We start from the raw sequence: 225,907 nt of genomic DNA, 5'->3' as shown, positions 1-225,907 counted from the left end.
CGACCATAGCGGCATCGTCGCCAACAAGATGGAGGATGCTTCCCGGCCCGGCGAGACATTCACCATGGCGAGCGACGATCCCTATTGGTGGAAGGAGGCCGAGCCGATCTGGGTGACGGCGGAAAAGGCGGGGGTGCGGACGGCGACGCTGTTCTGGCCCGGCTCCAATGTCGCCTGGGGGGCTAGCAAGGCTTCGGCCTGGCCCTACATTTTGACCGGCGGCACGCGGCCCAGCGACTGGGCGCAATTCCATCAGGAAATCTCCGGCATGCAACGGGTGAACGGGGTGCTGGACCTGCTGCGCCGCCCAAAGGAGATACGGCCGCGCTTTCTGACGCTTTATTTCGATGCGGTCGACACGGCGGGGCACATATACGGCCCCGACGCCACCGAAACCACCGATGCCGCCCAGAAGGTCGACGGACAGATTGGCATGCTGGTGGAGGGATTGAAGACGCTGGGGCAGCCTGCCAATCTCATCATCCTGTCCGACCATGGCATGGCGCGGAAATCCAGCGAGCGAGTGGTGGCGATGGACAAGGTCGCGAACCCGGCGGATTATCGCATCGTGGAGAGCGGCCCCTATGCCAGCCTCGCGGCCCAGCCGGGGCATGAGGCGGCGCTGGAGGCCGCCATATTGAAGCCGCACCCGCACATGCAATGCTGGCGCAAGGCCGATATTCCAGCGCATTTCCATTATGGCACGCACCGGCGCATTCCGGCCTATTTCTGCCTGGGGGAGACCGGCTGGGTGATTCAGCCGACCGCGCCTGTCAAACCCTTTGCCGGCGGCGATCATGGCTGGGACCAGCGCGCGCCGGAGATGCAGGCGTTGTTCATCGCGAATGGGCCAGGGTTCGACGCTCGATTTCGGCCTCCGGCGGATTTCGCCAATGTCGATGTCTATCCCCTGCTGGCGCGGCTGTTGGGAATTGCGCCGCTGCCGGGCGATGGCGATCCGGCGGTTCTGGCCGGACTTGTCAAGCATTGACGTTTTCGTAAACGGAAATTACGTCTCGCCCGCAATGGAAGGAACGGGTATGAGCGAGATCATCTATTTCGAAGACATAGCGTTGGGTGACAGGAAGGAATTCGGCCCGTACACCATCAGCCGCGAGGAGATCATCGCCTTCGCCACGGAATTCGATCCGCAACCCTTTCACCTGTCGGACGAAGCGGCGGCAGAAACCCATTTCGGCAGCCTCGCCTCCAGCGGCTGGCACAGCACGGCGCTGTCGATGAAGATGATGGTGGCGGGATGGCAGCGGGAGCCGAACATTCGACCGGCGGGCCTGGGGGCTATCGGCGTCGATGAACTGCGCTGGTTGCAGCCCGTGCGGCCGGGGGACACGCTGCGCGGGACTTCCGAGGTGATCGAGAAGAAGGCGTCCCGCAGCCGACCGGAAATGGGCGTCATCACGACGCTCGTCACGCTGTTCAACCAGCGCGACGAGCCGGTGCTGTCGATGAAGCCGATCGTGATGTTCCGGACGCGGCCCGCATAATTCAGCGCGGCTGCGGCTGGTTGGCGCGGGCGTCGGCGGCCATGATCCGGATGGTGGGCTTAAGCGCCCCCGCGATCTGGATGGCGTGAAGGCCGGGCGACAGGTCGAACCAGACGATCTTGCGAATGCCGGCGCAATCCGGGCCGTGGCCATGATCCACCGATGCAAGCGCGGTCGTGCCGGTGGCGACATCGATCCAGGCGGCGTCGGACAGGGCTATGCCGACGCGGGCCGGATTCTTGACGGCCAGAGTGAAGATGCCTGCATGGCTTTTGGGGACGGTCTTGCCCGGCGGGACCGCGAACTGAACCTGTGGGCCGGGGCGGAGCGTTGCCGTCAGCGGCTTGCCCAGGATCAGGCGGGGGGCGGTGGAAACCGTGGCTCCGGCGGTTGCGGTCCCGCTTTGCGGCCAGCTCGTCCAGGGTTCGGCCAGCGGCGGAGGACTGGCGCAGGGGGCGGGTGCGGCCTGGGCGCTGAGCGGGGCGAGGGCGAAGAGGAAGAGAAGCCGCTTCATTTCTGGTTCCTTCCGGATGTTTTCAGGGGTTAGGTTTGCGCATATGTGCCGGGGAGGCAAGCGCCTCATGAGGGGCTGAGGTTGCGCAATTCCCCTCCACCGCCTTCGGCGGTCCCCCTCCCCATCCTTGATGGGGAGGATTTGGAGGCGTCACTTTCTGCCGAACAATTTTTCGATGTCGCCATGCCCAAGCTTCACCCAGGTCGGGCGGCCATGATTGCACTGGCCGCTGCGGGGGGTGACTTCCATTTCGCGGAGCAGGGCGTTCATTTCCGCCACGCTCAATATCCGGCCTGCGCGGACGGAGCCGTGACAGGCCATGGTGGCGGCGACCAGATCGAGGCGCTCCTTCAAGGACAGGGCGCTATCATAGGCGGCAAGATCGTCGGCAAGATCGGACACCAGCCCCTGCACGTCGCCCTGCCCCAACATCGCCGGAGTGGCGCGCACCAACATGGCGGCGGGGCCGAAGCGTTCCAGTTCGAGGCCGAAATCCCTGAGTTCCGCGATGCGCGCTTCCAGCCGGTCGCAGGCAGGTTCGTCCAGTTCGACCACTTCGGGGAGCAGGAGCGCCTGGGCGGCCACTCTCTGCCCCTCCATGGCCCGGCGCATGCGTTCCAGGGTCAGCCGTTCATGGGCGGCGTGCTGGTCGACGATGACGAGGCCGTCTTCGGCTTCGGCCACGATATAGGTGCGGGCGACCTGGCCCCGCGCCACGCCCAGCGGGAAGCTGCTTCCTTCCGGGGCGGGCGCGGCGGCGGGTTCGGCGCGGGCTTGCGGCGGAGGCGTGATGAAGCTGGGGCGGCGGTCCGCCACCGAATAGCCGGGGACGGGCGCGCCAGCCGCTTCGAAGATCGGCATGGCGCCGATCGGCGTAGGGGAAAGAGGTTCGGGCTTCCATGCGGACAGGGCGGCGGGGTCGGCATGCTGGACGGCCCGGAAGCCTTCCGCGTCGAGGGCGCGGCGCAGGCCGGAGACGATCATGCCCCGGATCAGCGCCGGATCGCGGAAGCGCACCTCGGTCTTGGCGGGGTGGACGTTGACGTCCACCTCCAGCGGCGGAACGTCGAGGAACAGGGCGACGACCGGGTGCCGGTCCCGTGCCAGCATGTCGGCATAGGCGCCGCGCACCGCGCCGACGAGCAGCCGGTCGCGCACGGGGCGGCCATTCACGAACAGGAACTGATGATCGCCCACGCCGCGATTATAGGTTGGCAGCGACGCCACGCCGGAAAGGCGCACCCCTTCCCTTTCCAGCGCGACGATCACATGATTGTCCGCCAGCGCCCTGTCGGTGAGCGCGGCGACCCGGTCTTCCCGCGCTTCGTCCGCCTGCACGCCCAGCACGCGGCGGCCGTCATGCTCCATGCTGAAGGCGATGGCAGGATGCGCCATGGCGAGGCGGCGGACCACGTCCATACAGGCGGCATATTCCGCCTTGGCCGAACGCAGGAATTTGCGGCGGGCGGGGACTTTCCCGAACAATTGCTCCACTATGACGCGCGTGCCGGGCGGCAAGGCGGCGGGGCCTTCGTTCACCACCACGCCATTGTCGACGGTGCGGTTCCAGCCGTCGCTTCCCGCTGGGCGGCTGTCGATGGAAAGACGCGCCACGCTGGCGATAGAGGGCAGCGCTTCGCCCCGGAAACCCAGGGTGGCGACATTTTCGATGGCGTCGTCGGGCAATTTGGACGTGGCGTGACGTTCCAGCGCCAGCGCGATCTCCCCCGAGTCCATGCCGCAGCCGTCGTCGCTGACTTCGATCCGGTCGAGGCCGCCGTTGGAAATGCGGATGGCGATCCTGCGAGATCCGGCATCCACCGCATTTTCAACGATTTCCTTGAGCGCGCTGGCGGGCCTTTCGACCACTTCGCCCGCGGCGATGCGATTGACCAGATGTTCGGGCAGACGGCGTATTGACATTGATTAGTGACTAGCCCAAGCGAGCGCTTTCCGCGAGACACAAGCCTCAAGAAAATTTGCTGACCCAGGGGCGGGTGGAACGTGGGGCGAACTTTCCGACCGTCCCCGGTTCGCTTCGCCGGGGCGGCGGGCTGAACAGGAACAGGCATGTCGATCTTCTCGCGACTTTTCAAACTCTCCTCCCAGGACATGGCCATCGACCTCGGCACGGCGAACACCGTGGTCTATGTGCGTGGTCGCGGCATCGTGCTCAACGAACCCTCTGTGGTGGCGGTCGAGACGCTGAACGGCGTGAAGCGGGTGAAAGCGGTCGGTGACGACGCCAAGCTGATGATGGGCAAGACCCCCGATTCGATCGAGGCGATCCGGCCGCTGCGAGACGGCGTGATTGCGGACATCGACGTCGCGGAGCAGATGATCAAGCATTTCATCACCAAGGTGCATGGCGGCAAGTCGCGCCCCTGGCGCTTCCCGGAAATCGTGATCTGCGTGCCGTCGGGTTCGACCAGCGTGGAACGCCGCGCGATTCGCGACGCGGCAAGCAATGCGGGCGCGAGCCAGGTGTTCCTGATCGAAGAACCCATGGCCGCCGCCATCGGCGCCGACATGCCGGTGACCGAGCCGATCGGGTCGATGGTGGTCGACATCGGCGGCGGCACGACCGAAGTCGCGGTGCTCTCGCTGCGGGGCCTGGCCTACACCACCTCCGTCCGCGTCGGCGGAGACAAGATGGACGAGGCCATCGTCTCCTTCGTGCGCCGCCACCATAATCTGCTCATCGGTGAAGCGACCGCCGAACGGATCAAGAAGCAGTTCGGCGTCGCCCAGCCGCCCGAAGACGGCGTGGGCGAGACGATCCACATCAAGGGCCGCGACCTGGTGAACGGCGTGCCCAAGGAAATCTCCATCAACCAAGGGCAGATCGCCGACGCGCTGGCCGAACCGATCAGCACCATTGTCGAGGGCGTTCGCATCGCGCTGGAAAATACCGCGCCGGAACTGGCTGCGGACATCGTCGACCAGGGCATCGTGCTGACCGGGGGCGGCGCTCTGCTGAAAGGTCTGGATGACGAGCTGCGCGACGAGACCGGTCTGCCCGTCACCATCGCAGAAGATCCGTTGACCTGCGTCGCCATTGGCACTGGCCGGGCGATGGAAGATCCGATCTTCCGGGGCGTTCTCCAGACCGCTTAAGGGGGCAGCATGGCGCGGCCATCCAGCCGACGCCCCGGGCACAACCGGAAGGCGCAATATAGCCTCTTCGCCAGCTATGTCGTGGCGATGACCGGCGCCGCCGTCGGCCTGCTTCTGGTGGTTGTCGCCATTTTCGATCCGACCGGCTTCGCCGCGATCCGCATCGCGACGGCGGAGATCACGCGCCCGGCTTCCCTGACGCTCAAGAATATGGTGAGCGGGGTCGCTTCGGTCGATGAGGTGCTGACCTCCTTCTGGCGCGCCGGGTCGCAGAATGTCGCGCTGCGGCGGCAGGTGGAGAACGACCGCAACCGGATCATCGAGGCGAAGGCGGTGGCGCAGGAAAATCTGCGGCTCAAGAAACTGTTGAAGCTGGTCGAGGATGACGGCAGCGAATTGCTGACGGCGCGGCTGATCGCTTCCTCCTCTTCCAGCACGCGGCGCTATGCCCGGCTGAATGCGGGACGCTGGCAGGGGGTGCGGCCGGGAATGCCGGTGCGCGCGCCCGAAGGGCTGATCGGGCGCATCCATGTCACCACGCCCAATACGGCCGAAGTGCTGCTGCTGACCGACACCAGCAATATCGTGCCGGTGAGGCGGGCCGATGACAGCGTGCCCGCCATTTCCACCGGGCTTGGCGACGGAACTCTGGAAATCCGGGCATTGGCGGCGGGGCGCAATCCGTTCAAGCCGGGCGACCTGCTGGTGACGTCGGGGATCGGCGGGGTCTATCAGCCCAATATTCCAGTCGCGGTGATCGTGCGGATCGAAGGCGAGATCGCCTATGGCGTGCCGCTCGCCAATCCGTCCAGGGTCGACGCCGTGGTGGTGGAGCGTTCATTCGAGGAAACGGTGACGCGGAACGATGCCAATGCGCCGGTCGAGCCGCCCATTCGGCCGGAAGCGGGGGCGAACGCGGCCGCCGTGCCGCCGCCATGATCGACCCGCATCTGCAACATGTGCCGCGCCTGGGCCGTCATCCGTCACGCTTCCGGCTGGCGGGGACGCCGGTGATCACGGTGATGCTGGGGTCGCTGGTGACGGCGCTGCCCGTGATCGCGCAATCGCCGGTCATGCCGCCCTTCGGCCTGCTGCTGCTGCTGTCCTGGCGGCTGCTGCGACCGGATTTATGGCGCACATGGATCGGGGTACCGCTGGGCCTGTTCGACGACATCGCCAGCGGCCAGCCCATCGGGTCGGCCATGTTCCTGTGGACGCTGACCCTGATCGGCATCGATGCCGTGGAACATCGCATGGTCTGGCGTAGTTACCGGCAGGACTGGTTAATCGCGTCGGCGGCGATTATCTTCTGCATCGCCGGGGGCGTCTTCTTTGCGCGGATCACCGGCGGAGGAAATATCAAGCTGTTGCTGGTTGCGCCGCAAATGCTCTGGACCGTGCTGCTCTTTCCCTTCGTCGTTCGGCAATGCGCCCGGATCGATAGCTGGCGCGTAATGGCATGAAGCTGCCCCCGCTCAAGAAAAAGACCGTCACCGAAGCATCCCTGTCCTTCACATTCACGCGCCGGGCGATGGTGGTCGGCGGGCTGCAGGGGGCTGTCGGCGCGCTGCTGGTCGGGCGGATGGGCTGGATCAGCGTGGCGGAGAATGAGAAATATAATCTGCTGTCGGAGAGCAATCGCGTCAATCTGACGCTGATCCCGCCGCGGCGCGGGTGGATCGTCGACCGCAACGGGCGGCCGCTGGCGAACAACCGAACGGACTTTCGCGTCGACCTGATCCCCGAACGGGTGACGGATGTGGAGAACACGATCCGCAGCCTCGCCCATCTGCTGGCGCTGAGCGATGACGAGGTCGACCGCATCAAGGACGAGCTGGAAAAGTCGGCGGGTTTCCGGCCGGTGCAGGTGGCGGAAAAGCTGACTTACGATCAATATGCGGCGGTCAGCGTCCGCCTGCCCGACATGCCGGGGGTCGCGCCCAGCCAGGGCTTTTCGCGCAACTATCCGGCGGGCGCGACGGTCGGGCATCTGCTGGGCTATGTGGGCGCGGCGTCGGCCAAGGAATATGAGGAGCGGAAAGACCCGCTGCTGATCACGCCGGGCTTCAAGGTCGGCAAGGATGGGCTGGAACGGTCGTTCGACAGGGAATTGACCGGCAAGCCTGGCGCGAAGCGGGTGGAGGTGACGGCGCGGGGCAAGATCGTGCGCGAACTCACCACCCGGCCCGACACGCCCGGCAATCCGATCAAGCTGACCATCGATGCGGGCCTGCAGGAATATGCCGGGCGCAGGCTGGCGACGCAGAGCGGGTCTGTGGTGGTGATCGACTGCCATAATGGCGATGTGCTGGCCATGGCGTCCATGCCCAGTTTCGACCCCAACAGCTTTTCCGACGGCATCAGCCATCTGGAATGGGACATGCTGTCGAAGGACGACCATGTACCCCTGCGCAACAAGACGTTGCAGGGCCTCTATCCGCCGGGATCGACGGTGAAGCCGATGGTGGCGCTGGCGCTGCTGGAGGCGGGGATTTCGCCGATGGACACGGTGGGTTGCGCCGGCGCGATGCGGGTCGGCAACACGCTGTTCCACTGCCACAAGCGGCGCGGCCATGGGTCGCTCAACATGCGGGGCGCGATCGCGCAGAGTTGCGACATTTATTTCTACACCATGGCGCAGCGCATCGGCATGGACCGGATCGCCAGCATGGCCCGACGCGTCGGCATGGGACAGAAATTCGAGCTGCCCTTTCCCAGCCAGAGTTTCGGCACGGTGCCAGACCCGGCGTGGAAGCTGAAGAAATACAACCAGAAATGGCAGGTCTACGACACCGTCAACGCGACCATCGGTCAGGGCTATATGCTGATCAACCCGTTGCAGATGGCGGTGATGGCGTCGCGGCTGGCGACGGGGCGGCAATTGATGCCGAACTTCATTTTCGGCGCGCAGCGGCCCGTTCCGGCGCCTGTGGGCGTGAATGAGGAGCATCTGGTGACCATCCGCGACGCGATGAGCGCGGTGGTGAACGGCGGCGGCACCGGCGGCGCTGCGCGCATTCCCCTGCCCGGCGTGATGATGGCGGGAAAGACCGGCACGGCGCAGGTGCGCCGCATCACCATGGCCGAACGCGGCGGCGGCGTGCGCAGCAACGCATCCCTGCCCTTCAAGCTGCGCGACCATGCGCTGTTCCAGGGCTTCGCGCCGTTCGACAATCCGCGCTACGCCATCGCCTGCATCATCGAGCATGGCGGCCACCTCAACCGGATCGAGGACGCGCCGATGATCGCGGCGGACACCATGACCTACCTGTTCGACCAGGCGAAGGCGATGGAAAAGCTGGAGACGATCGAGAAGGATTGGGGCGGGCCGCCTGCCGAGCGGATGGCGCGGCAGATGGCGGCATACAGGCTGGCAAAGGCCATCGAAAAGGGCGAAGCGCCGCCCCCGGAAGCGGCCAATGCGGCGAATGCGGCCGAAGCAGGCAACAGCGCCGCCGCGCCTGCGGCTCCGGCTCCGCCGCCCGCTCCGGCGGAAGCCGACGATGCGCCTCCTCCGGCGGATGCCGCGCCATGAGCATTGTTCCAGAACCCCTGGCCGAATTTCCGTGGCGGGTGATCGGCATATTGCTGGCCATCGCCGGATTCGGAACGCTGGTGCTGTACAGCGCTGCGGGCGGCAGCATCACCCCCTGGGCAATCAACCAGGGCGTGCGCTTCGTCATATTCACCTGCATGGCGCTGGTGCTGAGCCGCATTCCGTTGGAAATGTTCGCCCGTTTCGCCTTTCCCGCCTATGGCGTCGTGCTGGTCGCGCTGTTCCTGGTCGAATTGATCGGCGGCGTCGCGGGGGGCAGCCAGAGGTGGATCAACCTGGGCTTCATGCAGCTTCAGCCTTCCGAATTCATGAAGCCGGTCATCGTGCTGGCGGTGGCGCGCTTCTATGCGCTGCTGCCGGTGGGCGAAATCAGGCGATGGAATGCCATCTGGCCTGCGCTGGTGCTGATCGGCGTACCGTGGGCGCTGGTGCTGGTGCAACCTGATTTGGGCACCGCGACGATGATCGCGGCGGGCGGAGTGACGGTGATGTTCCTGGCGGGATTGCCGCTGCGGCTGTTCGTCGGATCGGGATTGACGCTGGCCGCCATCGTGCCCATCGCCTTCAGCTTCTTGCACGATTATCAGAAGAACCGCGTACTGATCTTCCTCGACCCGGAAAGCGACCCGCTGGGCGCGGGATACCATATCAGCCAGTCGAAGATCGCCATCGGATCGGGCGGCATATTCGGCAAGGGCTTCCTGCAGGGCACGCAGAGCCATCTCGACTATCTGCCAGAGGGGCATACCGACTTCGTCTTCGCCACCATGGCGGAGGAGTGGGGGCTGATGGGCGGAGTGCTGCTGATCGGCGCGTTCATGCTGCTGTTCCGCTGGGGGATCGGCGTGTCGATGCGCGCGCAGGACAAATATGCGCGGCTGGTGGCAGCGGGGCTGACCACGACGATCTTCTTCTATGTCGCGATCAACCTGATGATGGTCATGGGCCTGGCGCCGGTGGTGGGCATTCCCCTGCCCTTCATGTCCTATGGCGGATCGTCGATGCTGACGGTCATGCTGTGCGTCGGCATCATCATGGCCATCGAACGGTCGGGGCGTCGGCGGAGCAGGCCAGGAAGCTGGGGCTGACACCGCCCGGTTCGCAAAAATTAGCGTGGCCGAGCGATTTCCTGTTTGCAAAGTACGAAGCGACTGCTAACAGCCCGCCCACGCCAAGGCGACGGCCCATATGGGACTAGCCGAAAGCGGGTGTGGACGCATAGCTCAGTTGGTAGAGCAGCTGACTCTTAATCAGCGGGTCCTAGGTTCGAGCCCTAGTGCGTCCACCACATTCCTGCGGATCAAGGCATAAGCCGAAAGCAGGCGTGGACGCATAGCTCAGTTGGTAGAGCAGCTGACTCTTAATCAGCGGGTCCTTGGTTCGAGCCCAAGTGCGTCCACCAAATTCTCTAGTGAAATCAATAGTATGCAAGGAAATCGCCGCAAGGTGATTTTCTCTTTTTGCGTTTTGCGCTACAAACTGCGCTACAGATTCCATGTGATGCGCGGCTCCAGGATGTTCAAAAAAGTGCCGGCACAGCTGATGCCCGGGGGCCGCATCCCGTCACGACATGACTGGCACCCGCATGGATGCACCGCGGGTACGGGCGATTCGCGTGTTCAGATAACGCGCGGAGTTCAGCCAGAGGCTGTTCTACACCGTTGGCGATGGGCGAATTGCCCCTGCGGTCCTAGGCGCGTGCCTCACGCGCTTTCAATAATGCGTCGCGATCGGCTTTACGCAGATCGATCCAGTCGTCGATTTCGGACGATATCCAGCGGTTTGTCCCGACGCCCAACTTTATCGGCGCGGGAAACCGCCCTTGCTTGATCAGGCGTGCTACATGCTGCCGGGTGAAAGGAATGCCCTTCGCCTTCAGGTCGGAGAACGCGAGCAGGTCAGGCATGGTAACATCCAATCTGACCGTCTGCTGACTCCAGAGGCGCGATTGGGGAAATGGAGCTACCGGCAGCGATCTCTCCACGGCTTGCGCTTTCTCCCTTCCCCCTCCTCTTCCGATAACTCTGAGATGATCGGACGATGCAGCGACCACAGGGTGCAAAAGGGCGCCACACTCGGCCAGAAGCATTCTGATTGAAATAGTGCATGGATCGCTGACCCGTCGGGCAGCGCGGGGAGACCACAACGCAATGTCAGGTTAGCATTTCACGGAAAGTCCCCAAAGGGGCCAAGATCGCATTTTTGGGCAATCCAGTGCCTACTTGTCGGCTCTCGGTGCTTTATAGCCTTACACGAGGCTAGGACGCCAAGGCTACCGCGCCAATACCACGCCGATCCTGAGGCGTGTCGCATTGCGGTCATAGTCGAACAGATTCTCGCCATAGCCGACGAAGAACTGCCTTCAGAAGGAAGACGAAGCCAAAGACAAATGCGGCTGTCCGCCCGGATTGGCGCGGATGAATGTCAGGCTGGCAATTGGGCATTGTCTTCCTCATGGCGCGCGCGATAGTCCTGCCCGGCAGCGTTCAGGCCCGCGAGCGCGAAACGATGCAAATGGTCCGCCAGCGCCCGGCGATCGATCCGCAATATGTCCCTGCCCGGTGCGGGCAGGTTATCGCCGGCGATCAGCAGCATGGCGCATGGCGCGGCCACGCTGATCAGGCAGCAGAGCAGTTCCGGCGCGCCGATGGGTATCCCGCTCACGTCGCTCAATATCCGCAGCGCGACGCGAAGCTTGGGCGGCGCTTCCTCGTCGCGCAGGACGGCAAAATGCGCGGACGGCGCCGCAAGTTCCCGAACCAGCACGGCAGTACTCCAATGCGAGGGCCCGGCGAGGCGGCCGACGATGGCATCGAGCAGCGTGCCAAGCTTTTCTTCGGGCATCACCTGGCTTGCAGATATCCGCTCGAGTTCCTCAAGCCGTACAAACCGTCGATGCGCCTCGACCAGCACGGCCCGGTAGAGGCCATCGCGATTGCCGAAATGATAGTTGATCGAGGCAAGGTCGACTTCCGCCTTCGCGGCGATCGCCTTGCTCGTGGTAGAGGCCAGCCCCTGCGACGCGAACAATGTGCCAGCGCTTTCCAATATGCGCGCGCGGGTCGCCGCACCGTCCGACCGGGGGCCTCGGAGGGGTTTGCCATTCATGATTTGCTCTTGAACCGGATCAGATTGTAGGACAAGTCGAACATTAAATCCGATTTAGACTAACATTCTTTTCGCCGCAGTCCTCACCGTCCGGAGTCGTCACATGCACAATCGCACCCTTAGTATCCTCGGCATGGCCGGACTGGCGCTGAGTGGGTGTGGCGGGAAAGATGCCGGCAAGACCGAACTTGTCCTTCAGGGCAATGTCGATGTGCGGCAGGTTTCGCTCGCGTTCGAGGACAGCGGCCGCATCGCACAAGTGCGGGCGGAGGAAGGTGACAGCGTGAAGGCGGGAAGCATCCTGGCCACGCTCGATACCGTGTCGCTCAACCTGCAGGCCGAGGAAGCCAAAGCCCAGGGCGAGGTGCAGCGGCAGAATCTGCTGCGCCTGCGCAATGGCTCCCGGCCGGAGGAAATCGCCCAGGCCCAGGCGCGCCTGACGTCGGTGGAAGCCGAGGCGGCGCGCGCGGAAGGTGATCTCGCGCGTCTTCGCGGCATTGCCGCCTCGACCCAGGGGCGCGGGGTCAGCGCGCAGGATGTCGATCATGCCAGCAAGACGGCAGTGGCGGCGCGGGCAAGGGCGCGCGAACAGGCCGAAGCGCTCCGCCTTGCCCGGCGTGGCCCGCGGGCGGAAGATGTCGCGGGTGGTGAAGCCCAGGTGAAGGCGGCGCAGGCGCAGGTCGCGCTGCTCCAGCACCGGATCGACCAGGGCGTGCTGCGCGCGCCGGTCGATGGGGTGGTGCGCTCGCGCCTGCTCGAACCGGGCGACATGGCCTCGCCGCAGAAGGCGGTGTTCGCCATCGCCCTCGCTGATCCCAAATGGGTGCGGGTCTATGTGAACCAGCCCGACCTTGGCCGCATCAAGCCGGGCATGGCGGCGAGCGTGGTCAGCGACAGCATGCCCGATCAACCGGTGCCCGGCAGGATCGGCTATATCTCGTCGGTCGCCGAATTCACGCCCAAGTCGGTCGAAACCGAGGAACTGCGGACCAGCCTCGTCTATGAGGTCCGGGTGCAGGTCGAGGACAAGGCCAACCGCCTGCGGCTTGGGCAGCCGGTGACGGTGCGGATCAATACCGGCAATGGCGGCGCGGCGCGGTGAGCGAGCCCGACATAACGGTCGCGATCGAGGGCTTGCGAAAACGCTTCGATGCGCCCGACGGCAAGCCGTTCGATGCGATCGACGACATCTCGCTGACCGTCCGCGCGGGCGAGCTGACCGCCTTCGTCGGTCCCGACGGCGCGGGCAAGACCACGCTCATGCGAATGATGGCGGGGCTGCTGCGCCCCGACGAGGGCAGCCTCAATGTGCTGGGCATCGACGTGCGCGCCGATCCGCAATCGGTGCAGAACCGCATCAGCTATATGCCTCAGCGCTTCGGCCTCTACGAGGATCTGAGCGTCCAGGAAAATCTCGATCTCTACGCCGACCTCCACGGCGTGCCGCAGGAGGTGCGCCGCGAGCGCTTCGGCCGGATGCTCGAGATGACCGACATGGCGCGCTTCACCGACCGGCCGGCGGGCAAGCTGTCGGGCGGCATGAAGCAGAAGCTGGGGCTAGCCTGCACGCTGGTGCGCTCGCCCGACCTGCTGCTGCTCGACGAGCCGAGCGTCGGGGTCGATCCGCTCTCGCGCCGGGACCTGTGGAAGATCATCGACCAGCTCATCGCCGACGAGCAATTGAGCGTCATCGTCAGCACCGCTTACATGGACGAAGCCGAGCGCTGCGGGCAGATTTTCGTTTTCCATCACGGCAGGATACTGGCCGACGGCCCGCCGGATGCGCTGCGAAAGAGGGCCGAAGGCCTCGGTTATGTGGCCGACGCCTTGCCGGATCGGCCCGCGCGGGTTCTCCAGGCCCGCCTGATCGATGCACCGGACCGGATCATCGATGCGGTTCCCAAGGGCGGCGACGTTCATTTCATTCGCAGGCCGCAATGCGACGAAGCAGCGCTGGCCGACCTGCTGTCCGACACAAGGGTCCAGCCACGCGACGCCGAACTCGAAGACGCCTTCATGCTGCTGTTGCGCGAGCATGAGAACGAGCCGGCACAAGCAGCCGATGATGCGAACACGAACAAGGAAGACGGGGATCGGTACGGTACGGCCGAAACCGCGTCGCCATCTGCCGGGGAACGGGACGGGCCAGTGATCGTCGTGCGGGATCTCGTCCGCAAGTTCGGCGATTTCACTGCCGTTGCCAGCACGTCCTTCGACGTGCAGCGCGGTGAGATCTTCGGGCTGCTCGGCCCCAATGGCGCGGGCAAGACCACCACATTTCGCATGCTGTGCGGCCTGCTCCCGGCGACCAGCGGTCATCTCGAGGTGGCGGGTGTCGATCTGCGCACGGCACGCGCCAAGGCGCGGGCACGGATCGGCTATGTCAGCCAAAAGTTCGCGCTCTACGGCAACCTCTCGGTCAGGGAGAATCTCGAATTCTTCGCCGGCGCTTATGGTCTGCGCGGCGAGCGGAAACGCGAGCGGGTCAAGGCGGTGATCGCGCAGTTCGATCTTGATGCGTCGGCGCAGAGCGGCATCCTGCCGGTCGGTTACAAGCAGCGGCTCGCCATGGCGGCGGGGCTGCTGCACGAGCCCGACATCCTCTTCCTCGACGAGCCGACCAGCGGCATCGACCCGCTCGCGCGCCGCGCCTTCTGGCGCACGATCACCAGCCTGGCGCAGGGCGGCGTCACGATCATCATCACCACCCATTTCATGGAAGAAGCGGAATATTGTGACCGCATCGCCATCCAGGATGCCGGCGAACTGCTCGCGCTCGGAACGCCTGCCGAGGTGCGCGAACAGGCCGGCGACGACGCAAGCGACATGAACGAGGCTTTCATCGCCATCGTCGAACAGAACCGTGCCCGCCAAACCAATGAGAAGGTGGCCGCATGAGCAGCGCCTCAGGCTTCCACAGGCGGCTGATCGCGCTGACCCGCAAGGAAGTGCGCCAGCTCCTGCGCGACAAGAGCAACCTGTTCGTCGGTCTGCTGCTGCCGCTCGCGCTCATCTTGCTGTTCGGCTACGGCCTGTCCTTCGACGTGAAGGATGCGCCGGTCGCGATCGTGCTGGAGGATCGCTCCCCCGCCGCTCAGGAAGCGGTCGCGGGGATCGGCGGCTCACCCTATCTCGTGCCCGTCGCAGCCGCGAGCATGGACGAGGCCGTCAGGCTGATCCGCGCGCATAAGGTCGAGGGCATCGTGCGTGTGCCGGTCGATTTCTCCCAGCGCCGAGCCGCGGGCGATGCGCGGATACAGCTTATCGTCAACGGCGCGGATTCGACGACAGCGTCCGCAATCGAAGGCTATGTGAACGGCGGGATCCAGACAGCCTCTCGCCATATAATGGATCGATCCGGTAGCGGATCGGGAGGCGGTATCACGCTGGTGCAGCGCACCTGGTTCAACGAGGCGGGCGTCAGCACCTGGTATCTGGTGCCCGGCCTCCTCGTGCTGGTGATGACCCTGATCGGCGCGTTCCTCACCTCGCTGCTGATTGCGCGGGAATGGGAGCGCGGCACGTTGGAATCGCTGTTCGTGACCCCGGTTCGCCCGCTGGAGCTCGTGCTCTCCAAGCTTGCGCCCTATGTGGTGATCGGCGCGATCGATATGGGCGTCTGCCTGATATCAGCGCGCTTCCTGTTCGAGGTGCCGATCCGCGGCTCGCTCCTCGTCATCATTGTCGCCTCGCTGCTCTACCTGATCGTCGCGCTGCTGCTCGGCCTGTTCATCTCGGGAACGACCCGTAACCAGTTCGCCGCCAGCCAGATGGCGCTGCTGGCGAGCTTCATGCCGGCGATGATGCTGTCGGGCTTTGTCTTCGACCTGCGCAATGTGCCGCTGGTGATCCAGATCGTCAGCCAGCTTCTGCCCGCAACGCACTTCATGGAGCTGGTGAAATCGCTGTTCCTCGCCGGGACGATCTGGCCAATGGTCCTCAAGAATTGCGCGATTCTCGCCGCCTACGGCGTCCTGCTGGCCTTCGTCACCGGGCGCACCTTGCGCAAGAGGCTGGACTGATGCGCGTTGCTGGACTGACACTCGGCGCCGACTTCATCGCCTGGCTCGCCCAGACCTTCGCGCTCGTCCGCAAGGAGATACTGGCGCTGGTCAAGGATCCCGCCAACCGCACGATCCTGTTCGCCCCGGCCCTCATGCAGGCCCTGCTGTTCGGTTATGGCGCGACCTACGACCTGACCCATGTGCCCTATGCGGTGGTCGACCAGAGCCGTAGCGCCGCCTCCACCGAATTGCTTGCGCGGCTCGACGGCACCGGCGTGTTCCGGCGCGAGGCGGCGCTCGCGTCCAACGCGCAGATCGGCGACCTCATCGACAGCGGCAAGGTGCTGCTCGCGATCAGCATCCCGTCCGACTTCGAGCATCGGTTGACCGTGGGCGATACCGCGCCGATCCAGATCATCCTTGATGGCCGCAACAGTTCGACGGCGGGGGCGGCGGCAGGCCAGATCGGCGCGATCGTTGCCGATTATGGCCGCTCGTTGGGCGGCAGCCCGCCGATCACCGTCGAGCGGCGGGCCTGGTATAATCCGAACCTGGAATCGCGCTGGACGCTGATGCCCGCAATGATCGCGGCGCTGAGCTTTTTGCAGACCCTGCTGCTGTCGGCGCTGTCCGTCGCGCGCGAGCGCGAACAGGGAACGTTCGACCAGCTGCTGGTGACGCCGCTGGGTCTGATGCAGATCCTGATCGGCAAGGCTATTCCCTCGATCCTCGTCGGCCTCATCCAGTCGACCATCATCCTGCTCATCATCCGCTTCTGGTTCGAGATTCCGATGAACGGTTCCTACTGGCTGCTCTATCTGGGGCTCGTCACGTTCACGGCCGCGGGTGTCGGCATCGGCATGTCGATCTCGGCCCTGTCGCTCACCATGCAGCAGGCGATGCTCTATACCTTCCTGCTGGTGATGCCGTTGATGCTGTTGTCGGGCATGCTGACGCCGGTGCGCAACATGCCGCAGATCCTCCAACTCATCACCTACGTCAATCCGCTGCGCTTCGGCATCGATATGGTGCGCCGCATCTATCTTGAGGGCGCGGTCTTCGCCGATGTCGCCCTCGACTTCGTGCCGATGCTGGTGGTGGCAGCCATTACCCTGCCGCTCGCCGCATGGCTCTTCCGCAACCGCCTCGCCTGATGAACTGGACTTTCGCCATGCCCTTCATTCCGCCCGCATCTAGCATCCCGATCCGGCAGGCAATTGCTTCTTCCCTGATGGCACTTGCCCTGGCCGGCTGCACCATGGGACCGAACTTCACGAAGCCGGCGCCCTCCGCGCCCGCCGACTGGACGAGTTGGCGCAGCGGCGACGCCAGCCTGCATGGGGCCATCGGCACGGACGCCACATTGCCTGCCGATTGGTGGCGGGCGTTCAATGATCCCGTGCTGGATGAACTGGTGCGCCGCGGTTTCGCCGCGAGCCCGGACCTCCAGACCGCCGCGCTGCACGTCGCGCAGGCGCGCGTCCAGCGTGGTAGCGCGGCGGTGCAGGGCTTGCCGCAGATCAATGCCAGCGGGCAGGTGTCGCGCCAGCGCCAGAGCGAACATGGCGCCAGTACGCGGCTGCTCAACGTGGTATCGAGCTCCTCGTCAGGTTCTGATCGGGATGCCCTGGTCAAGCTATTGAGCGAGCCGTTCACGCTCTACCAGACCGGGCTCGACGCCTCCTGGGAGCTCGACCTTTGGGGCAAGGTCCGGCGGTCGCTCGAGGCGGCCGATGCGGGCGTCGCGCAGCAGGCCGCGCTGCTCGATCATGCCCGGCTCAGCCTTGCCAGCGACGTCGCGCGCAATTATTTCGATCTGCGCGCGACCCAGCGCAAGATTGCGCTCGCGCGGGAGGACATCACGGCGCTCAAGGAACGCACCGATCTTCTCTCGGCCCGCACCACGGGTGGGATTAACAATCACTTCGATCTCGAACGCCAGCGTAGCGAATTGCAGGGGATCGAGGCGCAACTGCCCGCGCTGCTCGCCCAGGAAGCCGCGCAGGCCAACCAGATCGCCCTGCTGCTGGGGGAACGGCCCGGCGCCCTAGGCGATCTGCTGAAGCCGGTGGCCGATGCCGGCAAGCCCGCGCTGCCCGATCTGGCGCTCGGCCTTCCCTCCGAGATCGCGTTGTGCCGGCCTGATATCCGCGCGGCAGAAGCCCGGTTGCACAGCGTCACTGCCAATATCGGTGTCGCCAAAGCGGACATGTATCCGAGCATCCGCCTCGGCGGTGGGTTCAACCTCGAATCCTATCGAGCCGAGAACCTGTTCGACTGGGCGAGCCGCGCCTGGTCGATCGGGCCGAGCGTCAGCCTGCCGCTGTTCGATGGCGGGCGGCGCAAGCGCGTCGTCCAGCTTCGCGAGCTGGAGCAGAAGGAAGCGGCGGTCTCCTACCAGCAGACCGTGCTTCAGGCCTGGCAAGAGATCGACGATGCGCTCAATGGCTATACCGCCGAGCAGCAGCAGAACGCGATGCTGGCCGCGCGGCTCGACAGCGCGCGGGCCGCGTTCGATCTGGCATCCGCGCGCTATCGGGGCGGGGTCATCACCTGGCTGGACGTCATCGACAGCCAGCGGACGATGCTGCAGGCGTCGCGCGATCTGGCGGACAGCAATGGGCGCCTCGCAACCCGCTATGCCGCGCTCAACAAGGCGATCGGGAACGCATCGGAATCGACGGCAGCTAAAGCGAATTGAGTGCGGCGCCAGAAGCGGCGATGAGCAAAGCCACCGATGTTCATCAACGTAAGGTGTTGTCAGGATGTTTGCCGGGCGCGCGCCGCGATGCGCTTGCGGGCCACGCCGATATGCGCAACCGGTGCCGCCTTAATGCCACGTTCTTCATTGGATCGATGATCGACGCGGACATCATATCCCAGCGCCGCGAACTTATCGTTCAGGACCCTCGCCCAAGCGGCACGGATGTCGAGCAGCTTCCCGCGACTGTTCCATTCGCGCGGTTTCTGGCCAAACAGCCCGTCAACGATCGGACGGGTCGGTATCAGCAGATAGCCATGGTGGCGCTTGCCCCTGGGCGTGTCGCCCATCTCGATCAGCGTCAGGTCGGCGGCAAAACCCGCGACGCAAAATATCTCGCTGGCGAAACGCCGCAGGACCGCGATCGACGCCGGCAGGTCCAGTTCATCGGGCAGCGCGACGTCGAACTGCCTGGCGAGCTGCGCGTCCTTGCGGATTTCGGCTGCTGCCAATGCGTTCCAGAAACACTCGCGATCCTCCCACTGCGCGGGGGCCCCGGACGGCAGTATCAGCGCCGACCAGGCGACCGCCCGCTTGTTCGCGAAATTGGAAAACCGGCCGTAGCGCTCATCGTACAGCCGGCAGCTGTTTTGCCAGGCCGCGGCCGCGACGATGCTGCGTCCAGCGCCGCGGCTGATGATATTCACATGGAAATGAAAGATCGCCATCTTTTCCTCCTGTCCCAGCGTCACGCCCGAACCGGACCGTCAATTTTCATGACCGGTCCTTCCCGTCGTTCCGCGACCATTCCGGCAAGAGGTCCTGTTTCAACCCGGTGATCACCGCGTCCGAGATCGCCTCGATGCACTTGCGCTCGATGTAGGCGAGGTCGCCGTGGATCAGTTGCCGCGGGAACCGCATGCGTTGGCCCGCATAGAGGACAGGCAGCGCGATATGCGCGGTCGATGCACCGAGCCGGAGCAGTGCGATCAGATGATCCTCCAGCCTTATCCCCGGATCGCCGGACTCGATCGCGCGATACCAGCGCAGGCTTCCGCCCATTTCGGTGGCGACCTCCAGCTGCGTCAAACCGAGCGCCTTTCGCGCCTGCCTGATCTTCTCGCCGGAGAGCTTCTTGAGTTCCTTGAAGATCGACAGGTCGACGTCGGCGAATTTTCCATCGGATGCCATATGTCCTTCCTCCCCGGTTCGGCCCGTCGGGCTCTGTGGGTTATCCGGCGAAGGTAGAATCGCGAAGCGGTCGGCATCAAGAATAGATGCCGATGATTTTAGAGGAATATTTCTGCTCATTTGCAACGGATGCGCGAGCATATTTATTTTCTGACGCGCAATGGGCAGATAATTTCCCGTTTCCTCCACATCGGATCATTCAGGAACTTCATTGTCGAACCGGCACCGGATCAGGCCATGTGATCCCGAAAGCGAGTTTATAAGGCTAAGTTCGCATATTTACGGCTAATATCGCCATTTCAGGCACTACGCTGCCGGGTCCTGTTGCAATCCTCTTCGTTTCAAATCACTCAGATCGTGTTCCGAGGGTTCAAGTCGAATCGGACCTGATACTTCGGACCATTAAGTATTCATCAACCATGGCGCGGGGCGCCAGCATGGAGTCGTGCATGATGCCGATTGCCAAAGCGATGACGGCTGCCCTGGGCGCACTGATCGTCACGACGACGGCCTGTGCCGGACCCGGCGGACATGGCCGACAGACAGTTGTCGCGCCGGTGGCCGAGCAGCCGCGCATCGTGGTGGCGACGGTCGATGGGTTCGTTCTGCGCGCCGCCGCGACGAACCGGACGGAGCCGATGCCCGCAACCGTCACCGCCGATCACATCCCGGTGGGAACGGGCACGCATATCGATGCGCGCCTGCTCTCCCGCCCCGCCAGCACTCTTCAGGAGACTTCGCATGCGCATCCGTAAGTTGGGGGCCACAACCCTCGCTCTCCCCCTGTTGGTTGCCGCTCAAGGCGCGGCGTTCGCGCAAGCCGCCGATCCGCTTACCGCCGCCGCGCGCGACGCGGAAAGCGAATTGCGGCAGACATTCGTCAATCTGCAATTCGAGGATTTCGGGCCGGCGCCCGTCAAGGGCCCGATCTATCAGGCGACGGCAGGCGGCCGCATCATCTATTATGCGCCTGACAGCGAACATCTGCTGTTCGCGGAAATCTACGACCGCAACGGCCAGAACCTCACCGCGCTGGCGCAGAACACCGCTTCAGCGAAGAAACTCGCCGGGATCGACACCGGCATGGCTCTCGCCATCGGTCCGGCGGGCGCGCCCACGGTTGTCGAATTCACCGATCCCGATTGTCCCTATTGCCGCGCGCTCGAGCGCTTCTGGGCGGCGAAGGCCGCCGAAGGCAAGCCGGTACGGCGCCTGATCTTCTTCGTCTCCGGCATCCACGCCGAGGCCGCCGCCAAGGCCGAGCATGTCCTTTGCTCCCCGGACAAGGAAGCGGCGTTCAAGGCGATCTACGCCGGAGCCGCGCCCACGCCTTTGCGCACATGCGCGGAAGGTAAGGCCAGGGTCGAGGCGCATGCAGGAATCGTCGGCAAGACCGGCATCACCGGCACGCCAACCCTGATCGCGGACGGACAGATGATTTCCGGTTTCCGGCAGGCCGAGATCGAGGCGTTCCTCGACGGTAAGAAGGCGCTCGCCAATGCCGGCCGCTGATCGCCTTCCGGCTCCTCACATCGCGAACGCGCGGTGCATCGGCCCTGCCGCTGCCGCGCAAATCCCAATGCCGGCGGCGGGACCCGAACCGGGCCGTCCAGCCTCGCCGTCGGCCGACAGCGATCCTCATCGATGCCGGCAAGCAGTCCCCGGAGCGGCCCATCTTCCCTGGAGCAAGTGCATGTTGAAAACACTCGGCAGACAATCCGCCTCAATCGCCAATGTCGGCATTCCCGTAACCCTGCTCGCGCTGCTCGGGGCCGGTGGGGCTCACGCCTTCTCGGCGCCGGCGGCCGGCGACCTCGGCTACGACATCTACGATATCGTGGTCAATCAAGGGGTCAAAGGCCCGCTCGGCTTCGTCGGCGGCGTCGCGGCCTTCCTGTTCGGCGTGAGCAGGCTCTTCTCGAACATCATGATCGGCATCCCGACCATCGTGGCGGCCGTCTGCCTGATCAAGGCGGACTCGATCCTCCAGACATTCGGAATGGTCATCTGACGGATTGGTCCGCCGCCGCGCCTGGGCGCGGTCGGCGGACCTCAACGGGCCAGGGCGCATGAGGCGCACTGGCGGGACAACCCCCGAAGTTCAACCAGCTTCGCAGGGAGGTCACGACGCAAGGAGGAGAAGGCTCGTGGACGAGCGGCTACCCCAATATCTGCACAAACCTGTCCAGATCCTGTGGTTTGGATCGGACGAGTTCGTGCTCGTGATCACGGTGATCTTCGTCGCCGTGATCGTGGGCGGGATGCTCGGTTGGGCGCTCGTCGCGGGTCTTCTCCTTTTCGTTCCCTGGCTCCGCACCAAGCCGCGCGGCTTCATCCCGCACATGGCCTGGCGCTGGGGGCTTGTCCGCTGGTCCAACTATCCGGGTCCGACCCAGACCCGGTTCTACGAGTGAGGCGGGCCATGTTCGGACGCAAATCCCCCGACACACCCCCACGCGATCCGCTGATCGGCAAGCCCGGCAGCTATGGCATCCACCGCTACCTGCAGGGAGCGAGCAACCTGTTTGAGGAGAACCGACTGCTGAAGCTCGCCGTCATCGGCCTGTTCGGTATCACGGCGGTGCTGGGCATGGTGATCTACACCTCCAACCAGAACACCCGGACGGTCATCGTCCCCTTCGGCGCGGGCGGCGACCTCTATGTCACGGGCGGCGAGCCGTCCGAGGCCTATCTGCGCTCGATGACTCGCAATGTCGTGTCGCTTTCGGGAACCTATTCAGCCTACTCGGCCGACCGGCAGTTCCAGGAACTGCTGAGCATCACGCATCCGTCCACCTACAACAGCCTGCGCGACAGCCTCAACCGGCTGCTCGACGAACTGGCCAACAACCCCACGCTCTCGATCGCGACCTACATCCGTCCCGATCAGCCCGTGACCTGGACCCGGACCGAGATACTCGTGCCGGTCGAGAAGGTCCGGGTGATCGGCGGCGTGATCCGCAAATTCCGGGGCAATCTGCGGATTCGCTACGTGATCGACAATGGCCGTTTCTGGCTGACCGCCCTTACCGAGGAAAATTTCGATGCGAACCCCCGTTAAGCGGGCGTTGGCGCTCGCCCTCCTGGCCACGCCATTGCCCTCAATGGCGCAGACCGTCACCGCGCTGCCCGATCAAACCAGCACCATTCGCCTGTCCAATCGCGACATCAACCATGTCGTCTGCGCGGGCGGCGAAATCGAGGACGTCAGGTTTTCGGCCGAAAAGGCGATCGCCGTCGAGCGTGCCGGATCGGACGCCTGGATCAAGTTCCTCGTTCGCGAGATCGACGATGCCGGGATGGTGACGCGCAGCTTCGTCACCGTACCGTCCGAATTCTTCATCACCTGCAACGGCGCGGTCTATGCGCTCTATGCCGAGCCGTCGGACATTCCGGCGCAGACGGTGTTGCTCCAGCCCGGTGCTCCCCAGCGCGCCCGCGCCAATGAGGAACTGCTAGGGCCCCTGGTCGAAGAAGAACGGGCGGTCTCGATCACGCTCTCGATGCTCCAGGACCGGATCCCGGCGAGCTTCACCAGCGTCGCGCCGCGATCAGGTCCGATCCGGCTCCGGGCGCTGCCGGGCGCCACGCTGGAGGAACGACGCCGGATCGAGATCGACGGGTCCGGCCTCTCGGCATCGGAATATCTGGTCTCTGCCGCTGGCGGCGCGCAGCTCGACGAACGCGGTTTTCTCGACGGCGCGCTCGGCGCCAACATCTTCGCGATCACGCTCGACCGGGGCAATATCGAGGCCGGGGAAGCCGCGCGGCTGATCGTCGTTCGCCGGGGAGCCGGGCAATGAGCGGCGGGGACTCTCGCGGCGGTCGCGGGCCCCGCGGGCGCGGTCCTGACGATCGCGCGGAGGAACTCGACCTCGACGGCTATGAGGCGGACCGCCCTCGTTCTGGCGAGAATACGCGCGGCCCCGCGCTGCTCGATCTCAAGACGCGGTGGCAAACGCTGACCGCACGCCAGCAGCTGCGCTTAAGGCAGCTTGGCGTCGCCGGCGCGATCGGCGTGCTGGGGCTCGGCCTCTATACGGCGAGCGGCAACAAGACCGAGCAGGCCGCGCCATCGCCCAGCTCGAAGCTCGACATGGGCGCGGGGCTTCGCGGCGACAGCCTCGAGGTCAAGCTGCGCGGCGACCTCCAGAAGATCCTCGACGGACAGCAATTGCTCGGCGATCGCGTCACCGCCATCGAGGAAGGCAAGGTCGTGCCCGGCGCCGGCACGCCGCCCCATGCGCTCGACGGCGATCTGCCTCCGGCAATACCCGGCTCGGTTCCCGATTTTCCCGAACCGCCCGCGACCGGTGACATCGATCCGTCCGTCGCGAAGCCGCCCTCACCGCCTGCCGCGCCGCCCGCGCCTCCGGCCCCGCCGGTCGAGAAGACCGTGGGCGCGATCGGCGCCGCGACCAGCCCGGTCGCGGCCGCCGATGGGGCACAGGCCGCTAAAAAAAAGACGCGGACCATCTATTTGCCACCTGGTTTCATGAAGGCGCGGCTCCTCACCGGGATCGATGCGCTGGCGAGCCGGGATGCGACCAACAATCCCGAACCATTGATCGCGCGGGTGCAAGCCCCCGCCGTCCTGCCCAATGACGTCAAAGCCAACCTCGCCGGCTGCTTCGTCATCGGCAACGCCACCGGGTCGCTCGCGAAGGAACGGGTCGAGGTCCAGTTGGTCAGCCTCTCCTGCGTCGATTTCGACGAACGCTCGGTCGTCGACCAGCCCATCAAGGGCTTCTTCGTCGACGCCGACGGCAAGAAGGGCCTCTCCGGCAAGGTCGTCACCCGCGCCGGGGCTGCGCTCGCCCGCGCGTTCATCGCCGGCACCATCACCGGGGTCGCCGATACGGTCCAGAACACCGTCGGTGACGTCTCGACCTCGGCGCTGGGTTCGGTGCGCACGCTCGATGCGGGCGACGCCGCACAGGCCGGCATCGCCGGCGGCCTGTCGCGATCGTCCGAGAAGCTCACGGATTTCTATCTCGATCTCGCGCGTCAGGCGGGGCCGATCGTCGAGGTCGGCGCGGCGAAGGACGTCGTGGTCGTGATTCAGGAGGGCGTCACCCTCGAAATCAAGCCGACCGCCGGGAGCAAATTCTGATGCGCCGGCTCCTCATCCAACAGGGAGTATCGCCCATGCGGCCTCTATCGCCCGCGCGCCGATCGCGCGCCCTCTCCCGGCTTCTTCCGGTCTGCGCCGCCTTCATGCTGAGCGGCTGCGCCACGCTGGGTTCGGTCATGTCGCCCTATAGCGAGAAGTTCAGCTGCAAGAACGACGATCATGGCCAATGCATCCATCCTGAGAAAGCCTATGCCGATGCCGTTGCGGGCGTCGCATCGAAGTCCGATCCGGCGGTCACCAGGGACAGGAAACTGCTCAAGGACGGCAAGTCCGCACGCAGTTCGGGCGGATCAGGCTCTGGCAAAGCGGCATCGGGCGCCTTCGCCGGTTATCGCGACAGCGTCTATCGCGAGCTGCAGGGGCTGATCGAGCAGCCGGTCACGCCGATGCTCAAGCCCCCGCGTTCGGTCCGCACGCTGATCCTGCCCTATGCCGACCGGCAGCGTCCCGACCGGCTCTACATGCCGCGCTATGTCTATTCGCTGGTCGAGCGCCCGCAATGGGTGGTCGGCGACTATCTTGTCGCCCCGGTTTCGCCCGCGTCCCGCGTGAACGTGCTCGAACAGGTCCGGGACCACCTCGACGATGGCCAGAATGAAGTGGGCCCCCGGCCATGACCAGCTATCAATCGGGCATGACGCTGGCGCGGCTGCGCCGCAGCGTCGAGCGCGACAGCTATTCCGACTTCCTGCCGCTCGCTGCCTGGGTCGAGGAAGAACAGGCATTCCTCACCATCGACGACGGCTGGGGATATAGCTGGGAGCTGGTCCCCTCCCCCTATATGTTCGCCCATGTCCATGAGGCGCTGCTGGGGCTGCTCAACGTCAATTTTCCCGAAGGCACGATCCTCCAGCTCCAGAGTTTCGCCGACCCGCTGATCGACGATGCGCTCGACGCCTTTCTCGACCTCAAGACACGGCCCGATCCGCTCATCCAGGCCTCGGCCCGGCGCACCTTCGACTATCTGCGCGCCGGCACCATGGGCTTGAAGGCCCTGCATGGCATCCCGATCCGCGATTTCCGCGCATTCCTGTCGGTCAAGACGCGCGCGCCGATGGACAGCGACCTGCGCCGCCAGATCGAGGAGCAGCTCGCCAAGCTCGGCATCCGCCCGATGGCGCCGAGCGAGATCATCTCGCTCTACCGGCGCATTTTCAACGGCGTTCATGCGCCCGCGCCCGGCGTCTTCACCCAGACCGCCGACGTGCCGCTGCGCCGCCAGATCATCGATGCCGGGCCGGCGCTCCGCTTCGACGGGCCGGAAGTATATCTGGGCAACCAGGTGGCGCGCTGTCTGACGCCCAAGTCGCCGCCGCGGCGGATCACCGCCGAACGTGCCAATCGTCTCACCGGCGGCATGCGCGGGTCGTCCGAGGACAGCGACCAGATCGGCGGGCCGTTCCTCTATACGCTCAATGTCCTCTTCGATCACTCGGCCTTCGAGATCCACAAGCGCGCGCAGATTCTCTCGGCGCAGAAGGCGGCGGGGTCCTTCGCGGTCGAGGTCGGCAAGCAGATCGAAGAGATCGGGTGGATCCTGGACGAGGCCGGAAACACCCGGTTCGTCTCGGTAATCCCCACCATGTGGGTGTTTGGCCGCGACCGCCATCAGGCCCGCGAGATGGCGGCGCGCGCCAAGCGGCTGTGGGAGAGCGAACCGCTGCCGTGGATGGTCCAGGAGGAATCCTACCTCAACCCGATCCTGCTGGCGGCAAGCCTGCCCTTCGGCCTGTACCCCGAGCGACGCACGATCGGTATGCTGCAGCGCGATTTCCGCGTGCCGGTGCGCGCGGGCGTGCTGATGTCGCCGATCCAAACCGATTTCCGGGGCGGCGGGCGGCCGGCGCTGCTCTATACGGGCCGCAAGGGGCAGCTCATCACGCTCGACCTCTTCGATCCGCGTATCAACAACTACAACTTCATCGTCTCGGCGGAATCGGGCGCGGGCAAGAGCTTCCTGCTCAATAACCTGTGCCAGCAGTATTTCGCGCAGAACGCGCTCATCCGCATCATCGACATCGGCGGCAGCTACAAGAAACTCTGCACGCTCTGCTCGGGCCGTTACATCGATCTGGGCGAAGAGCATCTCGTCCTCAATCCGTTCGACCTGGGGCTCGCTCTCGACGGCGACGATCGAGAGTCCGCGATCTCGATGGCGGTGTCGATCGTCGCGGAGATGGCCAACGCCGGGACGCGCAAGCCCGTCACGACGTCCGAATGGAACCTGCTCAAGTCCGCCGTGCAATGGGCGATCGAGAGCGGCCGCGCGGAAGCCGGGATCGATGCGGTGCGCGAATGGCTCGGCTCCTATCCGGCCAACACCGTCTCCGATCTCGACCGGGTCGACCACCTCGTGCCCACGGCGCGCGAATTGGCCTTCAACCTGCGTGATTTCGGGTCGGACGGAGCCTACGGCCATTATTTCAACGGTCCCAGCACGTTCGACATCTCGAACGATGAATTCGTGGTGCTCGAACTCGAGCGCCTGAAGGCCATGCCTGACCTGTTCAACGTGGTCGTCATGGTGGTGATCAACGCGGTAACGCAGGAACTCTACCTGTCCGCCCGTGATCGCCCCCGCTTCGTGCTGTGCGATGAAGCCGCGCAGTTCATGACCCGCGAAGAGGGCCAGGACCTGTCGCGCCTCGCCGAGGCGATCAGCCAGGGCTATCGCCGCGCCCGAAAATATCGCGGCAGCTTCGGCATCATTCTCCAGAGCATGAACGATCTGCTGCTGTTCGGCGGCACGGGACAGGTGATCCTGGAAAATGCCGCGACGCGCTTCCTCCTGCAGGGATCGACCTATGACAAGGCGGTCGAAAACAAGATCCTCGACTATTCGGGTTTCGTCCTCGACCTCCTGAAATCGGTCCGCAACAACAAACCGAACTATTCGGAAGTCTTCATCGACAGCCCGCTTGGCCTCGGCATCGCCCGGCTCGTCGTCGATCCGTTCAGCTACTGGATCAACACCTCCGCGCCCGAAGACGTGGCCGCGTTCGAGGCGCTGGTCCGCGCCGGACGCTCGCCGCTCGAAGCGGTGTGCGATCTCGCCGGCGTCGATCCCGCCGGGATAATCGGCACGTCCTTCGATGACGCAGCGCCGCTGAAGCGGAGTGCGCTGTCATGACGCGGCGCTCCCCCTCCCCCGACCAGTTGCCACTCCGGCTCGTGGAGAGCCCGGATGAGGATATCGAGCGGATCATCGAGGCGCGCGTCGCCGCACGGGCGGAAGCCGACGCATTGCGCTGGCGCTTCCGCCTGGTGGTCATCGAATCCGTGATGATCGCATCGCTCGTGCTCGCGGCCGGGCTGGTGCTCGAACAGCCCGCCGGCATCGTTCTTCGCGGCGCGGCGATCGTTGGCGGCGGCTGTTTCCTGACCGGGCTCATCCTCATCGGCCTGACCGGGGCCGCGGGCCGCTTGCTCGCAAAACTCAGGAGGAAAAGATGATGCTGGACATACTCCCGCCCAGTGGCGGCAATGAGCGCCTGACCCTCGTCGTGCGCAGGCCGGACGAATCCCTTCACGACTACCTGGTCCGCTGCCAGTGGGAACTGGGCGACCGGGTCCGGTTCCTCGCGTCCGTTCGCGATGCGCAATGGACCATCCTGGAAAGCGAGCGCCAGCGCTGGCGGCGGCATGCTCTCCTGCTGACCTTCACCGGGCCGGTCATCGCCGCCCTGGCCTATGCCGGCCTAGGGTTGTGCGGGGCCGCAGACAGCGTGCCCGTGCCGCTCGTGGCCGGGCTGATCGCCTGTGCCGGACTCACCGGCGCCGCGCTGGCGATCGGCATCGCCCGCATCATCGACAGCATCCCGAATTGGCTGGTCACGCGGAGGGCACGCAGATGGGCATGAACGGCAGCTTCTCCGGATCGCCCGACCCGTCGTCGATCCGCCCGCTGGTCGGCGACATGATCCGCTGGCTTGCCCGGCAGATCGACGGCGGGATCGACGAAATCCCTCCTCGTCCCGGAAAACGGCCGGAGGATCTTTTGGTCCGTCCAGGGATGGCGCCGCGCCTGCCGGGCGAGACGCAGGAAGCCTATGTCGAACGCCTGCATCGCTCGAATGAAGCCGTGCTCCTGATCATGGCCCGCGCCGCGCTTGCCATGGAATATACGTCCGGTCGGGACGAGAGGATCGCGGCTCTGCGCTTTCGGCAGATCGTGGGCCTCGAAGCGGCGGCGGCCTCGATCATCGTCGGCCTGTTCCTGCTCGTCCCGGAAATGCCCCTGTTCATGCGGGCGGCCATTATTGTCCTGACGCCGATCGCGCTTGTGCGGGGAGGACTTTGGTTCCTGCACCGCGCGTCGAGGATGGCAAATGCCCTCGCCCGACATGCCGAAAGGTGGGGCCGATGAACGGCATCTTCTCCGGCGCGCCTTGTCCGTCATCCATTCGCCTGCTGGTCGGCACGCATCTGCTGATGATCCTCCAGTCTTCGCTGGTGCTCTGGTCGGCCCCCGACCTCGGCGGCAGCCAGGCGCTGATCTGGCTCACGCTGTTCCTGGGCGTCACCGCGTTCATCTGCGCGGTCTGCGGCGAGAGTCGCACGCCTGCCGTTCCCTGGAGGGAGCGCCGCCGTGGTCGATAGACGTGTCCCCCAAGGCTGGCATGTCGTCGCCATCCAGTCCACGCTCATCGCCGGGTGTCTGGCCGGCGCGCTGATCGTCGCGGGGGTGGCCCACGCCGAGACATCGACCATCGGGCGCACCTGGCTGATCGCCGAGCCCGACGCGATGGCCGAGATCGAGGCGCGCGCCGCAAAGCAGCCGCCCAATATGGCGGAAAAGTTCGGACCGCGTTCGGGCTGGAGCGCATTGAAAGGCGCGACGCTCGGTGTCGCGCGCCAGACCCAGGTTCGCAGCGTTGTGCCGTTCTACACGCTCGATCAGGAAATCCGGCTGCCGGACGGCAAGCTGCTCTATCCGGCGGGCTTCACCTTCAACCCGCTGACCTATGTGTCGCTGCCGCAGAAGCTGGTGGTCGTGCATCCCCGCGATCTGGGCTGGGCGCTGAAGACCGCCGCGCTCACCGACTGGATCATCCTCACCGGCGGTGGGGACGCAAAGGACGATGCGCTCTCGCTTGGCGAGAAGCACGGCCGCGCCCTCTTCATTCTCGAGGAGCGCGTGAAGGAGCGGTTGGGCCTCACCGTCGCGCCCGTGATCGTCCGGCAGGTCGGCCAGAAGCTGGAGCTGACAGAGGTGCGCGCCGATCGCACTCCCGTACGAAAGGCCATCCCATGAGTCGGCTCATCTCGATGCTGCGCACCGGCGCGGCGGCCCTCGCTCTGGCGCTCGTCGCGCCCGCCACGCCTGCGCATGCCTCCAAATGCGAGGCGGGCACGGTGTTCAATCCGATCACCAAGGTGCGCTGGAACTGCATCTTCCCGATCACGATCGGGGGCGTGCGGGTGGGCTCCTACGATAAGCTCGACAAGGAACTGGACGCCCAGTCGGCCTCCAAACCGCTCTGCGCCTGCCGCAAGGGTGCGACCTTCTGGTTCGGGGTCAAGGTTTCGTTCTGGAGCCCGAACCGCATGATCGATGTCGTGACCGAGCCGGGCTGCATGATGGCGCTCGGCGTCGATCTCATGCCGACCGGCGGCAAGCTCCAGGGCAGCCAGTCGTCGATCTCCGACGGCACCAACACCCGCAAGATGTTCGCGCAGGCGCACTACTACATCAGCCCGGTCTGGAAGATGCTCGACATGTTCACCGACCTGCCGTGCATCGAAGATGACGGGTTCGACGTCGCGATGATCACCGAGGTTCTGCCGACCTGGCAGTCGGGGACGCTCGGCGCGATCATCCAGCCCGAAGGCATATTGTTCGGCAATCCGGCGGCGGGTCTTGCCTGCATGGCCGACAGCGCCGCGGCGGCCGCTGGCAAGGTCATTGACCCTCTATTCTGGTGCATGGGGTCCTGGGGCGCGACCTATCCGGTCGCCGGCGATATTCATTTTGGCGATAGCGTCGAGGCCTGGGCCGGGCTCGCCGCGCGCTCGACCTTCATGATGGGCAGGCTGGGCGCTCTCACGATCCATTCGGCGGACGGCTGCTCGTTCAAGGCGCAGCCGATCTGGACCAAGTCCCGCTACAAGCTCCAGATCATGGAGCCGGTCAAGGGCGGTAAGTGCGTCAATATCGGGCGGCCCGGCGCGCTCTGGACATCGGGCAAGCACGCGCCGGGCAAGGACAATGCCCAATTCATGTTGTTCGAGAAGGCGATCTGCTGCGCGGGGATTTCCACGCCATGAGCAGATCGCTTCCCCCAAACCGTGCGTCTCGCGCGGGTAGCTGCCCCGCTCGTCACGGAACGCTCCCCACCGTGAGCGGGCGCGCGGAAGGAGCGGCGGTGTGCCTTTCAACCGCCGCTCCCCCCTCGGTCAGCGCGGCCGAAAGCCCCCCGCCGGGGCCGGCAATGCCCCCTCCCGCCGTATCTCCGGTGGCGGCCGCGCTGACCATTTTTGAGGGACAGGCCGTCTTCAGGATACTCTCGCCCGGATCCAGCGCGTTCCGGGCGGGAGACATGCTGCGCTTCGCCCATGGCTCGCGAACCACCCGCGCGAGGACGCCATGGTGAAGCGCGGCATCCTCCTCCTCGCGGCCAGCGCTCTGGCGCCGGCGCCGCTCTCGGCCCAGACGGTCGAGGACCGCGCCCGCGCCGCCGCCGAAGCATCCCGCGCGAAGACCTCGGACAGCGATGCGATCCAGCAGAATTATCTGACGCCGGGGCTTGCCGGACAACCGATCTCGACAGTCGACAACAGCCGGACGTTCAACCCCAATATAGCGTGCCAGAAGACGGCGACGCTGCTCGAACTGATCGCGCAGCCGGCGGCGACCGGCGATATCGGCACGCTGCGGATATCGCGCGACAAGGATCTCGACGGCACGGTCGACCAGACATTGACCCTGCCGGTGCCGGTATCGGGCATTTGCGCCAATGGCGTCGTCTCCTGTCAGCCGGGCACCTGGAACCAGTGCAAGAGCTTCAAATGGGATGTTGCGTCAGGCGGCGATCTCAAGCTCGCGCAAGTCGACCTGACCGATCTCGCCGGTTGCTACTGCATCAACAACAGCTGCGGCAGCAACCTCGTCTGGGGCAATATGGCCTCGGTGCTGAAGGACCTAGGCGGCGGCGTCATCGGCGCGCTCACCACGGCCGATCCGCGCGTCGGCGTCGCGCAGGCGGTGATCGACGGCCCGGCCATCCGTTACACTGGCGCCCAAAGCACGGCCTGCTCGCCCAACCCCGCGCTCCCGCAGACGGCCTATCGCGCCAGTCCCGCCACGATCCAGGGCGATGCCGCGAGCGTCGCCGCATCGAACAGCATCTTCCAGGCGCTCAAGGGCTCGCCCGCCGGCGTCGGCAAGGCCGAGCAGATCCGGTCCTGCACGATCACGCGGGAGGTGTCGTTGAACGCCGTCAAGGCGGACGATGTGATCGCGCATCTCGGCGGCGCCTATGCGATCTATGCGCCCGCACCCGATCAGCTCACATTGCAGATGGGCTCGCCGCGCGACGACAGCCTGCGAGGCGGGAGCTGCCGCATCTTCGAGTTTTCCATGCGGCTGCGGATCGATGATCCCGATCGCCTCGCGCAGTTCCGGCTCTCGCACTATTTCTTCGACGACTGGCTCCAGCTTCGCATCGACGGCGAGCTCGTGCTGTCCAATCCGGCGAACTGGACCGGGACCGGCCTGCCGCCCGGCAAGTGCGAGCGGAAACGGACCTGGCATGCCTATCCCAATCTCGACCTCAAGCCGTGGCTGACCCGCGGCGAGCATGTCATTTCCATGCGCATCGCGGTCGGCGGTGAAGGAGAGGCCTTCGCGCAGTTCGATGCAATGCTCGATCTCAGTTGCAACCCGACCGAGCGGATCGTCGACCTGTGCGCGGGCTATGCCGGCGACGTCAATTGCGCGCTTCATGACGAAAGCGTCGATGGCGTCGAGACGTTCCGCAACGGCGTCGGCACCGGCCTTACGCCCCTCCCCCAGGCACGCCTGTTCGAGAGCGGCGCCTGCTCGCTCCGTCTCGCGCGGCCATGGTTCGAGCGTCAGCGCCGTTATCGTTGTACCGTCGATACCGGATCGATGCCGGAACCTGATCTGAGCCGCGGCGCCTATATCATCGACCATTCGACCGAGACCATGCTGGCCGACCGGACGAGGACCTCGGACGGGGGTTATGCCACCGCGTCACGGCCCTTCGCGCTGCCCGATCGCGGTTCGGTTCCGGCCTGCGAGCCGGTCTGCAAGACCCGCGCGCCCGCGCGCAATACGGCGGCTACCCTCGACGGAGTGGTCGGCACGAAACAGAATGCGCCTGTCGGGTGGGACACCTTCTACCATGCCTGCACGGCGGCAGGCGGCGGCGATGTCTGCCCTGTGGGTCCGGGCGAGGAAATCGTCTCGGCCTGCGGCTGCCTCGACGATTTTCCCGAAGCCGTCGTCATGATGCAGACCGTCCGCCTCGGTGGGGCCGACATGGTCTGCACGGGGGAAGTGCGATGATCGGGCGCCTCCTTCCCTGGCGGAAGCGCGCACAGCTGCTTGCGCTCGGCCTGTCCGGCTTGCTGCTCGCGGGGCATGTCACGCCAGCGCAAGCGCAAACGCTCCCGGTCTGCGCGGTCGATCTCGATGGCAACGGCGATGCCGGTGATCCTGGCGAGGTCGCGAACTGCACAATCATGGCGGATGAAGAATGGCTCTGCCCGATCCAGCAAGTGATGTGCGTGGCCGATGCCGAGGGCGCGTATAGCTGCCCGCTCGGCAGCCAGCACTCATGCCTGACGCCGGTCGGCGGCGGCACGCCGATGTGCTCGCCCAATGCCTGCACCGGCAGCGACGGCACCGGAATTGAGGACGATCCCATCGTCGACGATCCCGGCGCGCCTGCCGATGGCGAAGTCGACGCCGAAGGGCATTGCCTTGGCAATATCGAGATATTCGCGGGACGCGCGGTGCGCTGCCGCCCGGCGGGCCTCAAGACCACCTTTTCGAACTGCTGCAAGGACAAGGGCAAGATCGTCAAGGACGGGATGGGCTCATCCATCTCGTCGATCGGCACGAAGATCGCGGTGGCGAAAGGCGTCTTCACCGGCATGAAGGCCGCCTATGGTGCGTTTAAGGCGGGCGCGACCGCTGGCCAGGCCGCAAGCTCCGGCGCGAACGCGATCATCGCCGGGATCGATCCGACCTCGATCGCCATCAGTCTCGCCATCAACTTCATGATGGATTTCCTCCTGTCCGGCTGTGACAGCCAAGACATGGAAGTGGGCATGCTCCGGGGCTCGGGCATGTGCCACGAAGTCGGGACCTATTGCAGTTCGAAGATCCTCGGCATCTGCGTGCAGAAATCCAAGGGCCACTGCTGCTTCAACACCAAGCTTGGCCGCATCATCCAGGAACAGGGTCGCCCGCAGCTCAAGAGCTTCAACGGCTTGGGCTGGGGCACGCCGAAGAACCCCTACTGCCGCGGATTCACCCCCGAGGAATTCCAGGCGCTGGATTTCTCCAAAATGGACCTTTCCGAATATTATTCCGAGATCGAGGCCCGCGCCCAGGCCGACATCCAGATCGACATGAAGGACAAGATCGATGCGTATATGCGTGCGGTCACGCCATAGGCTGCGCGGTCTCTCCGCGCTCACCCTCCTCCTCGCCGCCTCCGCGCCCTCCCACGCGCAGGATGCCGCGCCACCGGTGAACGCCAGGGAACGCGCGCAGGCGCAAGGCGACGCGGCGATGGACCGGCTCGAACGCGCCACCGCCGCGCGAAAGGCCGAAGCGGAAACACGAGGTCCGACCGCGCTGCCCGCGCCATCGGAAGAGACCCGCCGCCGCGCCTTCGAGGGACTGCGCAAACGCGCCCCGTCGCCAGCGATGGACGCGCGGGCGCGCACCGCGCTCGACAAAGGGAGGCAAGCGATGGCCGCCGAGCGCGACGCCATGGCCAGACGGCTCGGCCAGGCGCTCGGTCTCGATGCGCCCGACATGGAGGCGGTCGCGGGCGCCACCGTACCGCCCGAGGCCAAAGGCTGGGTGCCGGTCCTGTTCGTCTCGTCCTCGATGCCGCTGACGACATTGCGCACCTATGCCGGGCAGCTCGAACGGGTCGGCGGCGTGCTGGCGTTCCGGGGAATGCCCGGCGGGCTGACGAAGGTCGCGCCGATGGCGAAGCTCTCGGCGGAAATCCTGCGCCATGATCCCGGCTGCGAAGGCCCGGCCTGCGCGATGCGCGACGTGCAGTTGATCGTCGATCCGCTCATTTTCCGCCAGCACGGCGTCACCCGCGTCCCCGCGCTCGCCATGGTGCCCGGCGATCCGGCGCTCCCCTATTGCGAGCGCGAGGATGATGCCCCGCGTGCCGCCCATGTCATCTACGGCGACGCGGCGCTTTCCGGACTTCTCGAAGAATATGCCCGCCTCGGCGGCAAGCAGGAGGTCAGCGATGCTCAGACTCGCCTTCAGGGCCGCTAGATCCGGCTGGGCCGAACTGAAGCTGCTGCCGCTGAAAGCCGCGGTCGCGCTCGGCAGTTCCGGCCTCGGCCAGCCACCCCGCCCCAAACAGCTCTGGAAGGCGTTCGGCATAGTCCTGCCGGTCGGCCTCCTGACCTGGTGGGCGATTCCCCAGGCAACCATCGTGATGAGTCCCTCGATCGACGCCTGGCTCGTCCGCAAGGCGCCGGGGCCGATCCACCGCGGCGATTTCGTATCGTTCACCCTGTCGCATCCGCTCGCCGGCCCCAGGCCGGTCGATGTCACCAAGATGGCTCTGTGCCTGCCGGGTGACCGCATCGACTGGATCGAGAAGCCGTCGTCTGCATCTGGCCCCATGCATCCCGGCGAATGGGATGGCTGGTACTATTGCAACGGCAAGCTGCTCGGCATCAGCAAGCCCTATGGGCACAATGGGCAGAAGCTCGACCATTGGCGGCCGTTCTATCCGACGATCCCCGCGGGCATGATCTATGTCGGCTCGTCACACGCCAGCGGGTTCGACAGCCGCTACTACGGCCCGGTCGAGATCGAGCGGCTGAAGCGCATGGAGAAGCTGCTGTGATCCGCGCCGCCCTCCTCATCGCGGCGGTGCTCCTGCCGATCCTGCCTGTCCATGCGCAGACCGTCGATCAACGCACCGGCTACTGGTGGTATCAGGCGCCGCCCAAACCCGCCGACGATGAACCCGATCCCGACGCGCTCGTCAAACCCCGCATTCCACCGATGGTCGAGCTGGCGACATGGACGCCGCCCAAGATCAGGAAGCTTATCGAGGAGCAACGGGATTACGCGGCGACCGTGCTGACGGTCGATGCGGTGGCGGATTTCTGGCGCCTGCAGGACTTCGCCCGGCGCAAGGCCCGCGCCTTCGCCGGCGTCACCCAGATCGCCATGCTGCAAAATCCCGAACTCAACGCCAAATCGGCGAACCCTATGGTCGGCGAGGCGCGCGATCAGCTTTCCGCGCAGAAGGATCAGGTCCGCCGCCAGTATCTGCGCAGCCGGTCCAATGAATTCGCGCTGGTCATGTTCTCGCGTTCGACCTGCGGCTATTGCCGTGTCCAGTGGCCGATCGTCCAGCGCTTCCAGGACGAGATGGGCTGGCAGGTCACGCTGCAGGACATCGATCGCAAGCCCGAACTCGCGCAGCGCTTCGGGGTCGAGGTCACGCCCACGACGATGGTGATCCGGCGAGGCAGCCAGCAGCGCATGGTGATCGCGAGCGGAGTCGAGGCCTATCCCAACCTCATCCAGATGGCCTACCAGGCAGTCCGGTTGCTAGCGGGCGATATCCGGCCCGAACAGTTCCTGACCGGTGCGGGCGAGGAAGACGGGTTCTTCGACGCGCTCGCCAACGGCCCGGTGTCGGCCACCGATCCGCGCGTGCTGGGGGGCGATCTGGTGGACGTTCGGATGGAGCCCCGGCCATGATCCGCTTCGCCCCCATCCTGCTTGTGGCGCTGGTCATGGCGAGTGCACCTGTTCAAGCGCAGGCGCCGACGCACGAACAGGCGATGCGCGCGGCGATCCACCCTGTCGCCACCGACCCGGAGATGCGCCAGTGGCTCGCCCGCGTTCCGGTGACGCGCGACTGGCCGCCCGACTTCGCCGAAACCATGAAAGGCCAGGCCCCCGCGTTCATCGTCGAGATGAGCACGGCGCCCGGTTGCATCCCCTGCGCCGATCTCTGGGCGCGGCTTGGAACCCTGGGGCAACGCTATGGCTGGAAGGTCCGCACGATCGGCAGCCAGGAAGCGATGCTGCGCTCCGGGCGTCTCGGCCTGCCCTGGGTCGGGCACCCTGTCGCCTGGGTCCGGCCCGTCTCCGACTCCAATCGCGTCATTCCCGTCGCGATCGGCACCGATCATGCGCCCAACCTCGCGCGCAATCTCTACCTCGCCGCCAAGATGCTGACCGGGGTGAAGCCCGCTGTCGGCGTGCGCGGCATGGCCAAGTTCACCGGAATCGTGGCCGCACCCACGCGTCCCTCCTCCAACAGGGCAAGGAACTGACATGGGGAGCCAGCCCCTTGCCCGCGTAAACGAAAGCTGCCCGCCATGGCAAACCCGCGCCGCCGCCTGACCCTGCTCGCCCTTCCCCTGCTGGCTTGTCTGTCCTTCGCCTCGCCCGCGTCCGCGCAAAGCTGGGCCGAAAGCTGGTTCGACAATGTGACCTACACCAGCCCCGGCTCCTTCGAGGACCAGACCCGCGGCTATATCACCGCGGGCGGCATGTCGGGCCGGATCGATGTCCATAACGACTATCTCATGTCGGTCACGCTGCCCAAGGTCCGCGCGGGCTGCGGGGGAATCGACATGTTTTTGGGCGGCATGTCGTTCCTCGATCCCGACTATCTCGTCCAGAAGCTCGAAAGCATCCTTCAGGCTGCCCCGGCTGTCGCTTTCCAGTATCTGTTGGAAACCCTCGATGAAAAAATGGGTAACATCATCTCGAAGATGGAGGCGGCGACCAATTTCCTGAACTCGATCCAGGTCAACGATTGCCGGCTCGCCAACCGCATGGTCCAGATCGCCCGGGGCGACGACAATATGTCGGGCATCATCGAGGAGATGACCGGCTACAAGAGCGTCCGCGAGGGCTTCTCCAAGAGCTATCAGCAGAGCCGCGAGAAGATCCAGGCGAACCAGGGCAATCCGACCGAGGATTTGCGCGATGCGCTGGAAAACTGCCCGGCGGAAGTCACGGAAATCTTCAAGACGGGCTCGCTGCTAGCCCATGCCGCCGCGCGTGTCGGCGCGTCCGACTGGGCCGGCGTCATGCGCGCCCGCGTTGGCGACGTCTATATGCGCTGGGACCCGGCGGACAAGGTTCCGCTGTTCACGGCCATCCCCGCCTGCGCACGGCAGGACACCGAGAGTGTCGACGATTTCCTGACCGGCAAGGTTCAGACCCGCGCGATCGCGGTGCCGCCGACCGCCGCCGACTGCTCGACCGACGGCAGCGGTAAGGGCGCGCTGGTGCTCGCACGCGGCCGGATGGAGTCGATCGCGGTCAAGATCCGCACGCGCGCCACTCTGACGACGGAGGAACGCCAGTTCGTCGCCAATGTGCGGACCCTGCCGGTCTATCGCCTGCTCGAATGGGGCGTGCGCCAGGGGCTGGTCGAGAGCGTGATCGGCGATACCGACGAGCTGGTTGCGCTGACGCTCGCCTATCAGATGCTCAACGACCTCACGCGCAGCATAGATTTTGCCGTGTCGAATGCCGAACGCGGCGTGACCGCCGCCGGTGCGGCCGATGCAGGCAGCGCCAGGATCTGCCAGACCCGCATCCTCGCCAAGGGCATCGAGCAATTGAGCGGGCTGCGCGACGAGGTGCTGCGCCAGCGCGCGCAGATGCGCCAGTCCTACATGGCTGCGCTGAACCAGGCGAACCTCTCGGCCAACTATGCCGGGGTCGTGCGCCAGCGCGACCGTGATGCGCGCGACGCCGCCGGCGCCGCCGCCAACCGCAACCGCTGACGGAGGGCCGCGTCATGCACCGCTTAGTTCGCGCGATCTCGGTCCTGATCGCTCTCTTCTCGGCCAGTCCCGCGCTGGCGATCGATGCGAGTTTCCACACCTATGACGGCTTTGCGGAGACGGTGGACGCCTTCCGCCTCGTCTCGATGATCTTCGGGGATTCGCGTTACGAGACATTGGTGCTGATCGTCGCGGTGGTGGGCATCGCGCTCGGCGTGCTGCTCGCGAGCATCCGCGGGCAAGGCATGGGGCTGGTCGCCTTCGGGTTCCAGATGCTGATCGGGGTCGGGCTGTTCGTCGGCCTGGTCGCGACGACGGGCACGGTCCACGTCTACGACCGCGTCCGCAACGCCTATCAGCCGGTCGGCGATGTGCCGAACCTGATCGTGCTGGTCGCGGGCATGACCAACATGATGGAACGCGCGCTGGCCGAAGTGATCGACGACAACACCACCGATCCCCATGCGAAGCTGGAGTTCGGCGCGGGCGGGCACAGCTTCGATCTGTTCCTCAATGCCGCATCCCCGCGCGGGCCGATGACGGACACCTTCCTCGACGCAACGATCAAGGACTATGTCCGCCAATGCTATCCGGTCGCGCGCGTCTCGCCCGCCTATGGCGTCGACGACGATCAGCTGTTCCGCACGGCGACCGATCTTCCTGCCGCCTTTGCCGCGATGGCGGGGCCGGCGACCTTCAGCACGGTGTTCACGTCCACCGACAAGGGCGGCACGACGGTGAGCTGCAACGAGGCGTGGGAACATATCTCGACACGCCTCTCCGAACCTGCGCTGTTCGACAATTATGTCGCGCAGGTCTGCACCCGCACCGGCTACGACATCGGCAACGCGACACAGCTTCAGCGCTGCCGGTCCAACATCGGCGAACTCGGCCAGATGATGATGGATACGCCGCTCTCGCTCCAGCAGTTCCTGACCAATGTGATGCTCGGCAGCACGGTGGGCGACGTATTGTTCGAGGATAGTCCGGCGACGGCGGCGCGCGTCATGGCCAATCGCGCCGTCGTCTCGTCTGGCCTCGCCACCATGTCGACCGCGAACGAGTGGATGCCGACGATCCGGGCGACCGTGTTCGGGATCATGCTGTTCATGATGCCCGTCGCGCTGCTTTTCATCCTGACCCCGATCAACCTGCGCGTCGCCAGCTTCGCCCTCGGCCTGTTCGTCTTCGTGGCGCTCTGGGGCGTGATCGACGCCGGCATCTATCAGCTGACGCTGGGCCGCGCGACCGATGTGCTGGCCGAGATGCGCGCCAACCATGTCGCGGCGAATGCCTGGATGCTGGCGCCGTCGTCCGCGATGAAGGCGCTTGCGATCTTCGGGAGTTTCCGCACCGCGTCCGCGGGCCTCGCCGGGGCCTTCGTGTTCACGGTTTTCCGGTTCTCCGGCAATGTGTTCACCTCGTTCACATCCGGCGCGCTCGGTGTGCAGGGTCAGGGCACGGCGGCGGCCGCGCCGCTTGCCACCAGCGAAGGCTATGCCGGCGCGCTCGAGGCGCAGGCGGGGGCCGCGGGCACGATGGCGCGCCGGGGCGCGGCCTCGAACTTCGGGGACTTCGGCGAACGCTCGACCTTCGGCGCCAACCGGGCGTTCGGTGCGGCGAGCAGCGTGCTCGGCGAACATGGCGGCGGCGCCAGCGGAACGGCCGCATTCGGCATGGGCAAGCTCGATGCGGCGCGCGAACTGGGCGGGCTCTCCCCTGCCCTCACCGGCCGCAGCCTCACCGATCCCGCGACCGTGCGCGCCGTGCGCGACAATGCCGCGACCAGCGCGATCCACAATTTCGCGGAGAAGGATGCGCTCCGCAGCCTTGGCACCGGCTATTTTGGAGAGGGACAGTCCGGGGAGCGTTCGTTCGCGGCCTTCACGCAGAAGATGGTCCAGTGGAAGGCGTTCGGGGATACGCGCGCCTATGACATGATGCTGTCCGGCGCGCAGCGGCATTTCGAGAGGAGCGGCTACGACCAGCAGGATGCCGCGCTCAAAGCCTCGACGGTGATCGCGCAGGCGTCGGCCGATCCGACCTTCGCCAAGCTGATCGCTAATACCTTCGACCAGGAGCAGATGCTGAGGAACGATCTGACCGGCGCGCAGATCCAGGTCGGCGCGATGGAAGGCAGGCGCGATTTTGCTGGCGACAATGTAAGGCGGATCGAGCGCGGCAATGTCGCGACCGAGCAGGCGCATAGGACCGGCAGCAATGAGGGCCAGCGCAACGCTTCCTCCATGCTCGGCCTCTCCGTTCAGGAAACCTCCCGACGCGTCGCCTTTATCAACGCGCTATCCGGAGAGGCTCGCTCCACCGCCATTTCCCAACTGTCGCGCGCAACGGGCAGAAATGAAGCGCAGGTCATGCGGGCGCTCGAAACCTACAATGCCGCCGTGCAGGTCGGCACCGCCGACGGTGCGACCGCCGAGGCCGCGCGCGAGGGCACCAGCGTCTATGGGCGCACCCGCGAGGCAGCGGGCTTCGATTTTGCCGAACGGTCGGGCAAGCTCGACGCGCAGCGTGAGGTCGGTCACGACGGGACACGGTCCGCCGCCCGGATCGGTGAGCAGCGGCGGCAGGCCGACAACGCCGGGTTCGCGGAAGGCGCGGCCGCGGCGGGCATGTCGGTGCGACAGGCCGCACATCTCGACAGCTTCATCCGCACGCTCAGCCAGGGTGCCGGCAATCAGGTCGATATGGCCGAAGGCGGCGCGGCAGGCATCGCTGATCGCGCCCGCAACGAACGGTTGACGCGGATCATCGACAATGAGCGCTTGACCCGCATGCAGAAGTTGCTGGCCGATCATGGGGTGGACATGTCGAAGCGCGAGATCGCCATGGCGCAGAATGGCGATCTGAGCCTCAATCTTACCCCGGAGACGGCGGCGCAGATGTGGCGTGGCGGGCTCATCAACGAAAGCCAGCTCGGCGCGGTCGCCAATGGCGGGCGGGCAAGGTTCTCGTTCGCCGACAACGATCTTCTCGTCTCCAGCTCGGTCGGGTTCCAGCAATCGGCACGCAACGACACCTCCACGCGGTTCGAGGCGGGCAAGCAGGCAGGCCCTGACACCATTGAACACTTCCTCAGCAGCGGCGAACAGGGCCAGGCGATGATGCAGAACTGGCTGCGCGGCGGGTTCGAGATGGATCGGCATGGCAACTGGCGGCTTAACCCGCAGGTGGCCGATACGCTTACGCGCGACGTCCAGGCGATCATCGCGCAGACCGGATGGCAGCGCGGGCTCTCACGATCCGCGCAGGACCAGACCACGATGGGGACCACTATCGGCGCTCATGTTGGCGGCACTATCAGTGCCAATGAGTCGGAAGCGACGGGCGGTCGCGGACAACCTAGCGGCAAAGGGCAACAATCGAACCAAAGCCCGATCACCCAAAAGGGACGCTCCACATCGGGGCGTGTCGGTGGGAGTCTTGGGTTTGAGAGCCGTGACGTTGGCACCACGAGCGAGACGGCGCAGTCAGCGATTGATATCGTGAACTACGACGTCCGCAATGCAATAGCAGCGGCTGAACGGGCGGCTGCCCGCTCCGGCAGCCCGGAAGCGGCCTTCTCGCGCGAACTATCGGAACGCATTCTTGGCCCGAACGGGATGCGCAATCGCTACCTGCAGGATGCGGATTCCGGGCGAGCTACGTTCGATATCACCGGTCCGCTCACCTCAATCGAACAGAATTCCGTCCTGAAAAGTGGTCGGTTCTCGACCGATCTCGATAACAGCCCCGGCGACGGGGACAGTAGCTTCAAGAAGCGTTAAAGTCGTTTGTGAGGCCAGTGAGAGCTCAAAGGATTTCCGATCCACAATGCACCAGACCTCGGATCGAGAATATCGGAGCTGGCATGGAGATCCTCCATTGCCCGATCATGCTCCTCCCATACATCGGCGATTCTAGCTACCGTTTCATCGGACAGCGAAGTTCCGTCACCCTGCTTTGGAAACTGCGCGAGCCAATGCTGTGCATAGCCGATTCCGAGCACCATAAGCGCCATCATCGGGAAGAACAGGACGTTGAGAAAACCGGCCGCCGCGCTGTCGTAGAACGCCTCAAGCGGCGCGATCCTGGTCGATGCAGCCATGCCGATCCACCAGACCGGAATTGCCGACCACCACAGCTTCGCGTACCACGGACGCCAAAGCCAATCGGCCGGTTTCAGCCGAGGCGATGCCGGTTCGGGCGCTTGAATATGGGCGGCGTTGTTCATCGCTATATCCTCACTGGAGGACTATAGCAGAATTCTGTCGGTGTTCCATCATTTGTGAATCGGCTCGATCTGGAAACCGATTGGGAACAACGCTTCTAATCTATCGGCATTGACCCATCTTTGCGAACAGGGATCGATGTGGCGGCGTCAATTCCAGAGAGAGGGTATTGGCGCCGCCGCAATAACCGTCACCAATGTCAATGCATGACGGTCGTTCTTGCCAGTTCCGGTAAATGTCGCGGTTGGGACAGCTTTTGCGGTGTCCAACACGGACTGCGTCTCAGCCGCTTCTGCTGGGCATATGACTTACAAGGTCGGCACGAGACCGTGCATTTTCCATATCTCGAGCATCTCCATCCCCGGGCAACCCCCTTCTCGGCACCTCCGCTGATGCGAGCGGCGGCGCGACCTGTAAGGCTGGCAGTCATGATGTTTTCAAAATCTGAAGTCCGGCTAACGGCTCGGAAACCATAAAATAGCGCATGGCACCTTCGCGCAAAGAGCCAGCGCACAACAATATCCAAGTTGGGGGTTGTTGTTGATGAAAATCCCGCGATTTCTGTCATGCTCCTCTGCAACTAAGAAGGAGGTGAGAGCATGGGGAGCGGTAACGAGCCGGGCAACGACGAATTAAAAGAACAAGCGCTGGAAATGATGGAGCAGTCCTTGGCGATCCTATACGCCTTGCAGGAACCCGCTGCTGCCGATCTCCACGATGTGATTGAGAGGGTCATGGGGTCGTCGGGCAAGATGGGGGAAGAAGGCGAGGTATGGGATTCTGTTTTTACGGGACTGTCAGGAATTCCGTGTGTGGGCGGGCATAATGGGTAAGAAGGAGTCCCACTATGTCCCGACGCAAAGAGCCTGCGATCCCTAATGAGCTTCTTGACCAGCTTTTGGCTGGCGGCGCTGCCAGCGCCGCTTTCGAACAAGGCGGCTTGCTGGATTCTCTGAAGAAGGCGCTGACCGAGCGTGCCTTGAATGCGGAGATGGATCACCATCTGACCAGCGATGAAGAGGCCGGGAACACGCGCAACGGCTATGGCCGCAAGAGCGTGACCACAGATGCCGGCAAGCTGGAGATCGATGTCCCGCGCGATCGTCAGTCTAGCTTCGAGCCGCAACTGATCGCGAAGTACCAGCGCCGTTTCCCCGGCTTCGATGACAAGATCATTTCGATGTACGCGCGCGGCATGAGCACCCGGGAGATCACCGGGCATCTGCACGATCTGTATGGCATTGACGTGTCGCCGGACCTGATCAGCACCGTGACTGACGCCGTACTCGACGAAGTCGCCAGCTGGCAGCAGCGGCCGCTCGATCCGGTTTACCCGCTCGTCTTTTTCGATGCGATCCGGGTCAAGATCCGCGATGAAGGCATGGTCCGCAACAAGGCGATTCATATCGCGCTGGGGGTCCGCGCCGATGGCGCCAAGGAAGTGCTCGGTCTGTGGCTCGAGCAGAACGAAGGCGCTAAGTTCTGGCTGCGGGTCATGAACGAGCTCAAGAACCGCGGCACGGAGGATATCCTGCTTGCCGTGGTCGATGGGCTCAAGGGCTTTCCCGAGGCAATCACCGCCGTATTTCCAGAAGCCGTGGTTCAGACGTGCATCGTCCATTTGCTGCGCAATTCCATGGACTTCGTGTCCTGGAAGGACCGCAAGGGGCTGGCGACGGCGCTCAAGGAAATTTACCGCGCCCCCAGCGCCGAGGCCGCCGAACAGGCGCTCACCGCGTTCGAGACTGGTCCCTGGGGCCAGCGTTATCCCGCCATCGGTCAGAGCTGGCGGCGGGCCTGGGCCGAGGTCATTCCGTTTTTTGCGTTTCCTGATGAGGTTCGCAGGATCGTTTACACCACGAATTCCATAGAAGCCCTCAACTCGAAGCTCCGCAGAGCCGTCAGGGCCAGGGGGCACTTCCCGAGCGACGAGGCCGCCACGAAACTGCTCTATCTGATCTTGAACCGATCGGAGAAAGAGTGGAAAATGCCGCCGCGTGAGTGGACCATGGCAAAGGCCCAGTTCGCCGTAATTTTCGGTGAGCGCTTCATCAAAGCCATGGCGGCGTAATGTTCAACCGCCCGCCCACACACGGAATTCCTGACAGTCCCGTTTTTACCGATCTACCGCACCTGACCATGCGGGCCTTGTTCCTTCATCGCAATGACGGCTTTACCGTTGGCCAGATCGCACGCCGCCTCCGCATCAGCGAGGCCGACGCGGCGGAGCGCCTCGACCACGCTGTGCGCTATGTTCGCGCGCCTGCATCACCAAGAATATAGCCAGCGCTGGCGGAAAGACATTGCCCGGCCATTCCGCCAAAATCCATGTCGAACCGTAAGCCTTCAATGTACCTGCTGGTCCCAAACGCGAGCGGCTCCCTCTCCCATCACCTCCACCCTTTCCTCGCTGCTCCCGCACTTCACCTAACCACCACCCTTCCGCGCTGCTCGCCGCAAACAGGCTGACCTGCAGGCGTCGGAGGGGCGCCTGACCTATCCCGGCAGCAATTGCTTCTCCAACGCGGCAACAAGCTCCTGCCTCTTGCCAGGGTCCAACCGGTCCAGGTTACGTTGCTTCCACAAAACCGCGGGCAGTCGCCTCGCCTCATCAATGCCCGCAAGCGCCCAGTCCGGTTCACCACGCTTGAAGCCGACAAGGAATTGCCGATGAGTGTCAGGCATCCCGGCAACCATGCACGCGATGATGTCTTCACGCGCTGATTCCAGTTCCGCCAGAGTGATCGGCTGGTGAGTCATTCCGACGAAACCGCGCTCGAACTCCTCGGCGAGCGGTTTACGGGCGGGAGCGAGAACCTCGGCCATCGGGCGATTATGGCTGGCGAGGTAGACGAGAAATGCACGTCGCAAATCGTCTGTGACGCCTTCGTTCGCCAGCAAGTCGCGGACGTCGAAGAGGTCGCGAGGGTGCTGCCGGTCGAGCGCCGCCACGATTTTTCCCGCATAGAGATCGGCGAAGGACACCACCTGAATCTCAGCAAAACCAAAGGCGTCCTCGACTGCGGGAACGACACCCATAACGACGGGATCATAGACCGTCCCGCGCAACACTGGCGTGACCTCGATCTTGATCTGCACATCATCCGCACGAACGATGAGCTTGGTGACGATTTTTTCGTCAGCGGAACGCGACGCATGAATCCTGGCTCCGACCAGTCCTTCCTCGATGCGTTCCTTGATCCGCAGCATCGCCGCATCGATCGTGGCGAGCGAGGTCGCGCGGTCCTCGATCGGCAGATAGGTGAGGTCGATGTCCACCGAAAGTCGCGGCAGGTCACGCACGAACAGATTGATCGCTGTTCCGCCTTTCAGCGCGAAGATATCCTCCTTCGCGACGTGAGGCATAACACGCAGAAGAAGAGCGACCTGTCTCCGGTAGCCGTCGAGAAACGCCATACAGCTATTCTCCCGCCAGGTCGGAGGGCACGGTGATGTTGTAGCGCCGGTCGAGCTTCCCTCCTTTGACCAGGACGCGTTTGCCCGATCCGAGATCCAGGCGGGAAACATCGAGCTTCGAACGCCAGGCATGGCCATGGCGATCCGCGAAGAAGAGGAAGAGACGCTTCACTTTTACGCTCGCGCACGCCTCAAGAAGTGTCTGAAGGCGACGTGGGCTGAGGTCGCTCATTCCTTCCATCAGCATGTCGACCTGATGGAAGCTCTCATGGGGAAGCTCATCGAGCAGTTCGAGAACGGCGCGTTCCTTGCTCGAACAGCGGATCGGCAAGGTCGTGCCGGCGGTGCTGGACATCCGGGGCGCAGGCTCGGGAGGAATCTCGCCGTCGACTGGAAACAGCCGGAGGCTGTTATGCCAGCGGAACGAGACATCGAGTGGCAGGCTGTCGAGCCATGTCGGCGGCCGGCTTGGCCCATAGAGATGGACTTCGCGCACCGTTATGGAGAGATAATGAGCGTAGCCCTGCTGTTCGAGCGCTGTGCGCCCGCCAACTGTCAAAGGCAGGTCCAACAGGGATTGCAGTGAGATAACGGCCTGTTCCCAGGTGAGCGGTCCACGCGAGCGGCGATAGACGCGCCGGGTCGGGCTATCGAGCCATCCCGCGCGAACATATTGGCTCCGCAGCGATGATGAGTAACCATGGGCTTCCATCCATGCCGCGTCGACCAGCAGGCTCTCTGGGAGATCCCGTTGCAGCCGGTTTAATTTTCCTAATGTTTGCGAAGCCATGCTATGCATTTTGACAGATTGGGAAACTACTGTCGAGTTTATTAATTTCGAAATTAGCTAAGCCTTGCTTGGCATTATCAGAGCTCGGCAAACTGGATCGTGCGACCGTAGGTCAATACACTTATCCGCCCTAGGCATGGCGGTTCGCGGGCCAATTGACGGGATGCGCAACACGGCGACACCGACAGGACTGTCAAGGACTGCGCCGTTTCGCCCTGTGGCGCGGGCGGCGGGGTCCAGCCTCAATGATCCCTTGGTCGTTTCGAAGGATCTGCGCGTCGATGAGCGCCCTGGCGACAAGCTCTGAGCGCTTGTAGACGCCGTAACGCTGCTTTGCGTGGGAGACGAAATAGCGCACCGAGGTCTCGCTCAGACCGAGTATCTGGCTGATCTCCCAATCGCTCTTGCCGACGGCGACCAATGCCGTGCATTGAGCTTCGCGGCGCGTGAGCCTGGGTACGTCATGTCCGCGCGAGGCATGATGTAGTCTGAGGCCCGCCTTGAACCCGAAGGCAGCGACGATGTGGAGCGTCGTCAGTAGCGATGGCGAAGCCATGATCGGCTCCGCGCGTGCGAAAGTGCAAGACGCATGGGATTCGCTCGGTATGTGGAGCGGCACGGTGACACCGTGGACGAGACCATGCAGCCGCGCTTCTTCGAACAGGGCTGATTGTGTGCCTGTGAGATCGACATAACCGGGAATCTCGTCCCAGCTGAACGGGCGGTCCAGCAACTGGCTCACCTCATAGACTGGATCGATGACGTACGCGTGGCTCTCGGTGTAGAAACGCACGAACTCCGCCGGATAGTTGGTAATAACCAGCGCCCGTTCGACCAAGCGTGGGAGGCCGCCATGTTGGATCATCGCGACATAGGGGAAGCCCATTTTCGTGGCGGCATCAGCTAAGGCGGCGAGCAGCGCTTCCATTGAAGAAGCGACATTGAAGCGTGAGAGTGTCTCACGCAGTCTGGCATTGACATACATGGCATCCTCCTTGGGTTGTGTTGGCCGTGCACCGGCAAACGTGCCAGAAGAAGCCGTTGTGATACCTATGGGAGATAGGGGGCATTCACAGCCGTCAGCCAGCGCTATGGCTGACGCGTGAGGCTGCTAGGGCAATCGTGGATTCGCTGTTTCGAAAACCTGGCTCAGGATCCGTGACACCGCCGCCGGTATTATTCTCCTGCGAAACCTGCGCGGAACCGTTCGGCAATCGTTAGTCTGAAGCATCGTTACGATGCCCCACGCAATTTGGTGTTCTGACATTCGACTGCCTCCTCACGCCATCGTGCCGATGGTTCGCCGGAACCTCGCCAACGCAATGGCGAAGAAGATCGCGCCGATAGCAATGATAGCCAGGAACTGGGGCCAGACCACGTCAAAGCCCGCGCCCCGGTAAAGGATGGCCTGCGCCATCTTCACGAAATGGGTGGTGGGCGCGGCCAACATGACCGTCTGGACGAACTCAGGCATGCTTTCGCGCGGCGTCGAACCGCCGGACAACATCTGCAACGGCAGCAGCACCAGCATCAGCAACAAGCCGAACTGCGGCATGGAGCGCGCGATCGTCCCCATGAAGATGCCGATGGAGGTCGTGGCGAACAGGTGCAGCCCCGCTCCGGCGAGGAACAGCGCGATCGACCCTTCGACGGGAACGGACAGTACCCCTTCCACCATCGCGAAAAGCGCGAAAGCGCAGGCGACCAGGACAACGAGCCCCATGGCCCAGACCTTGCTGGCCATGATCTCGAATGGCGTCACCGGCATCACCAGCAAATGTTCGATCGTGCCGTGCTCGCGCTCGCGGATCAGGGCCGCGCCCGTCAGCACGATCGACAGCATGGTGACGCTGTTGATGATTTCCATGACCGCGCCGAACCAGCTTTGCGCCAGCGTAGGATTGAACCGCACGCGCAGCGCCAGCTCGACCGGGACCGGCGTGCTCGCACGCGTGCCTTTCATGAATTCGGCAACTTCGCCCTGCACGATCTGCTGGATGTAGCCGCCGCCCGTGAAAGCCTGGCTCATCCGCGTAGCGTCAACGTTGAGCTGCAAGCCGGGTTGGCGTCCCGCAAGTACGTCTCGCTGAAAATCGGGCGGGATGTCGAGAGCGAACGTATAGCGCCCGGCATCCAGCCCCTTGTCCACTTCGTTCAGTCCCACGATCGAAGGGGGCGTGAAGTGCGGCGGATAAAAGGCGCCGGTTATCCGGCTGGAAAGCTGCGACTGGTCTTCATCGACGATCGCGATAGGCGCCTTGTGCAGCGTTTCCGGCATGGCGGTTGCCGCGACGTAGATCCCCACCGAGAACGAATAGAGGATCAGGAACAGCATCATCGGATCGCGCCACAGGCTGCGCAGTTCCTTGATGCCGAGCCGGTAGATGTTGGCCGCGTGGCGCATATCAGCTCTCCTGCTTGCGCAGCAACGCGACACACAGCGCCAGGATGACGGGAAACGTCGCGAACAGCACGAGAAGGTCGGGCCAGAGGTCGGCGAACCCCAGCCCCTTGGAAAAGACGCCGCGGCAGATGGTGACGAACCAGGTCGCGGGATATATCGATCCGATCACCGCGCCCGCCCCCTCGAGCGAGGACACCGGGTTGATCAGGCCGGAAAACTGCACGGCGGGCAGGATCGTGCCGATGGCGGTGGCGAACATCGCGGCAATCTGGCTGCGCATGAAGATGGAGAACAGCAGGCCGATGGCCGTCGCCGACAGCGTATAGAAGAGAGCGCCCAGCGTCATCGCGAGGAAACTGCCCGTCAACGGCACGCCGAACATCGTGACGGCGAGGAACACCAGCAGGACATAGTTCAGCATGGCGAGCGCGACATAGGGAAGCTGCTTGCCCAGCAGGAATTCCACCTTGCTGATCGGCGTCACGTAGAAATTGACGATGGATCCCAGCTCCTTTTCCCGCACCACGCTCAAAGCCGTCAGCATCGCCGGGAACAAGAGCAGCATCATCGGAATCACGGCCGGCGCGATGGCCACAAGGCTTTTCACGTCCGGATTGTAACGATAGCGCAGCTCGATATTGACGAGACCCATCGATGGCCGCGCACCTGTTTCCTGCACGGCCATTTCACTGAGCCAGTGGGCATGCAGGGCCTGGACATAGCCTTGCACGGTCTCAGCCCGCTGCGGCATGGCGCCATCGACCCATACACCGATCTGCACCGGCACGCCCCGGCGCAGGTCGCGCGCGAAATTGGGCGGAATCTCCAGGGCCACGCTCAGTTCGCCCGAGCGCATCCGCCGGTCCAACTGGCTATAGTCGGTGATCGGCGGCCGTTCGATGAAATAGCGCGATCCGGCCAGGTTGAGGACGTAGTTCTCGCTGGTGGTCGTGCCGTCGCGGTCCAGCACGGCGAACGGCAAGTCCTCCACGTCCATGCTGATGCCATAGCCCATGATGAACATCAGGATGACGCTGCCGAGCAGAGCCAGAGTGGCGCGGATGGGATCACGGCGCAATTCCAGCCCTTCGCGCCGGGCATAGCTCATCATCCGGCGCCGCATGAACCATGGGGAGCGGGCCGGTGCAGCCGAAATGTCCTGATCGGCCGCGGCAGGCGCGCCCGCAGGAACCGGATCGTCCCTCTTTTCTGTCGGCGTCTCGCCGCTCGCATCCTGAAGATAGGCGATGAACGCTTCTTCCAGGTCCGCCGCGCCGCGGTTCTCGACAATGGCGGCGGGAGTGTCGCTGACCAGCACCTTGCCCGCATGCATCAGCGATATGCGGTCGCACCGCTCCGCTTCGTTCATGAAGTGCGTGGAAATGAAGATCGTCACCTTGTCGCGCCGGGACAGGTCGATCATCATCTGCCAGAACTGGTCCCGCGCGATCGGATCGACGCCGGACGTCGGTTCATCGAGGATCAGCATTTCCGGCTTGTGGATCATGGCGACGGCTAGGCTGAGCCGCTGGCGCTGGCCCAGCGGCAAGGCGCCGGGCAACGCATCCATGATGCCATCCAGGCCGAACCGCTGCGCCATTTCCCTCACGCGGGCCGGCACGTCTTCGGCGGGAACATGGAAGAGCTGGGCATGCAGCTCGAGGTTCTGCCGGACCGTCAGTTCCGAGTAGAGCGAGAAGGCCTGGCTCATATAGCCGACGCGCCGGCGCGTCGCCATGTCGTCATTCTCGACCTCGCGGCCGAACAGCCAGGCCTGGCCTTCGCTGGCTTTCAGCAGGCCGGTCAGCATCTTCATGGTGGTTGACTTGCCGCAGCCGTTGGAGCCGAGGAATCCAAAGATCTCGCCGCGCTCGATGCGAAAATCGACATGATCGACTGCCGTGAAATCGCCGAAACGCATGGTGAGCCCCTGCGCCTCGATGGCGATCTCGGCCTCGCCGCCGTCGCTGCGCGGCGGAATTTCCACCGGCTTGTGCCCGCGGCGGCGCTCCTCGGGAAGCATCGAGATAAACGCCTGTTCCAGCGACTGTTCGCCGGTGCGTGCATAGAAGTCGGCTGCGGTGCCGGTGGCCAGCACCTTTCCCGCGTCCATCGCGATCAGCCAGTCGAAGCGTTCGGCCTCTTCCATATAGGCCGTGGCGACCAGCACGCTCATGTGCGGGCGGTTCGCGCGGATGCGGTCGATCAGATCCCAGAATTGCGCGCGCGACATGGGATCGACGCCGGTTGTCGGCTCATCCAGCAGCAGGAAATCGGGATCGTGGATGAGCGCGCAGCACAAGCCGAGCTTCTGCTTCATGCCGCCCGAAAGCTTGCCCGCCGGGCGCTTGCGGAACGGCGCGAGGCCCGTGCTTTCGGTGAGGTCGGCAATGCGGCGCTCGCGTTCGGCCGCGTCCTGCCCGAACAACCGCCCGAAGAATTCGAGATTTTCGTCGATGGAGAGCGTAGGATAGAGGTTCTTGCCCAGCCCCTGCGGCATATAGGCGATGCGCGGACACACGGCGTTGCGGTGGCGGGCCTCGGCCATGTCGCCGCCCAGCACCTCGACCCGGCCCTCCTGGATGGCTCGCGCGCCCGCGATCAGGGAAAACAGGCTGGACTTGCCGACGCCGTCCGGGCCGATCATCGCCACCATGCGCCCGGCGGGGATTTCAAGATTCACATCATCGAGCGCCAGCACCTTGCCGTAATGCAGGCTCACGCCCGAAACGCGGGCGACAGCTTCCGTCATTGCGGCACGTTGACGGTCAGTTTCGCGGGCCATTCGGATTTCGGATCGATCCGCACATAGGCCATGCCCGGAAGGCCGGTCTTGACCTGGGTGATATAGCGATCGAGCAACTTGCGATCGATCTGCGCCTTCACGCGGAACATCAGTTTCTGGCGCTCGCTTTGCGTCTCCACCGTCTTGGGCGTGAACTGGGCCACATCGGCAACGAAGCTGACTTTCGCAGGGATCGCACGATCCGGAAGCGCATCGAGCACGATGCGTACATCGCTGCCCAGCGCCACCTTGCCCGCGACCGTTTCCGGCAGGAAGAAGGTCATGTAGACGTCGCCCAGATTGACCAGGTTGAGCACGCGCCCGCCGCCACCCACGACTTCGCCCGGCTGGGCGACGCGATATTGCACGCGGCCGGCCGTCGGCGCCTTGAGGTCGCTGTCGCGGATATCGGCCTCGATCCGCTGGATGGTGGCGCGCACGGCATCGACCTGCGAACGCGCGCCGATCACCTGGTTGCGCGCCGTCGTGATCGCCGCGTCGACGGCCGCGAGTTGGGCGCGAGCGGCCTCCACTGCCGCCGCCGCGCCTTCGACGCGGGCCTGATCGTCATCCCGTTCCTGCACGGCGGTCGCACCTTCTCGCGCCAGCGTTTCCGATCGCGCCAGCCGCTTGCGCGCCGCGTTCAGCTCCGCCTCACGCTGGCGGACGCCGGCGAGAGCCGCCGCCCGGTTGCTCTGCTGCTGCGCGACCTGGCTGGTCGCGATCTGGATGCCGTTCAGCGCCTGCGCCAGTTGCGCTTCGGCTTCGGCCCTCTGGGCACTCAGCACGTCCGTATCCATATGGGCGACGACTTGCCCCGCCTGCACGAACGCGCCTTCGTCGACCAGGATTTCGCGGATGCGGCCGGGCGATTTGGCGGAAACGTCGATTTCAACCGCTTCGATCCGGCCGTTACCGCCGACGATGCCTTCGGGCAAATCGCCGGGCTTGAGCACCTGCCAAAGGAGCAGAGCTACAACGACGAGCGCCGCCGCGATGCCGCCCCTGATGAGCCATGTCTTCCGGGACGCCGTCATCACCTGTGTTCTCCGCCTTGATCGTTGCTGTCGTGGACGACTTCGGCGGGACCCCCGCCAAGCGCCGCGTAGAGGGCTATGCCGCTCGCCAGATGAGCGCGGCGCAACTGGATCAGCGCCTGTTCGGTGTCGAAAAGGTCGCGTTGCGCGTCCAGCACTTCCAGATAGGCCGAACGCCCGTTGTCGAACCGCAACCCGGCCAGCCGAGCCCGTTCGCGCAAGGCGTCCAGCGAGCTGCGCGCGGTGTCGATCCGCAACGCCAGTTGCCGGCGCCGGACCAGCGCGTCGGAAACATCACGAAACGCGCCCTGCACGGTCTTTTCATAGCTGGCCACGGCTTCGACCTGCCGCGCTTTCGCCAGATCGAGGTTGCCGGAAAGGCGGCCCGCATTGAACAGCGGCAGGGCGATCGTCGGGGTGAAGCTCCACGCGCGGCTCCCGTCGCCGAACAGCCCGTCGAGATCGGAACTCGCCGTGCCGAAGGCACCCGTCAGGCTGATATTGGGAAAGAACGCCGCCCGCGCCGCGCCGATATCGGCGTTGGCCGCCCGCAATTGATATTCCGCCGCCACGATATCAGGCCGGTTGACCAGAAGGTCGGAGGGCAAGCCCGGCGGAAGGGCGATATCCGGTCCGGTTTCGGCAAGACCGAGGGGCCCAGGCACGATCTCCACGGGCCGCCCGACCAGCAGCGCCAGCGCGTTGCGGTTCACGTCGCGGTCCTGCTCAAGCGCTTGCAGCGCATCCTGCGCCTGCGCCAGCAGCAACTGCGCCTGGGTCATTTCCAGTTTGGAACCTGAACCAACTTCATAGCGGCGACGCATGATCCGCAGCGAGTCCTCGCGCGTGACGATCGTCCGCCGGGCAAGCGCGAGGCGTTCCTCATATTCGCGCTCCAGCAGATAGCCATTGGCGACCTGCGCGATCAGGCCGGTGGCAACGGCGCGCTTCGCCTCTTCCGTCGCCAGATAACGATTGCGCGCGGCGTCGTTCAGGTTGCGCAGACGGCCCCAGAAATCGATTTCCCAGCTCGCGCTCACCTGCGCGGTGACCTGCTTGATGTCATAGCTCTGCGTGCCTGCGCCCGGCAGGCTGATGATGGAACGACCCCGCGTGCCGGTGCCGACGGCGTTGAGTTCGGGATAGAGCGCCGATCCCTCGATACGCCAGGCCGCGCGCGCCTGATCGACGCGGGCCGCGGCGATACGGATATCGCGGTTGTTCTCCAGCGCGGCCGCGATCAGCGCACGCAGATGCTCTTCCCGGAAGAAATCATGCCAACCGATCCGCGCGATGGACGCGCCCAGCGCGGCTGGCGCGGGATAGTCCTGCGGCACCGGCTGGGCCGGCCGGACATTGGGCGGCGCGAAGGAACAGCCGGACAGGAAAGATGGCACGATCATCGCCGCCATGACGGCCCGGAACCCGCATAAACGGCCAGTAATATGAGCGCGGCGAGCCATCTAGTCCGGTTCCATTCTGGTTCAAACAGGCGGTACGCCTATGGGCAAGCACCTCTCCGGACTATTAGTATCTACACTTAGTGGTTTTGATATTGCCCGGTATCACTTGCCGATCAAGCGCGAAAGCTGGAATGAAGCAGCGATGGGCCGCGAGCGATTCATGAAAGATGACGGCGCCGCATCGGGAACCGGCTCGCGTCTGCCTGCCCGCGATCCCAGGGGAGGAAGGCCGCCACAGGAGGTCGCAGCCCGGCTTGGACATCATATCCTCGAGACGGCGCTTGCCCAATTCATCGCCGGCGGCGTCGAGGGTACGAGTATGGAAGCTATCGCCGCCGCCGCACAGACATCGAAGCGAACGCTCTATTCCCGCTTCGGCTCAAAGCTCGCCCTGCTCGTCGCCGCCATGGAACACGGCCTTGCCCGCTATCTCGATCCGATCGCGGCATCGGTCCCTCGAGGAAGCACCCGCAAAAAAATCGCCTATATCGCTCGCAGGATGCTCGACCTGTCGCTTCAAGGCGATGTCGTGGGCATCGAAGCGCTCATCATCTGGCTGGCAAACCACAATCCGGGCATGATGCGGGCACAGCCCGCGATCGGCACCCAGTTCGGCATCGATCTGATGCAGACGATCCTTGCCGAGGCGAGCGAACCGAACAGCGAGGAAGCAGGCGATCTTCCGTTCCTCGCTGCTTTTCTCTTCGACGCGCTGGTCACCGTGCCGCGCCAGCGCATCCTGCAGCGCCATGATCTGCACAACACCACCCGGACAAAGGCTGCCTATATCGAGCGAGCGCTCGACCTCATGGCAAAGGCCATTCCGTTCCTGAACGAAGGGCGCGGTAACCGCCTCACATCCTGAAGCCCTCGCCAAGATAGCGATGCCGGACTTCGGGGTTGTCGAGTACCGCTTCTGGGCCGCCCTCGAACAGCATCCTGCCCTGATCGATGATATAGGCCCGCTCGACCAGTTCGAGCATCTCATGCACATTGTGGTCGGTCAGAAGGATCGCCACGCCTTCTCGCTTGAGCTTTCGCACCATCGCCTTGACGTCGGCGATCGACATGGGATCGATGCCCGCGAACGGTTCATCGAGCAGGATGACCGAGGGCGCTGCCGCCATGGCCCTGGCGATCTCGCAGCGCCTGCGTTCCCCGCCGGACAACCGCTGTGCGGGAACGTCGCGAATGTGGGCGATATTGAACTCGGCAAGAAGTTCATCGAGCCGCGCGGCAGCTACATCGCGATCGGCGATATGCAGTTCGAGCACGGCCGCGATATTCTCCGCAGCCGTCATGCCGCGGAAGATCGATCCTTCCTGGGGAAGATAGCCGAGGCCCAGCTTCGCTCTTCGATCCATGGGAAGCGCGGTGACATCCTGACCGCCAATCTCGATCCTGCCGGCATCCACGCTCATCAGGCCGGCAATCGCATAGAAGCAGAGCGTCTTGCCGGCCCCGTTTGGCCCCAGAAGCCCCACGATTTCGCCTGCCCGCACTTCGAGCGCGACATCGTCAAGCACCTTCCGCTTGCCAAAGGACTTCTCGATCCCGGCGATCGAAAGAACCGTCGGCGCGCGCTCGACTGCGACCGGTCCGATTGACGCGGGCGCAAGCGGCTCGCTCTCCGAACGCGCGGCCGGCGATACGAGTTGGGCATCATGCCCGAGATTTCCGCCAAGGTCCCTCAAAAGCCGGGTCAGTACGCGTCTCCATCCCGGCCGGCCAGCACCAGCGCAACCGCTGCCATCATGGCGATCTCGCGGATCATCCATTCTCCTTCAATTTCCCGCAAAATTGCCCGGGATGACGACCGCCGTACACTGTATCTCCAGGCAATGCATCGCCATCGTGAACTATACCTAGTGGCTTTACGCTCAATGATTGAGGCTCCTTTTTCTCCAGCAGGCCATGGCCGAATATCCCCGCGCCCGCGGTTGCGACTGGCCGTCAGACAGCCGTCCGGTCGCAACCAAGCTCCGTGCGGCTTGCATTCTATCTTACCTATGCAGTACCGTTCGGCATAAGAAGAACCGGGAGGGGCGGCCCAAACATCTGCTGTGGAATCCTGTCGGAGAGACGAGGCACCTTCCAGCGGAACTCGGAGTATATAGTCATGGCCACGTCCCCTCCGCCTTCCGACGATCCGCTGGACGGAATCAGCGAAACGCTCGACCGCACGGCATCGGCGGCCATCGCGCAGACGACTTTCGGCCTTTCGCCGGCCACGCTCCTGCTTGCCATGGCCGATTGGGGGATTCATCTCGCCACGTCGCCGGGCAAACAAATGCAGCTTGGCGCCAAGGCCATCCGCAAGCATGCCCGGCTTTTCGACTATCTGCAGCGCCGCATGGAAGACAGCGAGGCCGAACCGGCCATCGAACCATTGCCGCAGGACCGGCGCTTCGCCGATCCCGCCTGGAAAGAATTACCTTTCAATCTCGTCGCTCAGGCCTTCCTGCTCAACCAGCAATGGTGGCACGCCGCGACGACAGGCATTGGCGGTGTCTCGAAACATCATGAAGACATGGTGGAATTCGCCGCACGGCAGATGCTGGACATGCTCGCGCCGACCAACTTTCTCGCCACCAATCCCGTTCTCCAACACAAGATCGCGGAAACAGGTGGCCAATGCCTGGTCGACGGCTTCCGGCACCTGGTCGAGGACATGCAGCACATGGCGCGCGGCCTGCCGCCGGTCGGCGCCGAAGCCTTTCGCGTGGGCGAAAACGTCGCCACTGCCAAAGGCAAGGTCGTCTACCGCAACAAGCTGATCGAACTGATCCAGTATGAACCGACCACGGACACCGTGCGGCCCGAGCCAATCCTGATCGTGCCCGCGTGGATCATGAAATACTATATTCTCGACCTGTCGCCCGAGAACTCGCTGGTCCGCTGGCTGACGGCGCAAGGCTTCACCGTGTTCATGATTTCGTGGCACAATCCCGGCAGTGCCGACCGTGACCTCGACATGGACGCCTACCGGCACCTCGGACCGATGGCGGCGCTCGATGCGGTGACGGCGATCACCGGCGCGACGGGCATCCATGCCATGGGCTATTGCCTTGGCGGCACGCTGCTTTCCATCGCGGCCGCGGCCATGGCGCGCGACGGAGATGACAGGCTCGCCAGCGTCACACTGCTGGCCGCACAGACGGAATTCAGCGAGCCGGGGGAATTGGGCCTGTTTATCGACGAAGGCCAGCTCAACCTGCTGGAGAACATGATGTGGAGCCGGGGCTATCTGGACAGCAGCCAGATGGGCGGCGCCTTCCAGGTCTTGCGTTCCAACGACCTGGTCTGGTCGCGTGTGCTCGCCACCTACCTGATGGGCGAGCGCGAACCGATGAACGACCTCATGGCCTGGAACGCCGACGGCACACGGATGCCCTATGCCATGCACAGCCAGTATCTGCGCCGCCTGTTCCTCGACGACGACCTGGCCGAAGGAAAATACCGGGTGGATGGGCGAACCATCAACCTTGCCTCCATCCGCAAACCGCTGTTCGTGGTCGGAACCGAGCGCGATCATGTCGCGCCGTGGCATTCCGTCCACAAGATCCACCTGCTGACCGGGGCCGAGATCACTTTCGTCCTGACCAGCGGCGGGCACAATGCCGGCATCGTTTCGGAACCGGGCCACAAGGGCCGCCGCTACCGCGTGTTGACCCGCGAGGTCGACGGCACCTCCTACGATCCCGAAGAATGGGCAAGCCGCGCCGAGCAAAAGCAAGGCTCATGGTGGACGGCGTGGGGAGAATGGCTGGCCGCGCGTTCGGGAGAACCTGGTGCGCCGCCGCCCATGGGCGCAGCGGACAAGGGCTATGCGGCGATCGCCGATGCTCCCGGCCATTATGTGCTGGAGCATTGAGCAATGACTGACGGAACCATGATCGAGAACCGCACCTTCGACGAGATAAAAGTGGGCGATACCGCCAGTATCTCGCGCACGCTGACCGAAGAGGACATCCAGCTTTTCGCGCTCGTGTCCGGCGACGTGAACCCGGCGCATATGGACGCCGACTATGCCGCGACCGACATGTTCCGCCGCGTCATCGCGCACGGACTATGGGGCGGCGGTCTCATCTCCGCCGTGCTGGGCACCGAACTGCCCGGCCCCGGCGCGATCTATCTCAGCCAGTCGCTGCAGTTCACGCGGCCGGTAGGCCTTGGCGACACGATCACGGCGTCGGTGACGGTGGCGGAAAAACGCGCGCACCATGATATCCTGTTCGATTGCCGCTGCGTCAACCAGGACGGCGAGGAAGTCATCAGCGGCCAGGCCGAAGTCAAGGCGCCGGCCGAGAAGGTCCGCCGCCCCCGTGCGGCGCTGCCGGAGGTCAGCCTGCGCGACCATGACGGCTACCGCAAGCTGATCGAGATGACCGCCAATGGCGTGCCGGAACCGACGGCGGTGGCTCATCCCTGCAGCGCGGCCGCCATGCTGGCCGCGATTGAAGCCGCCGAAGCCAATCTCATCATGCCGATCCTGGTCGGGCCGGAAGCGAAGATCCGCAAGGCGGCCGAAGACGCCGGCAAGGACATTTCGCCTTTCCGCATCGTATCCGCCGCCCATAGCCACGAAGCGGCGGCAAAGGCCGTGGACCTGGTGCGCGGCGGCGAAGCGAAGCTGTTGATGAAAGGCTCGCTCCATACCGACGAACTGATGGGCGCCATCGTGCGCTCCGCCACGGGCCTGCGGACCGAACGGCGGATCAGCCATGCCTATATCATGGACGTGCCGGGCCATCCGACGCCGCTCATCATCACGGATGCCGCGATCAACATCGCCCCGACGCTCGATGAAAAGGCGGACATCATCCGCAACGCCATCGACCTTGCCCATGTCATCGGCATCGAGAAGCCGAAAGTGGCGATCCTTTCCGCCGTGGAGACGGTCAATCCCGCGATGCAATCCACGCTGGACGCTGCCGCCCTGTGCAAGATGGCGGATCGCGGGCAGATCACGGGCGGCATTCTGGACGGGCCCCTGGCTTTCGACAACGCGATCAGCGAAGCCGCCGCCAAGGAGAAAGGCATCGTCTCGCTGGTGGCGGGCAAGGCCGAAATCCTCGTCGTGCCCAACCTGGAAGCGGGCAATATGCTGGCCAAGCAGTTGACGTTCCTGGGCGGCGCGGACGCGGCGGGCATCGTGATGGGCGCGCGCGTGCCGATCATCCTCACCAGCCGGGCCGACAGCCTGCGCACCCGCCTCGCCTCCTGCGCGGTCGCGGTGCTGATGGCGCGCGCCGCCACCAAGGCCGCGCCCGGCCTGCCGGGAGCGGCGAGCGCATGAAAGCCGTCGTCGCCATCAACTCCGGTTCGTCCAGCATCAAGTTCTCGCTGTTCACGCTCGATGGCCGGGACGGGCTGACGCTCTCGGCAGGCGGCAAGATCGAGAAGATCGGCATCGCGCCCAGCCTGCGGGCCCGCTCCGCGACGGGGGAAACGCTCATCGAGCGGGACTGGCCGGACGGCGCCGCGCTCAGCCATGCCGACCTGCTTATGGACCTCTTCGCCTGGGCAGGAGACCATCCGCTGGAAGGGCGGGACGTGATCGCCATCGGCCATCGCGTGGTGCATGGCGGCCTGGACTTCGTCACGCCCCGCCTGGTCGATGCCGACCTGCTGGACAGGCTGGAAACGCTGTGCCCCCTCGCCCCGCTGCATCAGCCGCACAACCTCGCGGCGATCCGCGCGATCGCGAAGCTGAAACCCGACCTGCCGCAGGTCGCCTGCTTCGATACGGCCTTCCACCACGACAAGCCGGACGTCGCCTCGCGCCTGGCCATCCCGCGCAAGTTCCACGATCAGGGCATCCGCCGCTACGGCTTTCACGGCCTGTCCTATGAATATGTCGCAATGCGTCTCGCGGAGATCGACCCGGCGCTGGCCGCGGGCCGCGTGGTCGCGGCGCACCTGGGCAACGGGGCCAGCCTCTGCGCCATGCGGGACTGCAGGAGCGTCGATACGACCATGGGCTTCACTGCGCTCGACGGCCTGGTGATGGGCACGCGCTGCGGCACTATCGATCCCGGCGTGATCCTGCACTTTCAGCTCCGCATGGGCATGAGCGCGGCCGATGTGGAGGACATGCTTTACCGGCAGTCCGGCCTGCTCGGCGTGTCCGGCCTGTCGAGCGACATGCGGGCGCTCGCGGCCAGCGATGCGCCGGAAGCGGAAGAAGCCATGGCGCTGTTCGCCTGGCGCGCCGCGCGCGAGACGGCCGCGCTCGCCTCGTCGATGGGCGGGCTGGACGGCATCGTCTTCACCGCCGGGATCGGAGAGAACGACGCCGCGATGCGCCAGCGTATCTGCGCACGCCTCGCATGGCTGGGCGTGGAACTCGACGAACAGGCGAACGCTGCCGGCGCCCCGCTTGTCAGCACGCCCGGCAGCCATGTCGCGGTGCGCGTCATTCCCACCGACGAGGAACGGATGATCGCGCTCCACACCTTGCACGTGCTGGGGGAGAATCCATCATGAGGCGCGCGATAAGCCTTGCCACCATCGCGCTTGCCGTCCCTGCCGCGGCTCATGCCGCATCGCCCGTCGAAATCCTGATCAGCGATGCCGGGCAGGAGGACGAAACCGGCGCTGTCCTAGTCGATCTGCGCCTGCTCAATGACAGCGGCGATCCGCAGGGCATGGCCCTTCCGGACCGCATCGAAGCGCAGGTGGAGCAGAGCGGCGTCTCTCGCACCGCCTGGCTGGAGCGCATGGCGACGACGCCTCCAAACCCGATCATTCCACCTGGCGGTTTCACGCGCGCGACCTACCGGCTTGCGCGGAGGACCAATCTGTCGCTGGAAGGCGCCGCGATCTCCGTTCCCGCATGGGGCACGCGGCAGATCACGCTGGCATTGCGGCCCGCGGACCGAGGGGCGCAAATAGCCACGAACACCTCCGCGCAATCCGGGCCTCCCAACGCGCCGGGGTTGGAAAACAAGGCTGTGCCGCCTCCCTCGGACCGGTCGGCGGGCAACGCCTTTTTCGCCAACCTGTCGGCCTATGAACCGATCTATGCTGTCTATGGTCCGGGCACCGACAGCGCCGCACGCATCCAGATCAGCTTCAAATATCAGATTTTCGGAACGAGACGCGCCCAGGGCTTGCCACTTTCCTGGCGCGACGGACTGCATTTTGCCTATACCCAGCGCATGTTCTGGGATCTTGGCGCGGATTCCTCGCCGTTTCGTAACATCGACTATCAGCCGGAACTCTTCTACCTGACCCCTTCAGCTACGTTGACACGCGGCATCTCGCTGAGCGCACAGGGCGGCTTTCGCCATGAATCCAACGGTCGCTCCGGTCTCGATTCCCGCAGCCTCAACACGCTCTATGTGGCGCCGATGGCCGCCTTCCCGCTCGGCGGCGGCTATCGCCTGTCGGTAGCTCCGCGCTTCTCCCTCCTTGTCGGCGACAAATCCGACAATCCCGATATCCGCCGCTACAGAGGCAATAGCTCGCTCTTCCTGGAAGTCGGGAAAGATGACGGCCTACGCCTTACGACATCCACGCGGTTCAGCGTCTCCAGCGGCAAAGGCGCACTCGCCGCCGATTTTTCCTATCCGCTCTCGCGGCTATTGGGCGGGGGACCCGACTTCTATCTCTTCGGCCAGAGCTTCATCGGCTATGGCGAGAATCTGCTCGACTATGATCGCCATACGACCCGTTTTCGTCTGGGCGTGGCACTGGTGCGTTGAAACCCGCCTTCATGCACATCACGCACTTGAGCGACGCCTCCTGCGACATCAGCGCTTCCTGCTCGACTTGAGGTTGCACTCTGGCAATAGTCGACACGCTCACAGCAAAAGTTCCGAGTCACCAAGAAGGAGCCCTTCACATGCCGTCACAATCGAGGCGCTATTCCAGCCCCTATGGTATGGCCGACCCGGCATTGGAGACCAGTTGGGGCTGGGTCCTGGCTTATGGGCTGCTCGTGATCCTGATCGGCGTTTTTGCGCTCCTCAACCCAATCGCGACGGGCTTCGCGACAGGTGTTTTCCTTGCCGTGGCGCTCCTCATATACGGAATACTGGCTATCGCGGCCGGGTTGTCCTCGCTCTCCCGGCGCGCACGCTGGATCGAGATCCTCCTCGGCGTGCTGAGCCTCGTCGCGGCCGCCATCACTTTCTTCAATCCCTTCGCCGGGGCCTTGACGCTCGTCGCGCTGATCGGCGCCTGGTTGCTCATCATCGGCGTTTTCGAAATCGTCGGCGCATTCCAGTCTGCGCATGACCGGGGCTGGCGCCTGCTACTCGGCGTTCTCGACACTGTTCTGGGCGGTCTCCTCCTGTTCAGCGATCCCGCGACCGGACTTGCCTTCCTGGCATTGGCGGTCGGCCTGAGCTTCCTGCTGCGAGGAACCTTCCTCATCATCCTCGCCATGGGTCTGCGCCGCATCGGTAAGCTATAGACTTAGTGCGGCAAGGGTGCCCTGCCCCGAACAACAAAGGAAACGCCAGGATGATCGGAGGATACAAACCGCTTTCGGTCTTGCTCATCCTGGCGGCAACGGTCGGAAATGCTCCGGCATCGAGCATTTCCGGGACTATCTGGCGCAACCCTGCAAACAGTGTGCATATCCGCGCGCAACCGTGCGACGACAGGATGTGCGGTGTCGTCGTCTGGGCTAACGACAAGGCGAAAGCCGATGCGCGCAAGGGCAGCCCGGATCCTCTGGTGGGCGCACAGCTGTTTCGTGATTTCGAGCAGGAGCAGCCCGGCGTGTGGCGCGGCCGCGTTTTCGTGCCCGATATCGGCCGGACCTTCACCGGGCGCGTCACGGTACTCGACAGCAACAGGCTCGAGGCGAACGGCTGCCTCGTCGGGCGCATCGGGTGCCGGTCGCAGATCTGGACGCGCGTCGAGAAGTAGACGCATGGATTGACAGGCTGAAAGACACCTCTCCCATCCGGCTCGCTGACCCTGCGCAAATGCGATAACGCCGAAGGCGAAATGACCGCGTGCCTGATTCTCTTCCTGATCGTCCTTGGTATCAACCTGTTGCCCGCGTTCGGTCCCCCGACATGGTCGATCATCGTTCTCTATGGCCTGACGACCGATCTGCCTGTCGCCTTGATCGTGTTCATTGGCGCGCTCGCGGCCGCTCTTGGACGTTTGCTGCTTGCCTGGGGCTTTCGATTTCTCAAGGACTATTTGCCCGCGAAACAAAAGCGCAACCTCGAAGCAGCGAAAAAAGTCGTCGAGGACCGACCGAAAAGCGCGATTTTCGGGCTCGCGTTGTTCGCGCTCTCTCCGCTTCCCTCGGCGCAACTGTTCGAAGCGGCCGGCCTTGCGGGTATCAGGCTGGGGAAGTTCACAGCAGCGTTTTTCGTCGGGCGTCTCGTCTCCTATTCGATCTATGCCGCGACAGCAGGCGTGATCCGCAAATCGAGCCTGGGTGACGTCTTTACCGAGCGCCTCACCAGTCCGTGGGGCATCGCGATGCAGATCGGCATGATCATCCTGCTTGCTGCGCTCGCCCAGATCGACTGGAGCAGATTTCTGCGCTCCGACAACGATCCGCGCTCAAGCGCATGATCTCAAGGAAACAGGTCCCCGTCGCAGACGGTCCATTCGTCGGCAACACGCAAAATTGAAGACGGCGCCGAAAGCCTGCTTGGGTCAAAGCTGCGATTCCAGCGGCAGAAGGCCAATGGCCTGTGCGGTTAGTCTGCGCCAGAACGAGGCTTCCGGTTCCCGGTCGTATCGGACGGGCACGCCGTTCCGGCTCCCGGCCCATGCCACGTCGCCATCCGACGTCAGACAGACCTCATAGCTGCGGGAGGGCGCGGTATCGCGCTGCCAGATGGCAGCCATCTTCCGGGCCAGGGCCTCGGACTCGAAGAGGACGCCCATTTCCGTGTTGAGGGAAGCCGAACGAGGATCCAGGTTCATCGAGCCGATGAACCCCATATGCCCGTCGGCAGTGAAAGCCTTGGTGTGCAGGCTTGCCCGGCTCGATCCTCGCAGGGAAAAGTCCCGCTCCTGATGCTCGGGGCGCAATTCCCAGAGCTTGATCCCTGCCTCGAGCAGCGGAACACGGTAGCGCGCATAACCGCCATGGACCGCGGCGACATCGGTTGCCGCAAGAGAATTGGTCAGGACCGAGACCGAAACCCCCTTTGCCGCAATCGCGGCGAGCGCCGCCGTGCCTTCCTCGCCGGGGATGAAATAGGGCGAAGTGATTTCAAGCCTTTCCCGCGCCGCATCGAAGACCGGCAGCAGGTCGTGCATCAGCCAGTTCTTGCCCTCCTTGCCCAGCACCTTGCGCGGCGGATCGGCGATCACGCGGGCGGCGCGAGTCCAGTCGGGCCGCGTGGTCTCGGGATCGAGAAGCGAGAGCCGTTTGGCGATGCGCTCCAGATAGGGGCGCGCGGCAGCCTCATTGGCAGCGTTGCTCAATTCGGCGGCGATCCGCGTCAGCGCCGCGCCAGGATCTTTCAAGGGCGAAAGCCTATCGACCGGCAACGCCAGGCCGCTGTTCCAGTAATCGTCGAAGATCTTCTCCGTCTGGGCGACGGCTGGCCCCATCACCAGCACGTCCATGTCGCGGAAATTGGTTTGCGTCGCGGCATCGAAATAGGCGTCGCCGATATTGCGCCCGCCAAGGATGGCAACGCGGCCATCAGCGATCCAGGCCTTGTTGTGCATGCGCCGGGTCACGCTGAAGGCGCGCAGCATCATTTCGATGCCGCGCCGCAAGCCGCCCTGCCGCGCCCGGGTCGGGTTGAAGATACGGATCTCGATATGCGGATGATGCGCCATGGCGATCATCGCATCAGATGTATGGCTGGTGCCGATGTCGTCGATCAGGATCCGCACCCTGACGCCGCGATCGGCCGCGGACAGGGCCTCGGCCAGAAGAAGGCGGCCGGTCAGATCGTCGTGCCAGATGTAATACATCAGATCGAGCGAGCGCTCGACCTTGCGCGCCGACAATCCACGTGCCGCGAAGGCGTCGAGATTCTCGTCCAGCAAAAGCAGGCCGCTCTCACCGGGGTGCGCATCCGTCGTGGCGCCGATACGCTGATCGAGCGGCGTCCGGCCGCGTTCGATCGACAGTGCGTAGGAAGGCTCCCCCTGCGCGCGACTGGCGAACAGGCCGTAGACCCAAGTCGCGAGCATCGACGCCGCGACGAAGCCCAGGCAGGCAAGGATGACGATCCGGATCAGACGGCAGCATCCGCCTGCGGCTGCTGGCGCACGAGCAGGACATCGCAATCGAGACGGCTGAGCAGCGCCCGCGCCGTGCTGCCGAGCACCGCCACCGTCAGGGCCGATCGACCGTGCGTTCCGATCACGGCCAGGTCGGTTTCGCTCAGCTTCACATGATTGCGGACAACCTCGCAAACCTCGCCATAGTCGACATTGATATCCAGCCTGTCGCGTGCGTCGGCGGGCAGATCGGTCCTGTCCAGAAAGGCATCCAGATCATAGGCTATCCTGGCCTGCAGCGCAGCTGCCGGCCCTTCCCGGCCCCGAAGTGCCTCCAGCGGCACGTGATAGGCGTGAACGAGAGTGATCTCGGCAGCGGGGAATGCGGCCATGGCCGTGCGAAGCGCCTGGGCCGAGCAGCCGGAGAAATCGGTTGCGACCAAGACCCGGCGATAGTGGTGCTGGGTCTTTTCCTTCACGATAAGCACCGGCGCATGAGCATGGCGTATCATGCGCTCCACGGTCGTGCCGATCAGGAAATCCCCGATATCGTCATGGCGCGAGATGCCGGTCACGATGAGATCCGCCCCGCATGCGGTTGACGCTTCCAGCACCGCCTGCGAGACGGCGCCGGTGGCGAGGCGTGTCTCGACCGGAATATCCGGGTCCGCCACCTCCGCCCGCAAGCGGGCATGAAGGCGACTCTCGGCGGCCTGCAGTCCGTCGAGCATGTCTGCGGGATCGGGATCCCTCTGAACGTGGAGAAGAACCAGATGTGCGCGCCACTCGCTCGCCAGCTGTATCGCGCGGTCGCGGGCTCGGTCGCAGCGACCGCTAAAATCGGTTGGAAACAGAATCGTTCGCGGGGTCATATCGACGCAACATATCAGCAGTGGTCCGCCAACCAAGGAACGTGTCGCCGTGTATTTGCAGGACGGACAGAAATGTTCTTCGGCAAGGATTCGCTGGCCGTCGCGAAGCAGACCGATATTATGGCCTGATCAGAAGAGGATGGATAAAATCACAACACCAGACATCATATTGCGAACCCCGACGCTCACTGCCGTGGCAACGGCCGGCGCATCCCACGCACCATCGACACGCTTCTCGCGCCGAACGCTTCTTGCCGGCACCATGACTGCCGCGCTCTGCCTGACCGCCGCTCCGATCCGCGCTATGGCGCTTGATCCAGGATCGATCGCGGCGAGCGTGGAAGCGTTACGGCCAGGAGAGTTCCTGTGGGCGCCCGAAGCGGCTCCCGATGGTCCGGTGGTCATCATCGTCAGCCTCGCCAGGCAGCGGGCCTATGTCTATCGCAACGGCGTCCTGATCGGCATCTCGACCGTTTCCACCGGCGCAGCCGGCCACGAAACGCCGACCGGGGTTTTCACCATCCTCCAAAAGAAAGTCGCGCACAGATCGAACCTCTACAATGACGCGCCGATGCCCTACATGCAGCGCCTCACCTGGGACGGGATTGCCATGCACGCCGGCAATCTTCCGGGCTATCCCGCCTCGCACGGATGCATCCGGTTTCCCCTGACGTTCGCCGAGCACCTCTATGATGTCACGCAGCTTGGCCTGACGGTCATCATCACGCAGGCAAGCGAGATTCCGCGCTTTGCCCCAGCTCCCCGTATCCTGCAGGATACGGCCCGGCGCTCGTCGTTCGGGAATGCCTTTTTGACGGTCTGGCAGCCAGAGAAAGCACTCACAGGGCCGATCTCCATAATCGTCAGCGCGGCGGACCAGCGCGCCGTGGTGTTGCGAAACGGCATCGAAATCGGTTCGGCGCCTGTCGCCATCCGCGGCAAGATCTCCGGCCTTCAGGCCTTCAACCTCGCCTCCATCGACGAACACGGGACGCATTGGATGTTCCTCCCTGTATTTGGCGGTGCACAGACGGGGGAAGTCTCGCGGCAGGACCGGGAGCGGCTAATCCTTCCCGAGGACTTCAGACGGGGCCTGCTGTCGGTGCTCAAACCGGGAAGCACGCTGATCGTCACGGCCGATACCCTCGAAAGCGGGAGTACAGGCACATCCCTGACCGTGCTCACGGGCGAGGATGCCCAAGCGGATACAAACGAACGATGACGTTGCGCAATCCCGACTTCGCGTCCATCGCAGCGTCTTACCGCCTGATTCCAAACAGCCCCCTGCCATAATTGCGAAGACCGGCCTAATTACGACATACTCACCAGAGGATTTGACTTCGATGTCCCGATCATTGCGCGTTCCAGTTTCCCTTGCCGCCGCCATCCTGCTGGGGCTGTCCTCGGCGGCTCCGTCACTGGCTGAAACCGCGCCCGCTGCGCCGCCTTCGGCCGACGCCACGGCAATCGCGGTACCCGACGGATTTGAGTTGGCGCCGGACGGCACAACTCTTGTCCACGTGGCCAGCGGCCTGCGCTTCCCGGAGGAATTCGAGGGCTTTACCCGCCTCAGGGAACGGGCATTCGATCCGGGCGGCGAGTATATCGCCATCGGCTACGACCGGCCACTCGGCACCGGCGACGATCGCATCGTGGTGCGGATGGCGGTGGTCCATATCGACCAGATGTCGCCACGCGACCACTATATGATCATGCGTCAGGCTACGATGTCCCATTTTGCCGCGCCGACCATCGTGTCGGAAGGACCGGCGACGATCCCAACCAATCGCCGCCTCAAGGCCTATCGCGGAACTTTCACCGGCTATCGCGACGGCAAACCATGGCGTTCCAGCCTGACGACAGTCGACTATGGCTATTGGAGCGGACGCATGACGGCCGCCTATCCCGAAAGCGAAGCTGCCGAAGCTGAGAAATATCTTGGCGTGCTGCTGGCGGAAATCCGCGCGCAGCGCCCAAAGGCGCCGAAACGGTAGACTGGGGACGATGCCCGCGCGAAACCGCTCACTTTGACGGAGCAAGCAGCGAGAGGAGGCGCCGCCAATCTTGTTCGATCATCCGCCAGCGAAAAACGGCAAGCATGTGGGTCAGCAATCGGGAAAGATAATTCCTTTCCCGTGATCGGGCTACGATTTCGTGGACCTCCCTTTCGGTCCACGGCTTCCATTGTCCAGCGACGGCGATCATGTTCGAGCGGAAGGCCGTATCACTTCATCTCGCAATATACGCTCGGTTTCCGTTATCCGAATGGGGATTGCCGCAGTTATTGAGCGACGCAGTGCAAGTTATCCTTGCCCAGTTCGGCTCCCGTTCCGCTATTTCCTGGGCTGGAAGCTGATGCGGCTTGTAAGCCCCTCTAACGCGCCTCTCACTCATACGCGACGTTCCGCAGCGATCAAAGCGGCCTGATAGGCCGCATCCTCACCCATAATCGCACGCGCTGTCGCGATTAGTTCAGGACTCGCATTACGTGGACGACCCGTATCGAACGGGGGGCTGGATCATATTCGATCGCGAGTTACGTAATTTTTGCAGTCTCTTCACCCCGAAGTTTCGCAAGAAGACGGATTCCGAAATCGATCCCCGCGGTCATGCGAAGGCCAAAGCTGTGAACATAGCCGTCATGCACGTCGAAACCATATTGGAGGCAGCCGTCGAACCGGATGATCTGGAATTGGCGCTGCCTCTCATGAGCCGCCTGCAGGAGGCCATGATCACATGAACTAGGCCGGGTCTCTCCAATCTCTATGGATTCAAGCGTGACGGCCCCTTCACCGAGTGCCGATTTCAGCGTGGTGCGACAAATGTAGACCGATTCAAGTAGGGATTGCTGAGCTATGCCGGCTACCAATCATCGTCAGGGTTTCGTCAGGAAAGACTGTTGAACTTTTTCACGGCATTTTACGAAGGACACCATGAGCCGACTAAGATCCCATCCCGAACGCCATGCGGTGTCACGCATCGGCTGGCTACGCGCGGCAGTGCTGGGAGCCAATGATGGGATCGTTTCGACCGCGAGCCTCATCGTCGGCGTCGCAGCCTCCGGCGCGGGCAAGGCCAATATCCTGGTCGCAGGGATGGCGGCGCTGGTGGCAGGCGCCATGTCGATGGCCGCCGGCGAATATGTCTCGGTCAGCTCTCAGGCGGACACGGAGAATGCCGACCTCGCCCGGGAAAGAGGTGAACTCGCCGTTCAACCGGTGCTCGAGCATCAGGAACTGGCGGACATCTATGTCAAACGCGGTCTGAATGAGGAACTGGCCCGGCAGGTAGCCGACGAACTAATGGCAAAGGATGCGCTGGCCGCGCATGCCCGCGACGAACTCGGCATTTCCGAAGTCGTGACCGCCCGCCCTATCCAGGCCGCGCTCACATCCGCCGCAACTTTCAGCACAGGCGCCCTCATGCCCCTGTTGTTGGTCGCCGTCGTTCCGCATGATAGCCTCGTCGCAATCGAGGTCGCGGCAACCCTGTTGTTTCTCGCACTGCTGGGCGCGCTTGGCGCCTGGGCCGGGGGCGCCCGCCCCATGAAATCAATCCTACGGGTCACATTCTGGGGCGCGCTGGCCCTGGCTGCGACCGCGGGCATCGGGAGGCTGTTCGGAACAGTGGTTTGAACCACGCTGCTCACATCGTCAGGATTCGGTCAGTGAACACCCGTAGCCCTTCCAGCTGGAAAGGCGAACGTGATGACAAATTCTGAATATACAAGGACATTCAAGGTTTGGGACACGCCGCTACGGCTATTCCATTGGCTGCTGGTCCTAGCGATCTCGATCGCGTTTCTCTCTTCCGACGACGATAGTCCGATCGCATCGTGGCATATGGTCGCAGGATGGTCTGCTGCTGCCTTGCTTGCGTTCCGTCTGATCTGGGGCTTCGTCGGAGGCGAGCATGCCCGGTTCGTGAATTTCATTCGGCCAACAGCAATCGCCACCCATGCACGCGACCTTCTAGCTGGCCATCCTCGACGTTCCGTGGGTCATAATCCACTGGGCGCGATCGCAGTCGTGGCGCTGATCGGATTGACCGGAATCGTCATCTGGAGCGGCAGCAGCGTTGCGGCAGGCGGCATGGACAAAGACCTTCATGAAACCCTCGCCTACAGCCTGCTTGCTTTGATCGGGCTTCATGTCGGCGCCGTGCTGTTGATGTCGCTGCTCACCGGCGAAAACCTTGTTCGCGCGATGATCAGCGGCCGCAAGAAGAACAGCCTCTATCCGAATGTGCGTGAGGCTCGGGGACCAGGCTTGTTTGCGGCTCTACTTGGTGCCGCAGCGATCGTTCTGGCAATCATCGCCATTGTCATGGTGGATCCGACCGCCTTCGCGCCGCAGCAACGCCATTCCCATCACGGTTCGCACGAGGAAAGGGATTGAAAACATCGGTTGATGGTCTGGTAGAAAGCTTCAATCCTTCTTGCCTTTCGTTCCTGGTGGAAAGTCTACATTAAACCCATGCGCCTTCTCATCGTCGAAGATAATGAGCGAATGGCGGCACTGATCGCCGACGGTCTTCAGCGCCGGGGCTTCGTGTGCGATGTTGCCCATGATCTCGCACAAGCCGACGCTGCGATGGGCAGCGCGAGCTATGATGCCATCATACTCGACCTCGGCCTGCCCGACGGCGACGGGATCGACTGGCTCGCGAGCCGCCGAAAATATCAGCAGATGCCGCCTGCCATCATCCAGACCGCGCGTGGGGCGCTGGAGGATCGCGTCACCGGTCTCGATTCCGGCGCAGACGATTATATCGTCAAACCCTTCGAGATCGACGAGCTCGCCGCGCGCATCCGCGCCCTGCTGCGCCGGCCTGGCGTTCGAACCCAGCCCGTCATCGAAGTCGGCATGCTGCGTTTCGACACGGCAAGCCGCTCTGCCAGCATTGGCGATCGCGAGATCGACCTTTCGCGCCGCGAGGCGGACCTTCTGGAACTGCTGATGCGGCGAGCCGGCACGGTGGTCCATCGCGAAGTGATCGAGAACGCGCTCTACAGCTTCAACGATCCGGTGACCCCCAATGCGGTCGAAGCCGCCATTTCGCGTCTGCGCCGCAAGCTCGAAGACACGGGCGTGGCCGGCGCGCTCCATACCGTTCGGGGTGTCGGCTATATGCTGAAGGACGGGAAGGCATGACCGTGCAGCGCTCCATCTCACGGCGCCTCAAACGCGGTTTGGGCCTGATTGGTGTGGCGGGCACCGTTCTGCTGCTGGCGGCGGTCGCCTTCTTCTACAGTGTCACCTTCACACATCTCGATGCACGCGCGGCGATGATCCGCGCGATCAAGGAAATGCTTGAGCATGTCGCTCTGCCGCTTGTCGTCCTGCTCGTTCCCGTCGCGATCATGGTGCTCCGAGTGATCCGCCAGGCCTTCGCACCGCTGGAAGATGCCGCCGCCCGGATCGAGGCTGCACAGGGCCACGAACGAGGGTTCCGCATCGATGCGTCGCAAATGCCCGCCGAGGCGCTACCCTTCGTCTATGCGGTCAACGATCTGTTGGCGCGGCTCGATCAGGCCGCGCGGCGGCAGGAAGCGTTCGCCGCCGACGTCGCGCACGAGTTGCGCACGCCGCTCGCCCTCCTGTCTCTCGAACTCGACCGGCTTGACTATGACGACGCCGCGCGCCTCAAGGAAGACGTGGCGGCCATGCGCCGGCTGATCGACCAACTCATGCTGCTCGCGCAGATCGACGCGGCGGAGGCCGCCCAGACCGCTCCCGAACAGGTGTCACTCGCGGATGTGGCGAGCGAGGTCGTCAGCGCCGTGGCGCCGGGGATCATCGCACAAGGCAAGCTGATCGCGTTCGATACCCGCGGTCAGGCTGCGGTCGTGAACGGCAGGCGCGAAGCGATTGCGGCAGCGCTGCGCAATCTGATCGAGAATGCCGCGCGCGTGACGCCGGCTGGTGGCACGATCCAGGTCTTCGCCGGCCCCCACGCGCTATTGGGCGTGCGGGACGAGGGCCCTGGGCTGGCGCTCGAAAGGTTGCGCGACCTTGTGCAACGCCACCGCCGCGCCGACCATGCGAGCAAGGATGGCGCCGGCCTCGGCCTCGCTATCGTCGACCGGATCATGGCGGCCCATGGCGGCACGCTTGAGACCGATCCGGCCGACCGTGAACTGGTGCTGCGTTTTCCCGCGACCTGATCTTCAATCCTCATATCCCGTCAGGGTTCGGTCAGGAACGCTCCCTAGCCCGAGCGCATGTCCAGACGATACACCCTCATTGCGGGCGCCGCGACGATCGCCTTGATTCTATCAGGCCTGTGGTGGTTCGCCAGTCGACCGGTCGAGACGGGCAACTCCGCGCCGGCAAGCAACGCCCAACCGACAGATGGGATCCTGGCGGTGGATGCGCGCCGCGCCGCGCAGATGGGTATCCGCCTTATGCCCGCGACGGCAGCCGCGGATGCGGCGCTCGCCACCATCCCCGCGATGATCGAGCCTCCCGCCAACGCCCGGGTGGCGGTGGCCGCGACCTTTCCCGGCACCGTGTTGCGGACTCTCGTGGTCGAGGGCGACAGCGTGCGGCGGGGCCAGCCGCTGGCGATCATCGCCAGCCGCGACGTGCTGACGATCGGCGCGGACCTCAGCCGCGCGAACGCGCGGCGTGGCGTAGCCGAGGCCAATGCCGCGCGGCTCTCCCTGCTCAGCCGCGAAGGCATCATCGCAGGCGCGCGCGCTGACGAAGCCAATGCCATCGCAGCCGAGGCTCGCGCCGACGTTTCGGAAAAGTCGCGCATCCTGGCGATGGTGGGCGGTCATGGCGCCAGCGGCTCCTATACGCTGACGGCTCCTATCGCGGGTCGCGTCACCAGCGCCTCCATCCAGACCGGCAATCCGGTGGACGGCACCACCGCGCCCTATGTGATCGACGCGACGGATCGCTATGAAGTGGTCGGCCAATTGCCCGAACGGCTGATCGGGCAAGTGCGCCCCGGCATGAGCGTGCGGCTACTTCCCAACCTCACCGGCCGGATCGTCGCGGTGGGAACGGCCATCGATCCCGCGACCCGTTCGGCCGGCCTCAAGGCGGAGATTCCGGCCGGACCCGGTGTTGTCGCGGGGCGCGCAACCAGCATCGTCATCGTCGGCCCGGCGCCGGCGGGCGCGGTCAGCGTGCCCGATACGGCGGTCACCATGATCGACGGCAAGCCGGTTGTGTTCGTGACCGCGCGCGGCGGCTTTGCCGTGCGCGCCGTGACCGGCGGCAGCGGCAGTGATGGCCGCACGGTGCTGCTCTCCGGGATCAGGCCCGGTGAACAGGTGGTGGTTTCCGGTACGAGCGCGCTCAAGGCGCTCGCCACCGCGCAATAGGCTCTCCCGATGCTGCGTTCGCTTGTCGCCACCGCGCTGTCCTATCGTCTGCTCGTCCTGATCCTTGCCGCCGCCACGGCCGGGCTCGGGGTCTGGGCTTTTGTCAACTTGCCGGTCGATGCCTATCCCAACATCGCGCAGACCCAGGTGAAGCTGATCCTCAAAGCCCCCGGCATGACGCCGGAGGAGGTCGAGAGCCGCGTCATCACGCCGATCGAGACGGAGATGCTCGGCATTCCCAACCAGGCGATCCTGCGCTCGAGCGCCAAATATGCCATCGCCGACATAACCATCGACTTTACCGACGGCACCGACATCTACTGGGCGCGCCAACAGGTCGCCGAACGGCTGGCGGGCGTGACGGGCGATCTGCCTGCTGCCGTGACCGGCGGTCTCGCGCCGATCTCGACGCCCCTGTCCGACGTCTACATGTTCACGATCGAAGGGCCGCTGTCTCTCCAGCAGAAACGCGAACTGCTCGACTGGACGATCCGCCCGGCGCTGCGCACAGTGCCCGGCGTCGCGGACGTGAACGCGCTGGGCGGCTATGTTCGTACCTTCGAGGTCCGGCCTGATCCGGTGGCGCTGGCGAGCGCGAAGCTCTCGATCTCCGATCTGCGCACCGCGATCGAAAGCGGCAATCGCAATGACGGCGCGGGGCGCCTGACCGATGGCGAGGAATCGCTGATCGTCCGAGCCGTGGGCGCGATCCGCAGCGTGGAGGATCTGCAAACGCTGGTCATCGCCAGCCGGGACGGCCGCATCGTCCGCCTGGGCGACGTCGCCACAGTCGGCACCGGCAGCCTCACCCGCTATGGGGCGGTGACGCGCGGCGGCAAGGCCGAGGCGGTGGAGGGCCTGGTGATCGCGCTGCGCGGCGCGGATGCGCGGGCGGTGGTCGATGGCGTGCGGACGCGGCTTGCCGGGCTTCAGCACAGCTTGCCCGCAGGCACGCAGATCCATGTCTTCTACGATCGCTCCGATCTGATCGGGCGCGCGGTCGGCACGGTCGAGGAGGCGCTGCTGGAAGCGACCGTGCTGGTCGTCGTGCTGCTGATCCTGTTCCTCGGCGACTGGCGTGCGGCCACGATCGTCGCGGCGACCCTGCCGATGGCCGCGCTCATCACCTTCCTGTTCATGCGCGGCATGGGGCTGTCCGCGAACCTCATGAGCCTCGGCGGGCTCGCCATCGCGATCGGGATGCTGGTCGACGGCGCGGTGGTGGTGGTCGAGAATGTCGTCGAGCGCCTGAGCCATGCCCAGGGCGAGGACACGCCCCGACTCAACCACGTATTCCGCGCAACCAGCGAGGTGATCGTGCCGGTGTCGGCGGGCATCGTCATCATCGCGCTCGTGTTCCTGCCCCTGCTTTCGCTGCAGGGGCTGGAGGGCAAGCTGTTCGCGCCCGTCGCGCTCACCATCGTCTTCGCGCTCGCGGGCTCCCTGCTGCTCGCCCTGACGCTGGTGCCGGTCCTTGCCTCCTTCAGCCTCAGGAGCGGCCATCATGGTGAGCCATGGATCATGCGGCAGATCGGCCCACGCTACCAGGCGCTGCTCGACGCGGCGTTCGCGCACAAGAAGCTGGTCTATGGTCTCTCCGCCACCGGGCTGGTGCTGGCGGGCCTCGCTTATGGCGCGGCCGGGAAGACCTTCATGCCGACGATGGACGAAGGCTCGGTGATCGTGCAGCTTACCAAGCTGCCCTCGATCAGCCTGGACCAATCGGTGGCCGGCGACATGGCGGTGCAGCGCGCGCTCCGCACCGTGCCGGAGGTGGAGGACGTGATCGCCCGCGTCGGCTCCGACGAGATCGGTCTCGATCCGATGGGACCGAACGAGACCGACAGCTTCGTCCAGTTGAAGCCGCGCTCGCAATGGCGCGGGGACAAGGATTTCGTCGTCCGGGAAATGCGCAAGGCGCTGGACGGCCTGCCCGGTATCCAATCGAGTTTCACCCAGCCGATCGAGATGCGCGTCTCGGAGATGCTCACCGGCGCGCGCGGCGATCTAGCGGTCAAGATTTTCGGGCCTGACACCGCAACGCTCGCCGAGCTCGCGGGTCGGATCCAGCATATCCTGTCCGGCATCCACGGCTCATCGGAGGTCCTGACGGTCGCCAACGACAATGTGGACTATCTCCAACTCGACATCGACCGCGCGGCAGCGGGGCGGTTCGGGATGCCGGTCGACCAGCTCCAGGACGCGCTGCGCGGACAGGTCGAGGGCGTGCGGTCCGGGGTCGTGGCCGAAGGTCAGAAACGCATTCCGATCGTCATTCGCGGTGACGACGGCATCCGGAGCGATCCGGCCCGTTTCGCCGACCTGCAATTGCGCACGCCCGATGGCACGCTGGCGCGTGTCAGCGACATGGCGCGGGTGGAGCGCACGCAGGGACCGGTGAAGCTCGATCACGAGAACGGCTCGCGCTTCGCGCTGGTGCAGGCCTTCGTCTCCGGCCGCGATCTGGTCGGCTATGTCGATGAGGCGAAGGCGCAGGTCACCGCCAAGGTACGGCTACCGGCAGGCTACAGCATCGTCTGGGGCGGTCAGTTCGAGAACCAGCAGCGCGCATCGGCCCGGCTGATGATGGTGGTGCCCGTAGCGCTGGTGTTGATCTTCCTCGTCCTGCTGGCGGCGCTGCGCTCATTGCGCGCCGCGCTGCTGATCCTCTCCAACATCCCCTTCGCGATGGTCGGCGGGCTGATCTCGCTGTGGCTGTCGGGCGAGTATCTCTCGGTCCCGGCGTCGGTGGGGTTCATCGCCCTGCTCGGCATCGCCGTGCTCAATGGGTTGGTGCTGGTGGCCTATTTCCGCCAGTTGCGCGCCGACGGGGTGGGTATGGCCGAGACCGTGCGCCTGGGCGCGCAGCGTCGGCTGCGACCGGTGCTGATGACTGCCGGCATCACGGCCTTCGGCCTCGTCCCCCTGCTGTTCGCCAGCGGGCCGGGGTCCGAGATCCAGCGGCCGCTCGCGATCGTGGTGATCGGCGGCCTCATTACCTCCACTTTGCTGACGCTGGTCCTGCTGCCGATCCTGTTCGAGCGCTTCGGGGAAAGCGCCGGGGAGGCCGCTAATGCCTGACCTGCTGTTCACCCTCCATTGCGCCACCCGCGATACCGAGCTTCTCGTGGACGCGATCCGCGCCGTCTCCCCCACGCCAATCCATGTCCGCGGGGAAGCTGTGCGAGGTCGCGATTTTGGCGATGCGGGAACCGCCGAGCGCGTGTCGGGCGAATTGAAGCGTTCGACGCTCGAACTGATCGTGAGCGCGGACGCGGTGCCCGACCTGCTCCGCACCGTAAAAGACGCGCGGCGCGATCTGCCGGTCCGGTGGCGCACGACGCCCCTGCTCGATCATGGAAGGATCGCCTGATGCGGATCGTACTCGCCGCTCTCGGCCTTCTGACGGCCGCGCCTGCCCTGGCCCAGCATACCGATCTGCCGCCTGCCGACAAGGTCAACGAAGCGCTCGACAATCACCCCAGCGTCGCCGCCGCAATTGCGCGCGTCGAAGCCGCACGGGCACGCGGCGATATGCTGCGCAAAGGCCCCCACGAAGTGACGGTGAGCGGCAGCTACATTCGCCGAACCGTCGATCGCGAAGGCGGGTTCGACGAATTCGATACGACAATCAGCCGCCCATTCCGCCTGCCGGGCAAGGCCGCGCTCGACCGCGAAGCCGGTGCGCTCGGCATTGAGGTCGCGGAAAACCAGATGGAGGATGTCCGCCATCAAACCGCGCTGCTGCTGGCCGGCTATTGGCACGACTGGCTCACTGCGGGAAGCCATTATCGCAACGATCTCGACAGCGTCCGCGGGCTGGAGGAGGCAATCGCCGCCATAAAGCGGCGGGTCACGCTGCGAGACGCCGCCCAACTCGACCTCGACCAGGCGCAGGCGGCGCTGGCTCAGGCGCGCGCGCAGGCCGCATCGTCACTCTCGCTGCGCGAACAGGCGCGCGTGACCTTCGCAGCGTCCTTTCCGGAAATCCCGCTCCCCTCCGAACCACCAGAACTGGCCGACCCCATGCTGCCCGCCCAGGGGCTGGAAGCGATGCGCGACCTGGTAATCGAGCGCAGTCACGAGATCCGCGCCGCCGACAAGGAAGCGCAGCGTCTGAACGTGACTTCGCGTCGGGTGCGAGCGGATCGCATCGCAGACCCGAGCTTCGGCGTCCGCCTGTTCAGCGAGCGCGGCGGCGCGGAAGCCGGCGCGGGCGTGGTGGCTTTAATCCCGCTCGGCGGTGGCTATCGCAGAGCCGCAGCCGATCAGGCGTCAGCCGAGGCCAATGCCGCGCGCATGGAACTCGCGGCCGTGCAGCGCAGCATCGAGGCGACCGCCAATGCCGACCTTTCCAACGCGCACACCCGGCTCGATGCCTGGCGCAATGCCGACGCTTCGGCGCGCAGCGCCGGCGACGCCGCCGAAAGGACGGTGCGCGGTTACCAACTCGGGCAGATCGACCTCTCCGATATGCTCTATGCCCGCCGGCAGGCCAATGACGCGCGCCGAATGGAAATCGAGGCGCGCTCCGAAGCCGATCGTGCTCTGCTCAAGATCCAGATCGATTCCCACAGCATCTGGGCACCAGATGAAGCGGGGCACGACTAGCTAACATACGGCAAGCAAACATTCTCGACATGAAACGAGCCTGCACTTAGAGGATGCTGCGTGACCGAAGCTCGCAAATTCCTTGTCCGGCACCATTGGCTGTGCGCGCTCCTGCTAGGCGCTGCGCTGCTCGTGAAGGCGTTGGTGCCGGCGGGTTTCATGCCGGTCGTCTCGAATGGCGTGATCCTGGTCCAGCTGTGCTCGGGGCAAGGGCCTCAGAAGATCGCAATCAAGTTGCCGAGCAAAGGCGGCGAGCAGGACCATGACGAGCACAAGAAGGCGGAAGCGCCTTGCGCCTTTACCGGCCTGTCCTCGCCATCGCTCGCGGCCGTCGATGCGCTGCTCCTAGCCGTCGCCCTCGCCTTCATCCTCGCAACGGTTTTTCGGCGTCCAAACCGCCTAGTCCTCCGGCGCGGCACCTATCTGCGCCCGCCGGCGATCGGTCCTCCCACCACCTGATTCCTTCGACATTCCCCGTTGATGGGCGCCCCTCGCCGGGGCGCCGCATGTGAATCAGGATTCCGACATGACGATTATGCTTGATTCCGCGCATTGCGCGGCAACCACCATGCCTGCCTTCGCTCGCTCCACCAGCAAGCAACCAACTTTCAAGGTTCGCCTCGCCGGGAGCTTCGCTTTTCCCGCACTCGTCGCTGTGCTGGCGGGCGCCCCCATCTCGCGAGCCTTCGCCCAGGACGGGACGCCGCTGCCAGAGGTCGACGTTAGCTCGGCGAGCGAGGCGGGGTCGACGGTTTCGGGTGAGCGGCTTTCCCCCTCGCGCCTGCGCGACCTTCAGGTCGGCTCGAGCGATACCGCAGCGATCCTGCAAAGCGTACCCGGCGTCAGCGGCTATGGGGCCGGGGGCTTCTCGACCTTGCCGGTGATCCGGGGCCTTGAAGCGCAGCGCTTGACCGTGCTGGTCGACGGCGTGGCGATTGCCTCGGCCTGTCCGAACGATATGAATCCGCCCCTGTCCTACACCGATCCGCAAACCGTGAGCGCGATCGACGTCATTACCGGCGTTTCGCCAGTCAGCTATGGCGGCGACAGCATCGGCGGGATCATTCGCGTCGAGAGCGCTCCGCCCCGCTTTGCTAAGCAAGGGGAAACGCTGCTGACCGGCGAAACCTCGGCCTTCTATCGCAGCAATGGCGACGGGTTCGGCGGCGCCCTGTCAGTGACGGCCGCGAGCGACAAGGTCAGCCTGACTTACAATGGCTCCTACACTCAAGCCGACAATTTCAAGGGCGGCGGCTCGCTGGGCGTCGTGCGATCCAGCGAATATGCCAAGACCGACCACAGCCTCAATCTCGCAGCGCAAGTCAGCAACGGCCTGATCGAGCTGAAAGGCGGCTATCATTTCGCGCCCTATGAGGGTTTCCCGAACCAATATATGGACATGACGTCCAACAAGTCGTGGTTCCTGAACGGCCATTATGCCGGCGTCTTCGATTGGGGCAATCTCGATGTGCGGGCGAGCTGGCGCGACACCGACCACGTCATGAACTTCCTCGCCGACAAGGGCGGGACCGCGACCGGCGGGATGCCGATGAACACGGAGGTCCACAGCGCGAGCTATACCGTCCAGGCGGATATATTGCTCGGCGGCGGCACGCTGCGCCTGGGCAGCGAATTCCAGCATCAATGGCTCAACGACTATTGGCCGCCCGTTGTGGGCAATATGATGATGGGGCCGAATGCGTTCATCAACGTCAACGGGGCCAAGCGCGATCGGCTCGGCACCTTCCTCGAGTGGGAAACGCGCTGGGATAGCGGTTTCTCCCTCATCGCCGGCATCCGTAACGATCAGGTCTGGATGAACACCGGCAAGGTCGCGCCCTATGGCACCGGCATGATGCAGATGGCCGATGTCATGGCGGCAGCGGCGTTCAACAAGGCCGACCGCAAGCGCCACGACAGCAATTGGAGCGGCAGCCTGCTGGTCCGCTACGCGCTTTCGGACGGGGCGGATATCGAGATCGGCTATGCCCGCAAGGTTCGCTCGCCCAATATCTACGAGCGCTATAGCTGGGGCCGGGGCAGCATGGCGAGCCGCATGATCGGGTGGTTCGGCGACGGGAACGGCTATGTCGGCAACCTCGACCTTCGCCCCGAAAAGGCCGATACGCTGAGCGCCGCCCTGGCCATTTCCGGAGGCGGCAAGGATGGCTGGTCGTTCAAGATCGCGCCCTATTACACCCATGTCGACGAATATATCGACGCCTTTAAGCTGGCGGACTTCACCGACATGATGGGCAGTCCGACCGGGTTCGTTCAATTGCAGTTCGCCAACCAGAAGGCAGAGATCTACGGCATCGACATATCGGGCGCCGTGCCGCTATGGTCATCGTCGTCGGCCGGCACCGCGCGTCTGACCGCGCGCGCGAGCTGGCTGCACGGCCAGAATCTGACCGACCACGCACCGCTCTATCACCAGATGCCGTTCAATGCGGCGCTGAGCCTCGAGCATCGGATCGGCGGCCTCGAAACCCGGATTGACCTCGACATCGTGACGGAAAAGGATCGCGCCGATCCGACCCGCAACGAACCGCGGACGGGCAGCTACGCGCTGCTCAATGTCCAGCTCGCCTATCGCATCGACAAGGTTCGCCTGACGCTCGGCGCCGACAATCTGTTCGACAAGGCCTATTATGCTCCGCTTAGCGGCATGTCGCTCGGCGATCTGAAGGCGACCGGCGTGCGCCGCCCGGTTCCGGGCCGGGGGCGATCGGTCAACGCCGGGATCACGATTGCGTTTTGAGCGCCCATGCTCCCGAACTCGCACGACATGAACGAGGAGCCGAGGGCAGGCTATGGCCAGCCCTCGGCCTGGTCGCAGCGCCTGGGCGCGGGCCTTGCCGCCGCGTCATGCTGCCTGCTGGTGCTAGTGGCGCTCAATGCCAATCTATCGGGACGGCTGCGAATGACGCAGCCTGTGCAGGTGAGCCGCTTCCGGTTGTTTACCCCGTCGCCACCGTCACCACCGCCTTCAACGTTGTCGCGATCGCGGACAGACGAGGCCCGCCTATCGCCGGAGCGGCGCCCTGCGCACCCGCCCGAGCTGGCTACGACGGGAGAAAGAGGCGGACCAGCTTCGTCGCCTATACCCGCTGCTCCAGCAATCGCCTCTCCGTTCGCTGTCGCGCCGGTAAGCAGACCGCCCGCGCCGGAACCCGAGGTCGCGCCGCCGCAAGCCCAGGATGATAAGAAACAGTCCGCGCTTGCGGCCTATCAGCGCCAGCTCTGGGCGCGAATAGCCGCGCGCAAGCCCGCGGGGATCCACCTCGACGGGGTCGCAACGGTCCGCTTCATCGTCGGGGCTGACGGCGCGCTGATTGCCGTCGAGCTGGCCGGCAGCAGCGGGAATGCCGCGCTCGATCGCCTGGCGCTCCGCACGGTGCGCAATGCTGCTCCTTTTCCAACACCGCCTATGGGCGTGGAAAGCGAGCAGTTGGTCTTTACGATACCATTCAGCTTTCATTGAGGCCGCATGGCGGACGAGGATGGCTCGATCGTCAATAGGGCGACGCGCACACGTTCCAGAAACAAAACACGGTGATCGTCGCGAGCCTTGATGGCAGCCTGCGCCTCATCGACAAGAGCCTGTCCGGCACGTTGCCCATGCGTCTCGATCAGTGCGAGCGCCGCCGCTATTTCCTCGGAATTGGCAGCGTCACCATCGGATGAACCTTTCCCCGGAAGCCGAAGCGATAGCTTCTTGCGCGCCATATTATCACCCTTTTCTTGAATGCTCTCAGGCCCGTGCGCTCACCAGCCAGGCCTTCGCCCCCACATGAACGCCATTCTCATCGCAATGGCGCTCGAACAGCTCGACAAGATGCTGGTGAATGGCCTTGCGTACCTCTGCCCCGTTCTGTCGAACAAGATCGCCGATCTGCATCCCCTCAAGCACGAAGCGAGCGGCGCTCTCGGGATCACTGCCGGGGCCGCCCACGCGCTGCTCACCTGTCCAGGCATCGAATCTGACCTCGCAGAAACCCGCGCTTTGGAGAAGGTCGATCACATAGTCCTGCTCGCCGAGCGCGAATGGTCCCGGCGCGCGCGACTGCGGCGTCGGCAGGTCCATATGCTCCTTGATGATGCCCATGACACTAAGCTGCCACGGATTGTCAGCGATGGACGCCCAGACAGCGATGTCGAGCCGCCCGCCATCGCGCAACATCCGGCGCAGATTGGCGAAAGCGGGATAAGGCTCAGCGAAGAACATCGAACCGAAGCGCGAGAACAGCCGATCGAACGGCGCTTCCTCCAGCATCGTCGTCGCGGCATCGCCCTGCTCGAAGCGGATATTGGCAAGGCCCGCGCGCTGTGCCCGTTCCCTGGCCATCCCCACCAGATCGGGTGAGATGTCGAGGCCGAGCGCAAATCCGGTGTTGCCGACGGCCGTGGCGATCTGCCGCGTGGTCCAGCCACCGCCGCATCCGACATCGACCACCGTTTCGCCGGCGTTGTATGCGGCCTGGGCAAGCAACGCCCTGCCGATCGGCTCGATCATGCTTTCGAAGCGGTCGAGCTGGGCGAGCCAACGCATGCCCGCCTGGCCGGCCCAATCGTGCGCGGCCAAACCTTCCCTGTTCTCGCCAGCATCGTTCATCGATGTACTCCCATCGTCGTTTCAAGAATCAGCCCAGGATCGCGGCGGTACTTTGCCACAGCATGTAGGCGGCAACCGCAAAGATCAGCAGTGCGAATATCGTATTGAGCGCCCCCTTGTGCGCCGACAGCCGCCGAGAGAGCGCCGCGCCCACAAGGCCGCCGATGACGCCGCCGGCGATGAACGCCGCAGCAAGCCCCCAATCAACCAAGCCGGAAAGGGCATAGTTGAGCGCGGCCGTCAGACCAAAAGCGGTGACGGCGACCAGCGACGATCCGACGGCGTTGCGCATCGGCATCCCGGTCGAAGCCATCAGTCCCGGCACGATCAGGAAGCCCCCGCCGATGCCGAAGAACCCGGAAAAGAGACCAGTGGCGGCCCCATAACCGATCACCTTGGGCGCATTCTCGCGCCGGCATTGGACATCGGGATTGCCGGGATCGCCCCGGCTTTTTAGCATCAGCCCGCCAACCAGGACCATCAGCAGAGCGAACAGGAACAGCAGCTTCTGTCCATCGAACGCTTTACCGAGTGTCGATCCGGCATAGGCGCCGGCGACACCAGCAGCGGCGAACATGCCGGCGCAACGCCATTTGATCGTCCGCTGGCGCGCGTGGGGAACGAGATTGGCCCCGGCATTGGCGGCGACCGCCAGCGCGCTGGTGCCGATCGCGACATGCGGCGAGGCGACGCCGACCAGATAGACCATGAGCGGGACGGCGAGGATTGAGCCCCCACCGCCCACCAGCCCCAGCGTGAATCCGACGAGCGAGCCCGATCCGGCACCAAGCAGATATTGGATGGATTCGAGTGCCATGGCCTTACAGCGCGTTTATCGGCAGCTTGAGGTAGCGCATGCCATTGTCTTCCGGCTCGGGCAGGTGGCCGCCGCGCATGTTGACCTGGATGGACGGCAGAATGAGGCGCGGCATCCCGAGCGTCGCATCGCGCGCCTCGCGCATGGCGACGAACTGGTCCTCGCTCACCCCGTCGCGAACATGGACATTATGCTCTCGCTCCTCGCCGACCGACGTTTCCCAGGCATAGGTGTCGCGCCCGGGGGCCTTGTAGTCGTGGCAAAGATGAAGGCCGGTCTGATCGGGGAGCGACAGCAGGCGGCGGATCGACCGATAAAGCGTGCGCGCATCGCCGCCCGGGAAGTCGGCGCGGGCCGTGCCGTAGTCGGGCATGAACAGCGTGTCGCCGATGAACGCCGCATCGCCGATCACATAGGTCATGTCGGCGGGCGTATGGCCCGGCACATGCAGCGCGATCGCCTCGATCGAGCCGACCCTGAAACGGTCGCCGTCATCGAACAGCCGGTCGAACTGCGAGCCGTCGCGAGCAAAGCGCGTTCCCTCGTTGAAGATCTTGCCGAAGACCTCCTGCACGGTGAGAATATGGCGACCGATCGCCAGCGTGCCGCCCAGCTTCTCCTGAAGATAGGGCGCGGCCGACAGATGGTCGGCATGGGCGTGCGTCTCCAGCAGCCATTCGACCTCGAGCCCTTCGCTCCGGATATAGTCGATCACCTTGTCGGCCGACGCGAAGGAGGTGCGCCCCGAAGCCGGATCGAAATCGAGCACGCTATCGATGATCGCGGCCTTGGCCGTGGCGGGATCTGAGATGACGTGGGTCACGGTAAACGTGTCCTCGTCGAAGAAGCTGCGGATGACGGCGGGCCGCGCATTGCTCGCGGCCTCGACGATGCGGGTGGCTTCACGGATTTGCGGGTCGGCCATGGCCTTGTCCTTTCCTGTCTGGCCCGGCGTACCGGCTTCGCACTTGGGACGCGAAGCCGGCCCAGCTGCCTCAGAGGGTCTTCTTGCTGAAATACCAATCGGTGTAGTCGTAGCCTTCGTCCTTGCGGGCCCTGGCGGCTTCGGCCGTCGCGGGCGGCGGCACGATCACCGGCTCGCCGGGCTGCCAGTTTTCAGGCGTCGCCACCTTGTTGGCGTCGGACGTCTGGAGCGCGGTGAGCAGGCGGACGAATTCATCGACCGAGCGGCCGTTCGACATCGGATAATAGACCATCGCGCGGACAATGCCTTCGGGGTCGATGATGAAGGTGGCGCGAACGGCCGAGGTGTCCGAGGCACCGGGATGGATCATGCCGAAGGCCTTGGCGACGTTCATCGACAGATCGTCGATAATCGGGAACGGGATCTCGACGCCGAACTTCTCCTCGATGCTGCGCATCCAGGCGATGTGCGAATGCACCGAGTCGATGGAGAGGCCCAGCAACTCGCAGTTGAGCGCCTTGAAGCGGTCGGCGGCCTTGGCGAAGCCCATGAATTCGGTCGTGCAGACCGGCGTGAAGTCGGCGGGGTGGGAAAAGAGAACGAGCCACTTGCCCTTGTAATCGTCGAGCGAGCGTTCGCCGTGGGTCGTCTTGGCCTTGAAGGGAGGCGCCGGTTCGTTGATCCGCGGCATGGAGGGAGTGACCTGGTCTGTCATTTTATCGTCTCCTATGACTGAGTGAGTGACAGACATTGAATACACATTTCTATTAATCGTGATAACACGATAAATCTAATTCCTTTGATCGGATTTTTCAATCACTTCTGCAATCGGCCGAATTAGGCCGGATTCGCAGCGCACGGGACCAGAGGCGCGAACACGTCAAAGCATCGTTTATGCTAAGTATGGGGTCATCACACCCCGAATCAGGCGGTGACGAGCGCCTGCCTTGTCCAGGCGACGAGTCGCGCACGGTCCATCGCCCCGGCCTGTCGGGCGACCTCGCGGCCACCCCTGAACAGGATCAGCGTCGGAATCGACTGAATGCGGTAGCGCCCGGCAATACCCTGCTCAGCTTCGGTATCGACCTTCAGGAGCCGGACATGCGGCTCCAGCTCCGCAGCGGCCGCCTTGAACGCCGGCGCCATGGCGCGGCAAGGTCCGCACCAACTCGCCCAGAAATCGACGAGAACCGGCAGGCTTCCGCGACCTACATGCCGATCGAATGCCGCCTGGTCGACATCGACCGGCTGTCCCTGGAAAAGCGGCATTCCGCATTTCCCGCAAATTGGCGCCGCGCCGATCTTCGCTGCAGGAACGCGGTTGATGCTCGCGCAAACCGGGCAGGCTACCAGCGGGACATCGGACATGCGCTTCTCTCCTGTGGAACGCCAATACCGCTTAATCGTTTACCCGCATGATGTAACCGTGTAAGGGAGAGGGTTCAAGACTTGCCTCTCTGCAGGAGTGAGAAAGTTGAACTCGAACGCAGACGACAATGCCGTGTGCTCCCCTATCCAGATCGGCGATCCCGCGCCTGATTTCCGCGCCCGCACGACGATGGGCGACATGACCCTGTCCGGCCATCGCGGCCGCTGGGTACTGCTGTTCTCTCATCCCGCCGATTTTACGCCGGTTTGCACCAGTGAATTCGTCGCCCTCTCGCGCGCCAGCGATCGGTTCAAGGCGCTCGGCTGCGACCTGGTCGCGGTGTCGGTCGACAGCCTCTATTCCCATCTCGGATGGATCAGGGCGATCCGCGAGCATTTCGGCGTGACCATCGCTTTCCCGATCGTCGAAGATCCCTCGATGGTGATCGGCCGCGCCTATGGAATGCTCGCGGACAACGCCCCCGACGCGGCCACGCTGCGCTCGACCTTCTTCATCGACCCCGAAGGCATTGTCCGCGCCAAGCTCTGCTATCCAGCCACCATCGGGCGATCGGTGGAGGAGCTGCTTCGAGTCCTGACCGCGCTGCAACGGGTCGACAACGACAACATAGTGACCCCCGAAGGCTGGCATCCCGGCGATGACGTGCTTCTTCCGCCCTATCAGGACCAGCACGGTGCGCTCGATGCGGCGGGCGATGGCTGCTGGTTCCACCGCACGCAGCCCGACAAGCATGGGAAGACAGGCAAGTGATGACTTTCACCGATACGCAGCTTGAAGAGGCTGCCAGCGTCCTCAAGGCGATCGCCCATGACGTCCGCCTGAAGCTCCTGCGGACGCTCCTCGAACATGGCGAGAAGTCTGTAGGCGAACTCGAAGCCCTCACCGGCATCGGTCAACCGGGCCTGTCCCAACAACTCGCAATTTTGCGCAAGGCGGAACTGGTTCAGACGCGCCGCGATGCGAAACTCGTTTTCTATAGCATCGTATCGGCCAATATGGAGGGAACAGCGAAATTGCTATGCGCTCTAGCGGGAACTCCGATAAATAGAGGAGACACTGCCGCGAAAACAAAGCGACCTTTTCCCCAGGGATCGGTCGCTACCTTCGCCAAGATTTTGTGACGATATTGTCCTGGACGATGTCTTCCAAGAAAGTTCTGAACATCATCGCTGCAACGTTAGAGAGCATTTCGAGGCTTGTGGAATACCATAACTGCAAGCATTCGCCGTAAGCGCCTCGCCTGATCCGCTCCAGCGCCCGGCTCATGGGAGCAATTTCGCGGTCAAGAAGCGAGGTCTGGCCTTCGAGGGCGGCATCGTCCTCCATTTTCCCTGCTTGAGCTCAACCAGTTCGCGGACGTCGCCCACGTCCTTGCAAGAACTCCATGGAATCAATCTCAGCGCCACTATCGATCCGGGCTTCACCGATCAAATTCGGAACCATACGTAAGGACAGACGAAGATCGGCGAGTTTACAGATGATTGGCCTGCGACCCGCGCATAACCAGCCTATTGGACCGCCGGCGAGAGAATGAGAGGACCGATGAGTAGCGTACCCACCATAACCTTCCACGGCGCTGCCGGCACAGTCACTGGTTCCTGCATGGAACTACGCCATGGCGGAAAGACGATCCTCATAGATTGCGGCTTGTTCCAGGGATCCCGGACGCTGGAAACACTCAATCGCGACCCCTTCGCGTTCGACGTGCGCAAGATCGACGCCGTTGTCCTGACGCACGCGCATATCGACCATAGCGGCCTGCTGCCCAGGCTCACGGCGGAAGGGTATCGCGGGCCGATCTTCGCGACACCGCAAACCCGCGACCTTCTGTATTACATGCTGCCCGACGCCGGACGAATTCAGGAGGGCGATGCGGAGCGCCGCAATCGACGGCAGGATCGCCGGGACGAGGAGCCGATCGAACCGATCTATACCGAAGCGGATTCCAAAGCGGCCTATGAACAGGTCGAGACAGTAGCGCTGCACGACTGGTTCGCACCTGCCGCCGGTTTTCGGGCGCGCTTGTGGAATGCGGGCCATATCCTGGGTTCCACATCCGTGGAGATCGAGGTCGGTGGCGTGCACTTGCTCTTCTCCGGCGACCTGGGTCCAGACCACAAGGCCTTTCATGCCGATCCCGAGGGTCCGGCAGGACTCGATCATGTGTTCTGCGAGAGCACCTATGGCGACCGCGTCCGCGAGGACGTGACGATCGAGCAGCGCCGGACTTTGCTGGAAGCCGAGATCAATGCAGCGCTTACGCGCGGCGGCAACCTCGTCATTCCCGTTTTCGCGCTCGAACGCACCCAGGAATTGCTCCTCGATATCGCGACCCTGATCAACACCGGACGCCTGGCGCATCCGCAGGTGTTCATCGATTCGCCACTTGCGACCCGCGCGACAGAGGTGTTCGCCAAACATGCCGGGGAACTCGAAGACATGGGCTCGGGTGAAATCTTCCGTCACCCCTCGTTCCACTACACTGCCAGCACGATGGAATCGATGCGGCTCAACGACATGTCCGGAGCCATCATCATGGCGGCATCCGGCATGTGCGAAGCGGGACGCATCCGTCACCATCTGCGGTACAATCTCGGCCGCCGTGAATCGACGATCCTGTTCGTCGGTTTCCAGGCCGCAGGCACCCTTGGCCGGACAATCCTCGATGGCGCGAACCGCGTGCGCATCTGGGGGCAGGACGTCGCGGTGCGCGCGCAGATCCGGCGGATCGACACTTATTCGGCGCATGCCGACCAGAAGGATCTGCAGCGCTGGATAAGGGCGCGGAAGCCGATCGATGGCAGCCTGTTCCTGGGACACGGCGAAGAGGGCTCGATCGAGACGTTCCGCCGCCTGATGCAGGCGGACGATGCCGCGGCATCGATTGTCACGCCGAAGATCGGGGAAACCTATTCACTGCCGTCACGCGCCCCGTCCAAGCGCCTGAAGACCGGAAAGCCGGAACTACAGGAGGCTGTCGGCCGCGATTGGCAGAATGACTATGCGGATTTTTCGACCCATCTGAAAAAAGAACTGCAGAATATCGAGAGCGCGTCGGGCCGGCGCGAGGCACTCGCCCGCATGGCCGAGATTCTGCATTCCTATCAGGCCTATCGCGAGCATCGTAAGAGCCGATCGAGCTGATCGGCGAAAACAAAGTGACCAGCCCCAGACATAAACGGGTGCGGCCACCCGCGAATTCGCTATATATCATAGTTTCATCAAAGGAGTAATTATGTCGAATACCCCCCACACCCTGAGCGAGGAATTCCCCGGTCAGATGGACAAGATTCACGCCTTGAAGGCTTCGGACTCTCGCTTCGCGCAGCTTCTTCTCGATTATGATGTCGTGAATGACGAAATCCACGTGGCTGAAACCAATATCGAACCGACCTCGCAAGATCACGAGACCGAACTTCGCAAGCGCCGCCTCGCGATCAAGGATCAGATCGCCGAAGCCCTGTCGCAGGCCGCCTGATCTGCCCAAGGGCCGGATGCCGCGCGTTCGGCCCTTACGACAATAGCCGGCCATGGCTCTGCGTCGCCACAAATTCACGGCCAGCAACGAAAGCGCGCATCCCCGCTCAGGAATGGACCTGAACCAGCTTCGAACCAGTCACGAGCTGCCCGCTCATCGCTCCTAGCGAAACACCATGAGCGCGGCGATACCGGCAGCAGATGCCAGAACTGATGCGAAGAGTGGGCCGGACGCCTTCCAGCCTTGCTTTGATGGCCCTGCCAGTACCAGCGTGAGTACAGCCTTCCACATCGTGTTGGCGAGCACGGGCACCGCAAGCACCAGTCCGGCCGTGTCGGGTTTCAGCATATCCTCAGGCAGCCCCGCGAGCGTGAGTACGGCTGCGTCCACATCCCACATGCCCGTAAGGCCAAGCACAACGACAATGCCCTGATCGCCGAACCGCGCGAGCGCCCAACGTGCCGGGACAGCAATCAACGCAACCGCGCCCGCCAGCAGAAGCGCCGGCCCGAAATCCAGCGGATTGCCCAGCTTCACCTCGCTGGCGCCATCACCATCCACCTTGGAGCGTAGCGCCAGAAGGGTTGTCAGACCGCCGACGACGAAAGCCGGAACCATTGCAAGCGCGAGCGATGTGCTGGCGTAGGGGATGAGGGTAAAAGAGAGTATCTGGACGCGCGCGAACATCACGAGCGAGGCGAGCGCAATACCAGCAATCAAGGGGCCTTGCGGACCATCATTGGCGCGCAAACGCCGGGCATAGGCAACAGTGACCGCCGTGGACGATACCAATGCCCCGAACAAAGCGGTTATCATGACCCCCTTGTCCGCGCCGAGCCGACGACTGGCGACATAGCCGGCGAAGGAGAGTCCGAGCACGACGACGACGACCATCCAGATTTGCCGCGGGTTCCAGGCCTCAAAGGGGCCGTAGCTCGCATCCGGCAGCAGCGGCAGGATGACCAACGCGACGATCGCGAACGTGGCGATCGATTCGACCTCCTTGTGGCTCATCCCTTTGAGCATGGCGTGGGATTGCTGCCTGAGCGTCAGGATCAAGGTGGTTACCGCCGCGACGGCCAGCGTCTCGCTCACCAGGCCCTGCCCGGCCATATATCCCAAGGCGAAGGTGATAATGCCGACCAACGTATTGGTGATGGACAGGCTGGCCGTGCGGGCTTGTTCGCTGCGATATCCAAGAACCAGGCTGGCAGTGACCGCCAGCCCGATTACCGCCGCAAGGCTTTCGGGCATATGGCTGGCAAGGCCGCCGGCAAGACCGAGCAGGCCAAAGGTGCGCAAACCGCTGACCCGGCTGCCATCCGCTGCCTCGCGCTGCCGCCAGCCTCGCTCGATACCGATCAGCACGCCTACCGCGAGCGCCGCAGCAAGCGAACGAAGCAGTTCCATATCAAGCGATATCAAATGATCACTCCACGGCAAGGTAATCGATCGGGAACGGTAGTATGAACGCGGCAGATAGGCTCCTCCTTATGCGCGACGTGGATTGAATGGATTTGATTACGCGCGCCAAATCGATCCGCCCCCAGGCCAGCTACAGATATCCCTATATTAGCGGCGATCCTTCAAGTTGATTGTTCGACCCTTGCCGACGAGACTCAAGAAAATCGGTCGATGACTCACCACCACGACTCCGGTCCCTGTCTCGCGAAGCCACGCGTCGAGGTGGCCCGCAAGCCGCGCCTCCGTCGCCATGTCCAACCCCTCGCTCGGCTCGTCGAGCAGCAGCCACGGCCTGCCGGCAAGCAAGGCGCGGGCGATCGACAACCGCTTGCGCTGGCCGCCCGACAACCGCGCTCCGCCGTCGCCGACCCATTGGTCAAGCCCATGCGGCATCGCGCGAATATCGACAGCGAGGCAGGCGACTTCCAGCGCCGCCCAAAGCCGTTCGTCGCTGAGGCCGGGGCGCGCCACACGCAAATTGTCGCGGATGGTTCCCGACAGGAGCTGGGCATCCTGGGGCGAGAGCGCGAATGCCGCTCGCACGTCCTCGGACGGCAGGGAAGCAAGAAGCTGGTCATCAAGAGCAATGCCGCAATGCTCGCCAGCGGGCCGAATACCAGCGAGCGTTTCCAGAAGGCTGGTCTTGCCGCTGCCGGATTTGCCTGAAATCCCCAAGCGCTCGCCCGCCATGATCCGGATATTCATGCCGTCCCGGTCAAAGGCAATGGTCCGCGCGGGCGCCATGGATGCCGTCGCCTTTCGGACAGGCGCAGACGGTTGACCCGCCATGCCCTCCAATCGCGAGAGGGCGGCCGCGACCAGCGCGCCGCGCGACACCCCGCGCACATAGCCGGAAAGCGCTTCGATCGCGCCCGCCGCCGCCAGCACGGCAAGGACCGTCACCGGCAGGGAGGCATGGGAGAAGATCAGCATCGCGCCCATGGCGATGCCCCCACCCAACACGAGGCCCGCATCGATGATCGCTTCGCCGCGCGCGAACCGAGGTCGCGCGCTGTCCAACTCGGCCGTCTCGACCGCGAGGCTTCGCCCGATCGCCGGAGCGAGATCGTAGGCAAGGATTTCGGGCGAAGCGGCGGCATAGTCCACCATGCTCGCCTTGAGCCGCGCCAGCGCCTCCGCCATATCGGTCGCGGCGCTCGCCAGCAGGCGGGGGGTCGCCAGATGCGCCCAGAGGACAAGACCGGCAAGCAACGCCAGCAAGGCAAGGCTCGTCCAGGGGCTGGCCAGCCACGCAAGGGCAAGGCCGATGGCAGCGCCGGCGAACGCGGCGGGCAATGCCGGCTTACGGACCAGATTGTCCTCCAGCGCGCCGATGTCCTGCACGAGCCGCGTCACGGCATCGCCCGCCGATACGGCCCGCACGTCGCGCACCGACAGGATGCGGTCGAACAGGCGCGCGCGAACCGCGGCGAGCGCCATCAAGGCCGCGCGGTGGCCATAGAGCCGTTCGCCGTAACGCGCCGTCGTCCTTACGATCGCGAGCAGCCTGATCATCGCGCTCGGCACCAGGTAGTTGAAACCCTGCGCGGCCAACACGCCGCCCAGCCCGGCCAGTGCCGCGCCGGTGATGAACCATCCAGACAGGCCCAGCAGCAGGACCGCGGCGATTGTCGCAGCGGAGGCAAGCAAGCCCGCGATTCGGAAGGCGCGGCGTTCGGGGCCGATAGCTTCAGCGAGCAGCAGGTCCATATCCGCGCGGCTCATGAAAGCACCATTTCTTTGGTGGCGATCGCGGCCAGCTCGGCGCTGTGCGTCACTATCAGGACCGTGCGGCCCTTTGCGGCGGACGCCAGTATCCCGGCGATGTCGGCCGCCGATCCCGCGTCGAGATCCGCGGTCGGTTCGTCGAGCAGCCAGAGCGGCGCGTCCTTGAGCAACACGCGCGCGATGCCGACGCGCCGGCGTTCCCCACCGGACAGGCCCGACCCGCGATGATCGAGCGGCAAGGCCAATCCCTGTCCGCGCGCTTCGATCATCGGCCCAAGGCCTGCCAGATGGGCCACGGCTTCGACTGCCGCATCGTCGGCATCGGGACGCGCAAGACGGATATTGTCGGCCAGCGTGCCCGGGACGAACGCAACCGTCTGGCCCGCCCAGCCGACATGGCCGGGAAGCGCAACCTCGGCCGCATCCCGGCCGTCAACCAGAATCCGTCCCCCACCAATGGGGGCCAGCCCCAGCAGCGCATGGAGCAGGCTCGATTTGCCGACCCCGGTGCTTCCGCGCAGGGCAAGGCTGGTGCCCGCCGGGATATCCAGCGTGAAGGGACCGATGGCCGTCTCGCCATAGTCGATCACCACGCCGTCAAAGCGCAGCGCTGGCGGCCCTTCGATCGCGGGTTTCGGCGCGGGCGGAGAAGCGGGCGCGAGCGCTTCAAGGCGTTCCACCGCAGCCTCCCCGACCTGCTTGTCGTGATAGGCGGCGGCAAGGCGGCGCATGGGAAGATAGAATTCCGGCGCGAGGACAAGAACAAACAGGGCTTGGCCCAGGGTCAGCTTTTCGGGAGCCGGAAAGGGCAGGATGCCGAGCAGGTTGAAGCCGCAATAGAGCGCGACCAGCGCCACCGACAGCGCCGCGAAGAACTCGATGATCGCGCTCGACACGAAGGCGACCTTGAGCACATCGATCGTGCGCGCGGCGACCTCGCGGGTAGCGTCGGCAAGGTGGCGGCCGATACGGTCCTGCGCGGCGAAGGCGACGATCACCGGGAGCGCGCGCACCCGGTCGACGAACAGGCCCGACAGGCGACTCAGCGCATCGAGCTGGCGCGCGGCGGCCCGCGCGGCCGCCGTTCCTGCGAGCGCCATGCCCATGGCAAAGGGAATCAGCGTCGCGAGCATGATCACGCCGGCGACCCAGCTCCCAAATACGGCAGCAATCGCGATTATGAGCGGGGACAGGACCGCGGCGCGGCGCAGCGGCAGGAAGCGGGCATGGAAGCCGCCCAGGTCCTCGATCCGGTCGACGGCATCGGCGACCGCCTCGCCCAGCATCCGGCGATCCCCCGGCGCGGCGACGAGAATGCCTGGATACACCCGCTGGCGCCAGTTCGTCTTGACGCGCATAGCAGCCGCTTCGCCGGCGTTGGTCGCACCGATCTGCATCCCGGCGCGAAGCAGGGCGGCGGCTATCAGTCCGCCCGCGGCAAGCGCAAGATGGCCCTGCCCCGCCCCTTGCTCCATTGATGCCACGGCTCCGGCCAGCGCCGCCGCCATGAGGATCGCCGCGCCGCTGTCGCCGATCCAGAAAAGGGCCGCAGCCTGTCTATCTAACGGGTTGCTCATATACTCAATTACGAGTAACGAATAATCATAATCTTTTCAACCGACTCAGGACACCCATGGAAGCCGGGCCGGAACGCAAGGAGTCTTGCCATGGACATGGCTGTGATCGAGCTTTCACGCCTCCAATTCGCCCTGACGGCTCTCTACCATTTCCTGTTCGTCCCCCTGACGCTCGGCCTCTCCTTCATCCTCGTCATCATGGAGAGCATCTATGTGATGACGGGCCGTGAGATCTGGCGCACCGTCACGCGCTTCTGGGGCAAGCTGTTCGGTATCAACTTCGTGCTGGGCGTCGCTACCGGCATTACCATGGAATTCCAGTTCGGCACCAACTGGTCCTACTATTCGCATTATGTCGGCGACATCTTCGGCGCGCCGCTCGCCATCGAAGGGCTGATGGCCTTCTTCCTCGAAGCGACGTTCGTGGGCCTCATGTTCTTCGGATGGGACAAGCTGTCCAGGGTCGGGCATCTGCTCACCACCTTCATGGTGGCTCTCGGCTCGAACCTATCGGCGCTGTGGATCCTCGTCGCCAATGGCTGGATGCAGAATCCGGTGGGATCGCGCTTCAATCCCGAAACGATGCGGATGGAAGTCTCCGACTTCATGGCGGTGCTGTTCAATCCGGTCGCGCAGGCGAAGTTCGTCCATACGGTGAGCGCGGGCTATGTCTGCGCCTCCGTTTTCGTGCTGGGCGTCTCGGCCTGGTATCTGCTCAAGGGCAAGTGGGTCGCGGTCGCGCGGCGCAGCTTCACGGTCGCCGCCGCCTTCGGCCTTGCCTCGTCGCTGTCGGTCGTCGTGCTCGGCGACGAAAGCGGCTACGCGCTGACCGATAACCAGAAGATGAAGCTCGCCGCGCTCGAGGCCATGTGGCACACTGAGCCCGCGCCCGCGGGCATTGCCGTTGTCGGCTTTCCCAGCGTCGCCGACCGCGAGACCTATTTCGAGGTCAAGATCCCCTATGTGCTCGGTCTCATCTCCACGCGCAGCCTGACGGGCGAAGTCTCCGGCATCTTCGAACTGGTCGCCAGGGCGCAGGACCGCATCGAGAACGGCATCAAGGCCTATGATGCGGTGGAAAAGCTGAAGGTGGACCAGAAGGACATGGTCGCGCGCGAGGCATTCGAGGAAGCCAAGGCCGATCTTGGCTATGCCCTGCTGCTGAAACGCTTCGTCGCCGATCCGCGGCAAGCCACGCCCCAGGACATCGAAAAGGCCGCATGGTCGACCGTGCCCAATGTCCCGGTGATGTTCTGGGTGTTCCGGGTGATGGCCGGCCTCGGCTTCTTCTTCATCGCCTTCTTCGGCGCCGCCTTCTGGATGGCTTCGATCCGCAAGCTGAACTGCGACAGCCGCTTCTGCCGCACCTTCCTGCGCGCGGCGGTCTGGGTCATCCCGCTGCCGTGGATCGCCATCGAATTTGGCTGGATCCTGGCCGAGATCGGCCGCCAGCCCTGGGCGATCGATGGCGTTCTGCCGACGTTCCTTGCCGCCTCGAGCCTGACCGTCGCGCAGCTCTGGACGACGATCATCGGGTTCACGGTGATCTATGGCGCGCTCGCCGTCATCGAAGTGCGGCTGATGCTGGCGGCAATCCGCAAGGGACCGGACCAGCATCGGCCTCCGGCGCCATCCCCCGAAACCCACAGCGGCTACGCGCCCATCCCTGCCGAATAAGGAGAACAGGTCATGGCACCTCCCATCGACTATGAAACGCTCCGGCTGATCTGGTGGCTGCTGATGGGCGTCCTCCTGATCGGCTTCACTCTCACCGACGGCTTCGACCTCGGCACCGCCGCGCTGCTGCCCTTCGTCGCGAAGACCGACGCCGAACGGCGTCTCGTCATCAACTCGATCGGCGCGACCTGGGAAGGCAACCAGGTCTGGTTCATCCTCGGCGGCGGCGCGATCTTCGCGGCCTGGCCGTTCGTCTATGCGGTCAGCTTCTCGGGCTTCTATCTGGCCATGTTCCTCGTCCTCGCCGCGCTCATCCTGCGGCCCGTGGGCTTCAAATACCGCTCGAAGAAGCCCGATGCCACATGGCGCTCGCGCTGGGATTGGGCGCTGTTCGTCGGCGGGTTCGTGCCTGCGCTGGTGTTCGGCGTCGCGGTCGGCAATGTCCTGACCGGCATCCCCTTCCGGCTCGATAGCGATCTGCGCTCCTTCTACGAGGGCAGCCTGCTCGGCCTGTTCCATCCGTTCTCGCTGGTCGCCGGGCTGCTCTCGGTCGCCATGATCGTGCTGCACGGCGCGAGCTGGCTTGCGATCAAGATCGAACGCGGCGTCGTGCATGACCGCGCGCGCGCCTTCGGCAAGGTCGCGGCGGTCGCGTCGATCCTGCTGTTCGCGCTGGGCGGGGTCATGGTCGCGAAAATGGGCATGGGCTTCCGCCTGACCCATGCGGCCGATCCGCTCGGCCCGTCCAATCCGCTGCTGTCGGGAACGGTCGCGGCGCCGGGGGCCTGGCTCAACAATTATGGCGCCCATCCCTGGATGCTGATCGCCCCGATCCTCGGCTTCGCGGGGCCGCTGCTGGCGTGGATCGGCATCCGCAAGGGCCGCGAGGTTCTGGCCTTTGGCGGCTCATCGATCGGCGCGATCGGCATCATCGCGACCGTGGGCCTCTCGATGTTCCCGTTCATCCTGCCCAGTTCGATCGACCCGGCCTCGAGCCTGACGGTCTGGAACGCCTCGTCCAGCCATGTGACTTTGTTCATCATGCTGGCCGTGACGGTGATCTTCCTGCCGATCATCCTGCTCTACACCGCCTGGGTCTACAAGGTCCTGTTCGGCCGCATCACGCTGCGCGATGTCGACACCAACCCCGACTATTACTGAAAGGACGACTTTCCATGTGGTATTTCAGTTGGATTCTGGGCGTGGGCCTCGCCGTCGGGTTCGGTATCCTCAACGGCATGTGGCATGAATTCCACGCCGATCCCGATGAGGACATTGCGGCCTGACCGCGACGGATCATGATTGCCATCGGCCCTCTCGCGCTCGCGTTGGAACGGCTGTTCGCGATTCTCGGGATCATCGCCTTCCTGGCGGCGGCGAACTGGATAGGCCGCCGTCGCGGCGTGGATTGCGATACGGCCGCGTGGCGGGCATTGCTCGCTGGCCTCGTTGCAGCTCGCGCGGGTTTTGTGGCGCAGAACTGGCATGCCTTCGCCATCGAACCCGCAACCATCCTCTATGTCTGGCAAGGAGGTTTCTCGCCGCTCCCCGGTCTGGTGACTGCCGCAATCGTGCTGGGCGTGTCACTACGGCGATCTCGCGCCCTAGCACCTTTGACACTCGTCTTCGCGGGCTGCGTCGCGGTCACATCCGGCGCCACGGCAGCGGCCCTTGCCTCGGCGCAGCGACCTCTACCGCAAGGAATCGTTCTCCAGTCGCTGGACAGCGGAACGAGCCTGCTCGACGATCGCCGGGGCAAGCCGTTCGTCGTCAATCTCTGGGCAACCTGGTGCCCGCCGTGCCAGCGTGAAATGCCGATGATGGTCGTAGAAGCGGCACACTCGGCCGTGCCGATCCTGCTTGTCAATCAGGGCGAGGATGCAGACAACGTACGTGCGTGGCTGGACAGCAAGCGCCTTGAAGCGGCGCACGTCCATCTCGACCGCGACCTGCGCATAGCTGCCGCGACCGGCTCGGCCGGGCTTCCCGCGACGCTGTTCGTCGACAGCAAAGGCGTGATCCGTGCGCTCCATGTCGGTGAAATCTCGCGGGCCGCCCTGCTCGCGGGACTACGCGATCTGAAGTAGAGTTTCGATCAAGGAGAAGACCATGACCAGACAAGTGAATATTGGAATCGGCGAGGAAGATCGGGTTGCGATTTGCGAAGGCCTGAGCCGCCTCCTGGCGGACACCTACACTCTCTATCTGACCTCGCACAACTTTCACTGGAACGTGACCGGGCCGATGTTCAACAGCCTCCATGCCATGTTCATGACGCAATATACCGAGTTGTGGAACGCGATCGACCCGATCGCCGAACGCATCCGCTCGCTCGGACAGCCCGCACCCGGTTCCTACGCGCAGTTCGCCAAACTCAGTTCCCTGCCCGACGCGCCGGAAGTGCCGCCGAAGGCGCTCGACATGGTCGACATCCTCGCCAAGGGGCATGAAGCGGCCGCCCGCACGGCGCGCACGCTGTTCCCTCTGGTCGAGAAGGCGAGCGACGAGCCGACCGCGGACCTGCTCACCCAACGGATCGGCGTGCATGAGCAGGCCGCATGGATGCTGCGCGCCCTGCTCGAAGAGTAAGACACGCTCAACGACTGGCCCCGGCCGCGCAATCTCTGCGAGGCCGGGGCCGTTAGCGAACTGCCGCCATTGAAAGGACGAGACCTTGGCTACGTCAAAGCTGGCAAACATCCTCCTCGATGCGCTCGAAGACGAGCGGAAGGCGGAGGCGACCTATGCCGCCGTGATCGAAAAGTTCGGCCCTGTCCGGCCCTTTTCCAACATCATAGAGGCCGAACAGCGCCATGCCGCCGCACTTGAGCGCCAGCTTGCCCGGCTGGGCATCGACGTACCGCCCGATCCATGGACGGGGAAAGTGGCGGCACCAGCTTCTCTCGCGCAGGCTTGCGAAAGCGCGGTCCAGGGCGAGATCGAGAATATCGCGCTTTACGACCGGCTGATCCCGATGGTCGACGACCCCGCGGCGCGCCAGGTGATGGAAAACCTGCAGGCCGCCTCGCGCGAGCGCCACCTTCCAGCTTTCAGGCAATGCCTGGAGCGGGAACGCGATCGCCGTTCGTGACGGCCTCCCTCAATCGCGATCACTCAGGCACAGGCTGCTTTTGGGATCCGTAATCGACGGTGGATGGCATCGACAGAGGGCGCGAGGCATGACCTGTCGGCGTCAGCGCCTTTGGCGTTCCTCGAACAGCTGCGCTTTCTCGTACATTTCCTTCGCCTCGGCGAGGCACACATCACGTCTGTTCAGATAGACATCGCTGTTTCGGACTGCCGGCTTGAGATCCGGTTTCGGAATCATTCCATAAGCCTTTGTGTTCTCGATGGACGCTGAACCTCGGCGAGCGCGACCTCGTCGCTCACTCCATGACCGCGGGCGAGATAGTCCTGCGATCCCATTTCGTTGAGGCGCGAGATCGTCCGCTCGAACTCGAAGGCGTCGTCTGCCGCGCAATACAGCGCGTCGGGTTCGCGATCGGCGGAAGCCAGCAGCTTGACGCCATTTTCATAGAAGGCGTCGATCAGTGTCTTGAATCGCGCCGCTTCCGATTTCCGGTTTGCGTCGAGAACGGGGATCCCGACCAGGATCACGGTGTGATAGCGGTAGGCCAATGCAAGATAATCGGGAATGCCGCGCGGTTCGCCGCATAGCCGCTTGAATGAGAAGACGGCCACGCCTTTCAGCGACTTGGGCACGAACAGTTCTCGTCCGCCCTTGATTGCCAGTGTTTCGGAGGGAACATGCTCCCGGTCCTCGACCGGAAAATCGGTCAACCGGAAGAACGCCCGGCTCAGGGCTTCCGTCGCCGCATCGCCATTGGGCACGTGCCAGGTCTGGAACCCTCCAAGGCGCTGCATGCGATAGTCAGTCGGCCCATCCAGGGTGAGCACATCGAGCCGATCCTTGAGGAGCGCGATGAATGGCAGAAAATGTTCGCGGTTGAGGCCGTTCTTGTAGAGGTCCTGAGGCGGCCGGTTGGATGTAGCGACCACGGTAACGCCATGTCCGATGATCCGGGTAAACAGCCTCGACAGGATCATCGCGTCAGCCGAATTGGTTACGATCATTTCGTCGAAGGCGATCAGCCGCGCTTCGGCCGCGATGGCATCGGCGACCGGCAATATCGGATCGCCGGTCTCCTTGGCGCGTTCGGAGCGTAGCCGGTCATGCACCTCCTGCATGAACTCGTGGAAGTGGACGCGCCGTTTCCCGGCGATCTCGACGCAGTCGAAGAAGAGATCCATCAGCATCGATTTGCCGCGGCCGACCCCTCCCCAGAGATAGACTCCCCGCACGGGATCGGGTTTGCGCCTGACGAAACGCGACAGGAGGCCCTGACGGCGCGCCTGTGCTTCCAATTCCGCAACCGCCTTGCCGAAACGCAGAGCGACCTGCCGCTGGGCGTCGTCAGGGCGCAGCTGACCCGTTGAAATGGCGTTCACGTAACGCGTCAGGACTTTGCTCTGAGGCAAGACAAAGTTCTCCGGCAAAAAGTTGAATTTGAGAAGTCGCGCATCGGCCCGACAGCCTCATACCCTGGTCAATCTCGAGACTGGCCACGGCCGAAGCTGAAGATCATGTATCGGCGTCGTCCGGAATTGCTCCCGGGCGTTCCCTGCGAAACCCATGCATGCCGAACCACCACTGCAAGGCAATGATGGCTCCCTTGGCGGGCTGAAGCAGCCCGACCATCAGGAGCAACGCCAACGGAAGCAGGATCGCCATCAACATCGGCACGGACATTTCCGCGCGACTGGTCACGGCGATAATGAGCGGCGCCATCAGATGCCCCGTCACGAAGATCGAGACATAGGCCGGGAAATCATCAGCTTGCTGATGCGTCCAGTCCTGGCCGCATTGCGGGCAATGAGGGATCGGTTTCAGGAACCGCATGAACAGGCGCGCCTCGCCGCACCGGGGGCATCGCCCGCGCAACCCGCGCAGGATCGCGGCCCAACCTGTGACCGGCAAGACAAGCTTGCCGGTTACCGATCCCTGTTCATGAGCGGGCATGGATTCTGGCTTTTCGTGAAACTTGTCAAAGGGGAACCGGATGAGGTCAGGCATCGAACCATCCGGGAGGGGCCGCCGCGCGGATGCTTTCGTCGACATGAGCGACAAACTGCGTGAAGTTGCGCTTGAAGCGGTCGACCAGGGAACGCGCCGTGCCGTCATAGGCGGCCCCATCAGCCCAGGTGGAACGCGGGTCGAGAATACTCGAATCCACACCCTCTACAGCAACGGGGACCACGAAGCCGAAGTTGGGATCGGTGCGGAACTGTGCGCCTTCGAGAGTCCCGGAAAGCGCAGCATTGAGCAGTGCGCGCGTCACCTTGATCGGCATCCGCGATCCCGTTCCATATTGGCCGCCGGTCCAGCCGGTGTTGACCAGCCAGCAATCGACATTCCCCGCGGCGATACGCTTGCGAAGCAGATTGCCGTAGACGCTGGGATGCCGCGGCATGAACGGCGCGCCAAAGCAGGTCGAGAACGTCGCTTCGGGTTCGGTGACACCGAGTTCGGTGCCCGCGACCTTGGCTGTGTAGCCGGACAGGAAATGATACATCGCCTGTTCGGGCGTTAGCTTCGCGATGGGCGGGAGCACGCCGAAGGCATCGGCCGTCAGCATGATGATGTTCTTCGGCACCGGCCCCATGTTCTCGGCGGAGGCATTGGGGATGAAGTGGATCGGATAGGCGCCCCTGCTGTTCTCGGCGAGCGAGGCGTCGTCGAGGTCGAGTGCGCGGGTTTCCGGATCCATGACGACATTCTCGAGGATCGTACCGAAGCGGCGGGTGGTCGCATGGATTTCAGGCTCCGCCTCGGCCGAGAGACGGATCATCTTGGCGTAGCAGCCGCCTTCGAAATTGAAGACGGCGCTGTCCGACCAGCCATGCTCGTCGTCGCCGATCAGCGTGCGCGAAACATCAGCGGACAAAGTGGTCTTGCCGGTGCCCGAGAGGCCGAAGAAGATCGCGGTGTCGCCATCGGGACCGATGTTCGCCGAACAATGCATCGGCATGACGCCCTTTTGCGGCAGCACATAGTTCAGCACCGAGAACACCGCCTTCTTCATCTCGCCGGCATAGCCGGTGCCGCCGATCAGGATCAGCCGGTGGGTGAAATCGATCGCGATGATGGTTTCCGACCGGCAGCCATGGCGTTCGGGATCGGCGCGGAAGCCGGGCAAGTCGATGATGGTGTAATCCGCCGTGAAATGCGTGAGTTCATCCGCCGTCGGCCTAACCAGCATGGTGCGCACGAAATGCGAGTGCCAGGCCAGTTCCGTGACGACCCGGACTCCGACACGGAATTCCGGCTGCGAGCCGCCGAACAGATCCTGGACGAAGACGTCGTCGAGTGCGGCAAGATGCTTGAGGAAATCCTCGCGCAGATTGGCGAAGGCTTCTTCCGACATCGGCTTGTTGGAAGCCCCCCACCAGACATCATCCCTGGTGACCTCATCACGGACGATGAATTTGTCCTGGGCCGAACGGCCGGTATGTTTTCCGGTTTCAACCACGAAGGCGCCATGCTCGGACAGGCGGCCTTCACCGCGCCGCAAGGCGATCTCGACGAGTTCGGGCGTATCGAGATTTTCGTGAAGCGTCCCACCGGATTTGACCGTGATGTCCAAAGCTGCGGGGATCTGCGTGATTTTGCTGTGTGGCCTTTCGGATCGGGTTGGAAGGAAGCAGGCGGATCGGGCGTCGCCCGAACCTGTTCCGACGGGAAGTTTCAGCCTGAGCTTCGGGCGCCGAAGACGATCGGGTTGCGACACCGGACTCGCCGCCGCCGGGGCATCCGATGGCGGCGCCTGTCGACCTGCACCTTTGCGGCGGTGCTTTTTCTCCACGATCATTTGCTCATCTCCGATCTGGAGGCTCGAAGGTCGCAGCCCTCAAGACCATCGGCTTTCTCAGACGCGGAAATACCTCACCCCGACAAAGCGCGTGTGATCGATTATCCGGTACAATGCACATATACAACTCCCTCCTAATTTGTTAAGAGTGATATTTGATGTATTAAACATCATGGAGCCAACATGATCACGTCGCAGCAAATGCGCGCCGCGCGCGCCCTCCTCGGACTTGATCAACGCCAGCTCGCCGCGCTGGCCGGCCTCTCCCTGCCGACCATCCAGCGCATGGAATCATCCGATGGCCAAGTGCGCGGTGTGGTCGACACGCTGGTCAAGGTGATCACCGCGCTGGAAGGCGCAGGCATCGAACTGCTGGGCGAGAATGCGCCCAGCACGGGCGTGGGCCGCGGTGTGCGTCTGCGCGAAACGACCGCGGGAAAGTCCGGCGGCCAGGGGCAGTCGCTTCTCTATGACAAGGCGGAGGAACCGGTCAGGTGAGCGCGAAAGCCTATACGCCCAAGCTCATCACGACCTTGCGCGAAGGGTACACCGCTCAGACCTTCCGCGCCGACGCCATAGCGGGCCTGACGGTCGCGATCGTCGCGCTGCCTCTTGCCATGGCCCTGGGCATCGCCAGCGGCGCTTCTCCCGACAAGGGGCTTGTCACGGCCGTGGTGGCGGGGTTCCTGATTTCCGCGCTCGGCGGATCGCGGGTCCAGGTCGGCGGACCCACGGGCGCCTTTGTCGTCGTCATTTTCAATGTTATCGCCCAGCACGGCTATGATGGGCTGCTGATCGCGACGCTCCTGGCAGGCATCATCCTCATTGCCGCCGGTGCGTTTCGCCTCGGGCAGATGATCAAATTCATCCCCCATCCGGTCGTCACCGGATTCACCGCGGGGATCGCCGTTATCATTGCCTCGAGTCAGGTGAAGGACTTCCTCGGGCTCTCGATGACCGAGGTCCCGGCTGAGTTCCTGCCCAAATGGCAGTCCTATCTCGCCGCTCTGCCGAGCACCAGTTGGGCAACTCTAGGCGTCGGGGTCGGAGCACTTGCGACCATCATCGTGCTGCGCAAACTCGCGCCCAGACTGCCCGGGTTCCTGATCGCGGTCGTGGTAAGTTCCCTCGCCGTCGCTCTGCTCAAGCTCCCGGTCGACACTATCGGCTCCCGCTTCCCGGACATTCCTTCCGGCCTGCCGATGCCGTCCCTGCCGGAATTCACCTTCGCCAAGATCAATGCGGTGATGCCTTCGGCATTCACCATTGCATTTCTCGCCGGCATCGAAGCCCTGCTGTCGGCCGTCGTCGCCGATGGCATGGCCGGAACGCGGCATCGCTCCAACCAGGAATTGATCGGCCAGGGCGTCGCCAATATCGGATCCGCCCTGTTCGGTGGGCTACCCGCGACGGGCGCGATTGCGCGTACCGCCACCAATATCCGCTCCGGGGCCAGAACCCCGGTTGCCGGAATCATGCATGCCGTGTTCCTTCTTCTGTTCATCCTGTTCGCCACGGACCTGATGGCATTCGTACCCATGGCCGCGCTTGCCGCGATCCTGTTCATGGTCGCCTGGGGCATGAGTGAATATGAGCGGTTCATTGCCTTGCTGCACATGCCCAACAGCGACCGGGCCGTGCTGCTACTGACATTCGGCCTGACGGTACTGGTGGATCTCACCGTCGCAATCGGCGTCGGCGTAACTCTGGCCTCGCTCCTCTTCATGGCCCGCATGAGCGAGGCTGTCGAGGTCGACAGCAGCGGCCGGCAGGACATCGATCTCGATTCCGAAGACGTTCACCAGCGCGACGCGTTGCCGGAGGGTGTCGAGGTGTTCCGGATCACCGGCCCGTTCTTCTTCGGCGTAGCAGGCGAACTGCTCGATACGCTGCGCCGCGTCGGTCAGTCGCCCAAAGTCATCATCCTGCGCATGCGGCTCGTTCCCCTGCTCGATGCAAGCGGCGTCCAGGCGCTCGAACAGTTCATCGAACAAGCGCGCGTCGCCGGCGCAACGGTCGTGTTGTCCGGCGTGCAGCCGCAACCGAAGTCGATGCTTGCGCGCGTTCACCTGGAAGCTGGTTCGGACAAGCTTTTCTATGCCGCGGACTTCGCCAGCGCCCAGTCGCTCGCGGTCAGCTTGCTCGAAGCGCCCAAAACTCAGCCGCACTGATCGGCGCACCCTGCTGCGGTTCGGGCGAACATATTGTCGAAAGGAAGGAAATTTGAACGACGTCGTGATCCTGTCGGGTGTGCGCACCGCTATCGGGGATTTTGGAGGCAGCCTTAAGGACGTCGCGCCGTGGGAGCTTGGCCGCATCGTCATTGCCGAAGCCATCAAGCGGGCCGGAATCGAACCAGGCCATGTCGAGCATGTTGTCCTTGGCCAGGTCATTCAAAGCGAACCCAGCGATGCATATGTCTCGCGAATTGCCGCTATCGCGGCGGGGATTCCCGATCGGACCCCGGCGCTCACCCTGAACCGCCTTTGCGGATCGAGTGTGCAGGCGATTATTTCCGCCGCCCAAATGATCGCATTGGCCGAGTGTGACATCGCCGTTGCTGGCGGTGTCGAGAGCATGAGCCAATCCCCACACGTTCTCAAGGGCCTGCGCTGGGGGCGCAGGATGGGCGATGAAATGATGATCGACGCGATGAACGCGACGCTGAGCGATCCGTTCGGTGCAGGTCACATGGGGGTCACTGCCGAGAACGTTGCCGAACGTCATGGCATCACCCGGGCCGAGCAGGACGCGCTGGCGGCCGAAAGCCATCGCCGGGCAGCAAGAGCACAGCAGGAAGACCGTTTTCGCGAGCAGATCGTTTCCGTCGAGGTCAAGGGCCGTAGCGGCACCTTTATGTTCGAGGCCGACGAGCATGTGCGCACCGACGTTTCCAGCGAAGGCCTCGGCGCACTCACGCCCATCTTCCGCAAGGATGGCGGGACCGTAACGGCGGGCAACGCCAGCGGCATCAACGACGCTGGCGCGGCTCTGGTGCTGGCTTCCGCCGCCGCCGCCGAGAGACACGGCCTGACACCCCGCGCCAGGGTTGTAAGCTGGGGACATGCCGGTGTTGCCCCCGAAGTGATGGGGCTCGGTCCCGTCGAAGCCGTGCCCATCGCCCTCAAGCGGGCCGGACTATCGCTTGACGACATCGACGTGATCGAGGCGAACGAGGCTTTTGCCGCGCAGGCTTGCGCGGTCGCCAAACTGCTCGATTTCCCGCCCGAGAAGGTCAATCCCAATGGCAGCGGCATTGGACTTGGGCATCCCGTCGGGGCAACCGGCGCCATCATCACCATCAAGGCGCTTTACGAGCTCGAGCGTATTGGCGGCCGCTACGGGCTTGTGACCATGTGCATTGGCGGCGGACAAGGCATTGCACTCGTGATCGAGCGATTGCCGAGCCAGGATGCGTAAGAGGCGAGCATGAGCGAACCGGATCGGACAGGCAGACGGCCCAGCTCCCTGGATATCGGCAGAGCGCAGCGCGCGCTGGTCCAACTGGCCGCCATGCTGGCGGCCCTTGCCGGCGCGATCAATGCAGCCGGCTTTCTGGCATTCGGGCACGTCTTCCTTGCCTCGCCCGAGGCCAACGCCACTGTTCTGGGCACGAGCCTTCCCGGTGGCTTTGGTATCACGAAATTTGTGGGCGGAATGATCTTCAGCTTCGTGGGGGGTGTGGTCCTCACGACCTTGATTACGCACTGGCTAGGCCGGTACCGGCGCACAATCGCGCTCGTTTGTACCGCAATCGCGTTGGCCGCCGCCTATCTGACATTCCTCTCGCATCTGGCGATCATCCCGGCCGTGCTGATCGCGATGGCCATGGGTAGTGCTCATTGCACTTTTGAGAGGGATGATCCCGACCTGCAGGAGGCTATTTCGCCCTCCACGCAGGTCGTGCGGTTCGGGGAGGCATTGGCCGGCGGACGGCATCACGCGAACTATCGCCAGCTTGGCTTGCATGCATCCTTTTGGCTGGTCTTCCTTATTGGCGGGCTTGCAGGCGCTGTTGCGTGGATCACGCTCGACGCCAGAGCCTTTGCCGTGGCTGCCCTCGTCGCCGCATTGCTGGCAATGCGCGCCTGGCTGATTGAACGCGATCTGTTCGGTGCCTGACGCACATTCCTGACCGATGGAGAACTCCATGAGCGAAGATGAATATGTCTACGATGAAGAATCCGGTGAATGGATGGCTGCATCCGAACTGAAGGAACGGCGCGCCACCGCGGACCGGATCGAAGTCCGCGATGCCGTGGGCAACCTGCTTGCCGACGGCGACCAGGTCACGTTGATCAAGGATCTGGTCGTCAAGGGCGCCGGCCAGACTCTGAGGCGGGGAACGCTGATAAAGTCGATCCGCCTCACGGATGACCCGCAGGAAATCGACTGCCGGTATGAAGGCATCAAAGGTTTGGTGCTTCGTGCGGAATTTGTCCGCAAGCGCAGCTGACCGGTTATTGCGGTTGTTCGGCGCAAAGCTTCTTGAGAAGGATCAAGGCATTTTTCTCATCTCGCTGGCAATATGAAAATTGATGGGAGGTTCGCCATGAGTACAACCGATATCCGTAACCGCTTCTCTTCCCTGTCGATCACTCTGCACTGGCTCATGGTGCTGCTGATCTCGGTCGTTTACGCTACCATTCTCCTGCGGGAGAACTATCCCAAGGGAACCGACATCCGCGAGGGGCTGAAAACCTGGCATTTCATACTCGGACTCACCGTTCTGGCGCTGGCGATCATCCGCCTGCTGGCACGCCTCAGCCAGCGCACCCCCCCGATCACGCCGGAACCGCCGTCATGGCAGACGCTTTTAGCCAATGCGACGCATCTCGCACTCTACGCGTTCATGCTGGCGATGCCCTTGGCGGGCTGGGTGATCCTGAGTGCGTCGGGCAAGCCGATTCCATTCTTCGGTCTGGAACTGCCGGCTCTTGTCGGCCAGAGCAAAGCCCTGGCGGGACAGATGAAGGATTGGCACGAGACAGTCGGGACCATCGGATATTTCCTGATCGGCTTTCACGCCCTTGCCGCTCTCTTCCATCATTACATCGTCAAGGATGATACCTTGCGCCGAATGCTGCCGGGCCGAACCTGATGGCAAAGCACTCTGGCGATCACGGCGCCGCTGAGCGGTAGGCGACAGCTGCCGCAGCGCTGTAAAATCGGGCCAGCGCAAGCGCGCGCAAGATCGTCATGGGTGCAGACCTCGCTGCGCGCCCTCCCCGCCTTTGATCGCACGCGCCAGGGCTGCCTCCTCCCACCGGATCGAAAAGGCGCCCCGAAGCTGGCCGGAAGCAAAACCCGTCGCCTGATCTGCGGGATAATGCGCGCGGATCGCCGCCATCACCTCCGGGGCGACATTCTCGCCATGGCAAGCGAGGCACATGGGCATGGTCGGTATGGCGCGCATATAGCGATATTGCCCGCCCTCATACGCCGACCAGCGCCTGGGCTTGCCGTCGACGCCAAACGGCGCGGCGGCCCAGCTCTCCATGACGCGGCGTTCGGTAGCGTCAGGACTGGCAGCGGGATTACGCGTGCGCAGCGCCGTGCGCCGGACGGTCGCTCCGCTTTCCTCGGAGATCTGCGCGGCGAGCGCGGGCGCTATGCTCGAACAGACGCTGATCGCGCCTTGCGGACCATCCGCCGCCATCGCGGCGGTCAGCGCGCTCAATAATTCCTTCTGGAAGCGGTCGGCCAGGATATCGGAGCGCGCTTGTGCCTCCTGCACCATCACCGCCGGATCCGACGGCGGCTCATTCGAGGCGCAAGCCCCGAGAGAGACCATGGACAGGAGCGGAAGGACGGCGCGTCGCATCGGATTTCTCAGGATTGTCCAGCACCGGGACCGAAGCGATCGCAGAGCATGTCGATCAACTTGCGGACGTCGCTGTCAGCAAGGCTGTAGTAGATCGTCGTCGCCTCGCGCCGGGTCTTGACCAGACCCCCTTCTCGCAATTTCCCCAGATGCTGGGACACGCTGGATTGCGATTGCCCGCACAACTCCACCATCTCCCCGACGGAGAATTCGCCCTGGGTCAGCCGGCACAGGATCAGCAGACGCTGTTCATTGGCCAGCAGCTTCAGCACGCTCGCCGCATGGGCGGCGTGCTCGGCGAGTTGTGCAAGGGGCGTCTCAAGCGGCATCATCTGGTCGCGGGTTTCCCATCATCTCGAAGCACGATGTAAATGGCCGGAATAACCAGCACGGTCAGCAGCGTCGAGGACGCAAGGCCGAACAGCAGCGAGATCGCCAAACCCTGAAAGATCGGATCGGTCAGGATCACGGCCGCGCCAATCATCGCCGCGGCGGCCGTGAGAACGATCGGCTTGAACCGGATCGTGCCGGCTTCCAGCAGCACGTCGCGCAGCGATTTGTCCGGCGTGGCCGAATGGCGGATGAAGTCGACCAGCAGGATCGAGTTGCGCACGATGATACCGGCGAGCGCGATGAACCCTATCATCGAGGTTGCCGTAAACGGTGCACGGAACAGCATGTGGCCAATGACGATCCCGACCAGCGTGAGCGGCACCGGCGTCAGGATCACGAGCGGCAGGCGGAAGCTTTTGAACTGCGCGACGACGATGATGTAGATCGCCAGCAGCGCGACCATGAAGGCGCCGCCCATGTCGCGGAACGTGACCCAGGTGATCTCCCATTCGCCATCCCAGAGCAGGGACGGCACGCTCTCATCCTCGGGCTGACCGTTGAGACGGATTTCCGGCTTCTGGAGGCCCTTGGCCGCCCAGTCATAGGCATCGACCGCGCGGTTCACTTCGATCATGCCGTAGATCGGCGCTTCATAGGCTCCGGCCAGCTCGGCCGTGACCATGTCGGCATATCGACCGTCACGGCGGAAGATCGCAGGACTCCCCGTCTCGGTGCGCGCTTCGACCACCGCGCCAAGGTCGATGAGCTGGCCGCCCGGCGTCTGTGCGACAGGCATACTCGACAAGGCTTGCGTCCAGCTGCGGTCCTTCTGTTCCAGCGCGATTGTAATCGGTAGTGGGCTGCGGCCATCGCCGCGCGGCGCGTAGCCGACAGTCTGGCTCCCCATGAGCATACCGATGCTGTCGGCGACCTGCCGCTGGGAAAGGCCGTAATAATCGAGCCGGTCGCGCTGCACGTCGAGGCGGAGCTTCGGGCGCGCCTCGCCGAAGCTGTTGTCCACGTCGACGATGAAGGGGACGGACTTGAAGATCTTTTCCAGCTCGGACGCTGTCTTCTGGCGCGTGACTTCGTCGGGGCCATAGACCTCGGCCAGCAGGGTCGCGAGGACGGGCGGTCCTGGAGGCGTCTCGACCACCTTGATAGATGCGCCATTGGGCAAGCGCAGCGCCTTCAGCCGCTGGCGCAGGTCGAGCGCAATCTGATGGCTGGACCGGCTGCGATCCCCCTTGGGCAGCAGCGTCACCATCACATCGCCCTGCTCGGGCTGCGAGCGCAGGAAATAATGGCGGACAAGGCCGTTGAAGTTGAACGGCGCCGATGTGCCGACATAGGCCTCCATCGCCGTCGCTTCGGGCAAGCCTCGCACCACGCCGGCAACATCTTCCAGCACGCGGCCCGTGTTTTCGAGCGCGGTGCCTTCGGGCATATCGACCACGACCTGAACCTCCGACTTGTTGTCGAAGGGCAGCAGCTTCACGGTAACGGCCTTGAAATAGAACATCGAGCAGGCGACCAGTGTCGCCACGCCCACCGCGATCAGGAAATTGCGGGCGGACTTCTTCGTATCGATGACGCGATGCGCGACACGGGCATAGAGCTGCCCCAGCTTGCCGCCGCTCTCGTCATGGCCGTGGCCAGAGCCGAGCGTCTTGCGGGCAAAACGGATCATCAGCCACGGCGCAATGACCACGGCGACGAAGAAGGAAAAGATCATCGCCGCCGACGCATTGACCGGGATGGGAGCCATGTAGGGGCCCATCAGGCCGGAAACGAACAGCATCGGCAGCAGCGCCGCAACCACGGTCAATGTCGCGACCACCGTGGGATTGCCGACCTCCGCCACCGCCTCGATCGCGGCCTGGGTACGGTTGCGGTCATCGTCCATCGCCCAATGGCGCGCGATATTCTCGATCATGACGATCGCGTCGTCGACGAGGATGCCGATCGAGAAGATCAGCGCGAACAGGCTGACGCGGTTGATGGTGTAGCCCATGAGGTTCGAGGCGAACATGGTCAGCAGGATCGTCGTCGGAATGACCACGGCGGTCACGCCCGCCTCGCGCCACCCGATCGCGAAGCCGATCAGCACGACGATGGAGACGGTCGCCAGCGCCAGATGGAACAGCAGCTCGTTGGCCTTCTCGTTCGCCGTCTCGCCATAGTTGCGGGTGACGGCGACCGTGACGTCATCGGGGATGAGCTTGCCTTTCAGGCTCTCGACGCGCTCGAGGATCGCATCGGACACCACCACGGCATTGGCGCCGGCGCGCTTGGCGAAGGCGATGCTGACGGCGGGGGCGCTATGCCACTTGCCGTTTTCCTCCTTCGCCCAGCGCCACGCCCGCGCCTGATCCTCGCGCGGCCCCTGCGTTACGCTGGCAACGTCGCGCAGATAGACGGGCGAGCCGGAGGCAGAGCGCACGGTCAGAAGTCCGACCTCCTGCGCCGATGACAGGGTGCGGCCCGCCGTGACGCCGACCGCCTTGCCGTCCTCGCGGATATTACCCAGCGGAAAGGACCGATTGGCCTGGCTCGCGGCCTCGATCACGCTCCCCAGCGGCACGCCATACTGGCGGAGCCTGGCCGGATCGGGCGCAATGCGGATTTCCTCGGGGCGGCCACCGACGAGGAAGCTGATCCCGACATTGTCGACCTTGGCGATCTCGGTGCGCAGCTTCGCGGCGAGTTCGTAGAGGCTGGCATCGTTCCACTGCCCTGCCGCGCCGGGCTTGGGGGCAAGGGTCAGGACGACAGCGGGAACGTCGTTAATGCCGCGCACCGTCACCTTGGGATCGGGGATGCCGACCGGCTTACGATCCCAATTGGCGCGCAGCTTCTCCTCGATGCGGATCGCTGCATCCTCCGGGTTCGACCCGACGAGGAAGCGCGCCGTCACCATTACGCCATCGTCCTGCGCCTGGGTATAGACATGCTCCACCCCGTCGACGCTCTTGACGATGGTTTCGAGCGGAATGCCCACCAGCTCGGTCGCATCGGCGGCGGACAGGCCGGGCGCCATCACCTGAATGTCCACCATCGGCACGCTGATCTGCGGTTCCTCCTCCCTTGGGATGGAAAGAAGAGCCAGCAGACCGACAGCGATCGCCGCCAGCAGAAACAGCGGCGTCAGGGGGGAAGCGATAGTGGCCCTGGTGAGGCGACCGGAAACACCGAGATTCATGGCCGCGGAGCCTTGGCCGGCTTACCGGGGGCGAACAGCACGTCGCCGGCGGCCGCACCGCTCAATATCTCGACCAGGGCGGGATCGGCCGTCGGCGCGATCTGGACCGGCACCATGCTGAGCCGCTTGCCTTCCGCGACGATCTGCACCTGATCCATGCCATAGCGCGTGGTGATGAAGGAGCGCGGCACGACCAGCGCCTTGCGCGTGCCGATCTCGACCGACGCGCTCACGCGGCGGCCGATGAATTGGGTGGAAAGCCCAGGCAAAGTCGCATCGACGCGGACCTGGCCGCCAGTGATCGCGGGATAGACCTGCGCCACACTGCCTTCGCGCTGCCCGGACGGCATATCCGCTTCATTGACGATCACGCGCGCACCGGGATGGACCTGTCCGGCAACCGACTCCGGCAGCATCAACCGCAGCACCGGCGGCCCCGCGGTAACCGTCGCGATCGACATGCCCGGCGCCACCGGTGATCCGGCGGGAATATCGGCGCGAAGCACCCGACCGCTCGCCGGGGCGATCACCGCCCCCTGCCCCGCGACGCTGACGCTTGCGCCCTGCTGCGCCCGAGCGGCAGCAACCTGCGCATCGGCCGCGCGCGCGGCCGCAACGGCCTGATCCAGGCGCGCCTTGGCATAGACGCCTTGGCCATAGAGATCGCGAATGCGGGCGAGATCGGCATTGGTCCGCGCGGCTTCGGCCTGGGCGGCGGCGGTCTGGGCGCCATAGGCGCTTGTCTCATAGCCGAGCCGCGAATCGACGATCATGCCGATCCGCTGGCCCTTTTGCACCGTGTCGCCGGCACGGACGGAAAGCGACGTGAGGATGCCGGGGATGCGGGCGAGCACTTCGGCCTGGTCGCGCGTGGCGATCTCCGCGCCGACTACCTTCATGTCCGGGATTTCGGTTGCGGCGAGCCGCAGAGTTTCCCCGGCGGGTAGCGTCGCCGCCGCCTGCTCCTGCTCCGGCTTGCTCCCGCATGCCGACAGCGCCAGCGCGGCGCCCGCCAACCAGAGCCACTTGCCCCTGCCGCTCATCATGCCGCCGATACCCCTCTTTTTTGGTTCTCTTTCAGGCTCTCAATCACCAACGACCGGGAAGCCGGCGTCTTTCCACGCACCGATCCCGCCAGCGAGGTGGGTGTCGATCGCGCTCTGCGCCGCCGCGCATTGATCGAGTGCCTGGCCCGAGCGCTTTCCGCCCGCGCATTGCAGCACGACAGTCCGGCCCTTGGGATCAGGGATGTTACGAGGTGAAAAGCCCGACAGTGGCATGTTTATTGCGCCCAGTATGTGGCCGGCGGCGAACTCGCCTGTCTCGCGCACGTCGATCAGGAGCGCCTTGCCGCCCTTCAGCATGGCGTCCAGCTCGGCGGGGCCGATCTCACGGTGGGCATCACGTTTCTTGAATCCGAACATGGCAGCTTCCTCAACTTTGTTATTTGCATATAACGTGTAATGATGATATTCGTCAATGCCATTGAGACATGGAAGGATCGCAGATGGGCAAGCCTTTGATCGTGGTGCTGGGCGCGGGTCTGGGAGGCACGATCGCCTCCTATGAGATCAAGGCTGCCGTCAAAGACCGCGCCGACGTGATGACGGTATCCGATAGCGATACCTACAACTTCATCCCGTCCAATCCCTGGGTCGCCGTGCGCTGGCGCGAGCCTGAAGCCATCCAGGTCCACCTCCCTCCCGTGTTCGCCAAAAAGAAGATCGGCTTCACCTCGGTCGGCGCGAAGCGGCTGCATGCCGGCGAAAAGCGACTCGAACTCAATGACGGCTCATCCATCAATTACGATTATCTTGTAATCGCTACCGGCCCGGAACTCGCGTTCGACGAGATCGAGGGGCTGGGTCCGCATGGCGGCCATACCCTCTCCATCTGCCAGACGCCCCACGCCTCAGCCGCCGCCGATGCGTTCGATGCCTTTGCACAAAATCCCGGCCCGATCGTCGTCGGCGCGGTGCAGGGCGCGTCCTGCTACGGCCCGGCCTACGAATTCGCGATGATCCTCGACACCGAACTGCGCAAGCGCAAGATCCGCGACAAGGTGCCGATGATCTATGTGACGCCCGAACCCTATATCGGCCACCTTGGGCTCGACGGCGTCGGCGATACCAAGTCGCTGCTCGAGAGCGAGCTGCGTGATCGCCACATCAAATGGATCACCAACGCCCGCGTCACCAAGGTCGAGCCCGGCGTCATGCACGTCGAGGAAGTCGGCGAGGACGGCGCGGTGAAGAAGACGCACGACCTGCCCTTCGGCTTCTCGATGATGCTCCCTGCGTTCCGGGGCGTCCCCGCGGTCAGCAATATCGAAGGGCTGGCCAATCCGCGCGGCTTCATCATCGTCGACAAGCACCAGCGCAATCCGGCCTTCCCCGAGATATTCGCGCTCGGTGTCTGTGTCGCCATCCCGCCGACCGGCCCGACGCCGGTTCCGGTGGGCGTGCCCAAGACCGGTTTCATGATCGAATCCATGGTCACGGCGATCGCCGCCAATCTCTCGCTGGTTCTCGACGGCCAGGAGCCGACGGCGGAAGCGACGTGGAACGCGGTGTGTCTCGCCGATTTTGGCGACGGAGGCGTCGCCTTCGTCGCCCAGCCGCAGATCCCGCCGCGCAACGTCAACTGGTCGTCCAGCGGCAAATGGGTCCATCTGGCCAAGGTCGGCTTTGAGAAATATTTCCTGCGCAAGGTCCGCAAGGGCGAGAGCGAGCCCTTCTACGAAAAGCTCGCCATGCACGCGATGGGCATCCGCAAGCTGCGTTTCTGATGCCCCGGCTTCTGGTTTCCCAAGCGAAGGAGTGAGACTGATGACTCTCGATCGTGCCGTGATGGCGTTCGCCGGTTGTGTCGTACTGCTCGGCGTCGTCCTGTCGCTGACCGTGCATCCCTGGTGGATCGCGCTCACCGCCTTTGCCGGCCTCAATATGCTTCAGGCAAGCTTCACTGGTTTCTGCCCGGCTGCGATGGTGTTCAAGGCGTTCGGCGTCCGTCCGGGAACCGCCTTCAAATGACGCTCAGGCGGACGATCCCCCTCCCCCTGCTCGCCGGCCTGCTGGCGAGTGTCGCCATGCCCGCGCAGGCAACGACGCTTGAAGAAGCCATTGCGGCCGCCGTGAACCACGCGCCGGAAATCGAGGCGGCGGGGGCCGATGCCGATGCGGCCGACGCCCGGATCAGGGAAGCACGCGGCCAGGGTCTGCCAACCGCGACGCTGAGCGGGACGATCGGCTATGGACGACTCGATCCGCAGGGTTTCTTCGGGCTTCCGGCGGCCAACGTCACGCCGCGCGCGGCGCAGCTCACTATCGAACAGCCCCTCTTTATGGGCGGCAGGGTCAGCGCCGGGATCGCACAGGCGAAAGCGGGCAGCGAAGCAGCACGCGCCGGTGAAACGATGACCCGCAGCCAGATCGTTGTCGCGACGGTCCAAGCCTATGGCGACGTGCTGACCACGCACCGAATGATAGCGCTCTATGAACAGATGGTCGGCCAGATGGAGGAGATCCAGCGCCAGGCCCGGCTCCGCTTCAAGGCAGGCGAAAGCCCCAGCACCGATGTTGCGCAGGCGGCGGCGCGCCTTGCCGAAGCACAGGCAGCCCTTGAAGGCGCGCGCGGCTTTGCCATCTCGGCCGATGCGCGATTCACCAACCTCACTGGCCTTGCCCCGCAGGATCTCCAGCCCATTCCGGCAAGTCCGGTCCTGCCTGCCTCGCTCGATGAAGCGCTCGACAGCGCCCGCGGGAACAACCCGGCGCTGGCGCAAGCCGAAGCGGCATTGGATGCCGCCCAGGCCGGCGCGCGGGGCGCGCGGGCCGAACGCCTGCCCACGATCGGCGCCTTCGCCGAAGGTTCGACGGTGCGTGACCAGTTCTTTCCCGATTATCGCTCCGATGCCGCCACGGTCGGCGTGCGGGCGCGCTGGCAGATATTCGCGGGCGGGCGAGTCTCAGCCAAGATTACCGAATCCGATAGTGCGGTCAGGGCCGCCGATGCGCGTATGCGCGCCGCACGCGCCGCCGTCGATGAACAGACGATCAGCGCCTTTTCCGGGGTGCGCTCGGCCGCCCTGGTCGAAGCGGCTGCTTCCCAGCAAGCCCTTGCCGCCGGACAGGCGCGCGACAGCGTGCGCCACGAGGTTCGCGTGGGGATGAAGCCCCAGCTCGATCTGCTCGATGCCGAACGCGAGGCAACCGCCGCAGCGGTCAGCGAAGCTCGCGCGCGAAGCGATCGCATCGTCGCGGCTTACCGACTGCTTGCCCTTCTCGGACGCTGAACTTTACAGGAGACGATATGCACAAGGACTGGCCGAAAATGGCGACCGAGCTGAATGGCGCCATCAAGGAAGTGCGGCTCGGCACGCCCGACGTGATGCAGGCCTTTTCCGCCATGGCGACTGCGGCCACCAAGGCCGGGGCGCTCGATGCCAAGACCAAGGAACTGATCGCTCTTGCCATCTCGGTCGCCATCCGCTGCGACGGCTGCGTTGCCTTCCATTCGAAGGCCGCCGTCAAGCATGGCGCCACGCGCGATGAAGTGATGGAGACGATGGGCATGGCGCTCTACATGGGCGCTGGCCCCAGCCTCATGTATGCCGCGCAGGCGGTCGAGGCCTTCGATCAGTTCTCCGATCAAGCGAAACAATAATACGCCGTGAAATCGAAACAGCCGAACACTTGACCGGCAGTGCGCCGAACCGGTCGCGAATTTCGCGACCGGGAACCACGATCATGAACTGGTCGGTGGAGTACGCTCAAGTTCAACGCAAGGTTCAGGAGGCTGCACGGACCTGCGAATAGAGCCGCCGGATGTCTTCGGGTCGCGCAAGATCGTGCCCCGGATTCATCACGGCCGCCGCGCCTGCCGCGATGCCGAAGCGGAACGCTTCTTCGATCTCCCAGCCTGAGGAGATAGCAAAGACCATCGCCGAAAGGAAACTGTCGCCCGCGCCGACCGCGCTTCTGACCTCGATGTCCACTGCGGGAAGCAGGAGTTGGCGCTCGGCCGAGGCAAGGAGAGCGCCCTCGTGCCCCATCGTCACCGCCACATATTGCGCATGACCGCCCCCGACGATCTGCATGGCCGCCCGTCCCACCGACTCCGTGTCGGGAAGATCCCGACCGGTGAACTGGCGCAACTCGCCAATGCTGGGCTTGACGAGGAAGACGCCGCCTTGCTCAAGGCCTCCGCGCAGGCCAGCGCCTGAACTGTCGAGCACGACCGGTATATTGCGTTCCGTCATCATCGCGACGACCTGGCCATAGAAATCATCCGGAATGCCGGGTGAGAGCGAACCGCTCGCGACCAGATAGTCACATTGTGCCGTCTGGAGCTGATTGAGGCACTGCCGCCATTCTGCAGGTTCGACCATCGGTCCGGACGGAACGAGGCGATATTCCTTCCCGCTTTCGCGCTCGAGCACTGCGGTGGCCACCCTGGTATGCCCCTTGATCGGGATACGGTTGCGCACCAGCTGGTGCAGGTCGAGCAGACCATCGAGCGCGTGGCCGGTTGCACCGCCCGAAAGATAGTAGCTCCGCGCGTTCCCGCCGAGCCGGACATAGACACGGGCCACGTTGATTCCCCCGCCACCCGGCGAATAGAATTCTGTCTTCGTCCGCATTTTACGGGTGTGGTAGACATGATCGACTTCATAGGCGACGTCGATCGTCGGGTTCAGGGTGAGGGTCGCGATGTTCATCATGGCCGCCATTGAGGGACCCGGATGGGCTCGGGTCTATCCGGGATTTCCCTAATCGTTACGCTATCGCGGGTCCACGAATGCGAAGGCTCCGATCGAAAGGGTGCGAAGTTCTACCGGGATCGAAAGACCCGCGTTAGCAACCTGACAGCAGCAGCCACCGCCTGCGACCCAAAATCACTGGATAATAGACGAAAGGCGGGAAAATCGCGGCGTTGTCAAAAGATGCCCTCGCGCTTTCCTTATCGGTTAAATCCGATCATTGATCAAATAGGCAAGATATAGCAAGTAGGCACTCACAAACATTCCACCCTCGAACCGCGAAATTTGGCGTCCGCTGATGAATACGGGAATGCAGGCCAGCGCGACCCCCAACATGACCGGGATGTCGACCCGGATCAGTTGCGCGCTGACCTCGATCCCGTTCGACGGAAACAGGCAGGCCGCGCCGAGAATCACCAGAATATTGTAAACGCTGCTGCCGATCAGATTGCCGATCGCGATGTCGCGCTCGCCACGAATCGTCGAAATGATCGTCGTAACGAGTTCAGGAGCGGAAGTACCGATCGCAACGATCGTCAGTCCGATAAAGGCGTCCGATACGTTCCACAACCGGGCAAGCGCGACCGCACCATCCACCAGCCAGTTGGCGCCCACGACGATCACGACGAGGCCGATGGCCAGCATCGCCATTGCGGAGAAACCGTGGCGGCGGGAAAAGCGCGGCGCCGCGAATTCCCGCGCGAACTCCAGCTTCACCGTGATGCTTTCCCGCCGGGCGACGCGAATGACGGTCAGCGTGAAGGCCATTCCCATCGTGATCAAAAACAGCCCCTCAAGGCGCGAGAGCACACCGTCCCAGGCAAAGACGAGTAGCGCGGCCGACGCGATGACGATGACAGGCAGTTCCAGACGCAGCGTCTGCATCCGAATGGCAAGTGGTTGCAGCATCGCGCTGAGGCCGAGGATAAGGAGGATGTTGACGGTGTTGGTGCCGGCGATGTTGCCAACCGCGAGCGAGCCGTTTCCCTGGAGCGCCGCCTCGATCCCGACGGCGAGTTCGGGCGTGCTCGTTCCCAGCGCCACGATCGTGAGGCCGATGAGCAGCGGCGAAACGCCCAGCCGCGCGGCCAGCGCCGAGCCTCCCCTCACCAGCCACTCCGCACCAGCGATCAGGGCGGCGAGCCCCATGAGGCTGGAAACGATCGCCAGCGTCATCCGGCCGGGTTCACCTTGCGCCTGGCGGGATCGGGTACGAGGAGGACATCGCCCGGGACCGCATCAAGGATCTTGCGCGCCGTACTGCCGATCATAGCCTCATAGACGAGGCCACCGCCATGGGTTCCAACGACCGTCAGGTGACGTGCGGCATTTTCCGCACGGTCGCGAAGCAGCGCTTCGGGAACCCCGTGCTCGATCATGCGCGTGACGTTCCGGGCCGCCACATCAGACAGTCCCGCTTCGGCAAGGAACTTGTCGGCCGCAGCCTCGCCATAACCCTCGAATTGCCGTTCGATTTCCGATCGGCCGAGATAGCCCGCGAAGGGCACATCGTAGGCGTGGAAAAGGGAGATAGCCGCATCGGGAAAAAAGCGGACGGCGGTCTCCAGAGCGATCCGGGCGGGCGCGGAGAAATCTGTCGCGACCACCATGGCGCGGTAAGGCTCGAAAGCGCGGTCGCGTACGATCAGGATCGGAACGGGCGCCTTGCGGATCAGCCGGTCCACGGTATCGCCGAGCAGCATCCGGGCCAGCGGCCCATCGCGAGCCACGCCGGTGACGATCAGGCCCGCCTCGCCCTTTCCGGCGATATCGAGGACGACCGGTGCCGGCGAGCCGGTTTCGACGTGGACCGAAATGTCGATTGGCGGCGCCTCGCGAACAAGGTCGTGGTAGATGCGATGGCGCGCCGCCCGCACCGGGTCTTCGAGAGGCCGACGCCAGGACGGCAGATCGCCGAGTCGGACGGACAGCATCCCGTCTTCCGGCGGGTTCAGCGCGTGGATGACCATAAGCTCCGCCCGCCATGCCTGGGCTACCAGCAGGGCGCGATCGAAGGCGCGGTCGCAACGATGGCTGAGGTCGGTCGCGAGCGCGATGCATTTAGGGAAACCGTCACGCGTCATGGCATGTCCTCCTGATTATTAAGTTCGCTAAACCAGCCCAGTCGCCGCATCACATGCTTCTCCACCTCCAGCGACAGCATGAGAAGCATGCCGCACGCCACCAGCAACACCCAGTCCGCGAAGCCCAGCGGCTGCGAGTGGAAAATCGCGTTCATGAACGGCGCATAGGTGAAGAGCGCCTGGCCGATGACGAGAACGCCGATCGCGATCAACACGGCGGGAGTACCGATCGCGCCGCGCCATGTCAGGGACGTCATGTGGAGATAGCGGACGTTGAAGAGGTAGAAGATCTCCGCGATGATGAACATGTTGACGACCATGGTGCGCGCCATCTCCAGGCTCCGGCCTTGCGCCAGAACATGGAAAAAGATTCCGAGAGTGACGGCCGCGAACAGCACAGAGACGAGAAGGACACGCCAAAGCAGGAACGGCGAAAGCAACGGCGCGCCGCGCTCCCGTGGCCGGCGCAACATCGCACCGGGTTCCGTGGGCTCGAACGCCAGCACGAGGCCGAGCGTGGCGGCGAGGACGAGGTTCACCCAGAGGATCTGCGTCGCCGTCATCGGCAGCGCGAAGCCCAGCAGGATCGCCAATACGACCGCCAGTGTTTCACCGCCGTTCGTAGGGATTTCCCAGGAAATGACCTTGCGAATGTTGTCGTAGACCGTTCGGCCTTCGCGAACGGCGCTGACGATCGAGGCAAAATTATCGTCGAGCAGCACCATGGAAGCCGCTTCTTTCGACGCTTCGGTGCCCTTGATGCCCATGGCGACCCCGACGTCGGCCTGCTTGAGGGACGGCGCGTCGTTCACGCCGTCCCCCGTCATCGCGACGATCTTTCCCTGAGCCTGCAGCGCACGGACGATCCGCAATTTATGTTCCGGGCTGGTCCGGGCAAAGACCGAGACATCCGCGACCGCTTGCTCCAGTTCGGTGTCCGGAAGCTTTTCCAGTTCCAGCCCGGTCAGCACGCGCGGGTCGTCGGCAAGGTCGAGTTGCCGGGCGATCGCCAGCGCCGTCGCCGCATGATCGCCAGTGATCATCTTGACGCCGATTCCGGCGGACCGGCATTCGGCGATGGCGTCCTTGACCTCCGCACGAGGCGGATCGATGAAGCCGACAAGGCCCAGGAGGCACACGCCAGTCGAGAGATCTTCGAACGAGATCCGTTCGCTGCCGGCAGGCATTTCCTTCGCGCCGAAGGCGAGAACGCGCTCGCCATCGCTTCCGGCGGTAGCGATGGAACTCTCCCAATAGGAACAATTGTCGGGCGCGGTCATCGCCAAGAGCGCTTCGGGCGCGCCCTTCACGAACAGCAAGCGCGTGCCGTTGGAACCCCGGCAGAGCGTCGCCATGAACCGATGCGCGGCGTCGAAGGGAATCTCGTCGAGCCGCTCCCATTCCGCCCGCTCCTGCTCCGGATCGATGGCCGCCTTCATTGCCAGGGCGAAGAGGGCCCCCTCCATCGGATCGCCCTCGACACGCCATTCCGCACCGACCTTGCGCAGCGCGGCATCGTTGCACAGCAGCCCGCAGCGGATCAGTGGCATCGCATCGGCCATAGCCTCTGCCTGGTCCCCGGACCCGACGATCCGGATTTGACCATCGGGAACATAGCCGGATCCGCTCGCGATCATCGTATGCCGCTCGGTGATGACGCGGCGGGCCGTCATTTCGTTGCGTGTGAGCGTGCCGGTCTTGTCGGTGCATATCACCGAGGTCGCGCCGAGCGTTTCGACGGCCGGGAGCTTTCGGATGACGGCGTTGCGCCCCGCCATCCGCCGCACGCCGATCGCGAGAGTAATCGTGATGACCGCCGGCAGCCCTTCCGGCACGATCCCCACGGCGAGCGCGACCACGGCGATCAGCGCGTCGATCCAATCGTAATTCCGCGCCAGAACGGCAAAGGCGAACAGCGCAAGCCCCCCCGCGAGTACGAACCAGGTGAAGCGCCGGGCAAAACCGTCGATCTGCTTCAGCAGCGGGGTTGCCAGTTGTTCGACCGACTGGATAAGCGAACTGATCCGTCCGATCTGCGTGCGAGATCCGGTGGCAACAGCGAGCCCGCTTGCGTGCCCAGCCGCAACCATCGTGCCCGAAAAGGCCATATTACGCCGATCCGCCAAATCGGTCTGCTCGGGCAGCACCGCTTCCTGCTTTTCGGCAGCCACCGATTCGCCCGTCAGCAGCGCCTCGTCGATAAGCATTCGCCGCGCATGGAGAAGCCTGAGATCGGCGGGAACGCGATCACCGGCCTCGATCATCACGAGATCGCCGGGCACGATCTCGCGGACGGGAATCGTTTGCCTCACGCCGTCACGCACCACGCTGGCCTTGGGCGCGATCATCTGCTGGATGGCCTCAAGCGCCTGTTCAGCCTTTCCTTCCTGGATATGCCCGATCACCGCATTCACGATCACGACGGCGACGATGACCACCGCGTCGATCATGTGATCGAGCAGCGCTGCGGCCAATGCCCCGGCAAGAAGCACATAGATCAACGTGTTATGGAATTGCGCGAGGAACCTAAGGAACACATTGCGACGCGCCGACCGGGGTAGCGCGTTCGGCCCAAAGCGGGCCGATTGCCGATCCACCTCCGGAGAAGAGAGACCCGCACAACCGACGTCGAGTGCCGTGGCAACTTCGCTGGTTGACAGCATATGCCAGCGCACTTCGGAAGTTTCCATGGGTCCTGACATCAAATCTCTTTCGTATTACATCAAACCATCTCGTGTTGAGCATGCGGAGCGAAGACCGTGCGGACCGGTTTCATTCCCGGCCCGCGGTTCCGCGCTTGCGTGCCGCCGATTGAATGGGCTTCAATGCGCAAACAGCAGCGGCAGCGGCGCGCCAGTGAGCAGGTCGCGCGTGACGCCGCCCAGGATCATCTCGCGCAGGCGAGAGTGGCCATAAGCGCCAAGCGCGAGCATCCCGGCGCCACGCCGGTGAGCCGCTTCGACCAGCGCCTCCGCATCCGACACGTCACCGCCCTGGATGGGAACTACGGTCGACGTAAAGCCATGCCGGGCGAGATGGTGGGCGACATCGGCTCCCGGTTCGGAACCGTGGCCCTGGACCGTCGGCTTCGCATCGAGGATGAGTATATCGATCCTTGCCCCAGGCGCCGCGAACATGGTCGCGTCGCGCAGCGCGTGCGTCGCCTCGCGGGTCGCATTCCAGCCGATCGCCAAGTGATCGATGGCGGCCGGTTTATAGCCGGTGGGCAGGATCAGAACGGGACGCCCAGATGCGAACAGGCAACGCTCAAGCGTATCACGTCGAATTGGCGGATGGTCGTAATTGTCCGAAGGACCGAACAGGACGAGGTCGGCATAACGGGCATAGACCGCGGTCTTGGCGAAGATCACCGCCGGCTGGTCCGAAATCGTCCTCACCTCTACGTTCGTGGAGCGGGCGAGCATCGCGATCCGCTGCTGCTTCGCCTCCACCGCTTCAGTATAATCGGGAAGAAGTACATAAGGCAGTGCAACCGTCAGGGCATAGTCGCTCGCGGGGAGAGCCGACAGCACGACGATGGCAAGGCTGGCGTCGTGGAACTCGGCAAAGGCAAGCGCATCGCGCAAAAACCGCTCGTCCTTGTCTCCGGTATCGACGACGGCGAGAATGTCCTTGATAGCCATATGTCCCTCCAGCTTTGAGCTATTCCTGCTACCCAGCGCCGTGATGGGATTCATTCGGGTGTTATACGTAGCCGACCGGCGCCCCCTTCCATCTGCCGGGCCAGCGCATCGCCAAGCAGTGCGCCAAGAGTGATCGCGTTACTGGCATGCGAGATACTTTCGGTCGTAACCATGCGGCAGCCGACTTCCCTGAGCAAAGCCTCGGCACCAGCCGCGAAGAGGCCGTGAACAGCCAGGCAGATCGGCGGAGGGAAGCCCTGGTCGATGATCTCGCGCGCGGCGTTGGCAAGGGTGTGTCCCGACGAAATCACGTCATCGACGAGGATCGGCGTGCGGCCTTTCCATGCCCCCAGGTCCGAGGCCGCGATAAGGACGTCCCGATCACCGCGCCGCGATTTCGCGAAGACCGCATGGGGCGCTCCGATAAGCCTGGCGATTGCGCCCGCCCACTGCTCGCTCTCGCTGTCGGGTCCTATGATGAGCGGTGCATCGACATTGGCCCGGACCCAGTCCGCCAGAAGCGGAGATGCCGCGAGCGAAGCCGTCTCCATCGAATAGATCTCCCCCAGATCCGCGTAGCGGTGGAGATGCGGATCGACGGTCACGAGCCCATCGAACTCGGATGAAAGGAGCTGGGCGAACTGGCGGGACGTCAGCGCTTCGCCATCCTTGAACCGCCGATCCTGTCGCATATAGGCAAGATAAGGCGCCACGAGATGGACCGACCGCGCCCCGCTCTCGCGCAGCAGCCTTGCAGCAAAGAGCAGCCGCATGATCTGGTCGTCGGGCCGCGCGAGCGTGCATATGACGGCCACGGCTGATCCCGACACCCCGGAGCGGAGCCGGACATAGCTCTCCTGATCGGGAAACCGGCGAACCTCGAGCGTGCCTGTCGCCCACCCGGTATGTTCCGCGATGGATGCGGCCAGCCGTTCGTTCCCGGGCATGGAAAACAGCATCGCCGTCATGGCACGATCGCAAGCATGTCGGCATTGGCGGCGGCGTAGGTCAGCGCATAAGCCATTTCACCCTGCGACTGGGCGTGGAGGGTCAGCAAAGGCTGGCCAGCGATAACGTCGTCGCCCAGGCGAACATGAAGAAGCATGCCCGCGGCCGGCGAGTCGGGCGCGCCCGCCAGCTTCGCAAGGCGCGCTATCCGGCGATTGTCGATATGGGTGACGCGGCCGCTATGCGCCGCCAGGATCGGATGGGTGAGCCTGGCCGTGGGCGGGGTGCGCATGCCGCCCTGGGCCTGGCATATCCTTTGGAACCTGTCCCAGGCGCTGCCGTCGGCCAATGTGCGTTCGGCGCGCGCGCGTCCCTGGCCTTCTTCCGCGACCTTCCCGAGTTCGAGCACCCCGCCGGCGAGCGTGCAGGCGCGGTCCCGAAGGCCCGGCGGAGCATCGGCATCGCCTGTCAGCACCGCCAGCACGTCGCGCGCCTCCAGGGCGGGCCCGATCGCCCGGCCGACGGGCTGGGTGCCATCGGTCTGGACACAGCGGATAACAAGGCCAAAACGGGCGGCGACGGCGCCAAGCGTGGCTTCCAGCCGTTCGGCCGCCGCGACGCTGCGCACCTTGGCGGTCGGCCCGATCGGAATGTCGAGCACCACATGGGTCGCGCCCGCCGCTATCTTCTTCGACAGAACGGAGGCGATGAGCTGCCCCTCCGTATCGATGTCGAGCGCGCGTTCCACGCCGATGAAGATGTCATCGGCGGGACTGAGGCAGACCGCGCCGCCCCAGGCGAGGCAGCCGCCCTCGACCGCCACCACGCGCTGCATGGCGCCAAGGTCGAGATCGACCCGGGTGAGCGTCTCCATGGTATCGGCCGTTCCCGCCGGGGACGTGATCGCCCGCGACGACGTCTTGGGCATGGTCAGACCGCAGGCGGCAGCGATGGCGACGACGATCGGGCTCGTGCGGTTGCCCGGCAGACCGCCAACGCAATGCTTGTCGACGACGATCTCGCTCGGCCAGCGCAAACGGTCGCCGGCCTCGACCATCGCCCTGGTGAGATGGTAGGTCTCGTCCTCGTCGAAGGGAAGCGTGGCGGTAGCCGTGAGGAAGGCGGCGAGGTGCACATCGGCATAGCGGCCCGCCACCACGTCACCGACGATGCTGGTCAGCGCGGCCCCGTTCAGCCTGTGTCCGTAGATGCGCTGGCGGACGCAGGCGATCGATTCGAGGGGCGGCGCATGACCGACCTGGACAACGGTTCCCTCCTCCACGCCAAGCGCGACCCAGGCCGCTTCGGACAGACCGATCTCGTCGCCGGCCAGGAAGTCGCCCTCCACCTGATAGAGCGTGGCCGCGATCGGCTGGCTGCCGTTGCGGATATAGACCTGGGTGTGCGCGGCAAGGCCCTCGGCATGGCACACCGGGCTGTCGGTCCGCATGATCGCGACCAGCTCATGATGCGTGTGAAGGCGCAGCCGGCGCGCGCGCGCGAACGATGGTTCCGCCGGTTCGGAACTCCCTATATTCGGATGGAATTGCTGCGCATCGCCCGGAATATCGCTGGAAACCCCGATCACGTGTCGATCACCACCTTCAAGGCATGAGTATCGGCTGCGCGCGCGAACGTCTCATACGCCTCCAATATGTCCGACAACACGAAACGATGGGTGACGAGCTGTTCGGGCCGCAGGCGCTTGGCCTCGACCGTCTTCAGGAGCATCGGCGTGCTGACGGTGTCGACGAGCCGGGTGGTGATGGTGATGTTGCGCGACCAGAGTTCCTCCAGATGGAGGTCGACCTTGGCGCCGTGGACACCGACATTGGCAATTACCCCGCCGGGCGCGACCAGTTCTTCGCATAACGCGAATGTCGCAGGGATCCCGACTGCTTCGATAGCCGTATCGACCCCCTTGCCGTCGGTGAGCTCTCGAACCAGGCTCACGACCGGATCACGTCCGCTGTTGAACGTGTCCGTCGCGCCGAACTTGCGCGCGACGGCGAGGCGATTGTCGTCGAGATCGATCATGATGATCCGGGCCGGTGCATAAAATTGCGCAGTCAGCAGGGTCGCCAGGCCGATCGGTCCAGCGCCGACGATCGCGACGCTGCTGCCCGGTGCAACCTTCCCGTTCAGGACGCCGCACTCATAGCCCGTCGGAAGAATGTCGCTCAGCATGACGAGGGCATCCTCATCGGCCCCCGGCGGGATCGCGTGAAGGCTGTTGTCGGCATGGGGGATGCGCACGAATTCGGCTTGCGTGCCATCGATCCTGTTGCCCAATATCCAGCCGCCCTCGACGCAATGCGAATACATGCCGCGCCGGCAATATTCACACCGGGCACAAGAGGTGATGCAGGAGATCAGGACATGATCTCCGGGCTTGAAGGCTCCAACCGCGGTTCCGACCTCCTCCACGATCCCGACACCCTCATGTCCGAGGATCCTGCCCGGCTCGCACGTCGGCACATCCCCCTTCAGGATGTGCAGGTCGGTGCCGCAAATGGTGGTCTTCGTGATCCGCACGATCGCATCGCCGGGTGCCTGCAAGGCCGGCCTCGGGCGATCCTCGAGACTCTTCTCGCCGGGGCCATGATAAACGAGAGCTTTCATGATCTCCTCCGTTCAACCGTTAGACGGGTTCGCCAGTCAGTGTACGAAAACGATCGGCAGGCGCTGATGATCGATCAGTTCCCGCGTCACGCCGCCAAGCACGAACTCGAGTGCGCGCGAACGCCCATAGCCACCGATCACGAGCACATCGGCTTTCTGCTCCACTGCGTAATTCTGAAGGACAGCCGACGTATCCTTACCGGATGAGCTGATCGGACAAACGCCGCCGCTATGGCCATGTCGCGCGAAAAGGCGGGCGATCTGGACACCGCCCCGGTGCTCCCCGGATTCGACACCCGGATCATCGACAATCGCAACGTCGATACGGGCATCGGGTTCGGCCAGATTGAGAAGCGCCCTCGCGGCGCGGAACGATTCAAGTGATGCGTTCCAGCCCAATACGGCGTGATCGATGGGACCAGGATTCCAGGAGGCCGGCAAAATGACCGTCGGCACGCCCGTAAACAGAAGCGCCTCGGAGATACGGCGCCTCAAGCCATCCCTTTGCCAGCGCCCGACACCCGGAATCAGCGCGATATCCGCGTACTGGCCTTCAGCCTTCACGAGACCGGGTATCAGCCCGCTGGCCTCGAACACCGAGTGAACCTCTACTTCGATCGCGGTATTCCTGGTTCGTTCGCGAACGGCCGCCAGATGTTCGTCGCGCTGGTCCTCGGATACCGTGATGGCCTGCGCGAAAGCCATCGCATCAGCCGCCGCGGCGAATGCGAGATTTTCGGTCACGACGACGATCGTAAGCGCCGCTTCATGCATACCGGCATAGGCAAGCGCCTGATCAACGGCGGTCAGGGAATGCTCTGCACCGTCCACGACGACGAGCACATGTTTGATCTGTGAAATGCTGCTCATGATCGCATCATGGCCCCGGCCATTGATGACCGCACTCCGTAACTTTACAGAGGCACCGCGTGACGCGCACTCGCCCCTGGGGCCGTGAAGAGGGCGCTTCGCGGCGAGTGCATACTCAAGCCTTCGCGTAGTTCGATGGCACCAGGACGGCCGCTCCAACAACGGCGCCACTGCGCAACCGCTCAAGCGCGACATTGGCTTGAGCCAGCGGAAAGACCGTCGTCACGGATTTGACGTTGGCTTTCTGCGCGATCTCGAAAAAGCTTGTGCCGTCTTCGCGGGTCAGATTAGCCACCGATGCAATGGTTCGCTCACCCCAGAGGTCAGCATAGGGGAACGACGGAATGTCGCTCATGTGGATCCCTGCGCAGATCACCCTGCCTCCCTTGTGGACTGCACGCAGCGCGCGCGGAACAAGATCACCGACGGGGGCAAAGAGGATCGCCGCATCGAGTTCCACGGGCGGGTCATCCTCCGATGATCCGGCCCAGGCGCAGCCGAGTGATCGCGCAAAAGCCTGTCCCTCGTCGTCTCCCGCCCTGGTAAAGGCATAAACCGCCCGGCCCTGCCACAGCGCAATCTGGGCGATGATATGCGCGGCGGCGCCAAATCCGTAGAGACCGATCCGCGTTCCCTCCCCCGCAGCGCGCAGGGACCGCCAGCCGATCAGCCCGGCGCACAGCAAGGGCGCGGCTTCTTCATTGGAAAAGGCGTCGGGTATCCTGAAGCAGAAGCGAGCGTCCGCAACCGTATGGGTCGCATAACCGCCATCCCGGGTGCATCCCGTGAATGCGGGACTATCGCACAGATTTTCATGACCTGTTCGGCAATAGTCGCAATGGCCGCAGCTATGTCCGAGCCAGGGAACGCCGACGCGATCACCGATCGCGACATCGGCGACCCCTTCCCCCGCCGCAACAACGATGCCGACAATTTCGTGCCCGGGAACGATGGGGAGGCGGGATTCGATCTCCCCATCGACGATATGCAGATCGGTTCGGCAGACGCCGCAAGCAGCGACCTCGATGAGAAGCTCGCCTCGACCAGGCGTTGGAACCTGTCGCGCAACGAGCCGCAGCGGCGTGCCGACCGCTTCGAGCTGCATCGCGAACATCTCGGTCATAGTGATTTCTTCGCCTGTTCGCGCCGCGGGGTCACGCTGCCGACGCGGCACGCGCCGCCATGCCCTGCGCCATGTTCGACAAGGCTTCGGCCATCTTGACGCCCAGGGCAGGATCTACCGTCGAATCAGCGATGGCGCGGCGCATCGCGTCACACCACTGATCCGCTGTCTCACCAGTGATCGGCAGGCGCGCATGGGCCGACATCATGCAAACGCCAGGGTGATCATCAAACCAATCTCGCGGTCCGCCCAGCCATGCGTTGAGAAAACCGGCAAGCGAAACGCGCATCGGCCCCAACTCCGGGGCGTGTAGCGCACGCAACTCCCGATAGGCGTCCTCCTGATCCATCAGATCATAGAAGCGGTCTACGATATTCCGGACGACGACGGCCCCTCCAACCAGATCATAGGGCGCCTGCTGTTTCTGTTCCGCTGCTGTCTGTAGGGCGACATTTACGGAGGCCGGTCGGCGTCAATTATGATGGCCGGTAAGCGGCCGCACCGAGTGGTAGGATTTGGGTATCACGCAAGCTCCGCAGTGGCAACGGGCCTTGGGCAATTAGGGATGTTGGATAATTGTCGCTGGCGCCGGTGGTAAAGCCCGCTGTGGCGGTGCGGGAGTAATTGACGGTGGCGACAATTACCTGATCGCGGGTTGCCTCATTGGAGATGCATCCCGGATGCGAGGTCAGCGACAATTACGATGGCCGGTCCGGTACTGGCACGGGAGGGTGATTATTGGCTGGCTCTATGCGGCTGACGGCCGAGCGTTTTCGGTAGCTCTCGCCGTTCATCTCGATGATGGTCGAGTGGTGAACGAGGCGGTCGATGGCCGCGACAGTCATGGCGGGATCTGGAAAAACGTTGTCCCAAGCGGAAAATGGCTGGTTGGCGGTTATCGCGATGGAGTGGCGCTCGTAGCGATGGGCGATGAGCTCGAACAGGGCGCTGGTCTCGACCTGGTCCTTGCGGACATAGGACAGATCGTCGAGCACAATGAGATCATATTTGTCGAGTTTGTCGAGCATGGATGGCAGACTGAGATCGCGGCGCGCGGCCTGAAGCTTCTGGACCATATCGGTGGTGGAGCAGAACAAGACCCGGCGCCCGGTATCGATAAGCGCATGGCTGATCGCCGAGATGGCGTGCGTCTTGCCGGTGCCCGACTGTCCGAAGAACAGCAGATTGCCGCCACTTTCGATCCAGCTATCGCCGGTTGCGAGCGAGAGCAGATGGGGTTTGCGCACCCCAGGTGCAGCGTCGAAATCGAAGGTGGCGAAGGTCTTGCCTGCTGGCAGGCCGGACTGGTCACGATGTCGCTGGATACGCCGCGTAGTGCGTTCGGCCATCTCGATCTCGAGAAGCGAGGCCAGCAGATGAACGGCGGGCCAACCATCATGATCGGCGGTATCGGTAAGTCGCTTCCAGTTGCGATTGATGCTGGGCAAGCGCAGGGCCTTGAGCATGGTGGGCAGCACGGCTGCGGCCTGATCCTTGGTCCGGGTCATCAGCGCACCTCCATGCTGGTAAGCAAGCTGTTGTATCCGCGCGGATCCGGTGGCGGGATCGTCACCTCGTGCCTGGCTCGGACGGTCGGAAGAAACTCCTGCCTGAGCGCGGCGACATCGGGGAGTCGACCAGCATCGAGTGCCGCATCGATGCGCAGAGCCAGCGCATCGACACAATCTCCTCTTGCCGCGATATCGAGCAGGGCGACAGTGTCGCGGCAGGCTTGGCGGGCATCGAGCTGATCGTCGAAGGCTTGCCATGCCCGCCTGTAGGCATGGGCGGGGAACAGGGCGTCGCGGTATACCAGGTTGCGCAATGCCCCGGGCTTGCGCCGCAGGTTGGCGATCATGTGGCGAAAATCGATGTGGTGGCCTCTTTGGGGATGCGGGATACGGACCCGTGGTGTGGTCATCACCTTGTCGGGGCCGAGGAATAGATCGATGCGGTCATCGAAGAGATGGGCGTGCAGCCGACGACCGACCAGGCGGGAGGGGACCGAATAGATGACCCTCTCGATAGGAACGGTACCGTTACGGCTGACATCCACCGCGATCATGGCAAAGTCTGTGGTGCGGTGTGATGGCAGGCGCGCCAGCAGGCGGCGTTCCTCGTCGACGAGCCTGGCCTTGCGGCGGTTCTGCTTGGCGACTTCGGCTTCTACAAAGCCGCGCCAGGCACCGAGGCTGTCGAAGTCCCGGCTGCCGCGGCGGCGCAGGGCTTGGTCGAGGCGTCGCTTGAGATGGCCATGAGGGCCTTCGATCGAGCCGTTCTCGTGGGCCTCGCCGCGGTTGTTGCGGGTCGCGATCATGCCGTAATGCCGGCACAGGTCGTTGTAGCTGCGGGTGAAATCCTGCTGCGCATCGGCATCGAGGTTCTTGTAGGCAGCTGATAGGGAATCGCTGCGGTGCTCGGCCGGGACGCCGCCCAGCTTCCACAGCGCATCCTGCAGATGCTCGGACAGGGCAGCGAAGCTCTCGCCCCCCAGGACGACAGCGGCATGCTCCCAGCCACTGCAGGCCAGGCGGAAATGATAGAGCCGGTGGGCGAAAGGCTCGCCGGCGATGGTGACCTTCAGGTCGTCGCAGACCGTGAAATCCGACAGGCCCTGCCGCCCGATCTCGTGGCGCTGCGGGAAGAATATCTCCTTCTCCTCGCCATGCAGCGCCCGCCAGCGGGCAACCCGACGCTCGAGCGTGCGCCTGATCTTGTCGGGAACAGCCTCCTCGCCAAACTCGTCCTGTAGCGTCTCGAAGATGGTGACGGCGAGAATGCCGTCGATCTTGAGCAACTCCTCGATCCGCGGCCAAAAAGGCTCAAGAGGATCGGCGCGGGTGCGCCAATGACGCCCCTGCTTCTTCTGGGAGGGCAAGCGCGGATCGTTCTCGATCCGGCGTGCGCTGCGCTCGCTGATACCGGCCTTGGCGGCCGCAACGGACTGGGTGTGATGGCGACGTTCAACCATGAAAAGAAATACCTGCTGATCGGAAAGGTGGTGGCCCGGCATCGCAACCCATCGCTTCAATGTTCGATGAGTGTTCCGATACCACCGCTCGCCGCAGCCCGATCCGCACTCCCGCCCAGGGGAGAAAAGATCGCCATCGGTTGTCTGGCCTGCTCTCCGGTCGGGGCTCCGCCCCTCCCTGCGATCAGGCCAGACAACCGATCTTACCGGCCATCTTAGTTGTCGCTGAACCGGCCATCACAAATGTCGCCGCGCAGCTGTCACACGTTTCTCCTGTTATGCTGCGCACTCCCTTTTGGTCGAGCGTCGTTTCAAATGCGCTTTCCCACGCCCGTCAGCCTGGCAAGCGCGCCAGTCAGCGCATGTTCCCGCAGGGGCTTTTCCAGAACCTGGGCGAACCCCTGCGCCAAGGCACGCTCGGTCAGTTCGGCCGATGGGAACGCGGTGATGAGTATGGCTGGACCCGGCCAGCCACGTTCGCGCAGGCGGCAAAGCACCTCGATGCCATCGCTCTGCTCCAATCGAAAATCAGCAACGAAGCAGCAGGCATCCCCCGATAACGGATCGTCCAGAAGCGCCGCACCAGCCGCATAGGCCCGGACGTCAAAACCCTGCGCACGAAAGAGAAGCTGCAGTGAACGGCGAACACCGGCGTCATCCTCGACCAGAAGAAGACGCGGGCGTTCCCGCAACGGGGCCGCAATATTCTCGCCTGACATCTCACACCATCGGCCCAGCGGCATTGCTGGTCCCTCGGACGATGTCAGGAAACGATCCCCGGGTCGCTACGTAAGTGTCCCGATCCTCAGCCCGTGATCCCCGCGGAAAACGCGATACGGAGCGCCTCCGACAGGCTGCGAACGCCCAGCTTGGTCATGAGGTTGGCGCGATGCACCTCTACGGTGCGCGGCGAAATCCCAAGATCATAAGCGATCGTCTTGTTTGGCAGTCCTCGCGCAAGCCCCTTGAGCACATCCTGTTCGCGCCCGGACAGAGCGGCGATGCGGATCGTTGCGTCGGCGGCGCGGGTTGCCCTGCCTTCAACGTCGGCAAGCCGTTCGAAGGCACTTTCAATAGCCGCGAGCAACACCGCCTTCTCGAACGGTTTCTCGATGAAGTCGACTGCGCCGGCCTTCATCGCGCTTACAGCGATCGACACATCGCCATGCCCGGTCAGGATGATGACGGGCATCGCGATACCGCGTTCGTTCAATTCCTTTTGGACTTCGAGCCCATCCATCTGAGGCATACGCACATCGAGGAGAATGCAGCCCTCGGCCGCGTTCCTCACGTCTTTCAGAAATTCAACACCGGAGGACCAGGTTTCGACCGAGAAACCTGATTTCTTGAGCATGAAACCGGCAGATCGACGGATTGCATCTTCATCGTCGACGATGTGGACGATCCGCTTATCCTCCATAAGATTGCTCCCTATCTGCCCTGACCAGTGTGAAATGGAATTGCGTGCCGCCCCCTTCCGCAGGCTCCATCCAGATGCGCCCGCCATTGGCTTCGACAATCGTTCGACAAATCGAGAGACCCAACCCCATGCCGTCCGACTTGGTGCTGACAAAGGCCTTGAAGAGCTGGGCAGCGACCTCGGGGGCCATTCCCGTGCCGGTATCGGACACCGTGACACGCACAAAACCCGCCTGGTCGGGACCGGTGCGGATGGTGAGCACAGGCCTGGCGCGCGCATTCATGGCCTCGACCGCATTGCGGATCAAGTTCACGAGGACCTGCTGGATCTGGACCTTATCGACGAGGACCGTCGCAGCTTCGTGATCGATGTCCATGCGGGTTTCGATCGATTTCTCGCCCGCGCCCATCAGGCCGAAGGCAGCCGCTTCGTTAATGAGGTTGGGCAAGTTCTCGACAGTCTTCTCGACCTCCCCCCTGGCAACGAAATCACGCAAACGGCGCACGATATGACCCGCGCGCATCGCTTCCCCCGCGGCGTCTGTCAGCGCCTCCCGGATGTCGGGCAGATCATCGGGATCTGGCTGGTCGAGCAGGTCCCGGACCGCTTCGAGATAGTTGGCTACGGCGGTGATCGGCTGATTCAGCTCATGGGCGAGCGTCGACGCCATCGTCCCCATCGCGCTGACGCGCGCGACGTGGATCAGTTCGGATTGAAGCTGCTCTAGCCGCTCCTGTGTCCTTTGGCGATCCGTCAGATCGCGAATGAAGCCGGTGAACAGCCGCTGGCTCTCGCCGGCCGCTTCTCCAACCGACAACTCCATCGGGAAGGTCGTCCCATCCTTTCGCAGTGCAAAAACCACGCGTCCGATCCCGATGATGCGCCTCTCTCCTGTACGCAGATAGCGCTCGAGAAAACCGTCATGGCGTTCGCGATAAGGCGAGGGCATCAACATGCTGACATTGGAACCCAGGACTTCCTCCTGAGTGTAACCGAACAAACGCTCGGCCGCCGTGCTGAACGACACCATCGTGCCGCCTTCATCGATGACGATCATTGCATCGGGGACCGTCGACAAAATCGAACGAAGATGCGCTTCACTGTTGCGAAGAGAGCTCAGCGTTGCTCGCTGGTCGGTGATGTCGTGGACAATTGTCGCGAAACCGCCCAACGATCCGTCGGGTTTTTTCAACGCGGTGATGGAAATGTGAGCCAGAAACTCACTGCCATCCTTACGAATCTGCCACTCGTCGATCTCGATCTTGCCACGGTGTTGTGCTTCGGCAAGCAAGGACGTCGGCTTGCCGCTGGCGACGACATCGGCCGGATAAAACCGATCTGTAAGCTGGCCGGCCATCTCGGCCTCTGTCCAGCCTTTCAGACGCTCGGCGCCCCCGTTCCAGATCGTGACCCGTCCTTCAGCATCGAGCATATAGATCGCATAATCTTCCGCCCCATCGATGAGCAGGTTCAGTTCTGCGGCCAGCATCCTCGTCCCGTCCGCGAGATCGCGAGCGCGTGAGAGAGTACGATGGTGATTCCGCCAAAGCAGAGCCATGGCGGCGAGAAACAGGAACAGGGCAACCCACTGTTCTGCCACGGTCGGCCAACCGTCAACGATTGCGAGCGTCGTAAGGGTAACGAGCGTGACGCCCGCCAACACCACGATATCCGGCCTGAGCGCCACGAGCACCATACCGGCCACGCCGAGAGAGACGAAATAATGAACGCTCTCGTCGATCTGCCGGCCAAGCTGCCATCGTGTGACCACCGCGATGACGGCGATAGCCAGTCCCGCAAGGGACGCGGTCAAAAGCCGGGCATGGATCGAACGGTCAACCAGTGGCGCAATGGCACCCGCTTGCCATGAATGGAGGAATTTCCCGGATCGCGGAGCGGTTTTAATGATGACTCTGCCTCTTCGTCGTCAGAAGGAAGCAGCAAGCGCTGATACCCCTTTCTGTCTCAAGCCTATCAACAGCGCCTCGTGCGATCCATTAAAATTGGCAACCATCTCAACGATGATGTTACTTGCTTTGGAGTTCAGCGCTGGAAACATGTCCAGACCGTCGCATCCACGAGCTTCAAACCGTCGGCGTTCTTTAGGCCGGGCTCTTCGGATTGTCATCATCCGTGCGACTTGCGCGCTGCTACCTGAACCAATGGACCCGCGGGTCCATTGTGAGATGGTGAGCGCCCCAAACGCCCCTCAGTAACTTTCCGGATAGAGCCCACCCAGGCAACCGCATAGCCTCCTCCTCGCTCGAGGGCCGGATCGCTGTTGGCCTGATTCATCGGCCATCCCCCCCCGCCCAATCCGGACCTCGAGCATTCATTTCGCAGGAGGTCCGCCATGAATGATCAGGTTCCAGCGACCACGTCCAAGGCCAATCCGATCAGCCCAATTCTCGATCATCCGGTTGATTGGCTTCGCACGGAGATTGACCGCCTCTTCGAAGATTTTGGCCGCCCCGCCGCCAGTCTGTTCGGTGTCGGCAATCGATCTTCAATCGCGCCAGTTCCGGCTGTTGAACTTGTCGATGAGGACAAGGCCTATCGCCTCACCGCCGAGCTCCCTGGCCTGTCCGATGATGATATCGATATCAGCGTCGCTGACGGTCTCCTGACGATAGCCGGCGAAAAGAAGGAGGAGACCGAACGCAAGGACAAGGGCTATGTATTCAGCGAACGGCGATATGGCTCCTTCCGGCGCCAGGTATCCTTGCCCAGCGACGTTGACCCGAACGCGATCACCGCTGCATTCAAGGATGGTGTCCTCACCGTCACACTGACCAAGGATGAAAATGCGCCAGCGCGGAGTCGGAAGATCGAAATCGGGCAGGCATAGCAGTTTGCCGGAGGCTTCGACGGGACCTCGGCACCACGCAGACCCGCAAGCCGACGTCATAACCCTTCTCGAGGGACGAGCCTTCGGCTCTGGAGAGCCCATGCGTCGGATCGACACGCATGCGGCGCGTCTATTCCTCGTCGGCGATCGCGCATGGAAGCTCAAGCGTGCCGTCCAGTTCGACTATCTGGATTTTTCAACCGCCGATAGACGCCGCGCCGCCCTGGAAGCGGAGCTACGGCTTAATCGCAGGACCGCGCCGGAACTCTACCTGGCGGTTCGCCCGGTATCCAAGAATTCGGCGGGCTGCCTGAACCTCGATGGCGACGGAGAACCTGTCGATTGGCTTCTGGAGATGCGCCGCTTTCCCGATGACGCCTTGCTCGATCATGTGGCAACCCAAGGTGGCCTGACCGATGTGCTGATCACGCAGCTCGCAGACCGGATCAAGGCATTTCATGATGGCGCCGAGACGTGCCTGTCCGGATCGGGGCGCAGCCGTTTGGAAGCCGTCATTGCCGGGAATGATCGAAGCATGGCTCGATTCCCCGACATTCTTCCCGCTCGGCTCGTGAGAGACCTGATCGACAGGCAAGTCGCCCTGCTGGCCCAGCACTCCGATCTGCTCGATTCACGTGCGCGAAGCGGGCGCGTGAGACATGGCCATGGCGATCTGCATCTGGGTAACATTGCCGTGATCGACGGGAGCCCCGTCCTGTTCGACTGCCTGGAATTCAGTCCCGAACTTGCGACCGGCGATGTCCTTTACGACCTTGCGTTCCTACTCATGGATTTATGGGGCCGCGGCCTTCATTGCGAAGCGAATGCCCTGTTCAATCGCTATCTGGACATTTCCCCTCAGGACGATGCCGGCGTGGCCCTTGTGCCGTTGTTTCTTTCGATCCGAGCCGGGATTCGCGCCCATACATCGGCCGCACAGGCGAGCGATGGTTCAGACGAAGCTCTGACCCAAAAGGCCAGCGCCTATCTGACGCTGGCGCGCGCAGTGCTCGAACCGGTGCCCGCGCGGCTCGTCGCCATTGGCGGGCTTTCCGGATCCGGCAAGTCCACAATAGCGAAACTGATCGGCCATTCCCTCGGCGAGGTTCCAGGCGCGCGTATTCTGAGATCCGATGTGCTGCGGAAGCGACTTGCCGGCGTGCCGCCAGAATCGCCGCTTCCCAAAGACGCATATACCCTGTCCGCGAACGCAGCGATTTACACAGAGCTGAGACGGCTGGCGGGACACATGCTTTACGCCGGGCATTCGGTGGTGGCCGACGCTGTCCATGCGAAGCCTGAAGAGCGCACGGAGATCCATCAGGTCGCACTGCGACGAGATGTGCGGTTCGATGGGATATGGCTCGACGCATCACCCGATATGCTGACGGCGAGGGTATCCGCCCGGACACATGACGCTTCCGACGCCAACGGCGCCGTTGTCGAATTGCAGACTCGCTATGATCTGGGTGAGATCGACTGGCACCGCGTCAACGCGGCGGATGACCGCAAGACGGTCGCAACGCAAGTCATGGACGTCCTGGATGTTCGCCATTTGTGACGGGGAATGATGCAGGCCGCGCATGTCGCCCCAGCCGAAGGGATTCTCCATCCGGTGAGGTCGCGATGCCGATCATTGTTCGGCGCGCGCGCAATCGATGCACAATGCTGCCTCCGGCCGTGCATCCAGCCGAGCCGGTGCAATCTGCGACCCACAACGAACGCATTCGCCATAGGTGCCCTTCGCAATTCGCTCCAGGGCACGATCGATCGAAGCGGCCTCCCGCACGATCAAGCTTGCCTCGGCTTCCAGACCCGCATCATCTTCGACTTCGACGGCCTGTTCCGATGAGTCCGCATTAAGGGGCTCAGCCAGATCCGCATTCACTCGCGTCAGCCGAGCGCGAAGTTCCGACAGTCGCTCTGTCAGGCGCTCTTCTATGGCGGCTGTGTCAGTCACGGAGATTCCTTCAGAACAGTAGGTACCGAAATCGGCTTGGGGTTCGGTGCAGATTTATAGCGCCTTCTTCAGACGCAGGTAAGCCGAACGAAGTTCATCAGCGAGCACCTGGAGCGCGGCCTTGATGTTACCGCCGCTCTCCTGAAGGCGAGCTTCTGCAACGAAATGGTGCCATTTGGTTTCGAGCTCGTCCCACTCCTCGCGAGCTTCCATCGCGCCCAGATGCACCTGGACCTTGGCTTCGTCCCGGAGCTTGGCAAGATCAGCCTTAAGTTCTTCAATGGTGCTCATCGGTCGCTCCCCGGCAACAAGGTGTTGAGAAGTGTTCCTGTAGCCGAGCCTGAAGCACTGGGCGCTACGTAAAGCACCGGATACACGTTGGCCCCGGTCCTGGATTGCTCTTCAGGCTCGCTGCGCAACCCGCACGACGACTATCCGCGTATGATCGTTCTCGGGGAACGGGATTCCGCGTGCGTCCCAGAGCGTCCCTTCAACCTCGATTACCGGTTCTTCGCTCTCCAGAGTATCATCCGTCTCGATCGTCACATGAATAGACCCACGGCCTCGCCGCAGGGTCAATTCGACGCTCTCCCAGTCCCTGGGCAAGACGGGGCGCACCTGAAGTTCGCCGCCCACGAGCCGAACGCCAAGAATCTCCTCTACCGCCAACCGCCATGTCCAGGCTGCGGCACCCGTGTACCAGGTCCAGCCACCTCGGCCGAGGTGGGGCTCCATGCCGGCAATGTCAGCCGCCACGACATAAGGCTCGGTTCGATAATGGGCGGCGCTGCGAGCCGTCGCGGCATGCTGAATAGGATTGATTCGGTCGAAGAGCGCCTTGGCCCCATCACCATCCCCCGTGCGCGCGAACGCGAGCGCGAGCCAGCTTGCCGCGTGGGTATACTGGCCTCCATTCTCGCGAATTCCCGGCGGATAGGCCTTGATATAACCCGGCTCACGCGGCGTGCGGTCAAAGGGCGGATCCAGCAGACGCACGAGACTGTCGTCATCCCGAACCAGATATCGTCTGGCCGAAGCGAGCGCCGATCGGGTACGCTCGACCTTGCCGGCACCCGACAATACGGACCACGACTGCGCGATGGAATCGATGCGGCATTCCTGTTCTTCCGACGCGCCCCATGGACGGCCGTCGTCGTCGAATGCGCGCAAATACCATTCGCCATCCCACCCCGACCGTTCCACCGCGGCCGCAAGCGTCTCTGCGCGGCCGTTCCAATGGTCGCGGAACTCGTTCCGGTCCGCATCCACACAATGACGCGTGAAATTTCGGATGGTCGCGATGAGAAACCAGGCGAGCCATATGCTTTCGCCATGCCCCCGGTTGCCCACGCGATCCATGCCGTCATTCCAGTCCCCTGCACCAATCAGCGGGAGGCCATGAGACCCGAGGCGGTAGGCGTGGGAAAGCGCGCGCTCGCAATGAACGAACAGGGATTGCGTGTAGTCACTCACCTCGAAACGCGCATAGCGATCGGTTTCTTCGGCCGTGAGCGGGGGCGCCCGCAGAAAAGGAACCAGCTCGCTCAGGATGGTTTTGTCTCCGGTCGCCTCAACATAATGAGCAACGGCGTACGGTAGCCAGACCAGATCGTCCGAGCAGCGCGTGCGGACGCCGCGATCCAATGGCGGATGCCACCAATGCAGCACGTCGCCTTCCTCGAACTGATGGGCAGCCGCGGCAAGGATATGCTGCCGTGTTGCATTCGGATCGGCATGGATCTGTGCCAGAACATCCTGCAGCTGGTCGCGAAAACCGAAAGCGCCGCTCGCCTGATAAAAGCCCGCGCGAGCGCGGATGCGGGCGCTGAGCGACTGGTGCGGCAGCCACCGGTTGACCATCAGGTCAAAGGCGGGATCGGGCGTCTTGACCTGCACCGCGTCCAGCCTGTCCTTCCAGAAACCGGCACACTCCCGCGCCGCGGTCTCGAAGGCCGATGGGTCCTGCCAGCGACGGACAAGGTCACGCGCGTGATCCAGGTCGTCGCCCTGCCCCAGCACAAAGCAAACTTCTGCGGTTCCTTCAGCCGGGATATCAAGATGGACCTGCAGGGCGGCGCAGCAGTCGTCACCGGCAGCATGCTGCCGGTGACCAAGATCCCAGTTCAGAAGTCCGAGGGGACTGGTGGGGTCGGCGTCATCGCCGTGAAAATCGTAGCGTGAGGTGGTGAGCGTGTGGACCGGAAGTGTCGAAGCAAGAAAGGAGATGCGGTCGGCAAATTCGTCGGTCCAGGGATTTTGGCCGAGAATCGCGTGCGAGATCGGATCATAGAATGAGCGGCGCAGGGGCGCCTGTTCTCCTTGCACAGCGCCCATCAGCCATTCGGCATAGTAGGTAGCCGTGATCCGGCGCGGACGCGGCAACTGATTACGCAAGCGAAGCCGGACAAGCTTCACGGTGTCGTGCGTCGGCACGATGACGGAGAGCTCCTGTTCAAGGCCTTCGCTATGCCGGTGCCAGGACGTACGGTCGGGGCCGTGATCGATGCGGCATGCCGTGTCTCCACCGGCCGGAAGCGGCGTCGGCGTCCAGAGCCGTGCGTTTTCCTCATCGCGCAGATAAAGGCGTTCGCCTTGAGGATCTTCGACAGGGTCGTTGAACCACGGCGTGAGACGGTTTTCACCACTGTTTATCGCCCAGGTGAAGCCCAGACCGCCCTCGGTCACGATCGTCCCGAAGCCGTCGTTGGCGAGGACGTTGGCCCAGGGCGCAGGGGTCGGCGCACCGGGTTCCAGATAGATAGTATAGTCGCCCGTATCCGGATCGAAGCCTCCCCACCCATTATCGAATTGCAGATCAGCCGGGCGCGGTACGGGCGCCGTCATGATTGTACCGGAGTTCGCCCCGACCGGCGCGAACAGCGGGCCCGGATGCGGCGGCTGGTCGTATCGCGCAAGCTGGTCGACTAGGCTGCCGCCGGCTTCGTCAAGGATGAGGCGGGCAACCTGATCGAGAAGCGCCGCCCGCTCGCCATCGGATGGACCGATGCCGACGAGGTGTATCCCGGCATGGGTGCCAAGGCGATCCTGTAGCCCGGCATCCTTCAGCACTTCCAGAAGACGCTCGCGGACGGGCTCGATATAGCCCGACGTTCCTTCATGCGTCACCACCAGGTCGATCGGCATACCACGCTGCCGCATGAGCTTGTGGAAGGAGAGAAGCTGTCGAAGCAGGTCCTGCTGCTCCGCGGTTCCGGAACGCAGCATCAAAATAGGATGGTCGCCCGATATCCCGAGCGCCCAAAGGTCCCCGCGCCGAAATGTGCGCGCGCCGGCCGATCCCGGCTCTGCCGCTCTGGTGAGAAGAGTGGACAGCAACGCCTGCGCCTGCGGCACGATGTGCGGCTGCAGGCCCAGCTTGTGCATCTCGCGCGCCGCCGCACTTGCCGTATCGCTCACAGCCCAGTCGAGTGACGGCAGGGTGGTAAAGCGCTCGGCAAGTTCGAGGGCCGATTGCCGGGATCCAGCCGCAATGGTGACGAAGGCGAATTCACGTCGCGCGCGCGGAGGCAGTTCCACCGTCATCCTGATCGCGCAGATCGGATCAAGCGTCCAGCCGAGCGGGCCACCAGGCAGTTCCCCGGTCAACAATGCGGGCCGCCTGGGGCACCCATATCGTCCGATGAAAGCGCTGCGATCGGCTTCGAGACCGAGCAGGGTAACGCCATCTTCATCCCCGATCACACGGGTCAGCAGGACGGGCGGACGTTCCGCCGAACTGCGCGGCCGCCGCGTGAAAAGCAGGCCGTCATTGCCAGGCAAGGCTTCCGCCCCCACGAACAGCTTGCTGAAGGCAGGGTGGCGCGCCGCGTCCTGGGCCGGAGCCAGAACGATCTGCGCGTAGCCCGTGACTTCGATGGTCCGGGGCTTATCGCTATCATTGACAAGAGCGACACGCCGGATCTCCAGGTCGTCGGCATTGGCGACATTGATCGTTGTCGTGACCGACAAGCCGTGGGCGCGCTGGTGGAACTCCACCTGATGCGCTTGGAAGATCACCTCCGGCGCGTCTTCGGGTCGAGAAAAGGGGCCGCCCGTTGCCGACCAGGTAACATCTGCATCCCGGTCGTGCAGATAGATCCAGAAACCTGCGTCCCCACGGGTCAGGGCATGCTGGTTCCAGCTCAGCCCACCTGCACCGTCTGTCCGAATGCGGCTCGAAAGCCGGCCATTGCCGAGAATCTGCCACGCGTGCTCCCCACGGCGCCGAGTGGGTGCCCAGCCGTAAAGGCCCGGAATCAGTTCGTCGGGTTCCGGCTGTGGCTCACGAACCTCAAGCCGCGCGATCTCGGGCGGCAGCTCCCATGGAATCCTTTCGTTAAGGAGCAGGTCGACGGTGCGGATATGAGGATCGGTGTGGAACCAGCGCACGAGCATGTCATCGCACAACGCGTTTCCGAGCGCGGCAAGGCTCATGCCATGATGATGAGCCATGTAGGAGCGCACGACGGCAAAGCGTTCACCGTCAGGCGCCCGCTCGGGCGTGAAGTCGACCGCTTCGAAAAATCCGTATCGGCCGATGAGGCCAAGATCCGCCAGAGTTTGAAGGTTGCGCGTCGCCAGCGCGGGCCGGATCGTCAGCGCCAGCGCCGTCGCATAGGGGCTGATAACCAGATCGCGCCCCAGACCTCGCTGGAGGCCGAGCGCAGGGACGCCGAATGCGTGATATCGGTAGACGCGGTCCTCGCCCATCGATGCGAAGGACGACTCCGAAATACCCCAAGGCATATCATGTGACCGCCCGAATGCGATCTGGATAGCAATCGCGGTCCGGTCACTCATTCCGAGCAGGGTTTGGGGATCGCTCTGCAGGAAGATGTTCGGCATCAGATATTCGAACATCGAGCCGTTCCACGATATCAACGCCAGGCCTGCGTGCTGCTTGGTGATGGGCCGCCCGAGATGGAACCAGTGCAGAGGCTCTATGTCGCCCTTCGCGATGGCGAAAAAGCTGGCGAGGCGTGCTTCGCTGGCGAGCAGATCGTAGTGGTGCGGATCTATTCGATCGGCGCTCACATTGTAGCCGATATGAAAGAGCCGGCTGCCGGCATCGAACAGGAACGAGAAGTCCATGGCGTGCGCGGCGGCGTTAGCGCGACTGGAGAGGTCATCGAGGCGGTCATGAAGCGCTTGCCGGGCCGCCTGGCCTTCCTCGATCGCCGCCTGGAGATCGTGCGCCCATTGCCGGCTTTCCGCCGGTAGCTGGTCTCTCGCCGCATTGAGGACGCCAATTGCTGCCGCGGCGCCCGCGTGCGTGGACGGCAGCCGGTCGTTCGCCAACAGGTCGGCGACTTTTGCCGCGACGTTCGAACACTCTGCCGGATGCGCCGCGAGCGTCTCCCACCAGGGCGAGAACAGCCGAAGGTCTCGCCGCATGCCGGACAGATGATGTTCGAGCCGCTCCAGCCAGGCTTGGACATTCCGCAGGGAGGCGATTTCATCCTCGCCGACGCTTTCGGCCATCAGGGTAATCTGCTCGCGCAGGCGAGGAAGATCGATCGACAGGAGATCGTCGATCCTCTCGGCCCAGTCTTGCCTCCCTTCCTCAATCCTGCGGGCGGTTTCCCGCATAGCCTCAAGGATCGAGCCGGCGGCGGAGGCCGCTTCGAGGTCGATCGTCGCAATCGCTTCGGCGAGCAACTCGATATTGTCGTCAAACCCTCGCCACAAATCCGTGGCGACCGGTGGCAAGCTTCTGGCTTCCTGAAGGGCTCGCGCGACGGTGATCAGACTGACCGCGAGATTTCCGCTGTCGACGGTCGAAACATATCGGGGCTCCAGGGCCGCGAGCGTTCTCGTCTCGTACCAGTTGAGAATATGGCCGCGGTAGCGGTCCAGGCGATCCAACGTATCGAGCGTGTTGTGAAGCCGTGTCGCAACCTCGTTGAGGCCGATATGTCCGAGGCGCCAGGCAGTGAGGACCGATACCATCATCATTCCGATGTTGGTCGGCGAGGTTCGGTGCGCGATTTCCTCGTCGGGCGGCTCCTGATAGTTATCGGGTGGCAGCCAGTTGTCCTCGGGGCGCACAAAGGTCTCGAAAAAGAGCCAGGTGCGCCGCGCCATCAGTCTCAGGAACTTTCGATCGTTTTCGGACAGCGTGTCCTTTGCCGGCTCAATCGGACGGCTGATCCGGATCGCGATCTCAGGCGCAATGAACCAGAGCAGCAGCAGGGGAGCCGCGACAGGCAGGGAAGCGGGCGCCGCAAGGAACAGACCCGCGCCGATGATCAGCGCGAACACCGGAGAGGCGGCCATGTCACGCCATGCCGCCAGTCGCGGATGTCGCGCCGCGTTGCGCGTCGCCATGTGGGCGGCCGACGTCCATTCGAGCTTTCTTTGGCCCGAATGGAGACGCCATAGGGTGATGGCAATGGCATGCAGCGCTATCATCGCGTCACTGACGAGAAAGACGATAGCGAGAAACCAGCGACCCGCGTGATCCGCCAGACGTCGCAGCAGGTTCTGCATGACGCCGCGGCGGCGGCCCTGCGCGAGGCCGGTCACGAGGTCCGTAAAGAGATATGCACCGGGCGCGATGACGGCAAGCAAGGTCCAGACCCAGGGCTGCCCATGGAGAAGAAACCATCCACCCACCAGCAGCGCCACAATACTCGCTGGAATTATGCTGCGCCGCAAATTGTCGAATATCTTCAGCCGATCGAACCAGCCGAGCCGGTTGCGCAGCCATCGGCCATCGCCGCCGGGCACGAAGGGAAAGAGCCATGGCAGGATCTGCCAGTCCCCACGGACCCATCTGTGCCAGCGCCAGGTGAAGTCGAGATAGCTGGTCGGGAAGCTCTCATAAACGATCGCATCGCTGACCAGCGCCGCTCGCCCGTGCAGTCCTTCGAACAGGTCATGGCTGAGAAGTGTATTCTCGGGAACGCGCCCTTCGAGGCTCCGATGAAAGGCCGCCACATCATAGAGGCCCTTGCCCACGTAGACGCCTGTGCCGAGCAGATCCTGATAGACGTCGGATACGGCGCGCGAATAGATATCGATGGTCGTGTCACCGCCATAGAGGCGCGAAAACAAGGATTGGCCGGTCGCTTCCGGCGCCAGCTCAACGCGCGGCTGAAGAACCGTATATCCTCGTTCGACCGCGCCGGTCGCAGCGTTGAAGTGGGCGCGGTTAAGGGGATGAGATAGCGTCCCCACCAGTCGCCGGACGATGCCGGCCGACAACCTGGTATCGGCATCGGCCGTCATCACGAAACGGCATCGCCGCAACCGTTCGATGCTACCGACGGTCACATTGAAGGGGGACGCATCTCCGTTCAGGATGAAGGCGTTGAACTGCTCAAGCTTTCCGCGCTTTCGCTCCCAGCCCATCCAGCAGCCCTGGGCCGCGTTGAACCGTCGTGGCCGATGCAGCAAATGGAACGGCCCATGTCCCTTGGCATTGGCAAAGCGCGCGTTGAGTTCCTCGATCCCGCTGGTCAGCGCGCGAACGATATCGGCATCGACCGAGACACTTTCCTGTGACGCATCGGCGAAATCGCTGAGCAGCACGAATTCGAGCGCGGCATCGGGATTGGAAAGGCGGTGTGCCTCCAGGCGCCGAAGCAGCGGCGCGATATCCGACAATCGCGCGACCAAGACAGGCATCACGACTGCCGTCGCCGAACTTTCGGGGATGCCGTCCTTGAAATCGAGCTTGGGGAGTACGTTCGGCCGAACGATGTGGGTCACGAGCCAATTGACGAAGGTGATGCTCAGGATCGATGCGGGTAGCAGGGTGAGCGCGATCCCTAGAAGCCAGGATCCGGCGGTGGCGCCGGTGGAAACCAGATAGGCTGCGGGTAGAGCAAAGCCCGCAAGGCCCGCGAGCAGCAAGGCGGCTGCATAAAGCAGGCCTGGATAACGCAGCGCGCGTCGCAATATCGAGCCCGGCGTCCATGGACGAGGATCGATCGCGTCGGCAAAGGCAGGCCGTCCGATATCGATGAGCCAGAAGCCTACATGGCCCGATGGCGCTTCGTCGCTGCTATAGCACTGGCGCAAGGCACGCTCGGCGACATCCCATTCCGGGAGTCCCGACTGGTCGGCAAGCTGCTCGACCGCATGGCGATATCGATCGCGCGTATCGAAGTCCATATGTGGATAGACGCCTGCCGGGTCGCGCCGGAGGATGGCTTCGACCTGGCTCGTTCGATCGAAGAAGTCGTTCCATTGAATCGTCGCGATCACGCCAAGGTTCGCGATTGCGCGCGCGACGCATTCCGTATCGTCAAAACCAACCATCGCCGTGTCGGGCGTCTCGACGATCTCAAAGGGCGGCTCGACCTCCGGGAAGAGGTGGCTGAAACCTCCGATGAGCAATTCCAGGCAGACTATGCGCAGCATGGTCGGGAAGGCCCAGGTCTCGGCGATGCTGAGCGGCATCTTCTTTTGATATTGCTCTACGAACAGCACCGCGCCATTCAGCGAGACCTGCAGGTGAGAAGCCTGCAGCAAGGCATGGGCAAGCTGATGCACGCGAGGGCGACCGAGCCCGTCCCCGGAGATCGCCGGAAGTTTCGCGTAGAACTCTCCGGGAAGATCCTCGCGGATCTGCAGGATGGCGCGTTGTATCTGATAATCGTTGTCGAGCAGCCATTCAGCCGCGGCGCCTGCGCGCTTGTCGGCCTTGGCGGCCGCCTGTCGGGCCTGCCTCAGCCAGGTCTTCATCTCCTCGAGATGCGCCCATGCGGGCAGCGGCACCGACTTGCCGAGCAGTCCTGTCAGGCGATGACGGTCGGCGACCTCCTCCGCCGCCCCGGCGAGCGGATCGCGCTCCTCATAATCGGCCATCAATCAGACCTGAATGGCCGTTGGCAATCTCACGCTCTGGCTGGCGGCAGGCGAAGTCATTTGCGCCTTGCGACTCGCCGAAGGCAGGACGAGCATCGGGACACTGCAATGGGCCATCAGATAGGAGGCAACCGTTCCGTACGGGACGTCCCTGACATGCTGATGCCCGTGCCCGCGTGCGGACATCACCGCGAGATCAGCCGCTTCGCGATCGATCAACGCGCAAAGCGTGTCGCGAACGTCGCCGCCACGGATGACAATCGCGCGAGCGCGAAGGCCCATCGCCGAAAGATTGGACCTGGTCCGATCCAGATAGCTGCGCGCGGCCTGCTCGTTGCGTTCGATCAGGTTTTCGCGCAGCGTCTCGTCTTCGGTTTCCAGGGGTCGCGCCTGGATCATTTCGGGCGTGGGGACGACATGAACGAGCAGCAGCTCAGCGTCGGCTGCCTTCGCGAGGCGCACCGCAAGGGGCAGCACGCTTTCGGCCCAGCGCGAGCCATCGAGCGGCACCACGATCCGTCGATAGGCCGAACCCGGGACGGGCGCTTCCACCGGAACAAGCAGGACAGGGCCTGGTGCCTGGGACAGCACCTTGTGGACTGTGCCCCCGACGCCGTCGCGGCCGGCTTCCTTTCGTCCGCGCCTGCCCAGCACGACCATCCCTTCGTCACACTCCCGCACGTACCGGCAGATTTCCTCCGCCGCCGGTCCTTCTGCGAGCTCAATGGTCGTTTGAGATGAGGACGGTTCGATCGTCGCAGCACAACGATCGAGCACCCGCATGGCCTCGCGGCGACGAAGATTGCACTCGATGGGGTCAGGCCGTGCGTCGGGCGACGCGTCTCTGTCCAAGACCTGAAGCAGCGTTACCGGAACGTCGAGCGTTGAAGCCAGAGCAAGAGCGTGTGGATAGATCCACGCGTTGCGATCGGTGCAATCGATGCACGCGACGACGCCGGATGTCTTCGCGGACATTCGGGGCTGGGAGAAGGATGGAAAGGCAGATACGGCAGACATAGGAAAACCTCCTGTTGCCGTCCGTCTCCCCGCTACCGGCGGCGCTCATTCCGACTGTTGCTATCAACGTCATCTGGCCGTGTCAACGCCGGGATAAAAACGGGCCAGGCACCGGTTTAAAATGGGGCCAGTTGGTTTGAACAAAAAGCCCCAAGGTTGAGGCTGGGCAGCATCGGCAGCGGGGAAGCGGCTGGAGCGGAGCGGAAGCCGATTTCCCGCTGCCGATGGCCGCCCGTTCTTAGGTCATTTATCCTCCCCCTTGTCCTTCTGGCGCTTGCGGCTGCTGGCGAGACGGAAGCTGTCACCATTCATCTCGAGAATGTGGACGTGGTGTGTCAGCCGGTCGAGCAGGGCGCCGGTCAGGCGTTCGGAGCCGAACACCGATGTCCATTCATCGAAGGGCAGATTGCTGGTGATCAGCGTGCTGCCGCGTTCATAGCGCTGGCTGAGTACCTCGAACAGCAACTCGCCGCCCACGGCGGTGAATGGTACATATCCCAACTCGTCGAGGATCAGCAGCTTTACAGATGCCAGATGCTTTTGCAGGCTGCGCAAGCGACGCTCGTCGCGAGCCTCCATCAGGTCATGGACCAACGCCGCGGCCGTTGTGAAGGCCACGCTGTGCCCTTTCTGGCACGCAGCCAGTCCTAGCGCGAGGGCGGTGTGGGTCTTACCGGTGCCGCTGGGGCCCAGCGCAATGACATTACGCCGCCGCTCGATCCATTCACCGCGCGCCAGTTCCAGAACCAAGGCCTTGTTCAGTGATGGCTGGGCTGCAAAGTCGAAGGTGTCAAAGCTCTTGGTGTGCGGGAAGCGAGCCATGCGGATACGGCGCTCCACCATCCGGCGCTCGCGATCAATCCGTTCAAGTTCGCACAGGCGCAGCAGATAGCGGGGGTAATCGGCCCGATCCTGCGCGGCCTCGAAGGCGACCTTCTCATACTCGCGCACAAAGGTGGGCAGCTTGAGCGCTTTGAGATGGTTGGCCAGTAGTACAGCGGGCGGCACGCTGGTGGGTTCGGCCTCGATGGCTGGCAGCGGCATCATGGGATCACTCATGCTGCCACTCCCGTCGCTGGAGTGCCTGCCTGCGAGAGCAGGCCCATGTAGGTGCGCGGATCGGTACGCCCGACATTCGCGCGCGGCAAATGCGGGTAAAATTGCAGATCGAGGCGCGGCACACGCTGTTCGAGGCGGGCCAGCGCGATCATCTTGATCGCATCGAAGCTGATTGCCCCCATCTCCAGCGCGCGGGCCACTGCCCATTCCACCAGGGACTGCTCGAAGCGTTCGCATAGCCGCAGCACCTGGATGAACTCGCGCCGTCCCTCTTTGCCGCTGCGCGCCTCCATCAGTCGTCGGATGCGATGCATCGGTTCAGCCAGCACCCAGCCATCGAGCGGCGCTGCCTGATCAAGCGCGCGGGGTTTCTGTTCTAACAGCGCCAGATAGTGCAGCGGGTTGGCAATGAAGTCCTCCCGCTCATAGCTGCGCGGATGCACTGCGATCAGCTCCCCGCCACAGATGATCGCAACCCGATCGACATAGCCTTTGATTACGACCTCCTGGTGGGCATAGGCCGTCGGCACCGAATAATCATTGGTACGATAGCGCACCAGCGACATCGACGAGGCCCGCCCCGTCACCATATGGCAGGGATCGAACGGCACCGCCGGTAGCGGCATAAAGGCCGCCAGATCAGCCACCAGCCTGTCACCGATGCTGCGCTCATGCCCGCGCAAGATGGCCTGTCGTCGCTCCATGCATTGTTCGACAAAGCGCGCGTTCAGCGCATCAAAGCTGGGCGCCTCTGGCCTCGGCACCATGAAGTGGCGCCGGGAATAACCGACCAGCCCCTCGACCTTGCCCTTGTCGTTACCCTTGCCGGGGCGCCCGAATTTGTCTTCGAACAGGTAATGGCTCTGGAGGGTCGAGAACATCCGGCTGCGCTCGCGCTTCCCGTCGCCCAGGATCTGCGCCACTGCCAGCTTGGTGTTGTCATACAGGATCGACTGCGGGATGCCGCCGAAGAAGGCAAAGGCCGCCACGTGCCCTTCGCAAAATGCCTCAGCCACCTCGGCAGGATAGGCTTTAACGAACGGCGCATCGCTGTGCGGCAGGTCCATGCAGAAATAGTGGAACCGCACCAACTTGCCGTCGATGATCCCGTCCGCCTCACCAAAATCCACCTGCGCATGCCCCGGCTTGTGGCTCAATGGTATGAACACCTCGCGGCTGCGCAACTTGGCGCCCGCCACATAGTCGCGAACAATGGTGATGCCGCCGGTGAAGCCATGTTCATCGCGCAGACGCTCGAAAATACGCGCGGCAGTGTGTCGCTGTTTGATGTGAACCTTGCGGTCATCCACCAGGATTTGGTCAATGATGTCGGTAAATCCGGACAGCTTGCGGCTGTAGGTTTGCCCGCTCCGGCCGTGCGCTGCTGGCTCTGGAAAGCACAGCATCTTGTCGACGGTCTTGCGATTGATCCCAAAATACCGGGCGGCAGCGCGACGGCTCATCCCGTCAATCAGCACGGCGCGGCGGACCTTCTGATAAAGCTCCACTCTCTTCATCCTCCACCTCCGCCCAAAAACGGAGGTCTAGCAGGACTGGCCCCTTTTTAATCCGGTGAGACTGGCCGATCCGTGGCCCCTTTTATTCCCGGTGTTCTCAGGCCGGACCCTGTTCCCCGATTCCAGCCAGCACTCAAAGGCTATCGGCGGTTCCAGGATGGGGCCATTAGGGCTTTTACGAATGCCGCCGGACTCAGACGACGTTCTCGGGTAACCTTCCCGAGCTCGCGATTGCGCGACAATATGCGGGTGAACCCAGGCGGATCAGCACCGGTAGACGCAATTTCCTGTACCTCGCATCAGTGTCATTTCACCCGGCGCTCAGCCCGATTGTCCCTCCGCCTCCGCGACGGCCTTGATCGTTCGCACGAAGCTGTCGGGATTGAGCGACATGGAATCGATACCCTCCGAAATCAGGAACGCCGCAAAGTCCGGATGGTTGCTCGGCCCCTGGCCGCATATGCCGATCTTGATGCCCGCCGCGTGCGCCTTGCGAATGGCTTCCGAGATCATGCGGGTGACGGCTTCGTCTCTTTCATCGAAGAGATTGGCCAGAATCCCGGAATCGCGGTCGACACCCAACACAAGCTGGGTGAGGTCGTTGGAGCCGATGGAAAATCCGTCGAAGCGCGTAGCGAACTGCTCGGCGAGAATGACGTTCGAGGGTATCTCGCACATCATGTAGATTTGCAGCCCATTCTCCCCGCGGCGCAAACCGTTCTCGGCCATCGCTTCGAGCACGCGATCCGCCTCGGCCGGCGTGCGGCAGAAGGGGACCATGACGATGACGTTCGAGAAGCCCAGTTCCTCCCGGACCCGCTTGAGCGCGCGGCATTCGAGAGCGAAGCCTTCGCGATACCGTTCATCGTAATAGCGCGAGGCGCCGCGGAAGCCGAGCATCGGATTCTCCTCATCCGGCTCGAAGGCGTCGCCGCCCACAAGGTGCGCATATTCGTTCGTTTTGAAATCGCTCAGGCGCACGATGGCGGGGTGCGGGTAATAGGGACTTGCAAGCTTCGCGATGCCGCGCGCGAGGACATCGACAAAAAACTCCGATGGGTCGGAATACCCCTTGGTCAGATCGCGTATTTGCCGTTGAGCTTCAGCGCTCACGCGATCCGGGTGAACCAGTGCCATCGGATGCACCTTGATATGCGCGTTGATGATGAACTCCATGCGCGCAAGGCCGACCCCTCGGGCAGGAAGCCGCCACCACTGGAATGCCGCCGCCGGGTTCGCGATATTGACCATGATGTCCGTCCGGGTGGCCGGCAGGGAGCCGATATCCACGTCCGTCACGGAAAAATCGAGTATGCTGGCGTAGATTGTTCCGACGTCACCGTCAGCGCAGCTGATCGTGATCTCGCTGTTCTCGGCAATGATCTCGGTCGCGTTTCCGGTGCCGACGATTGCGGGAACACCGAGTTCGCGGCTGACGATGGCAGCGTGGCTGGTGGTGCCGCCATGATTGGTCACGATCCCCGCCGCGCGTTTCATGACCGGAACCCAATCGGGGTCAGTCGTCTCAGTGATGAGAATAGACCCGTCCCGGAACTGGGCGATGTCGGCGGCGGTCCGGATGACACAAGCCTTGCCAGCAGCGATGGCTGTTCCCACCGCCGCGCCCGTCAATAGCGGGTCGCCTTTCTCCTTGAGGCGGTAATGCCGGAATGTCGAAGTGCTGGCCTGGGCCTGAACCGTTTCGGGACGCGCCTGGACGATGTAGAGTTCACCAGTCTCGCCGTCCTTCGCCCATTCCATGTCCATGGGACGCTGGTAATGGTCCTCGATTGCCACGGCCCACCGCGCGAGCTGGACGATATCGCTGTTATCGAGAACGAAGCTCTGACGCTCCTGCTCGGTTGTCTCGACGATCCTCGTACGGTGGCTTCCGCCTTCCCCATAGACCATGCGGAACGCCTTACCGCCCAACTCCTTGTCGATGATCGGTTCGGTCCCCGGCTGCGCGAGAAGCGGTTTGAATACGACATATCTGTCCGGGTTTACGCTCCCCTGGACGACGGTCTCGCCCAGCCCCCAGGCGGCGCTGATGACGATAGCATTTGGAAAGCCAGTTTCGGTATCGATCGAGAACATGACGCCCGATCCGCACAGGTCCGAGCGGACCATCTGCTGAATGCCGATCGACAGCGCAACCTCGAGATGATCGAAGCCTTTCGCATCGCGGTAACTGATCGCGCGATCGGTGAACAGCGAGGCGAAGCATCGACGACAGGCCGCCAGAAGTGCGGCCCGGCCCCGGACATTGAGGAAGGTTTCCTGCTGGCCCGCGAAGCTCGCATCCGGCAGATCTTCGGCGGTCGCGCTGCTGCGCACGGCAACGGCGGGACGCTCTGTGCCGGTACGCCGGCCAAGTTCCGCATAAGCGGACACAATCTCCTCGGCGATATGGGAGGGCATTTCCGCTTCCAGAAACAGACTCCTTATAGCCTGCCCCGCTTCCTGAAGGGTGCATCCGCCGGAGTGGAAGGCGGAGAGATGTTCCGTAATGCGGGGTGCAAGCTCATTGTCGTGAATGAACGCCCTGTAAGCGTCCGCAGTGGTGGCAAAGCCAGAGGGCACCTTCACGCCCTTCTGAGCGAGGGCCGCGGTCATCTCGCCTAAAGACGCGTTCTTGCCGCCTACGGCCTGCACATCAGCGATACCGATGTCTTCGAACCACAAAATCATCGGCTTGGACATAGCTCATCTCCAGCTTGCGTAAGGTGCCAGAGGCCGCCTCAAGGTTTCACCCAGCCACCTCTTTTGTGGTCACCATCACCGCGCCGACTGGCAACGTCACTACGTAAGGCTCCTGAGTGTATCGATGGACTTCGGCTCGATCATCAGATTGACCGGATCAGCTCCGGCCGGATGGCCCAAGATCGAGAGCAGGTTATGGGCAACACAAATGCATGATCGACGAACTGCGGGCGCGGGCGTAATACTCACCCTATCGCGCCATTGCCTGCCTGTCGTCAGTTTCACCGATCAGCAGATCGCAGGCCGTCCACCAAGCCTGCCAAGCTGTGCAAGTCCGCCAGCCCCATCGAAGGAGTACACTGACGTAAGAGGACGGCGAACGACGCATCGCTGAATTGGGGCGGAAGCTGCAAAGCGCAGGTGGCCAGCGCACGATCTTAGGTACGATCCCAGTGTTCGCTGAAAAGGGATGACCTCGGAGGGCAGATGCAGCGAACGGGCTGCCTGCCCAGCCTTGGAGTCCAGCGTTGAAAGCTATTCAACCGCTTGTATTCATCGCCCAAAACTACCTCACCAGGTTCCCGCGGCTTGCCGCAAACACGTCCGGGCCAAACCGCCGACGCATGTGGCTTGCGACCTTCTTCGCATAGGCGACCTGCCTCGCCTCGGTTGGGCTATGATAGACGCCAACCGCTTTCCAATAGTCTCCGGTCGCTTCCAGCCCGGACAGGAATATCCAGCGTGCCGCCTCGACATTAAAACAGGGATCGTAGCGCAGCCAATGACGGATCTGCTCCTGGGGTCGTTCGAGCAGTCGGGACATTTTCGGCACCCAGCTACTGTTGATCTGAAGCGGCCCGAGATCGTGGGTGCCGTTGGTATTCGCGATCTCCGCGCCCAGCCAGCCAGCCTCCTGTGTCCGCAAGCCCCAAAGCGTCTTTTCAAGCCAGGCACGCCCCCGCGCGGCGACGCGGATGCAACGGGCGATTTCGGCGACCTCACCAGGTGCAGCTTGCTTCGCCAGCACAGGAGCCGGCGTCAGTATGACGGACAGGATCGCTATACTGGTGAGCGCCCTTCCCGCTACCGAGGCCTGGAAAATCATTGATCGACACGCCCTCATTGCACTATCCGATCACGAAAATCGGAGGGGCCACGTCGAAGAAGATCGCGAGACGGCAGACCATCCGGCTCGAACGGAGCGCCGGTCAGCAGCGCAAGCAATCGCTGCCCGGAGACGATTTCGATGCCATCGGCGCTCGAACAGATCGTGCGGCTCATCCCGCCGGTGCGACCGGTGTGGATGAACATGCCGCGCCGCCGCCGCGCAGCGCAAAGCATGGCGAACTCACGCACATGTTCAGGCTTGATCGCATCGCGATACCGCTTCGCCTGGATCAGCCAGCGCCGGCCATCGATGATGACCTCCCCGTCGACGCCGCCGTCCCCGGTATAGCGGCGATTACGGATGACGCGGTGCCCGCGCTGCTCGAAGGCTTCGAGCAGTAATTCCTCGAACGCCAGCGGATCCATCGCGCGCAGCCGGGCATAGTGCAAGACGGCGGGCTGATCGCGATCCGGTCCGCGCAGCTGCTCGCACATCGTTCGAGCCTGTCGGCGTCGCCAGCGATGACGGATCGGAACGCGATAATGGCGGTATAGCAGGGCAACGAGGGCGGCGCAGGCGATCGCCATCAGCAAAAGTTCCATCATCTTCTCCTATCGGTCATGCCCGCCGCCACGATCGCCATGATCGTGCTGCGGCTGAGGTTGGGATTGGGGTTCTGGTTGGTGGACAGGCTCGCGCGTACCCGCGCGATCGGGCTCCGCCGGCGCGTGCTGACGGTCCCGTTCGATCGTGCCGCGCAGGAAGCGGTCGACCAGCGAGGCAGCCTCCTGCGCGCGGCCGGCGAGGATCTCGGCAAGACTGTTCGGGCGGGGTTCGGAGCGGCCCTGCCGTTTCCGCTCGCGCTGCTCCCGCTCGGCATTACGGGCGGCGCGCTCGCGGGCATTCTCCTCGCGGGAGCGGTCGTGCCGGTCCTTGTGGCGAAGTCCCCGCATCTTGTGGCTGTCGGCCCTGATCCGGCCGAGCCCTTCGAGCGACGAGGTCTTCTCGCCCGATCGCGAGGCGAGCTTTTCCGCGAGACGTTGCTGGCTCTCGGTCCAGAGCTTCACGCCATAGGCGGCGCGAGTGATGGCGGTGTAATAGTTCTGACCGTTGACGAGGCCGGATTCCACAGGCGCCAGCGCATAGACGCGGTCATAGGTCTTGGACTGCGACGAATAGACGGTTTCCGAATACCCATGATCCCAGGTCCGGTGGACCGAGAGATCGACCTGCTGGACGCGCTCGCCGCGGTCCCATCTGATCGTCGCGATATTGCCCTCGAGCGCCAGAACGGTGCCGCGTTCGGCATTCTTGACCTCGAGTTCCTTGTTGACCAGCCGCCACTGGATGCGGTCGCCCTGGGCAAGGTCGCGCTTCTCAGGCAGGAACACATTGACATGCGCCGCCTTGCCGAGGCCCGGACGCCATTCGATCTGGCGGCCATGCTCGTCGACCAGGCGCACGACCTGGCGGCCATGATTGTTCCGGCCGACCCCGACGACGCGATAGTCGGCGTCGCGTGCGATCCCCAGCCTGGGATTGTCGCGCGTGAACTTGAGCACCTGGCCCGCGCTGTAGAAGCGCGCCATCTGCTTTTCCTGGTCGGTCAGGCCGGACGGGGTCAGCACTTCGAGCCGATGGTCTTCGGCCGCGACGGTGCCCTCGCGTTTCAGGACTTCGCGGATATGGCTGTTGACGATCAGACGGGTCGCGTTGTCGAGGACGAGGATATTGGTTTCGCCCCGTATCTCCGGTTTGAGCCGGGTCCAATCGGCGACCATCGCCTTGGCGAGGTTCTCCGCGGTGTCGCCGGTGGTCACGCGATCCAGCGCGGCGAGCGACGCGGCATAGTCGCCCTTGCGCGCCATGTCCGCGGCCTCCTGCGTCGCGTCGGTCAGGTGGCGCCGCGACTCCTTGAGCTGGCTAGTCGGCAGCCCGAGTTGCTGGAGCAGCCAATAGGCCTTGCCCTGCTCGATCGCGCCCGTCTGCTTATTGTCGCCGAGGAATATGAGACGCGCGCCGGTCGCGCGGCTGATCTCCAGCACGCGCAGCGCCTGGCGGTTGCCGAGCTGGCCCGCCTCGTCGAGCGCGAGAATATGCCTGTCGGTAATGCCATAACCGCCGCTCGCGAGCAGCGAGGCGAGCGTGCGGGATTCGATGCCCGCCTTGTGCCCGAGTTCCGCCGCCGCCGAAGAGGTCGGTGCGAGCGCCACGGTGGTATAGTCGTCGCGGGTCGCATCGACCAACGCGGCGACCAGGGTGGATTTGCCTGCGCCGCCGACACCATGCACGCCGACCGCCCGGTTTGTGCCGCTGCCGATGGCGATCAGCGCCGCGGTCTGTTCGGGCTTCAGCCTGGCGGCCGTCGCAGCCTCTTCCAGCCGTTCACGGGTGGCAACCGGCTTCGCATCGCCCATGGCCAGCGACAGATGCTCGGACAGGGCGAGTTCGAGTTTGGCGGTCCGGCGCGATGTCCGGCCGCGCGGAAGCGGCTGGTCGCCGGTCTGGCGCACCGTGACCAGCAGCTTGCCCTTGTTCTCCTGCGCATCGTAGAGCGGCCGCACGTCGCCCAGGCGGACCTCACCGACATGCGATGCGAGCGCGGTGCGATAGAGACGGCCTATATTGTTGACCGCCTCGCGCGTTTCATTCTGGCGGATGCCGAACAGAGCGGCGCGGCGGGCAACGCGCGGATCGGTCTCGATGGTTCGTTCACCCCGCTCCTGCGCCGCGGCCTGGAGCCTGTCGAGATCTTCACGATAGGGTTCAGCACGCACGCGCCATTGCTCGCGCAGGTCATCGAGGCCGATCGTCTCCTTGGCCTTTCGGGTCGCGAAGAAGGAGATCCGGCGCTGGGCCTGTCCCTCAAGCCCGTGCTCCGCGGCATGCTCGTTGATCTGCTCGGCGCGCTGCGAATAGTCACGGATAAGCTGGCCGGGCATGCCTTCGACCTCGAACAGCCCCTTACGCGGATCGAACACGATCTCATGCCCCAGCGCGCGCACGTCGCGGGCAATCTCGTTGCGATAGATCTGACCCATGACGAGCTGCTCGGCATACATCGAGCGCGTCTCGAGACTCGACATGCGGTCGCCATTGAGATGGTTGGTCATGTTGAGAATGACGACATGGGTATGGAGCTGCGGGTCGTGCTCGCGGCTGGCATATTCGGTGAAACGCGCGAACAGCAGCCGGCCCGTCGTCTCGTGGACGATCTCGCCGTCCACCCGGCGGCGCAGCTCGGCATGTTCCTCGGCATAGGCAAGCGCAACCCCGACCGCCCGCTCGTGCGCGGCAAGGATGCGCTCGTCGCCCGTGACCAGCGCCAGGATCGAGATCGACTTGGGCGCGCTGATCGTGAAATCCCAGCCGGGATGATGCTGGATGCCTTCCTTGCGCCGGCGACCGAGCTGCTGGTCGCCGACCTTGCCGGCGAGCAGTTCCTCGAACTGCTTGGGGTCGACAGGCCCGGACAGGCCGAGGCTGGCGGCGAGCTTGCCGCCCCATTCGGAGGGTTCGTTGCCGCCCTTGGTATAATAGTCGCCGATTGTATAGTAGCGGCCGATATTGGCGGGTGTCCCCTTGAGGCGGCGAGGATGGATCATGCCGGCTTCGCCTTCTCACGCGGGCCTTCGGAACGGCCATGGCTGTCGAGCCGCACACGGATCGTGCCGCGCGTCGCCCCCAACAAGGGGATGGGGGTGGCAACCCTGTTCTCCTCGTCGGGATGATCGTCGATCGGCGCTCCCTCGTCCGTCATGCCGGAATCGCTGTGGTCGGTGGGTCCGAACACCTCATCCTGCGGCACGGCGTCCTGGGGATCCGGCAGGCTGGGCGGCTCCTGGGTCGGCTCCCGCGCCGGCGGGGGATTGGCCTCGCCGGTAAAAAGATCGCCTTGCCCCGTTCCGGGAGACGGCGGCGTGTCCGGATGTCCCGGACCCTGCCCTCGCCTCGCGGCCTCCTCCCGCGCCTGGCGCGCGCGGCGCTCTGCCCACGCCTGGGAGATGATGGCCTTGCCGAGCGGCAGCCTTTTGGGGGGCTCGGTGCGTTCAACGAACGCGGCCGCGATCGAAGGCAGCGGATTGAAGCGATCGGTGAAACGGACGACGGGGAGATTGCGCCCGAAACGGAGGAAACCCGAAAGGTTCGGCAGATGGGTGACCTCGGTGTCCAGAACCAGCGGGCGGGTCACCTGCATGCGACTGAGGTTCACCCCGTCGCGCATGTCATTGACGCCGTAGCTCATCCCCTCGTTGGCTTCGACCTGCTCGACCCGGCCAAGGTTTTTGGAGATAAGTTCCGAGGTGTCGCTATCGTTCGCCCGGAGCGCGACCCAGGTCGAGCAGTAGCCGGTGATGGCCGCCGCATCCTCCTTGCCGTAGGTCGCGGTCAGCTGGGGATAGGACTGGAACCCCAATATGCCGCAGCCGCCATATTTGCGCGCACGGGCGAGGAAGTCGGATAGGCTGGGGAGCTTCTGGAGCGTCGGCAATTCGTCAATGACGCAATAGAGCCGCCGGTCGCGGTCGGGCGTGAGGCTCATGATCGCGCTGATCGCGATGTCGAGCCAGACCGTGATCAGGGGGCGCAGCGAAGGAAGCTGGTCGGCCTTGACGGTGACGAACAGCCAGCTGTCGTCCTTCTCGTCCTCGACCCAACGCCGGATCGAGAAGCCGTCCTCGGTATCGTCGAGATAGGCGAAGCTGCGCATGACCGAGGCAAGCTCGGCCTGGACGCCGGCCGAGGTGCGCTCTCCCTCGGCGGAGATGAAAGCGGCGGCATCGGTGCCCTTCACATAGGCGGCAAGATCGGCGAGCGGGGAACGCAGCACCCGATCAAGCAGGACCGAGATGAGCGTGTGCTTCTGCCGCGCGAGCTTGCGCAGGACGGCGACCAGCGTGCCGCGCGCGGCCTTGCTCCAGAACGGATCGCCATGTTTGTCGGGGATCGTAGATTCCGCGATCTGGTCGTAATGATACTCCCGCGGAACATCGACCCAGGGACTCCAGATGTCGGTGCGCTTGTCGAGCGGGTTGAGCAGGATGTCCCTGCCGGGGCGATAGAATTTCTCAACGAAGCTCCCGGCCGTGTCATAGACGATCGCCCGCTTACCCTGCTTGCGGATGCCTTCGAGCATGGTGGTGATGAGGTTGGTCTTGCCCGTTCCTGGAGCGCCGACCAGCAGGATATGTTCGGGCTCGAAGGCTTCCGGCACGGCGACGCCGCCGATTGTGAGCGCCCCCTTCTTCTGCCCCCGGAGCGCGCGCCGCACTTCCGAGGCCGTCCCGAAGCGGGCGCCGCGCAGATATTCGTTGGAGCCGAGCCCCTTCCCAGTTCTGGTAAAATAGAACCAGGCACTGACCAGTCCGAAGAGGGCGACCACACCGGCAATGGCCGCCCCGTGGATGAGGTCCTTTTCGAGTTTGTGGAGCGCCTGCTTCGCGACACCGGAGTCGGCGAGGGTGTCGGCCGAGGTCCAGTATTGGCGCCCGTCGGGGGTGCGGAACAGCACCGGGTCATTGGTCCCCGGCGCCGCATCCGCCTTGATGGTCGCCTCCACCAGCTTGGCGAGGACGAAGCGCTGATAGTCGGTCGACTTTTCGAACGCATACCAGCAGGTCCCCATCAACCAGAGGATCAGCCCGGCCAGCACGGTCTGGAAAAAGACCTGGGTGGTCATGCGGACATTGTGGACGATCGCCTGCCCGCCCCGCGTCCAGCTCCCCAACGTGTCGTTGCGGAAGATGCTCATGGCCGGCCCCTCCCCCGAACGGCTGGCGGTGCGCTACGGCATGCCCCCGGATTTGGGATGGCCCTGACCGGCAGGGAATAATCGCAGGCAATCGCGCGGCCGGACGGGAAGCCCGCCGAGGGGGAACGCGAGGCCGGGCATGTGTCCGCGAGGTGGGGATCCGCGCGCCGGGTCATGGCTGTTCGTCCGGTGAGAGCAGCCCCTTTTCGAGGAGCAGCGCCCTGGCGTCGGCCATGCCCTGTTCGAGCGTCTCGGGCGACCGGCGTCGCACCGATGCCGCGAGGATAGAGAGCGTCTGCAGGACGCAGGAGAGGATTTCGTCCTGCGTCGTGTAGACGTAGCCGCCGCGGGGATCGGCGGTCTGGTCGATCGCGGGGCGGAGGAGTTCGGCGACGCTGACGCCGACTTTACGGGCACGGCGCTGCAGCCGCTCGTAAAGGGCATCGTCGATCCGGATTGTGACCCTTGCCAAGGTGATGCTCCGACTGGAGCTTCGACAAGGAGGTCACGACGCACAGCAACTATAGCGCAGACAAGCGACGATCACAATAAAATCAGCGTGGCGGACGTGTCTGCCAGCCGGAAACGGCGGAATTGCGGGGCTTTTTCGGGCAATAGTACTGAGGCGGCAGACGCGTCAGCCAAATAACGTGAAATCTGGCTGACGCGTCTGCCAACGGAAACCATTGATTATAGGGCAGTTTCAGGCCACAGCACCCGTGCGTACGGTGCATTACAAACCGCGAAGCGCGTGCGTCGCTTGCCCGCAGCAACGGAGTTGCTGCGTCATCCCTACCGCTGCCGGGCGCACCCATTGCGGTGGTGGTCGATGTGGGGAGATAGGTCGCGCTATGCGGTGGGGTCGCTTGTGGCGCGGGTGCGCCTGTGCGACAAGGATCGCGTGACGAGCGGGCCAGCCTGAGAAGGAAACTGGTCATGCCTAAAATGTCTGAACGCGATAGGCTCGCTGATCTGGAAGATCGCGAGAAGAGGATTGCGGTCGAGAAGGCTGCGCTACGCAAGCGGCTACGCGATCGCTATGCGGCAATGGTGACGGCGCTGCCGGTCGAGCAATTGACGGAACGCGAGTTCCGGGACGTGCTGGGCCATGTGTTGCGGTTGGGCGGCGCTGCCGCGCTGGCTGCGCTCAAGGGGGCGTCGGGTGCCTCCGATGCTTCCCATTCGGGGAAAGCGCCAGCCGCGCCAAGGCCCGCAAAGGGGGATGACGGTGGGGCGCTCGGCCCTTCGGTGGGGGCGTGAACCTGTCGGCCCTTCCCCTTTTGGTTCTTCCCGCCGCCGCGCCGTCAGGCGCGGCGGCGGCCGGGGGCACGACAAAAGGCCAGCGCGCGGGGATGCGCGCCAGCCTTGGCGGGTCTCGTGTGATGGGTAGCGCGGCGCTGGGGGAAGCGCCGCGCCGTTTGGTTTCAGGCGCTGCGCCGTGCTTGCCTGAACGTGTCCCCCTCGCCGTTCTGCGGCTTGCGGGATGCGGGGGCATCCTTGGGCTTGCGGAAAGCATGGATGGGAACGCCTTGTTTCCGCATGGTCTGATAGAGATTGGCTTGGATGCCGGACCCTTCGCAAAGGACGGCTTCCACCGGCTCAAGCTCGCCCATCTTGCGGTTTCGCTGATAGGGAGCCTTGCGCCCGCCTCCATAGAGGCCATAAGCGACAACGGGGACGCCTTCCCGCGCTGCCCATGCCGCCGCGATGGCGTCCGCCCCTTTCCGCTGCCCGGTGGTAACAAGCGTCATATGCGGAACGCGGGCCTTGATCTCTGTCAGCTTCGCCCAAAGCGGTTCCCATTCGTCCCAGATGGCGGGGCCGGAAAAGATGACGACGGGGCCTTGCGGCTGGTGCTTCTCGCGCTTGGCAAGGGCGCGTTCCTGCAAGAAATCCAGCGCATTGATATAGCTTGCGGTGGTGACGGATGACGCCTTGCTGCCCTTGGTCGGTGCCCATGCGCGACGCCAGCAAGCGCGATACATGGCGGCGGCATAGTCGCGCATCGTTTCGATGGCGGCGCGCTGTTCCGCAAGCGAGCGGCATTGAAGCTGGGTATCCTCAAGGTCTTTGTTGAATACCTCGCCCGGTTCCATGCACCGCGTCATATCGCGGATTTTGTCGGCTAGGCGATCCTCCCGGCGCTCCACCGTTCCAGCGACAAAATGGAAGCTGTTGACGATACCCCAAGCAATATCCGGGGCGAGCGGGTCAAGCCGCGTGTCCGTCAAGAGGCAATAAAGCGACGTGATAAGTTCGCCGCAAACCTTCTGCGCGGTGAACGGTTCGGGCATCTCATGTTCGCCCGGTTCGTCGCCGTGTTCGATGATGGACAGCGGCAACGGATCGCCAAAGGATGCTTCAAAAGCGGGGGTTGCGGTTTCCTCCGCGATAAGTTCCGGCAGGTCGGCAAATGTGCTAACGGCCTTCTTAGCTGACTTCTTCGTCATGGGTCTGACTCCTGATGGCAGGATGATCGGTTAGGGTCCGGGGAAGCGTTGCTGCGCTCCCCCGGCCCGTCTTGGTCCGGTTCCTAGACTCTCACCTCGTCGTCAAAATCGGATGCGGCCCCTTGGCTGGACAGTCCGCCGCTTCCATCGGCGGTGCTGTCACCGAAACCGTAGTCATCGCCACGGTTGCCGGAAGGCGCATTGTCGCGGGGGGTGCGAATGGCGGGGCCGAAATCGTCGCGCTCCTGCCTGCGCCATGCCACCCGATAGCCTTCCTCCACCGAGCCGAAAAGCGCGATGGGCAGGGCTTCGGGCATCGACGGGTCATCAACATGGCCTTGCAGGAAAACCTCGCCGGTTTTCTTGGCGACGGCTTCCCAAAGCGCGCCGACCTGAACGACACGGCCCCCGACATTGGGCGCGATGATCTCATAAGCCGGGGCCAGTTCGTTTTCGCTTTCCACCGGGCGCAAGGCCAGCTTGGGCAGGTCGATTGCGCGGGTGGCAATCCATCCGATGATGCGGCCCTTGTTAAGGTTAAACTCACCGATATTCATAGCCTTTACTCCAAACGATGCTTCCGGGGCCAATCCCCATCTGCACCTATACTTATACCCCCTCCCCTTTTTCGAGTATATTCTATTGTTTTCTTGACAGTATTTCATCGCATTTGGTGAGCCAGAGCCAATAATACGGACGCGGTAGCGTCTCGAACAAAGAAAAATATGGCGAAGCCATTCCTTCCTGATCAGCGGAGGACGCGACGGTGGCCGTCTGTCATCGCATTCGGAGCCGCCGTCGCCGGGGCTCAAGGGTCAGGGCTGGTCGGGGCAAGCAAGGGACGTCGCGCTGCGGCCTTTAGAAAAGCTTGGAGTAGAAGGGGCCTGCCGACCGCTTACCCCAAGCGACAACGTCGGCAGGCCCCTTCTACTCCTAGGTTTTCTTGGCCGGAGGCAGCCCTTGCTTGCCCCGACCAGCCCTGGCACGCCGAGACCCTGCGAGGCGGCGCAGAATGTGATGACAGACATCGTGCGACGCTGATTGCGGGCCGAGGCGTCCTCGCCGAGGTCCGCGGCGACGGTGCCGCAAGCGCGACGTTTGAGGAAGGAAACAGAGCGTGCCTCTGGGGATGCTACGCCGGCCCGAGCCAGAGAACGTCGAGGAGGCTGGGGCTCGCCTTGCGTCCCTCGACGACGACGACTGCGTCCACCAGCGGCGGGAAATCCTGCGCGCCATTGAGGCGCCAGACGTGGCCATCCTCCATATCGAGGAGGAAACCGCGCTCGGTTCGACGCAGGCGTCCCCGGAGACGCAGGGGTGCGACCGTCCCGATCACGGCGCGGGATGCCGGCCGATCGGGGCGGCCCATGCGGAAGACGGATTCATGACCGCGTTCCCGTTGCGAGGATCATTTCCATTGTGACTATGTTTGCCCTATGTTCCAGTGATGGATGAAAGGACTTTCCCCATGATCGCGGACTATCTCGCCACCTTCGATTTCAACCTGTCGCTGATCGATGCGGTCAACGACCCCGACATCGCGGATGTGCGCAGCCAGATCGCCGCCCTCGCGCTCGGGGAAGATCTCGACAGCGGCTACTATGCGACCCAGGAACTGGCTGAGGCCTTTCTGGAGGCGGCCCGCGAAGCCAATGCCGAGATCACCGATCCCCATAGCCCCGCGCGGGAGAAGCTGGTGGATATCCTCGACAGCGGTCCACCCTATCAGCGTAACCTGTTCGACGCGGTAGCCACGTTGCCGTTGGCGGACGCTGCGAGCCATCTCGCCTGGCTTACGGGTGTAATGCGTGATCGCGCGGACATGTATCGGCCGGTCGAGGCGGCGCGTCTATCGACACGCTGAAGACCCCGCACCCACCTGCGGCATCCGGTAATTTCGCTCGGAACCGACTGGCAGTTGCTGCCCGGTTGGTTTAGAGGAGCGTGTCCGCCGGTGGCGGGCCGGAGAGTCGAAACTCCGAACAATAGAGTCGGCGCATGCCTTGCGGCCGGATTGCCTGTATTATGTCCAGGCTCCGGCTAAAGATCAGGCACGCGTTCTATTGTTCGCGTCTTTCGACCGTCCGGCTCAGGGGCCGGCATCCTCCTCCGGGGAGGGTGCCCGCCGACTGAGCGCGACGGGACGGAGAAGCACACATGACAGACGAAGAGCCAAGGCTGGAAAACGCCATCAAGCACATGGAGGCGGCACTTGAGTGCCTCGTCGACCCCAAGGACCAGGTGGTGGCGATAAGGCTTTCGCACGCACTTGACCTCGCACGGGAGCGATTGCTCGAAAGAACCTGAGGAAGGATATCCTTCCCCCAACTGGTCAGGATAGCGCCAGTGTCGTGGGATCATCCTCCCACGGATTGAATATGGCCGCACCGCTGTGACGCACATCCTTGACGTTGCGGGTCACGAGATAAAGCCGGTGCTCGATCGCGGTGGCCGCCAGCATCGTGTCGACAACGCTCGGTGTATGGCCCGTGCCTAGCTTGACGTCGCCGGAGATTGCTCCCCATCGCCGGATGATCGCGTCATCAAGGGACAGAATGCGACCTTTGAAACGCGCTTCGAGTGCATCGCGAGCCCCGATATAGCGTGACCGCTCAGAATGGTCGGCAGGTATGGCGTGGATGCCCTTGTCATATTCACCGAGCGTCAGGATGCTGAGGAACAGCGCTTCTTCGGGCTGCTCCGACGCCCATGTCTTCACGCTCGGCGCGCCGCCCGGATTGATGAGCGCGGCAATCACATTGGTGTCGAGAAGCCAGCCGATCACAAGACGATATCCCGTCCGCTATCGCGTTCGCGCGTCAGATCGACGCCGTCGAGGTGCAGTCCTTCGAGAAAGGCGACGAGCGGCTTCTTACGCTCGGGCGGCAGCAACCTTTCGAGTTCGTCGGCGCTGATGATAACGACGGCATCCTTGCCGCGGACCGTGACGCGTTGCGGCCCTTCGCTGCGGGCCAGGCGAACGACCTCGCTGAACCGCGCCTTGGCGTCTTCGAGCTTCCATCCGCGCGCCGCTGGTGGAAGCCTGGAACCACCTTTGCGTGCGGGGCCGTCACCGGCCCGTTTGGGTGTAGTCATGAGAATTCTCCATCTGACCAGCTAGTCAGATATAATGGCCCAGCTGTATCGGCGCAAGCTCGATCCGGCATCGGCGGGTCCCGTGCGTCATGCTGGCCTGATCCAATCGCGGGCGGGTGCCCATCCGAGAATGTCACTGCCGCTGTCGCCGACGGCCTCGCCCGATATGTCCCGCCAGGGCGATCGAGGCCGATAGACCGGCATATAGCGGGCGGTGAGCACTTCGAACGTAGAGCAGATATAGCCGCTGAGACGGATGGCAAGAACGGGCCGATCGTCGTCCGGAAGGCCTGTGAAGACCGAAAGGAAGCCGGGCGGGATCGGGAACAGCGTGCTTTCGATCATGGCGCGGGCAAGCCGCGTCTCCAGTTCGCCCGCTTCGGAGCCCCAGGGATGAGCATCGATGTCGAAGCGATCGACGGCATCCGGCGACGGGCGGATCGAGAATTCACCAGACCAGCAGCGACTGTCCGGGTTCAACGCGGGGACCTCTGCCTTGGCGGCGTTATTGCCCGTATCGGCACGAAACCAATCCGCCATCGCCGGCGTAAGCTGGCCGGTCAGGGCCCATGCCTTGATAGGGTCCGGATCGCGCTCGGGAAATTCGACAAGCCACCATTCGGCGCGATGATGGAGAATCACGCCATAGCAATGACGCTCGGCCGAATTGGATTCGGGACACTGGGTCACGGATACCTCCTTTTTGCGGGCTTGAAGGCCGCAATTGCCCCCATCGGCACAGCCAGGCCGTGCGGCGACGGTGATCGGTGGTTGCAACCGCGCGTCGTTCACGCCAATCTGGCGGTCAATCTTGTGAATTCGCAGCGACAGGCGTAATCGGAGCGTCTCGGACCTGTGAAAAACGGGCGGTCGCCTATCGCCGCTTTGAAAAAGAAACAAAGTGCTCCGACAGGGATGCTCGTGATGAACCTGCCTATCGTGTATCAGCCGCATGCCGTTTCTGATGACGGCGCAATGAGCTTCATGCTCTTTATGGCGGATGCCTGGGCCAAGATGCAGCCGAAGAAGCTAACGCTCGCAGATATGGACGAGTATTGGAACTTCTGTCGGGATGACGAGGTGAGGCGGGCGAGGAGATGATTCGATCGATGGGCAAGACCCTGCGTGGCGTCCTCGACCTTATAGGCCGGTGAGTTCTTCGCACACCGCATAGGTCAGCGACCGAGGCTAAATTCACCAGGACCTGCGTTACTACGTGGCGCTATAGGTTTCAGCCGCCCACTGCGCGACCCACCCTTCGGTGATTTGCTCGTGCGCGATCTCCCCTTGTTCGATCAAAGTGCGGATTTCCGCCCGGGCGAGATCGAGTGCTCTGTCCCATGCGTTTCCGGCCGAAAGCGCAGGTTTCGTGAGCGGCAGATGATGCTGGAATGCGGCGTCGCCCCCGTCGAGCCGGGCCTGCTGCCGGCGTTGCCATCGCTCCATATGACCGGCAACGAACTCGTCGGTCTTCGAAAAGCCTTCGCGCCACGCCTCGATCCGCGCGGCCAGAGAATAGGCGCAGGAATCGAGGCTGGCGATGCGATGCGCAAGCGGCCGCAAATAATGGAGGGCTGTTCCCTTCACACCGAAAAGGTGGAAGCGGAGCGCAGGGTCTGCGTCCCGGTCGAGCCGGCTTAGCACCGCGAGAAGCCCATCAGGACCGGACACCGTGCGGCGGCACATGGAGCCGATACCGACAACCATGCCTGGCCGAAGGATACCGGCAATGCCGTCGAGGCATCGCAGATAGTCGTCGGGATGCCGTCCCTGGATGACGGGCATGAACCGGGCATCGATTCCGCGATCGGCGGCTCTTGCATGACAGGCATGATTGAGCGCGATGGTGCGCGAGATACGGTCGAGGACTTCGTCGCGGTCGCGGGCAATTTCCTCTTCGGTGCACAGGTCGAGGCTCGCGAAGCGCCGAAATGGGTAGCTTGCGGCCAGTTCGATATAGTCATCGGCCGTCCAGGGCAGCCCGCGGTAGCGATGAGCGACGACAAAGCCGGCGGAGTCGAGGTCGATCGACACCAGGCGCGAGGCATTGGCCAGCGAACGCAGGTTCCAGCCCGCCCAGCGCGCATAGCCCTCGCGGCGATCCCATCGCGACAGCGCGTTCGCTGAAATGAGGACCGGATAGCGCATCTCGATCGCGCGCTGGAGAAGCGGGCCACGATTGAGATGCGGGAGGCCGACGATGATCTCTATGTTCATGCTGGCCTCCGCGACGTCACGCTTCTCAAGCGAAGGGTCGGTGAGACGAAAGACGGTTACGCTTGCGGGAGCCGGAAATCCTCCTGCCCTTCTAGAACCAGCTATTGCAAAGGTTGCAACGACTCCACCAGTAACCGTGCTTGTCGCCGACCTTATAGGCGTTGATGTTGAACCGCTTGCCTGTGGGGCTCGTGGGATCATCGTAGCACTCGGCTGCGCCGCAGTTGGGGCAGGTAATGCTGTCGATTACGACGATTTCGGGGATGTTCGTGGTTTGCTGGCTGCTGGACATGGTTGGTGAACTCCCAGATGAAACTCATCCACCAACCACCCCCTTTCCCCCTGTGGAGAGCGCGAAGGGCGCCATGTTGCCGCCCTGTTGTTGCACCAGTCTGTCGCGCCAATGAGCGGGCCGATATGGGGCCGGGTTAGCCCAACCCGGTCACCAGCGCATGGGCATCGGCTTCGCAGGCCGCCGCTCCAAGCCAGACGGAACTGCCATCGCGGCGTCCGGCATAGAGTCCGAAGAACTGCGGCGCGACACCCACCGTTTCGGCGGACATGCGGGCGCGCGAGTCCTGCACCAGGCCGACGATATCGACGTGGCCATTCCAGTCGACAGGCAGGGGCAGCAAGGGACTGAATGCCTGGTTCTTCGAGAGCCCCTCGGACCATTCGGGATGATGATCGTCGAGAAAGGCGGCCACGATGCGGAATGCGCCGCTGTGGTCATTATGGATCGCCTCCAGCAGCGGAGGCATCGCGAGCAGCTCGTCCATCATGCTCCGCACATAGATTTTGAAGACAGGATCCTGCCGCCGGCTTCGTTTGGCGGTAGCGAGTGCCGTCTGGAGTTCGAAGAGTTGGGCGCGGGCGTGTGCGAGCGGCGTTCCGGTTGTCAGGTCGGGTTGATCGAAGATGTTCCCGAAGCGCCCGCCCGTCGGTGCCGTGCAGGTCTGTTCGAAGATCGTTACCGACAGCGCGTCCCAGCCCGCGGTCGATATGGCTTCCGGATTGGTATAGAAGTCGGGTTCCATGCCGGACAATTGATCGAGGGCATCGACCCTTATCCGGGCATTGGCGATCCGACACGAACCTGCTTTGATATCCTTTTCAAGCGCGATCTGGAGTTCGATTGCGGGAAGCGCGATACGCCGCGGACCATTGGCGGGGTCATGAGGAAAAAGGCCACGCCTTTCGATCAGCTGGTCGATCTGCGATGCGTCGCGTTCATCGGAGCGTTCCTCGAACATGTCGGCGGCAAGGGTATGCCAGACGGAAAGCGTGAATGTGTCGAACGGAACGATCTGGCGCGCGGCCATGCAGTCGTCCTCGCTTTCCATATATTCGACCCAGAGATCCCCTTCACCAAGGGCGTCGTTTTCAGGGTCATAGGCAAGCCTGCGCGCAACCATCAGCTCGTTGCTGGACAGCGCGACAAGATCGGCGGACGGCTGGGAGGAAGTGTCGACGGCGGGTTCGGTCGCGGGACCGGATGGCTGATGGATGGGCATGGGTTGTTCCTTATGGAGATCGGAGGATCCATGATGGCCCCTCGCCCATCACCTCCTTCCTCCTCTTCTGCGGTCCAGACCCGCTAGAAAATGCGTCTGGCGGCAAGCTCGTCCGACAGGCGCATGGCGGGTTTCCCAAAGTGTGGTTGCTGTGCGTGATCTCGCTCATCGTATCGAACGGGTGGAAGGACAATCTACAGGTCCGACCGGCGCCAGACATTCTTGGCGCTATCGGCGTGAAAGGCTGCGAGGCCCTGTCCATCCAGTTCGGCCTCGACGCAGCAGGCAAGATCGCCGGTCTCGCCGATGCCGGGCCGCTCATAGACATAGAGGTCGAACAGTGCCGTGCCGTTGGCGAGCGTATGACGCTCACGGATGCGCGACCAGGGATGTGTCGTGTGCAGATCGGTATCTTCCCAGTCGGGATCGTCGGTGATCGCACGAATGTTGAGGCCAGCGGCGCCGGTGGCGAGGTTGACGCGTTCGGCAATCTCGATTGCGAAGCGACGGGCGGAACTATGCCGCCGTGCAATCTGTTCGGCGGTCGAACGAAGCTGGCGGATATCATTGGCCGTCAGCCGGACGGTGGCTTGCATGTCGAAGCTCCTTCAGTTCGCGGGGATGTCCCAGCGCATTGCTGCTCGTCCCTATCGGTCGGGAAGCGTGATCGTGACGCCTGCGAGGAAACCGCTTTCGTCGACGGCCACGCCTTCGGGCAGCGCACCCATGCGGAGGAAGTTCGCGATGCCATTCTCTTTCAGGGCGCGCGTCACCATGGCGAGGAACAGGTCGCTGTTCGCATAGGCTCCGAATTTTCGTGAGCGGCGAAAGGCGTTCATATCGCAGAGGTGGCGCGCGATGCTGGGGATCTTGATCCGGCGATACGCGATGGTGTCGTCCGTGTAATAGATCGTCACGATTTTCGCCCGGAACTGGATGGTGAGCATAAGAACCTCGCAAGAAATGGCGGGATTGCGTCCAACGATGGACCGTCAGCGATCAGGAAACGCCGGCGTTGAACCGCTCGAGCCAGCTTCCGATGGTCGGGAGTTGATCGGGCGGCAGCCTCGCCACGACGTCGAGGAAGCCGATGAGATCGGTGGACGCTTAGGCAACGATATGATCGAACTCGTCGGGATCGAGCAGGCGCCGGTCGCAGATGAACTTCGTCATCGAGCCGGGCCGCACCTCCCATTCGCGAAGACTTTGCGTCGAGGAGTGCCAGAGTCATTCGCAGCTGCGCTAGCGTGGCGCCGCCCGGGTCAGACCTATGCGGAAATCCGCTTCAGCATGTCCGCCGGCGTCAGGATCGTAATCGCTGGCAATCCCTGAATGTCCAGCAAATCCCTGTCGCCACTCACAAGCCAACGGGCCGATCCGGCAATGGCGGCGCGGATGAACATATCATCATCCGGATCTCGGCTGCTGACCGGAAGAGCATCGTCATTCAGTTCCACCCAGTCGGCGATTGCACTGAAATCGTGTAGAATCTGATTTCGACGCTCGATGGTCAGATATCTGTCGAATTTCGGACGCCAAAGACGGGAACGAAATTCCTCGAAAGTGGCCTCGGCGAAGATCAGCCGGGCATGGGCGATCACCCAGAGCGTCACCCTTGCGGGGGTCGAATCTGCTGAAAGCGCGGCGCTGATGAGGACATTCGTATCGATAACGAACCTGTCACCCTTCATCGGACAGCAGACGCTCCAGTTCGCTATCGGTAAGGCCCTTCTTCGCGGCCTCGTTGGCGGTTTCGCGTAGCGTGCTGGCGAGCCTGTCCGCGTAGAACGCCCGCATGGCTGCATAGTCTTCCGGGGAAACCATCACACCCACAACCCGATTGCGGCGGGTTACGCGCACCGGCTCGCGCTGTACGCGGTCGATAAGTTCGCCGAAGCGGGTCTTGGCTTCGTTGGCGGTGATGGTCTGCATAGCTGCCTCCATTCGACCGAATTGATCGAATCGTTCGATTCACTATCTAAGAAGGAGAAGCCTGTCTTTCAAGCGGTCTGTGCGCCGGCGCTTGCGCGCGCGCCGTGCATGACGGCGCTACCAGCAGTCCGAAAAATCGGGAGCCAGCTGATAGGCGCTGTCCCTACCCGCGACGGCAATATGTCGATGTCAGAAGAGGGCATGATCACACTCCATCGCTATGGATAGATGACGCCAAAAACGCCATCCGTTCCGCATCGCTGGCGAGGGTGACGAAACGGTCTTCAGGGCGAAGATAGACGACGACATACCGCCCGCGCTCGCATAGTCGCCGGATGTTGGCGCGACTGCCCTGACTCGCTCCGTCCCATATGACGAATCCGACACCGGCGAGGCGGCACATTTCCCGATCTTTTGCGCTATGGAAGGCGCGCGTGCCCGCAGGAGCATCTGCTCGGATCTGCCGGACCGGCCATATGCCGATATTGTGCCGGGGGACGGAACCTCCGCAGAAGATCGTGACGTGACGCACACCGCAATCGGCAAGAAATCGTTGGACGGCCGCATCCGCGCCAGGGGCGTCGCCGATCACGACGGGTAACTCCTTGTCGATGACGGCGCCGAGCCGCTTCATTACGCTGGCCGGAAGCTGTCGGATGGAGAGCGATCCGGAGATGAATATGGGCGGCGTGGATACGCGATGGTATGTGGCAGAATCGCTGGCGGTCATGGCAAGCTCCCAGGGAAGTTCACCGCCAGCCCCTCCTACTCCCCTCCTTGCGGGCCCTTTCGCAATGGCCGATCCTGTGGTCCCCTCCGAGGGCGCGCGCATATCTTGCCGGCGCGATCCCGTCATTCTCGATGTTGCGCGATGATCCGTCGGGCGAGCACCTCGATTTCCTGACGATCGGCGGTTTGCGTGCAATCGCCCGGATAGACGATGAGATCGTCCGCCGCCGCGCTGCCCTTGCTGATGTATATCCGCCAGACATTCCGGCGAATTTCTGCCTGCTCACGCGCTTCGGTCAGAGGATTTAACAGGTCCGCCCACTGGCGCCGGTCGGGGTCATCGGAGAGATCGGTCCAGTCACTCAACATCCCCCAAACGGTATAGCCGTCGATCTGGGCATGATGCTCGCGCGTTGCACGCCGCTCGGCCTCGCGTTTCGGTGCGTCGCGTCTTGCCTTGGCCTCCGCCTGTTTCCAGCGGACCGACGACAGACCCTGTTCGAGGCCCTGGATGACGCCGGCCGCCACGGCTTCCTGTCGCTTGGGCACGATATAAGAGTGGTGCGCGGCCGCAATCTGTTCAGCGCCGTATCGCGCGAGCGCAAGCAATGCCTGCAGTTCGGTCTTGCTGAGAGTGACCCGAAGGCCGCTCGCCATCGCGTGCGTTTTCATGGGCGGCGTTCCTTGTGCCAGGGTTTGAGGCCCGCGAGCGGGAGCTTGTATTCCCGCGCGGTGTGATGACGCTCCTCGGAAAAGAAGCCCCAATGGCCGGTCGATGAATATCGCAGGAAGAAGAGCTTCTCGTTTTCCTCGGTCCTGATCCACATACCCGGCTCGATCGGGTATCGATCGGCAGCGTTCATTGGCGCCTCCTCGACGATAGGATTTGTCTCAGGCGACGTGCAGAACGAGATTTTCGTCCCTCGCCGGCCGGGTCTCCGTGACGCGGAACGGCTGGAGCGGGCTGCCGGTGCGGATGACATACTGGTTGCGGCCGGTGGCGCTGCGGCGCTGAATCGCGCAGGCATATGCGTGCTCGGCGCTCGCCAAACGCTCGCGAAGGGGAGAGAGTTGGGCCATGATATCCTCCATGATGTTGAGGTGAGGCAGCTTTGCTGCCCGGTAGGCAGGCATAGCCGATGCGGGATCAGCCTTGTCGGGACGGGCCTTCCTGATCGTCGGAGGCAACCGGGCGACCGATGCTGTCGATCACGATGCGAGCCGATTTCTCCCAACCGGCCTGATCGAGGATATCGGCGGCTTCCATCCTGGCAGCATCGAGTTCGCTCTGGGTAGAAACGAGCGCTACTCGCCTGAGCGCGCTAAGCGCCAAGTGCATCTCGATCATGGGGAGACCGCCTCCACGGCGATGCGGAAGGCGGAATGATCGTCCAGAACGAGGTAGATTTGCGTGCCCATTTCGATCTCGCAGATCGCGAGGCTGTCGATATTGGCGCTGGTTCCGTAAACTTCCGAGATCACATGCCGCGGGCGGTCATTGGCACAATCGCCGCCCTCGTCACACTTTTGGGCATGGGTTTCCAGCAGCTCGGAGATCAGAGCAGCAATCGTGCTGGAGCGGGTCGGATTGTCGCTGCCGCTGTCGGTCCTGTCGATTACCTCGCGCAGAATCGGCGTCAGCGCGTCATTGATCTGGAAAAGCAGATCCGACCTTTCACTATCGCGAAGACCGTCCAGCACAGTGTCGGGAATGAGGTCGTTGACCGCATGGGTAGCGTCATCGACCAGCGCGTCGAATTGATCGTCGTTCATCGAAAATCTCCTTCGCGGGCGCGACCGGACGCGGCGCACGAGGTGTCCGGTGCTATGTCGGGGATGGACGGATTGTTGGCGGCCTCAGAGCCGCTTCATCATCCTGGCCCGGACGCTCTCGATCCATTGCGCCGGGTTGCTATGGTGGTCGAGGCACTCCTGCGATCGCGCGAATACCCTCTCGGTATCCGGCTCGATCATATCGAGCGCGTCGCCATATTCGGGGTGATGCGCGCCTTTAGGCTCGGCGCTTATGATCCCAGGCTCGCCGCGATCTGCGATGAAGAGCGGATATCGGTTTTCCAACAGCACAAGCGTAACCTCGACCGAGCTATCCTCGATCTGGAGGCAGGGCGGGCTTTCACCCGGATCGAAGATCATGCGAATGCATTCCCCGATGTCGGGATCGTCCTCGGTCCCGTACATCTCCTCGAAGTCGCCCTGATCGGCTGTGCCGTTCTGCTCCTCGTAGGTCCCGTATGCGTGCTGCCAGAGCTCCTTGGCGTCGAACACCTCGACATGGAGGGTGACGCGTGCGTTGATGCGTTCCGCCATGATCATGCTCCTGCCCGCAAGGTTTGCAGCGTCTCCTTCATGAGCCACCGGGTCGAGCCGCCGAATATCTCGGTATCGGTGACGACATAGTAGCCGCCTCCGAAACCGTCAGCGATGTCCTTGTCGGCCACCTCCGCCCATTGAAAGCCGAACGGCAGCGCGGATTTGCAGACTTTCTGGATCAGCGATGCGAGGGCCGGAACGTCGGCTTCATGGCCGCTGATGAACGCGAACTGTGTCTTGGCCTCCGGGTCGCCTTGAATGATGAGATCGGCATCGAACTCGGGAAAGCCCGGATCCGACCAGAGATCGAGAAAGTCCGCGAAAGGATCTTCCTCCTCCGGTTTGTTCGGGAAGGTGTTCCTGAATCCCTCGCTAAGCGACGCGTAATAGGTCTTCACCGCTTGCATCCCGTTAGACGAGAGTTCGGCGAAGTCGCTGGACAGTTGGGTCGATACGGCGAAGCATTCCTTGAGCAGGATTGCTTCCTGCGGCATCAGCGGAATGGCGAACGCCGTTTGCAGATAGTGATTGGCCATCTTTCAGCTCCTGGATGGAAAGGATGGAACAGCACCCGGCAGGCTAGATCGCCGGCCCGGACGGCAGCCGGTGGTCGATCTCATCATCGGTAAGGCGTTCGAGCAGTTTCAAAGCGGAACCGCCGTCCGGTTCACAAATGACGATCGTGCGTTTGCCCCGGTCTTCCGGGGGCCACGCATCGGGATCGGCCTCGCCTGCAAGACCACGAAAATCAGCGTGCGTGCGCGACCAGATCAGTTCGAGCTTCTGCTCGCGGTTCATGCCCCGAGCGGCGGCTGTCTCATGGGCTATGATTGCCGCCCGCATCGCGTCGGGGCTATGGCGATCTCCAAGATTGCAATAACCGGTAAACCAGCGCTTGCGTCCGATCGTGATGGCGAAGAAGACCGAACCGACGAAACCGGCCTTGAGTTCAGACCAGGCGAACATCCCGGCGCGCATGAAGAGCGGCGGCAGTTCCCCGAGCATGGATTCGTAGGATTCGAGTTCAATCTCGAACCATGTATTCTCAAATGCCTTCCCCGAAATGCGATCCTCGAACGGGCAATCGGGAACGCGGTTGAACAGTTCGAACATCTGCTCGCGCGTCGCGACGCCGTCGAAAATCTTCCTGAATGGCAGAGCCTGGGTCATGGGACGATTCCTCATGGACATGGCGTGCCGCGGCGCGCGTGATGACGCGCCGGGCAGGCCGGAAAGAGAATGGGTTATTCGGCGGCGCTGAGAGCGGCCTCGTCGTCATTGTCCGCGAAGCTGGCCTCGACCAGATAATTGACAGCCTGCATCCGGATTGCCCGATCCTTGGGGATCAGCCAGGCGACATGCTCGCGGATCGCCTCGCGGACTCGTTCGAGGACCGCGGCATCTTCGCCGAGCAGCAACATGTTCGCGGTAAAGCGCGCCTGCATGTCGAATGCCGCCTGCTGGGTATGATAGCTGTCGGCATCACAATCGTCGACGTGGTAGAAGCAGGCGGCTTCGAGCAGCCAGGCGAGTTCGCTGGGTGTGATCGTACAGTCGGCGCTGAGCAGGATGGCGACGTTCTCCAATTCGGTCGAGCAGTCATCGGGAACGATCAGCACATCCGCAGGCAGCGAGAGGATTTCGGCAGGTTCCTCGGAAACGGCTGACGCCTGCATGGCGATTTCGAGTTCGATCGCGTCGACGCGCCCGGAGACCAGGACCTGCGACAGCTGCGTATCAGCCGCATAGTCGAAGACGTCGCCCTCGCCCCGGTCGACCCGGAAGGACCATCCGAGCACGCGCGGAAGTTGATCATACCAGGCGTATCCCGCGAAATCGTCGACGGGCTCGACCGGGGTCGCGCCGTGCAATTGTCCCGACGCGAGGGCGCGCGCGGCGCACTGCTCGATATGGGCCTGGTCGGTCGGCATCAGGATCATCGGTTCACCCGCCACCCGCTCGCCGAACATGGTGCTATCCGCTTCCGCGGTGCGCGGCGTCCAGGCCGAGAGCCAGGGCGCGGCTTCAGGGAGGAACACGCCGAGCGCCTTGGCCCGCAGCCAATGGGCATGGGACAGCCGATGGTGACCCTTGTGGGCGATAGTGCGGAAGATCGCCGCCTCGCAGGCCTCGTGCAACGCCTCGAGCGCGGGCCCCTGCACCATTTCCTTGCGTGCAGGTAGCACGAGTTGCAGGTGGCCTGCATCTATGATGTCGACCTTGGCATACCAGCCAGGATCTCCATCCCCGTCATGGATATGCGGCAGCCGGCAAGGCACCGTGAGACCATGGAAGTTGATCCGCGCCAATTCGCGTGGAACATGAATGGTGTCGCTGTAGATGCCGATGTTGCACCCGTTCCATTTCTCGACGCGCGCCGCACCGGCGAGGAAGCTTTCGTGGGGTTGCCTCTTGCCGTCGAGCCAGACCGGCACCGGGCAGAAGCGCGCGGCGTCCTTCACTGCCTGCTCGAGTGCGTTCACCCAGTCTTCGGCCATGTCGACCTCGATCTCGGTGCCCTTGTCGATGGCCGTCGGCGCAAGATCGAGCGGCATGCCGCTTTCCCAGGCGTCGGGGGTGATGGTCACCTGCCAGGCCGCGTCCAGTTCGGCCGCGTGGGAACGGACCGTGACATGGCGCCCCGCAAGGCTGAATACGCCCATGCCCGCTGGATCTTCGGATCGGGCGATCTTCTCATCCCAACCGGAGTCGCCCAGCGTCAGGAACTTGACCGGATCGGCGATGCCGCACCCGTCGTCACGAATACGCAGCACAGGCCCCCGATCGCTCTCGATCCGGGAAATATCGATCCGGGTGGCGCCAGCCCGGCGTGCGTTCTGGATGGCCTCGATGAGACACGCAGAGACCGATCCGTCAAAAAACCTTGTGATCCTTGTCAGCAGGGAATCTCCGACCGTGGTTTGGATAGTGGTGGGGAAAGTCATGTGAGTCTCCGGAAATGCAGCGATCTCATCGTCGCTCCCACATCCCGCCCCCTCCCCTTCATGGCGCAATTGCGCGGTCGAGACGCGGGAAGTCGACGGAATCCTGCGATCGAGGAATGGGCGAAAATGGGATCGGCTGACCGGGCAGTCAGGCGGCGATGCGCCGATAGACGGACTCTCCGTTGGAGAAGCTGCCCAGACGGACAAGCGTCGCGAACCGCTGCTCGAATTTTGGCCCGATCCGGTCGAACCATTGTTCTGCCAGCCCTTCCCGGCCGGCGTCGATGTCGTTCCGCAAAACCACCCAGTATGCGATGCAGCCACAATATTCCGAAATGCCGAAGCGGGCATAGCCGTTCATGGCGACAATCCGGTCTTCACGGTCGATCCAGCCGTCATGGGACCATGCCGAAGGATAGAGTGCGAGCACCTGCTCTCGAAAATCCGCGACGATGAAGTCCCAATCGTCCTGTGCGGCAAGTTCATCGAAATGGCGGGTGTCAGGATCGTCATCGTCCTCGATCCAGCCCGCGTCCCACTGTGCGAACGCGACATGCGCTCCGCTGGGATAGGATACCGAGCGCCCCATGATCAGTTCCCCTCGTCGGCAGACGGCCGCCATGCGGGCGGCTGGGCGGTGACTGGTTCGTCGGTCGGAGCACGATCGGGATCTTTCGGCACGGGTTCCGGCCTGATCGTGGGATGAGCAGGATCGGACCAGTCGATATGATCGATGATCCAGCCTGGCACGTAATCCCAATCGAAAGACAGATCGTAACTGTCGGCAACCACGCTCCACGCCGCCTCGACCGCGCTGGTCCAACCCACGACTGTCAACCGCAGGTCAGCTGTGCCGACCGCATTGCAGGTTCCGCAGATGGCCAGCGCCAAGGCGATGGCGCCCGGGTCTGAACTGGGATGATCGCGCAATGTCAGCACAGCCTCCCAGAGGCAGGCAGCGGTCTCAAGAGCGGATTCGACACTGGCCGTCGGCATGACGCGGCGTTGGGTTTCCGCAGCGGGCACGATCTCAGCCTGTGCGAAAACGCTGCGCGGCTGGACCGCAATCCGTGATGGCTCTGCGGGCCGGGAAGAGACGCCGGTTTTCATGCTGCGGCCTCCTCGGCCGCGGCATGGCGGGCATCGGCTTCCAGAGCGTCGAGGTCGATCGGCAACGGCTTGCCCGGTTTGTCGGTGATGACGACGACGGCGTCCGGCTGGTACATTTGGAGGCCGAGCCCAGCGATACGGATGCGGGCGACAGGCTCGCCGGACCGCACGCGCTCATGCCCCTGCCATTTCATTCGCACGGGGCGACCGTCGGCAGCTATCTCCACCGTTTTGAACACGTCATAGTCGCCCTTTGAATTAGCCGAATAAAAGGCCTGCTCCGTCTCACGGACTTCGTTGGGCTTGGCAGCACTTTGCTTGCCCTTGCGGGCTGCGATCATGCGCAGGTTCCATATCTCCTGAAGTTGTTCGGCCTGCTCGCGCGATGGATTGATCAGCGGTACTGTGCCCGGCTTACCCGCCCGGCGAGCCTTTCTCTCCGGCACGGTGTAGCCGCAAGCCTGCATCAGGTCGCGCCAGTCATCCTGGTTCAGTTCAAGAGAGGATGCCGACGCGATATGCGCCGGAAGCGGAACCGGGCTTTCGAGCCGGAAACGGCCCGCAGCGATCACGGTGCATTTGGGGCTTTCGGCGCCATGCTCGCGGGCAAAGGCCTGGATGATGACCGGGGTGAACTCGCCATCATAGCGAGGCACATCGCCCAGCATGGAACGCTCGAACGCGAGCCGGTGCAGGATGTGCTCGATCCAGCGGCGGCGGTTGGGGCCATTGACGGTGACCATTGCCCCGTCGATGCACTGTTGCCGTGCGTCGCCGGGCGCGATCTCGCCCTTGTCGACCTTGTAGTAGAGATCATAGCCCGACCAGAGTTCACGGGAATCCCTGTTGCGGAGCGCGTCGCGGATCTGTTCGTCGGTCGTGATTTCGTCCCAGATCGCCAGTGCCGTATGGGCTCTATTGATGCCGCGCTGAAAGTCTCGCAGCTCTGCCAGCAAAGTCTTGATCCGGTTGGCGCGGACGCGCGGGTCATTCTTCCTGCTGGCGTAATGCTCGGCGCTGCTGGCGCGGCCGAGCCAGTAGCCTGCCGCTTTTTCCGCCTTTACGGACGCCGTCATGGCCGAGTGCATGCGTTCCTGGGTCTTGCGCGCCCCACGTTCGCTATGATGGCCGACCAGGATCGGCTGGCCCATATAGAAGGCCTGCGACAGTTCGTCTGCGCGGCGTGCGAAGGCGTTGGATTGCGCATGGCGCTTGTCTGCAAGATCTTCGAGCCGTTCAGCTTTCATCGCGGCGCGCTCGGCCAGGGTCATCTCTTCCGCCTCGATCTCGCCAGCCAGTTTGATGGCCAGGTCCTCGCGTTGCGGAGTCCACCTGGGAGCGACGAAAAGCTCCTGCTTCGGAGCCCATTTGAATCCGGCCTCCTTGACCTGTGCATAGGTTTCCGCATCGAGGCGCGATGACGCGTAAATGCGGATCTTGTTGTCCTCTGGACTATAGGTTGCGGTAAAGCTGATCATCGATCGTCCTTTCGAGGGCCCCGCGGTCATCAGATTTCGGGGCGAAGCGGTGCATCTGTGTTCCCCGGAATCATGAAGCCCGGCGCGATGGCCGGGCTTCATGGAAAACAAGGAATGTCGGTGTCGGGGAGCTATTCGCGCAGGTCTCCGGCGGCGAGATCGCCAATCCAGGAGGCCCCCTCCTCGAAATCGGCGTCGTCATCTTCGACCAGGGCGGCGAGCGCGACAGCGCCCGTGCGGCCGAGCTGACCGAGACGCTGAATGGCGGCATAGGCAACCGGAGCGAGCTGCTCTGCGGTTGCGGTATCGATATCGGAAGTGGTCATGCAGAAATTCTCCAGATTGTAGAGGGCTGCGGTCGGAAACGACCCGCAAGGGGTCATGCGATCCGGCGCGTCCGACCAGTCGCACCAGGATTTCTAGGTGGCCGGCTCAACCGCCATTTCAGGCGAATTCGACGCCGACCTCATTCACCGCGGGTTTCCGCTAACGCTCATGGCAGGCATTCCGCCGTCATCTGCTTCGTGGCTCGGTGGTCCGCAGCATTGGCTGCATCGAGGCGGGCTATCCATTCCGGATCAATGCAGGCGCCCTCAACTGCCCAACAGCTGACGGATGCGGAGACGGGATCGCCATTGTCCTGTGGGACCATGAGGAGGCCGTCGGGATCGGCGCCCTCGACATCGTAATCGACAATGCGCACCGTGATCGGCCGGTCGGCGACGACACCCTGAACAAGACCGCCATCAAGCGTGATGACGATATTGGCTTCGAGAGGGAGCTGCTCGGCGCCATTGATCCGCATGCAAAGATCCTCGATCTCGTCCGGGTTCAGTGGTTCGTGTCGGCCGAGATTGCTGGCAATGTCAGGATCGGACCCACAGTGGCGTCGCTGGTGGTCGCGCAACGCGGCAAGCACGGTCGAGAGTTGCCGATCGTTAAGTGCGAGAACCGATATCCCCTGGAGTTCGGCCTTTTCGATCCACACATTGAAGCCTGCGGTTTCGGCGAGATCATCGGGGTCTATGTCGGCAATTTCGATGCTCTGTGCGGTGAGGTGGCGGAATTGCACGCCGACCAGCCCCAATTGCCAGCTGCTCGTATCGACTGGCGGCAAGCCCTCGGCATCGAGGTCGGCGCGGAGCTGGTTCACCATATCGGTCGCGGCGATCTGTGCTTCGTGTTCGCTGGCGTGATAGCTCGCGATCTTCGACGGTGCTGAGAAGTGCGTTCCGTTGGCGACGAAAATATCCATGTCGAATTCTCCGGGTAATGTGGATGCGGGATCGGTGCGCGCATCAGGCGGCGCAGCGGCCAGCGTCCTGACGAAGGCCGAGATCGAAGGCGGTGAGGTTGCCGTATTTCGGCTCGAGACGATCGAAAGCGGACGTCAGGTCGTCGATGTCGATCCAGGTGAAGGCGTCGCCGGGATCGGAGTCGAGCTGGAAGACGATGGGTGTGAAGGCCGCGGTCATCTCCGGGAAGCTGGCCTGGATGATCAAGGTTTCGATCCGGCGCCCGAGGGCGGCAATGCCGGAGGCGAACTCCGCTCGCTCGGCATGCGCCATCGTGAAATAGCGGTCGGGCGCCAGCAACGGTGCGATACGGACGCATGGGAGACGCCCGACATGTTGTGGCCCGGCAACCGTGCCGGTCAGTGCCCGGCGTTCGGCCGTGACCTTGTCGGCGGGGACCAGCGCGCGATAGGCATAGTGCGGCAGCGTCCCCGCGATGCGGGAACGGGTGACGATGATTTCCATGGTGACTGTCCTCAGGCGAAGAGCCGGGTCGCAGCGGCGTCCGGTTGGGGAAGATCGAGATCGCGGCGGATACGTTCAGCGAGCCTGGCAGGCTCGATCAGTTCCGCTACGGAAGCGAAATGGTTGCGGCCACCGACATAGTCCTTGGTCCCCGAGCAGGTGCGGAACATGACCTCGTAGCCCGGTCCCATGCAGCCCAGATCGAACTGGATATAGAGATGAGCGGCATGAATCGTAATTTCGCCCGAGCAGGCGATACCCGCCATGTTGGAACGCAACTCGAATTGCCCGCGTTCGAGACCGAGCGCCTTGGCGAGCCGCGTCATCGCCTTGCGGCCCTGTTTGTGAAAAATGGCCTTCGCGTCGCTGTCATAGTCGACGCCGCGTCGCGCCAGCGTCACCAGGATCGGCGTGCGTTCGACAGCGCCGACGGCTTCGACGCAAGCACGGCGCAACTCGGCCTGGGACGGACGGTTCTCGGTCGCAATGTTGCCGAGATGACGCGCCAGCAGCAGAACCGCCGGATCGCACTCCGCATCGACCTGGTTGCGATGGCACTCGTCGATTGCCTGGATCAGGACGTTCAGCCCTCCGGCAAGCGTGGTCAGCGCGGAAGGGTCGAGCGCCTGTTGAAAGCGAAACGCGGCGTCATAGGACATGAGGTTCTACTCCTGGGGCCTGGGCGCATCCACACGCCCGCCTCAATCTCTCCCCCCTCCCCCTCGATCAGACCGTCACCATTCGTAACAGGGGAGCCGATCGGTCGTGGAAGCATCACGGTCCAGGATCAGGTAGTTGCAGCCCAGTCCTCGCGCGAATGTCAGCGCATGGAAGAGATCAGCCGGTATTTCCGATTTATCCCCGAACGAGGACGGAGCCGTGGCTATGACCCAGCCATAATGGGTATCGGCTATGCTGACGGGACGGTGGCACGGATCGAGTGTAATCCATTCGTCGATCTTTTCCGTCGTCGGCCATGATATATGGCTGGAGGACAAGGCGATATAGTTCCCGATCTCGAGGCGTTCGGGATCATAGCCGAAGTCGGGATCGATCCATTCCATGCGGCTGGTCAGCTGGTCTTCGGGATGGAGGTTGAAATAGTCGCGTATCACCATGGCATCGTCGAGGGACCCCGGATCGCGGCTGTCGTTGATTTCGCCCCATTGTGAGCGGCAGAAGGTCGCGACCTGCACCTGCAGCCCTCGATAACTGACCGCGACGACATTGGTGGTTCCGTGGCCATGCCCGATCGTGGCGAGATAGACGGGAATGGACCAGGCCACGGGCGCCCGGTCGATCGATAAAATTGCGGTATCGAGGTCGGCGATGATCTCCGCAATGTCGGCGTCCCCTTCGGCATGGGAGGCCAGCGCAGCCCTGGCGCGCGCCAGCAAATCGAGGTGCATGGATCGCGGATGATCTTTCATCACAATCTCCTTCTTCATGGGTGATTGAATAATTGCGCGGAGATCGCGCCCGGTCGTGGTCGCGGGATCCGCAACGCCGGGGGACATCAGCGGCTTGGGCATGCCGATGGTCTTCTCGATTTCATTGTCGCAATGCCAGGCTCAGAAGAGGCTGAGCTGGCGTGGCGCGGCACGTTGTTCCGGGCGTTCCACTGTGGACGGCGGCAGAAGTATGTCCATCGGAACGGGATGATTCTCGATTGGACCGGTGGTTGCCATCAGCTCGGTATCGCGCCGTGCAAGTTTCGCCGACCATCCGCCCATGATGTGCGCTGGCGTATACCAGTAGCTGCGTATTTCGAGTGAAAGCGAGTTTCCGACGACCACCACGGCAGGAATGTGCAGGAGACTGAACTGGATATACGCCATGTGGGCGACCCGCGCGTCGATATCGACGGCGGTCACATGGAGGTGCCGCTGATAGTTGATGCCTTGCGCGCGCATGGTTTGTGCAAGGGCGATAACCGTTGCACCCGCGCCGCAGGCAGGTTCCATTGCGCGCACAAAACCTTTGCACGCTATCAGATCCTGGATCAGCTTCGGGCCCCCAAGCGTCGCCTCTGCCATCATTTGACATATGGGCCACGGCGTGAAGAATTGCCCCTTGTCGGCGCTCGATAGTTCAAGGTTGTTATACACCGTGCCGAGCGCATCGCGGGGTTCGGCCTCCAGCGCCATCATGATCTCCGCAAAGACCTGAGGAAAAAGCTCGACGATATCGCGCTCATACTGGCCGACGATATCGAGATAGCGCTTCTCGCGTGCTTCGCGGTTGCGCAGATCCATGCTGTTGGAGATGCTGATCGCACTCGCCTCCATGCAATCCGAAAACAGTCGGTGCAAATCATGGCAATAGGCGCAGGATCGCAACAGCCTGGTCACGTCTGCGACGTGGCGTTCGTGAGGAGTCATGATGATGTCCTGATTGACGGCCGCACGTCAGCGGCTCCAGGGGCCGGCAGACCCAGGTTCGCGAAGTGCATGGCGCACATCGAGAACGGGCAACGCGTTCGAGACGCACGCCACCATGCCAGACCGGGATGGCCGATATGGAACGGCGACGATGACGGTCGACCGATCAGGCGTCGATCAGGGTTTCGCACCGGCTTCGCGGCGACGAATGCACAGGCAACCGCGGCTCGAGGTGGTTCCGGACGAAACCGCTCGTGATCCCCAGCTCGCCGGATGCGACCCTGGCAAGCTGCTCCTCGAAACTGAGCTTGCGCATCGCGGCGGCTTCGCGTGCGGCCCTTGCCGCCTCGCGCCGGGTGTCCTGCCAATGCGCTTTCGCCTCGGCGAAGCCCATCGTGCCGAGGAGACGCCGGAACGCGTACATTTCCTGAGACGAGACCGGAGGCCAGGACGGATTGCGCACGGGCGTGCGGCGAACCCGGCCGGGCCGCCGGGGAGGCGGCAGGGCCTGACCCTCCGCGGCCAGTTCAGCGGCAAATGCATCGCGAAGATGATAGGCGGTCGAGGCGCCGATCACGAGTTCGCGCGCGGCTCGCTGGACGGGCATGCGATCGAGGAGCATCGCGCGCAGTAGCTCTTTCTGCTCATCGGTGACGAAGCGCGCGCTCTCGGCATGGACATGGCGGACCCCGGCGGCATCGCATCCGGGGAGCACTTCGCCCCTGCGGCGCAGGCGGCGGAAGAGCCGGGTCCTGATGCGTGTGCAGCTCGTCCGTGACACGCCGGTGTGCTCGGCGATCTTCTGGGTGCCAAGTCCCTGCAGGAAGAGTTGCTCGACCTGTTTGCGTTTCGCCGGCGACAGCCTGGCGCCGCTATAGGCCTGGCCGCCTCCGGGCGGTGGTAGCAGCGCCTTGCCGCGTGCAAGCAGTTCCCGATTATATCGGCGACGCTGCTCGGAAACGCAGGCCGCCGACACGCCGAGGCGCAACTGGATGTCGATGCCCTTGAGGCCCTTCTTCAGGGCATAGCGTAGGCGCTCGATACCTTCGACGGTCAGGCGACCATGCTGATCGCGCTCCGCGGGACGGTATCCACGCCGGACACACAGCGCCGTCGTAACCGCGTTGGAGGCGCTGGCCTCACAGACCCCGAAATGCTTGCCGATCGCGCTGAACGACCAGTTTTCGACCTCGCGCAGTCTGACGGCCTCATCGAGGGCTTCACCCTGAAGGCGCGATTTGGGCGCGGAGCTTCTATGGGCCGTCGTCAAGCCAAGCTTGTTGGCCTTGACCTGCAGGGCATGGACGCTGCGGCCTGGTAGCCGCGGCGCGATGCCATGTCCTTCGGCCGGATACCAGGCGCGCAGAATGGCGATTTCCTGCGCCGTCCATGGCGCGGATCTGGGAGTGGTCATGGGAAATGTCTCCGAAGAAGGGAGAGCCTGGTGGTCCGTGGTCCCTTCGGACACACTCGCCTGCTCCTCTCCCTGCTTCCCCCTCCACTCTTTATTGCCGTCCATGCCGTGGGCGACTTTCCTGGTTGTGTTCGCCGTCACCCTGATCGGTCAGCTCGTCGAGACGTCAGAAACAGGCTGATCCTCTTCAGCGAATCCAGGGCGCACGCAGGCGGCTGCCCTCGCGGAAGCGATCGGCGCCCAGGGTCGCAGCCAGGTCATCGCGGATGGCCGCGAAGGGCCGGACCACGTCGATCACGGTAGCTGGCTCCAGGATTTCGCCGTAGCGGGTTCCGATCCAGAGAAGGTCGCGATCATCATCGTCAACATCGTCGTCCTCCCGCTGGACGATCGCGAAATAGCTGTTCAGGGGCGCGTCCCATCCAATGGCGATGCTCAATGCGCCATGGGTGCTGGCCGCTTGCGCGAGCGGATCGAGTTCGTGCCGGCTCATGGTGCGTCCATTCCCTCATCCTCGGGTGGGCCGAGACGGTTTTGCATCGCCTGGCGAAACTGGCGCAGCATCTCGGCTTGCTCGGGGTATCGTTCCTCCCACTGGGCGCGAGGGATCAGGAAGCCGACATCGACCAGTTCGCGCCGGAGCGCCTCTGTCACGGTCTGCTTGACGGTTTCGGGAATGGCGAGGGGAAAGGACTGAAACTGGCACAACCAGGAGCAATCGTCGGGTTCCTGGTGCCGCCGGAAATGATCGGCGTCGAAGATGAGATCGGTCCGAACGACCGCATCATCCTTGACCGCGATCACGAATTGACCGCCGGCCGGGGTTCCGTTTCGCGCGGAGGCGATCATGCGTTCATGCCAGGTGTGCGCCGCGGCCAGCGCCACGCCATAGTGGGAGCCGTAGGCAGCGTGGAGGATCCAGCTGACGGGATGGCTGGCGGCACCGAAGTGGAAGGTGATTTCCATGCGGGTGACTCCTCGATTGGAGATGGGACAGAGGTTTGGCGAAGCGGGTTTTTCCGCGGCCAGTGTTCAACTATGCTGCGGGATCGTGGTGGGTTCGCCGGTGCGCTCATCCGCAGGCATACGGACAACGCTGAGAGATGCGCTTTGTCTATGATCGGCTCTCGTTGCCCGCCTGATTTTGACAATCTTTGCCAAATATGCCATATAGTCTCTTAGAGGTGTTCCCATGGCGACAATGAATGTTTCCCTCCCCGATGCGATGAAGGAATGGGTCGAAGGTCAGGCCGGGACAGGCAGATACAGCAATGCCAGCGATTATGTGCGCGACCTGATCCGTCGCGACCAGGAGCGGCGGGAGAAGATCGCAGCCATGCAGACCATGGTCGATGAGTCTCTCGCCTCCGGCATAAGTCCCAATTCCATCGATGACATGATGAAGGAAGCCCGGCGTCGCGCAGGCGTCGGTCATGGCCTATAGACTCACGCGTAACGCCGAAAAGGATCTCATCGGTATATATGTCGGCGGCGTCGGAGAATTAGGAGAAGCCGTCGCGGAAAAATATCAGGCCGGTTTGCATCGGGTTTTTGGATTTCTCTCCGACTTTCCCTATTCGGCAAGAGCGCGCGCGGAAATTTCACCACCGGTCCGGGCACATCCCTACAAGTCCCATATCGTCGTCTATATCATCGAAGGACAGGACATCCTGATCCTCGGCGTCCGTCATGGACGGGAAGACTGGCAGGCATCCGACCAGCTTTCCTGAAATTGCGTTCACGCCTGTGGAACAGGTCTCGCTCTATGACTGGTGCCGGTCAGGCCGCTTGCGGAACCTCAGCGCCTTCGTTGCTCGAAGGCGGTGCCAGGATTGCGTCCTCATCGTTCCCCGGCTCGAACTCCCCTTTGGTCGTCGCCAGGTCAGCCTCCAGTTCCGCGAGTTCCCGCAACTTGTCCTCGAGCAAGGCGGCGTCGGGAAACTCCTGGTCGAGACGCGCCTCGAAGGCCGGAAGGCGCCGCTCGTTCGCTTCGAGATCGGCCTGCACGGCGGCAAGTTCGGCGTCGAGATTGAGAATGGAGGATTCGAGCCGGCCCAGCGCCGTGGTCCATCGCGTCTTGTCGGATACTTCGAACGCGTTACGCTCGCCGTGGTGGAGTGCCGCGACAGACGTGCGGATGCCGCGCTCGCCATCGTCGTCCACGGCCTCATAGCCTGAAAGTTCCACATCGATGCCGTTGACGGTGCCGAGCAACTGCCGGGCCTGGCCGCCGTGCAGTCGCAATTCGAAGGCCTGCCTCAGAATGCGTTCGCCGGCGGCCTTGCGGTCGGTGACCATGGTGCCGCCGCAATCGAACAGGACCTCGTCGTGACGCGGAAGAACCCGGCGTGCGATATCGGCCTCCAGCTTCGCGATCAGGTTGGCGCCGTCGATGATGGCGTCCGCGGTTCGCTTGATGGTCCTGCGGATATTATACTGGTCGTCGATATGCGCGTCGCGCAGGCGTTCGAGCCTTGCGACCTCGGCATCGAGCCCAGCCTTGCGCATCAGGCGATCGTCGCCGGACGCCAGCGCCTTTGCGAGCGCGAACTGATTGACGTTGGAGCCGACATCCTCGATCCGGCGAATGGAGCGATCGCCCGACATCGCCATGTTGATGAAGCGGGCTTTTCTTTCGAGCATCTGCCAGTTGGTCGCGTCCATCGAGCCACTGGTCGCATAGCCGTATAGCTCGATTTCGTCGTTCTGGTTCCCCTGGCGCTCGATCCGGCCTTCGCGCTGCTCGATATCAGAGGGTATCCAGGGAACGTCGAGGTGATGCAGGGCTTTGAGGCGCTGCTGCGCGTTGACGCCCGTTCCCATGGTGGGCGTGGAGCCGATGAGAATGCGCTTGCGCCCCTGATTGAGGTCGTTGAACAGGCGCTGCTTGGCGCTGTTCTTCTTATAATGCTGCATGAAGGCGATCTGATCGGCCGGTATGCCCATCTCGATCAGCTGCTCGCGGATCCAGACATAGGCGGAGAAGCCGCGTGTCTCGATGGCGTTCTCGGTGCCGAGATCGGAGAAGATCATCTGCACGGCGCCGGGCAGCGGATAAGGTCGCCCGGTTTCCGGGTCGGTGTAACGATTGTCGGCCGTATCGCGCCAGATACGATGGACGTTCTCGATCAGGAGATTGAGCTTGTTGCCCTCCTCGTTCCCCATCATGGGGTCCACGAAGCGGAGATCGATCGCCGAATGCCGCCCGTCGGTGATCACCGAAAGCAGGATATCGTCGCCCTTCTGGGGTCGCCCGCTGCGGTTCTCGATCGCCTTGATGCGTCCGGCCAGCACCTTCTGATAGGCCTTGAAGGGCGCCCCGGACTGGGCGACGATGATCTTGCGCTTGCCACCCTTGATGGTGGGCAGCCGGACATATTGGCGCAAATCGTCCTTGAGTACGACATCGGCAACGCTGCGGTACATCGCCATCAGGTCGGCGACGTTGACGAATTCGCAGAAGCGCGTGACCGGCTTGTAGCTGCCGCTCGGCTGAAGTTCGAGTTCGGTGCGCGTGTCGCCGAAGTTCGCGGCCCAGGCGTCGAACTCGTGCAAGCCCTTGGCGTGCAGTTCGTCGGGCTGCATGAACCGCTGCAGCGTATACATCTCGCCGAGCGTGTTGGTGATGGGCGTGCCCGACGACAGGATCAGTTCGCGCCCGGGATTGATGTCGGCAAGGTATCGGCCCTTGACGAACAGATCCCATGCCCGCTGCGAGCCGGCGGGATCGACGCCCTTGAGGTCGCCCAGATTGGTCGCGAAAGTGAGTTTGCGGAACTGCTGGGCCTCGTCGACCAGAATCTGGTCGATGCCGATCTCGCCGATATGAACGAGGTCATCCTTGCGGGCCTGCAGGTTCTCTAGCCGCCGCTGGAGTCCTTCCTTCAGGCGCTCGACCCGCTTGCGCGAGACGCGATCGTCGCTCTGAATGCCCGTGATCAGCACCTCGTAGCTGGCGAGCTGGTCTTCGATCAGCTGCTTTTCGAAGGCTGCCGGGGTGGGGATGAACTTGAACGCATCATGGGTGATGATGATCGCGTCCCAGTTGCCGGTCGCCGCGCGGGCCAGGAACCGCCGCCGCTTCTCCTTGATGAAGTTGGTGTCGTCGGCGACAAGGATGCGCGCCGTGGGATAGAGCATCAGAAACTCGCGCGCGATCTGCGCGAGACAATGATTGGGCACCGCGATCATCGGCTTGTTGGCAAGGCCGAGACGGCGCTGCTCCATCACGGCGGCGCACAGGCTGAAGGTTTTGCCCGCGCCGACGCTATGAGCTACATAGGTCGAGCCCGCGGCGACGATCCGCCAGACAACGCGCTTCTGATGGTCGCGCATCTGGATGGTGGTCGACGCGCCCGGAAGCGTCAGATGCCTGCCGTTGAACGTCCGGGGAACGAGGTTGTTGTAGGCGTCGTTGTAGATGCGGACCAGGCGATCGGCGCGTTCGCTGTCTTGCCAGACCCAGGTCTCGAAGGTCGACTTGATGCCTGCAAGCTTTTCCTTGGCGGCTTCGGTGTCGGTGACGTTGAGCTCGCGGCGCTCCGAACCGTCAGCTTCGCGGTGAACATCGTAGATCTTGGGGATATGGGAATTGAGGGCATCTTCGAGCAGGTCCGCGGCGCCGCGGCGCGCCGTGCCCCAGGTCGAGGTGGAACTGACATGTCCGGCGAATGGGAGCTTGTCGACGGTCCAACTCGCAATATCGACGGTATGATAGATGGTGGTCTCGACCTCCATGATCTCCGCGACGAAGGTTTCGATGACCCTGGTAGGAATCCAGGGCGCGCCGAGACGCGCGGTGATCTCGCTGGGTTTGAGGTCGACCGGCTGGACCGCTTCGAGCGCGGTGGCGACGGCATGGAAGCGCGGATCGGCTTCGGCATTCTCGCGGGCAAGAGCGAGCTTGGTCCGCACCGGTCCTGACAGGGCTTCGTCCGCCGTAACCCAGTTGTCGAAATGGGGCGTGGTGCGGACGGGGTCGAGATAGACGTCGTCGGCGAGATCCGCGAGGGCCTCGGCCTCGGTGACGCCGAGCAGGCCGGCGATCAGCGGGAGATCGACGCGGCCGCGCTCGTGGAGCGACACCGCCAGCGCATCCTGCGCCGAGTGGATTTCATGGGCGACTGGCGGTTTGACGACACGTTCGGTGAAGATCGCGCCCGGCGTGCCGGTATCGCTCGCCTCGTCATAGGCCTCGATCGACGCGACCAGCCAGACGTCGGGATCGTCAAGGAAAGGCTGGAGGTTCGGGCGGCGCTGATATTCCTTCTCGGCGCCGGTGTCGGGATCGGCGCGGATGCTGGTGATGGTCCGGTTGATCGGGCCGTATTTCTTCGTGAACTGCCGATAGTGCGCGAGCAGCTTCTCCTGGGACGCCGCATAGGGCTGGTCGTTCAGCTGCGCCCGCAGGATCGCGCGAACCGCATCGCGGATCGGGATCAGCGCCTTGATGATACTGGCGTGCCTGGCGAACAGGCCCGTGGTGCCTCGCCCTGATTTGACATCGACGACGGTCGGCATGCCGTCGACGATCTGGTGCAGAACGCCGCCCGATACGAGATAGCTGCCTTCCTTGAACTCGGCCTCATCCGCCGCCGTACCGATCTCAAGGTCGAGCGAGACGTCGACCCGGTCACGCAGCGACGTCGTGCGATGGATGGGGCGGCAGGTGCCTTCGTATCGGGATGCGATTCCCGACAGGGTAGCGATGAGAGCCTGCCCAAGGTCGATGCCCGGCTCGGCGGCGCAGTGATAGTCCATGCCGAACTGGCCGCTTTTCCATTCATGGCGCCCAAGGACATGACCAGGATTGTCGAGGAAATAGCGGTTGATCCGCAGCGGTCCCTCGCCCTCGTCGCTATCGGGAATATCGGCCAGATCGATCCACTTGTGTCCGGCGCCGAGGTTGTCTGGCTCGCGCTTGCGGAAGAGTAGGATATCGACGACGACATCGGTGCCCGCTTCCTGCCGCATGACCCGGCCGGGAAGACGCACCGCGCCGAGGAAATCGGCGATGGTATCAATATGACTGCGGGCCTTGGGGTCGCTCTTGTCGAGCGAATAGCGCGAGGTCACGAACAGGGCGACGCCGCCGGGGCGAAGATGCTCCAGCGATTTCGCGATGAAGAAATCGTGGAGCGACAGGCCAAGCCGGCCGAGGCTGGTCTTGTTCTGGATGCTGAGGTTCGAGAACGGGGGATTGCCGATGGCGAGGTCGAAGTCGCGCGGCAGCGAAGCCTTGTCGAAATCGATGCAGCGGATGATCTGCCCCGGATAGAGCGCGCTCGCGACGCGGGCGGTGACGGGATCGTTCTCGATGCCGACGAACATCGTGTCGCTCGCCAGCCAGTCGGGCCGCAGCCCCATGAACAGGCCGCTGCCGCATCCGGGTTCCAGAACCTGGCCGCCGGTGAAGCCGAGGATGCGGGCGGCATCCCACATGGCGCGGACAATATATTCGGGCGTGTAATGGGCGTATTGCGTCGCCCGCTTGAGCGACTGGAGTTCGGCATCGGTCGTCTCCGCGGCAAGGCCCTGCCCCAGTTCCTCCCAGCCATCGCGGAATGTGCCCGCGCGATCGGCGAAGATATTGTTCGCAAGCTCGGAGGCGCCGAAGCCGATGAACTTCGCGATGGCTTCCTGCTCGGCCGGCGTCGCCCCTCGTTGTTCGCGGTCCAAGAGGTTCAGCAGCCGGATCGCCTCGATATTGTCCTGCGCGCGGCCCTTCCATGACGACGCCAGCACCCGACCGGCGGCGAAGGAGAAATCGATGGGTTCGGCCGGAGGCGGATCGGCAAGCACCTCCGCCGGTGCCAGCGAGAAGAGCGTGGGCTCGCAAAGCTGGGAGACGATCGCTGCATCGGGCGCTGGATCGGGCGGTCTGGCGGGCTGGTCGAAGTCGAGGCATAGCTGGAGAGCCAGCGCGGATGCACTGTTTCGCATGGAATGCTTCCTTTTTTGGTGGGTTCGCGGGCGCAGCGCGGCGGCCCACAAGCGTGTCGGGCTGGTCGGGGATCAGGGCGTGATGGGAAGCCCCGGGTCGGGCGTCGTTTCAGGCGTCAGGTCAGCCGAGACGAAGCGACGCGGCATATTGGCGCAGCAGATCGGCTATCGCGGTCCGGGCATGCGCCTTGTTGCCGATCACGATCTCGGGCTGGAGTTCGCGGCCGAGCGGCGTGCGGTATCCGAGCGCCAACCTGCCGCTCATGTCCTCGACGATGATCCGGTGGCCGCGGGGCCGCGCCGGACCGGCATAGCGCGCGGTGAAATCCCCGAGGCGGCCCGACAGCCCGGCGGCCATCTTGCTCCAGCGGATATGGCCACCGGCAAATTGATCGCCGGGCGCTCGGCCTCGTGCGAGCCAGAGGCGGAACTGGGCTCGCTGTTGCAGCGCCGAATTGCGCGTGCGCTCCATTGTTCGGGTGAGCGGGAGGATATCGGCGTCCGCATCGAGCCGTTCGAGTTCAGTGGGGTCCACGACGACGAGAATATCGGAATAGTCGCCTTGGCGCAGAGTCTGGCGCGTCACCGTCGCGTCGGCAGGCGTAGGCCCGGACGAGAGCGAAAAGGGGCGGAGCCCGGTTTCGGCGCTAACGGCATAAAGCGCGATAGCTTCGTGTCCGGGTCGTTCGCGTAGCATGGCCAGGATGCCGATTGTGCCCGTCGCGAGTTCAGTCGCGCCGAGCAGAAGGACGCGGCGATGCCAGGATGCCGGTGCCGGGACGTCGGTGGGGTGCGACCACTCGCTGGGGAGCGGCCGTCCCGGCTGCGCATTCTCGGTGCGATTGGGCTCGGAGGGTGTGGCAGCGAAAGCTCGACGGGCGACGTCGAAGAGTTATCTAAACTGTCTAGGGTGTCTCATCTCCTTTTTTGCGGGGCTGAGCATGGGCGTTTCTCCGGAACGGCAGGACAGCGGCGCGCGAAGCGCGTTGCTCTTCCTGCCCTTTTTGCAGGGCTCGGACCTGTATGTGCTGGGCGCGGATATGCGCCGTTCGGCGCTCCTCTCTTCCCTTCTCAGGCCCGCCCGCCGGGGCCGCCCCTCTCACTCTGGCGGCGGCGATCGCTTCATGACAGGCGGCCAGGACGGCCGTGGCGCGGTTCGCCGTGGCCCGGCTCACGCCGGCTTCGCGTGCGAGGTTGGCGACGGTAAGGCGGCCATCGGTCCGCGTCGGGCATCCGTCCATGAGGCGCGCCAACGCCTGTCTCAGTGCTTCCTCGGTCGTGCGGCTGACGGGCGGCGTCATTCGGCACCCCCTGTTTTCAGAGGTGCGATCAGCTTGCGTTTGCGATCATTGTCGCGGCGGAGCGCTTCACGCTGGACGCGGGACAGGCGCTTGCTCTGCAACAACGCATCTGTCTCGGCGATCGAGGCTTCCCAGACCGGCAAGTGCCGGAGCGTGATACAGGAGTTCGGACATCGATCAGGCGCGCATTGCGATTGAAGCGGGTTTGTCCGCCGGTCGATCCCCCGCTTGTCCAGGCATAGCGCCGTCGCGGGGTCGAAGAAGCAGTCGGTCAGGTGGCCAACATAGAGGGTTCGCGCCAGGTGCGCGAGCATTGCCCTGATCCGCCCCTTGTCAACGATGCGCCCAGGGAATGGGTCAAGCTCGCGCTGCACGCGATCATATTCTTGGGCGAGGCGCGTCGCTGCGGGGCCAGCTATGCGTTCGGAGCGAAGGTGGGCTTCGTAATGCTCGACGATATCGTCGAGTTGTCCGAGCGCCCGTTCCTGCTCCACCTCTTGACGGAAGCCCGACGCTGACGATCCCGCATAGCCATCGAACATAGCGACCGAAGCATGTTTATACTGGATCTTCCCGGCCACGACGCCGAACGGACGGTTGGCGATGTACCAGGCCAGCGTCCGCCGGAACTGCCTGGTGGTAAATGACCACGATCGCCCTTCCACCAACGGGAAGATCGGCTGACCCGAAGCGCCATAGCGCTCGTCGATGAGTTTACGGAGGCGGTTGATCTGGATTACGATGTCCGGGATGCCACGTTCGGGCGCCTTGTTGATTTCGTTGAGGGTGAACCAGAGTTCATCCTCGCCGCGCTGGCGGCGATGTTCCTCGGCGAGGCGTTCCGCGACGGCAACCGCCCGATCGACCGGCGCGATCGTGATCCATTCGGCGGGCTCGCCGCGGGTGCCTCGATCCTTGTAGATCGTACTGCGGATGGCGAGCCGCTCGACCAGGCCGTCGGCGCTGCGCGAACGCGCAACGGCACCACGCCGCATCGCCTGGAGTTCAGCGTCGCGCATTCCGCTAAGATAGGCGCACAAGATGTAGGCGGCGGTCTGGAGGTTGACCTCTTCGTCGACCAGGCTGCGCGGATCGAACCGAACGCGCCAGGGCAACCCGGTGTCTGGGTCGATCGAGATCGGCGTGTCCATGCCGCCGCGCTCGATACCCAGCTCGACCGCCGCTTCCCTGAGCAAGGAGTGGGCATTTCCGTTGACGGCGATCGACTTCATGCTCACGTCGATCTGCATTGAGATCAGCTGTATATTGATAACCTCCCCGCGCATCGGCGTGTCACGCGCCATCGCGGCCGCGGCTCCCATCCTGTCCCGATTGTCCCAGACGGGGATGCCCCGCCCCGATTGCCGACGTTCCTTGATCCATGCGTTGACGCGCGCGATGACGTCAGCCCGCTTACGGACCTGCGGTCTCGCCGCGCGTTTCGCTAGCAGTGCCGTCAACTCGGTGCGCGCGGCGAAGATGTCCGCCGAGAACAGGTCGATATATTTGAGCGACCAGTGCAGCAACGTGCCTATCACCGACTCTGGGATACGCGGCGTCCGGTTCTCGCTCGGCTGCGTGCCATTGCAGCCGGCGACGCGATAGAGCGTGCGGCCGCCCCAGGGCAGGAAGGTGAGGCCGCCGCAGGTCAGATAGGGCGCGAGCCGGCGTAGCTCGACGATCGGTTTCAGATATCGCGCGAAGAGATACGGGCCTGCGGAGAGCGTGGCAGCCAGCATCGATCGGTAGGCGTCGATCGTCTCCTGGTCGATCAGCGACATATCGAACCGGCCATGCTGTTCCCGGACGTAAACCATGAAGCGCTGGAGGTTCTGGAACGCCGTCCGTGCCGATAACGGAAGCATGCGGCGCCGTCCGGCACCGACGCGGGTGTTGAGGCTGGCGAAGATATATTCCTTGGCGATGAGGCGCTCGACCGGACAAGCTATGTCGGTGAAGTCGAGTACCTGGGGCGCGCGCCGCGCGCGAGTCTGGAAGACCCCCGGCGCCATGTCCCATCGGTCGTCGCCGAACCGCGACAGATGGTCGCGATCCGTGTCGTCCCTGAGCGGCACCGAGGCGAGCACGATATCGGCGTCGTCGCGGTAGATCGAAGCCGGGGACCGAACCTCGGCAACGGGAAGATACCTCACCATACGCGGACCTCGGGGGGCAGATAGTCGGGGCTCGATCCGTCCTTTACGGCTGCCGCGCGCGCGTCCGCCACGAGCTGCGGCGGGAAGGCCGGAATGATCTGCTCGGCGATACGACGATGGGCACGGCCGAACCGGGCCGACCAGGCGGCTTCGTCCATCGCGCCACGCTGCTCGATCATGAAGGTGTCGAAGGCGATCAGCGCCGGCAGCTTGCGGGCGGTGATCACGGCATTTTTGCATTCAAGGCAGCCCCAGAACGGTGTGGGGCACGGCTCCCCAACCGACGCGAACGGGCTGGCATAATAGCCGCCGCAGCTCGCCAGCCACACATCCTCGTCGCCGGCAAGTAGCGCAGGAACCTGCTCGGCCGCGATGGGAAGCTCTATGGATTGCGGGTCGGCGCGGACTGCCTCCTCGATCTCCGGCGGGACGAGCGTCGGTCTGAACGCGGTGTCCAGTGCGTCATAGAGGGCGCTGGCAACCGTTTGTTCGTGAACGTGCCGCAGCGCCGGGATGTCGGCATAGTGATTGGCCGCGACAGCGATCGAGTGACCGATCGCGAAGTCGGCGAGCTGGCCTTGGGTATGTAGATAGCGTTCGGCCTTGTGGGTCTTGCGCAGCCGCGACAGATGCAGGTGAAGCGGTCGGCCATCGTCATCCACAAGCCGGTGGTGCGCGACGAACGCATCGACGGATCTACGACTGTTCTTTCCCTCGAGGAGCTTAAAGCCGTCCCACCAGGCCCAGAGTCCATCCGTGCCAAGATATCGGCGCGCGCGTTCCGTCAGGCTGATCGCCAGACGGACGATCGCGCCGGGGGTCGAGCTGGCGCCGTCGCGTATCCGCAGGTGCTTCCATTCCGCACCCTGCGCGCGCCGCTTGCAGTATTCGATCTCGACATAGCCGCGCGTGGGGTTGCGAAGGCAGTCAGCCTTGAGGCCCTTCACGCATTCGATCTCCATGCCAGTGTCCAACGACAGCAGCACGAGGAAGGCGATGAGATCGAGGCGGGTCAGATAGAGGGCGCCATGCAGCGTCGTGCTGCTCAGATTAGGTCGACCGTTGTTATGAGTGCCGCGCTTGAGGTGCAGCAACGGCGGGACTCGCGAGCAGAGCGCTCCGTCACGGGCGAGTGCGACAAGGACCTCGGCATAGAGGCCGTTTAGCTTCGGGTGCGCGGCGATGTCCGCCCTCGGCGCGGGCATGTCGTCGCCGAGCAGGATTCGCGCCGCCGCCTCGGCGATCTGCCTTCTGGCGGCCACCCGAAGCGCGGTCGCGACACCGCTGCTGTAAGCATCCCGCACACGGGGATAGATATACTCGCCGCCGCTGAGCCAGCTTAGCCGGTATTCCAGCGTGGGCGGGAAGCGACCCGGATGGTTCTCGGCCGCCATACGCAACAAAGCGATCAGCGCGCTTAGCAGGCGCCGAAGACGATGTTCGGCTTTGCCGTTCTGCCTCAGCCAGCCCTCGTAGCTGTCGATGAGGTCGGCCGTCAGATCGTCGAGACCGTCGATCTTCATGTCGGTCGCATCGAGGAACGTCCAGAAGGACTTGAGCTCGTGCACCTTGTAGTAGATGGATCGCCCGATCGGCGCCGGTCCCAGCTGGCGGATATGTTCGTGGAGGAGCGGCGCCATTGCGGTCGAGAACGACGGGTGCGACCACTGGGTCAGGTCGACTTCTTGCGCGTCGCCGCTATCGAGGACGACGTGGAAGCGGCGCGGGTCTGCGGTCTCGATGATTTTGGTTCGAGCGACCTCCTCGGGCGGCGGGGCATCGATCTCCGGGAAGGTTGCCCGACGGCCCCGGCCCTTCATGCCGCCATGCTTTCGGCGCCGACATCCAGCCCCCATTGATCGACGGCGGCGTCGATCAGCGCCTGACATTCGTCGAGATGATCGAGGTAGATATAGGTGCTCTCGATCCGGCTGTGGCCCAATAGCCGCTGAAGCTTGAGGAGCGGGTCGCCGATCATGCGCCGATAGGCGGGACTCATGCGACCCGCTCGTTCCTCCAGAAGCCACGTCATCTGCTCGCGCAACAACAGCGTCAGCATGTGGACGGCGAAGGTGTGACGTAGCATGTGCGGCGTCACGTCGATGTCGAGGCCGAAGCGGCGGCACCGCGCGCTGGCGCGCATGAACACCGCCTCCCAAGACGCCATCGGCATCGGCAGGCCACCCTCAGTCAGCCAGAGCATAAGCGGCACCCTGGCCTGTCGATGGATTAACCGGCGGCGTTCGCTGAAGCTGAGGCCCTCGAAGCGAACGGGTTTGGCCGACTGGTCATCAAGGCGCAGCGATTGATGATCGTAGCTGGCGACGATCAGCGGCGCTTCGATCCGTTCCCATCTGTGACGCAGCTCGTAGCGGTCCAGCGCGTTCGCGCGTTCCACCTCGGCATAGTCCCGCAACCGTTCAAGCAACCGCAGCGGCAACCGAACCTCGCGCCCCTTGCTCCCCTTGGCCGTCGCCGCTGCGATCGGGAACGGGATTGAGCGCCGATCGTGATGATAGTCCGGCATCGGCAGTTCCGCGAGCAGCAAGCTCGATCCTTCCTGCAACCGCAGACCCGTCGTCACCAGCAGCTCCGCGAAGAGCGCGTTGCGCTCACCGTTTCGGCCGCGCCAGCTCGGATCTTCCTGCCCATCGGGGAGGCGGCCGCGCAGCCCGACATCGCGGAACAGCAGGTATCGATCGAGCGACAGGAACCGCGTGTTACGCTTCCGGGCCGCCGGCTCGCGCGCCATGTTGGCGGCAACACCGATGGCGCCGGCATCGCGTCCGCGCACCCACATCTGCCGGTAGGTGAAGGGCGCCTTGTCGATCAGCTTCTCCCCGACCGCCCAGCGATAGAGCTTGTCGAGTGCGGCGATCGCGCGATTCCAGGTCGCGGCCGAGACGCGGTGCGGCGGCGAGGACAGGCGGCGGGCCATATGATAGGCGGCAATGTCGTCTCGGTTCGCCGCCCAGACCGATTTCCCGTCACGCCGCTCGGCGAGGAAGCGCAGCCACACCACTATGTCGCGCGCATATGCACGCAGGCTGTTTAGCGACCGCACACCCATCGTTGGAGCGGCGCGAAAGAACCTGTTGAGGTCGTAATCGTAGCTGCCGTCCTCTCCAAGGATGAAGGGCATGCCCTCGACAAGACCGAAGTCTTCCGCCGCCGCGATCTCCGCCGTGGTAAGTTGATCGACAGCGCCATCGACAATGGCAGGCATTTTCAATGCAGCGAGATCGGTGAAATACAGGTGCGGCATGGGCCTCCGGAAACGGCAAATCATAATCCTGACCCGGCTTAAGCCGGGTCAGGATTATGATGGGGCGCGTGATATCCATCCGTTGCGAATATCCCCCGCCTTGTATCGGAGGCGCTCTCGCTAAGACAGACTCACAGAGTCTGGATAAGAAAATGTCGTCTGGTTGGCCGCCGCCATCCAGAAATCCGTGGCGGTAGGCAGGTCGTCGGACATCGGGATCCCCCGGTCGTGGCGGCGACGGCGGCCTGGATTCCCATCCCGCCCGGGCAGCGTAGAGTCCGTCGGCGTAGGCGACGGCAGCATCCCAGCCATAGCCATGGACGTCACGGCCGTGGAGGATCGCGGGGTTTCGGCTGTCGGTGCTGCCCTGGGCGATCTGGCGCTCGATGCAGGCAAAGTTCGCGGCCACGCGCTGGCGCTCGGTTTCCTGGGCGATCGCTTCGTTGAGGGGACGAAGCGCCTGAACCCGCTCGCGGGAACGCGCCATGCGGGCGTCGAGGGGCGCATCGTTCGGCAGGTCGGGGAAACGGCGCCAGGCATCGGCCAACGCATGGGCGTGATGAGCCGGACGGCCGCGCGCCATCCAGCATCCCGCATCGGCGGGATCGAAACTGTCGGTCATGACGATCTCCGGCCTGGAATGTCAGCGGCTGGCGAGAAGCAGGTCGAGCGCGCGCGCGAACACCGCGTCGCCGGCGTCGTTGACGATGACCGCGGCGGGATTGGTGGCGCACACGGCGCGGGCGACGATCGCGAGCGGCCGCTTGCGCAGCGGATATTGCAGGATTTGATCGTTTTCGATCGTGACGATGTTGGTGCGTAAAAGGCGCTTTAGGCGCCGGGACTCGAGTTCGCGCGCGAGAAGGTCGGCTACCTCGATCTCGAGATCATGGTCGCAGCCGAGATTTTCATCCAGGGTGCGCACCGGCCGGTTGGCCTTGAGCCAGGCATCGACCTCGGCCACGGTCCACCGGCCAACCTGGTGATAGAAGTCCGCTCCGCCCGTTCCCTGGTTTCGGGCATGAAAGGCGAGTTCGCCTTCGATCCAGACTTCCGCCGAGAAAGCCGCGGTTTCCTGCGATAGCGCGGCGCTGTAGGAGATACGCCGTAGTTCGATTTGCATGGGGATTCTCCAGACTGCTCCATCATGCGGAGCACCCTCCCCTGTTCCCTCTCCCCCTTTCTAGGCGCAGCCCGGACTGTCGCCCGCGCCGCAAGGCCGGTATTCGGCATCGTAAGAGCAGCTGTTCTCGAATTCGGGATCGTCGGTTTCATCGACCAGATAGCCGGTGACCTCTTCAGCCGGCTCCGCCTCCAGCACACCAGCGGCGTTCGGAAGGAGACGAACGGGGAATATCCCGCGTCCGACGATCGCGTCAGCCTGCCGCATGGCGTCCGCATGATCATCGGCGGTCACCGCGACCTTGACTCTGATCGTCGTATAGACATGGACATGAAACCCTCTCATGCCGGGAGCTCCGACCAGCCACCGGCGTCGCTGATCCAAACCATTCCGAGCGCCCGGAGCGGCATTTCCATGCAATCACTGGTCTCAGCGAGGGGATCGCGCACGAACACGCTGCCGCGGTCGTTGGCACGCTGCGGGGCGCGTCCGCCGAGCACCATCAAATCGTTGGCCCCACCCGGCATGGGGACGATATCCCCCGGCCTGACCTTGGCGGCCAGCACCCGGCCAATGGTATAATGAAGGGTCCAGCCCCTCTGGGAAAGTGACGCCATGTTTGGTCTCCTTGTGTGAATTTGCGAAGGCGCGATTCTCCCGCCGCTCCGCCGGACTGGCGTGCGGTTCCGGCCGGTGCAGGCCGACTGACACGGGGTGATGCGGGTAGGTTCAGTCGCCGCGCGGCAACGGGATCGGGACGGCCTGACCGCTGGCGAGGTTGAGGAATGCGCCGGCGTGACCGATGGAGCCGCGTCCGAGAAGGTCGAACAACAACGCCAGGGCATGGCTCGCAACGACGCGGTTGACGAACAGCGACTGGCGTTCAAGCGCTTCGGCGACCGAGCAGGAAGGGGCATCGTCGTCGGGCAGGTTTTCGTCGGCGAGTTCGGGGAAATATTCGAGCACGGTCGGCAGGCGATGGCGGTGCTTGTTGGAACGGTGCTCCGGGGAGCCTATGAGGTATTGCCCGTCGCTCGCGCGATTGCCGAGATCCATCCAATAGGCGGGAACGGTCCCGCATTCGGCGAGCGCGGCACCGATCGCGCGGCGGGCCGATGCCGTGTCGACACAGGTGATGACGATGTCGGCGCCATCCATACTAATGGCTTCAGGGGCGCGGCCGTGCACTGCCTGCCAGGCCAGGCCGTGTGCGAGGTTGATCCGTTCGGTGAGCGTGCGGGCCTTGGAACTGCCGACGTCGCCCCGGTAATATGGCTGCCTGCCGAGATTGGCTTCGGTCACGATGTCGTCGTCAATCACGGCGACATGCAGCGATCGCGAGGAGATCGCGCGCAGCGCGGTGTCGAGCGAGGCGAGTCCCATCAGCATCTGCCCGCCGTTTCCGCCGCAACCGACCAGCAGGATGTTGATCGTGCGATTATCGAACCCGGCGGGCAGATAATGACGATCCGTGAGGTCAGTCGGCATGACGGTCTCCTGAAAACGGGCTCCGTGGTAACGGCAGGAACATGCCGTCGGCGCAAAGGCGCGCGAGCATCACCGGGCCGCCGGGGTCACCGAGCCAGCCGACGACGATCGCGATCTTCGTCGCATGGGCGTCATCGGCATCGTCGGTGGTGCTGAAGAAGGCGGGACCGACCCCGTGGCTGTGAAAATCGCAGAGGACATGCCAATCGGGCTGCGGGACCGGCGTGCGGTAGACGAGGCGCGAGGGCGTGGCTTCGTCGATGACCGGAAACTCCACTGCGAATTCCCGGGTCGCTTCGTTCCAGAGAACAAACGCCGCGGCTTCATTGGGCAAGGCTGCGCGAAAATGATCGAGAATATGATCGAGATGCTCGCGTGGAATGAGCCCGCAGCGCAGTTCGGCGCGGCAGGCGCCCGTGCTGCCATAGGGCACGTGGAGGGAAAGCGGCGTCGTGATCGGGAAATCGAGTTCCAGCCAGGGCCGGCGCAGGACGAGCATGACGCCGTCTATCCCGATCGCAAGGCCGCGCCCGGCGCGGGCAGCGCGCAGCGCGTCGAGGGCCGGCGATCGCCCCTGCGGCGGAACCGGATAACAGGGCACGGCGGCAAGGACCGCGGCCGCAGTGGGATCGTCAGCAAGCACGGTCATTGGTTCGCCCCTCTCGCAATGAGCTTTCCGAGAGTCATCGGATCGGTCCGGGTTGCTCGCCGGGAGGCCTGTCGTGTCCGACCGGGATCGAATGGCCTGAGACGCCTGACCGGAAAGCGCTTCGCCTTGCGCGCGGCGAGGTCGTCCCAGAGCCGAACCAGACCACCTTTGCCGGTGATGGTCAGTTCCTGTCCGGGATTGGGGTGGGTGGACCAGCTATCGAACACCCCGCGCTCGAATTCCGGGATGGAGGCTGTCGTCAGCGTTTTTGGCTTCGGAATGTTGCCCCAGCAAAGTTGCCCGTCGAGATAGACATTGAGCACCGGCGAGTGCAGCACCGGGGTATCGATGCCGGGGCGTTCGTTTGCCGGCAAGGCGTAAACGCCGAACCCCGATCGGGTCGCGATGAACAGATGCGGCGGATACGGGACCGGCATAGTGGTTCGCGCGGCGAGCACCTGCAGGCCGGCGGGCGGATCCGTGAGAGCGAAATAGGCCGGGCGAACCTGGGTCGGGATCCACCATGCGAGCATGTCGGGATGAGCGACCAGCACATTGTCAGGCAGGAATTCGGGAAGAGCGGTCCGGCCCAGGGCCTCGGTCCATTGACGCAGATGCGCGCGCGACAGCGATGTGCCCGCGCCGATGATCGGCTTTCCCTCATCGTCATGCTCGATCGCATGGATGCTGGCGAATGCGGCGGCGCCCGCGCGAGCGGTGGCATAGGGACTGGCGTTGCGGATCGGCTGGCTGCGGTAAAGGAGAATGGCGTTGGTCAGCGCGAGGCCGCCGGCGGTCGCTTCGAACTGGGTGCGGTGGTCGGACATAAGGAACCTCAAAGGTTGGCTGGATCGAGCTGGATCAGGTCCTGCGCGGCGAGCAGGAACCGCGCGCCGACACGCAAGGACGCGAACCAGTCGTCGATCGGGACTGAATCTGGCAAAGGGCAGAAGCCGGCGATGTCCATGAAGCCGTATTCCATCCCGTGGCGTCCGACGTCATCGACCTCGCGTGCGAACTGCTCGACCGGAACGAGCGTCAGCGGGGGCAATGTCGAGCATTCCTCGATGCCGGGGAGATACTCTTGGGCAATCTCGATATCGAATTGCCAGGCGCTGCGCTCCGGTCGGAGTTTCCCGAGAGCGGCGTACGCCTTGCGGAGTTCCTCCAGTTTCCGGTGTAAGCCGTTCGGAAGTTCCGCCGATGCCCCCGCGTTTGCCGCGATCATCCAATCGGGTCGGCGAGACTCCATGTTGGATGGCAGAGTGAGTTCCTCGATATCGTCAGGATCCATGCCCTGATATTCGACGATCCACTGCCGCGCGGTTTCATCATCGGTCGCGCCGTCCCAATAGTACATAGAGATTTCATCGAAGAGGTCCTGGTAGCCGAAGATCGGAAGGGCGCGGCCCAGCATATCGTCGAGGGCCTTGTAGGCTGCGGCGCGCCAGGGAATGGGCGCATCGCTGTCTTCGATCCATCCGAGGTCGAGTTGCCCCATGCTGTCGCAGATCACCGCGATAGCCGGCGGATAACCTTCGTTCCCGTGAAGAACCGCGACCCTGAAGTCCGCGAATTCGACGGAGCCCAGAATGTCGAGCACCGCCTTGTCGAACAGTCGTTCGATGCGCTGGCGCGCCTGGTCGCGAGTATAGCGTTTAGCCGTCGTTTCCCGAGACGTGGCCCAGCGGCCTATCAGCTTGTGATGGGACGCCAGTGGAGCATCGAAGAGGGCGGGAATGTCGCCGGACAGTGCAACGGCCCGCCCCGCGAGGTCAGCCGAGGGGTGGAAGGCGCAGGCCCGGTGGCGGCGGGAGCGGCCTGGGAGCCTTGCTCCCGCCGTCCCCGGACGCGAGAAGGATGCACGCGTGGAGCGCCTGGGTTTGCTCGCTGCAGATTGGCTGGGTGAATTCGGATGTGTCGCCATTGCCGGGCTCGATCCATTCGATGAGCGTTTTACGAACTGCGGACGGGATCGCCGCGCTGCTGCCGCGCGCCACGGTCAGCCCTTGGTGCCGACGGCGCGCCGGTATTCGGTGACGTGAGCGCCGCCCGACACGCCGGCGTCGACCATCTCGGCGTTGAGAACCGCGGGGTAGAGCGTGGCATGGTAGGCACGCAGACCGTCGGGATCGTTGGCGAGATGCGGCGGAACCGGAAGGTCGATGCCGTCATAGCGGTACGCGCGGGTGAGATGGTTGATCTGCATGAGGTAAAACTCCCGGCTTGGGTCGTGGCGAGATTTGAGCGGAGTCCGGTCAGAACAAGGTGGCGGGTTGGTCCGGTTTGGCGTCGACCGGCGGGGTGACCGCGTGCTGGAGCTTCGGAGGACTCACAGGCACCGTCGTCTTTGCTGTCGCGGCCTTCGTGGCGGCCTTGGCCTTCGCGGCCTCCGCTGCGGCGATCCTTGCGTCCTCGGCCGCCTGGCGCTGATCGGCGATCTGGTCGGCAAGGGTCTTGCGCGTAGCGATGAGCTGGCCGAGTGCGCCGTCCGATCCACGGCCAAGTTCCGCATCGATCTCCACGGCGGTTGCGGTGATCGAGATCGGGCGGGTCTCGCCGGATTCGAGACCGTGCTTCGCGCCTTCCGCCTTGCGGGGAATGACGGTCAGCGTGACGGTATCGTCGGGGCCGGCGACAAGATCGAAACCGAGCGAATAGTTGGCGAGAAGCGGCAGCAGGTTGGCAATCAACATGGGCGTTGGTCCTTGTCTGGAAGGGTGAGGGTGTCGGTCAGGCGGCGATTTGCGAGATGGGAGCGTCGGCCGGCTGGGCAGCACGATCCGGGGGCGGTCCATAGGCGCCATCGAGCGTCATGCAGCCCGGCAGACGTCCCGCCCAATCGAACCCGATGCGATTGAGCATGCTGGTGACAAGCTCGGTCTTTTTCGATGCGAGCAGCTTGGCGAACCGTTTCTCGCCGACATGCGCGATCAGGCCGCATTCCTGGGCGATGAACTTGAGCTCTTCCTTTGTGTAGCGCTCGAGAAAGGTCTGATCGACCTGCCACGTCTCGCGCAAGTCGACCTCGAACACTCTCGCAAGGTCCGCGACATGATCGAAGCTGAGCACATCCTTGGCGTAAGCGCCGCCGATGACGGCCAGCACATTGGCGGCCCGCGCATCGGCAAGCGCCCGGATTTCCGCGATCTTGCCCTTGAAGTCGAGGTCCGGGAACGAGGCGCCGACGAGGATGCCAGCGCGGGACGTCAGCGTGTCGGGCTTGATCTGCGAAAGCGTGCCCGACATCGCCGCCACAAGGATCGTGGTCCGGGCGTGGACAGCATTGCCCGCGAGCGCACGGGCAAGCGCGGTTCGCCATGTCGCCTCGCGAAGCTCGGCGGTTCGGGTCGCGATCGACCTGGCCGTGACGGTCGGCTTATGCGCCGTCGACGCGGCCGGCACGGTCTCGGCAGTGCGTGGCGGGGGAGGCTCGCGGTTTTCGACAGCACTGGATGATATGGCGCCGCGTTCCGGCTGCGGCTGGAGATCCATCGATGGCGCGGGTTCGACGGTGACATCGTCCTGCGCATCAGCGTCGGCATCATCGGCAGCAGGAGGCATCGCTCTCCTGGCCGCCTTCGCGGCGCGCTCCTCTTCCTCGAAACGGATCACCTCGGCGGCTTCGGTCTTGAGCTTGAAGCATCCCGGATTGGTGCAATGGCCATCATCGACATGGGTTTCGAAAAGGACTTGCTGCGCCGCCGAGTTGAACGGACAGGTGGCGCACTCGGTCTTGTCGAAACAGGCGCTCGCGAGGCTATGCGTGATGCGCATCAGTTCCTTGCGCGTATCGTTCACGTCAAGATTCAGGCGCAGGATCGTGTCGAGGGCCGTGTCCTGCTTGTCCTTGGGGATGACGGCGAGCAGTTCGGCGTGACCAACCTTGATCCGGCGCTCATCGAGGGCGGTCTTAGCGGCGTCGGTGAGTTCAGCGAGCGCCAGGCGGCGATCAAGCTTGGCGCGGGACCAGGCCAGTCGCCGTGCGGCCTCGGCGCGGTCGCCGTTGCATGCCGCGAGGTAGCGGACGGCGGCATCGGCCTGCTCGGTCTCCGACGGATCGTCACGGTCGTCATTCTCGGCGATCGCGGCATCGAGCGCTTCCTGGTCCGTCATCACGCGGATGATGACCGGCACTTCGCCGTCGAGCCCATAGACTTCCAGCCCTGCCCTGTACCGACGCTCGCCGGCGACGATGGCATAGACGTCGTCCTTCGGCCGGAGCAATATGGGCTGGAGTATGCCGCGCTGCCGGATGGAAGCCACCATCTCCTCGTGCTTCTTCCGGTCGAAATACCGGCGGGGATTGTCGCCCTTCACGATACTGGCGAGCGGCAGCGTGGAGGGATAGCTCGGTTGTAGCGAGGTCAAGGCTCGTCTCCTGTGTGGATTGTAGCAGGCTCGCGTTCAGGGTTGGCTGGACGCCCATGCCGCTGCGCGTGTCGGAATGTGCGGGACGCGGCCGATCATCAGCCTGCATTCCGCAACCATCTCCCTCCCCCTCCCCCTTCCCCTCGCCCGGTAGAGGTCGTTCCAGTCATTGAAGCCCGGCGGTGGAGGCAGCGGCTCGATCGACCGGCCGTCTCGCGCATGCGCCTGTTTCGCCCGTGCCGCGCCGCGCCGACCGGAAAGGTCGTTGTCGTGAAGGAGGAAGAGGCGTTCAACCCGCTCAGGCACAGTGACCAGGGGGAAGCGGTCAGCACCAAGCGCGGCCCAGACGGGGATGCCGAGCAGCAAATGAGCGGACCAGGCGGTCTCCCAGCCCTCGGCCAGCCCCAGCACATCGGTGGCGGCCCCGAAACGGACGGTGCCACCGTGCGGGCGACCCAGCATCAGTTTGGGCGGATCGAGATCAGTGGCCGGCAATCCGGTCCGGGGGTCGAGGAACAGCCGTTCGAGTGCTATGACGCCGGTGTCGGCTTCAACGGCGGCGAGCAGCGCCGGACGGAAACGGACGTCGGCGCCCCGGCCGAGCGGCACATGATCATGGTAGCGCAGCGCCGGATGCGGCTCGTTGAAACCACGCGTCGCCATATAGACGCCCGCCGGCGTATCGGTAACGGCACGCGCTTCCTTCCAGAGCGAACGGATCCGGCCGGCCAACCGTCGCTCGCTGCCATCCGCGCGTGCGAATTCCGCTTCAGCGTCGGCCGTCGGGATAGGCCGCCTGTCGCTGCGCAGCGCGCGGATGACATCAATCGTGGAACAGCCGGCAAAGCACTTGAACAATATGCTATGCTCGCCGACCCGGACCGACAGGCTGGGGCGATGGTCGTCGTGCGCAGGGCAACGGCACATCGCGCCCGATGGCTTCCATGTTCCACCGAGTGATTTGACGATATTGGCGGCAGCGGCATGCAGGCGCGGATCGGCGCTCGTGCGCGACAGGGCCATGGGAGGAACTCCAGCATAGGGAAAACTCCCTCGCCCCACTCCTCCTTCTCTTCAGGCCGCGGCCGACGCCCGCTGTCAGTATGATCGCAGGTCGTATCAACGGGTAGCGCGTGCCCGTTTCACCGGCATAGCACTGAACGCTACGTCGGCCTATTGATCGACTACCGATATCGGCTCCGAGCTTCTAACGCCGAAACTGGCGGACACCGTCAATCGCGATGCAGAACGGGACTTCCTGCCGGGCCCCGTCTGGAGCGTCTCCGCATTTGCGGGCGCAGTCGTGACAGGTTTGCGCATATCCGGACAGCAAGGTCTGGAAGCAGGCATCCATCTTATCCCGCCCAGTCGCCGTCAGCCGAACATATATGCGGCGTTTGTCGAAGGGATCAGGGAAGCGCTCGACGATGCGTTGCGCCTCCATCTCGGCAAGGCATCGCCGACCGGTCATCTCCGACGCTTTCGACGCGAGGCAGAAGCTGGTGAGAGAAGTCTTCAATCCCTGGCTGTCGCGCCAGTAAAGATCGAGCAGCATTTCGCATCCTGGATCGGAGCATAAAGAGCCGAACATGGTGGCCGACTCCGCTCTTGCGCTGATGATCGACCTGCAAAGAGGTGCAAAAACAGCCGGACGGCCTGTGTCGTCCAGCATGGGTTCAATTCGGGCTTCCTGTCGCATGGGCATTCGCTCTCCATCCCATTCGGGTGCATCGGGCGAACCGTGCCGATGCCCCAACGTCTGGTTGCCCCCCGGCTATTCTGAACAAAATAGTCCAATGAGCATGATGCTCGAATTCATCCGTCCGGCAAGGTGCCTTTCGGAGGGGAATTTCGGTGCCGAATTGGTTAACATAAACGAATATTCCTACGTCCTCTGCCCCTTTAACGATGCAGGAGAACATCTCGCGCTACACCGCAAAACCATGGCAATACCCGTCCGGCAGCCGCGTCGCCTTCTCTATGGCGGGATGCCCAATCGTATGCGGCTGGTTTTCTTGGCAAAGCATCGCAACTGATGCCTTGCCCGCCTGCGTCGCCCATGCGACCATGTCGTTATGCCTTAAGCAATAGAGCCGGACTGATCCATGCACGACGAGGAGATGCAGCTTACACCGGAAATGCGTCAGACGATGGCTGAGCCCGATCCCACCGTTCTGGCCATAGAAAAGCTCATCCATGCCGCCAAAGGAGATGATAGAAAGATCGAAAAAATCGTGCGTGGATATTTGCGCAATGCGATTTTCGTTTTCCAAAGCCACATGGTGAAACGTGCGCTGCGTGATCTCGATCTCAAACAAGATGAGTTGAGCGATGAACTGCTGGCGCAGATCGCTGCCGATGCAGGCGGCTATATGGGCAAGTTTCGGGATTGGCTTCTCATCGAGCTGAACCGCGCCAACGGAAAGCCAAAGTCGACAAACTAGCGCGCGGTCCTGTGCCCGACGGACGAGAAGCGTGAGCCCGCCCAGCAGCATTTCCGTGGCACATTTAGGGAAACGAAGGGTAATCAGGGGCAATTGGCATACCGCAAATCAAGGGCTTGCTTCCCCTGCTTTACCCCGAAGGCCCAGTTCCACATCCGTAGGTAAAGCTAGTTTATAGCAGTTCTTTCTGCTTCTGCCTTTTGCTCCATTTGACTGTTCGATCGAGACCGGCTGCGAGCCTTCATCGGAACGACGTTGTCCTTCGGATTGAGTATCCGCGCCACCAATGACGCAAGCTGACGAAGGGCTTCCGTCTTTTCAGCGAGGTAGTCGTGCTGATCATAGACACCTTCTACGCCTGGAATGACATGCCCAAGCACTCGCTCAGAGACATGCGGCGAGACGCCTGCTCGTATCATCAGCGTCTTTCCGGTCCGGCGCAGATCGTGCAGGACCCAGTGTGGGATAGGGTGACCGGCGATTTCCTCCATCTTGGCATCCAGTTCCGCCTTGGCGTCAGTGAAGCCGTTGATCGGACCAGCCAAGCGTCCCTGGAAAACAAATGGTCGGGTCGGCGTCGTAGGCTGCTTCTTAACGATCTGCATCGCCATGGGAGATAGCCGAACATACTCGGCATTACCCTTCTCTCGATCTTCCGTCGGGATCGTCCACAGTCCATCGGACGTAACATAGTCCCGGTGCATCAACCGCAGTTTTTCGCGCCTCTGAAGAGTCAGCAACAATAGCTGGCAGAAAACACCGAATACCTCCTGCGTCCCGCAAGCCTGCCAGAATATGCGGATTTCCTCGTCACTCAGAATACGCTTGCGTTTGCGCTCGGAAGATTTAGTTCGCTTCATTCCCCGCACAATTGGAGACACGAAATCGTCTCCCCGCGCCGCGTACCAGTTGAACATGGAGCTGAGCTGTGCGAGCACGGCATCCGCTTGAGTAGCTCCATTGTTATCCTGAATTGTATCGAGTAACTCGGTTACATCGCGGCGCGTGATTGAAGCGATCGGACGATTTCGCCACCGCTCATTGCCGGTTAGGTCTTCCAAGATATAGTGATCGAAAATCCGCTTGATCTCCTTTGCAGAACGCAGCGGAGCCAGAGGTCTACCACGGCCGTCCTTCTGACCCTCTTTCATAACATGGCGCTTGAAAAACTCGACAAAAACCGTCGCAATCGTCTCCAATACCGCCTGCGGCTCTTCATCTACCGGCTGAGCAGGTCGACTAGGGTCAATGCCATCCGCAATCGCGGCCTTCCATTCTCGGGCCTTCTGCCGCGCTTCGTCCAAGGCAAGGGCGGGCACACCCTTCTTGACAATGTAGATGCGATCCTTGGCGTCCGCAGGACAAAAATCTCCTAGCACTCTGCGACTAGGAGCTCCGCACGTCCCATCTCCTTTCGGGTATCGCGCATAGAGCCAGAATGTCACCCGACGCTTGGGATTGATCGTAACTAATAGTCCTGTTTCGGCCTCGTCGTGCCACTCGTCCCGTCCCCCTTCTGGGGCGGCCTTCAGGCCGCGAATCCAAGGATCAGAAAATTTCTTCGTTGCCATGTCAGCCTCGATTTTGCGCTACAAATTGCGCTACAAATTGGAAGGGATGCCACACACCTCCATGTTCGGGAGGATGACGCAATTTTACCATTAATACAAGGAAACATAAGGGAATTTCCTGTAACATGGTGACGCGATGTACTATGAAATTTCGCGGTGAGACGTTGAATCCAATTTCTCTTAATCAGCGGGTCCTAGGTTCGAGCCCTAGTGCGTCCACCATTTTTCAGACATATACCAATGTGTTACAGACAACATTGGCGTTCGGGTCTCCACTTCATTTCGCGCTAGGTAGCTCCCTAGGTAGCAGCGTGAGGACTCACGATGTCCGCACTGTGGACTTGGTCCTTCGCAAACTCTTCGTCAAAATCTGCCAAAGCTGTGCTTAGGGTCCAGACCCAATAAGTGGATTGAACGAACTCGCTGACGCTCGACTGGTGCCTGGGGGCTGGCGAGAATGACCCCCTGGTGGGAGGATTTGGTTGCTGAAGACCAACCCCTCACCAGGAGTTTATCCCATGACAGACGTCACAGTAACGGTCAGCCCGCTGCGCCGTCGTATGATCGACGACATGAGCTTGCGCAACCTGTCCCCCGCCACGCAACGCTCCTATCTGCACGCGGTGACGAAGTTCAGTCGCTATTTCGGGCGATCACCGGATCGGCTGGGGCCTGAAGATGTCCGCGCATTTCAGGTCTATCTGGTGTCGCAGGGCATTTCCTGGGGCTCTTTGAACCAGATCGTATGCGCGCTTCGCTTTTTCTACGGCGTCACGCTGGATCGGGCGGAGATCCCGGAGCGGATCGTCTATGCGCGCATGCCGCGCAAGCTGCCAACGATCCTGAGCGCCGACGAGGTCGTGCGCTTCCTGGAGGCGGTGCCATCATTGAAGGCGCGCGCCGCACTGACCACCGCCTATGCCGCAGGATTGCGCGCCTCTGAAGCTGCAAGTCTGAAGGTTACGGACATCGACAGCGACCGGATGGTGATCCAGGTTCGCCACGGCAAGGGCGCCAAGGATCGCTCTCGGCGCAGTTGCTTGGGATCCTGCGGACTTATTGGCGGCTCGCCCACCCGCAGGATTTTCTGTTCCCCGGACGCAGCGCCGATACGCCGATCACCACGACCTGTCTTCACGCCGCCTGCCGGTCAGCCACCAAGGCGGCAGGATTGACCAAGCGGGTCAGCGTTCACACGCTGCGGCATAGTTTCGCGACGCACCTGCTCGAGAACGGGGTCGATATCCGGATCATCCAGGTTTTGCTCGGGCACAGCCAGCTATCGACGACAGCGCGCTACACCCATGTCGCGACGACCACGATCGCCACGACTCAAAGCCCGCTCGACCGTCTCAGCCTGGACGTGGTGCCGCCCAGCTGAGGCCGCCGCTGTGCGTCCGGAGCTGGAGGTGGCGGATATATTCCGCCGCCATGGCCCTCCTTACCGCATTGCCCATGACGGCCACCTTGGCCGCGTTGAACGGCGGGTCATGGCGGCGATCGAGCTGTGCCGGACCCCAGCGCTCGGCGGCCATGTCGAGGCCTGCGACAACTGCGGCCATAGCCGGGTCTCGTACAATAGTTGCCGCAATCGGCACTGCCCAAAGTGTCAGGGGATCGCGCGCGAACGATGGCTGGCCGCGCGCGAAGCCGACCTTCTGCCGGTGCCCTATTTCCACGTCGTATTCACCGTGCCCGCCGAGGTTGCGGCGATCGCCTATCAAAACAAAGTTCTGGTCTACGCCATCTTGTTCGACGCGGTGGCCGAGACGCTCAAGACGCTCGGCGCTGATCCCAAGCATCTCGGCGGCGAGCTCGGCTTTATCGCCATTCTTCATACCTGGGGGCAGACGCTCACGCACCATCCGCATATCCACTGCCTCGTTCCGGGCGGCGCACTGTCGGCCGACGGCTCCCGTTGGATCACCTGTAACCGCGCTTCTTTCTACCGATCCCCGTGCTCTCGCGCCTTTTCCGCCGACTGTTCCTGGCGCGGCTACAGGCAGCGGATGAGGCCGGACGCCTGCAGTTCTTCGGGGCACTTGGCGGTCTCAGCGACAGCCGCGCCTTTGTCGCCACGCTCAGGTCGCTGCGCAAGATGTCCTGGGTGGTCTACGCCAAGCCGCCCTTTGGCTCACCGGCGCATGTTCTCGCCTATCTGGGCCGCCACACCCACCGCGTCGCTATCTCCAACAGTCGTCTCGTCAGCATGGCCGATGCAACCGTCACCTTCCGTTGGCGCGACTATCGGCATGGCAATGCCCAAAAGCATATGGCTTTGGCTGCCGACGAGTTTATTCGCCGGTTCCTGCTCCATACTCTGCCCGACCGCTTCCATCGCATCCGCCACTACGGTTTTCTCGCCAACGGGTGCCGTCGTGCCCGGCTTGCGACGATCCGCTCCCTGCTGGTGATTACGCGGCCGGTGACGTCCGACCACGACATCGCCTTGCCACATCCCAAGTGCGCCGATTTCGATCCCACCGTCTGCCCATGTTGCGGCGGGACGTTACGGATCGTTGCGACAATGCCGCGCGATACGGCGTGGCGAGCGCGCGGACCGCCGGCAAAGCCATGAACCAGCGTTATTTCCTCCCTGATCATGACGGCACCACGGCGACGCAGCCAACTGGCGCACGGAGGGCCGCAGTCATCCTCCGCCTAGACCGACATTACGGTACTTGCCGCTCACCCTTGCCCTCGCGCAACCATTGCCCACTTCGGCCTTCATACCGTCCCGGACGCCTCCGTCTCCGGTCAGCCCCCTCTCACGACCGCCTGTTCCTCGACAAGGACCGGGACAGAAGCCACTAACCCCATAGCGTCTGCCCAGCCAGCGAGTGCGCTCAATCCGGCTTCAATGAGGTCGCGCACCGCGCCATGACGCACAACCAACCCCGCGCGACCTCACAGAACCCTCTGGATTCCCATCGCCGTGATCGCGTGATTCAATGCTTCCGGCGAGGAGCTGCTGCCGGTCAACGGCAAGGGTGCGCGGCGGGTTGATGATCGCCGGGTGCTGTCCGGGATCGTCCATGCGTTGCAATGCGGCGGGCGCTGGGGCGATTGTCCGCCGGTTTATGGGACCGAAGAAGACGCTTTACAACCGCTTCGTGCGCTGGGCCGAGCCAGACACGCGGTGGACGAAACTCCAAGGTTTATGCCATCTGCGACGGGAGGGGCCGTCCTTGGGTGCTGATGATAACTCCCGGAAATGTCCACGATATGAAGGTCGCCAAGGCCTGCATCGCAGCCATGCCGCCATCTGCCAAACCGCCGGACAAACCATGCCCACACTGCGGCCTCCGTCCCACCGACAGTCCTAAAGACAATCTGCCAAAGTAGTGCCAGTTCAAGCGATCATTAACTTCTTGCATGATTCCGAAGATAGTGATCGATGATCAGTTTCTTGTAGAGCTTTCCATTTTCCTGCCGCGGCAACTCGCGTTCAAAATCGAACGATCTAGGCACTTTGAGATTAGCGAGCCGGTCACGGCACCACACGGTCAATTCGAGAGCCAGGTCGGCCCCGGCCTCTTCCCAGCTACGCGGCTGGACCACCGCCTTCACCTCTTCGCCGAATTCTTCATTGGGAATGCCGATGACGGCGACGTCGGCGACCTTGGGATGCCCCAGCAACAGATTCTCGATCTCCTGCGGGTAGATGTTCACTCCGCCTGAGATGATCATGAAGCTCTTGCGGTCGGTGAGATAGAGATAGCCCTCTTCGTCGACATAGCCGAGATCGCCGACGCTCGCCCAGCCCTGGTCGTTATAGGACGCGGCGGTCTTGTCGGGATCCTTGTAGTAGGCAAAGCGCCCCTTTGCCGCCTCGAAGAAGACCATGCCGACCTCGCCGGACGGCAGTTCCTCGCCATCGTCATCGAGGATATGGATCGTCGAGCCCTTCGCGCGGCCGACGGAACCGGGGTGGGCAAGCCATTCTGGCGTGTCGATCGCCGTGAACCCCGTTGACTCGGTCGAGGCGTAATATTCCGCGAGGATCGGGCCCCACCACGCGATCATGCGACGCTTGAGCTCGACCGGGCATGGGGCGGCGGCATGGATCGCGACGCGATGGCTGGAGAGATCGTAGGACTCGCGTACGCGCTCCTCCAGAGCCAGCATCCGGTGGAACATGATCGGAACCCATTGGCTGTGCGTGACCCGGTAGGTTTCGATGGCACGAAGCGCGGCTTCGGCGTCGAACTTGTCGAGGATCACCGCTGTTCCGCCCAGATGCATCACGATGTGGACGAAGCCCAGTGGTGCCGAATGATAGAGCGGCGCCGGAGAGAGCAACACCGTCTGCTCATCGATGCCGAATATCTTCGCCATGCCGGCTAGCTTGGCGGGCATTGTGCCGATCGGCGTCCCGGGCGTGAAGTCGGACAGCACGCCCTTCGGCTGCCCGGTCGTCCCCGAGGTATAGACCATGCGGGCGCCGGCCTGCTCGTCGGCAATGGGCTGGTCGGACTGGGCGGCGATCGCTTCCGGCCATGAGGCAAACCCCGGCGCTGCCCCGTCGACCAGGAAAAGATGTGGCAATGCGATGCCGGCTTGCTCGCCCTCGCATATGAGCGGCGCAAACGCCGCGCTCGTCACCAGCAGCGCCGCGTCGCTGTTCTGAAGGATATAGCCGATCTCGTCCCGCTTGAGATGCGTGCTGATTGGCGTGTAGATCAGCCCCGATCGCTGCGCGCCCCAACAGATCTGCATGAAATGCTCGTCGTTGGGGAGAAGCAGCGCAATATGGTCGCCCGCTCCCAATCCGAGGCTGCGAAACAGCCGGGCGATCTGGGTGGACCTGCGATCCAACTCGCCATAGGTCACGACCTTCCCCGTGCCGGCCATGATATAGGCCGGTTTGTCGGGCATCTCTCTGGCATGCTGTGCCGGATGTTGCATCTTCAGTTCTCGCACTCGCTGAAGTTGGGCATCGCCTGATCCTCAGGCTGCCTTGGGAATATAGATCGTCTTGGGATCCATATATTGCAACAGCCCGTCCATGCCGTTTTCGACCCCGAGCCCCGATTGCTTGTGACCGGCGAAGGGTGCGGTGGGCGGCAGATAGAGGTTCTCGTTGATCCAGACCGTCCCGGTTTCCAGGCGGCTGGCGATCTCGACGGCCTTGTGCACATCGCGAGACCATACGGCGCCGGCCAGTCCGAACTCGCTCGCATTGGCCCGGCGGATCGCATCGTCGACATTGCTGAACTTGAGCAGCGGGAGGACGGGACCGAAGGCCTCTTCGGTAACGACCCTGGCATCGTCCGGCGGATTGTCGACGATGGTGATCGGGACGAAATAGCCGCCCCCTTGCGGTCCTTGCGGCCCTTCGATGATGGTCAGACCCTGCTGCCGCGCCTCCTCGATCAGCGCCTTGACCCGGCGATACTGCCGTTCATTCTGAATCGGCCCAAAGACAGTGCCTTCCTCCGCGCCGTCCCCGAGCTTCATCGCCTGGGCGAGCGCCACAAAGCGATCGCGCAGCGCATCATAGATTGCTTCATGAACGTAGAGCCGCTTGGTCGCAGTACAGACCTGCGCGCTGTTATAGAAGGCGCCCATGAAGATCTTGAGCGCAACCGCATCCAGGTCAATGTCCGGCATGATGATAGCGGCATCGTTGCCGCCCAGTTCGAGCGTGATGCGCTTCATCGTCTCCGAGGCGCTTTGCATCACGAGCTTGCCGGTGGCGGTCGAGCCGGTGAAGCTGATCTTGGCGAAGCCGGGGTGCGCTGTCATCTTCGGACCAAGCGTATCACCACCGGTGATGATGTTGAGCACGCCGGCCGGAAACACGTCCTTGAGCAGGGCTCCGATGCGAAGCATCGTGAGGGGCGTGAAGGGCGAAGGTTTCAACACCACCGTATTGCCCGCGAGCAGCGCCGGGACGATCTTCCAGCAGGATAGCATGACCGGAAAATTCCACGGCGAGATTGCGCAGACGACGCCAAGGGGGACGTAGCGGGTCTCAACCCGCCGCGTCTCGCTGTCTTCGCTGACGAGAACGGGCGGCGTCATCTGGGCGAAATAGTGGAACCAGCCTAGGGACGCCTGGATTTCGGCGGTGGCGGCCGCCAGGGGCTTGCCCTGTTCGCGGGTGAGGAGCGCGGTCAGTTCGTCCGTATGGGCGGTGATCGCCTCGGCTGCCTTGATCAGCAAGCCTTGCCGCTCGGCGATCGGCCGCTCTGACCATGCCGGAAAGGCACGCTTCGCGGCCGTAATCACAAGATCGAGCTGCTCGGCGGAGGCATCAGGCGCCTCGGTGAAGACCTGACCCGTTGCGGGATTTACGACGGGCATGCTCGCTGCGCCGGCAACCAGCGAACCGTCGATCAGCATCGGAAATTCGGATGAAGGAGCCACTGTCTCTTCCCTGTTGGTCTAGATGCGTTCGATGATGATCGCCGGCGCCATGCCGCCCGCCGCGCACATGGTGACCAGCCCGAACTGTTTGTCGCGCCGCTCGAGTTCGTCGAGCAGCGTGCCGATCAGGATCGCGCCGGTTGCGCCGATCGGATGACCGAGTGCTATGGCGCCGCCGTTCACATTGACCTTCTCGCGATCGAGATCGAGGTCGCGGATAAACTTCTCGGTCACCACGGCAAACGCCTCATTGACTTCGAACAGGTCGATGTCTTCCGGGGACAATCCTGCTCGGGCAAGTGCCTTGCGGGCCGCGGGAACCGGCGCGTTGAGCATGAGTGTGGGCGAGTCGCCGACATTGACGGCGGTCACGACCCGGGCGCGCGGCTTTAGTCCATGGGCGTCGGCAAAGTCCCGCGACGCCAGTAGCACCGCCGCGGCGCCATCGACGACGCCAGAGGAATTGCCTGCATGGTGGACATGATTGATCGCTAGGTCCGGAAATTTATTCAGGATCAGGCTGCGATAGGTCGTGCCATCCCCATCCAGCGGTGAGTCGGCAAGCGCTGCGAAGGCAGGCTTGAGCTCGGCAAGGGTTTCAGCCGTGGTCGACGGGCGCGGATATTCCTCATGATCGAGCGCGAGCGTGCCGTCCTCATGATAGACCGGCACGAGCGATCGGTCGAACCGTCCTTCGCGGATCGCGACGTCAGCCCGCTGCTGGCTGAGCGCGGCCAGCGCATCGAGCTCCTCCCGGCCAATACCCTCCAGCGTCGCGATCGCATCGGCGCACACGCCCTGGTTGGACTGCGGATGCAAGGCGCGCAGCCGGAGATTGTCGCGGTCCATGAACACCGCGCTCACGGCGGTGCCGGGGCCGTATTTGGACATCATCTCGGTGCCGCCGCCGATCATCAGATCCTCATGACCGGCAGCGATGGACGAGGCCGCAAGCGCGACAGACGTGATGCCGGAACCGCAGAAGCGGCTCAGGGTCACGCCGCTGGCGCGCACGTCATATCCCGCGTCCAGCGCGCCCATGCGCCCCAGATCGCCAGACTGCTCACCGATCTGGGAGCTGGTTCCCCAGATCACGTCGTCAACCTCTCCGGTGTCGATGCCATTCCGTTCGGCGATCGCGCGCAGTACGGACGAGGTGAGATGCTGGGGATGCAGGCCCGACAGCGCGCCCTTGCCAGCGCGGCCGATTCCCCGCGGCGTGCGGCATGCATCGATGATCAGGGCCTGATTGGCCGATGCCTTGGACATTTTCAGATACCTTTCCAGTTCGGCGCGCGCTTTTCGGCAAAGGCCTTGGCCCCCTCGATCGCATCGGCACTGTCGAAGATCGGCCGGCTGATCTTCGCCTGCCGATCGAACATCTCCTCGGTCGACCAGTCCTGCGACTCGTCGATGACCCGCTTGCTGGCCGCGATCGCGAGCGGCGCATTGGCCGATATCTTGCGCGCAAGATCGAGGGCGAGATCAAGCGCCCCACCCGGCTCGGCCACGGCATTGATGAGGCCATATTGAAGCGCGCGCTCCGCGCTCAGGAACTCGCCTGTCAATGCCAGTTCCTTGGCGATGCGCGGCGGGATCTGACGCGGCAAACGCAAGAGCCCGCCTGCATTGGCGACTAGGCCGCGTTTCGCTTCGGGAATGCCGAATTTGCTGTTGGCGGCGGCCACGATCAGGTCGCAGGCGATCGCAAGCTCGAAACCGCCGGCAAGCGCATAGCCTTCGACGGCGGCGATCAGGGGCTTGAGCGGCGGACGCTGGACGATCCCGCAAAATCCTCGTCCTTCGATGACCGGACGCTCCCCGGTCACGAAGGCCTTGAGATCCATGCCCGAACAGAATGTGCCGCCGGCGCCCGTCAGGATACCGACCCGCAGGCTGTCATCGCCATCGAGCGTATCGGCAGCCGCGGCAATGCCTTCTGCGACCGCCTTGTTGGCGGCATTCCGGGCATCGGGACGGTTGATCGTTACCACCAGGATGCCATCTTCGCGGCGGGTAAGAACATCTGCAGTCAATCTCGCTCTCCCATTCGTGCGGACGGTCGGCGCGGAGAAGTGCTCCGCTCCATCGGTCTGTTTTCACGGGGATGCCGCCGATAACCGCCGGCAACAATGGTCGCGCCCGACAAAAATACCGACCTCAAATAACAGCGCGGAGTCGAAGCATGACCCTGCCGCCGCTAGAGGCCCTTGCGATACGCGTAAGGGGTCATCGCCGTCCATCGCTTGAAGGCCCGAATGAAGGTGCTGGTCTCGGCGAAACCCGCGCGCCAGGCGACTTCCTCGACGCTCATGCCGCGCCTTCCCAGATAATAGAGGGCAGTATCGCGATGGAGATCGTCGATGATCTGCTTGAACGACTGGCCCTCGTCGGCCAGACGCCGGCGCAAGGTCTGCGGGTGGACGGCAAGTGCGTCGGCGATCTCTTCCATGCCTTTGAGGTGCGGCATGTCCTTGCGCAGTTCCCTGCGCACCCGGTTCGTCCAGCTGGTATTCCGATATTCTTCGCTCAGAAGCATCAGTGTCGGCGCGCGAAGGAAGCGCCGTACGGTCTGGTCGTCGAGCGCGATGGCGCGATCGAGATAGCTCGCGGAAAAACGGATCTCGTCAAATGGCAGGTCGAAGGTCACCGGGGCGCCGTTGAACAGGAAACGATACTCGTCTCCGTGGCCGGGATCGGCGCCTGACAACGCGACAGCAGTGATGACGATATCCTCCTGCATGAGCCAGGAACTGTAGCGGCTGCATTTGAAGAGCGCGCGTTCGCTAATGAAGAGGTCGACAGGCCAGCCTGGATCATGCGTGAACCGAACGCCCGCCGAGTCTCCGTCCTCGACCGGCGTCAGCGTGAATCCCATGTCGAGAATGGTAAAAAACCGGCAGTAGCGGTTGAGCGCCTCGCGAAAACTACGTGCGTTCCGCGTGGCGTGACACATCATCGACCATGTGCCCACCGGCAGGCGGCGCGTCAGATAGCCCAGGCCTTCATCCTGCATCGCGAGGATGGTCACGACCTGCAGTTGCGCGAACCGCTCGATTGATACCCGCGCCGCCTCTTCTTCGACGAGGCGGGGGGAGATGCCCGCCTGCGCGAGCAACTCACGCTGGTCGAGTTCGAAGTCGCCGCAATGTTTCAGAACGGCCCTGACAAGACGGATCGGAACGGATGTCTCACGCATGACGCGGCTATCGGCCGTCGGCTTTCCTCATTCCACGAGCCGCACGGCATCTATGACCGCCGCGCGTCCGGTCCGGGCACGATTGGATGGAGCGTCGGGATCAGGATAGCCGAAGGACATGCCGAACAATATGCCCATGTTCACCGGAATATCCAGATATTCGCGTATGGGCGCCGGGAAATAGGCAAGCGATGCCTGGGGGCAACTGCCTATGCCGCTAGCCGTCATCATCAGCGCCAGGCCATGGGCATAGCCGCCGACATCGACAGCGCCCATCAAACCCAGCCCCCGCTGCATGGTGAACAGCGCCACATGCGGGGCACCGAAAAAGGCCCAGTTTCGCTGGGAGGCCTGCGCGCGGGCGACCTTGTCGCCGCGCTCGATCCCCATTGCGGCGTAAAGCTCGGCCGCAGCGGCATGCTGCCGGTCCCGATAGACACCTTCAAAGGCCGGCAACACCGATGGGCCGAAGTCGGGCGCCGGGGATGCGCCGCCGGCGAGATGCTCGGCGAGCAGGCGCGCCAGCTGGTCTCGTGCCTTCCCCGACACGACAATCGTCTGCCAGGGCTGGGTATTGCAGTTGGACGGCGCCCGCTGCGCCGCCTCAAATATGCTTGCCAGGAGGTCCGGGGCGACCGGCCTGTCGAGGAAGCCGCGGGTCGACTGGCGCGCATGAAGCGCTTCGCGCACGTCCATCGTCACCGCCGCTGATCGAAACGCCGGCCGATCAAAGCGCTCGCGATATTGACCTTCTGGATATCGACCGCGCCGCCCGCGATGCCCCATCCCCAGGCATCGCGCAGCCGCCGCTCCATCGGGAACTCGCGCGAATAGCCATAGGCGCCCATCAGCTGGACCGCATGGCCGGTCACTTCGCGTGCGATCTCATTGGCAAAGCATTTGGCGAGCGAGGATTCGAGCATCGAAGGAAGGCCCATCTGCGCGTTGGCCGCCGCGCGGTAGATCAGCAGGCGCGCGGCGTCGACGCGCATCTGCATCTCGGCGATGCGCAGCTGGACGGCCTGGAAGTCGATGATGGGCTTACCGAACTGCCGGCGTTCCTGGACATAGGCGAGCACCTCCTCGAGCGCGCCGGAAGCCTGGCCCAGCGCCATGGTCGCATTGCCGCAGCGCTCGAGATCGAAGGCCTCCATCAGCTGCTTGAAGCCGCCGGCGGGGACAACGATGTTGTCGAGGGGAACCGCGGCATTGTCGAAATGGATGTCGCTCGACGGAACGCCGCGGAAACCCATCAGACTCTCATTGGGGCCGTAGGTCATTCCCGGCGTGCCCTTGTCGACGAACACCGCGCCGATACCGTTTGCCCCCGGTGCATCGGAGAGCCGGCAATAGACGACATAGCCATCGGCATGGCCGCCGCCCGAACACCAGCGCTTGCTGCCGTTGAGGATGACGGCATCGGCCGTGATCTCGCCGCGCGCGCGCAGGTCGGTGAGCGCGCTGCCGGCGTCGGGCTCGGACATCGAGACCGCGACAATGGCTTCGCCACCGCAGACCTTGGGAATGATCCTCCGCTTCAGGGCCTCGGTGCCGAAATGCTCGATGGCACGCACCGGGCCGACACAGGATTCGAAGACCGGAAAGGCGACCGCCGAGGAAATCTTCGCGAACTCCTCCACGACGAGCAGTGCTTCGAGATTACCAAGGCCAAGCCCGCCATATTCGGGCGCGACGTTGATGCCGAGAAAGCCAAGCTCGGCATATCGCCGCACGAGCTCGCGCGAAGGAGGAATATTGCGCTCCTCCAGGTCGCGCGCGATCGTCGGGAGTTCGCGCTGGGCGAACTGCCTGGCGGTTTCCTGAAGTGCCTGTTGATCGGAGCTTAACGAGAAATCCATGGTCGATACCTTCGCGTGGGCTTGTTGCGGTTCACAGTCCGAGGAACGTGGCGGCGCGTTTGGCGCGGAAGGCGGCCACACCTTCCTTGAAGTCTTCGCTATCCGTACACGCCTGCTGCAAACGGGCTTCGAACGGCATGACCGCTTCGATCGGATGATCGGCCGAAAAACGTACTGCTGCCTTGGTGCGCGCCACCGCGAGGGGCGCCTTGACCGCAAGCTGCCTCGCGAGGGCAAGGCCTTGGTCGAGCAATAGCGCATCCGGGACGACGCGATTGGTGAGGCCGAGCGCCAGGCATCGTTCCGCCGAAATCCGTTCTCCGGCGATCATCATCTCGAAGGCGCGCTTGAAGCCAAGCGTTCGCACCAGATGCCAGGAGGCCCCTCCATCCGGAATCAGACCGATCGCCACAAATGCCTGGTAGAGGCAGGCGCTTTCGCCCATAACCGACAGGTCGCAGGCGAGCGCGAAGGACGACCCGATACCGGCGGCGGCCCCATTGATTGCACCGACCCATGGCTTGGCCGACCGCATGATCGCCAGCAGCATGGGGGTATATTCCTCGTTCAGCATCCGCTCGACCGAAGGGTCTTTCCGGTCCCTGTCGTTGAGATCGGCCCCGGCGCTGAAATTGCGTCCGCGGCCGGTCAGAACAACGGCTCTGACAGCCGTGTTTTCCTCTACCGCTCGAATGGCCTGCGACAGATCGCCGCGCAACGCCGTATTAAAGGCGTTCTGCGCATCGGGACGATCAAGGGTGACGATGGCCACGGCGTCCTGGATTTCGACCGACACGGTCTGCCCGGGTTCTTCAGGGAGCATCGGCAGATCCTCCCGTACCCACGCCTTTTGCGAGCGCCGCGACATCGCAGGGCGCGATCCCCATCGCCGCGAGCACCTGTGCCGTATGCTCGCCCGGGACCGGAGCACCGCGACGGACCCGCGATGGCGTCCGGCTGAAGCGCGGCGCGGGCACCGCCTGCACGACACCGTCGATCTCGACAAAGCATTCGCGCGCGACGTTGGCCGGATGCGCGGGCGCCTCCGACATGCGCAGGACGGGCGCGAAACAAGCGTCGGTTCCCTCCATGATACGGCACCATTCGTCTCGCGTCTTCGTGCGCACGGCAGCGGCTATGGCCTGCTTGAGTGCTGGCCATTGCGTCTTGTCGTGCTGGTCCGCAAAGTCACCGGGATCGAGACCCAGAAGGGTGATCATGGTCGCGTGGAATTGCGGCTCGATCGCCCCCAGGCTGATATAGCGGCCGTCGGCACATTCGTAGCAGTCGTAGAAATAGGCTCCGCCATCGAGGAGATTGGCTTCCCGCGCGCCGTCGTCCCATGCGCCGGCGGCGAGCATGCCCTGGAACATCCACATCTGCTGGATCGCGCCGTCGACCATCGCGCAATCCACGACCTGTCCCTTACCCGACCCGCGGGTCTCCAGAAGCGCAGCCAATATACCCACGACCAGGAGTGTGCCACCGCCCCCCATATCGCCGACGAGGTTGAGCGGCACCACCGGCCTCTCACCGGCACGCCCGATGGCATGCAGCGCGCCGGTGAGCGCGATATAGTTGATGTCATGCCCCGCCGCCATCGCTTGGGGTCCATGCTGGCCCCATCCGGTCATCCTGGCGAATACGAGCCTCGGATTGCGCGACAGGCATTCGTCGGGTCCGATGCCGAGCTTCTCGCAGGTGAGCGGCCGATAGGGGTCGATCAGCACGTCGGCGCTCTCGATCATCTGCAGCAGCGCACGAACCGCGCGCGGATCCTTGAGATCGAGCATAACCGACTTCTTGCCGCGCAGGCTCACATCCTTCGCGCGCCGTTCGCTCACGCTTGTCGAGCGCTCGATCCGGATCACCTCAGCGCCCATGTCGGCCAGCATCATGCCGGCCATGGGCGCGGGACCGATGCCGGCAAGCTCAATGACGGTATAGCCGTTGAGTGGGCTCATGGCGGGTTCCTGTCGATGACCTGTCACTTGGGCGGCATACGGATGCCGCCATCGAGACGGATGCATTCGGCGTTGAGATAGTCGCTTGCCACGATGAACGCGGCGGTCGCAGCGATCTCCTCCGCCTGGCCGAGCCGCTTGGGGAACAGCACCTGCTGTCCCAGCGCGTCGCGGGCGGCTTGGGGCAGCTTGGCGAGCAGCGGCGTATCGATCAGGCCCGGAACGATGGTGTTGACGCGAATGCCGTAGGAAGACAGATCCCGCGCCGCAGTCAGCGTCATGCCGACGATCGCCGCCTTGGACGCGCTGTAGGCGATCTGCCCGATTTGGCCGTCATAAGCCGCGACCGAGGCGGTATTGATGACGACCCCGCGCTGGCCGAACGCATCAGGCTCGTTTTTCGCCATCTGCTCGGCGGCAAGCCGGAGAACATTGAACGTGCCTACGAGATTGACGTCGATGACGCCGCGGAACTTGGCGAGGGGATAGACGCCATCCTTGCCGAGAATCCGCTGCGCCCCGCCGATGCCAGCGAAATTGCAACAGATGTCGATTCTTCCGAACTGGCCGACGACATCGCTGATCGCTGCCTGCACGCCTTCTTCTTCGGCGACGTTCACATTGCGGTAAAGCGCGCCTTCGCCCAGCGCCGCGGCCAGCGCGTTGCCGGCTTCGTCGTTGAGGTCGAAGATCGCCACTTTGGCGCCGGCCGCGTGAAATTTTTCGGCGGTCGCCCGCCCGAGCCCCGACGCGCCGCCAGTGAT

At 63.6% G+C, this 225,907-nt stretch carries 218 protein-coding genes, 2 tRNA genes and 3 pseudogenes (2 of these 223 only partly in view); 96 read left to right on the top strand and 127 right to left on the bottom strand.

Annotation, left to right across the window (positions count from 1 at the left end):
• Both NUH86_RS05280 and NUH86_RS05275 read left to right on the top strand, forming a co-directional pair.
• A protein-coding gene (locus tag NUH86_RS05280; RefSeq protein ID WP_267251450.1) for an ectonucleotide pyrophosphatase/phosphodiesterase crosses the window boundary here: on the top strand, window positions 1-991 show its 3' portion. 281 nt of this gene lie to the left of the window's left edge; only the last 991 of its 1,272 coding nucleotides appear in the window; the start codon falls outside the window, past its left edge; the stop codon is at window positions 989-991.
• A gap of 49 nt (window positions 992-1,040) precedes the next feature.
• The gene (locus tag NUH86_RS05275) at window positions 1,041-1,505 is read left to right on the top strand and encodes a MaoC family dehydratase (protein ID WP_267251449.1); all 465 of its coding nucleotides are present in this window, start codon (window positions 1,041-1,043) and stop codon (window positions 1,503-1,505) included.
• Between the two features lies 1 nt (window position 1,506).
• Here the strand turns inward: NUH86_RS05275 and NUH86_RS05270 are convergent, their stop codons facing one another.
• Together NUH86_RS05270 and mutL are read right to left on the bottom strand one after the other, a co-directional pair.
• Window positions 1,507-2,019, bottom strand: coding sequence for a hypothetical protein (locus NUH86_RS05270; protein WP_267251448.1), 513 nt, complete (start codon window positions 2,017-2,019; stop codon window positions 1,507-1,509).
• A 150-nt stretch (window positions 2,020-2,169) separates the two neighbouring features.
• Window positions 2,170-3,942, bottom strand: a complete 1,773-nt coding sequence (gene mutL / locus NUH86_RS05265; protein ID WP_267251447.1) for a DNA mismatch repair endonuclease MutL — start codon at window positions 3,940-3,942, stop codon at window positions 2,170-2,172.
• Window positions 3,943-4,089: 147 nt separating this feature from the next.
• Here mutL and NUH86_RS05260 point away from each other — a divergent pair, with 147 nt between their 5' ends.
• The 7 genes from NUH86_RS05260 to NUH86_RS05230 all read left to right on the top strand — a co-directional run bounded on the left by NUH86_RS05260 (window position 4,090) and on the right by NUH86_RS05230 (window position 10,094).
• Window positions 4,090-5,136, top strand: coding sequence for a rod shape-determining protein (locus tag NUH86_RS05260; protein ID WP_007685698.1), 1,047 nt, complete (start codon window positions 4,090-4,092; stop codon window positions 5,134-5,136).
• Window positions 5,137-5,145: 9 nt separating this feature from the next.
• Window positions 5,146-6,075: a rod shape-determining protein MreC gene (mreC, locus tag NUH86_RS05255; RefSeq protein ID WP_267251446.1), complete on the top strand. Its 930-nt coding sequence runs from the start codon at window positions 5,146-5,148 to the stop codon at window positions 6,073-6,075.
• Window positions 6,072-6,599: a rod shape-determining protein MreD gene (mreD, locus tag NUH86_RS05250; RefSeq protein ID WP_267251445.1), complete on the top strand. Its 528-nt coding sequence runs from the start codon at window positions 6,072-6,074 to the stop codon at window positions 6,597-6,599. The genes mreC and mreD overlap by 4 nt, the downstream gene beginning before the upstream one ends.
• Entirely contained in the window at window positions 6,596-8,671 is a 2,076-nt protein-coding gene (gene mrdA / locus NUH86_RS05245; protein WP_267251444.1) for a penicillin-binding protein 2, read from the top strand. Before mreD ends, mrdA begins: the two co-directional genes overlap by 4 nt.
• Entirely contained in the window at window positions 8,668-9,780 is a 1,113-nt protein-coding gene (rodA, locus tag NUH86_RS05240; protein WP_267251443.1) for a rod shape-determining protein RodA, read from the top strand. Before mrdA ends, rodA begins: the two co-directional genes overlap by 4 nt.
• Window positions 9,781-9,904: 124 nt before the next feature.
• A tRNA-Lys gene (locus tag NUH86_RS05235) sits at window positions 9,905-9,980 on the top strand.
• 38 nt (window positions 9,981-10,018) lie between these two features.
• Window positions 10,019-10,094: transfer RNA gene (locus NUH86_RS05230), tRNA-Lys, on the top strand.
• Window positions 10,095-10,382: 288 nt separating this feature from the next.
• Here the strand turns inward: NUH86_RS05230 and NUH86_RS05225 are convergent.
• The 3 genes and pseudogenes from NUH86_RS05225 to NUH86_RS05215 all read right to left on the bottom strand — a co-directional run bounded on the left by NUH86_RS05225 (window position 10,383) and on the right by NUH86_RS05215 (window position 11,800).
• Window positions 10,383-10,598 (bottom strand): helix-turn-helix transcriptional regulator, encoded by a 216-nt coding sequence (locus NUH86_RS05225; protein WP_013846807.1) that lies wholly within the window; start codon window positions 10,596-10,598, stop codon window positions 10,383-10,385.
• Between the two features lie 366 nt (window positions 10,599-10,964).
• Window positions 10,965-11,039 (bottom strand): annotated as a pseudogene (locus tag NUH86_RS05220) (phospholipase); the annotation flags it as partial.
• A 77-nt stretch (window positions 11,040-11,116) separates the two neighbouring features.
• A complete protein-coding gene (locus NUH86_RS05215) occupies window positions 11,117-11,800 on the bottom strand; it encodes a TetR/AcrR family transcriptional regulator (protein WP_013846808.1) in 684 nt (227 codons plus the stop codon).
• Between the two features lie 103 nt (window positions 11,801-11,903).
• Between NUH86_RS05215 and NUH86_RS05210 the strand changes: the two genes are divergently transcribed.
• From NUH86_RS05210 to NUH86_RS05190, 5 genes are all read left to right on the top strand, one after another.
• Complete coding sequence (locus tag NUH86_RS05210; RefSeq protein ID WP_013846809.1) at window positions 11,904-12,902, top strand: HlyD family efflux transporter periplasmic adaptor subunit; 999 nt, start codon at window positions 11,904-11,906, stop codon at window positions 12,900-12,902.
• On the top strand, window positions 12,899-14,698 hold the full coding sequence (locus NUH86_RS05205; RefSeq protein ID WP_013846810.1) for an ATP-binding cassette domain-containing protein: 1,800 nt from the start codon (window positions 12,899-12,901) through the stop codon (window positions 14,696-14,698). Before NUH86_RS05210 ends, NUH86_RS05205 begins: the two co-directional genes overlap by 4 nt.
• Entirely contained in the window at window positions 14,695-15,822 is a 1,128-nt protein-coding gene (locus NUH86_RS05200; protein ID WP_013846811.1) for an ABC transporter permease, read from the top strand. The genes NUH86_RS05205 and NUH86_RS05200 overlap by 4 nt, the downstream gene beginning before the upstream one ends.
• Window positions 15,822-16,958: an ABC transporter permease gene (locus NUH86_RS05195; protein ID WP_013846812.1), complete on the top strand. Its 1,137-nt coding sequence runs from the start codon at window positions 15,822-15,824 to the stop codon at window positions 16,956-16,958. The genes NUH86_RS05200 and NUH86_RS05195 overlap by 1 nt, the downstream gene beginning before the upstream one ends.
• Window positions 16,959-17,035: 77 nt before the next feature.
• The gene (locus NUH86_RS05190) at window positions 17,036-18,505 is read left to right on the top strand and encodes an efflux transporter outer membrane subunit (RefSeq protein WP_232037391.1); all 1,470 of its coding nucleotides are present in this window, start codon (window positions 17,036-17,038) and stop codon (window positions 18,503-18,505) included.
• A 59-nt stretch (window positions 18,506-18,564) separates the two neighbouring features.
• On the opposite strand, the gene NUH86_RS05185 is transcribed toward NUH86_RS05190, so the two are convergent.
• Window positions 18,565-19,233 (bottom strand): MobA/MobL family protein, encoded by a 669-nt coding sequence (locus tag NUH86_RS05185; RefSeq protein WP_013846814.1) that lies wholly within the window; start codon window positions 19,231-19,233, stop codon window positions 18,565-18,567.
• A 46-nt stretch (window positions 19,234-19,279) separates the two neighbouring features.
• The gene (locus NUH86_RS05180) at window positions 19,280-19,837 is read right to left on the bottom strand and encodes a helix-turn-helix domain-containing protein (protein WP_232037390.1); all 558 of its coding nucleotides are present in this window, start codon (window positions 19,835-19,837) and stop codon (window positions 19,280-19,282) included.
• Between the two features lie 308 nt (window positions 19,838-20,145).
• Here NUH86_RS05180 and NUH86_RS05175 point away from each other — a divergent pair, with 308 nt between their 5' ends.
• The 23 genes from NUH86_RS05175 to NUH86_RS05065 all read left to right on the top strand — a co-directional run bounded on the left by NUH86_RS05175 (window position 20,146) and on the right by NUH86_RS05065 (window position 42,616).
• The gene (locus NUH86_RS05175) at window positions 20,146-20,451 is read left to right on the top strand and encodes a hypothetical protein (protein ID WP_013846816.1); all 306 of its coding nucleotides are present in this window, start codon (window positions 20,146-20,148) and stop codon (window positions 20,449-20,451) included.
• A complete protein-coding gene (locus NUH86_RS05170) occupies window positions 20,438-21,208 on the top strand; it encodes a DsbC family protein (RefSeq protein WP_013846817.1) in 771 nt (256 codons plus the stop codon). Before NUH86_RS05175 ends, NUH86_RS05170 begins: the two co-directional genes overlap by 14 nt.
• A gap of 181 nt (window positions 21,209-21,389) precedes the next feature.
• The gene (locus tag NUH86_RS05165; protein WP_013846818.1) at window positions 21,390-21,707 is read left to right on the top strand and encodes a hypothetical protein; all 318 of its coding nucleotides are present in this window, start codon (window positions 21,390-21,392) and stop codon (window positions 21,705-21,707) included.
• A gap of 136 nt (window positions 21,708-21,843) precedes the next feature.
• Window positions 21,844-22,110, top strand: coding sequence for a type IV conjugative transfer system protein TraL (locus NUH86_RS05160; protein ID WP_013846819.1), 267 nt, complete (start codon window positions 21,844-21,846; stop codon window positions 22,108-22,110).
• 8 nt (window positions 22,111-22,118) lie between these two features.
• The gene (locus NUH86_RS05155) at window positions 22,119-22,757 is read left to right on the top strand and encodes a TraE/TraK family type IV conjugative transfer system protein (protein WP_013846820.1); all 639 of its coding nucleotides are present in this window, start codon (window positions 22,119-22,121) and stop codon (window positions 22,755-22,757) included.
• Window positions 22,741-23,499 carry a type-F conjugative transfer system secretin TraK gene (locus tag NUH86_RS05150; protein WP_013846821.1) on the top strand — a complete coding sequence of 253 codons (759 nt, stop codon included), beginning with the start codon at window positions 22,741-22,743 and terminating at the stop codon, window positions 23,497-23,499. Before NUH86_RS05155 ends, NUH86_RS05150 begins: the two co-directional genes overlap by 17 nt.
• Window positions 23,496-24,809, top strand: a complete 1,314-nt coding sequence (locus tag NUH86_RS05145; protein WP_013846822.1) for a TraB/VirB10 family protein — start codon at window positions 23,496-23,498, stop codon at window positions 24,807-24,809. Before NUH86_RS05150 ends, NUH86_RS05145 begins: the two co-directional genes overlap by 4 nt.
• 35 nt (window positions 24,810-24,844) lie before the next feature.
• Window positions 24,845-25,447, top strand: coding sequence for a TraV family lipoprotein (locus tag NUH86_RS05140; RefSeq protein WP_013846823.1), 603 nt, complete (start codon window positions 24,845-24,847; stop codon window positions 25,445-25,447).
• Window positions 25,444-27,960, top strand: a complete 2,517-nt coding sequence (locus NUH86_RS05135; RefSeq protein ID WP_013846824.1) for a TraC family protein — start codon at window positions 25,444-25,446, stop codon at window positions 27,958-27,960. Before NUH86_RS05140 ends, NUH86_RS05135 begins: the two co-directional genes overlap by 4 nt.
• Window positions 27,957-28,283, top strand: coding sequence for a hypothetical protein (locus tag NUH86_RS05130; RefSeq protein ID WP_013846825.1), 327 nt, complete (start codon window positions 27,957-27,959; stop codon window positions 28,281-28,283). Before NUH86_RS05135 ends, NUH86_RS05130 begins: the two co-directional genes overlap by 4 nt.
• Window positions 28,280-28,690: a hypothetical protein gene (locus NUH86_RS05125; protein ID WP_013846826.1), complete on the top strand. Its 411-nt coding sequence runs from the start codon at window positions 28,280-28,282 to the stop codon at window positions 28,688-28,690. The genes NUH86_RS05130 and NUH86_RS05125 overlap by 4 nt, the downstream gene beginning before the upstream one ends.
• On the top strand, window positions 28,654-29,196 hold the full coding sequence (locus NUH86_RS05120) for a hypothetical protein (RefSeq protein ID WP_143761317.1): 543 nt from the start codon (window positions 28,654-28,656) through the stop codon (window positions 29,194-29,196). Before NUH86_RS05125 ends, NUH86_RS05120 begins: the two co-directional genes overlap by 37 nt.
• Window positions 29,193-29,429: a hypothetical protein gene (locus NUH86_RS05115; protein ID WP_013846828.1), complete on the top strand. Its 237-nt coding sequence runs from the start codon at window positions 29,193-29,195 to the stop codon at window positions 29,427-29,429. The genes NUH86_RS05120 and NUH86_RS05115 overlap by 4 nt, the downstream gene beginning before the upstream one ends.
• Entirely contained in the window at window positions 29,419-30,084 is a 666-nt protein-coding gene (locus NUH86_RS05110; RefSeq protein WP_013846829.1) for a conjugal transfer protein TraW, read from the top strand. The genes NUH86_RS05115 and NUH86_RS05110 overlap by 11 nt, the downstream gene beginning before the upstream one ends.
• Window positions 30,081-31,097: a TraU family protein gene (locus NUH86_RS05105; protein WP_013846830.1), complete on the top strand. Its 1,017-nt coding sequence runs from the start codon at window positions 30,081-30,083 to the stop codon at window positions 31,095-31,097. Before NUH86_RS05110 ends, NUH86_RS05105 begins: the two co-directional genes overlap by 4 nt.
• A gap of 319 nt (window positions 31,098-31,416) precedes the next feature.
• Window positions 31,417-33,360 carry a hypothetical protein gene (locus NUH86_RS05100; protein ID WP_013846831.1) on the top strand — a complete coding sequence of 648 codons (1,944 nt, stop codon included), beginning with the start codon at window positions 31,417-31,419 and terminating at the stop codon, window positions 33,358-33,360.
• Window positions 33,357-34,475, top strand: coding sequence for a conjugal transfer protein TraN (gene traN, locus NUH86_RS05095; RefSeq protein WP_013846832.1), 1,119 nt, complete (start codon window positions 33,357-33,359; stop codon window positions 34,473-34,475). The genes NUH86_RS05100 and traN overlap by 4 nt, the downstream gene beginning before the upstream one ends.
• Window positions 34,447-35,328 (top strand): type-F conjugative transfer system pilin assembly protein TrbC, encoded by an 882-nt coding sequence (locus tag NUH86_RS05090; RefSeq protein ID WP_013846833.1) that lies wholly within the window; start codon window positions 34,447-34,449, stop codon window positions 35,326-35,328. The genes traN and NUH86_RS05090 overlap by 29 nt, the downstream gene beginning before the upstream one ends.
• Window positions 35,300-35,911: a S26 family signal peptidase gene (locus NUH86_RS05085; protein ID WP_013846834.1), complete on the top strand. Its 612-nt coding sequence runs from the start codon at window positions 35,300-35,302 to the stop codon at window positions 35,909-35,911. The genes NUH86_RS05090 and NUH86_RS05085 overlap by 29 nt, the downstream gene beginning before the upstream one ends.
• The gene (locus tag NUH86_RS05080) at window positions 35,908-36,780 is read left to right on the top strand and encodes a conjugal transfer protein TraF (protein ID WP_013846835.1); all 873 of its coding nucleotides are present in this window, start codon (window positions 35,908-35,910) and stop codon (window positions 36,778-36,780) included. The genes NUH86_RS05085 and NUH86_RS05080 overlap by 4 nt, the downstream gene beginning before the upstream one ends.
• A complete protein-coding gene (locus tag NUH86_RS05075; RefSeq protein ID WP_013846836.1) occupies window positions 36,777-37,361 on the top strand; it encodes a hypothetical protein in 585 nt (194 codons plus the stop codon). The genes NUH86_RS05080 and NUH86_RS05075 overlap by 4 nt, the downstream gene beginning before the upstream one ends.
• Before the next feature lie 45 nt (window positions 37,362-37,406).
• Window positions 37,407-38,831, top strand: a complete 1,425-nt coding sequence (locus tag NUH86_RS05070) for a conjugal transfer protein TraH (RefSeq protein ID WP_013846837.1) — start codon at window positions 37,407-37,409, stop codon at window positions 38,829-38,831.
• A 14-nt stretch (window positions 38,832-38,845) separates the two neighbouring features.
• Entirely contained in the window at window positions 38,846-42,616 is a 3,771-nt protein-coding gene (locus NUH86_RS05065) for a conjugal transfer protein TraG N-terminal domain-containing protein (RefSeq protein WP_013846838.1), read from the top strand.
• On the opposite strand, the gene NUH86_RS05060 is transcribed toward NUH86_RS05065, so the two are convergent.
• Window positions 42,613-43,062, bottom strand: coding sequence for a hypothetical protein (locus NUH86_RS05060; protein WP_013846839.1), 450 nt, complete (start codon window positions 43,060-43,062; stop codon window positions 42,613-42,615). The two genes, NUH86_RS05065 and NUH86_RS05060, sit on opposite strands and share 4 nt — an antisense overlap.
• Window positions 43,063-43,659: 597 nt before the next feature.
• On the opposite strand from NUH86_RS05060, the gene NUH86_RS05055 reads away from it, so the two are divergent.
• Both NUH86_RS05055 and NUH86_RS05050 read left to right on the top strand, forming a co-directional pair.
• Entirely contained in the window at window positions 43,660-43,893 is a 234-nt protein-coding gene (locus NUH86_RS05055) for a hypothetical protein (protein ID WP_267251440.1), read from the top strand.
• Window positions 43,894-43,907: 14 nt separating this feature from the next.
• On the top strand, window positions 43,908-45,131 hold the full coding sequence (locus NUH86_RS05050) for an IS256 family transposase (protein ID WP_267251439.1): 1,224 nt from the start codon (window positions 43,908-43,910) through the stop codon (window positions 45,129-45,131).
• A 425-nt stretch (window positions 45,132-45,556) separates the two neighbouring features.
• Here the strand turns inward: NUH86_RS05050 and NUH86_RS05045 are convergent, their stop codons facing one another.
• The 7 genes from NUH86_RS05045 to NUH86_RS05015 all read right to left on the bottom strand — a co-directional run bounded on the left by NUH86_RS05045 (window position 45,557) and on the right by NUH86_RS05015 (window position 54,905).
• The gene (locus NUH86_RS05045; RefSeq protein WP_013846841.1) at window positions 45,557-46,477 is read right to left on the bottom strand and encodes a nucleotidyl transferase AbiEii/AbiGii toxin family protein; all 921 of its coding nucleotides are present in this window, start codon (window positions 46,475-46,477) and stop codon (window positions 45,557-45,559) included.
• 4 nt (window positions 46,478-46,481) lie between these two features.
• On the bottom strand, window positions 46,482-47,267 hold the full coding sequence (locus tag NUH86_RS05040; protein WP_021690794.1) for a type IV toxin-antitoxin system AbiEi family antitoxin: 786 nt from the start codon (window positions 47,265-47,267) through the stop codon (window positions 46,482-46,484).
• A 193-nt stretch (window positions 47,268-47,460) separates the two neighbouring features.
• Window positions 47,461-48,252: a helix-turn-helix transcriptional regulator gene (locus NUH86_RS05035; RefSeq protein ID WP_013846843.1), complete on the bottom strand. Its 792-nt coding sequence runs from the start codon at window positions 48,250-48,252 to the stop codon at window positions 47,461-47,463.
• A 294-nt stretch (window positions 48,253-48,546) separates the two neighbouring features.
• Window positions 48,547-49,671 carry an ABC transporter permease gene (locus NUH86_RS05030; RefSeq protein ID WP_030090407.1) on the bottom strand — a complete coding sequence of 375 codons (1,125 nt, stop codon included), beginning with the start codon at window positions 49,669-49,671 and terminating at the stop codon, window positions 48,547-48,549.
• A gap of 1 nt (window position 49,672) precedes the next feature.
• Window positions 49,673-52,423, bottom strand: coding sequence for a ribosome-associated ATPase/putative transporter RbbA (rbbA, locus tag NUH86_RS05025; RefSeq protein ID WP_030538167.1), 2,751 nt, complete (start codon window positions 52,421-52,423; stop codon window positions 49,673-49,675).
• On the bottom strand, window positions 52,420-53,493 hold the full coding sequence (locus NUH86_RS05020) for an HlyD family secretion protein (RefSeq protein WP_021246282.1): 1,074 nt from the start codon (window positions 53,491-53,493) through the stop codon (window positions 52,420-52,422). The genes rbbA and NUH86_RS05020 overlap by 4 nt, the downstream gene beginning before the upstream one ends.
• On the bottom strand, window positions 53,493-54,905 hold the full coding sequence (locus NUH86_RS05015) for an efflux transporter outer membrane subunit (RefSeq protein WP_232037389.1): 1,413 nt from the start codon (window positions 54,903-54,905) through the stop codon (window positions 53,493-53,495). Before NUH86_RS05015 ends, NUH86_RS05020 begins: the two co-directional genes overlap by 1 nt.
• A 211-nt stretch (window positions 54,906-55,116) precedes the next feature.
• Between NUH86_RS05015 and NUH86_RS05010 the strand changes: the two genes are divergently transcribed.
• On the top strand, window positions 55,117-55,821 hold the full coding sequence (locus tag NUH86_RS05010) for a TetR/AcrR family transcriptional regulator (RefSeq protein ID WP_081873244.1): 705 nt from the start codon (window positions 55,117-55,119) through the stop codon (window positions 55,819-55,821).
• On the opposite strand, the gene lptB is transcribed toward NUH86_RS05010, so the two are convergent.
• Window positions 55,811-56,560, bottom strand: a complete 750-nt coding sequence (gene lptB / locus NUH86_RS05005; RefSeq protein WP_047169120.1) for an LPS export ABC transporter ATP-binding protein — start codon at window positions 56,558-56,560, stop codon at window positions 55,811-55,813. The two genes, NUH86_RS05010 and lptB, sit on opposite strands and share 11 nt — an antisense overlap.
• 515 nt (window positions 56,561-57,075) lie before the next feature.
• Between lptB and NUH86_RS05000 the strand changes: the two genes are divergently transcribed.
• From NUH86_RS05000 to NUH86_RS04970, 7 genes are all read left to right on the top strand, one after another.
• Window positions 57,076-58,830: a PHA/PHB synthase family protein gene (locus NUH86_RS05000; protein ID WP_030090402.1), complete on the top strand. Its 1,755-nt coding sequence runs from the start codon at window positions 57,076-57,078 to the stop codon at window positions 58,828-58,830.
• Between the two features lie 3 nt (window positions 58,831-58,833).
• Window positions 58,834-60,255 (top strand): bifunctional enoyl-CoA hydratase/phosphate acetyltransferase, encoded by a 1,422-nt coding sequence (locus tag NUH86_RS04995; RefSeq protein WP_030090401.1) that lies wholly within the window; start codon window positions 58,834-58,836, stop codon window positions 60,253-60,255.
• The gene (locus NUH86_RS04990) at window positions 60,252-61,445 is read left to right on the top strand and encodes an acetate/propionate family kinase (protein WP_030090400.1); all 1,194 of its coding nucleotides are present in this window, start codon (window positions 60,252-60,254) and stop codon (window positions 61,443-61,445) included. Before NUH86_RS04995 ends, NUH86_RS04990 begins: the two co-directional genes overlap by 4 nt.
• Entirely contained in the window at window positions 61,442-62,665 is a 1,224-nt protein-coding gene (locus NUH86_RS04985; RefSeq protein ID WP_030090399.1) for a phospholipase A, read from the top strand. The genes NUH86_RS04990 and NUH86_RS04985 overlap by 4 nt, the downstream gene beginning before the upstream one ends.
• A gap of 179 nt (window positions 62,666-62,844) precedes the next feature.
• Complete coding sequence (locus NUH86_RS04980) at window positions 62,845-63,378, top strand: HdeD family acid-resistance protein (protein ID WP_086400778.1); 534 nt, start codon at window positions 62,845-62,847, stop codon at window positions 63,376-63,378.
• A gap of 50 nt (window positions 63,379-63,428) precedes the next feature.
• The gene (locus tag NUH86_RS04975) at window positions 63,429-63,839 is read left to right on the top strand and encodes a DUF2147 domain-containing protein (RefSeq protein ID WP_021246273.1); all 411 of its coding nucleotides are present in this window, start codon (window positions 63,429-63,431) and stop codon (window positions 63,837-63,839) included.
• Between the two features lie 81 nt (window positions 63,840-63,920).
• Complete coding sequence (locus NUH86_RS04970) at window positions 63,921-64,505, top strand: hypothetical protein (protein WP_021246272.1); 585 nt, start codon at window positions 63,921-63,923, stop codon at window positions 64,503-64,505.
• Window positions 64,506-64,589: 84 nt separating this feature from the next.
• Here NUH86_RS04970 and NUH86_RS04965 read toward each other — a convergent pair whose 3' ends face one another.
• Together NUH86_RS04965 and NUH86_RS04960 are read right to left on the bottom strand one after the other, a co-directional pair.
• Window positions 64,590-66,092 carry a phospholipase D family protein gene (locus NUH86_RS04965; protein ID WP_051743722.1) on the bottom strand — a complete coding sequence of 501 codons (1,503 nt, stop codon included), beginning with the start codon at window positions 66,090-66,092 and terminating at the stop codon, window positions 64,590-64,592.
• A gap of 44 nt (window positions 66,093-66,136) precedes the next feature.
• Window positions 66,137-66,925, bottom strand: a complete 789-nt coding sequence (locus NUH86_RS04960) for a universal stress protein (RefSeq protein WP_233423662.1) — start codon at window positions 66,923-66,925, stop codon at window positions 66,137-66,139.
• On the opposite strand from NUH86_RS04960, the gene NUH86_RS04955 reads away from it, so the two are divergent.
• The 15 genes from NUH86_RS04955 (at window position 66,815) to NUH86_RS04885 (ending at window position 82,425) form a co-directional block, all read left to right on the top strand.
• Window positions 66,815-67,123, top strand: a complete 309-nt coding sequence (locus tag NUH86_RS04955; RefSeq protein ID WP_051749580.1) for a hypothetical protein — start codon at window positions 66,815-66,817, stop codon at window positions 67,121-67,123. The two genes, NUH86_RS04960 and NUH86_RS04955, sit on opposite strands and share 111 nt — an antisense overlap.
• Window positions 67,124-67,187: 64 nt before the next feature.
• On the top strand, window positions 67,188-68,216 hold the full coding sequence (locus NUH86_RS04950; protein ID WP_232037387.1) for a L,D-transpeptidase: 1,029 nt from the start codon (window positions 67,188-67,190) through the stop codon (window positions 68,214-68,216).
• Window positions 68,217-68,337: 121 nt separating this feature from the next.
• Window positions 68,338-68,988 (top strand): hypothetical protein, encoded by a 651-nt coding sequence (locus tag NUH86_RS04945; RefSeq protein WP_051749579.1) that lies wholly within the window; start codon window positions 68,338-68,340, stop codon window positions 68,986-68,988.
• Between the two features lie 494 nt (window positions 68,989-69,482).
• The gene (locus tag NUH86_RS04940) at window positions 69,483-69,734 is read left to right on the top strand and encodes a hypothetical protein (RefSeq protein ID WP_021246267.1); all 252 of its coding nucleotides are present in this window, start codon (window positions 69,483-69,485) and stop codon (window positions 69,732-69,734) included.
• Window positions 69,735-69,927: 193 nt separating this feature from the next.
• Window positions 69,928-70,629: a VIT1/CCC1 transporter family protein gene (locus tag NUH86_RS04935; RefSeq protein ID WP_030538172.1), complete on the top strand. Its 702-nt coding sequence runs from the start codon at window positions 69,928-69,930 to the stop codon at window positions 70,627-70,629.
• Between the two features lie 72 nt (window positions 70,630-70,701).
• On the top strand, window positions 70,702-71,391 hold the full coding sequence (locus NUH86_RS04930) for a cytochrome b/b6 domain-containing protein (RefSeq protein WP_030538173.1): 690 nt from the start codon (window positions 70,702-70,704) through the stop codon (window positions 71,389-71,391).
• A gap of 78 nt (window positions 71,392-71,469) precedes the next feature.
• Window positions 71,470-72,147, top strand: a complete 678-nt coding sequence (locus NUH86_RS04925) for a response regulator transcription factor (protein WP_021246264.1) — start codon at window positions 71,470-71,472, stop codon at window positions 72,145-72,147.
• A complete protein-coding gene (locus tag NUH86_RS04920) occupies window positions 72,144-73,160 on the top strand; it encodes a sensor histidine kinase (RefSeq protein ID WP_021246263.1) in 1,017 nt (338 codons plus the stop codon). Before NUH86_RS04925 ends, NUH86_RS04920 begins: the two co-directional genes overlap by 4 nt.
• Window positions 73,161-73,217: 57 nt before the next feature.
• The gene (locus NUH86_RS04915; protein ID WP_030093018.1) at window positions 73,218-74,330 is read left to right on the top strand and encodes an efflux RND transporter periplasmic adaptor subunit; all 1,113 of its coding nucleotides are present in this window, start codon (window positions 73,218-73,220) and stop codon (window positions 74,328-74,330) included.
• A gap of 9 nt (window positions 74,331-74,339) precedes the next feature.
• Entirely contained in the window at window positions 74,340-77,411 is a 3,072-nt protein-coding gene (locus tag NUH86_RS04910) for an efflux RND transporter permease subunit (protein WP_267251438.1), read from the top strand.
• Window positions 77,404-77,703, top strand: a complete 300-nt coding sequence (locus tag NUH86_RS04905; RefSeq protein ID WP_021246260.1) for a DUF3240 family protein — start codon at window positions 77,404-77,406, stop codon at window positions 77,701-77,703. Before NUH86_RS04910 ends, NUH86_RS04905 begins: the two co-directional genes overlap by 8 nt.
• Window positions 77,703-78,941 carry a TolC family protein gene (locus tag NUH86_RS04900; protein ID WP_021246259.1) on the top strand — a complete coding sequence of 413 codons (1,239 nt, stop codon included), beginning with the start codon at window positions 77,703-77,705 and terminating at the stop codon, window positions 78,939-78,941. The genes NUH86_RS04905 and NUH86_RS04900 overlap by 1 nt, the downstream gene beginning before the upstream one ends.
• 60 nt (window positions 78,942-79,001) lie before the next feature.
• Entirely contained in the window at window positions 79,002-79,400 is a 399-nt protein-coding gene (locus NUH86_RS04895; RefSeq protein WP_231746293.1) for a DUF2946 family protein, read from the top strand.
• 109 nt (window positions 79,401-79,509) lie between these two features.
• Window positions 79,510-81,702: a TonB-dependent receptor gene (locus NUH86_RS04890; RefSeq protein WP_119035245.1), complete on the top strand. Its 2,193-nt coding sequence runs from the start codon at window positions 79,510-79,512 to the stop codon at window positions 81,700-81,702.
• A 6-nt stretch (window positions 81,703-81,708) separates the two neighbouring features.
• Window positions 81,709-82,425, top strand: coding sequence for an energy transducer TonB family protein (locus NUH86_RS04885; protein ID WP_021690801.1), 717 nt, complete (start codon window positions 81,709-81,711; stop codon window positions 82,423-82,425).
• Here NUH86_RS04885 and NUH86_RS04880 read toward each other — a convergent pair.
• From NUH86_RS04880 to trxC, 6 genes are all read right to left on the bottom strand, one after another.
• On the bottom strand, window positions 82,419-82,670 hold the full coding sequence (locus tag NUH86_RS04880; RefSeq protein ID WP_030538178.1) for a hypothetical protein: 252 nt from the start codon (window positions 82,668-82,670) through the stop codon (window positions 82,419-82,421). The two genes, NUH86_RS04885 and NUH86_RS04880, sit on opposite strands and share 7 nt — an antisense overlap.
• A gap of 25 nt (window positions 82,671-82,695) precedes the next feature.
• Window positions 82,696-83,556 (bottom strand): class I SAM-dependent methyltransferase, encoded by an 861-nt coding sequence (locus NUH86_RS04875; RefSeq protein WP_267251436.1) that lies wholly within the window; start codon window positions 83,554-83,556, stop codon window positions 82,696-82,698.
• A gap of 28 nt (window positions 83,557-83,584) precedes the next feature.
• Complete coding sequence (locus NUH86_RS04870; RefSeq protein WP_030091406.1) at window positions 83,585-84,373, bottom strand: sulfite exporter TauE/SafE family protein; 789 nt, start codon at window positions 84,371-84,373, stop codon at window positions 83,585-83,587.
• Window positions 84,374-84,377: 4 nt separating this feature from the next.
• Window positions 84,378-85,298 carry an MBL fold metallo-hydrolase gene (locus NUH86_RS04865; protein WP_021246252.1) on the bottom strand — a complete coding sequence of 307 codons (921 nt, stop codon included), beginning with the start codon at window positions 85,296-85,298 and terminating at the stop codon, window positions 84,378-84,380.
• A 70-nt stretch (window positions 85,299-85,368) separates the two neighbouring features.
• Window positions 85,369-86,013, bottom strand: a complete 645-nt coding sequence (locus tag NUH86_RS04860; RefSeq protein WP_030091405.1) for a peroxiredoxin — start codon at window positions 86,011-86,013, stop codon at window positions 85,369-85,371.
• Window positions 86,014-86,222: 209 nt separating this feature from the next.
• Complete coding sequence (gene trxC / locus NUH86_RS04855; RefSeq protein WP_021246250.1) at window positions 86,223-86,666, bottom strand: thioredoxin TrxC; 444 nt, start codon at window positions 86,664-86,666, stop codon at window positions 86,223-86,225.
• A 106-nt stretch (window positions 86,667-86,772) separates the two neighbouring features.
• Between trxC and NUH86_RS04850 the strand changes: the two genes are divergently transcribed.
• Window positions 86,773-87,438, top strand: a complete 666-nt coding sequence (locus NUH86_RS04850; RefSeq protein ID WP_030091404.1) for a peroxiredoxin — start codon at window positions 86,773-86,775, stop codon at window positions 87,436-87,438.
• Window positions 87,435-87,809: an ArsR/SmtB family transcription factor gene (locus NUH86_RS04845; RefSeq protein WP_030091403.1), complete on the top strand. Its 375-nt coding sequence runs from the start codon at window positions 87,435-87,437 to the stop codon at window positions 87,807-87,809. The genes NUH86_RS04850 and NUH86_RS04845 overlap by 4 nt, the downstream gene beginning before the upstream one ends.
• Here NUH86_RS04845 and NUH86_RS04840 read toward each other — a convergent pair.
• Entirely contained in the window at window positions 87,787-88,014 is a 228-nt protein-coding gene (locus tag NUH86_RS04840) for a hypothetical protein (RefSeq protein ID WP_030091402.1), read from the bottom strand. The two genes, NUH86_RS04845 and NUH86_RS04840, sit on opposite strands and share 23 nt — an antisense overlap.
• A gap of 216 nt (window positions 88,015-88,230) precedes the next feature.
• Here NUH86_RS04840 and NUH86_RS04835 point away from each other — a divergent pair, with 216 nt between their 5' ends.
• Window positions 88,231-89,832 carry an MBL fold metallo-hydrolase gene (locus NUH86_RS04835; protein ID WP_030091401.1) on the top strand — a complete coding sequence of 534 codons (1,602 nt, stop codon included), beginning with the start codon at window positions 88,231-88,233 and terminating at the stop codon, window positions 89,830-89,832.
• A 91-nt stretch (window positions 89,833-89,923) separates the two neighbouring features.
• The gene (locus NUH86_RS04830; RefSeq protein ID WP_030091400.1) at window positions 89,924-90,166 is read left to right on the top strand and encodes a YdcH family protein; all 243 of its coding nucleotides are present in this window, start codon (window positions 89,924-89,926) and stop codon (window positions 90,164-90,166) included.
• A gap of 162 nt (window positions 90,167-90,328) precedes the next feature.
• Here NUH86_RS04830 and NUH86_RS04825 read toward each other — a convergent pair whose 3' ends face one another.
• The 3 genes from NUH86_RS04825 to cydD all read right to left on the bottom strand — a co-directional run bounded on the left by NUH86_RS04825 (window position 90,329) and on the right by cydD (window position 94,935).
• Complete coding sequence (locus NUH86_RS04825; protein ID WP_021246244.1) at window positions 90,329-91,576, bottom strand: MgtC/SapB family protein; 1,248 nt, start codon at window positions 91,574-91,576, stop codon at window positions 90,329-90,331.
• A gap of 162 nt (window positions 91,577-91,738) precedes the next feature.
• Window positions 91,739-93,355 carry an amino acid ABC transporter ATP-binding/permease protein gene (locus tag NUH86_RS04820; protein ID WP_030091399.1) on the bottom strand — a complete coding sequence of 539 codons (1,617 nt, stop codon included), beginning with the start codon at window positions 93,353-93,355 and terminating at the stop codon, window positions 91,739-91,741.
• The gene (gene cydD, locus NUH86_RS04815) at window positions 93,352-94,935 is read right to left on the bottom strand and encodes a thiol reductant ABC exporter subunit CydD (protein ID WP_030091398.1); all 1,584 of its coding nucleotides are present in this window, start codon (window positions 94,933-94,935) and stop codon (window positions 93,352-93,354) included. The genes NUH86_RS04820 and cydD overlap by 4 nt, the downstream gene beginning before the upstream one ends.
• A 90-nt stretch (window positions 94,936-95,025) precedes the next feature.
• On the opposite strand from cydD, the gene NUH86_RS04810 reads away from it, so the two are divergent.
• The 6 genes from NUH86_RS04810 to NUH86_RS04785 all read left to right on the top strand — a co-directional run bounded on the left by NUH86_RS04810 (window position 95,026) and on the right by NUH86_RS04785 (window position 99,703).
• Window positions 95,026-96,612 carry a cytochrome ubiquinol oxidase subunit I gene (locus NUH86_RS04810; protein WP_030091397.1) on the top strand — a complete coding sequence of 529 codons (1,587 nt, stop codon included), beginning with the start codon at window positions 95,026-95,028 and terminating at the stop codon, window positions 96,610-96,612.
• A 12-nt stretch (window positions 96,613-96,624) separates the two neighbouring features.
• Window positions 96,625-97,773, top strand: coding sequence for a cytochrome d ubiquinol oxidase subunit II (gene cydB / locus NUH86_RS04805; protein WP_030091396.1), 1,149 nt, complete (start codon window positions 96,625-96,627; stop codon window positions 97,771-97,773).
• A gap of 14 nt (window positions 97,774-97,787) precedes the next feature.
• The gene (gene cydX, locus NUH86_RS04800) at window positions 97,788-97,898 is read left to right on the top strand and encodes a cytochrome bd-I oxidase subunit CydX (RefSeq protein WP_030091395.1); all 111 of its coding nucleotides are present in this window, start codon (window positions 97,788-97,790) and stop codon (window positions 97,896-97,898) included.
• 12 nt (window positions 97,899-97,910) lie between these two features.
• Window positions 97,911-98,699, top strand: coding sequence for a TlpA disulfide reductase family protein (locus NUH86_RS04795; RefSeq protein WP_030091394.1), 789 nt, complete (start codon window positions 97,911-97,913; stop codon window positions 98,697-98,699).
• A gap of 22 nt (window positions 98,700-98,721) precedes the next feature.
• Window positions 98,722-99,201: a Dps family protein gene (locus NUH86_RS04790; RefSeq protein ID WP_021246237.1), complete on the top strand. Its 480-nt coding sequence runs from the start codon at window positions 98,722-98,724 to the stop codon at window positions 99,199-99,201.
• An 85-nt stretch (window positions 99,202-99,286) separates the two neighbouring features.
• Window positions 99,287-99,703: a ferritin-like domain-containing protein gene (locus NUH86_RS04785; RefSeq protein WP_030091393.1), complete on the top strand. Its 417-nt coding sequence runs from the start codon at window positions 99,287-99,289 to the stop codon at window positions 99,701-99,703.
• Between the two features lie 233 nt (window positions 99,704-99,936).
• On the opposite strand, the gene zapE is transcribed toward NUH86_RS04785, so the two are convergent.
• The 3 genes from zapE to NUH86_RS04770 all read right to left on the bottom strand — a co-directional run bounded on the left by zapE (window position 99,937) and on the right by NUH86_RS04770 (window position 103,502).
• A complete protein-coding gene (gene zapE, locus NUH86_RS04780) occupies window positions 99,937-101,082 on the bottom strand; it encodes a cell division protein ZapE (protein WP_030538179.1) in 1,146 nt (381 codons plus the stop codon).
• 133 nt (window positions 101,083-101,215) lie between these two features.
• The gene (locus NUH86_RS04775) at window positions 101,216-101,653 is read right to left on the bottom strand and encodes a DUF983 domain-containing protein (protein WP_051743820.1); all 438 of its coding nucleotides are present in this window, start codon (window positions 101,651-101,653) and stop codon (window positions 101,216-101,218) included.
• Window positions 101,654-101,699: 46 nt separating this feature from the next.
• Window positions 101,700-103,502, bottom strand: a complete 1,803-nt coding sequence (locus NUH86_RS04770) for a phosphoenolpyruvate carboxykinase (RefSeq protein WP_231746295.1) — start codon at window positions 103,500-103,502, stop codon at window positions 101,700-101,702.
• Between the two features lie 183 nt (window positions 103,503-103,685).
• Between NUH86_RS04770 and NUH86_RS04765 the strand changes: the two genes are divergently transcribed.
• The 6 genes from NUH86_RS04765 to NUH86_RS04740 all read left to right on the top strand — a co-directional run bounded on the left by NUH86_RS04765 (window position 103,686) and on the right by NUH86_RS04740 (window position 108,603).
• On the top strand, window positions 103,686-104,000 hold the full coding sequence (locus NUH86_RS04765; protein WP_030091389.1) for a helix-turn-helix domain-containing protein: 315 nt from the start codon (window positions 103,686-103,688) through the stop codon (window positions 103,998-104,000).
• Window positions 103,997-105,673: a SulP family inorganic anion transporter gene (locus NUH86_RS04760; protein WP_037446394.1), complete on the top strand. Its 1,677-nt coding sequence runs from the start codon at window positions 103,997-103,999 to the stop codon at window positions 105,671-105,673. The genes NUH86_RS04765 and NUH86_RS04760 overlap by 4 nt, the downstream gene beginning before the upstream one ends.
• A gap of 52 nt (window positions 105,674-105,725) precedes the next feature.
• On the top strand, window positions 105,726-106,922 hold the full coding sequence (gene bktB / locus NUH86_RS04755) for a beta-ketothiolase BktB (protein ID WP_030090341.1): 1,197 nt from the start codon (window positions 105,726-105,728) through the stop codon (window positions 106,920-106,922).
• 9 nt (window positions 106,923-106,931) lie between these two features.
• Window positions 106,932-107,624 (top strand): DUF1275 family protein, encoded by a 693-nt coding sequence (locus NUH86_RS04750; protein WP_030090340.1) that lies wholly within the window; start codon window positions 106,932-106,934, stop codon window positions 107,622-107,624.
• A 28-nt stretch (window positions 107,625-107,652) separates the two neighbouring features.
• Window positions 107,653-107,958, top strand: coding sequence for an alkylphosphonate utilization protein (locus NUH86_RS04745; RefSeq protein ID WP_030090339.1), 306 nt, complete (start codon window positions 107,653-107,655; stop codon window positions 107,956-107,958).
• 96 nt (window positions 107,959-108,054) lie between these two features.
• The gene (locus NUH86_RS04740; protein WP_030090338.1) at window positions 108,055-108,603 is read left to right on the top strand and encodes a cytochrome b; all 549 of its coding nucleotides are present in this window, start codon (window positions 108,055-108,057) and stop codon (window positions 108,601-108,603) included.
• A 96-nt stretch (window positions 108,604-108,699) separates the two neighbouring features.
• Here the strand turns inward: NUH86_RS04740 and NUH86_RS04735 are convergent, their stop codons facing one another.
• Genes NUH86_RS04735 through NUH86_RS04715 form a run of 5 tightly spaced genes read right to left on the bottom strand, consistent with a single transcriptional unit; the run spans window position 108,700 to window position 114,285 of the window.
• Window positions 108,700-109,326, bottom strand: a complete 627-nt coding sequence (locus NUH86_RS04735; protein WP_030090337.1) for a Tll0287-like domain-containing protein — start codon at window positions 109,324-109,326, stop codon at window positions 108,700-108,702.
• An 8-nt stretch (window positions 109,327-109,334) separates the two neighbouring features.
• Window positions 109,335-109,658 carry an ArsR/SmtB family transcription factor gene (locus NUH86_RS04730; RefSeq protein ID WP_030090336.1) on the bottom strand — a complete coding sequence of 108 codons (324 nt, stop codon included), beginning with the start codon at window positions 109,656-109,658 and terminating at the stop codon, window positions 109,335-109,337.
• On the bottom strand, window positions 109,655-112,861 hold the full coding sequence (locus NUH86_RS04725) for an efflux RND transporter permease subunit (protein WP_030090335.1): 3,207 nt from the start codon (window positions 112,859-112,861) through the stop codon (window positions 109,655-109,657). Before NUH86_RS04725 ends, NUH86_RS04730 begins: the two co-directional genes overlap by 4 nt.
• Window positions 112,858-113,907 carry an efflux RND transporter periplasmic adaptor subunit gene (locus tag NUH86_RS04720; protein ID WP_030090334.1) on the bottom strand — a complete coding sequence of 350 codons (1,050 nt, stop codon included), beginning with the start codon at window positions 113,905-113,907 and terminating at the stop codon, window positions 112,858-112,860. The genes NUH86_RS04725 and NUH86_RS04720 overlap by 4 nt, the downstream gene beginning before the upstream one ends.
• Before the next feature lie 39 nt (window positions 113,908-113,946).
• The gene (locus NUH86_RS04715; protein ID WP_021246226.1) at window positions 113,947-114,285 is read right to left on the bottom strand and encodes a rhodanese-like domain-containing protein; all 339 of its coding nucleotides are present in this window, start codon (window positions 114,283-114,285) and stop codon (window positions 113,947-113,949) included.
• An 83-nt stretch (window positions 114,286-114,368) separates the two neighbouring features.
• Between NUH86_RS04715 and NUH86_RS04710 the strand changes: the two genes are divergently transcribed.
• Genes NUH86_RS04710 through NUH86_RS04695 form a run of 4 tightly spaced genes read left to right on the top strand, consistent with a single transcriptional unit; the run spans window position 114,369 to window position 117,526 of the window.
• Window positions 114,369-115,649 (top strand): NAD(P)/FAD-dependent oxidoreductase, encoded by a 1,281-nt coding sequence (locus NUH86_RS04710; protein ID WP_030090333.1) that lies wholly within the window; start codon window positions 114,369-114,371, stop codon window positions 115,647-115,649.
• A gap of 40 nt (window positions 115,650-115,689) precedes the next feature.
• Window positions 115,690-115,893, top strand: coding sequence for a DUF2892 domain-containing protein (locus NUH86_RS04705; protein ID WP_021246224.1), 204 nt, complete (start codon window positions 115,690-115,692; stop codon window positions 115,891-115,893).
• Window positions 115,890-117,155, top strand: a complete 1,266-nt coding sequence (locus tag NUH86_RS04700) for a TolC family outer membrane protein (protein ID WP_030090332.1) — start codon at window positions 115,890-115,892, stop codon at window positions 117,153-117,155. Before NUH86_RS04705 ends, NUH86_RS04700 begins: the two co-directional genes overlap by 4 nt.
• 17 nt (window positions 117,156-117,172) lie before the next feature.
• Complete coding sequence (locus tag NUH86_RS04695) at window positions 117,173-117,526, top strand: carboxymuconolactone decarboxylase family protein (protein ID WP_030090331.1); 354 nt, start codon at window positions 117,173-117,175, stop codon at window positions 117,524-117,526.
• Between the two features lie 124 nt (window positions 117,527-117,650).
• Here NUH86_RS04695 and NUH86_RS04690 read toward each other — a convergent pair whose 3' ends face one another.
• From NUH86_RS04690 to NUH86_RS04615, 16 genes are all read right to left on the bottom strand, one after another.
• Window positions 117,651-118,583: a 1-phosphofructokinase family hexose kinase gene (locus NUH86_RS04690; RefSeq protein ID WP_030090330.1), complete on the bottom strand. Its 933-nt coding sequence runs from the start codon at window positions 118,581-118,583 to the stop codon at window positions 117,651-117,653.
• A 246-nt stretch (window positions 118,584-118,829) separates the two neighbouring features.
• The gene (locus NUH86_RS04685) at window positions 118,830-119,798 is read right to left on the bottom strand and encodes a calcium/sodium antiporter (RefSeq protein WP_030090329.1); all 969 of its coding nucleotides are present in this window, start codon (window positions 119,796-119,798) and stop codon (window positions 118,830-118,832) included.
• Window positions 119,795-120,706 (bottom strand): universal stress protein, encoded by a 912-nt coding sequence (locus NUH86_RS04680; protein ID WP_021246219.1) that lies wholly within the window; start codon window positions 120,704-120,706, stop codon window positions 119,795-119,797. Before NUH86_RS04680 ends, NUH86_RS04685 begins: the two co-directional genes overlap by 4 nt.
• The gene (locus NUH86_RS04675; RefSeq protein WP_162849038.1) at window positions 120,703-123,396 is read right to left on the bottom strand and encodes an HAD-IC family P-type ATPase; all 2,694 of its coding nucleotides are present in this window, start codon (window positions 123,394-123,396) and stop codon (window positions 120,703-120,705) included. Before NUH86_RS04675 ends, NUH86_RS04680 begins: the two co-directional genes overlap by 4 nt.
• A 132-nt stretch (window positions 123,397-123,528) precedes the next feature.
• Window positions 123,529-123,843, bottom strand: coding sequence for a universal stress protein (locus tag NUH86_RS24805; protein WP_373886340.1), 315 nt, complete (start codon window positions 123,841-123,843; stop codon window positions 123,529-123,531).
• A gap of 557 nt (window positions 123,844-124,400) precedes the next feature.
• Window positions 124,401-125,318: a ribose-phosphate diphosphokinase gene (locus tag NUH86_RS04665; RefSeq protein WP_030090325.1), complete on the bottom strand. Its 918-nt coding sequence runs from the start codon at window positions 125,316-125,318 to the stop codon at window positions 124,401-124,403.
• On the bottom strand, window positions 125,315-126,832 hold the full coding sequence (locus NUH86_RS04660) for a thymidine phosphorylase family protein (protein ID WP_416365358.1): 1,518 nt from the start codon (window positions 126,830-126,832) through the stop codon (window positions 125,315-125,317). Before NUH86_RS04660 ends, NUH86_RS04665 begins: the two co-directional genes overlap by 4 nt.
• Window positions 126,833-126,882: 50 nt before the next feature.
• Window positions 126,883-127,920, bottom strand: a complete 1,038-nt coding sequence (locus NUH86_RS04655) for a zinc-dependent alcohol dehydrogenase family protein (RefSeq protein ID WP_013846844.1) — start codon at window positions 127,918-127,920, stop codon at window positions 126,883-126,885.
• Between the two features lie 36 nt (window positions 127,921-127,956).
• The gene (locus NUH86_RS04650; RefSeq protein ID WP_013846845.1) at window positions 127,957-128,790 is read right to left on the bottom strand and encodes a universal stress protein; all 834 of its coding nucleotides are present in this window, start codon (window positions 128,788-128,790) and stop codon (window positions 127,957-127,959) included.
• A gap of 115 nt (window positions 128,791-128,905) precedes the next feature.
• The gene (locus NUH86_RS04645; protein WP_013846846.1) at window positions 128,906-129,913 is read right to left on the bottom strand and encodes a zinc-dependent alcohol dehydrogenase family protein; all 1,008 of its coding nucleotides are present in this window, start codon (window positions 129,911-129,913) and stop codon (window positions 128,906-128,908) included.
• A gap of 31 nt (window positions 129,914-129,944) precedes the next feature.
• The gene (locus NUH86_RS04640; RefSeq protein ID WP_267252030.1) at window positions 129,945-130,316 is read right to left on the bottom strand and encodes a group II truncated hemoglobin; all 372 of its coding nucleotides are present in this window, start codon (window positions 130,314-130,316) and stop codon (window positions 129,945-129,947) included.
• Between the two features lie 295 nt (window positions 130,317-130,611).
• Complete coding sequence (gene istB, locus NUH86_RS04635) at window positions 130,612-131,421, bottom strand: IS21-like element helper ATPase IstB (protein WP_100237201.1); 810 nt, start codon at window positions 131,419-131,421, stop codon at window positions 130,612-130,614.
• Window positions 131,421-132,926 carry an IS21 family transposase gene (gene istA, locus NUH86_RS04630; RefSeq protein ID WP_100237200.1) on the bottom strand — a complete coding sequence of 502 codons (1,506 nt, stop codon included), beginning with the start codon at window positions 132,924-132,926 and terminating at the stop codon, window positions 131,421-131,423. Before istA (NUH86_RS04630) ends, istB (NUH86_RS04635) begins: the two co-directional genes overlap by 1 nt.
• 269 nt (window positions 132,927-133,195) lie before the next feature.
• Complete coding sequence (locus tag NUH86_RS04625) at window positions 133,196-133,627, bottom strand: response regulator transcription factor (protein ID WP_013846848.1); 432 nt, start codon at window positions 133,625-133,627, stop codon at window positions 133,196-133,198.
• Between the two features lie 62 nt (window positions 133,628-133,689).
• Window positions 133,690-134,304 carry a response regulator transcription factor gene (locus tag NUH86_RS04620; RefSeq protein WP_013846849.1) on the bottom strand — a complete coding sequence of 205 codons (615 nt, stop codon included), beginning with the start codon at window positions 134,302-134,304 and terminating at the stop codon, window positions 133,690-133,692.
• Window positions 134,294-136,117, bottom strand: coding sequence for a PAS domain-containing sensor histidine kinase (locus NUH86_RS04615; protein ID WP_013846850.1), 1,824 nt, complete (start codon window positions 136,115-136,117; stop codon window positions 134,294-134,296). The genes NUH86_RS04620 and NUH86_RS04615 overlap by 11 nt, the downstream gene beginning before the upstream one ends.
• Window positions 136,118-136,657: 540 nt before the next feature.
• Between NUH86_RS04615 and NUH86_RS04610 the strand changes: the two genes are divergently transcribed.
• Together NUH86_RS04610 and NUH86_RS04605 are read left to right on the top strand one after the other, a co-directional pair.
• Window positions 136,658-137,152 carry an Hsp20/alpha crystallin family protein gene (locus NUH86_RS04610; protein ID WP_013846851.1) on the top strand — a complete coding sequence of 165 codons (495 nt, stop codon included), beginning with the start codon at window positions 136,658-136,660 and terminating at the stop codon, window positions 137,150-137,152.
• 100 nt (window positions 137,153-137,252) lie between these two features.
• Window positions 137,253-138,713 carry an AAA family ATPase gene (locus tag NUH86_RS04605; RefSeq protein WP_119034650.1) on the top strand — a complete coding sequence of 487 codons (1,461 nt, stop codon included), beginning with the start codon at window positions 137,253-137,255 and terminating at the stop codon, window positions 138,711-138,713.
• A gap of 72 nt (window positions 138,714-138,785) precedes the next feature.
• Here NUH86_RS04605 and NUH86_RS04600 read toward each other — a convergent pair whose 3' ends face one another.
• The 12 genes from NUH86_RS04600 to NUH86_RS04545 all read right to left on the bottom strand — a co-directional run bounded on the left by NUH86_RS04600 (window position 138,786) and on the right by NUH86_RS04545 (window position 161,554).
• Window positions 138,786-139,112, bottom strand: coding sequence for a TraR/DksA family transcriptional regulator (locus NUH86_RS04600; RefSeq protein WP_013846853.1), 327 nt, complete (start codon window positions 139,110-139,112; stop codon window positions 138,786-138,788).
• Between the two features lie 54 nt (window positions 139,113-139,166).
• A complete protein-coding gene (locus NUH86_RS04595) occupies window positions 139,167-139,403 on the bottom strand; it encodes a hypothetical protein (protein WP_013846854.1) in 237 nt (78 codons plus the stop codon).
• Window positions 139,404-139,514: 111 nt separating this feature from the next.
• Window positions 139,515-147,926, bottom strand: coding sequence for a GH36-type glycosyl hydrolase domain-containing protein (locus NUH86_RS04590; protein WP_030090319.1), 8,412 nt, complete (start codon window positions 147,924-147,926; stop codon window positions 139,515-139,517).
• Window positions 147,927-147,929: 3 nt separating this feature from the next.
• The gene (locus tag NUH86_RS04585) at window positions 147,930-148,943 is read right to left on the bottom strand and encodes a universal stress protein (RefSeq protein WP_013846856.1); all 1,014 of its coding nucleotides are present in this window, start codon (window positions 148,941-148,943) and stop codon (window positions 147,930-147,932) included.
• A 243-nt stretch (window positions 148,944-149,186) separates the two neighbouring features.
• Window positions 149,187-150,002, bottom strand: coding sequence for an IS21-like element helper ATPase IstB (gene istB, locus NUH86_RS04580; RefSeq protein WP_269148367.1), 816 nt, complete (start codon window positions 150,000-150,002; stop codon window positions 149,187-149,189).
• Entirely contained in the window at window positions 149,999-151,519 is a 1,521-nt protein-coding gene (gene istA, locus NUH86_RS04575; RefSeq protein ID WP_096367681.1) for an IS21 family transposase, read from the bottom strand. Before istA (NUH86_RS04575) ends, istB (NUH86_RS04580) begins: the two co-directional genes overlap by 4 nt.
• A gap of 321 nt (window positions 151,520-151,840) precedes the next feature.
• A complete protein-coding gene (gene ppsA, locus NUH86_RS04570; protein ID WP_030090317.1) occupies window positions 151,841-154,222 on the bottom strand; it encodes a phosphoenolpyruvate synthase in 2,382 nt (793 codons plus the stop codon).
• A gap of 565 nt (window positions 154,223-154,787) precedes the next feature.
• Window positions 154,788-155,327 carry a lytic transglycosylase domain-containing protein gene (locus NUH86_RS04565; RefSeq protein WP_013846858.1) on the bottom strand — a complete coding sequence of 180 codons (540 nt, stop codon included), beginning with the start codon at window positions 155,325-155,327 and terminating at the stop codon, window positions 154,788-154,790.
• Between the two features lie 14 nt (window positions 155,328-155,341).
• On the bottom strand, window positions 155,342-155,935 hold the full coding sequence (locus tag NUH86_RS04560; RefSeq protein ID WP_231746298.1) for a restriction endonuclease: 594 nt from the start codon (window positions 155,933-155,935) through the stop codon (window positions 155,342-155,344).
• A gap of 6 nt (window positions 155,936-155,941) precedes the next feature.
• On the bottom strand, window positions 155,942-158,935 hold the full coding sequence (mobF, locus tag NUH86_RS04555; RefSeq protein WP_013846860.1) for a MobF family relaxase: 2,994 nt from the start codon (window positions 158,933-158,935) through the stop codon (window positions 155,942-155,944).
• On the bottom strand, window positions 158,932-161,082 hold the full coding sequence (locus tag NUH86_RS04550) for a type IV secretion system DNA-binding domain-containing protein (protein WP_013846861.1): 2,151 nt from the start codon (window positions 161,080-161,082) through the stop codon (window positions 158,932-158,934). The genes mobF and NUH86_RS04550 overlap by 4 nt, the downstream gene beginning before the upstream one ends.
• 172 nt (window positions 161,083-161,254) lie before the next feature.
• Window positions 161,255-161,554: a CopG family transcriptional regulator gene (locus tag NUH86_RS04545; RefSeq protein ID WP_013846862.1), complete on the bottom strand. Its 300-nt coding sequence runs from the start codon at window positions 161,552-161,554 to the stop codon at window positions 161,255-161,257.
• A 464-nt stretch (window positions 161,555-162,018) separates the two neighbouring features.
• Between NUH86_RS04545 and NUH86_RS04540 the strand changes: the two genes are divergently transcribed.
• Window positions 162,019-162,342 carry a hypothetical protein gene (locus tag NUH86_RS04540; RefSeq protein WP_013846863.1) on the top strand — a complete coding sequence of 108 codons (324 nt, stop codon included), beginning with the start codon at window positions 162,019-162,021 and terminating at the stop codon, window positions 162,340-162,342.
• A gap of 164 nt (window positions 162,343-162,506) precedes the next feature.
• Here the strand turns inward: NUH86_RS04540 and NUH86_RS04535 are convergent, their stop codons facing one another.
• The 3 genes from NUH86_RS04535 to NUH86_RS04525 form a co-directional block, all read right to left on the bottom strand.
• Window positions 162,507-163,532: an SLOG family protein gene (locus tag NUH86_RS04535; protein ID WP_013846864.1), complete on the bottom strand. Its 1,026-nt coding sequence runs from the start codon at window positions 163,530-163,532 to the stop codon at window positions 162,507-162,509.
• Between the two features lie 83 nt (window positions 163,533-163,615).
• Window positions 163,616-164,089, bottom strand: a complete 474-nt coding sequence (locus NUH86_RS04530; RefSeq protein ID WP_030538182.1) for a DUF736 domain-containing protein — start codon at window positions 164,087-164,089, stop codon at window positions 163,616-163,618.
• Window positions 164,090-164,664: 575 nt separating this feature from the next.
• On the bottom strand, window positions 164,665-164,901 hold the full coding sequence (locus NUH86_RS04525; protein ID WP_062116437.1) for a DUF5818 domain-containing protein: 237 nt from the start codon (window positions 164,899-164,901) through the stop codon (window positions 164,665-164,667).
• Window positions 164,902-165,000: 99 nt separating this feature from the next.
• On the opposite strand from NUH86_RS04525, the gene NUH86_RS04520 reads away from it, so the two are divergent.
• Both NUH86_RS04520 and NUH86_RS04515 read left to right on the top strand, forming a co-directional pair.
• Entirely contained in the window at window positions 165,001-165,396 is a 396-nt protein-coding gene (locus tag NUH86_RS04520; protein ID WP_013846867.1) for a hypothetical protein, read from the top strand.
• 293 nt (window positions 165,397-165,689) lie between these two features.
• Window positions 165,690-165,839: a hypothetical protein gene (locus NUH86_RS04515; RefSeq protein ID WP_013846868.1), complete on the top strand. Its 150-nt coding sequence runs from the start codon at window positions 165,690-165,692 to the stop codon at window positions 165,837-165,839.
• Window positions 165,840-165,864: 25 nt separating this feature from the next.
• On the opposite strand, the gene NUH86_RS04510 is transcribed toward NUH86_RS04515, so the two are convergent.
• The 3 genes from NUH86_RS04510 to NUH86_RS04500 form a co-directional block, all read right to left on the bottom strand.
• Entirely contained in the window at window positions 165,865-166,317 is a 453-nt protein-coding gene (locus NUH86_RS04510; protein WP_013846869.1) for a type II toxin-antitoxin system VapC family toxin, read from the bottom strand.
• Window positions 166,314-166,628 carry a type II toxin-antitoxin system Phd/YefM family antitoxin gene (locus NUH86_RS04505; RefSeq protein ID WP_013846870.1) on the bottom strand — a complete coding sequence of 105 codons (315 nt, stop codon included), beginning with the start codon at window positions 166,626-166,628 and terminating at the stop codon, window positions 166,314-166,316. Before NUH86_RS04505 ends, NUH86_RS04510 begins: the two co-directional genes overlap by 4 nt.
• Window positions 166,629-166,715: 87 nt before the next feature.
• Window positions 166,716-167,318, bottom strand: a complete 603-nt coding sequence (locus NUH86_RS04500; protein WP_013846871.1) for a hypothetical protein — start codon at window positions 167,316-167,318, stop codon at window positions 166,716-166,718.
• Window positions 167,319-167,552: 234 nt separating this feature from the next.
• Here NUH86_RS04500 and NUH86_RS04495 point away from each other — a divergent pair, with 234 nt between their 5' ends.
• Window positions 167,553-167,729, top strand: a complete 177-nt coding sequence (locus NUH86_RS04495) for a hypothetical protein (protein WP_013846872.1) — start codon at window positions 167,553-167,555, stop codon at window positions 167,727-167,729.
• A gap of 111 nt (window positions 167,730-167,840) precedes the next feature.
• On the opposite strand, the gene NUH86_RS04490 is transcribed toward NUH86_RS04495, so the two are convergent.
• The 28 genes from NUH86_RS04490 to NUH86_RS04355 all read right to left on the bottom strand — a co-directional run bounded on the left by NUH86_RS04490 (window position 167,841) and on the right by NUH86_RS04355 (window position 187,405).
• The gene (locus NUH86_RS04490; RefSeq protein WP_013846873.1) at window positions 167,841-168,845 is read right to left on the bottom strand and encodes a hypothetical protein; all 1,005 of its coding nucleotides are present in this window, start codon (window positions 168,843-168,845) and stop codon (window positions 167,841-167,843) included.
• Between the two features lie 428 nt (window positions 168,846-169,273).
• A complete protein-coding gene (locus NUH86_RS04485) occupies window positions 169,274-170,359 on the bottom strand; it encodes a hypothetical protein (protein ID WP_013846875.1) in 1,086 nt (361 codons plus the stop codon).
• A 194-nt stretch (window positions 170,360-170,553) separates the two neighbouring features.
• Window positions 170,554-170,955 carry a hypothetical protein gene (locus NUH86_RS04480; RefSeq protein ID WP_030538185.1) on the bottom strand — a complete coding sequence of 134 codons (402 nt, stop codon included), beginning with the start codon at window positions 170,953-170,955 and terminating at the stop codon, window positions 170,554-170,556.
• A gap of 51 nt (window positions 170,956-171,006) precedes the next feature.
• Window positions 171,007-171,306, bottom strand: coding sequence for a hypothetical protein (locus tag NUH86_RS04475; protein WP_013846876.1), 300 nt, complete (start codon window positions 171,304-171,306; stop codon window positions 171,007-171,009).
• A gap of 321 nt (window positions 171,307-171,627) precedes the next feature.
• Window positions 171,628-172,050, bottom strand: a complete 423-nt coding sequence (locus NUH86_RS04470) for a putative toxin-antitoxin system toxin component, PIN family (protein WP_013846877.1) — start codon at window positions 172,048-172,050, stop codon at window positions 171,628-171,630.
• Window positions 172,040-172,291 (bottom strand): type II toxin-antitoxin system prevent-host-death family antitoxin, encoded by a 252-nt coding sequence (locus tag NUH86_RS04465; RefSeq protein WP_013846878.1) that lies wholly within the window; start codon window positions 172,289-172,291, stop codon window positions 172,040-172,042. The genes NUH86_RS04470 and NUH86_RS04465 overlap by 11 nt, the downstream gene beginning before the upstream one ends.
• A 205-nt stretch (window positions 172,292-172,496) precedes the next feature.
• Complete coding sequence (locus tag NUH86_RS04460; protein WP_119034652.1) at window positions 172,497-173,021, bottom strand: hypothetical protein; 525 nt, start codon at window positions 173,019-173,021, stop codon at window positions 172,497-172,499.
• Window positions 173,022-173,143: 122 nt separating this feature from the next.
• Window positions 173,144-173,692, bottom strand: a complete 549-nt coding sequence (locus tag NUH86_RS04455) for a hypothetical protein (protein WP_013846880.1) — start codon at window positions 173,690-173,692, stop codon at window positions 173,144-173,146.
• Window positions 173,689-173,883, bottom strand: a complete 195-nt coding sequence (locus NUH86_RS04450) for a hypothetical protein (protein ID WP_013846881.1) — start codon at window positions 173,881-173,883, stop codon at window positions 173,689-173,691. The genes NUH86_RS04455 and NUH86_RS04450 overlap by 4 nt, the downstream gene beginning before the upstream one ends.
• Before the next feature lie 28 nt (window positions 173,884-173,911).
• Window positions 173,912-174,154, bottom strand: coding sequence for a hypothetical protein (locus NUH86_RS04445; RefSeq protein WP_232037383.1), 243 nt, complete (start codon window positions 174,152-174,154; stop codon window positions 173,912-173,914).
• Between the two features lie 13 nt (window positions 174,155-174,167).
• Window positions 174,168-174,368 carry a hypothetical protein gene (locus tag NUH86_RS04440; protein WP_013846883.1) on the bottom strand — a complete coding sequence of 67 codons (201 nt, stop codon included), beginning with the start codon at window positions 174,366-174,368 and terminating at the stop codon, window positions 174,168-174,170.
• Window positions 174,365-174,793, bottom strand: a complete 429-nt coding sequence (locus tag NUH86_RS04435; RefSeq protein WP_013846884.1) for a hypothetical protein — start codon at window positions 174,791-174,793, stop codon at window positions 174,365-174,367. The genes NUH86_RS04440 and NUH86_RS04435 overlap by 4 nt, the downstream gene beginning before the upstream one ends.
• Before the next feature lie 84 nt (window positions 174,794-174,877).
• On the bottom strand, window positions 174,878-175,348 hold the full coding sequence (locus NUH86_RS04430; protein WP_013846885.1) for a hypothetical protein: 471 nt from the start codon (window positions 175,346-175,348) through the stop codon (window positions 174,878-174,880).
• A gap of 2 nt (window positions 175,349-175,350) precedes the next feature.
• Window positions 175,351-175,887, bottom strand: a complete 537-nt coding sequence (locus NUH86_RS04425) for a hypothetical protein (RefSeq protein WP_013846886.1) — start codon at window positions 175,885-175,887, stop codon at window positions 175,351-175,353.
• Window positions 175,888-175,930: 43 nt separating this feature from the next.
• On the bottom strand, window positions 175,931-176,521 hold the full coding sequence (locus tag NUH86_RS04420) for a DUF1419 domain-containing protein (RefSeq protein WP_013846887.1): 591 nt from the start codon (window positions 176,519-176,521) through the stop codon (window positions 175,931-175,933).
• 74 nt (window positions 176,522-176,595) lie between these two features.
• Window positions 176,596-178,296, bottom strand: a complete 1,701-nt coding sequence (locus NUH86_RS04415) for an ATP-binding protein (RefSeq protein ID WP_013846888.1) — start codon at window positions 178,294-178,296, stop codon at window positions 176,596-176,598.
• Window positions 178,297-178,444: 148 nt separating this feature from the next.
• Entirely contained in the window at window positions 178,445-178,885 is a 441-nt protein-coding gene (locus NUH86_RS04410; RefSeq protein WP_013846889.1) for a hypothetical protein, read from the bottom strand.
• 2 nt (window positions 178,886-178,887) lie between these two features.
• Window positions 178,888-179,406 (bottom strand): hypothetical protein, encoded by a 519-nt coding sequence (locus tag NUH86_RS04405; protein WP_013846890.1) that lies wholly within the window; start codon window positions 179,404-179,406, stop codon window positions 178,888-178,890.
• Window positions 179,403-180,884, bottom strand: coding sequence for a DUF3560 domain-containing protein (locus NUH86_RS04400; protein WP_013846891.1), 1,482 nt, complete (start codon window positions 180,882-180,884; stop codon window positions 179,403-179,405). The genes NUH86_RS04405 and NUH86_RS04400 overlap by 4 nt, the downstream gene beginning before the upstream one ends.
• 131 nt (window positions 180,885-181,015) lie before the next feature.
• A complete protein-coding gene (locus tag NUH86_RS04395) occupies window positions 181,016-181,210 on the bottom strand; it encodes a hypothetical protein (protein WP_013846892.1) in 195 nt (64 codons plus the stop codon).
• Between the two features lie 167 nt (window positions 181,211-181,377).
• Window positions 181,378-182,139 (bottom strand): hypothetical protein, encoded by a 762-nt coding sequence (locus tag NUH86_RS04390; RefSeq protein WP_013846893.1) that lies wholly within the window; start codon window positions 182,137-182,139, stop codon window positions 181,378-181,380.
• 43 nt (window positions 182,140-182,182) lie between these two features.
• The gene (locus NUH86_RS04385) at window positions 182,183-182,644 is read right to left on the bottom strand and encodes a hypothetical protein (protein ID WP_013846894.1); all 462 of its coding nucleotides are present in this window, start codon (window positions 182,642-182,644) and stop codon (window positions 182,183-182,185) included.
• 11 nt (window positions 182,645-182,655) lie between these two features.
• Entirely contained in the window at window positions 182,656-183,303 is a 648-nt protein-coding gene (locus NUH86_RS04380; RefSeq protein WP_013846895.1) for a hypothetical protein, read from the bottom strand.
• A gap of 75 nt (window positions 183,304-183,378) precedes the next feature.
• Complete coding sequence (locus tag NUH86_RS04375; RefSeq protein WP_013846896.1) at window positions 183,379-184,074, bottom strand: hypothetical protein; 696 nt, start codon at window positions 184,072-184,074, stop codon at window positions 183,379-183,381.
• Between the two features lie 141 nt (window positions 184,075-184,215).
• On the bottom strand, window positions 184,216-185,025 hold the full coding sequence (locus NUH86_RS04370; RefSeq protein WP_013846897.1) for a type I restriction-modification system subunit M: 810 nt from the start codon (window positions 185,023-185,025) through the stop codon (window positions 184,216-184,218).
• A gap of 166 nt (window positions 185,026-185,191) precedes the next feature.
• On the bottom strand, window positions 185,192-186,439 hold the full coding sequence (locus tag NUH86_RS04365) for a hypothetical protein (RefSeq protein ID WP_013846898.1): 1,248 nt from the start codon (window positions 186,437-186,439) through the stop codon (window positions 185,192-185,194).
• 187 nt (window positions 186,440-186,626) lie between these two features.
• On the bottom strand, window positions 186,627-186,932 hold the full coding sequence (locus NUH86_RS04360) for a hypothetical protein (RefSeq protein ID WP_013846899.1): 306 nt from the start codon (window positions 186,930-186,932) through the stop codon (window positions 186,627-186,629).
• Window positions 186,929-187,405, bottom strand: a complete 477-nt coding sequence (locus NUH86_RS04355) for a hypothetical protein (RefSeq protein ID WP_013846900.1) — start codon at window positions 187,403-187,405, stop codon at window positions 186,929-186,931. Before NUH86_RS04355 ends, NUH86_RS04360 begins: the two co-directional genes overlap by 4 nt.
• 226 nt (window positions 187,406-187,631) lie before the next feature.
• Between NUH86_RS04355 and NUH86_RS04350 the strand changes: the two genes are divergently transcribed.
• Both NUH86_RS04350 and NUH86_RS04345 read left to right on the top strand, forming a co-directional pair.
• Window positions 187,632-187,883, top strand: a complete 252-nt coding sequence (locus tag NUH86_RS04350; protein ID WP_013846901.1) for a type II toxin-antitoxin system ParD family antitoxin — start codon at window positions 187,632-187,634, stop codon at window positions 187,881-187,883.
• Window positions 187,873-188,169 carry a type II toxin-antitoxin system RelE/ParE family toxin gene (locus NUH86_RS04345; protein ID WP_013846902.1) on the top strand — a complete coding sequence of 99 codons (297 nt, stop codon included), beginning with the start codon at window positions 187,873-187,875 and terminating at the stop codon, window positions 188,167-188,169. Before NUH86_RS04350 ends, NUH86_RS04345 begins: the two co-directional genes overlap by 11 nt.
• A gap of 49 nt (window positions 188,170-188,218) precedes the next feature.
• Here the strand turns inward: NUH86_RS04345 and NUH86_RS04340 are convergent, their stop codons facing one another.
• From NUH86_RS04340 to NUH86_RS04255, 18 genes are all read right to left on the bottom strand, one after another.
• Window positions 188,219-193,381, bottom strand: coding sequence for a lactate dehydrogenase (locus NUH86_RS04340; protein WP_013846903.1), 5,163 nt, complete (start codon window positions 193,379-193,381; stop codon window positions 188,219-188,221).
• 121 nt (window positions 193,382-193,502) lie between these two features.
• Window positions 193,503-194,078, bottom strand: a complete 576-nt coding sequence (locus NUH86_RS04335) for a hypothetical protein (RefSeq protein WP_267251434.1) — start codon at window positions 194,076-194,078, stop codon at window positions 193,503-193,505.
• 208 nt (window positions 194,079-194,286) lie between these two features.
• Window positions 194,287-194,682, bottom strand: coding sequence for a hypothetical protein (locus tag NUH86_RS04330; RefSeq protein WP_237365920.1), 396 nt, complete (start codon window positions 194,680-194,682; stop codon window positions 194,287-194,289).
• Complete coding sequence (locus NUH86_RS04325) at window positions 194,679-196,838, bottom strand: hypothetical protein (protein WP_237365919.1); 2,160 nt, start codon at window positions 196,836-196,838, stop codon at window positions 194,679-194,681. The genes NUH86_RS04330 and NUH86_RS04325 overlap by 4 nt, the downstream gene beginning before the upstream one ends.
• Entirely contained in the window at window positions 196,832-198,658 is a 1,827-nt protein-coding gene (locus NUH86_RS04320) for a hypothetical protein (protein WP_237365918.1), read from the bottom strand. Before NUH86_RS04320 ends, NUH86_RS04325 begins: the two co-directional genes overlap by 7 nt.
• The gene (locus NUH86_RS04315; RefSeq protein WP_237365917.1) at window positions 198,655-200,103 is read right to left on the bottom strand and encodes a tyrosine-type recombinase/integrase; all 1,449 of its coding nucleotides are present in this window, start codon (window positions 200,101-200,103) and stop codon (window positions 198,655-198,657) included. Before NUH86_RS04315 ends, NUH86_RS04320 begins: the two co-directional genes overlap by 4 nt.
• A 643-nt stretch (window positions 200,104-200,746) precedes the next feature.
• A complete protein-coding gene (locus tag NUH86_RS04310; protein WP_013846905.1) occupies window positions 200,747-201,226 on the bottom strand; it encodes a hypothetical protein in 480 nt (159 codons plus the stop codon).
• A gap of 60 nt (window positions 201,227-201,286) precedes the next feature.
• Window positions 201,287-201,571 carry a hypothetical protein gene (locus NUH86_RS04305; RefSeq protein WP_013846906.1) on the bottom strand — a complete coding sequence of 95 codons (285 nt, stop codon included), beginning with the start codon at window positions 201,569-201,571 and terminating at the stop codon, window positions 201,287-201,289.
• On the bottom strand, window positions 201,568-201,843 hold the full coding sequence (locus tag NUH86_RS04300) for a hypothetical protein (RefSeq protein WP_013846907.1): 276 nt from the start codon (window positions 201,841-201,843) through the stop codon (window positions 201,568-201,570). The genes NUH86_RS04305 and NUH86_RS04300 overlap by 4 nt, the downstream gene beginning before the upstream one ends.
• 112 nt (window positions 201,844-201,955) lie before the next feature.
• Window positions 201,956-202,714: a PRTRC system ThiF family protein gene (locus tag NUH86_RS04295; RefSeq protein ID WP_013846908.1), complete on the bottom strand. Its 759-nt coding sequence runs from the start codon at window positions 202,712-202,714 to the stop codon at window positions 201,956-201,958.
• Window positions 202,704-203,363, bottom strand: coding sequence for a PRTRC system protein A (locus tag NUH86_RS04290; RefSeq protein WP_013846909.1), 660 nt, complete (start codon window positions 203,361-203,363; stop codon window positions 202,704-202,706). The genes NUH86_RS04295 and NUH86_RS04290 overlap by 11 nt, the downstream gene beginning before the upstream one ends.
• Window positions 203,360-204,190 (bottom strand): PRTRC system protein B, encoded by an 831-nt coding sequence (locus NUH86_RS04285; protein ID WP_013846910.1) that lies wholly within the window; start codon window positions 204,188-204,190, stop codon window positions 203,360-203,362. Before NUH86_RS04285 ends, NUH86_RS04290 begins: the two co-directional genes overlap by 4 nt.
• An 8-nt stretch (window positions 204,191-204,198) precedes the next feature.
• Window positions 204,199-205,290, bottom strand: a complete 1,092-nt coding sequence (locus NUH86_RS04280; RefSeq protein WP_013846911.1) for a hypothetical protein — start codon at window positions 205,288-205,290, stop codon at window positions 204,199-204,201.
• Between the two features lie 75 nt (window positions 205,291-205,365).
• Entirely contained in the window at window positions 205,366-205,572 is a 207-nt protein-coding gene (locus NUH86_RS04275; protein WP_013846912.1) for a PRTRC system protein C, read from the bottom strand.
• Between the two features lie 49 nt (window positions 205,573-205,621).
• The gene (locus tag NUH86_RS04270) at window positions 205,622-206,059 is read right to left on the bottom strand and encodes a PRTRC system protein E (RefSeq protein WP_013846913.1); all 438 of its coding nucleotides are present in this window, start codon (window positions 206,057-206,059) and stop codon (window positions 205,622-205,624) included.
• A 37-nt stretch (window positions 206,060-206,096) separates the two neighbouring features.
• Window positions 206,097-207,734, bottom strand: coding sequence for a PRTRC system ParB family protein (locus tag NUH86_RS04265; RefSeq protein ID WP_013846914.1), 1,638 nt, complete (start codon window positions 207,732-207,734; stop codon window positions 206,097-206,099).
• 36 nt (window positions 207,735-207,770) lie between these two features.
• Entirely contained in the window at window positions 207,771-208,757 is a 987-nt protein-coding gene (locus tag NUH86_RS04260; protein ID WP_013846915.1) for a toprim domain-containing protein, read from the bottom strand.
• Window positions 208,758-208,941: 184 nt separating this feature from the next.
• Window positions 208,942-209,289: a hypothetical protein gene (locus NUH86_RS04255; protein ID WP_030540648.1), complete on the bottom strand. Its 348-nt coding sequence runs from the start codon at window positions 209,287-209,289 to the stop codon at window positions 208,942-208,944.
• 34 nt (window positions 209,290-209,323) lie between these two features.
• On the opposite strand from NUH86_RS04255, the gene NUH86_RS04250 reads away from it, so the two are divergent.
• Window positions 209,324-209,770, top strand: coding sequence for a hypothetical protein (locus NUH86_RS04250; protein ID WP_126516758.1), 447 nt, complete (start codon window positions 209,324-209,326; stop codon window positions 209,768-209,770).
• A gap of 69 nt (window positions 209,771-209,839) precedes the next feature.
• Window positions 209,840-210,178, top strand: a complete 339-nt coding sequence (locus tag NUH86_RS04245) for a hypothetical protein (RefSeq protein ID WP_013846917.1) — start codon at window positions 209,840-209,842, stop codon at window positions 210,176-210,178.
• A 167-nt stretch (window positions 210,179-210,345) separates the two neighbouring features.
• Here the strand turns inward: NUH86_RS04245 and NUH86_RS04240 are convergent, their stop codons facing one another.
• Window positions 210,346-211,749 carry a tyrosine-type recombinase/integrase gene (locus tag NUH86_RS04240; protein WP_013846918.1) on the bottom strand — a complete coding sequence of 468 codons (1,404 nt, stop codon included), beginning with the start codon at window positions 211,747-211,749 and terminating at the stop codon, window positions 210,346-210,348.
• 518 nt (window positions 211,750-212,267) lie between these two features.
• Between NUH86_RS04240 and NUH86_RS04235 the strand changes: the two genes are divergently transcribed.
• The 4 genes and pseudogenes from NUH86_RS04235 to NUH86_RS04225 form a co-directional block, all read left to right on the top strand.
• The gene (locus NUH86_RS04235; RefSeq protein WP_323749003.1) at window positions 212,268-212,924 is read left to right on the top strand and encodes a tyrosine-type recombinase/integrase; all 657 of its coding nucleotides are present in this window, start codon (window positions 212,268-212,270) and stop codon (window positions 212,922-212,924) included.
• Window positions 212,837-213,130 (top strand): tyrosine-type recombinase/integrase, encoded by a 294-nt coding sequence (locus NUH86_RS24710; RefSeq protein WP_323749013.1) that lies wholly within the window; start codon window positions 212,837-212,839, stop codon window positions 213,128-213,130. The genes NUH86_RS04235 and NUH86_RS24710 overlap by 88 nt, the downstream gene beginning before the upstream one ends.
• 10 nt (window positions 213,131-213,140) lie before the next feature.
• Window positions 213,141-214,327: pseudogene (locus NUH86_RS04230) on the top strand (IS91 family transposase).
• A gap of 390 nt (window positions 214,328-214,717) precedes the next feature.
• A pseudogene (locus NUH86_RS04225) lies at window positions 214,718-214,874 on the top strand (transposase); the annotation flags it as partial.
• Window positions 214,875-215,112: 238 nt separating this feature from the next.
• Here NUH86_RS04225 and NUH86_RS04220 read toward each other — a convergent pair.
• The 10 genes from NUH86_RS04220 to NUH86_RS04175 form a co-directional block, all read right to left on the bottom strand.
• On the bottom strand, window positions 215,113-216,657 hold the full coding sequence (locus NUH86_RS04220; RefSeq protein ID WP_267251432.1) for an acyl-CoA synthetase: 1,545 nt from the start codon (window positions 216,655-216,657) through the stop codon (window positions 215,113-215,115).
• A 42-nt stretch (window positions 216,658-216,699) separates the two neighbouring features.
• The gene (locus tag NUH86_RS04215; RefSeq protein WP_267251431.1) at window positions 216,700-218,121 is read right to left on the bottom strand and encodes an aldehyde dehydrogenase family protein; all 1,422 of its coding nucleotides are present in this window, start codon (window positions 218,119-218,121) and stop codon (window positions 216,700-216,702) included.
• Window positions 218,122-218,139: 18 nt separating this feature from the next.
• Complete coding sequence (locus tag NUH86_RS04210) at window positions 218,140-219,390, bottom strand: acetyl-CoA C-acetyltransferase (RefSeq protein ID WP_267251430.1); 1,251 nt, start codon at window positions 219,388-219,390, stop codon at window positions 218,140-218,142.
• A gap of 2 nt (window positions 219,391-219,392) precedes the next feature.
• Complete coding sequence (locus tag NUH86_RS04205; protein WP_267251429.1) at window positions 219,393-220,157, bottom strand: crotonase/enoyl-CoA hydratase family protein; 765 nt, start codon at window positions 220,155-220,157, stop codon at window positions 219,393-219,395.
• Between the two features lie 164 nt (window positions 220,158-220,321).
• Window positions 220,322-221,320, bottom strand: coding sequence for an AraC family transcriptional regulator (locus tag NUH86_RS04200; RefSeq protein WP_267251428.1), 999 nt, complete (start codon window positions 221,318-221,320; stop codon window positions 220,322-220,324).
• Window positions 221,321-221,347: 27 nt separating this feature from the next.
• Window positions 221,348-222,016 carry a nitroreductase gene (locus tag NUH86_RS04195; RefSeq protein WP_267251427.1) on the bottom strand — a complete coding sequence of 223 codons (669 nt, stop codon included), beginning with the start codon at window positions 222,014-222,016 and terminating at the stop codon, window positions 221,348-221,350.
• Window positions 222,017-222,018: 2 nt separating this feature from the next.
• Window positions 222,019-223,179 carry an acyl-CoA dehydrogenase family protein gene (locus NUH86_RS04190; protein ID WP_267251426.1) on the bottom strand — a complete coding sequence of 387 codons (1,161 nt, stop codon included), beginning with the start codon at window positions 223,177-223,179 and terminating at the stop codon, window positions 222,019-222,021.
• Between the two features lie 31 nt (window positions 223,180-223,210).
• On the bottom strand, window positions 223,211-224,002 hold the full coding sequence (locus NUH86_RS04185) for an enoyl-CoA hydratase/isomerase family protein (RefSeq protein WP_267251425.1): 792 nt from the start codon (window positions 224,000-224,002) through the stop codon (window positions 223,211-223,213).
• Window positions 223,992-225,143, bottom strand: coding sequence for a CaiB/BaiF CoA transferase family protein (locus tag NUH86_RS04180; protein WP_267251424.1), 1,152 nt, complete (start codon window positions 225,141-225,143; stop codon window positions 223,992-223,994). The genes NUH86_RS04185 and NUH86_RS04180 overlap by 11 nt, the downstream gene beginning before the upstream one ends.
• 23 nt (window positions 225,144-225,166) lie before the next feature.
• On the bottom strand, window positions 225,167-225,907 hold the 3' portion of the coding sequence (locus NUH86_RS04175; protein WP_267251423.1) for an SDR family NAD(P)-dependent oxidoreductase. It continues 27 nt past the right edge of the window; only the last 741 of its 768 coding nucleotides appear in the window; the start codon falls outside the window, past its right edge — the gene reads right to left on this strand; the stop codon is at window positions 225,167-225,169.

It is taken from the genome of Sphingobium sp. JS3065 (genome assembly GCF_026427355.1).
In the GTDB taxonomy this organism is placed as follows: domain Bacteria; phylum Pseudomonadota; class Alphaproteobacteria; order Sphingomonadales; family Sphingomonadaceae; genus Sphingobium.
This window is presented reverse-complemented; position numbering and strand designations above follow the sequence as displayed.

Excerpts from the sequence above, each read along its gene's own strand:
- NUH86_RS04970 (WP_021246272.1), top strand. The coding sequence starts at position 63,921 with ATGACCGCGTGCCTGATTCTCTTCCTGATCGTCCTTGGTATCAACCTG.
- NUH86_RS04675 (WP_162849038.1), bottom strand. The coding sequence starts at position 123,396 with ATGGAAACTTCCGAAGTGCGCTGGCATATGCTGTCAACCAGCGAAGTT.
- NUH86_RS04200 (WP_267251428.1), bottom strand. The coding sequence starts at position 221,320 with ATGCGTGAGACATCCGTTCCGATCCGTCTTGTCAGGGCCGTTCTGAAA.
- NUH86_RS05030 (WP_030090407.1), bottom strand. The coding sequence starts at position 49,671 with ATGCGCCACGCGGCCAACATCTACCGGCTCGGCATCAAGGAACTGCGC.
- traN (WP_013846832.1), top strand. The coding sequence starts at position 33,357 with ATGATCGGGCGCCTCCTTCCCTGGCGGAAGCGCGCACAGCTGCTTGCG.
- NUH86_RS05260 (WP_007685698.1), top strand. The coding sequence starts at position 4,090 with ATGTCGATCTTCTCGCGACTTTTCAAACTCTCCTCCCAGGACATGGCC.
- NUH86_RS04445 (WP_232037383.1), bottom strand. The coding sequence starts at position 174,154 with ATGCCTGCCTACCGGGCAGCAAAGCTGCCTCACCTCAACATCATGGAG.
- NUH86_RS04735 (WP_030090337.1), bottom strand. The coding sequence starts at position 109,326 with ATGCGACGCGCCGTCCTTCCGCTCCTGTCCATGGTCTCTCTCGGGGCT.
- NUH86_RS05135 (WP_013846824.1), top strand. The coding sequence starts at position 25,444 with ATGACCAGCTATCAATCGGGCATGACGCTGGCGCGGCTGCGCCGCAGC.
- mreD (WP_267251445.1), top strand. The coding sequence starts at position 6,072 with ATGATCGACCCGCATCTGCAACATGTGCCGCGCCTGGGCCGTCATCCG.
- NUH86_RS04285 (WP_013846910.1), bottom strand. The coding sequence starts at position 204,190 with ATGTCCGACCACCGCACCCAGTTCGAAGCGACCGCCGGCGGCCTCGCG.
- NUH86_RS04455 (WP_013846880.1), bottom strand. The coding sequence starts at position 173,692 with ATGAAAACGCACGCGATGGCGAGCGGCCTTCGGGTCACTCTCAGCAAG.
- NUH86_RS04595 (WP_013846854.1), bottom strand. The coding sequence starts at position 139,403 with ATGAGCACCATTGAAGAACTTAAGGCTGATCTTGCCAAGCTCCGGGAC.
- NUH86_RS04355 (WP_013846900.1), bottom strand. The coding sequence starts at position 187,405 with ATGGAAATCACCTTCCACTTCGGTGCCGCCAGCCATCCCGTCAGCTGG.
- NUH86_RS04565 (WP_013846858.1), bottom strand. The coding sequence starts at position 155,327 with ATGATTTTCCAGGCCTCGGTAGCGGGAAGGGCGCTCACCAGTATAGCG.
- NUH86_RS05115 (WP_013846828.1), top strand. The coding sequence starts at position 29,193 with ATGAACGGCATCTTCTCCGGCGCGCCTTGTCCGTCATCCATTCGCCTG.
- NUH86_RS04370 (WP_013846897.1), bottom strand. The coding sequence starts at position 185,025 with ATGACTCCTCACGAACGCCACGTCGCAGACGTGACCAGGCTGTTGCGA.
- NUH86_RS04430 (WP_013846885.1), bottom strand. The coding sequence starts at position 175,348 with ATGGCGGAACGCATCAACGCACGCGTCACCCTCCATGTCGAGGTGTTC.
- NUH86_RS05270 (WP_267251448.1), bottom strand. The coding sequence starts at position 2,019 with ATGAAGCGGCTTCTCTTCCTCTTCGCCCTCGCCCCGCTCAGCGCCCAG.
- NUH86_RS05085 (WP_013846834.1), top strand. The coding sequence starts at position 35,300 with ATGCTCAGACTCGCCTTCAGGGCCGCTAGATCCGGCTGGGCCGAACTG.
- NUH86_RS04380 (WP_013846895.1), bottom strand. The coding sequence starts at position 183,303 with ATGTCCTATGACGCCGCGTTTCGCTTTCAACAGGCGCTCGACCCTTCC.
- cydB (WP_030091396.1), top strand. The coding sequence starts at position 96,625 with ATGGCACCTCCCATCGACTATGAAACGCTCCGGCTGATCTGGTGGCTG.
- NUH86_RS04925 (WP_021246264.1), top strand. The coding sequence starts at position 71,470 with ATGCGCCTTCTCATCGTCGAAGATAATGAGCGAATGGCGGCACTGATC.
- NUH86_RS04865 (WP_021246252.1), bottom strand. The coding sequence starts at position 85,298 with ATGGCCGACCCGCAAATCCGTGAAGCCACCCGCATCGTCGAGGCCGCG.
- NUH86_RS04220 (WP_267251432.1), bottom strand. The coding sequence starts at position 216,657 with ATGCAACATCCGGCACAGCATGCCAGAGAGATGCCCGACAAACCGGCC.
- NUH86_RS05090 (WP_013846833.1), top strand. The coding sequence starts at position 34,447 with ATGCGTATATGCGTGCGGTCACGCCATAGGCTGCGCGGTCTCTCCGCG.
- NUH86_RS04320 (WP_237365918.1), bottom strand. The coding sequence starts at position 198,658 with ATGAAGGGCCGGGGCCGTCGGGCAACCTTCCCGGAGATCGATGCCCCG.
- mobF (WP_013846860.1), bottom strand. The coding sequence starts at position 158,935 with ATGATCCATCCTCGCCGCCTCAAGGGGACACCCGCCAATATCGGCCGC.
- NUH86_RS04945 (WP_051749579.1), top strand. The coding sequence starts at position 68,338 with ATGTCCCGATCATTGCGCGTTCCAGTTTCCCTTGCCGCCGCCATCCTG.
- NUH86_RS04275 (WP_013846912.1), bottom strand. The coding sequence starts at position 205,572 with ATGCAGATCAACCATCTCACCCGCGCGTACCGCTATGACGGCATCGAC.
- NUH86_RS04655 (WP_013846844.1), bottom strand. The coding sequence starts at position 127,920 with ATGAAAGCTCTCGTTTATCATGGCCCCGGCGAGAAGAGTCTCGAGGAT.
- NUH86_RS05065 (WP_013846838.1), top strand. The coding sequence starts at position 38,846 with ATGCACCGCTTAGTTCGCGCGATCTCGGTCCTGATCGCTCTCTTCTCG.
- NUH86_RS04240 (WP_013846918.1), bottom strand. The coding sequence starts at position 211,749 with ATGGCAACGAAGAAATTTTCTGATCCTTGGATTCGCGGCCTGAAGGCC.
- NUH86_RS04305 (WP_013846906.1), bottom strand. The coding sequence starts at position 201,571 with ATGAGAGGGTTTCATGTCCATGTCTATACGACGATCAGAGTCAAGGTC.
- NUH86_RS04470 (WP_013846877.1), bottom strand. The coding sequence starts at position 172,050 with ATGAAGGGTGACAGGTTCGTTATCGATACGAATGTCCTCATCAGCGCC.
- NUH86_RS04880 (WP_030538178.1), bottom strand. The coding sequence starts at position 82,670 with ATGGCGCGCAAGAAGCTATCGCTTCGGCTTCCGGGGAAAGGTTCATCC.
- NUH86_RS04650 (WP_013846845.1), bottom strand. The coding sequence starts at position 128,790 with ATGAGCAGCATTTCACAGATCAAACATGTGCTCGTCGTCGTGGACGGT.
- NUH86_RS04180 (WP_267251424.1), bottom strand. The coding sequence starts at position 225,143 with ATGAGCCCACTCAACGGCTATACCGTCATTGAGCTTGCCGGCATCGGT.
- NUH86_RS04340 (WP_013846903.1), bottom strand. The coding sequence starts at position 193,381 with ATGCGAAACAGTGCATCCGCGCTGGCTCTCCAGCTATGCCTCGACTTC.
- NUH86_RS04730 (WP_030090336.1), bottom strand. The coding sequence starts at position 109,658 with ATGATGCCGCTTGAGACGCCCCTTGCACAACTCGCCGAGCACGCCGCC.
- NUH86_RS04930 (WP_030538173.1), top strand. The coding sequence starts at position 70,702 with ATGACAAATTCTGAATATACAAGGACATTCAAGGTTTGGGACACGCCG.
- NUH86_RS04330 (WP_237365920.1), bottom strand. The coding sequence starts at position 194,682 with ATGACGCCGCCCGTCAGCCGCACGACCGAGGAAGCACTGAGACAGGCG.
- NUH86_RS04505 (WP_013846870.1), bottom strand. The coding sequence starts at position 166,628 with ATGACTACACCCAAACGGGCCGGTGACGGCCCCGCACGCAAAGGTGGT.
- NUH86_RS05125 (WP_013846826.1), top strand. The coding sequence starts at position 28,280 with ATGATGCTGGACATACTCCCGCCCAGTGGCGGCAATGAGCGCCTGACC.
- NUH86_RS04185 (WP_267251425.1), bottom strand. The coding sequence starts at position 224,002 with ATGCTCCCTGAAGAACCCGGGCAGACCGTGTCGGTCGAAATCCAGGAC.
- NUH86_RS04475 (WP_013846876.1), bottom strand. The coding sequence starts at position 171,306 with ATGCTCACCATCCAGTTCCGGGCGAAAATCGTGACGATCTATTACACG.
- NUH86_RS04270 (WP_013846913.1), bottom strand. The coding sequence starts at position 206,059 with ATGTTGATTGCCAACCTGCTGCCGCTTCTCGCCAACTATTCGCTCGGT.
- NUH86_RS04820 (WP_030091399.1), bottom strand. The coding sequence starts at position 93,355 with ATGAGCCGCGCGGATATGGACCTGCTGCTCGCTGAAGCTATCGGCCCC.
- NUH86_RS04900 (WP_021246259.1), top strand. The coding sequence starts at position 77,703 with ATGCGGATCGTACTCGCCGCTCTCGGCCTTCTGACGGCCGCGCCTGCC.
- NUH86_RS05200 (WP_013846811.1), top strand. The coding sequence starts at position 14,695 with ATGAGCAGCGCCTCAGGCTTCCACAGGCGGCTGATCGCGCTGACCCGC.
- NUH86_RS04645 (WP_013846846.1), bottom strand. The coding sequence starts at position 129,913 with ATGACCGAGATGTTCGCGATGCAGCTCGAAGCGGTCGGCACGCCGCTG.
- NUH86_RS04700 (WP_030090332.1), top strand. The coding sequence starts at position 115,890 with ATGACGCTCAGGCGGACGATCCCCCTCCCCCTGCTCGCCGGCCTGCTG.
- NUH86_RS04315 (WP_237365917.1), bottom strand. The coding sequence starts at position 200,103 with ATGCCGCACCTGTATTTCACCGATCTCGCTGCATTGAAAATGCCTGCC.
- NUH86_RS05175 (WP_013846816.1), top strand. The coding sequence starts at position 20,146 with ATGATGCCGATTGCCAAAGCGATGACGGCTGCCCTGGGCGCACTGATC.
- NUH86_RS05170 (WP_013846817.1), top strand. The coding sequence starts at position 20,438 with ATGCGCATCCGTAAGTTGGGGGCCACAACCCTCGCTCTCCCCCTGTTG.
- rbbA (WP_030538167.1), bottom strand. The coding sequence starts at position 52,423 with ATGACGGAAGCTGTCGCCCGCGTTTCGGGCGTGAGCCTGCATTACGGC.
- NUH86_RS04390 (WP_013846893.1), bottom strand. The coding sequence starts at position 182,139 with ATGGATATTTTCGTCGCCAACGGAACGCACTTCTCAGCACCGTCGAAG.
- NUH86_RS04605 (WP_119034650.1), top strand. The coding sequence starts at position 137,253 with ATGCGTCGGATCGACACGCATGCGGCGCGTCTATTCCTCGTCGGCGAT.
- NUH86_RS04770 (WP_231746295.1), bottom strand. The coding sequence starts at position 103,502 with ATGATCGTGGAGAAAAAGCACCGCCGCAAAGGTGCAGGTCGACAGGCG.
- NUH86_RS04515 (WP_013846868.1), top strand. The coding sequence starts at position 165,690 with ATGACAGACGAAGAGCCAAGGCTGGAAAACGCCATCAAGCACATGGAG.
- cydD (WP_030091398.1), bottom strand. The coding sequence starts at position 94,935 with ATGAGCAACCCGTTAGATAGACAGGCTGCGGCCCTTTTCTGGATCGGC.
- NUH86_RS04835 (WP_030091401.1), top strand. The coding sequence starts at position 88,231 with ATGAGTAGCGTACCCACCATAACCTTCCACGGCGCTGCCGGCACAGTC.
- NUH86_RS04905 (WP_021246260.1), top strand. The coding sequence starts at position 77,404 with ATGCCTGACCTGCTGTTCACCCTCCATTGCGCCACCCGCGATACCGAG.
- NUH86_RS05015 (WP_232037389.1), bottom strand. The coding sequence starts at position 54,905 with ATGGCGGCGATGATCGTGCCATCTTTCCTGTCCGGCTGTTCCTTCGCG.
- NUH86_RS04300 (WP_013846907.1), bottom strand. The coding sequence starts at position 201,843 with ATGGCGTCACTTTCCCAGAGGGGCTGGACCCTTCATTATACCATTGGC.
- NUH86_RS04920 (WP_021246263.1), top strand. The coding sequence starts at position 72,144 with ATGACCGTGCAGCGCTCCATCTCACGGCGCCTCAAACGCGGTTTGGGC.
- NUH86_RS05045 (WP_013846841.1), bottom strand. The coding sequence starts at position 46,477 with ATGGCGTTTCTCGACGGCTACCGGAGACAGGTCGCTCTTCTTCTGCGT.
- NUH86_RS04495 (WP_013846872.1), top strand. The coding sequence starts at position 167,553 with ATGAACCTGCCTATCGTGTATCAGCCGCATGCCGTTTCTGATGACGGC.
- NUH86_RS04665 (WP_030090325.1), bottom strand. The coding sequence starts at position 125,318 with ATGACGGCGATGCTGTTTTCCATGCCCGGGAACGAACGGCTGGCCGCA.
- NUH86_RS04490 (WP_013846873.1), bottom strand. The coding sequence starts at position 168,845 with ATGAACATAGAGATCATCGTCGGCCTCCCGCATCTCAATCGTGGCCCG.
- NUH86_RS04685 (WP_030090329.1), bottom strand. The coding sequence starts at position 119,798 with ATGACGCTGGCGATCGTTTCCAGCCTCATGGGGCTCGCCGCCCTGATC.
- trxC (WP_021246250.1), bottom strand. The coding sequence starts at position 86,666 with ATGTCCGATGTCCCGCTGGTAGCCTGCCCGGTTTGCGCGAGCATCAAC.
- NUH86_RS04295 (WP_013846908.1), bottom strand. The coding sequence starts at position 202,714 with ATGCCGACTGACCTCACGGATCGTCATTATCTGCCCGCCGGGTTCGAT.
- NUH86_RS05180 (WP_232037390.1), bottom strand. The coding sequence starts at position 19,837 with ATGCTCGCGCATCCGTTGCAAATGAGCAGAAATATTCCTCTAAAATCA.
- NUH86_RS04915 (WP_030093018.1), top strand. The coding sequence starts at position 73,218 with ATGTCCAGACGATACACCCTCATTGCGGGCGCCGCGACGATCGCCTTG.
- NUH86_RS04810 (WP_030091397.1), top strand. The coding sequence starts at position 95,026 with ATGGACATGGCTGTGATCGAGCTTTCACGCCTCCAATTCGCCCTGACG.
- NUH86_RS04405 (WP_013846890.1), bottom strand. The coding sequence starts at position 179,406 with ATGAAAACCGGCGTCTCTTCCCGGCCCGCAGAGCCATCACGGATTGCG.
- NUH86_RS05195 (WP_013846812.1), top strand. The coding sequence starts at position 15,822 with ATGCGCGTTGCTGGACTGACACTCGGCGCCGACTTCATCGCCTGGCTC.
- ppsA (WP_030090317.1), bottom strand. The coding sequence starts at position 154,222 with ATGTCCAAGCCGATGATTTTGTGGTTCGAAGACATCGGTATCGCTGAT.
- NUH86_RS05210 (WP_013846809.1), top strand. The coding sequence starts at position 11,904 with ATGCACAATCGCACCCTTAGTATCCTCGGCATGGCCGGACTGGCGCTG.
- NUH86_RS04690 (WP_030090330.1), bottom strand. The coding sequence starts at position 118,583 with ATGATGAACATCGCGACCCTCACCCTGAACCCGACGATCGACGTCGCC.
- NUH86_RS05035 (WP_013846843.1), bottom strand. The coding sequence starts at position 48,252 with ATGTATGTCAATGCCAGACTGCGTGAGACACTCTCACGCTTCAATGTC.
- NUH86_RS04885 (WP_021690801.1), top strand. The coding sequence starts at position 81,709 with ATGCTCCCGAACTCGCACGACATGAACGAGGAGCCGAGGGCAGGCTAT.
- NUH86_RS04460 (WP_119034652.1), bottom strand. The coding sequence starts at position 173,021 with ATGACCGCCAGCGATTCTGCCACATACCATCGCGTATCCACGCCGCCC.
- NUH86_RS04705 (WP_021246224.1), top strand. The coding sequence starts at position 115,690 with ATGACTCTCGATCGTGCCGTGATGGCGTTCGCCGGTTGTGTCGTACTG.
- NUH86_RS04280 (WP_013846911.1), bottom strand. The coding sequence starts at position 205,290 with ATGGCGACACATCCGAATTCACCCAGCCAATCTGCAGCGAGCAAACCC.
- NUH86_RS04235 (WP_323749003.1), top strand. The coding sequence starts at position 212,268 with ATGACAGACGTCACAGTAACGGTCAGCCCGCTGCGCCGTCGTATGATC.
- NUH86_RS04245 (WP_013846917.1), top strand. The coding sequence starts at position 209,840 with ATGCACGACGAGGAGATGCAGCTTACACCGGAAATGCGTCAGACGATG.
- NUH86_RS04875 (WP_267251436.1), bottom strand. The coding sequence starts at position 83,556 with ATGAACGATGCTGGCGAGAACAGGGAAGGTTTGGCCGCGCACGATTGG.
- NUH86_RS05165 (WP_013846818.1), top strand. The coding sequence starts at position 21,390 with ATGTTGAAAACACTCGGCAGACAATCCGCCTCAATCGCCAATGTCGGC.
- NUH86_RS04610 (WP_013846851.1), top strand. The coding sequence starts at position 136,658 with ATGAATGATCAGGTTCCAGCGACCACGTCCAAGGCCAATCCGATCAGC.
- NUH86_RS04745 (WP_030090339.1), top strand. The coding sequence starts at position 107,653 with ATGAGCGAAGATGAATATGTCTACGATGAAGAATCCGGTGAATGGATG.
- NUH86_RS05150 (WP_013846821.1), top strand. The coding sequence starts at position 22,741 with ATGCGAACCCCCGTTAAGCGGGCGTTGGCGCTCGCCCTCCTGGCCACG.
- NUH86_RS04965 (WP_051743722.1), bottom strand. The coding sequence starts at position 66,092 with ATGCTCGCGACTTGGGTCTACGGCCTGTTCGCCAGTCGCGCGCAGGGG.
- NUH86_RS04680 (WP_021246219.1), bottom strand. The coding sequence starts at position 120,706 with ATGACGCGTGACGGTTTCCCTAAATGCATCGCGCTCGCGACCGACCTC.
- NUH86_RS04325 (WP_237365919.1), bottom strand. The coding sequence starts at position 196,838 with ATGGTGAGGTATCTTCCCGTTGCCGAGGTTCGGTCCCCGGCTTCGATC.
- NUH86_RS04485 (WP_013846875.1), bottom strand. The coding sequence starts at position 170,359 with ATGCCCATCCATCAGCCATCCGGTCCCGCGACCGAACCCGCCGTCGAC.
- NUH86_RS05140 (WP_013846823.1), top strand. The coding sequence starts at position 24,845 with ATGCGGCCTCTATCGCCCGCGCGCCGATCGCGCGCCCTCTCCCGGCTT.
- NUH86_RS04520 (WP_013846867.1), top strand. The coding sequence starts at position 165,001 with ATGATCGCGGACTATCTCGCCACCTTCGATTTCAACCTGTCGCTGATC.
- NUH86_RS05185 (WP_013846814.1), bottom strand. The coding sequence starts at position 19,233 with ATGGCGATCTTTCATTTCCATGTGAATATCATCAGCCGCGGCGCTGGA.
- istA (WP_100237200.1), bottom strand. The coding sequence starts at position 132,926 with ATGCCGGGCCACCACCTTTCCGATCAGCAGGTATTTCTTTTCATGGTT.
- NUH86_RS04420 (WP_013846887.1), bottom strand. The coding sequence starts at position 176,521 with ATGACCCAGGCTCTGCCATTCAGGAAGATTTTCGACGGCGTCGCGACG.
- NUH86_RS04360 (WP_013846899.1), bottom strand. The coding sequence starts at position 186,932 with ATGAGCCGGCACGAACTCGATCCGCTCGCGCAAGCGGCCAGCACCCAT.
- NUH86_RS04720 (WP_030090334.1), bottom strand. The coding sequence starts at position 113,907 with ATGATGAGCGGCAGGGGCAAGTGGCTCTGGTTGGCGGGCGCCGCGCTG.
- NUH86_RS04590 (WP_030090319.1), bottom strand. The coding sequence starts at position 147,926 with ATGGCCGATTATGAGGAGCGCGATCCGCTCGCCGGGGCGGCGGAGGAG.
- NUH86_RS04530 (WP_030538182.1), bottom strand. The coding sequence starts at position 164,089 with ATGAATATCGGTGAGTTTAACCTTAACAAGGGCCGCATCATCGGATGG.
- NUH86_RS05155 (WP_013846820.1), top strand. The coding sequence starts at position 22,119 with ATGTTCGGACGCAAATCCCCCGACACACCCCCACGCGATCCGCTGATC.
- NUH86_RS05050 (WP_267251439.1), top strand. The coding sequence starts at position 43,908 with ATGTCCCGACGCAAAGAGCCTGCGATCCCTAATGAGCTTCTTGACCAG.
- NUH86_RS04825 (WP_021246244.1), bottom strand. The coding sequence starts at position 91,576 with ATGGAACTGCTTCGTTCGCTTGCTGCGGCGCTCGCGGTAGGCGTGCTG.
- NUH86_RS04425 (WP_013846886.1), bottom strand. The coding sequence starts at position 175,887 with ATGGCCAATCACTATCTGCAAACGGCGTTCGCCATTCCGCTGATGCCG.
- NUH86_RS04765 (WP_030091389.1), top strand. The coding sequence starts at position 103,686 with ATGATCACGTCGCAGCAAATGCGCGCCGCGCGCGCCCTCCTCGGACTT.
- NUH86_RS04550 (WP_013846861.1), bottom strand. The coding sequence starts at position 161,082 with ATGAGCATCTTCCGCAACGACACGTTGGGGAGCTGGACGCGGGGCGGG.
- NUH86_RS04385 (WP_013846894.1), bottom strand. The coding sequence starts at position 182,644 with ATGGAAATCATCGTCACCCGTTCCCGCATCGCGGGGACGCTGCCGCAC.
- NUH86_RS04750 (WP_030090340.1), top strand. The coding sequence starts at position 106,932 with ATGAGCGAACCGGATCGGACAGGCAGACGGCCCAGCTCCCTGGATATC.
- NUH86_RS04870 (WP_030091406.1), bottom strand. The coding sequence starts at position 84,373 with ATGGCACTCGAATCCATCCAATATCTGCTTGGTGCCGGATCGGGCTCG.
- NUH86_RS04620 (WP_013846849.1), bottom strand. The coding sequence starts at position 134,304 with ATGGAGGATAAGCGGATCGTCCACATCGTCGACGATGAAGATGCAATC.
- NUH86_RS05105 (WP_013846830.1), top strand. The coding sequence starts at position 30,081 with ATGAGTCGGCTCATCTCGATGCTGCGCACCGGCGCGGCGGCCCTCGCT.
- istB (WP_269148367.1), bottom strand. The coding sequence starts at position 150,002 with ATGAGTGATCCCATGATGCCGCTGCCAGCCATCGAGGCCGAACCCACC.
- NUH86_RS04450 (WP_013846881.1), bottom strand. The coding sequence starts at position 173,883 with ATGAACGCTGCCGATCGATACCCGATCGAGCCGGGTATGTGGATCAGG.
- NUH86_RS05020 (WP_021246282.1), bottom strand. The coding sequence starts at position 53,493 with ATGACGGCGTCCCGGAAGACATGGCTCATCAGGGGCGGCATCGCGGCG.
- NUH86_RS04480 (WP_030538185.1), bottom strand. The coding sequence starts at position 170,955 with ATGCAAGCCACCGTCCGGCTGACGGCCAATGATATCCGCCAGCTTCGT.
- NUH86_RS04995 (WP_030090401.1), top strand. The coding sequence starts at position 58,834 with ATGACTGACGGAACCATGATCGAGAACCGCACCTTCGACGAGATAAAA.
- NUH86_RS04975 (WP_021246273.1), top strand. The coding sequence starts at position 63,429 with ATGATCGGAGGATACAAACCGCTTTCGGTCTTGCTCATCCTGGCGGCA.
- NUH86_RS04260 (WP_013846915.1), bottom strand. The coding sequence starts at position 208,757 with ATGGCCCTGTCGCGCACGAGCGCCGATCCGCGCCTGCATGCCGCTGCC.
- NUH86_RS05225 (WP_013846807.1), bottom strand. The coding sequence starts at position 10,598 with ATGCCTGACCTGCTCGCGTTCTCCGACCTGAAGGCGAAGGGCATTCCT.
- NUH86_RS04910 (WP_267251438.1), top strand. The coding sequence starts at position 74,340 with ATGCTGCGTTCGCTTGTCGCCACCGCGCTGTCCTATCGTCTGCTCGTC.
- NUH86_RS04350 (WP_013846901.1), top strand. The coding sequence starts at position 187,632 with ATGGCGACAATGAATGTTTCCCTCCCCGATGCGATGAAGGAATGGGTC.
- cydX (WP_030091395.1), top strand. The coding sequence starts at position 97,788 with ATGTGGTATTTCAGTTGGATTCTGGGCGTGGGCCTCGCCGTCGGGTTC.
- NUH86_RS04740 (WP_030090338.1), top strand. The coding sequence starts at position 108,055 with ATGAGTACAACCGATATCCGTAACCGCTTCTCTTCCCTGTCGATCACT.
- NUH86_RS05100 (WP_013846831.1), top strand. The coding sequence starts at position 31,417 with ATGGTGAAGCGCGGCATCCTCCTCCTCGCGGCCAGCGCTCTGGCGCCG.
- rodA (WP_267251443.1), top strand. The coding sequence starts at position 8,668 with ATGAGCATTGTTCCAGAACCCCTGGCCGAATTTCCGTGGCGGGTGATC.
- NUH86_RS04400 (WP_013846891.1), bottom strand. The coding sequence starts at position 180,884 with ATGATCAGCTTTACCGCAACCTATAGTCCAGAGGACAACAAGATCCGC.
- mrdA (WP_267251444.1), top strand. The coding sequence starts at position 6,596 with ATGAAGCTGCCCCCGCTCAAGAAAAAGACCGTCACCGAAGCATCCCTG.
- mreC (WP_267251446.1), top strand. The coding sequence starts at position 5,146 with ATGGCGCGGCCATCCAGCCGACGCCCCGGGCACAACCGGAAGGCGCAA.
- NUH86_RS04715 (WP_021246226.1), bottom strand. The coding sequence starts at position 114,285 with ATGTTCGGATTCAAGAAACGTGATGCCCACCGTGAGATCGGCCCCGCC.
- NUH86_RS05070 (WP_013846837.1), top strand. The coding sequence starts at position 37,407 with ATGGCAAACCCGCGCCGCCGCCTGACCCTGCTCGCCCTTCCCCTGCTG.
- NUH86_RS04335 (WP_267251434.1), bottom strand. The coding sequence starts at position 194,078 with ATGCTACGCGAACGACCCGGACACGAAGCTATCGCGCTTTATGCCGTT.
- NUH86_RS04410 (WP_013846889.1), bottom strand. The coding sequence starts at position 178,885 with ATGGGGCGCTCGGTATCCTATCCCAGCGGAGCGCATGTCGCGTTCGCA.
- NUH86_RS04585 (WP_013846856.1), bottom strand. The coding sequence starts at position 148,943 with ATGTCTGCCGTATCTGCCTTTCCATCCTTCTCCCAGCCCCGAATGTCC.
- NUH86_RS04195 (WP_267251427.1), bottom strand. The coding sequence starts at position 222,016 with ATGGACGTGCGCGAAGCGCTTCATGCGCGCCAGTCGACCCGCGGCTTC.
- mutL (WP_267251447.1), bottom strand. The coding sequence starts at position 3,942 with ATGTCAATACGCCGTCTGCCCGAACATCTGGTCAATCGCATCGCCGCG.
- NUH86_RS24805 (WP_373886340.1), bottom strand. The coding sequence starts at position 123,843 with ATGTTCGCGGCGCCTGGGGCAAGGATCGATATACTCATCCTCGATGCG.
- NUH86_RS05215 (WP_013846808.1), bottom strand. The coding sequence starts at position 11,800 with ATGAATGGCAAACCCCTCCGAGGCCCCCGGTCGGACGGTGCGGCGACC.
- NUH86_RS04840 (WP_030091402.1), bottom strand. The coding sequence starts at position 88,014 with ATGGAGGACGATGCCGCCCTCGAAGGCCAGACCTCGCTTCTTGACCGC.
- NUH86_RS05130 (WP_013846825.1), top strand. The coding sequence starts at position 27,957 with ATGACGCGGCGCTCCCCCTCCCCCGACCAGTTGCCACTCCGGCTCGTG.
- NUH86_RS04725 (WP_030090335.1), bottom strand. The coding sequence starts at position 112,861 with ATGAATCTCGGTGTTTCCGGTCGCCTCACCAGGGCCACTATCGCTTCC.
- NUH86_RS05190 (WP_232037391.1), top strand. The coding sequence starts at position 17,036 with ATGGCACTTGCCCTGGCCGGCTGCACCATGGGACCGAACTTCACGAAG.
- NUH86_RS04935 (WP_030538172.1), top strand. The coding sequence starts at position 69,928 with ATGAGCCGACTAAGATCCCATCCCGAACGCCATGCGGTGTCACGCATC.
- NUH86_RS04210 (WP_267251430.1), bottom strand. The coding sequence starts at position 219,390 with ATGTCCAAGGCATCGGCCAATCAGGCCCTGATCATCGATGCATGCCGC.
- NUH86_RS04560 (WP_231746298.1), bottom strand. The coding sequence starts at position 155,935 with ATGATGGAACTTTTGCTGATGGCGATCGCCTGCGCCGCCCTCGTTGCC.
- NUH86_RS04290 (WP_013846909.1), bottom strand. The coding sequence starts at position 203,363 with ATGACCGTGCTTGCTGACGATCCCACTGCGGCCGCGGTCCTTGCCGCC.
- NUH86_RS05060 (WP_013846839.1), bottom strand. The coding sequence starts at position 43,062 with ATGAACAACGCCGCCCATATTCAAGCGCCCGAACCGGCATCGCCTCGG.
- NUH86_RS04535 (WP_013846864.1), bottom strand. The coding sequence starts at position 163,532 with ATGACGAAGAAGTCAGCTAAGAAGGCCGTTAGCACATTTGCCGACCTG.
- NUH86_RS04540 (WP_013846863.1), top strand. The coding sequence starts at position 162,019 with ATGCCTAAAATGTCTGAACGCGATAGGCTCGCTGATCTGGAAGATCGC.
- NUH86_RS05000 (WP_030090402.1), top strand. The coding sequence starts at position 57,076 with ATGGCCACGTCCCCTCCGCCTTCCGACGATCCGCTGGACGGAATCAGC.
- NUH86_RS05055 (WP_267251440.1), top strand. The coding sequence starts at position 43,660 with ATGGGGAGCGGTAACGAGCCGGGCAACGACGAATTAAAAGAACAAGCG.
- NUH86_RS04775 (WP_051743820.1), bottom strand. The coding sequence starts at position 101,653 with ATGCCCGCTCATGAACAGGGATCGGTAACCGGCAAGCTTGTCTTGCCG.
- NUH86_RS04955 (WP_051749580.1), top strand. The coding sequence starts at position 66,815 with ATGAAGGCGACTCTCGGCGGCCTGCAGTCCGTCGAGCATGTCTGCGGG.
- NUH86_RS04710 (WP_030090333.1), top strand. The coding sequence starts at position 114,369 with ATGGGCAAGCCTTTGATCGTGGTGCTGGGCGCGGGTCTGGGAGGCACG.
- NUH86_RS04435 (WP_013846884.1), bottom strand. The coding sequence starts at position 174,793 with ATGAACGACGATCAATTCGACGCGCTGGTCGATGACGCTACCCATGCG.
- NUH86_RS04395 (WP_013846892.1), bottom strand. The coding sequence starts at position 181,210 with ATGACCACTTCCGATATCGATACCGCAACCGCAGAGCAGCTCGCTCCG.
- istB (WP_100237201.1), bottom strand. The coding sequence starts at position 131,421 with ATGACCCGGACCAAGGATCAGGCCGCAGCCGTGCTGCCCACCATGCTC.
- NUH86_RS04525 (WP_062116437.1), bottom strand. The coding sequence starts at position 164,901 with ATGGGCCGCCCCGATCGGCCGGCATCCCGCGCCGTGATCGGGACGGTC.
- NUH86_RS04415 (WP_013846888.1), bottom strand. The coding sequence starts at position 178,296 with ATGACTTTCCCCACCACTATCCAAACCACGGTCGGAGATTCCCTGCTG.
- NUH86_RS04790 (WP_021246237.1), top strand. The coding sequence starts at position 98,722 with ATGACCAGACAAGTGAATATTGGAATCGGCGAGGAAGATCGGGTTGCG.
- NUH86_RS04255 (WP_030540648.1), bottom strand. The coding sequence starts at position 209,289 with ATGCTGCTCGATCTTTACTGGCGCGACAGCCAGGGATTGAAGACTTCT.
- NUH86_RS04310 (WP_013846905.1), bottom strand. The coding sequence starts at position 201,226 with ATGCAAATCGAACTACGGCGTATCTCCTACAGCGCCGCGCTATCGCAG.
- NUH86_RS04190 (WP_267251426.1), bottom strand. The coding sequence starts at position 223,179 with ATGGATTTCTCGTTAAGCTCCGATCAACAGGCACTTCAGGAAACCGCC.
- NUH86_RS04465 (WP_013846878.1), bottom strand. The coding sequence starts at position 172,291 with ATGCAGACCATCACCGCCAACGAAGCCAAGACCCGCTTCGGCGAACTT.
- NUH86_RS05010 (WP_081873244.1), top strand. The coding sequence starts at position 55,117 with ATGAAAGATGACGGCGCCGCATCGGGAACCGGCTCGCGTCTGCCTGCC.
- NUH86_RS04985 (WP_030090399.1), top strand. The coding sequence starts at position 61,442 with ATGAGGCGCGCGATAAGCCTTGCCACCATCGCGCTTGCCGTCCCTGCC.
- NUH86_RS04695 (WP_030090331.1), top strand. The coding sequence starts at position 117,173 with ATGCACAAGGACTGGCCGAAAATGGCGACCGAGCTGAATGGCGCCATC.
- NUH86_RS04625 (WP_013846848.1), bottom strand. The coding sequence starts at position 133,627 with ATGCCGCTGGGCCGATGGTGTGAGATGTCAGGCGAGAATATTGCGGCC.
- NUH86_RS04860 (WP_030091405.1), bottom strand. The coding sequence starts at position 86,013 with ATGACAGACCAGGTCACTCCCTCCATGCCGCGGATCAACGAACCGGCG.
- NUH86_RS04830 (WP_030091400.1), top strand. The coding sequence starts at position 89,924 with ATGTCGAATACCCCCCACACCCTGAGCGAGGAATTCCCCGGTCAGATG.
- NUH86_RS05075 (WP_013846836.1), top strand. The coding sequence starts at position 36,777 with ATGATCCGCTTCGCCCCCATCCTGCTTGTGGCGCTGGTCATGGCGAGT.
- NUH86_RS04375 (WP_013846896.1), bottom strand. The coding sequence starts at position 184,074 with ATGAAAGATCATCCGCGATCCATGCACCTCGATTTGCTGGCGCGCGCC.
- NUH86_RS04365 (WP_013846898.1), bottom strand. The coding sequence starts at position 186,439 with ATGACCACTCCCAGATCCGCGCCATGGACGGCGCAGGAAATCGCCATT.
- NUH86_RS04440 (WP_013846883.1), bottom strand. The coding sequence starts at position 174,368 with ATGATCGAGATGCACTTGGCGCTTAGCGCGCTCAGGCGAGTAGCGCTC.
- NUH86_RS04980 (WP_086400778.1), top strand. The coding sequence starts at position 62,845 with ATGGCCGACCCGGCATTGGAGACCAGTTGGGGCTGGGTCCTGGCTTAT.
- NUH86_RS05040 (WP_021690794.1), bottom strand. The coding sequence starts at position 47,267 with ATGGCTTCGCAAACATTAGGAAAATTAAACCGGCTGCAACGGGATCTC.
- NUH86_RS05275 (WP_267251449.1), top strand. The coding sequence starts at position 1,041 with ATGAGCGAGATCATCTATTTCGAAGACATAGCGTTGGGTGACAGGAAG.
- NUH86_RS04990 (WP_030090400.1), top strand. The coding sequence starts at position 60,252 with ATGAAAGCCGTCGTCGCCATCAACTCCGGTTCGTCCAGCATCAAGTTC.
- NUH86_RS04795 (WP_030091394.1), top strand. The coding sequence starts at position 97,911 with ATGATTGCCATCGGCCCTCTCGCGCTCGCGTTGGAACGGCTGTTCGCG.
- NUH86_RS04890 (WP_119035245.1), top strand. The coding sequence starts at position 79,510 with ATGCCTGCCTTCGCTCGCTCCACCAGCAAGCAACCAACTTTCAAGGTT.
- NUH86_RS04250 (WP_126516758.1), top strand. The coding sequence starts at position 209,324 with ATGGTGGCCGACTCCGCTCTTGCGCTGATGATCGACCTGCAAAGAGGT.
- istA (WP_096367681.1), bottom strand. The coding sequence starts at position 151,519 with ATGAAGAGAGTGGAGCTTTATCAGAAGGTCCGCCGCGCCGTGCTGATT.
- NUH86_RS04345 (WP_013846902.1), top strand. The coding sequence starts at position 187,873 with ATGGCCTATAGACTCACGCGTAACGCCGAAAAGGATCTCATCGGTATA.
- NUH86_RS05145 (WP_013846822.1), top strand. The coding sequence starts at position 23,496 with ATGAGCGGCGGGGACTCTCGCGGCGGTCGCGGGCCCCGCGGGCGCGGT.